This is a genomic window from Acidaminococcus timonensis, from assembly GCF_900106585.1.
Lineage (GTDB): Bacteria > Bacillota > Negativicutes > Acidaminococcales > Acidaminococcaceae > Acidaminococcus > Acidaminococcus timonensis.
In genome coordinates this window covers 863146-1093831 of sequence record NZ_FNWH01000006.1, presented here as the reverse complement: position 1 = coordinate 1093831, position 230686 = coordinate 863146, and the positions used below count along the sequence as shown (strand labels likewise).

207 protein-coding genes, 2 tRNA genes, 1 pseudogene, 2 riboswitches and 1 other annotated feature (2 of these 213 running past the window's edge) are annotated in these 230686 nt (G+C 55.9%); of the genes and pseudogenes, 176 read left to right on the top strand and 34 right to left on the bottom strand.

Annotated elements, in window-relative coordinates; all coding sequences use genetic code 11:
- The 3 genes in view from BQ5462_RS08960 to BQ5462_RS08950 are tightly spaced (each overlapping or abutting the next) and all read left to right on the top strand, a layout consistent with a single transcriptional unit that may run on beyond the window.
- A protein-coding gene (locus tag BQ5462_RS08960; RefSeq protein WP_071142983.1) for an ECF transporter S component crosses the window boundary here: on the top strand, positions 1 to 329 show its final stretch. It extends 700 nt beyond the left edge of the window; only the last 329 of its 1029 coding nucleotides appear in the window; its start codon lies off the left edge, out of view; its stop codon occupies positions 327 to 329.
- Complete coding sequence (locus BQ5462_RS08955) at positions 326 to 2143, top strand: ABC transporter ATP-binding protein (RefSeq protein WP_235819615.1); 1818 nt, start codon at positions 326 to 328, stop codon at positions 2141 to 2143. Before BQ5462_RS08960 ends, BQ5462_RS08955 begins: the two co-directional genes overlap by 4 nt.
- Entirely contained in the window at positions 2124 to 4022 is a 1899-nt protein-coding gene (locus tag BQ5462_RS08950) for an ABC transporter ATP-binding protein (RefSeq protein ID WP_071142982.1), read from the top strand. Before BQ5462_RS08955 ends, BQ5462_RS08950 begins: the two co-directional genes overlap by 20 nt.
- Before the next feature lie 77 nt (positions 4023 to 4099).
- On the opposite strand, the gene BQ5462_RS08945 is transcribed toward BQ5462_RS08950, so the two are convergent.
- Entirely contained in the window at positions 4100 to 4912 is an 813-nt protein-coding gene (locus BQ5462_RS08945) for an HAD-IIA family hydrolase (protein ID WP_071142981.1), read from the bottom strand.
- Between the two features lie 186 nt (positions 4913 to 5098).
- On the opposite strand from BQ5462_RS08945, the gene BQ5462_RS08940 reads away from it, so the two are divergent.
- Genes BQ5462_RS08940 through rsmI form a run of 7 tightly spaced genes read left to right on the top strand, consistent with a single transcriptional unit; the run spans position 5099 to position 10678 of the window.
- Entirely contained in the window at positions 5099 to 6229 is a 1131-nt protein-coding gene (locus BQ5462_RS08940; RefSeq protein WP_235819614.1) for an aminotransferase class I/II-fold pyridoxal phosphate-dependent enzyme, read from the top strand.
- A 49-nt stretch (positions 6230 to 6278) separates the two neighbouring features.
- Positions 6279 to 6575 (top strand): Orn/Lys/Arg family decarboxylase, encoded by a 297-nt coding sequence (locus tag BQ5462_RS11460; RefSeq protein WP_235819639.1) that lies wholly within the window; start codon positions 6279 to 6281, stop codon positions 6573 to 6575.
- Positions 6572 to 7192, top strand: a complete 621-nt coding sequence (tmk, locus tag BQ5462_RS08935; RefSeq protein WP_071142980.1) for a dTMP kinase — start codon at positions 6572 to 6574, stop codon at positions 7190 to 7192. The genes BQ5462_RS11460 and tmk overlap by 4 nt, the downstream gene beginning before the upstream one ends.
- 30 nt (positions 7193 to 7222) lie before the next feature.
- Positions 7223 to 8263 (top strand): DNA polymerase III subunit, encoded by a 1041-nt coding sequence (locus tag BQ5462_RS08930; protein WP_071142979.1) that lies wholly within the window; start codon positions 7223 to 7225, stop codon positions 8261 to 8263.
- Positions 8264 to 8284: 21 nt separating this feature from the next.
- Positions 8285 to 9130, top strand: a complete 846-nt coding sequence (locus tag BQ5462_RS08925) for a PSP1 domain-containing protein (RefSeq protein WP_071142978.1) — start codon at positions 8285 to 8287, stop codon at positions 9128 to 9130.
- Positions 9127 to 9858 (top strand): tRNA1(Val) (adenine(37)-N6)-methyltransferase, encoded by a 732-nt coding sequence (locus tag BQ5462_RS08920; RefSeq protein WP_071142977.1) that lies wholly within the window; start codon positions 9127 to 9129, stop codon positions 9856 to 9858. The genes BQ5462_RS08925 and BQ5462_RS08920 overlap by 4 nt, the downstream gene beginning before the upstream one ends.
- The gene (gene rsmI, locus BQ5462_RS08915; protein WP_071142976.1) at positions 9848 to 10678 is read left to right on the top strand and encodes a 16S rRNA (cytidine(1402)-2'-O)-methyltransferase; all 831 of its coding nucleotides are present in this window, start codon (positions 9848 to 9850) and stop codon (positions 10676 to 10678) included. Before BQ5462_RS08920 ends, rsmI begins: the two co-directional genes overlap by 11 nt.
- A gap of 75 nt (positions 10679 to 10753) precedes the next feature.
- Here the strand turns inward: rsmI and BQ5462_RS08910 are convergent, their stop codons facing one another.
- Entirely contained in the window at positions 10754 to 11632 is an 879-nt protein-coding gene (locus BQ5462_RS08910) for a LysR substrate-binding domain-containing protein (RefSeq protein ID WP_071142975.1), read from the bottom strand.
- 109 nt (positions 11633 to 11741) lie between these two features.
- Between BQ5462_RS08910 and BQ5462_RS08905 the strand changes: the two genes are divergently transcribed.
- The 11 genes from BQ5462_RS08905 to BQ5462_RS11530 all read left to right on the top strand — a co-directional run bounded on the left by BQ5462_RS08905 (position 11742) and on the right by BQ5462_RS11530 (position 21466).
- The gene (locus BQ5462_RS08905; RefSeq protein ID WP_071142974.1) at positions 11742 to 12761 is read left to right on the top strand and encodes a YeiH family protein; all 1020 of its coding nucleotides are present in this window, start codon (positions 11742 to 11744) and stop codon (positions 12759 to 12761) included.
- 111 nt (positions 12762 to 12872) lie between these two features.
- Positions 12873 to 14825 carry a methionine--tRNA ligase gene (metG, locus tag BQ5462_RS08900; protein ID WP_071142973.1) on the top strand — a complete coding sequence of 651 codons (1953 nt, stop codon included), beginning with the start codon at positions 12873 to 12875 and terminating at the stop codon, positions 14823 to 14825.
- Positions 14826 to 14827: 2 nt separating this feature from the next.
- Positions 14828 to 15613: a TatD family hydrolase gene (locus BQ5462_RS08895; protein WP_071142972.1), complete on the top strand. Its 786-nt coding sequence runs from the start codon at positions 14828 to 14830 to the stop codon at positions 15611 to 15613.
- Between the two features lie 135 nt (positions 15614 to 15748).
- Positions 15749 to 16732 (top strand): 3D domain-containing protein, encoded by a 984-nt coding sequence (locus BQ5462_RS08890; RefSeq protein ID WP_071142971.1) that lies wholly within the window; start codon positions 15749 to 15751, stop codon positions 16730 to 16732.
- Between the two features lie 15 nt (positions 16733 to 16747).
- A complete protein-coding gene (gene rnmV, locus BQ5462_RS08885; RefSeq protein WP_071142970.1) occupies positions 16748 to 17293 on the top strand; it encodes a ribonuclease M5 in 546 nt (181 codons plus the stop codon).
- Between the two features lie 17 nt (positions 17294 to 17310).
- On the top strand, positions 17311 to 18162 hold the full coding sequence (rsmA, locus tag BQ5462_RS08880) for a 16S rRNA (adenine(1518)-N(6)/adenine(1519)-N(6))-dimethyltransferase RsmA (protein WP_071143368.1): 852 nt from the start codon (positions 17311 to 17313) through the stop codon (positions 18160 to 18162).
- Complete coding sequence (locus tag BQ5462_RS08875; protein WP_071142969.1) at positions 18159 to 18422, top strand: cysteine-rich small domain-containing protein; 264 nt, start codon at positions 18159 to 18161, stop codon at positions 18420 to 18422. The genes rsmA and BQ5462_RS08875 overlap by 4 nt, the downstream gene beginning before the upstream one ends.
- Positions 18423 to 18549: 127 nt before the next feature.
- Positions 18550 to 18840: a co-chaperone GroES gene (gene groES / locus BQ5462_RS08870; protein WP_071142968.1), complete on the top strand. Its 291-nt coding sequence runs from the start codon at positions 18550 to 18552 to the stop codon at positions 18838 to 18840.
- 64 nt (positions 18841 to 18904) lie between these two features.
- A complete protein-coding gene (groL, locus tag BQ5462_RS08865; protein ID WP_071142967.1) occupies positions 18905 to 20536 on the top strand; it encodes a chaperonin GroEL in 1632 nt (543 codons plus the stop codon).
- 242 nt (positions 20537 to 20778) lie between these two features.
- Positions 20779 to 21291, top strand: coding sequence for a thiol peroxidase (gene tpx / locus BQ5462_RS08860; RefSeq protein ID WP_071142966.1), 513 nt, complete (start codon positions 20779 to 20781; stop codon positions 21289 to 21291).
- Positions 21292 to 21331: 40 nt separating this feature from the next.
- Positions 21332 to 21466 (top strand): hypothetical protein, encoded by a 135-nt coding sequence (locus tag BQ5462_RS11530; protein WP_268873078.1) that lies wholly within the window; start codon positions 21332 to 21334, stop codon positions 21464 to 21466.
- Positions 21467 to 21540: 74 nt separating this feature from the next.
- Here BQ5462_RS11530 and BQ5462_RS08855 read toward each other — a convergent pair whose 3' ends face one another.
- Entirely contained in the window at positions 21541 to 22167 is a 627-nt protein-coding gene (locus BQ5462_RS08855; RefSeq protein ID WP_071142965.1) for a PH domain-containing protein, read from the bottom strand.
- A 160-nt stretch (positions 22168 to 22327) separates the two neighbouring features.
- On the opposite strand from BQ5462_RS08855, the gene BQ5462_RS08850 reads away from it, so the two are divergent.
- Both BQ5462_RS08850 and alr read left to right on the top strand, forming a co-directional pair.
- On the top strand, positions 22328 to 23350 hold the full coding sequence (locus BQ5462_RS08850) for a nucleoside hydrolase (RefSeq protein WP_071142964.1): 1023 nt from the start codon (positions 22328 to 22330) through the stop codon (positions 23348 to 23350).
- A gap of 100 nt (positions 23351 to 23450) precedes the next feature.
- The gene (gene alr, locus BQ5462_RS08845; RefSeq protein ID WP_071142963.1) at positions 23451 to 24620 is read left to right on the top strand and encodes an alanine racemase; all 1170 of its coding nucleotides are present in this window, start codon (positions 23451 to 23453) and stop codon (positions 24618 to 24620) included.
- Positions 24621 to 24744: 124 nt separating this feature from the next.
- On the opposite strand, the gene BQ5462_RS08840 is transcribed toward alr, so the two are convergent.
- The 3 genes from BQ5462_RS08840 to BQ5462_RS08830 all read right to left on the bottom strand — a co-directional run bounded on the left by BQ5462_RS08840 (position 24745) and on the right by BQ5462_RS08830 (position 26470).
- A complete protein-coding gene (locus tag BQ5462_RS08840) occupies positions 24745 to 25479 on the bottom strand; it encodes a DUF554 domain-containing protein (RefSeq protein ID WP_071142962.1) in 735 nt (244 codons plus the stop codon).
- Positions 25480 to 25601: 122 nt separating this feature from the next.
- The gene (locus BQ5462_RS08835; RefSeq protein ID WP_071142961.1) at positions 25602 to 25859 is read right to left on the bottom strand and encodes a TIGR03905 family TSCPD domain-containing protein; all 258 of its coding nucleotides are present in this window, start codon (positions 25857 to 25859) and stop codon (positions 25602 to 25604) included.
- Between the two features lie 14 nt (positions 25860 to 25873).
- The gene (locus BQ5462_RS08830) at positions 25874 to 26470 is read right to left on the bottom strand and encodes an HD-GYP domain-containing protein (protein ID WP_071142960.1); all 597 of its coding nucleotides are present in this window, start codon (positions 26468 to 26470) and stop codon (positions 25874 to 25876) included.
- A 451-nt stretch (positions 26471 to 26921) separates the two neighbouring features.
- Between BQ5462_RS08830 and BQ5462_RS08825 the strand changes: the two genes are divergently transcribed.
- From BQ5462_RS08825 to tnpA, 25 genes are all read left to right on the top strand, one after another.
- Positions 26922 to 27692, top strand: coding sequence for a basic amino acid ABC transporter substrate-binding protein (locus BQ5462_RS08825; RefSeq protein WP_071142959.1), 771 nt, complete (start codon positions 26922 to 26924; stop codon positions 27690 to 27692).
- Between the two features lie 169 nt (positions 27693 to 27861).
- The gene (locus tag BQ5462_RS08820; RefSeq protein WP_071142958.1) at positions 27862 to 28650 is read left to right on the top strand and encodes a basic amino acid ABC transporter substrate-binding protein; all 789 of its coding nucleotides are present in this window, start codon (positions 27862 to 27864) and stop codon (positions 28648 to 28650) included.
- A gap of 137 nt (positions 28651 to 28787) precedes the next feature.
- On the top strand, positions 28788 to 29567 hold the full coding sequence (locus BQ5462_RS08815) for a basic amino acid ABC transporter substrate-binding protein (RefSeq protein ID WP_071142957.1): 780 nt from the start codon (positions 28788 to 28790) through the stop codon (positions 29565 to 29567).
- Between the two features lie 27 nt (positions 29568 to 29594).
- Entirely contained in the window at positions 29595 to 30251 is a 657-nt protein-coding gene (locus tag BQ5462_RS08810) for an amino acid ABC transporter permease (RefSeq protein ID WP_071142956.1), read from the top strand.
- Between the two features lies 1 nt (position 30252).
- Entirely contained in the window at positions 30253 to 30972 is a 720-nt protein-coding gene (locus BQ5462_RS08805) for an amino acid ABC transporter ATP-binding protein (protein ID WP_071143367.1), read from the top strand.
- Positions 30973 to 31207: 235 nt separating this feature from the next.
- Positions 31208 to 31750, top strand: coding sequence for a ribosome hibernation-promoting factor, HPF/YfiA family (gene hpf, locus BQ5462_RS08800; RefSeq protein WP_071142955.1), 543 nt, complete (start codon positions 31208 to 31210; stop codon positions 31748 to 31750).
- Positions 31751 to 31938: 188 nt separating this feature from the next.
- Positions 31939 to 34395: a preprotein translocase subunit SecA gene (gene secA, locus BQ5462_RS08795; protein ID WP_071143366.1), complete on the top strand. Its 2457-nt coding sequence runs from the start codon at positions 31939 to 31941 to the stop codon at positions 34393 to 34395.
- 77 nt (positions 34396 to 34472) lie between these two features.
- Entirely contained in the window at positions 34473 to 35573 is a 1101-nt protein-coding gene (gene prfB, locus BQ5462_RS08790; RefSeq protein ID WP_071142954.1) for a peptide chain release factor 2, read from the top strand.
- Positions 35574 to 35588: 15 nt separating this feature from the next.
- Positions 35589 to 37688, top strand: coding sequence for a DUF5693 family protein (locus tag BQ5462_RS08785; protein ID WP_071142953.1), 2100 nt, complete (start codon positions 35589 to 35591; stop codon positions 37686 to 37688).
- On the top strand, positions 37681 to 38772 hold the full coding sequence (gene csaB / locus BQ5462_RS08780; RefSeq protein ID WP_071142952.1) for a polysaccharide pyruvyl transferase CsaB: 1092 nt from the start codon (positions 37681 to 37683) through the stop codon (positions 38770 to 38772). Before BQ5462_RS08785 ends, csaB begins: the two co-directional genes overlap by 8 nt.
- 13 nt (positions 38773 to 38785) lie before the next feature.
- The gene (gene ftsE, locus BQ5462_RS08775) at positions 38786 to 39472 is read left to right on the top strand and encodes a cell division ATP-binding protein FtsE (RefSeq protein ID WP_071142951.1); all 687 of its coding nucleotides are present in this window, start codon (positions 38786 to 38788) and stop codon (positions 39470 to 39472) included.
- Positions 39462 to 40349: a permease-like cell division protein FtsX gene (gene ftsX, locus BQ5462_RS08770; protein ID WP_071142950.1), complete on the top strand. Its 888-nt coding sequence runs from the start codon at positions 39462 to 39464 to the stop codon at positions 40347 to 40349. The genes ftsE and ftsX overlap by 11 nt, the downstream gene beginning before the upstream one ends.
- Positions 40350 to 40360: 11 nt before the next feature.
- Positions 40361 to 41494, top strand: a complete 1134-nt coding sequence (locus BQ5462_RS08765) for a murein hydrolase activator EnvC family protein (RefSeq protein ID WP_071142949.1) — start codon at positions 40361 to 40363, stop codon at positions 41492 to 41494.
- 144 nt (positions 41495 to 41638) lie between these two features.
- Positions 41639 to 42790 carry a S41 family peptidase gene (locus BQ5462_RS08760; protein ID WP_071142948.1) on the top strand — a complete coding sequence of 384 codons (1152 nt, stop codon included), beginning with the start codon at positions 41639 to 41641 and terminating at the stop codon, positions 42788 to 42790.
- A gap of 18 nt (positions 42791 to 42808) precedes the next feature.
- Complete coding sequence (locus BQ5462_RS08755; protein WP_071142947.1) at positions 42809 to 44143, top strand: sensor histidine kinase; 1335 nt, start codon at positions 42809 to 42811, stop codon at positions 44141 to 44143.
- 177 nt (positions 44144 to 44320) lie between these two features.
- Positions 44321 to 45166, top strand: coding sequence for a deoxyribonuclease IV (locus BQ5462_RS08750; RefSeq protein ID WP_071142946.1), 846 nt, complete (start codon positions 44321 to 44323; stop codon positions 45164 to 45166).
- On the top strand, positions 45163 to 45768 hold the full coding sequence (gene thiT, locus BQ5462_RS08745; RefSeq protein ID WP_071142945.1) for an energy-coupled thiamine transporter ThiT: 606 nt from the start codon (positions 45163 to 45165) through the stop codon (positions 45766 to 45768). The genes BQ5462_RS08750 and thiT overlap by 4 nt, the downstream gene beginning before the upstream one ends.
- 171 nt (positions 45769 to 45939) lie before the next feature.
- Positions 45940 to 46473 (top strand): translation initiation factor IF-3, encoded by a 534-nt coding sequence (gene infC, locus BQ5462_RS08740; RefSeq protein WP_205407976.1) that lies wholly within the window; start codon positions 45940 to 45942, stop codon positions 46471 to 46473.
- A gap of 18 nt (positions 46474 to 46491) precedes the next feature.
- On the top strand, positions 46492 to 46689 hold the full coding sequence (rpmI, locus tag BQ5462_RS08735) for a 50S ribosomal protein L35 (RefSeq protein WP_071142943.1): 198 nt from the start codon (positions 46492 to 46494) through the stop codon (positions 46687 to 46689).
- Positions 46690 to 46726: 37 nt separating this feature from the next.
- The gene (gene rplT, locus BQ5462_RS08730; RefSeq protein WP_071142942.1) at positions 46727 to 47080 is read left to right on the top strand and encodes a 50S ribosomal protein L20; all 354 of its coding nucleotides are present in this window, start codon (positions 46727 to 46729) and stop codon (positions 47078 to 47080) included.
- A 112-nt stretch (positions 47081 to 47192) separates the two neighbouring features.
- Positions 47193 to 47957 carry an HD domain-containing protein gene (locus tag BQ5462_RS08725; protein ID WP_071142941.1) on the top strand — a complete coding sequence of 255 codons (765 nt, stop codon included), beginning with the start codon at positions 47193 to 47195 and terminating at the stop codon, positions 47955 to 47957.
- 142 nt (positions 47958 to 48099) lie between these two features.
- Positions 48100 to 48366, top strand: a complete 267-nt coding sequence (rpsO, locus tag BQ5462_RS08720; RefSeq protein WP_071142940.1) for a 30S ribosomal protein S15 — start codon at positions 48100 to 48102, stop codon at positions 48364 to 48366.
- A gap of 73 nt (positions 48367 to 48439) precedes the next feature.
- Positions 48440 to 48958, top strand: a complete 519-nt coding sequence (locus BQ5462_RS08715; RefSeq protein ID WP_071142939.1) for a phosphatase PAP2 family protein — start codon at positions 48440 to 48442, stop codon at positions 48956 to 48958.
- A 149-nt stretch (positions 48959 to 49107) separates the two neighbouring features.
- Complete coding sequence (locus BQ5462_RS11370; RefSeq protein ID WP_071142938.1) at positions 49108 to 49752, top strand: hypothetical protein; 645 nt, start codon at positions 49108 to 49110, stop codon at positions 49750 to 49752.
- Between the two features lie 166 nt (positions 49753 to 49918).
- Positions 49919 to 50392, top strand: coding sequence for an IS200/IS605 family transposase (gene tnpA, locus BQ5462_RS08705; RefSeq protein WP_071141708.1), 474 nt, complete (start codon positions 49919 to 49921; stop codon positions 50390 to 50392).
- 226 nt (positions 50393 to 50618) lie between these two features.
- On the opposite strand, the gene BQ5462_RS08700 is transcribed toward tnpA, so the two are convergent.
- Entirely contained in the window at positions 50619 to 51533 is a 915-nt protein-coding gene (locus tag BQ5462_RS08700) for a radical SAM protein (protein ID WP_071142937.1), read from the bottom strand.
- A gap of 124 nt (positions 51534 to 51657) precedes the next feature.
- A riboswitch (ZMP/ZTP riboswitch) is annotated at positions 51658 to 51736 on the top strand.
- Positions 51737 to 51786: 50 nt separating this feature from the next.
- Between BQ5462_RS08700 and BQ5462_RS08695 the strand changes: the two genes are divergently transcribed.
- From BQ5462_RS08695 to BQ5462_RS08650, 11 genes are all read left to right on the top strand, one after another.
- Positions 51787 to 52962 carry a phosphoribosylaminoimidazolecarboxamide formyltransferase gene (locus BQ5462_RS08695; protein ID WP_071142936.1) on the top strand — a complete coding sequence of 392 codons (1176 nt, stop codon included), beginning with the start codon at positions 51787 to 51789 and terminating at the stop codon, positions 52960 to 52962.
- 457 nt (positions 52963 to 53419) lie between these two features.
- Positions 53420 to 55111 carry a 2-isopropylmalate synthase gene (leuA, locus tag BQ5462_RS08690; RefSeq protein ID WP_071142935.1) on the top strand — a complete coding sequence of 564 codons (1692 nt, stop codon included), beginning with the start codon at positions 53420 to 53422 and terminating at the stop codon, positions 55109 to 55111.
- Positions 55112 to 55997: 886 nt separating this feature from the next.
- Positions 55998 to 56174, top strand: a complete 177-nt coding sequence (locus BQ5462_RS11265; protein ID WP_159429684.1) for a hypothetical protein — start codon at positions 55998 to 56000, stop codon at positions 56172 to 56174.
- Positions 56175 to 56309: 135 nt separating this feature from the next.
- A tRNA-Arg gene (locus BQ5462_RS08685) sits at positions 56310 to 56384 on the top strand.
- A 140-nt stretch (positions 56385 to 56524) separates the two neighbouring features.
- Positions 56525 to 56947 carry an acyl-CoA thioesterase gene (locus BQ5462_RS08680; RefSeq protein ID WP_071142934.1) on the top strand — a complete coding sequence of 141 codons (423 nt, stop codon included), beginning with the start codon at positions 56525 to 56527 and terminating at the stop codon, positions 56945 to 56947.
- Entirely contained in the window at positions 56944 to 57480 is a 537-nt protein-coding gene (locus BQ5462_RS08675) for a hypothetical protein (RefSeq protein ID WP_071142933.1), read from the top strand. The genes BQ5462_RS08680 and BQ5462_RS08675 overlap by 4 nt, the downstream gene beginning before the upstream one ends.
- Positions 57473 to 58117, top strand: a complete 645-nt coding sequence (locus tag BQ5462_RS08670) for a coenzyme F420-0:L-glutamate ligase (protein ID WP_071142932.1) — start codon at positions 57473 to 57475, stop codon at positions 58115 to 58117. The genes BQ5462_RS08675 and BQ5462_RS08670 overlap by 8 nt, the downstream gene beginning before the upstream one ends.
- A 216-nt stretch (positions 58118 to 58333) precedes the next feature.
- Positions 58334 to 58927, top strand: coding sequence for an RdgB/HAM1 family non-canonical purine NTP pyrophosphatase (rdgB, locus tag BQ5462_RS08665; protein ID WP_071142931.1), 594 nt, complete (start codon positions 58334 to 58336; stop codon positions 58925 to 58927).
- Positions 58906 to 59406, top strand: a complete 501-nt coding sequence (locus tag BQ5462_RS08660; RefSeq protein WP_235819609.1) for a metallophosphoesterase — start codon at positions 58906 to 58908, stop codon at positions 59404 to 59406. The genes rdgB and BQ5462_RS08660 overlap by 22 nt, the downstream gene beginning before the upstream one ends.
- 129 nt (positions 59407 to 59535) lie before the next feature.
- The gene (locus BQ5462_RS08655) at positions 59536 to 60786 is read left to right on the top strand and encodes an NAD(P)-dependent malic enzyme (protein ID WP_083378121.1); all 1251 of its coding nucleotides are present in this window, start codon (positions 59536 to 59538) and stop codon (positions 60784 to 60786) included.
- A 26-nt stretch (positions 60787 to 60812) separates the two neighbouring features.
- Positions 60813 to 61634, top strand: coding sequence for a MetQ/NlpA family ABC transporter substrate-binding protein (locus tag BQ5462_RS08650; RefSeq protein WP_205407973.1), 822 nt, complete (start codon positions 60813 to 60815; stop codon positions 61632 to 61634).
- Positions 61635 to 61725: 91 nt separating this feature from the next.
- On the opposite strand, the gene sfsA is transcribed toward BQ5462_RS08650, so the two are convergent.
- Both sfsA and BQ5462_RS08640 read right to left on the bottom strand, forming a co-directional pair.
- Positions 61726 to 62406 (bottom strand): DNA/RNA nuclease SfsA, encoded by a 681-nt coding sequence (sfsA, locus tag BQ5462_RS08645; protein ID WP_071143364.1) that lies wholly within the window; start codon positions 62404 to 62406, stop codon positions 61726 to 61728.
- A 5-nt stretch (positions 62407 to 62411) separates the two neighbouring features.
- On the bottom strand, positions 62412 to 63212 hold the full coding sequence (locus tag BQ5462_RS08640; protein ID WP_071142928.1) for an MBL fold metallo-hydrolase: 801 nt from the start codon (positions 63210 to 63212) through the stop codon (positions 62412 to 62414).
- 452 nt (positions 63213 to 63664) lie between these two features.
- Here BQ5462_RS08640 and BQ5462_RS08635 point away from each other — a divergent pair, with 452 nt between their 5' ends.
- The 6 genes from BQ5462_RS08635 (at position 63665) to BQ5462_RS08610 (ending at position 78548) form a co-directional block, all read left to right on the top strand.
- Positions 63665 to 64894, top strand: a complete 1230-nt coding sequence (locus BQ5462_RS08635) for a class I SAM-dependent rRNA methyltransferase (protein WP_071142927.1) — start codon at positions 63665 to 63667, stop codon at positions 64892 to 64894.
- A gap of 51 nt (positions 64895 to 64945) precedes the next feature.
- Positions 64946 to 65278 carry a hypothetical protein gene (locus BQ5462_RS08630; RefSeq protein ID WP_071142926.1) on the top strand — a complete coding sequence of 111 codons (333 nt, stop codon included), beginning with the start codon at positions 64946 to 64948 and terminating at the stop codon, positions 65276 to 65278.
- Positions 65279 to 65364: 86 nt separating this feature from the next.
- Entirely contained in the window at positions 65365 to 66756 is a 1392-nt protein-coding gene (gene mgtE, locus BQ5462_RS08625) for a magnesium transporter (protein WP_071142925.1), read from the top strand.
- A 460-nt stretch (positions 66757 to 67216) separates the two neighbouring features.
- On the top strand, positions 67217 to 73858 hold the full coding sequence (locus BQ5462_RS08620; protein ID WP_076978302.1) for an ESPR-type extended signal peptide-containing protein: 6642 nt from the start codon (positions 67217 to 67219) through the stop codon (positions 73856 to 73858).
- 543 nt (positions 73859 to 74401) lie between these two features.
- Complete coding sequence (locus BQ5462_RS08615; protein ID WP_076978301.1) at positions 74402 to 78151, top strand: ESPR-type extended signal peptide-containing protein; 3750 nt, start codon at positions 74402 to 74404, stop codon at positions 78149 to 78151.
- Positions 78152 to 78344: 193 nt separating this feature from the next.
- Positions 78345 to 78548 (top strand): hypothetical protein, encoded by a 204-nt coding sequence (locus BQ5462_RS08610; protein WP_071142922.1) that lies wholly within the window; start codon positions 78345 to 78347, stop codon positions 78546 to 78548.
- A gap of 20 nt (positions 78549 to 78568) precedes the next feature.
- Here BQ5462_RS08610 and BQ5462_RS08605 read toward each other — a convergent pair whose 3' ends face one another.
- Both BQ5462_RS08605 and BQ5462_RS08600 read right to left on the bottom strand, forming a co-directional pair.
- A complete protein-coding gene (locus BQ5462_RS08605) occupies positions 78569 to 79045 on the bottom strand; it encodes a DNA replication protein (protein ID WP_143038043.1) in 477 nt (158 codons plus the stop codon).
- A gap of 105 nt (positions 79046 to 79150) precedes the next feature.
- Positions 79151 to 79393: a helix-turn-helix domain-containing protein gene (locus BQ5462_RS08600; protein ID WP_071142920.1), complete on the bottom strand. Its 243-nt coding sequence runs from the start codon at positions 79391 to 79393 to the stop codon at positions 79151 to 79153.
- A gap of 391 nt (positions 79394 to 79784) precedes the next feature.
- On the opposite strand from BQ5462_RS08600, the gene BQ5462_RS08595 reads away from it, so the two are divergent.
- From BQ5462_RS08595 to BQ5462_RS08530, 13 genes and pseudogenes are all read left to right on the top strand, one after another.
- A complete protein-coding gene (locus BQ5462_RS08595) occupies positions 79785 to 82358 on the top strand; it encodes a type I restriction-modification system subunit M (protein ID WP_071142919.1) in 2574 nt (857 codons plus the stop codon).
- A 1-nt stretch (position 82359) separates the two neighbouring features.
- A pseudogene (locus BQ5462_RS08590) lies at positions 82360 to 82896 on the top strand (restriction endonuclease subunit S); the annotation flags it as partial.
- Positions 82897 to 82977: 81 nt separating this feature from the next.
- Complete coding sequence (locus BQ5462_RS11735; RefSeq protein WP_071141584.1) at positions 82978 to 83556, top strand: helix-turn-helix domain-containing protein; 579 nt, start codon at positions 82978 to 82980, stop codon at positions 83554 to 83556.
- Entirely contained in the window at positions 83523 to 84398 is an 876-nt protein-coding gene (locus BQ5462_RS11730) for an IS3 family transposase (RefSeq protein WP_143037990.1), read from the top strand. The genes BQ5462_RS11735 and BQ5462_RS11730 overlap by 34 nt, the downstream gene beginning before the upstream one ends.
- 109 nt (positions 84399 to 84507) lie before the next feature.
- Complete coding sequence (locus BQ5462_RS08575; RefSeq protein WP_071142917.1) at positions 84508 to 87684, top strand: type I restriction endonuclease subunit R, EcoR124 family; 3177 nt, start codon at positions 84508 to 84510, stop codon at positions 87682 to 87684.
- Positions 87685 to 87723: 39 nt separating this feature from the next.
- Entirely contained in the window at positions 87724 to 88653 is a 930-nt protein-coding gene (locus BQ5462_RS08570) for a site-specific integrase (RefSeq protein WP_071142916.1), read from the top strand.
- A gap of 162 nt (positions 88654 to 88815) precedes the next feature.
- A complete protein-coding gene (zorA, locus tag BQ5462_RS08565; protein WP_071142915.1) occupies positions 88816 to 90666 on the top strand; it encodes an anti-phage ZorAB system protein ZorA in 1851 nt (616 codons plus the stop codon).
- 12 nt (positions 90667 to 90678) lie between these two features.
- Complete coding sequence (locus tag BQ5462_RS08560; RefSeq protein WP_071142914.1) at positions 90679 to 91386, top strand: OmpA/MotB family protein; 708 nt, start codon at positions 90679 to 90681, stop codon at positions 91384 to 91386.
- The gene (locus tag BQ5462_RS08555; RefSeq protein ID WP_071142913.1) at positions 91379 to 92782 is read left to right on the top strand and encodes an EH signature domain-containing protein; all 1404 of its coding nucleotides are present in this window, start codon (positions 91379 to 91381) and stop codon (positions 92780 to 92782) included. The genes BQ5462_RS08560 and BQ5462_RS08555 overlap by 8 nt, the downstream gene beginning before the upstream one ends.
- Before the next feature lie 3 nt (positions 92783 to 92785).
- Positions 92786 to 95734 carry a DEAD/DEAH box helicase gene (locus BQ5462_RS08550; RefSeq protein ID WP_071142912.1) on the top strand — a complete coding sequence of 983 codons (2949 nt, stop codon included), beginning with the start codon at positions 92786 to 92788 and terminating at the stop codon, positions 95732 to 95734.
- Positions 95735 to 96073: 339 nt separating this feature from the next.
- Entirely contained in the window at positions 96074 to 96859 is a 786-nt protein-coding gene (locus BQ5462_RS08540) for an electron transfer flavoprotein subunit beta/FixA family protein (RefSeq protein WP_071142911.1), read from the top strand.
- Between the two features lie 14 nt (positions 96860 to 96873).
- Complete coding sequence (locus tag BQ5462_RS08535) at positions 96874 to 97869, top strand: electron transfer flavoprotein subunit alpha/FixB family protein (RefSeq protein ID WP_071142910.1); 996 nt, start codon at positions 96874 to 96876, stop codon at positions 97867 to 97869.
- Positions 97870 to 98093: 224 nt separating this feature from the next.
- Complete coding sequence (locus tag BQ5462_RS08530; RefSeq protein WP_071142909.1) at positions 98094 to 99290, top strand: M20 family metallopeptidase; 1197 nt, start codon at positions 98094 to 98096, stop codon at positions 99288 to 99290.
- Positions 99291 to 99302: 12 nt separating this feature from the next.
- Here BQ5462_RS08530 and BQ5462_RS08525 read toward each other — a convergent pair whose 3' ends face one another.
- The gene (locus BQ5462_RS08525; protein ID WP_071142908.1) at positions 99303 to 100538 is read right to left on the bottom strand and encodes a MerR family transcriptional regulator; all 1236 of its coding nucleotides are present in this window, start codon (positions 100536 to 100538) and stop codon (positions 99303 to 99305) included.
- Positions 100539 to 101622: 1084 nt separating this feature from the next.
- Here BQ5462_RS08525 and hisD point away from each other — a divergent pair.
- The 6 genes from hisD (at position 101623) to BQ5462_RS08500 (ending at position 109824) form a co-directional block, all read left to right on the top strand.
- Complete coding sequence (hisD, locus tag BQ5462_RS08520; RefSeq protein ID WP_071142907.1) at positions 101623 to 102882, top strand: histidinol dehydrogenase; 1260 nt, start codon at positions 101623 to 101625, stop codon at positions 102880 to 102882.
- Positions 102883 to 103082: 200 nt separating this feature from the next.
- Positions 103083 to 103883 carry a class I SAM-dependent methyltransferase gene (locus BQ5462_RS08515; protein ID WP_071142906.1) on the top strand — a complete coding sequence of 267 codons (801 nt, stop codon included), beginning with the start codon at positions 103083 to 103085 and terminating at the stop codon, positions 103881 to 103883.
- 56 nt (positions 103884 to 103939) lie between these two features.
- Positions 103940 to 104101: riboswitch (M-box (ykoK) riboswitch) on the top strand.
- A gap of 243 nt (positions 104102 to 104344) precedes the next feature.
- Positions 104345 to 107101: a magnesium-translocating P-type ATPase gene (gene mgtA / locus BQ5462_RS08510; RefSeq protein ID WP_071142905.1), complete on the top strand. Its 2757-nt coding sequence runs from the start codon at positions 104345 to 104347 to the stop codon at positions 107099 to 107101.
- 36 nt (positions 107102 to 107137) lie between these two features.
- Complete coding sequence (locus BQ5462_RS11525) at positions 107138 to 107263, top strand: hypothetical protein (RefSeq protein ID WP_268873077.1); 126 nt, start codon at positions 107138 to 107140, stop codon at positions 107261 to 107263.
- A 239-nt stretch (positions 107264 to 107502) separates the two neighbouring features.
- Positions 107503 to 108018 carry an HD domain-containing protein gene (locus BQ5462_RS08505; RefSeq protein WP_235819608.1) on the top strand — a complete coding sequence of 172 codons (516 nt, stop codon included), beginning with the start codon at positions 107503 to 107505 and terminating at the stop codon, positions 108016 to 108018.
- Positions 108019 to 108483: 465 nt separating this feature from the next.
- Complete coding sequence (locus BQ5462_RS08500) at positions 108484 to 109824, top strand: hypothetical protein (protein WP_071142903.1); 1341 nt, start codon at positions 108484 to 108486, stop codon at positions 109822 to 109824.
- A 123-nt stretch (positions 109825 to 109947) separates the two neighbouring features.
- On the opposite strand, the gene hydF is transcribed toward BQ5462_RS08500, so the two are convergent.
- On the bottom strand, positions 109948 to 111162 hold the full coding sequence (gene hydF / locus BQ5462_RS08495; protein ID WP_071142902.1) for a [FeFe] hydrogenase H-cluster maturation GTPase HydF: 1215 nt from the start codon (positions 111160 to 111162) through the stop codon (positions 109948 to 109950).
- Between the two features lie 269 nt (positions 111163 to 111431).
- On the opposite strand from hydF, the gene dprA reads away from it, so the two are divergent.
- The 29 genes from dprA to BQ5462_RS08350 all read left to right on the top strand — a co-directional run bounded on the left by dprA (position 111432) and on the right by BQ5462_RS08350 (position 142881).
- Entirely contained in the window at positions 111432 to 112541 is a 1110-nt protein-coding gene (dprA, locus tag BQ5462_RS08490; protein ID WP_071142901.1) for a DNA-processing protein DprA, read from the top strand.
- An 18-nt stretch (positions 112542 to 112559) separates the two neighbouring features.
- A complete protein-coding gene (topA, locus tag BQ5462_RS08485) occupies positions 112560 to 114635 on the top strand; it encodes a type I DNA topoisomerase (RefSeq protein ID WP_071142900.1) in 2076 nt (691 codons plus the stop codon).
- Positions 114636 to 115426: 791 nt separating this feature from the next.
- Positions 115427 to 116743, top strand: a complete 1317-nt coding sequence (gene trmFO / locus BQ5462_RS08480) for a methylenetetrahydrofolate--tRNA-(uracil(54)-C(5))-methyltransferase (FADH(2)-oxidizing) TrmFO (protein WP_071142899.1) — start codon at positions 115427 to 115429, stop codon at positions 116741 to 116743.
- A 63-nt stretch (positions 116744 to 116806) separates the two neighbouring features.
- Positions 116807 to 117742, top strand: a complete 936-nt coding sequence (gene xerC, locus BQ5462_RS08475) for a tyrosine recombinase XerC (protein ID WP_071142898.1) — start codon at positions 116807 to 116809, stop codon at positions 117740 to 117742.
- An 11-nt stretch (positions 117743 to 117753) separates the two neighbouring features.
- Positions 117754 to 118530 carry a GTP-sensing pleiotropic transcriptional regulator CodY gene (gene codY, locus BQ5462_RS08470; protein ID WP_071142897.1) on the top strand — a complete coding sequence of 259 codons (777 nt, stop codon included), beginning with the start codon at positions 117754 to 117756 and terminating at the stop codon, positions 118528 to 118530.
- A gap of 115 nt (positions 118531 to 118645) precedes the next feature.
- Complete coding sequence (locus BQ5462_RS08465; RefSeq protein ID WP_071142896.1) at positions 118646 to 119269, top strand: site-2 protease family protein; 624 nt, start codon at positions 118646 to 118648, stop codon at positions 119267 to 119269.
- A 15-nt stretch (positions 119270 to 119284) separates the two neighbouring features.
- On the top strand, positions 119285 to 120013 hold the full coding sequence (locus tag BQ5462_RS08460; protein ID WP_071142895.1) for a segregation and condensation protein A: 729 nt from the start codon (positions 119285 to 119287) through the stop codon (positions 120011 to 120013).
- On the top strand, positions 119991 to 120542 hold the full coding sequence (gene scpB / locus BQ5462_RS08455) for an SMC-Scp complex subunit ScpB (protein ID WP_071142894.1): 552 nt from the start codon (positions 119991 to 119993) through the stop codon (positions 120540 to 120542). Before BQ5462_RS08460 ends, scpB begins: the two co-directional genes overlap by 23 nt.
- Positions 120543 to 120547: 5 nt before the next feature.
- Complete coding sequence (locus BQ5462_RS08450) at positions 120548 to 121288, top strand: pseudouridine synthase (RefSeq protein ID WP_071142893.1); 741 nt, start codon at positions 120548 to 120550, stop codon at positions 121286 to 121288.
- Entirely contained in the window at positions 121281 to 122543 is a 1263-nt protein-coding gene (locus tag BQ5462_RS08445) for a BaiN/RdsA family NAD(P)/FAD-dependent oxidoreductase (RefSeq protein ID WP_071142892.1), read from the top strand. The genes BQ5462_RS08450 and BQ5462_RS08445 overlap by 8 nt, the downstream gene beginning before the upstream one ends.
- Positions 122540 to 123205: a (d)CMP kinase gene (gene cmk / locus BQ5462_RS08440; protein ID WP_205407949.1), complete on the top strand. Its 666-nt coding sequence runs from the start codon at positions 122540 to 122542 to the stop codon at positions 123203 to 123205. The genes BQ5462_RS08445 and cmk overlap by 4 nt, the downstream gene beginning before the upstream one ends.
- Positions 123205 to 123807 (top strand): lysophospholipid acyltransferase family protein, encoded by a 603-nt coding sequence (locus BQ5462_RS08435; protein WP_071142890.1) that lies wholly within the window; start codon positions 123205 to 123207, stop codon positions 123805 to 123807. The genes cmk and BQ5462_RS08435 overlap by 1 nt, the downstream gene beginning before the upstream one ends.
- Positions 123804 to 125846, top strand: coding sequence for a bifunctional 4-hydroxy-3-methylbut-2-enyl diphosphate reductase/30S ribosomal protein S1 (locus BQ5462_RS08430; protein ID WP_071142889.1), 2043 nt, complete (start codon positions 123804 to 123806; stop codon positions 125844 to 125846). The genes BQ5462_RS08435 and BQ5462_RS08430 overlap by 4 nt, the downstream gene beginning before the upstream one ends.
- A 36-nt stretch (positions 125847 to 125882) precedes the next feature.
- Entirely contained in the window at positions 125883 to 126929 is a 1047-nt protein-coding gene (gene fni, locus BQ5462_RS08425; RefSeq protein WP_071142888.1) for a type 2 isopentenyl-diphosphate Delta-isomerase, read from the top strand.
- 21 nt (positions 126930 to 126950) lie between these two features.
- Positions 126951 to 128282 (top strand): ribosome biogenesis GTPase Der, encoded by a 1332-nt coding sequence (der, locus tag BQ5462_RS08420; RefSeq protein WP_071142887.1) that lies wholly within the window; start codon positions 126951 to 126953, stop codon positions 128280 to 128282.
- A 15-nt stretch (positions 128283 to 128297) separates the two neighbouring features.
- Entirely contained in the window at positions 128298 to 128900 is a 603-nt protein-coding gene (gene plsY / locus BQ5462_RS08415) for a glycerol-3-phosphate 1-O-acyltransferase PlsY (RefSeq protein ID WP_071142886.1), read from the top strand.
- 59 nt (positions 128901 to 128959) lie between these two features.
- Complete coding sequence (locus BQ5462_RS08410; RefSeq protein WP_071142885.1) at positions 128960 to 129952, top strand: NAD(P)H-dependent glycerol-3-phosphate dehydrogenase; 993 nt, start codon at positions 128960 to 128962, stop codon at positions 129950 to 129952.
- A gap of 85 nt (positions 129953 to 130037) precedes the next feature.
- On the top strand, positions 130038 to 130511 hold the full coding sequence (locus tag BQ5462_RS08405; RefSeq protein ID WP_071142884.1) for an ACT domain-containing protein: 474 nt from the start codon (positions 130038 to 130040) through the stop codon (positions 130509 to 130511).
- Between the two features lie 190 nt (positions 130512 to 130701).
- The gene (locus BQ5462_RS08400; RefSeq protein ID WP_071142883.1) at positions 130702 to 132009 is read left to right on the top strand and encodes a homoserine dehydrogenase; all 1308 of its coding nucleotides are present in this window, start codon (positions 130702 to 130704) and stop codon (positions 132007 to 132009) included.
- A 19-nt stretch (positions 132010 to 132028) separates the two neighbouring features.
- Positions 132029 to 132949 carry a homoserine kinase gene (thrB, locus tag BQ5462_RS08395; protein ID WP_235819607.1) on the top strand — a complete coding sequence of 307 codons (921 nt, stop codon included), beginning with the start codon at positions 132029 to 132031 and terminating at the stop codon, positions 132947 to 132949.
- A 102-nt stretch (positions 132950 to 133051) separates the two neighbouring features.
- Positions 133052 to 133702, top strand: a complete 651-nt coding sequence (locus BQ5462_RS08390; RefSeq protein ID WP_071142882.1) for a cupin domain-containing protein — start codon at positions 133052 to 133054, stop codon at positions 133700 to 133702.
- 8 nt (positions 133703 to 133710) lie between these two features.
- Positions 133711 to 133983: a TIGR04076 family protein gene (locus BQ5462_RS08385; RefSeq protein WP_071142881.1), complete on the top strand. Its 273-nt coding sequence runs from the start codon at positions 133711 to 133713 to the stop codon at positions 133981 to 133983.
- A gap of 398 nt (positions 133984 to 134381) precedes the next feature.
- Positions 134382 to 134618 carry a FeoA family protein gene (locus tag BQ5462_RS08380; RefSeq protein WP_071142880.1) on the top strand — a complete coding sequence of 79 codons (237 nt, stop codon included), beginning with the start codon at positions 134382 to 134384 and terminating at the stop codon, positions 134616 to 134618.
- Positions 134611 to 136692 carry a ferrous iron transport protein B gene (feoB, locus tag BQ5462_RS08375; RefSeq protein ID WP_071142879.1) on the top strand — a complete coding sequence of 694 codons (2082 nt, stop codon included), beginning with the start codon at positions 134611 to 134613 and terminating at the stop codon, positions 136690 to 136692. The genes BQ5462_RS08380 and feoB overlap by 8 nt, the downstream gene beginning before the upstream one ends.
- Before the next feature lie 162 nt (positions 136693 to 136854).
- Positions 136855 to 137073 (top strand): cation transporter, encoded by a 219-nt coding sequence (locus BQ5462_RS08370; RefSeq protein ID WP_071142878.1) that lies wholly within the window; start codon positions 136855 to 136857, stop codon positions 137071 to 137073.
- A gap of 75 nt (positions 137074 to 137148) precedes the next feature.
- The gene (locus tag BQ5462_RS08365; protein ID WP_071142877.1) at positions 137149 to 139056 is read left to right on the top strand and encodes a heavy metal translocating P-type ATPase; all 1908 of its coding nucleotides are present in this window, start codon (positions 137149 to 137151) and stop codon (positions 139054 to 139056) included.
- Between the two features lie 993 nt (positions 139057 to 140049).
- A complete protein-coding gene (gene argC, locus BQ5462_RS08360) occupies positions 140050 to 140973 on the top strand; it encodes an N-acetyl-gamma-glutamyl-phosphate reductase (RefSeq protein WP_071142876.1) in 924 nt (307 codons plus the stop codon).
- 124 nt (positions 140974 to 141097) lie between these two features.
- Complete coding sequence (locus BQ5462_RS08355) at positions 141098 to 142036, top strand: AEC family transporter (protein WP_071142875.1); 939 nt, start codon at positions 141098 to 141100, stop codon at positions 142034 to 142036.
- Between the two features lie 164 nt (positions 142037 to 142200).
- Positions 142201 to 142881, top strand: a complete 681-nt coding sequence (locus BQ5462_RS08350; protein ID WP_071142874.1) for a TetR/AcrR family transcriptional regulator — start codon at positions 142201 to 142203, stop codon at positions 142879 to 142881.
- A 57-nt stretch (positions 142882 to 142938) separates the two neighbouring features.
- Here the strand turns inward: BQ5462_RS08350 and fba are convergent, their stop codons facing one another.
- The 7 genes from fba to BQ5462_RS08315 form a co-directional block, all read right to left on the bottom strand.
- Complete coding sequence (fba, locus tag BQ5462_RS08345; protein WP_071142873.1) at positions 142939 to 143868, bottom strand: class II fructose-1,6-bisphosphate aldolase; 930 nt, start codon at positions 143866 to 143868, stop codon at positions 142939 to 142941.
- Between the two features lie 33 nt (positions 143869 to 143901).
- Entirely contained in the window at positions 143902 to 144768 is an 867-nt protein-coding gene (locus tag BQ5462_RS08340) for an RluA family pseudouridine synthase (protein ID WP_071142872.1), read from the bottom strand.
- On the bottom strand, positions 144768 to 145127 hold the full coding sequence (crcB, locus tag BQ5462_RS08335) for a fluoride efflux transporter CrcB (protein WP_071142871.1): 360 nt from the start codon (positions 145125 to 145127) through the stop codon (positions 144768 to 144770). Before crcB ends, BQ5462_RS08340 begins: the two co-directional genes overlap by 1 nt.
- 4 nt (positions 145128 to 145131) lie before the next feature.
- On the bottom strand, positions 145132 to 146157 hold the full coding sequence (locus BQ5462_RS08330; protein ID WP_071142870.1) for an NADH:flavin oxidoreductase: 1026 nt from the start codon (positions 146155 to 146157) through the stop codon (positions 145132 to 145134).
- A gap of 499 nt (positions 146158 to 146656) precedes the next feature.
- Complete coding sequence (locus BQ5462_RS08325) at positions 146657 to 149842, bottom strand: DEAD/DEAH box helicase (protein WP_071142869.1); 3186 nt, start codon at positions 149840 to 149842, stop codon at positions 146657 to 146659.
- A gap of 439 nt (positions 149843 to 150281) precedes the next feature.
- Positions 150282 to 151703: a YfcC family protein gene (locus BQ5462_RS08320; protein ID WP_071142868.1), complete on the bottom strand. Its 1422-nt coding sequence runs from the start codon at positions 151701 to 151703 to the stop codon at positions 150282 to 150284.
- A 6-nt stretch (positions 151704 to 151709) separates the two neighbouring features.
- The gene (locus BQ5462_RS08315) at positions 151710 to 152897 is read right to left on the bottom strand and encodes an amidohydrolase (protein WP_071142867.1); all 1188 of its coding nucleotides are present in this window, start codon (positions 152895 to 152897) and stop codon (positions 151710 to 151712) included.
- A gap of 634 nt (positions 152898 to 153531) precedes the next feature.
- On the opposite strand from BQ5462_RS08315, the gene BQ5462_RS08310 reads away from it, so the two are divergent.
- Positions 153532 to 154776: an aromatic amino acid transport family protein gene (locus BQ5462_RS08310; RefSeq protein WP_076978300.1), complete on the top strand. Its 1245-nt coding sequence runs from the start codon at positions 153532 to 153534 to the stop codon at positions 154774 to 154776.
- A 126-nt stretch (positions 154777 to 154902) separates the two neighbouring features.
- Here BQ5462_RS08310 and BQ5462_RS08305 read toward each other — a convergent pair whose 3' ends face one another.
- From BQ5462_RS08305 to BQ5462_RS08295, 3 genes are all read right to left on the bottom strand, one after another.
- Positions 154903 to 155877, bottom strand: a complete 975-nt coding sequence (locus BQ5462_RS08305) for a bile acid:sodium symporter family protein (protein WP_071142866.1) — start codon at positions 155875 to 155877, stop codon at positions 154903 to 154905.
- Between the two features lie 4 nt (positions 155878 to 155881).
- Positions 155882 to 156733 carry a pantoate--beta-alanine ligase gene (gene panC / locus BQ5462_RS08300; protein WP_071142865.1) on the bottom strand — a complete coding sequence of 284 codons (852 nt, stop codon included), beginning with the start codon at positions 156731 to 156733 and terminating at the stop codon, positions 155882 to 155884.
- A 754-nt stretch (positions 156734 to 157487) separates the two neighbouring features.
- A complete protein-coding gene (locus BQ5462_RS08295) occupies positions 157488 to 158366 on the bottom strand; it encodes an Rpn family recombination-promoting nuclease/putative transposase (protein WP_071142864.1) in 879 nt (292 codons plus the stop codon).
- An 811-nt stretch (positions 158367 to 159177) separates the two neighbouring features.
- Between BQ5462_RS08295 and BQ5462_RS08290 the strand changes: the two genes are divergently transcribed.
- The 3 genes from BQ5462_RS08290 (at position 159178) to BQ5462_RS08280 (ending at position 161455) form a co-directional block, all read left to right on the top strand.
- The gene (locus BQ5462_RS08290; protein ID WP_083378120.1) at positions 159178 to 159648 is read left to right on the top strand and encodes a hypothetical protein; all 471 of its coding nucleotides are present in this window, start codon (positions 159178 to 159180) and stop codon (positions 159646 to 159648) included.
- A gap of 200 nt (positions 159649 to 159848) precedes the next feature.
- Positions 159849 to 160577 carry an N-acetylmuramoyl-L-alanine amidase gene (locus tag BQ5462_RS08285; protein ID WP_083378119.1) on the top strand — a complete coding sequence of 243 codons (729 nt, stop codon included), beginning with the start codon at positions 159849 to 159851 and terminating at the stop codon, positions 160575 to 160577.
- Complete coding sequence (locus BQ5462_RS08280) at positions 160574 to 161455, top strand: serine hydrolase (RefSeq protein WP_205407948.1); 882 nt, start codon at positions 160574 to 160576, stop codon at positions 161453 to 161455. The genes BQ5462_RS08285 and BQ5462_RS08280 overlap by 4 nt, the downstream gene beginning before the upstream one ends.
- A 65-nt stretch (positions 161456 to 161520) precedes the next feature.
- Here the strand turns inward: BQ5462_RS08280 and BQ5462_RS08275 are convergent, their stop codons facing one another.
- Complete coding sequence (locus BQ5462_RS08275; RefSeq protein ID WP_071142862.1) at positions 161521 to 162747, bottom strand: YkvI family membrane protein; 1227 nt, start codon at positions 162745 to 162747, stop codon at positions 161521 to 161523.
- Positions 162748 to 162818: 71 nt separating this feature from the next.
- Positions 162819 to 163060 (bottom strand) — a binding site (T-box leader).
- 255 nt (positions 163061 to 163315) lie between these two features.
- Here BQ5462_RS08275 and BQ5462_RS08270 point away from each other — a divergent pair.
- The 19 genes from BQ5462_RS08270 to BQ5462_RS08180 all read left to right on the top strand — a co-directional run bounded on the left by BQ5462_RS08270 (position 163316) and on the right by BQ5462_RS08180 (position 181768).
- Positions 163316 to 163576, top strand: coding sequence for a cation transporter (locus BQ5462_RS08270; RefSeq protein WP_071142861.1), 261 nt, complete (start codon positions 163316 to 163318; stop codon positions 163574 to 163576).
- Positions 163557 to 164252 carry a 3'-5' exonuclease gene (locus tag BQ5462_RS08265; protein WP_159429683.1) on the top strand — a complete coding sequence of 232 codons (696 nt, stop codon included), beginning with the start codon at positions 163557 to 163559 and terminating at the stop codon, positions 164250 to 164252. Before BQ5462_RS08270 ends, BQ5462_RS08265 begins: the two co-directional genes overlap by 20 nt.
- 255 nt (positions 164253 to 164507) lie before the next feature.
- Complete coding sequence (locus tag BQ5462_RS08260; RefSeq protein ID WP_071142859.1) at positions 164508 to 165179, top strand: HAD-IA family hydrolase; 672 nt, start codon at positions 164508 to 164510, stop codon at positions 165177 to 165179.
- A 5-nt stretch (positions 165180 to 165184) separates the two neighbouring features.
- Complete coding sequence (mtnP, locus tag BQ5462_RS08255; protein ID WP_071142858.1) at positions 165185 to 166024, top strand: S-methyl-5'-thioadenosine phosphorylase; 840 nt, start codon at positions 165185 to 165187, stop codon at positions 166022 to 166024.
- On the top strand, positions 166021 to 167298 hold the full coding sequence (locus tag BQ5462_RS08250) for an amidohydrolase (RefSeq protein WP_071142857.1): 1278 nt from the start codon (positions 166021 to 166023) through the stop codon (positions 167296 to 167298). The genes mtnP and BQ5462_RS08250 overlap by 4 nt, the downstream gene beginning before the upstream one ends.
- A gap of 76 nt (positions 167299 to 167374) precedes the next feature.
- The gene (locus tag BQ5462_RS08245) at positions 167375 to 168217 is read left to right on the top strand and encodes a sulfide/dihydroorotate dehydrogenase-like FAD/NAD-binding protein (protein ID WP_071142856.1); all 843 of its coding nucleotides are present in this window, start codon (positions 167375 to 167377) and stop codon (positions 168215 to 168217) included.
- Positions 168202 to 169599 carry an NADPH-dependent glutamate synthase gene (gltA, locus tag BQ5462_RS08240; RefSeq protein ID WP_071142855.1) on the top strand — a complete coding sequence of 466 codons (1398 nt, stop codon included), beginning with the start codon at positions 168202 to 168204 and terminating at the stop codon, positions 169597 to 169599. Before BQ5462_RS08245 ends, gltA begins: the two co-directional genes overlap by 16 nt.
- 84 nt (positions 169600 to 169683) lie before the next feature.
- Positions 169684 to 170850 (top strand): hypothetical protein, encoded by a 1167-nt coding sequence (locus BQ5462_RS08235; RefSeq protein WP_071142854.1) that lies wholly within the window; start codon positions 169684 to 169686, stop codon positions 170848 to 170850.
- 227 nt (positions 170851 to 171077) lie between these two features.
- Complete coding sequence (locus BQ5462_RS08230) at positions 171078 to 172133, top strand: OmpA family protein (RefSeq protein WP_071142853.1); 1056 nt, start codon at positions 171078 to 171080, stop codon at positions 172131 to 172133.
- Between the two features lie 140 nt (positions 172134 to 172273).
- Entirely contained in the window at positions 172274 to 172657 is a 384-nt protein-coding gene (locus BQ5462_RS08225) for a metal-dependent transcriptional regulator (protein ID WP_071142852.1), read from the top strand.
- A 213-nt stretch (positions 172658 to 172870) separates the two neighbouring features.
- On the top strand, positions 172871 to 173575 hold the full coding sequence (locus tag BQ5462_RS08220) for a response regulator transcription factor (RefSeq protein ID WP_071142851.1): 705 nt from the start codon (positions 172871 to 172873) through the stop codon (positions 173573 to 173575).
- Complete coding sequence (locus BQ5462_RS08215) at positions 173572 to 175221, top strand: HAMP domain-containing sensor histidine kinase (protein ID WP_071142850.1); 1650 nt, start codon at positions 173572 to 173574, stop codon at positions 175219 to 175221. The genes BQ5462_RS08220 and BQ5462_RS08215 overlap by 4 nt, the downstream gene beginning before the upstream one ends.
- Complete coding sequence (locus BQ5462_RS08210) at positions 175208 to 176242, top strand: M15 family metallopeptidase (protein WP_083378117.1); 1035 nt, start codon at positions 175208 to 175210, stop codon at positions 176240 to 176242. Before BQ5462_RS08215 ends, BQ5462_RS08210 begins: the two co-directional genes overlap by 14 nt.
- Before the next feature lie 79 nt (positions 176243 to 176321).
- Positions 176322 to 176657 (top strand): YlbF/YmcA family competence regulator, encoded by a 336-nt coding sequence (locus BQ5462_RS08205; protein WP_071142849.1) that lies wholly within the window; start codon positions 176322 to 176324, stop codon positions 176655 to 176657.
- 5 nt (positions 176658 to 176662) lie between these two features.
- The gene (gene murB / locus BQ5462_RS08200) at positions 176663 to 177568 is read left to right on the top strand and encodes a UDP-N-acetylmuramate dehydrogenase (protein WP_071143358.1); all 906 of its coding nucleotides are present in this window, start codon (positions 176663 to 176665) and stop codon (positions 177566 to 177568) included.
- Between the two features lie 27 nt (positions 177569 to 177595).
- Positions 177596 to 178525, top strand: coding sequence for a DMT family transporter (locus BQ5462_RS08195; RefSeq protein WP_071142848.1), 930 nt, complete (start codon positions 177596 to 177598; stop codon positions 178523 to 178525).
- A gap of 17 nt (positions 178526 to 178542) precedes the next feature.
- Positions 178543 to 178992 (top strand): large conductance mechanosensitive channel protein MscL, encoded by a 450-nt coding sequence (mscL, locus tag BQ5462_RS08190; RefSeq protein ID WP_071142847.1) that lies wholly within the window; start codon positions 178543 to 178545, stop codon positions 178990 to 178992.
- Between the two features lie 101 nt (positions 178993 to 179093).
- Positions 179094 to 180320 carry a tyrosine--tRNA ligase gene (tyrS, locus tag BQ5462_RS08185; RefSeq protein ID WP_071142846.1) on the top strand — a complete coding sequence of 409 codons (1227 nt, stop codon included), beginning with the start codon at positions 179094 to 179096 and terminating at the stop codon, positions 180318 to 180320.
- 74 nt (positions 180321 to 180394) lie between these two features.
- Positions 180395 to 181768 carry an SLC13 family permease gene (locus tag BQ5462_RS08180; RefSeq protein ID WP_071142845.1) on the top strand — a complete coding sequence of 458 codons (1374 nt, stop codon included), beginning with the start codon at positions 180395 to 180397 and terminating at the stop codon, positions 181766 to 181768.
- Between the two features lie 260 nt (positions 181769 to 182028).
- Here BQ5462_RS08180 and BQ5462_RS08175 read toward each other — a convergent pair whose 3' ends face one another.
- Positions 182029 to 182310, bottom strand: coding sequence for a type II toxin-antitoxin system RelB/DinJ family antitoxin (locus BQ5462_RS08175; RefSeq protein WP_012938313.1), 282 nt, complete (start codon positions 182308 to 182310; stop codon positions 182029 to 182031).
- Positions 182311 to 182642: 332 nt separating this feature from the next.
- On the opposite strand from BQ5462_RS08175, the gene BQ5462_RS08170 reads away from it, so the two are divergent.
- On the top strand, positions 182643 to 183332 hold the full coding sequence (locus BQ5462_RS08170) for a radical SAM protein (RefSeq protein ID WP_071142844.1): 690 nt from the start codon (positions 182643 to 182645) through the stop codon (positions 183330 to 183332).
- Positions 183333 to 183964: 632 nt separating this feature from the next.
- Here the strand turns inward: BQ5462_RS08170 and BQ5462_RS08165 are convergent.
- On the bottom strand, positions 183965 to 184510 hold the full coding sequence (locus tag BQ5462_RS08165) for a flavodoxin family protein (protein WP_071142843.1): 546 nt from the start codon (positions 184508 to 184510) through the stop codon (positions 183965 to 183967).
- Between the two features lie 127 nt (positions 184511 to 184637).
- Between BQ5462_RS08165 and BQ5462_RS08160 the strand changes: the two genes are divergently transcribed.
- From BQ5462_RS08160 to BQ5462_RS11085, 3 genes are all read left to right on the top strand, one after another.
- Positions 184638 to 184970, top strand: a complete 333-nt coding sequence (locus tag BQ5462_RS08160; protein WP_071142842.1) for a winged helix-turn-helix transcriptional regulator — start codon at positions 184638 to 184640, stop codon at positions 184968 to 184970.
- Positions 184971 to 185534: 564 nt separating this feature from the next.
- Entirely contained in the window at positions 185535 to 186269 is a 735-nt protein-coding gene (locus BQ5462_RS08155) for an ATP-grasp domain-containing protein (RefSeq protein ID WP_071142841.1), read from the top strand.
- Between the two features lie 122 nt (positions 186270 to 186391).
- Positions 186392 to 186838, top strand: a complete 447-nt coding sequence (locus BQ5462_RS11085) for a CPCC family cysteine-rich protein (protein WP_205407947.1) — start codon at positions 186392 to 186394, stop codon at positions 186836 to 186838.
- Between the two features lie 229 nt (positions 186839 to 187067).
- Here the strand turns inward: BQ5462_RS11085 and BQ5462_RS08145 are convergent, their stop codons facing one another.
- The 4 genes from BQ5462_RS08145 to BQ5462_RS08130 all read right to left on the bottom strand — a co-directional run bounded on the left by BQ5462_RS08145 (position 187068) and on the right by BQ5462_RS08130 (position 188622).
- Positions 187068 to 187310, bottom strand: coding sequence for a helix-turn-helix transcriptional regulator (locus BQ5462_RS08145; RefSeq protein ID WP_071142840.1), 243 nt, complete (start codon positions 187308 to 187310; stop codon positions 187068 to 187070).
- 3 nt (positions 187311 to 187313) lie between these two features.
- The gene (locus BQ5462_RS08140) at positions 187314 to 187721 is read right to left on the bottom strand and encodes a hypothetical protein (protein ID WP_071142839.1); all 408 of its coding nucleotides are present in this window, start codon (positions 187719 to 187721) and stop codon (positions 187314 to 187316) included.
- 284 nt (positions 187722 to 188005) lie between these two features.
- Positions 188006 to 188383, bottom strand: a complete 378-nt coding sequence (locus tag BQ5462_RS08135) for a type II toxin-antitoxin system death-on-curing family toxin (protein ID WP_012938473.1) — start codon at positions 188381 to 188383, stop codon at positions 188006 to 188008.
- Complete coding sequence (locus BQ5462_RS08130; protein ID WP_071142838.1) at positions 188380 to 188622, bottom strand: type II toxin-antitoxin system Phd/YefM family antitoxin; 243 nt, start codon at positions 188620 to 188622, stop codon at positions 188380 to 188382. The genes BQ5462_RS08135 and BQ5462_RS08130 overlap by 4 nt, the downstream gene beginning before the upstream one ends.
- Before the next feature lie 288 nt (positions 188623 to 188910).
- Here BQ5462_RS08130 and BQ5462_RS08125 point away from each other — a divergent pair, with 288 nt between their 5' ends.
- The gene (locus BQ5462_RS08125; RefSeq protein WP_071142837.1) at positions 188911 to 189642 is read left to right on the top strand and encodes an ATP-grasp domain-containing protein; all 732 of its coding nucleotides are present in this window, start codon (positions 188911 to 188913) and stop codon (positions 189640 to 189642) included.
- A gap of 175 nt (positions 189643 to 189817) precedes the next feature.
- Here the strand turns inward: BQ5462_RS08125 and istB are convergent, their stop codons facing one another.
- Complete coding sequence (gene istB / locus BQ5462_RS08120; RefSeq protein ID WP_071141678.1) at positions 189818 to 190573, bottom strand: IS21-like element helper ATPase IstB; 756 nt, start codon at positions 190571 to 190573, stop codon at positions 189818 to 189820.
- The gene (gene istA / locus BQ5462_RS08115) at positions 190555 to 191997 is read right to left on the bottom strand and encodes an IS21 family transposase (RefSeq protein ID WP_071141677.1); all 1443 of its coding nucleotides are present in this window, start codon (positions 191995 to 191997) and stop codon (positions 190555 to 190557) included. Before istA ends, istB begins: the two co-directional genes overlap by 19 nt.
- Before the next feature lie 124 nt (positions 191998 to 192121).
- Here istA and BQ5462_RS08110 point away from each other — a divergent pair, with 124 nt between their 5' ends.
- From BQ5462_RS08110 to BQ5462_RS08000, 23 genes are all read left to right on the top strand, one after another.
- Positions 192122 to 192412 (top strand): hypothetical protein, encoded by a 291-nt coding sequence (locus BQ5462_RS08110; protein ID WP_071142836.1) that lies wholly within the window; start codon positions 192122 to 192124, stop codon positions 192410 to 192412.
- 129 nt (positions 192413 to 192541) lie between these two features.
- The gene (locus tag BQ5462_RS08105; RefSeq protein WP_071142835.1) at positions 192542 to 192826 is read left to right on the top strand and encodes a hypothetical protein; all 285 of its coding nucleotides are present in this window, start codon (positions 192542 to 192544) and stop codon (positions 192824 to 192826) included.
- Between the two features lie 256 nt (positions 192827 to 193082).
- Positions 193083 to 193289 (top strand): hypothetical protein, encoded by a 207-nt coding sequence (locus BQ5462_RS08100; RefSeq protein ID WP_071142834.1) that lies wholly within the window; start codon positions 193083 to 193085, stop codon positions 193287 to 193289.
- A 307-nt stretch (positions 193290 to 193596) separates the two neighbouring features.
- The gene (locus tag BQ5462_RS08095; protein WP_071143357.1) at positions 193597 to 194076 is read left to right on the top strand and encodes a low molecular weight protein-tyrosine-phosphatase; all 480 of its coding nucleotides are present in this window, start codon (positions 193597 to 193599) and stop codon (positions 194074 to 194076) included.
- A 150-nt stretch (positions 194077 to 194226) separates the two neighbouring features.
- Entirely contained in the window at positions 194227 to 195357 is a 1131-nt protein-coding gene (locus BQ5462_RS08090; protein WP_071142833.1) for a cation diffusion facilitator family transporter, read from the top strand.
- Between the two features lie 117 nt (positions 195358 to 195474).
- Positions 195475 to 195551, top strand: a tRNA-Pro gene (locus BQ5462_RS08085).
- Positions 195552 to 195673: 122 nt separating this feature from the next.
- Positions 195674 to 197284: a peptide chain release factor 3 gene (locus tag BQ5462_RS08080; RefSeq protein WP_071142832.1), complete on the top strand. Its 1611-nt coding sequence runs from the start codon at positions 195674 to 195676 to the stop codon at positions 197282 to 197284.
- Between the two features lie 11 nt (positions 197285 to 197295).
- Positions 197296 to 198039, top strand: coding sequence for a WecB/TagA/CpsF family glycosyltransferase (locus BQ5462_RS08075; RefSeq protein WP_083378115.1), 744 nt, complete (start codon positions 197296 to 197298; stop codon positions 198037 to 198039).
- A 59-nt stretch (positions 198040 to 198098) separates the two neighbouring features.
- A complete protein-coding gene (locus BQ5462_RS08070; RefSeq protein ID WP_235819606.1) occupies positions 198099 to 198746 on the top strand; it encodes a phosphatidylserine decarboxylase in 648 nt (215 codons plus the stop codon).
- On the top strand, positions 198743 to 199432 hold the full coding sequence (gene pssA / locus BQ5462_RS08065) for a CDP-diacylglycerol--serine O-phosphatidyltransferase (protein ID WP_071142830.1): 690 nt from the start codon (positions 198743 to 198745) through the stop codon (positions 199430 to 199432). Before BQ5462_RS08070 ends, pssA begins: the two co-directional genes overlap by 4 nt.
- 20 nt (positions 199433 to 199452) lie before the next feature.
- The gene (locus tag BQ5462_RS08060) at positions 199453 to 200739 is read left to right on the top strand and encodes a glycosyltransferase family 2 protein (protein WP_071142829.1); all 1287 of its coding nucleotides are present in this window, start codon (positions 199453 to 199455) and stop codon (positions 200737 to 200739) included.
- 153 nt (positions 200740 to 200892) lie between these two features.
- Positions 200893 to 202482, top strand: a complete 1590-nt coding sequence (locus tag BQ5462_RS08055; protein ID WP_071142828.1) for a hypothetical protein — start codon at positions 200893 to 200895, stop codon at positions 202480 to 202482.
- Positions 202476 to 203888 (top strand): sensor histidine kinase, encoded by a 1413-nt coding sequence (locus BQ5462_RS08050; RefSeq protein ID WP_071142827.1) that lies wholly within the window; start codon positions 202476 to 202478, stop codon positions 203886 to 203888. The genes BQ5462_RS08055 and BQ5462_RS08050 overlap by 7 nt, the downstream gene beginning before the upstream one ends.
- Positions 203863 to 204480, top strand: coding sequence for a response regulator transcription factor (locus BQ5462_RS08045; protein ID WP_071142826.1), 618 nt, complete (start codon positions 203863 to 203865; stop codon positions 204478 to 204480). The genes BQ5462_RS08050 and BQ5462_RS08045 overlap by 26 nt, the downstream gene beginning before the upstream one ends.
- A 119-nt stretch (positions 204481 to 204599) precedes the next feature.
- Positions 204600 to 205700, top strand: coding sequence for a nucleoside hydrolase (locus tag BQ5462_RS08040; protein WP_083378114.1), 1101 nt, complete (start codon positions 204600 to 204602; stop codon positions 205698 to 205700).
- A 20-nt stretch (positions 205701 to 205720) separates the two neighbouring features.
- Positions 205721 to 207319, top strand: a complete 1599-nt coding sequence (locus tag BQ5462_RS08035; RefSeq protein ID WP_071142825.1) for a bifunctional metallophosphatase/5'-nucleotidase — start codon at positions 205721 to 205723, stop codon at positions 207317 to 207319.
- Positions 207320 to 207545: 226 nt separating this feature from the next.
- The gene (locus BQ5462_RS08030) at positions 207546 to 208574 is read left to right on the top strand and encodes a hypothetical protein (protein WP_071142824.1); all 1029 of its coding nucleotides are present in this window, start codon (positions 207546 to 207548) and stop codon (positions 208572 to 208574) included.
- A 46-nt stretch (positions 208575 to 208620) separates the two neighbouring features.
- Positions 208621 to 210063, top strand: coding sequence for an SPFH domain-containing protein (locus tag BQ5462_RS08025; protein WP_071142823.1), 1443 nt, complete (start codon positions 208621 to 208623; stop codon positions 210061 to 210063).
- An 18-nt stretch (positions 210064 to 210081) separates the two neighbouring features.
- Positions 210082 to 211191, top strand: coding sequence for a TFIIB-type zinc ribbon-containing protein (locus tag BQ5462_RS08020; protein ID WP_071142822.1), 1110 nt, complete (start codon positions 210082 to 210084; stop codon positions 211189 to 211191).
- A 10-nt stretch (positions 211192 to 211201) separates the two neighbouring features.
- Positions 211202 to 211963: a TPM domain-containing protein gene (locus BQ5462_RS08015; protein ID WP_071142821.1), complete on the top strand. Its 762-nt coding sequence runs from the start codon at positions 211202 to 211204 to the stop codon at positions 211961 to 211963.
- A gap of 12 nt (positions 211964 to 211975) precedes the next feature.
- Positions 211976 to 212971 carry a hypothetical protein gene (locus BQ5462_RS08010; RefSeq protein ID WP_071142820.1) on the top strand — a complete coding sequence of 332 codons (996 nt, stop codon included), beginning with the start codon at positions 211976 to 211978 and terminating at the stop codon, positions 212969 to 212971.
- A gap of 14 nt (positions 212972 to 212985) precedes the next feature.
- On the top strand, positions 212986 to 213786 hold the full coding sequence (locus BQ5462_RS08005; RefSeq protein ID WP_071142819.1) for a hypothetical protein: 801 nt from the start codon (positions 212986 to 212988) through the stop codon (positions 213784 to 213786).
- 27 nt (positions 213787 to 213813) lie between these two features.
- Positions 213814 to 214329 (top strand): hypothetical protein, encoded by a 516-nt coding sequence (locus BQ5462_RS08000; RefSeq protein WP_071142818.1) that lies wholly within the window; start codon positions 213814 to 213816, stop codon positions 214327 to 214329.
- Here BQ5462_RS08000 and BQ5462_RS07995 read toward each other — a convergent pair.
- Positions 214326 to 215015, bottom strand: a complete 690-nt coding sequence (locus BQ5462_RS07995) for a hypothetical protein (protein WP_143038040.1) — start codon at positions 215013 to 215015, stop codon at positions 214326 to 214328. The two genes, BQ5462_RS08000 and BQ5462_RS07995, sit on opposite strands and share 4 nt — an antisense overlap.
- 39 nt (positions 215016 to 215054) lie before the next feature.
- Positions 215055 to 215459 carry a hypothetical protein gene (locus BQ5462_RS07990; protein WP_071142816.1) on the bottom strand — a complete coding sequence of 135 codons (405 nt, stop codon included), beginning with the start codon at positions 215457 to 215459 and terminating at the stop codon, positions 215055 to 215057.
- A 183-nt stretch (positions 215460 to 215642) separates the two neighbouring features.
- Here BQ5462_RS07990 and BQ5462_RS07985 point away from each other — a divergent pair, with 183 nt between their 5' ends.
- The 12 genes from BQ5462_RS07985 to BQ5462_RS07930 all read left to right on the top strand — a co-directional run.
- Positions 215643 to 217235, top strand: coding sequence for a TerB N-terminal domain-containing protein (locus BQ5462_RS07985; RefSeq protein WP_071142815.1), 1593 nt, complete (start codon positions 215643 to 215645; stop codon positions 217233 to 217235).
- A complete protein-coding gene (locus BQ5462_RS07980) occupies positions 217232 to 218551 on the top strand; it encodes an ATP-binding protein (protein WP_071142814.1) in 1320 nt (439 codons plus the stop codon). The genes BQ5462_RS07985 and BQ5462_RS07980 overlap by 4 nt, the downstream gene beginning before the upstream one ends.
- Before the next feature lie 18 nt (positions 218552 to 218569).
- On the top strand, positions 218570 to 220804 hold the full coding sequence (locus BQ5462_RS07975) for a DEAD/DEAH box helicase (RefSeq protein WP_071142813.1): 2235 nt from the start codon (positions 218570 to 218572) through the stop codon (positions 220802 to 220804).
- Positions 220801 to 222162, top strand: coding sequence for an MATE family efflux transporter (locus tag BQ5462_RS07970; RefSeq protein ID WP_071142812.1), 1362 nt, complete (start codon positions 220801 to 220803; stop codon positions 222160 to 222162). Before BQ5462_RS07975 ends, BQ5462_RS07970 begins: the two co-directional genes overlap by 4 nt.
- 387 nt (positions 222163 to 222549) lie before the next feature.
- Positions 222550 to 223137 (top strand): energy coupling factor transporter S component ThiW, encoded by a 588-nt coding sequence (gene thiW / locus BQ5462_RS07965; protein ID WP_071142811.1) that lies wholly within the window; start codon positions 222550 to 222552, stop codon positions 223135 to 223137.
- Positions 223067 to 223906, top strand: a complete 840-nt coding sequence (thiM, locus tag BQ5462_RS07960; RefSeq protein ID WP_071142810.1) for a hydroxyethylthiazole kinase — start codon at positions 223067 to 223069, stop codon at positions 223904 to 223906. Before thiW ends, thiM begins: the two co-directional genes overlap by 71 nt.
- A 127-nt stretch (positions 223907 to 224033) precedes the next feature.
- Positions 224034 to 225515 (top strand): Y-family DNA polymerase, encoded by a 1482-nt coding sequence (locus BQ5462_RS07955; RefSeq protein ID WP_071142809.1) that lies wholly within the window; start codon positions 224034 to 224036, stop codon positions 225513 to 225515.
- Between the two features lie 314 nt (positions 225516 to 225829).
- The gene (locus BQ5462_RS07950; RefSeq protein ID WP_071143354.1) at positions 225830 to 226075 is read left to right on the top strand and encodes a YdbC family protein; all 246 of its coding nucleotides are present in this window, start codon (positions 225830 to 225832) and stop codon (positions 226073 to 226075) included.
- A 325-nt stretch (positions 226076 to 226400) separates the two neighbouring features.
- On the top strand, positions 226401 to 226820 hold the full coding sequence (locus tag BQ5462_RS07945; RefSeq protein WP_071142808.1) for an endonuclease domain-containing protein: 420 nt from the start codon (positions 226401 to 226403) through the stop codon (positions 226818 to 226820).
- Positions 226821 to 227271: 451 nt separating this feature from the next.
- Entirely contained in the window at positions 227272 to 228906 is a 1635-nt protein-coding gene (locus BQ5462_RS07940; protein ID WP_071142807.1) for a DUF4153 domain-containing protein, read from the top strand.
- A 21-nt stretch (positions 228907 to 228927) separates the two neighbouring features.
- Positions 228928 to 229851 (top strand): DMT family transporter, encoded by a 924-nt coding sequence (locus BQ5462_RS07935; RefSeq protein ID WP_071142806.1) that lies wholly within the window; start codon positions 228928 to 228930, stop codon positions 229849 to 229851.
- A 119-nt stretch (positions 229852 to 229970) separates the two neighbouring features.
- A protein-coding gene (locus BQ5462_RS07930; protein WP_071142805.1) for a C1 family peptidase crosses the window boundary here: on the top strand, positions 229971 to 230686 show its 5' portion. 598 nt of this gene lie beyond the right edge of the window; the window shows 716 of its 1314 coding nt (coding positions 1-716); its start codon is at positions 229971 to 229973; its stop codon lies beyond the right edge, outside the window.

Genomic DNA, 230686 nt, shown 5'->3' with positions numbered 1-230686 from the left:
AGCAGCCGGAGCTGCTCCGGGATGCACTGGTGGTGGACAAGATCATCGGCAAGGCGGCGGCCATGCTGCTGACGCTGGGCGGGGTGAAGGAAATCCACACGTACATGCTCAGCAGAAACGGCCGGGCCTTCCTGGAAAGGCACCACATCCCGGTAACGGCCCAATGCCACATCGACATGATCCAGAACCGGCAGAAGGACGGCATCTGTCCCTTTGAAAAGAGCGTACTGGATACGGAGGATCTGGAAGAGGCCTATGCCCGGCTGAAGGCCACGGCCCGGCGGCTCATGGCCGGCCATACCCCCCGGGAAGGGAGAAAGGAAGCATGAAACGGCCATCCCTCCTGGCCATGGGGCTGCGCCAGGGCACATCCTGGCTGCGGCTCCTGAAGGTGCTGCGGGAATTCAGGGGGGCCGCCCTCCTGACTCCCATCACCGTCATGGGGGAAGTGGTGTTCGAGGCCCTGATCCCTTATGAAATTGCCCTGCTGGTCAACGAGGTCAAGGAGGGCTGCGGGCTGGACCGGATCCTCCATTACGGGTGGATCCTGCTGCTGATGGCCCTGGCCGCCCTGTTCTTCGGGTATATTACAGGGCTGGCCTGTGCCCGGTCTTCCTGCGGCTTTGCCCGGAACCTGCGCCAGGACGTGTTCTACCAGATCCAGCGGTTTTCCTTCACCAACCTGGACCGGTTTTCTTCCGCCTCTCTGGTGACCCGGCTCACCACCGATATCCAGAACATCCAGATGGCCTTCATGATGCTGGTCCGCACGGCCTTCAGGGCCCCCTTCAACCTGCTGGCGTCTTTTTTTATGGCCTGGTACATGGGAGGCAGCATGGCCCTGTGCTTTCTGGTGGTGATCCCCATCCTGGGGGTGGGACTGTACAGGATTGCCGTGGTGTCCGTGGCCCAGTTCCGGGTGGGGTTCCCCCAGTACGATGCTCTGAACTATAAAGTGGAAGAGAATATCAAGGGCATCCGGGTGGTGAAATCCTTTGTACGGGAAGAAAAGGAAATCTCCAAATTCGACGAAACGGCCCAAAAGGTGCAGCAGCTCTTTACCAGGGGCGAACGGTATGTGGCCCTGAACAATCCGTTGATGCAGATCTGCATCTATGGAGTCATGGTGTTCCTGCTCACCCAGGGGTCCCGGCTGATCCTGACCACACAGGGACGGGCCCTGGATATCGGGCAGTTTTCCACCCTGCTCACCTACAGCTTTCAGATCCTGGGTTCACTCATGATGCTGTCCATGATCATGGTCATGCTGACCTTTACGGAAGAAAGCGTCAAGCGGGTCATGGAAGTGCTGGAGGAACAGAGCACCCTCACTTCTCCGGAGAATCCGGTGGAAAGGGTCCCTGATGGATCCGTGGAATTCGACCATGTGGAATTTTCCTATGAAGGCAGCACAGGGGAACCGGTGCTGCAGGATATCCAGCTGAAGGTCAAGAGCGGGGAGACCCTGGGCATCGTGGGAGGGACCGGCAGCGGCAAATCCTCCCTGGTGCAGCTGATCCCCCGACTGTACGACGCAACAGGCGGCAGCGTGAAAGTGGGCGGCGTGGACGTGCGCCGCTACGGGCTGGAATCTTTGCGGGAAAACGTGGCCATGGTCCTGCAGAAAAATGTGCTGTTTTCCGGTACCCTGGCGGACAATCTGCGCTGGGGCAATCCCCAGGCCACCCGGGAGGAAATCGAAGAAGCCAGCCGGTGGGCCTGTGCGGACGAATTCATCAGGCGGCTGCCTGGGGGCTACGACACCTGGGTGGAGCAGGGGGGCACCAACTTTTCCGGAGGCCAGAAACAGCGCCTGTGCATCGCCCGGGCCCTGCTGAAACGGCCGAAGATCCTGATCCTGGACGACAGTACCTCCGCCGTGGACACGAAAACAGACCGGAAGATCTGGGAAGCCCTGCGCACCGCCCTGCCCGGCACCACCACCTTCATCATTGCCCAGCGGCTCAGTTCGGTGGAAAACGCCGACCGGATCCTGGTGCTGGACAAGGGGCATATGGACGGCCTGGGGACCCACAGAGAACTTCTGGCGACCAATGCCATCTACCAGGAAATGGCCCGGTCCCAGAATCTGACAGGAGCAGCAGGAAAGGAGGAGACCGGTCATGGCCAGAATCACACCTGACACCAGAAAAAATCAGGTATTGAGCTTTCCCCTGGCCTGGCGGTTCTTTCGCACCCTGTGGAGCTTCTATCCCCGGCTGCTGCCCGCCATCCTGATACTGATCCTGGTCAACGCCACCATCCTGTCCCTGCCTGCTGTGTTCATGCAGAAGGTGGTGGCCGCCCTGCAGGAGGCATGGACCCTGGGCCTGGGCTGGGAGGCGGTGCAGGACCGGATCTTCGGCTATGTGCGGATCCTGGCCCTGCTCTACATGGTCTCTCTTGTGGCCAATGTAACCTACAACCAGCTGCTGGCCGTACTGAACCAGGGAAGCCTGGCCCGGTTCCGGGAAAAACTGTTCCGCCACCTGGAAACCCTGCCCCTGCGGTATTTCGACCAGCACCAGCGGGGGGATGTGATGAGCTGTTTCACCAACGATGTGGATGCCCTGCGGCAGATGATTTCCCAGTCATTCCCCCAGCTGTGCGTCACGGCGGTGACCCTCACCGTCCTGATGGCCATCATGCTGTATTACAGCCTGTGGATGAGCCTGGTGGTGGCAGGCGGTTCTCTCTGGTCCATTGTGATCACCCGGAAGGTGGGGGGCCGCAGCGCCACCTATTTCATGAAGCAGCAGCATACCCTGGCGGCCTGTGAGGGCTTTATGGAAGAAAGCATCAACGGGGGCAAGGTCATCAAGGTGTTCAACCACGAGGAGCGCTCCCGGGAGGATTTTGACCGGGTGAACCAGGAACTGTATGAGGCCTCCTGCAAGGCCAACCAGTATTCCAACACCCTGATGCCCATCCTGAACAACGTAAGCTATCTGATTTACATCGTTGTGGCCTGTGCCGGGGGCTTCTTCCTGGAGCATCAGGTGCCCAACCTGTCCCTGTCCGGACTGCCCTTCAGCCTGTCCGTGATGATTCCCTTCCTGGGCATGAGCCGCCAGTTCGCCACCAACATCCAGATGATCTCCCCACAGATCAACGCCATCGTCCTGGGCATGGCCGGAGCCCAGCGGATCTTTGCCCTTCTGGACGAACCGCCGGAGCAGGATGGAGGCACGGTGGAGCTGCAGCCCCTGCCCCGGAAAGAGGGAAAGGGACTGCGCCAGTGGGCCTGGGCCATCCCGAAAAAAGAGGGCCGGCCGGAGCTGCGGCCCCTGACCGGCGAAGTACACTTTGCCCATGTGGATTTCGGGTATGAACCCGGCAAGACCATCCTCCATGACATCACCATCGATGCCCTGCCCGGACAGAAGATTGCTCTGGTGGGGGCCACCGGCGCCGGCAAGACCACCATCACCAACCTGCTGAACCGGTTCTACGACATTGCAGCGGGGACCATCACCTACGACGGCATCCCCCTGGAGCAGATCCGGAAACCGTCCCTGCGGAAATCCCTGGGTATGGTGCTGCAGGATACGGTGCTGTTTACGGCCAGCGTGCTGGAAAACATCCGGTATGGACGACTGGATGCCACCGACGAAGAGTGCGTGGCTGCGGCCAGACTGGCCGGTGCCGACGACTTCATCCGCCACCTGCCCCAGGGGTACGCCACGGTGCTGAGAGGCGCCGGGACCAGCCTGAGCCAGGGCCAGTGCCAGCTGCTTGCCATTGCAAGGGCTGCGGTGGCCGATCCGCCGGTGATGATCCTGGACGAAGCCACGTCCAGCATCGATACCCGGACAGAACAGATCGTCCAGCGGGGCATGGACGCCCTGATGGAAGGGCGGACCGTGTTCGTCATCGCCCACCGGCTGTCCACCGTACGCAATGCCGACCAGATCCTGGTGCTGGACCAGGGGCGGATCGTGGAGCGGGGCAGCCACCAGCAGCTGCTGGCCCAGAAGGGCATGTACTACCAGCTGTACACCCATACCTTTGAGCTGGAGTGAAAAGGGATGTAAACCATACAGAAAGGACCTGTCCCCGAATTGGAGGACAGGTCCTTTTTCAGTCTGGAGACAGGTTCCTAGTGATTGCTTTGGGAAGCCGTCTTTTCTTTCGGTACAATATCTCCGATCCCGTTCAAAATATAATGGGGCTGGTAGCTGAACCGTTTGATGTTTTCCCGGTTGGAGACACCGGTGAGCACCAGCACCGTTTCCATGCCGCTTTCCACGCCGCCGATCACGTCCGTATCCATCCGGTCGCCGATCATCACTGCATCTTCCGAATGGACGCCCAGCCGCTTCAGGCCTGTGCGCATCATGAGAGGGTTGGGCTTGCCGATGAAATAGGCTTTTTTGCCCGTGGCCAGTTCAATGGGTGCAATGAGGGCCCGGCAGGCAGGAATGATGCCCCGGTCACTGGGGCCGGTCATGTCGCTGTTGGTGCCGATCAGCTTGGCGCCCTTGTGGATCAGTTCCGTTGCCTTGATGATCATTTCATAGTTGTAGCCAGTGGTTTCGCCCACCACCACATATTCCGGGTTCACGTCGTTGTAGGTGATGCCCGCATCATATAAGGCGTTCATCAGGCCGTGGGCTCCGATGATGTAGGCCGAGCAGCCGGGGGCCTGGGTCTTCAGGAAATGGGCCGTAGCCAGGGCACTGGTGTAGAAGTGGTCTTCTTCAATGTCCAGCCCCATGGCCAGCAGTTTCTTCCGCAGTTCCAGAGGGGACCGTTCGCTGGAGTTGGTCAGGAACAGGAACTGTTTCTTTTCCTTCTTCAGCCAGGCCACGAATTCCTTTACCCCGGGCAGCAGGGTACTGCCGTGGTAGATTACACCGTCCATATCGCTGATGAACCCCTTTTTCTCCCGGATGATGTTCAAATCTCTCATATCATGCGCCTCCTTGTGCATCGCTGTTTTTTATGTAATGGTATTTATTCCCATTATGGAAGGTTTCCCGGGAAAAAGCAAGAGAGAGCCTGTAAAGGTTCTGTTACATTTCCGTAAAACCGGCCCCTTTCTCCTTTTTTGCGGGTATGGTACAATAAAAGATACTGTTAAGGAGGAAAGATCGACGTGACTGTGAAACGACCCCTTCTGACGGCAGTGGAAACCTACCGTCAGTCTCATGTATATCCTCTCCATACCCCCGGACACAAGGGGGGAAGGGGAGCGGACCCGGCCCTGCGCCATCTGGTGGGGGACGTGGCCCTGGAAAGCGATGTCAGTTTGATGGAGGAACTGGATGACATCCACCATCCGGAAGGGTGCATCCGGGAGGCAGAGAAACTGGCTGCCGAAGTCTATGGTTCCGACAGGTGCTTTCTGGGGGTGAACGGGACCACCGGGGTGATCCACGGCATGCTGCTGGGCGCCCTGCGGCCCGGAGACCGGATCCTGGTGCCCCGGAACAGCCACCGCAGCGTACTGGGGGGACTGATCCTGGCAGGGCTGGAACCGGTGTATGTACAGCCGGCCTATGACGAACAATGGCGTCTCATCCTGCAATTGAGCCCGGAACAGGTGGAGGCGGCCTTTGCCCGGCACCCGGACCTGAAGGCTGTCTTCCTGACCACGCCCAACTATTTTGGCCTGGCTGCGGATACGAAACGGATTGCAGAAATCGCCCATGGGCACGGCGCCGTGCTGCTGGTGGACGAGGCCCACGGACCCCATCTGGGCTTTTCCGACCTGCTGCCTCCCGGCGCCATGGAGTGCGGAGCGGATGCGGCGGCCCAGAGCACCCACAAGATCGTGGGGGCCATGACTCAGTGCAGCCTGCTGCAGGTGCGCTATGGACGCCTGCGGCCGGAGGCCATGGAGCAGGCCATGAGCCTGGTGACCACCACCAGCCCCAACTATTTGCTGATGGGGGCCCTGGACGGGGCCCGGGCCCAGCTGGCTGAAAAAGGGGCCGCCATGGCGGCCGCGTCCGTACGGGCGGCAAGCCATGGCGGCCGCGTCCGTACGGGCGGCAACCGTCCTGCGGAAAGCGCTGCACCGGGTGCCCGGGCTGCCGGTGCTGGAAAAGGAACTGAACGGCAGGGGCGGCGTAGTGGCCCTGGATCCGGGAAAGGTGACCATCCAGGTGAGCCGGCTGGGCATCACCGGACCGGAAGCGGCCGATGCGCTGCGCCGGGCCGGCATCGCCGTGGAACTGGTGGACCAGGATCATGTGCTCTTCCTGGTGACCTATGCGGACGATAATCCGGAATTTCCGGCCATTGCTCAGCGCATCGCCACAGTGCTGGAAAAAATGCGGAAACCCCGGCGGGATCTGCCGCCTGTACCACCGGTGCTCTCCATACCGGAACAGGTGCTGACACCCCGGGAGGCGTTCTTCGCCCCCAAGGAAAGGGTGTCCTTCCGGGAAGCAGCCGGACGGGTGGCTGGCGAGACCCTGAGCTTCTACCCGCCGGGGATCCCCCTGATCATGCCGGGAGAACGGCTGACAAAAGAACTCATCGCCTTCAGCCTGCAGCTGCAGGAAAAAAGACTCCAGGTGAGCGGGCCCCGGGACCCCTCCCTGCAGACATTCGAGGTATTGGTATGAAGAAAAAAGGTTTGTTCATTACCCTGGAAGGGCCCGACGGGGGCGGCAAGACCACCCAGGCCCATAAACTGGTGGACTGGTTCAGATTGTACGGCCGTCAGGTGGTGCTGACCCGGGAACCCGGGGGCACCGATGCGGCGGAACGGATCCGGGAACTGGTGCTGGACCCGGCCTATGCCATTTCGGCCCAGACGGAGACCCTGCTGCACCTGGCGGCCCGGGCAGATCATGTGGACAAGGTAATCCGTCCGGCCCTGGCAGAGGGAAAAGTGGTACTCTGTGACCGGTTCAGCGATTCCACCCTGGTGTACCAGGGCATTCTGCGCCACATGGACCTGGCCCGGCTGCGGAAACTGAACGATTTTTCCACAGGGGGGCTGCGTCCGGACGTGACCATCCTTCTGGATGGGGACCCCCGGGTGCTGCTGCAACGTCGGAACGAACGGGGTGTGGTGGACAAGTTCGAGCTCCAGGGGCTGGAATTCCACGACGCCGTGCGGGCGGGTTACCTGCAGCTGGCCCAGGAGGAACCGGATCGGATCCTGGTGGTGGACGCCACCCGGGACCCGGAAGTGGTCATGGAAGAAATCATCAAGAAACTGGAAGGGCTGGTCTGAAACCAGGCAGCACTGGAAAAGGATTGCACTATGTGGGATACCATCATTGGACACCGAACCGAAAAAGAATTCCTGCAGAATATGCTGAAGGGAGAGCGGAAGACGCCGTCCCTGCTGTTCTACGGGCCGGAGGGCATCGGCAAGAAAAAGCTGGCCCGGGCCTTCAGCAGGAGCTTTTTGTGCACCGGGGACCCGTTTGTGCCCTGCCACTGCGCCAGCTGCCGGGCCATGGAGGCGGACGCCCACCCGGATTTCCTGGAGGTGGGGCCTTCGGGCAAAAGCAAAGGCATCGGTGTGGACGCCATCCATGCCCTGTCGGCCCAGGCAGCCTTCGGGCCCCGGCTGTCCAGATACAAGGTGTGCCTCATCGACCAGGCCCATACCATGCGGGAAGAGGCCCAGAACAGCCTGCTCAAGCTGCTGGAGGAACCGCCGGACTTCTGGCTGTTCCTGCTGGTGGCGGACCAGGTGGAATGGCTGCTGCCCACCATCCGCAGCCGGCTCATCGAGCTGCGGTTCGATCCTCTTTCTGAGAAAGAGACGGAGCAGGTGCTGGAGACCATCACCGTACCGGAAGACTGCCGGCCGGCTGCCCTGGCCGATGTGTCCCAGGACGCAGTGCAGGACCGGTGGCGGCAGCAGAGGCCCGTCCTGGCCCGTCTGGCCGGAGGTTCGGCCGGGAAGGCCCTGGAATGGTTCCGACTGGACGCCCTGACCCTGCGGGAAGAGATGCTGGACCTTCTGGAACAATCTGGCCGGGACGACCTGCTGGTGTATACCAGTGGCCTGCCCTGGCTGACGAAGAATGACCGGGCAGAAGGCCTGGTGCTTATGGAACTGCTGCTGCTGCTGCTGCGGGACGGCCTGTTTTTGACCATGGGACTGCCCCAGCCCCTATACAATGAAGATCTGCGCCAGCGGCTGGGCCTGTTTTTCACCGACTGGACCGAGCCCCAGGTGCGCCGGGCCATGGAACTGGGGGAAGAAGCCCGGCAGGCCATCGGATCCTTTGTCAGCCGGCGGCTGGCCCTGGAAGGCCTGTTTTTGGAAATCCATCAATTGCACAGTTGATTTGACATAAAGGAGAAACCTATGGAAACCATCGTTGGAGTCCGGTTCAAGAGAGCCGGTAAAATCTACTATTTCTCTCCGGGGGAATACCACCTGGAGAAGGGGGACCACGTAATCGTGGAAACGGCCCGGGGCATTGAATACGGGGAAGTGATGATCCCTCAGCAGGAAGTGGAGGACAGCAAGATCGTGTCTCCCCTGAAGACCGTGATCCGGGTAGCCACCGAAGCGGACGCCCGGAAGGTGGAGGAGAACCACCGGAAAGAAAAAGAGGCCTTCGTCATCTGCGAAAAGAAGATTGCGGCCCGGAAACTGGCCATGCATCTGGTGAACGTGGAATACACCTTTGACGTGGGCAAAATTATTTTTTACTTTACCGCCGACGGGCGCATCGACTTCCGGGAACTGGTCAAAGACCTGGCCGCCGTGTTCCGCACCCGCATCGAATTGCGGCAGATCGGCGTCCGGGACGAGGCAAAGATGCTGGGCGGCATCGGCTGCTGCGGGCGTCCCCTGTGCTGTGCCACCTTCCTGGGGGATTTTGAACCGGTATCCATTAAAATGGCCAAGGAACAGAACCTGTCCCTGAATCCCACCAAGATTTCCGGCATCTGCGGCCGCCTGCTGTGCTGCCTGAAGTATGAAAGCGACATGTACTGCGGAAAATGCTGCAAGAAACGGGACAAGAAAAAGGAACACCATTTTGTGCCCCGGCCGGGCATGAAGGTGGTGACCCCCAGCGGGGAAGGGATGATCATGAGCATCAGCCGGAGAGAACAGACCGTGACCGTGGAGGTTTCTCCGGGCAACCGGGTGACCGTGGCCTGGGATGAGGTCATGGAAGCGGCGAAAGTGGAGAAAAAATGAGGGAGACCCTTCGGCAGGACTGCCTGCCTGACGGCGTGACCACCATCTGGCAGGACGCAAAAGAGTTCTGCTTCACCACGGATGCCGTGTTCCTGGCAGCCTTTCCCCATCTGGCGAAGAAGGCGAAGGTGCTGGAGCTGGGCTGCGGCACCGGGGCTGTGAGCCTGCTTCTGGCCAACCGGGGTGCGGCACAGGTGCTTGGGGTGGACATCAACGCCCATGTGGTGGAGCTGCTGCAGCGGAGCATCCTGGACAACCACCTGGAGGACCGGGTGGAGGCCAGGGCGCTGGACCTGCGGAACTACAAAGAACTTCCCTGTGACGCCATGGATCTGGTGGCGGCCAATCCGCCCTACCGCATCGGAGGCCGGAAGCGGCAGGTGGGGCAGGCGGCCTGTCATGAAGTGGGGACAACCCTGGAGGATTTTTTCCGGGCGGCGGCCTACGCCCTGAAGACAAAGGGCCGGTTCGCCCTGGTGCAGCTGCCTGAACGGTTCACCGATGCGGTGAAGCTGGGGCTTACGTACAACCTGGAACTGAAACGGCTGCAGTGGGTCCACAGTTATGTGGACCGGCCCGCCTGGATCTTCCTGGCAGAATTCGTGAAGGGCGGACGGCCCGGACTGGAGGTATTGCCGCCCCTCATCATGTATAACAGAGACGGCAGCTACAGCCGGCAGACACTGGTTTATTACGGGAAAGAAGAGGCAGAAGAACATGGAAAATGAAAAAGGCACCCTGTACCTGTGTGCCACGCCCATCGGCAACCTGGAGGATATGACGCCCAGGGCAGTGCGGATGCTGCAGGAGGCGGACCTGATCGCCGCCGAGGATACCCGGCACACCCGGCAACTGCTGACCCATTTCGGGATCCACGGGCAACTGATCAGCTACCACGAACACAACAAGGAAAAACAGGGACCGGTGCTGCTGGAAGCCCTGGAAAATGGCAAGGACATCGCTCTGGTGACGGATGCCGGGTTCCCCGGGATTTCGGACCCGGGGGAACTGATCGCCCAGCAGGCCATTGCGGCGGGGATCCAGGTGGTGCCCGTGCCCGGGGCCAATGCCTGCCTGACCGCTCTGGTGGCTTCCGGCCTGCCCAGCACCCCGTTCTTTTTCGGGGCCTTCCTGCCCAAGAGCCGGAAGAACCGGAAGGAAAAGCTGGAGGAATGGAAGCACATCCCGGCTACGATGGTGTTATATGAAGCACCCCACCGGATCCTGGATGTGCTCCAGGATATGGAAGAGGTGTGGGGCGACCGGAAAATGACCCTGGGACGGGAGCTGACCAAGCTCCACGAAGAGTTCTTCCGGGGAACCATTTCCACCTGCCGTCAGCATCTGCAGGAAGGACCCATCCGGGGTGAATTCGTGCTGGTGGTGGAGCAGGGGAAAGTGGAAAAAGAAGAGCCTCAGGGAGATCCCCTGGACGCGGTGAAAAAACTGATCGCCCAGGGTACCGATAAAAAAGAAGCCCTGGTCCAGGTGGCCAAGGCGTATAAAGTACCCAAACGGGAATTGTACAATCGATTGGTGAGGGAATGATAAAGGGGCTGTTGCATGAGCAACAGCCCTGTCATACGTCATAGGCCAAAGGAAGCCAGCTTTTGCTGCCCTTTTTCACCCCTTCAGCTCCCGGCAGATTTCTTGGAACTCTGGCGCAAAGATGCTGTCTTTGGGCCAGATGAAATCGAAGGGATGCACCATGGAAAAATCTTTCAAAGGAAGCAGGCGGATCCGTCCGTCTGCGATTTCTTTTTCTACAGCGATCCGATACAGAAAGGTGATCCCGCAGTCTTCTTCCAGCAGCTGGATCAGGGCGTGCATGTTCCCAATCTGGATCCGGTGGGCGAACTGGTCCAGGGTAAGGCCCTGGAGAGCCAGGTTCCGCTCCAGGATGTTCCGGGTCCCGGAGCCCGGTTCCCGCACCAGCAGACGTTCTCCCAGAAGATCCCGGCAGAGTTCCGGTTCCCGGGCGAAAGCGTGGGAAGCTGCAGCCACTGGGACAAAAGGTTCCAGCCGGAAAAGAAGATGGTCATAGGAACCCGGGGGATAATAGCCTTCTACCAGGGCGAAATCCAGTTCCCCCTGGTCTAGACGGTGGAGCAGATCCTGGGTATTCCCGAAAATAAGGGTCAGTTCCACATCCGGATGGGCCTTCAGGTAACGGGCTGCCGGCTGGGCGATGCCATATTCTCCGATGGTCATGGTGACGCCGAAAGTGACTCGGCGGATCCCTTTCTGACAAGCTTCCATCTTCCGGGCCAGCAGGGTCTCGTCATTCTGCAGGAGCCGGGCATAGGCGGCCAGGGTCTTTCCGGCAGGGGTCAGGGCCAGGGTTTTGCCCTGATGGGTGAACAGGGGCAGGCCGTAGCGTTTTTCCAGGGCATGGATGTGCTGGGAGACGGCTGGCTGGGTCAGGAAGAGCTGCCGGGCGGCCTGGGTGAAGTTCATGGTCTGGCAGACACAGAGAAAGGTACGTAGCTGGGTATCCATCATTTCCTCCATAACGATATTTTATTATTCCATTATAAACCATAATTTCATCTTTTTGACTGATTTCTTTATAATACAGGAAGCGACCAAATGATGAAAGGGGAAATCTGCCATGTATCAAAGAGGAAAAGGAATCCTGGCCTGCCTGGCCATTGCGGTGCCGGCCTGGTTTTTCGGAAAATTGTTCCCGGTGATCGGGGGTGCCGTCATCGCCATCCTGATGGGGATGATCATCACCCTGTTCTGGAAGGAAAAAGGAGCTGCCGGGCCGGGGATCCAGTGGACCAGCAAAGTGGTGCTCCAGGCTGCGGTGGTGTTCCTGGGCTTCGGACTGGACCTCCATGCAGTGGCTGCCACGGGAAAGCAGTCACTGCCCATCATCCTTTCCACCATCACCACTTCTCTGGTGCTTTCCTATGTACTGCACCGTCTCCTGGTGATTCCTACGAAGATTTCTACCTTGGTGGGCGTAGGGTCTTCCATCTGCGGGGGATCCGCTATCGCAGCGGCTGCTCCGGCCATCCAGGCGGACGATGAAGAAGTGGCTCAGGCCATTTCCGTGATCTTTTTCTTCAACGTACTGGCTGCCATCCTGTTCCCCCTCTTGGGGACGGCCCTGGGGTTCAGCACCGTCAGCGGGGAAGGCTTTGGGATCTTTGCTGGGACGGCGGTCAATGATACTTCTTCCGTAACGGCAGCCGCTGCTACCTGGGACAGCATGTGGAACCTGGGTACAGCTACGCTGGATAAAGCGGTGACGGTGAAACTGACCCGGACCTTGGCCATCATCCCCATCACCTTGGGCCTGTCTGTGTATTATGGAAAGAAAGGTACAGCAGCGGGCCAAAAATTCCAGGTGAAGAAAGCCGTCCCGGTCTTTGTGCTGTATTTCATCCTGGCTTCCCTGGTGACCACCCTGGCCCTCCAGATGGGCGTGAGCGCCGGTGTCTTTGCGCCTTTGAAGACATTGAGCAAGTTCCTGATCGTCATGGCCATGGCCGCCATCGGACTGAACAGCAATATCGTGAAGCTGATCCGTACTGGCGGCAAACCCATCCTGCTGGGAGGCTGCTGCTGGATCGGGATCACGGCAGTGAGCCTGGCCCTGCAGAAGGTGCTGGGGTTGTGGTGAAAAAGGGGGTATTGCACCGAACGTGCAACACCCCCTTTTTTCGTGCATCTCTGGCTTTTTTGTGATATCATAGATAGTCAGTGAATTATTTTTTGTTAAAGGGGAATGACTATGACGAAACCTGCTTTTTATATTACGACGCCCATTTACTATCCCAGCGCCGACCTGCATATCGGCCATGCCTACTGCACCACCATCGCCGACACCATCGCCCGGTACAAACGGGCCAATGGCTTTGATGTCCAGTTCATCACCGGCAGTGACGAACATGGCCAGAAAATCCAGCGGAAAGCCGAAGCCAACGGGGTGAAACCCATCGAATACACCGACAAGATCGTGGCCGACTTCAAGAAACTGTGGGAGATGCTGGGGGTCAGCTACACCTCCTTCGTTCGCACTTCCAGCAAGGAACACGAAAAAACCGTCCAGACCCTGCTCCAGAAAGTATGGGAACAGGGGGATATCTACAAGAAGGACTATGAAGGCCTGTACTGCGTGCCCTGCGAATCCTTCTGGACCGAACACCAGGTGGAGGAAGCCGGCGGCGTGTGCCCCGACTGCGGCCGTCCGGTAGAAAAAATGAAGGAATCCAGTTATTTCTTCCGCATTTCCAAATATGCAGACCGGATCCTGGATTACATTGAAAAGAACCCGGACTTCATCCAGCCTGTATCCCGCCGCAACGAAATGATCAATTTCATCAAACAGGGTCTGGAAGACCTGTGCATCAGCCGCAGCAGCTTCGACTGGGGCATTCCCGTTCCCTTCGACACCAAACACGTGGTGTATGTATGGTTCGATGCGCTGCTGGCTTATTTCACCGGCATCGGGTTCGGCCAGGATATGGACAAATTCAACCGGTTCTGGCCTGCTGACCTGCACCTGGTGGGGAAGGAAATCGTCCGCTTCCATACCATCATCTGGCCGGCCATGCTGATGGCCATGGGCTTCGATCTGCCCAAGGAAGTGTACGGCCATGGCTGGCTGGTGGTGGACGGGGACAAAATGTCCAAGTCCAAGGGTAATGTGGTGGACCCGGTGAAACCCATCCAGGAATTCGGCGCTGATGCCGTCCGGTACTTCCTGCTGCGGGAAATCAACCTGGGCAGCGACGGCAACTATTCCCGCAAGGCCCTGATCAAACGGTTCAACGCCGATTTGGCCAACGACCTGGGCAACCTGCAGTACCGGACCGTTTCCATGATCGACAAGTACCATGGGGGCATTGTCCACAAAACCGTGGTGGAAGGCAATGAAGTGGATGAGAAATTCCGTGGCCTGGCTGCCGAGACCCTGAAGAACTATCGGGCGGCCATGGATCGATACGCCCTGAACGATGGGATCAAAGCTGTCTGGTCCTATATCGGCGCCGCCAACAAATACATCGACGAAACCACCCCATGGATCCTGGCCAAGGATCCGGCCCAGGCCAAACGGCTGGAAGCGGTGATGTACAATCTGGCCGATGCGGTACGGAACATCGCCATCCTGATTTCTTCCATGATGCCTTTCTCCGCACCGAAGATCTTCGAACAGCTGGGTCTGCCGGTTCCGGAACAGTTTGATCTGAACGAAGTGGCCTGGGGCAACTTCCCTGATGGCACGAAAGTACAGAAGGGCCAGCCCATCTTCCCGCGGATCGAGGAGGAAGAAGAGGCGAAACCGGCTGCCAAGGCAGAACCGAAAGCCAAAAAGGCGGAAAAGAAAGCCGACAAAAAGACCGCCGGTGTGGTCACTCCTGACCAGTGCACCATCGATGACTTTGGCAAACTGGACCTGCGGGTGGGGACCATCCTGAAGGCCGAAAAGATGGAAAACGCCGACAAGCTGCTGAAGCTGGAAGTGAAAGTGGGCGACGAGAACCGCACCATCGTGTCCGGCATTGCTCCCTATTATCAGGAAGAGGAACTGGTGGGCAAAAATGTGATCGTCATCGCCAACCTGAAGCCGGCCAAACTCCGGGGTGTGGAATCCCGGGGCATGCTGCTGGCCGCTTCCGATGGAAAGGGCAACCTGAAGCTGGCGGAAGTGCCGGGGATTGCCTCCGGCAGCCGGGTGAAATAAAAATGGAAAAGCTTCCTTTGTTCGATACCCACGCCCATCTGGACGTGGAAGAGTTCGACGCAGACAGGGAAGAGCTGCTCCGGAAAATCGGAGAGACCATGGCCGGGATCATCGATCCCGGCTGTGATCTTCTCAGCTCGAAAAAGGCGGTAGCCCTGGCCCACCAGTACCCTTTCGTGTGGGCGGCGGTGGGCATCCATCCCGAAGAACTGGGCCACAGCAGCTTCGACCAGCTGAAGGACATCGAAGCCCTGTGTGCCGACCCCAGAGTGGTGGCCATCGGGGAAATCGGACTGGACTATTATAATGATGAACATTCTCCCCATCCCCTGCAGCAGGAATACCTGGCCCGGCAGCTGGAACTGGCCCGGAAAGTGGGCCTTCCGGTGATCATCCATGACCGGGATTCCCATGAGGATGTGCTGAAGGTGATCCGGGAAGCGGGGCAGGGCGTGAGAGGCGTGCTCCACTGCTTTTCCGGCGACTGGGCCATGGCGGAGGAAGTCCTGGCCATGGGCTGGTATCTGGGCTTTGGCGGCACCAGCACTTTCAAGAATGACCGGGGGGTGCGGTCCATCCTGGCCAGAGTACCGGAGGACCGGATCCTGTTCGAGACCGATTCCCCCTATATGGCGCCGGTGCCTTACCGGGGCAGGCGGAATAACCCTCTTTATACAGCCATCGTAGCGGAACGGGCGGCGATGCTGCGCGGGACCACACCGGAAAATATCATGAAAAGTTCAACAAAAAATGCGGAAACCCTGTTTTTCCGGCTCAAACACGCATAAAACGTATGTATAGTACACAAAATTGTCACGAATTAATGCAATGCAAATGTACATAATTAACAGCTGGTACTAATTCATTTTTGACAGGAATCGCCTTCTTATGGTATGATGCAAGCACTTTAAGGAGGCGAAACTTTGCGAAAATCACAACCTTTTAAGCGTCCCTATAAGTGGATTGTAGTCTGTCTGATGCTGGCTGCCAGCGTCAACTTCGTGGGCTTTGCGGCCCAGCCGAAAGACGTAAGCATTAAAGTGGACGGGCAGACCATCAACCTGAAGACCAGGGCCCTGACGGTTCAGGGTGCTCTGGAAGAAGCCGGTGTTGTCCTGCAGAAAGCTGATGGCTACGATGTAGTCGGCAGCGAGAAGTTCAGCGACGGTGCCACCATCGAAGTGGTACGGGCTATGCCTGTGAAAGTATGGAAAGGCGGAAGGACCACCGAATATACCATCGGACGCAAAACTGTGCGAGACGTATTGAATGCTGTGGGAGTGGATTACAAAGGATACCAGGTCTACCCCGGGCTGGACACGGAAGTGACCCCCGATATGACCATCCGGATCCTCTCTCCCAAAGACAAGCTGACCACGGAAACCCGTGAGATCCCTTACCAGGTGGAAATGCGCAACAACGATGATCTGCCCCGGGGCAGACAGAATGTGATTTCTGCCGGCCAGAACGGTGTGGAAAAGGTGACCTACCGGGAAGTAAAGGTGGGCGATGAGACGGTCAGACAGGAACTCCATTCGGAGGTCGTAACGGAACCTGTCTCTGAAATCGTGGAAGTAGGTACGGGAAATAACCTGAATATGGTCGAAACCTCCCGTGGTTTCGTCCGTTACCGTTCCGCCGAGACGTTTGAAGCTTCGGCTTACACCATGGCGGAAGGCAGCGGCACAGGGCTTACTTCTACGGGTGTGGTACCCTATCACGGCGTTGTGGCCGTGGATCCGGATGTGATCCCCTATGGGACCCGGATGTACATCCCCGGTTACGGCTTTGCGGTAGCAGCGGATTGCGGCGGTGCCATCAATGGAAATACCATCGATCTGTACATGGAAGACTACGGTGATGCCATGGACTGGGGTCGACGGGATGTAACTGTTTACTTTTTGTGATACCAGGAGAAAATCGTGCTGAAAGAAGTGCTGGTCGTTGAAGGAAAGATGGACACCGTGGCGGTGAAAAAGGCCGTGGATGCGGATACCATCGAAACCGGTGGCTTTACCCTGGCTCCCTATACGCTGGCTCTGATTGAAGCAGCCTACAAGAAACGCGGGATCATCATCATGACCGATCCTGACGGCGCCGGGGAACGGATCCGCAAATTTTTGACGGAGCGGTTCCCCAAGGCCGGACAGGCTTTTGTGCCCAAGGCTGAGGCACTGGCCCACCACGACGTGGGGATTGAACAGGCTCAGCCCCAGGCCATCCGCAAAGCCCTGTCCAAAGTGCGTTTCCAGGAAATGGAGCCCCGAAAGGAATTTTCCTCTCGGGACTTATTTGTTTCCGGTCTGTCCGGTTCGCCGGAGGCTGCTGTAAGAAGAGACCGTCTGGGTGCCATTCTGGGCATCGGTTATGGCAATGTGAAACAGCTGGTCCACCGGCTGAACAATTATGGGGTGACCCGGGAAGAATTCCAGGCTGCCCTGGAACAAGTGAACAGGGAAGAGGAGTAGGGAGAACTATGGACACCATGCTGCATCCGGTGATCGCCAGTCGGGAAGTGACCCGGTATATCCTGGAGACTTTTGGCCTGCGGGCCAAGAAGAAGTTCGGGCAGAACTTCCTCATCAATGAAAAAGTGGTACGGGGCATTGCTGAATATGCCCAGGTGGGTCCTGGTGACCTGGTGCTGGAAATCGGGCCGGGCATTGGTACGCTGACCCAGGCACTGGCCGAAACCGGCGCCCGGGTGAAGAGCGTGGAAATCGACCGCAGCCTGCTGCCTGTGCTGGCCAGGACCCTGGAAGGGTACCCAAATGTGGAGATCGTGCCCGGGGACGTCCTGAAGATCGACCTGGCAGAGGTGACGGAGCATCGGCCCTTTACGGTGGCCGCCAACCTTCCCTACTATATCACTACCCCCATCATCTTCGCCCTGCTGGAGCAGGATCTGCCCCTGCAGCGTCTGGTGGTCATGGTCCAGAAGGAAGTGGCGGAGCGGATGATCGCCTCTCCGGGGGGCAAGGACTATGGGCCTCTGTCCCTGGCTCTTCAGTATTACTCCCGGCCCAGGCTGGCCATCCCGGTACCCGCCCATGATTTCATGCCCGCCCCCAGGGTGGACTCCATGGTGGTGGTGTGTGAAAAACGGGAGCAGCCGCCGGTGAGCGCCAGTCCCAAAGCCTTTTTCCAGGTGGTGCGGGCGGCGTTCTCCCAGCGCCGGAAGATGCTGAGCAACTGCCTGAAGACCCTGGGCCTTTCCGCGGACCAGGTGAAGGAGCTGATGGCCCAGGCGGGCATCGACCCCAAGCGGAGAGGGGAGAGCCTTTCCATGGAAGAGTTCGGCCAATTGGCCAGTGCCTGGGAAGCCTTCCAGAAATGAGCACAAACTACAAATGCTTCTCCCACCGGGAGTGTGAATTCTACCCCTGCCACAAGAATGCGGACCCGGATCATTTCAACTGCCTGTTCTGCTACTGTCCTCTGTATTTATTGGGAACAGAATGCGGCGGCACCTATCAAATCCTGGCCGGCGAGGTGAAGGACTGCAGCGATTGCCTGTTTCCTCATCAGCCCGAGAACTACGATAAAGTGGTGCAGAAGCTGAAACAGAAAATTTTCAAGCCTTTTGATAAAAAATAGTCAAAGGGCTTGATTTTTTTTTGAAACATGCTATTATAGATACTGTAGTTAGCACTCCATTAGATTGAGTGCTAATAACACCAGAAAATATCAAATTGCTCATAGAAATTGAAAGGGGATCTGTAAGATGTTAAAACCTTTGGATGACCATGTTGTAGTTGAACCGATTGTGCAGGAAGAAAAGACCAGCAGCGGGATTTATCTGCCGGATACGGCCCATAAAGACAAACCCCAGACTGGTAAAGTCGTTGCCGTCGGTACGGGCCGTCTGCTGGAAAACGGGACCCGGGTTCCTTCCGAAGTCAAGGCTGGGGATACGGTTGTATTCGCCAAATACTCCGGTAGTGATGTGACCCTGGACGGGAAAGACTACATCATCCTGAGAGACAGCGATATCCTGGCTGTTGTGGAAGAGTAAGAAATCCCATACCTGGTAGAAGATACCACACCTTACATTATCTGGAATTAAGGAGTCGATTGAAATGGCTAAACTGATTAAATTTGATGAAGATGCTCGTCGCGGCCTGGAACGCGGCGTCAATAAACTGGCTGATGCCGTAAAAGTAACCCTGGGGCCCAAAGGCCGTAACGTTGTCCTGGAAAAGAAATTCGGTTCTCCCACCATCACCAATGATGGCGTGACCATTGCCAAGGACATTGAACTGGAAGATCCGTTTGAAAACATGGGCGCTGCCCTGGTCCGTGAAGTTGCCACCAAGACCAACGACATCGCCGGCGATGGTACCACCACCGCTACGGTGCTGGCCCAGGCCATTGTGCATGAAGGCATGAAGAACGTGGTGGCCGGTGCCAACCCCATGGTCCTGAAGAAGGGCATCAAGAAAGCTTCCGATGCTCTGGTGGATGAACTGAAGAAGACGGCCAAGACTGTCAGCACCAAGGAAGAAAAAGCACAGGTTGCTTCCATTTCTGCCGGTGATGAAGAAATCGGCGGCCTGATTGCCGATGCCATGGAAAAAGTGGGTAATGACGGCGTGATCACCGTAGAAGAATCCAAGACCATGGAAACTTCTCTGGAAACCGTAAAAGGCATGCAGTTCGACCGTGGCTACATTTCCCCGTACATGGTAACGGATCCTGACAAGATGGAAGCCGTTATGAGCAATCCGTACGTATTCATTACCGACCGGAAGATCACCCTGATCAACGACATTATGCCGGTTCTGGAAAAAGTGGTACAACAAGGCCGTGAACTGCTGATCATCGCTGAAGATGTGGAAGGCGAAGCCCTGGCAACCCTGGTTGTGAACCGTCTGCGTGGCACTTTCAAGGCTGTGGCTGTGAAGGCTCCTGGCTTCGGTGATCGTCGGAAGGCCATGCTGCAGGATATCGCAACCCTGACCGGTGCTACTGTCATCAGTGAAGAAGTGGGCCGGAAACTGGACAGCGCAACCCTGGCTGATTTGGGTACTGCCGGCCAGGTACGGGTTACCAAGGATATGACCACCATCGTGGATGGCGGCGGCGACAAACAGGCTGTGGCCGATCGGATTGCTTCCATCCGTGCTCAGATCCCTGCCACCACGTCTCAATTCGACAAAGAAAAACTGCAGGAACGTCTGGCCAAACTGTCCGGCGGCGTGGCTGTGATCAAAGTTGGTGCTGCCACCGAAACCGAACTGAAAGACAAGAAACTGCGTATCGAAGATGCCCTGAACGCTACTCGTGCTGCTGTGGCTGAAGGCATCGTGGCCGGCGGCGGTACCGCTCTGCTGCAGGTACAGCCGGTTCTGGACAAACTGGAAGCTGAAGCCGAAGGCGACGAAAAGACCGGTATCGATATCGTTCGCCGCGCCATTGAAGCTCCTGTTCGTCAAATCGCCAGCAATGCTGGCTTGGAAGGTGCTGTAATCGTAGAAGGCGTGAAGAAGGCTGCCAAAGGCACCGGCTTCAACGCTGCTACGGAACAGTATGTGGACATGATCAAAGCTGGTATCGTGGATCCCTGCAAAGTGACTCGTTCTGCCCTGCAGAATGCCGCTTCCATCGCTTCCATGATCCTGACCACGGAAGCTGTTGTAGCCGACAAACCGGCTGAAAAACCGGCTGCAGGTGCCCCTGCCATGGGCGGCGGCATGCCCGGCATGATGTAATCCATCCTGTCAAATTCCAATAGAAAAAAGAGACCATCGCGCAAGCGGTGGTCTCTTACTTTATCCCCACATAAGCACCCGGTCCGTAAGGGTCGATTGCCCTGATGGACCCGCTTTACGCAACTCTTTGTAAATTCAATGCAAAAACTCTTTACGAATTATTATTAAAATGATATACTGTATCCATCCGATGAACGGATATGGATTTGAAAATTATGCTTATCATATAGGAGGAATGGAACATGGAAAAACGGACTGTGACTTTTGCGGGGAACCCTGTGACCCTGGCTGGACCGGAAATCAAAGTGGGGCAGCAGGCTCCCGATTTCAAGGTTGTGGATAACAGCCTGGCAGAAAAGACCCTGAAGGATTATGAAGGCAAGATCAAAGTGATCTCTGTGGTACCCAGCCTGGATACGGGTGTATGCGATGCCCAGACTCGCTGGTTCAACAAGGATGTGACCGGACTGTCCGACGATGTGGTGGTCCTGACCATTTCCATGGACCTGCCCTTTGCCCAGGCCCGCTGGTGCGGCGCTGCCGGTGTGAAGAACGTGGTGACCCTGTCCGATCACCGGGATGCCTCCTTCGGCACGAACTACGGCTTCCTGATGGAAGGCCTGCGGCTGGAAGCCCGGGGCGTGGTGGTCATCGACAAGAACGACAAGGTGACCTACGTGGAATACGTTCCGGAAGTGACCCATGCCATCAACTTCGACGGTGTCCTGGCAGCCGTTAAGAAGCTGATCGGGTAATAGAACCTGGAAGATCCACGATTACCTGACGGTGGGGGCCGTGCCCGGTTCCGCCTTCTTCCACGAACCCATCAACAAATACATGCGTCTCCACTTCGCCAAGAACAAAAAGACTCTGGAAGAAGCACTGGAGCGCCTGAGCAAGATCTATGAAAAAATGCCCGTAAAACGCTGATCCTGTTTTTTACATTCAAAAAGAACCCGTCCCAAAATTGGGGCGGGTTCTTTCCTTTAGCTAGTGACTGTTAACTAGTGACTAGTGACTGAGTCCTGCGTATCCTCATACGCCTTCTTGCATGCTTCCACGAAGGCCTGGGGATCCCGGACGTAGTCGAAGGAATATTCCTTTTTCTGGTAGATGATGCTGACAGTACCATAACCGGCTTTTCTGCCCAGGAAGCCCTGGGTGACGATGGCTTTGGCGGCCAGGTCCAGGGAGAACATGAACTGCTTCTTCTTGAACAGACCCTTCAAAATCACCAGCCGTTTGTTGGTGAGCACCATGCCCTGGGATTTGTACTTCAGGTACCGGACGGCGATCCAGATGACGCCCGCAGGCACGTACAGGATGGTCAGGATCAGGGGCCAGAAGAAATACATCAGGGACTGTTTGGCCTGCAGCAGGGGCTTTTCCGGTACTTCTGCCGGCTGATCCACCACTTCGGCGTCTTTGGCGGCCTGTTCCGTCTGGCTTTCGGCGGAGGCTGCGGCAGCGTCCGTCTGCTCGGCTGTTTTGGCTTCTGCGGTTTCTTCTGCCTCTTCCGCTGCGGCTTCCTCTTCCAGCTCTTCTTTTTCTGGGACGATTACTTCCGGTTCTTCGGCTTTTTCTGTTTCCGGCTGCTGTTCCGGCTGTTTTTGTTCAGGATTGGGTTCCATGGTATGACAACTCCTTTACCTCGGGGGTAGAAAACTTTCCCTACGATTATATCATATTCCGGGCTCCTGTGGCAGAAAGAAGGAACTTGCAAGGACGGTTTCTGCGTACTATACTTTAAATTGATTCAATTGCTGGAGCAAATGCTGGGAGGCGTTATCCTTGTGGAATTTTGGTAAGAAGATCGGGAGCCTGGTGGTGGGGACCCTGCTGGTCTGTACCCTGGGGACAGGGGTGGCGGCTGCGGAGACGGACCGACCGGGAACCGGGGAGCTTTCCACGCCGGCGCTGGTCTATGACGGGGATCCGGGCAGTGATGATGCCTTTGCCCTGTTCCTGCTGAAACAGAACGGGAAGGTGCCCGACCTGGTGCTGTCTACCTTCGGCAATGCACCGGAAAAGCAGACCTATGCCAATGCAGCGCTGGTCACCCGGGCCCTGGATATGAAAGTGACCGTGCTGCCCGGTGCGGATCGTCCCTATAAGGGAAAGAAGTGGAAGAACGGGAAGGACGGCTTCAACGGAGAAGACGGGCTGTATGGTATCTCGGAAGCCTGGCGGAAGAAGCTGGGCCTGTCCAGAAACCAGATGGAAAGCAGCGGCGACCTGGCACTGACGAAAAAACAGCTGAAACAGCGACACCACATCACCTACCTTGCCACCGGGCCCTTATCCACCCTGGCGGATCTGCTCCAGGATCCGGACATCAAAAGCCGGATCGACAGGGTCTGGATCGTGGGAGGCAACCTGTGGGAAGATCCGGGGGACCCGGAGGAGGAAGCCAATTTTTCCCGGGATCCCAGAGCGGTGGAGCAGGTGCTGAAAAGCGGCCTGGACATTACCCTGTTCCCTCTGGATTTGACCAGCAGCCAGATCGTGGATGAACCGGAAATCCAGAAACTGGCCGGCTATGGGACCTATCCGGAGTTCCTGGAACTGCTGCGGGGGAACCAGGCGGCCCACGCCCAGCGGGGCATGGAAAATGCCGCCGTGCTCCACGACATTTTCCCGGTACTGTATTTGCTGGATGCGGGCAAATTTACCGGAGAAGACAAGAAACTGGCGGTGGATACCCGGACCGGGGCTTTGACGGAAGCGCCGGACGGCGCCACGGTCCATGTGGTGCTGGGGGTGAATCCCCGTACCCAGTGGAGAGCCCTGGAACGGGCTTTCCAGAACCACTGAGCCGATCCTCATCCGTAAGGGCGCTGTCCGGATTTTGCTTTAGGCAAAATACCCTCCGGCAGGCACGCACAAGTCATTACCATAAAAGGAGAGTTGCATGATGAAAAGCACATTGCGTCGCACCTGGGCTGAAATCGATCTGGATGCCCTGGCCTACAACTATCATAAGATCCGGGAGCACATCGGACCCAAGGTGAAATTCCTGGGGGTGGTGAAGGCCGATGCCTACGGCCATGGAGCCGTGCAGGTAGGGACGAAGCTGCAGAAGCTGGGTGCCAACTATCTGGCCGTCAGCAGCATCGATGAAGCCATGGAACTGCGGTTCAACGGCATCACCATGCCCATCCTGATCCTGGGCCATACGCCCCGGGAACAGGTGGACCGGCTGATCTGCTTCAACATCACCCAGGCCGTGACCTGTGAAGCCAAGGCCCTGGAATACAGCGAAGAAGCGGTGAAATACGGGGGCACCCTGAAGATCCACGTCAAGGTGGATACGGGGATGAGCCGGCTGGGCTACATCTGCGAAGGGGATTATTTCGAGCATGGGGTGGAAGGCATCATCCATGCCTGCAGCCTGCCCGGCCTGGAACCGGAGGGAATCTTCACCCACTTTGCCGTGGCCGATGAGCCCGGTGAAGAAGCCCTGTCCTATACGAAGCACCAGTTCCAGCTGTTCCGGCACGTGTGCGACGAAGTGGAAAAACGCACGGGCAAAAAGTTCAAGCTGCGTCACTGTGCCAACACCGGGGCCACCACCCTGTTCCCGGAAACCCATCTGGACATGGTGCGCCCGGGCCTGCTGCTGTACGGGTATGGGGAATTTGCCCGGAAGCTGGGACTGAAACCGGTGATGGCGGTGAAGACCACCATCAGCACCATCAAGATCTATCCCAAAGGCACGAAGATCAGTTATGGCGGCATCTACACCTGTGATAAGACCACCCGCATGGGGGTGGCGCCCATCGGGTACGCTGACGGGTTCATGCGGTGTCTGTCCAACCGCTGCAGCTTCGTGACGGAGCAGGGCCTGGCACCCCAGAGGGGCCGGATCTGCATGGATATGTGCATGATCGACCTGACGGATAAACCCGGGGTGGATGTGGGCAGCGAGCTGGAGCTGTTCGGGAACCGGCAGTCCCTGGATGACCTGGCTGAACAGGCCGGGACCATTCCCTATGAAATCACCTGCAACATCAGCAAGCGGGTGCCCAGGGTATATATGGAAGACGGAAAAGTCATCGGCAGGGAACTGCTGCTGCGGATGTAAAAAAAGAGGGGGCTGTGAAAAATCACAGCCTCCTCTTTTCAGTGGCGGGTGGATGGTGCGTAGTGGTTGGAAAAGGATTTTTTTCTTACGGGGGCTGCCTGGGATGACCCATCAGGGGCGTCCGTTACAGCAGCGGCACCACCACTCCCGTCCACAGTGCTGAAAGGGGCATGACGATGGCCATGGCCGGGATCATGTCGGCAATGGGGAAATCTTTCAGCTGCAGCATCCGGAATCCGGTGGCCACCAGCAGTACCCCACCGCAGGCCTTGAAATCCCCGATCATGTCCGGGGTGCAGAAAGGCAGGATGGCGTGGGCCAGGAAGAACAGGGCCAGAAAGATCACCAGCTGGGGCAGGGCGATGAAGCCGACGATGATTCCCAGTTCACAAGCAAACAGGGTGGCGGTGGGCAGGTCCATGATGGATTTGGCGATGAGGATGCTGTGATCCCCCGCCATACCGGACACCATGCTGCCGTAGATGCCCGTGCCGCTGGCACAGAACAGGACGATGATGGTGATCAGCTTGCTTTCGTATTCCTCCCGGGAAATCTGGGTGTCTCCGGAAGAAGCGGGCAGGACCCGGCTGATCAGTTTTTCCAGGTTCCGGGATCCGTTGATGATCCGGTCTCCCAGATGGATCCACAGGCCGATGATGGCCCCGGCGATGACCGCAAAGGTTACGGCCGGCAGGTTCTTCAGGAAGCCGATGGACATGATCCCCATCAAAAAGGCACAGGCCCCGAACACGGTGGTCAGTTTTTCCTTGAAATCTTCCGAAAGCCGGGGTCCCAGCAGGTTTCCGATGAAGCCGCCCAGGATGACGGCGGCTGCGTTGCAGATGATACCGATTGGCATACAGTCCCTCCAAAAAAAGTGTATAAGTAGTTACATTATATCATAAATTGAAAGACCCGTCCTGGGCAGGACGGGCCTTTTTCTTTCTTTCCCCGGGTCTGAGTTCCGGGACAGACACTTTTTCAGTGGGCTTCCTTCAGGGCTTCTTCGACGCCCTGGGCCAGATGGTCGGCACAGGAGGTGGTCTTGTTGCCGCATTTGTTGCCTTTCAGCAGTTCCACGGCATGTCTGGCATCGGCCCCCTCCAGCAGTTTGCTGATGGCACTCAGGTTGCCCGGGCAGCCGCCGTAGAAATGGATGTTGTGCAGTTTGCCGTCTTCCAGGCTGAAGTCAATCTGTTTGGCACAGGTATCGCTGGTCTTGACGCTGAAATTCTTCATACGAAATACTCCCCTCATAGATTGCTGATGGATTCAAAGAAAGCCTGGACCACATCCGGGTCGAACTTGATCCCTGCCAGGTCCCGGATCACCTGGGGACTTTTGCTGCCGGCGATGACCCATTGCCGGGTACAGGGGTTGCACTTCCGGTCGTAGAAGTTGCATACCGCAATGATCCGGCTGCCGATGGGGATGTTCACCCCTTTCAGCCGCTTGGGATACCCGCTTCCGTCCCAGTTCTCATGGTGGTGGAGAATGATCTTCCGGATCCGTTCAAAGGCCGGGATGTTCTCCAGCATGCTGGCACCGGCCAGGCAATGACGCCGGTAGGATGCCCGTTCCCGGATATTGAAGTACGGGTATTTGGCCAGGATGGTGTTGGGGATGGCCAGCTGCCCAATGTCGTGGAGCAGGGCGGCCATCTTGATGCAGTTCACTTCATTCAGGGGCAGCCCCATCTTGGCCGCAGTGGCCACCGCATAATTGGCCACCTGCTGGCTGTGCAGGAACAGGTCATGGTTTTTCAGTTCCAGCAGCCGCAGGAACAGGGAAACGACCTCTTTGGCATCTGTATCCGTGGGAAAATCCAGGAATTGGGGTATGGTGATCATGGGACCGCGACCTTTGCTTGTGATTTCAGACTTGCAAACTAAAGTATACTATAAAACCGGCCATTTGTGAATTTCCCGTTGCCAAACTTTGCACGGCCTTTTATAATGAAGGAAACAACTCAGGTCTGTGGTTGCAAGTCGATGCCAGTTGCAGGCAAAACGATCCACGTAAGCAGGGAAACCCCTGTGAGCACGGTGCAGCTTAGAAGTAAGTCCTGCCGCAAAATGCGAGAGAGGCAGTAGTGGGGAGCACGAAGCTTAGGAGCGAACCCTCCAGCAGGCGAGTGTGGGGGCGAAAACCAGGTCAGCTGAGTTGTTTTTTTGCGCCTGAAAACAGATAAGTATACAGGATACTTGCCTGAAATATATTGAATAAAAATGCACAAGACTGTATAATAACACCATTCCTTATTAAAAAGTAACACTCTATATTCGATCTGGGGGGATTTCAATGAAAAAAGTAATGGTTTTGCTCTGCGCACTGATGATGCTCATCGGGGCTGCCGGCTGTGGCAGCACGTCCACCAAAGACGCCGGCAAACCGGCGGAAAAAAAGGAACTGATCGTGGGGACGGAACCGTCCTTTGCACCCTTTGAATTTCCGGACAAACAGAGTGGTGAGATCACCGGGTTCGATATGGATCTGATCAAGGCCATGGGCAAACGGGCCGGCTTTGAGAAAGTGACGGTGAAGGGCATGGGCTTCGACGCCCTGATCCCGGCCCTGGACGCCGGGAACATCGACGTGGCCATTGCCGGCATGAGCATCACCGATGCCCGGAAGCAGAAGGTGAACTTCACCGATCCCTATTATGAAAGCGGGCTCATGGCCATTGTGAAGAAAGAGAACACCACCATCAAGAGCCTGGATGACCTGAAGGGGAAAACCATTGCCGTGCAGCTGGGCACCACCGGGGCCGAAGCCGCCGGTAAGATCGAAGGGGCCACGGTGAAGACCTTCGACACCAGCGATACGGCCTGCCTGGAACTGAAAAACGGCGGGGCCGATGCGGTGATCAGCGACCTGCCGGTGCTCCAGTATTTCTTGAAACAGGGGGGCAGTGCCTACGCCAAGGCCGTGGGCGAACCCAAGAAGGGCGATTTCTATGGCATCGCCACGGCCAAAAAGAACAAGGCCCTGTGCGACAAGCTGAACAAGGCCCTGCAGGATATGAAGAAGGACGGGGAATACCAGAAGATTTACGACAAATGGTTCAAATGAATAGTCCAGACAGAGAAGTCACTAGTCTCTAGTCTGCAGCCGCAGGATAAAATTCGCCTGCGGCTCATTTTTTTATAAAAAGATATTGCATAAAAATAAAAGTAGATGTATAATCATAACATCAAATACAGAACGATACCCATTCGGGGGCCAATGAGGAGGAATATTTATGAAAAAGATGAAGATGTTCGCTGGAATCCTGGCCGGCTTGATGATGTGCGTGGCCGCGGCAGGCTGCGGCGGCAGCACGGCAAGCAATGACAAAAAAGCCGCTGACAACAAGAAAGAGCTGATCGTAGGGACCAACCCCTCCTTCGCACCCTTTGAATTCACCGATAAGAAAGACGGCAAGGTCCAGGGCTTCGACATCGACCTGATCAACGCCCTGGCCAAGAAAGCCGGGTACGACAAAGTCACCATCAAGAGCATCGCCTTCGATGGCCTGATCCCGTCCCTGGAATCCGGGAACATCGATGTTTCCATCACCGGGATGAGCATCACCGACGAACGGAAACAGAAAGTGAACTTCACCGATCCCTACTATGAATCCGGTCTGATGGCTGTGGTAAAGAAAGACAACGACAGCATCAAGAGCCTGGACGACCTGAAGGGCAAGACCATTGCCGTGCAGATCGGTACCACCGGCGCCAAATATGCAGCCACCATCGAAGGGGCCAAGGTGAAGACCTTCGATTCCTCCGACCTGGCCTGCCTGGAACTGAAGAACGGCGGGGCTGATGCGGTCATCAGCGACCTGCCGGTGCTCCAGTACTTCCTGAAACAGGGCGGCAACGCCTACGCCAAGAGCGTGGGTACTCCCAAGAAGGGTGATTTCTATGGCATCGCCACCGCTAAGAAGAACAAGGAACTGTGTGACAAGCTGAACAAGGCCCTGGCAGAACTGAAGAAAGACGGCGAATACCAGAAGATTTACGACAAATGGTTCAAGGCTGAATGACAATGTTTTTTCGAAAAAGGATGGTCCCGTGAGGCCGTCCTTTTCTTTTTCTGCCCCATTCCATAAACGAAAAAACAGTTGTATTAATATACGCAAAGCTGTATAATGATTACATTATGAAGATGGAGGGAAGTCCAATGAAAAAATTACATGTGGTAGCAGGTTTACTGGCAGCTCTGATGATGGCGGTGGCCGCCGGCTGCGGTGGTGGCAGCAAAGAAGCCTCTAAGGAGCAGAAAGTACTGAAAGTCGGGACGGAACCCACGTTTGCTCCCTTTGAATTCCAGGAAAAGGATTCCAAGGAATTTGCCGGTTTCGATATGGATCTGGCCCGTGCCCTGGGCAAGAAGATGGGCATGAAGGTGGAAATCCAGAATATGGGCTTTGATGCCTTGATTCCGGCCCTGAATTCCGGCAACATCGACATGGTGGCCGCCGGCATGAGCATCACGGACGAACGGAAAAAGGCTGTGACCTTCTCTGATCCGTACTACACTTCCGGTCTGACCATCGTGGTGACCAAAGACAACAACGAAATCAAGAGCCTGAAAGACCTGGAAGGCAAGAAGATCGCCGTACAGATCGGGACCACCGGTGCTGACAAGGCGGCCAAGGTTCCCGGTGCCAAGGTGACCAGCTTCAACACCAACGCCGAAGTGTTCCTGGAACTGGAAAACAAGGGCGTGGATGCCGTTATCATCGACAAACCGGTGGCTGCCTACTATATGACCAAGGAAGGCAAGGACAAGGATAAGATGGTGGGCGAGACCATGGATGCCGAATCCTATGGCTTTGCATTCAAGAAAGACAGCAAACTGGCGGCTGATGTGAACAAGGCCCTGGCTGAACTGAAAAAAGACGGTGAATACGACAAAATCTACACCAAATGGTTCGGCAAGGCTCCTGCAGCCAAATAATTTGTTCGGTACAAAGGAAGAGAATGCATGAATTTTGAGATTATCAAAGACTCCCTGCCCCTGCTGATCGCCGGGGCAGGCGTCACTGTTGAGATTACCGCGGTCAGCGTCGGTCTGGGCCTGGCCATCGGTATCGTGGTGTCCTTGATCCGTCTGTGCGGGGTCAAGGCTTTGCGCGTTTTGGGCAATATCTATGTAGATTTCCTGCGGGGCACCCCTCTGCTGGTCCAGATCTTCCTGGTCTATTTCGCACTGCCTGCGCTGATCCACCACCGGGTGGATGCCTATGTGGCTGCCATTTCTGCCTGCTCCATCAACTCTGGGGCCTATGTGGCGGAAATCTTCCGGGGCGGCATCGAATCCATCGACAAAGGACAGATGGAAGCCGGCCGGAGCCTGGGGATGACCTGGTGGCAGACCATGAAGCACATCATCCTGCCCCAGGCCTTCAAGCGGATCATCCCGCCCCTGGGCAACGAATTCATCGCCATGCTGAAGGATTCTTCCCTGGTATCCGTCATCGGCTTCGAAGAATTGACCCGTCGAGGCCAGCTGATCATTGCCCGGACTTATGCCTCTTTTGAAATCTGGCTGAGCGTCGCTTTCATCTACCTGATCATGACGTTTGCCGTGGCCCGGTTCGTAGGCGCTCTGGAAAGAAGGTATAAGAAAGATGAACAATGAGATGATCAAAGTGGAGGGCCTGTACAAAAGCTACGGCAGCAACCAGGTCCTGAAAGGCATCGACGTGACCATCGCAGAACAGGAAGTGGTGGTGGTCATCGGCCCCAGCGGCGGCGGTAAGAGTACGTTCCTGCGCTGCCTGAACTATCTGGAAGTGCCCACCGCCGGCACCATTACCTTCGACGGCATCCCTCTGAACGGAGAGGCCAACATTAACGAAGTCCGGCAGGAAGTGGGGATGGTGTTCCAGAAGTTCAACCTGTTCCCCCATATGACGGTGATGGACAACCTGACCCTGGCACCCACCATTGTGCGCCACGAAAGTAAGGAAGAAGCCGTGGAAAATGCCAAAAAGTACCTGGACAAGGTGGGCCTGCTGAACAAGGCGGATGCCTATCCGGCCAGCCTGTCCGGCGGTCAGCAGCAGCGGGTGGCCATCGCCCGGGCCCTGTGCATGAAACCCAAGGCCATGCTGTTCGATGAACCAACGTCCGCACTGGATCCGGAAATGATCAACGAAGTGCTGGACGTAATGAAGAACCTGGCCCAGGAAGGGATGACCATGGTGGTGGTGACCCACGAAATGGGCTTTGCCCGGGAAGTGGGCGACCGGATCCTGTTCCTGGACGGGGGCAAGATCCTGGAACAGGGCGACCCGAAAGAGTTCTTCGCCCATCCCAAAAACGAACGGGCCCAGAGTTTCCTGTCGAAAATTTTGTAAAGCCTTTCAGGCGACCTGGGAACGGTCTCCCCTTACGGGCAGACCCTACGCAGACAGCACCATTTCCGCTGTTTCTGTAGGGACGGCCCATAAGGGACGTCCGCTCCCAGGTCTTTGTTTTCCTCTAAAAATTTGTTACATTTTTTTAGAATCTTTTGCAGGAATTTCCGGTTAGTTGTAGAATATATATAGTAAGAACGGTGGGAAATGTTCCACCGGTGAGGAGGTAGTTATTATGGCAGTAAAAGTTCGTGGTAAAAACATCGAGGTCACCCAGGCTTTAAAAGACTACGTGGAAAAACGTGTCCAGACCATCACCAAACAATTCAAGACGGTGGGCGAGATCACTGCCGTGATGCGTGTGGAGAAAGGCAAACATACGGTAGAGATCACGGTACCGGCCAGCGGCATTGTCCTGCGGGCTCAGGAAACTTCCGATAATATGTATGCATCCATCGATGAATGCGTGGAAAAGATCGAACGGCAGATCCATAAATACAAGACCCGTCTGATGAAACGGAAATACAGCAACTTCAAGGATGCGGAACCGGCTCCTCTGCCTGATGACGAAGAACTGCCGGAAGAAACCGGCGAATTCACGGTTGCCCGTGTCAAGAACTACGCCATGCGCCCCATGGGTGTACAGGAAGCCATCATGCAGATGAACATGCTGAACCATGACTTCTTCGTATTCTTCAACGCGGAAACGGAAAAGATGGCCATCGTATATCGCAGAAAGAACGGCGATTATGGCCTGATCAACCCGGAACTGGTGTAAAAGTTTCCAGTTGCGGAAGATTTACGGGAATTTCATCAAATTTTTACAAAGAGTCGAGGCTTTTGCCCCGACTCTTTTTGACTTTCATAGGGCCATTTGCTACAATTATAAAATGGATTCATAGAGTGTATTTTTTTGCGCCATGCGCATTCGATATCGAGGAGTGATAAAATTTGCTGGAACACCTGATGAAACTGGTCTTTGGGGACCCGAACAAGAAAGAACTGAAGGTCTGCCAGGGCTATGTGGATAAAATCAATGCCCTGGAGCCGGAAATCTCCGGACTGAGCGATGCCCGCCTGCGGGCCAAGACGGACGAATTCAAGCTGCGGCTGGGCAAGGGGGAGACCCTGGATGACATCCTGCCGGAAGCCTTCGCTGTGGTGCGGGAAGCCTCCCGCCGGGTCCTGGGCCTGCGCCATTTCGATGTACAGCTCATCGGCGGCTGCATCCTCCATCGGGGCAAGATCGCTGAAATGCGTACCGGTGAAGGGAAGACCCTGGTGGCCACCCTGCCAGCCTACCTGAATGCCCTGGAGGGCAAAGGGGTCCACGTGGTCACCGTCAACGACTATCTGGCACGCCGGGACAGCGAGGACATGGGCCGGGTATACAAGTTCCTGGGCCTCTCTGTGGGCCTGATCGTCCACGACATGGATTTCCCTGCCCGGAAAGCTGCCTATGCCGCCGACATCACCTACGGGACCAACAACGAATTCGGATTCGACTATCTGCGGGACAACATGGTGGTTTCTCTGGACGAAATGGTCCAGCGGCCCCTGCATTATGCCATCGTGGACGAAGTGGACTCCATCCTGATCGATGAAGCCCGTACCCCTCTGATCATTTCCGGGCCCGGGGAAAAATCCACGGACCTGTACAACATCATGGCCGATGTGGTCAAGAACTTCAAGGAAAAAGAAGACTACACAGTGGATGAAAAACTGAAGACTGTGGCTCCCACGGAAGCCGGCATCGCCAAGGCGGAAAAACTGCTGGGCGTGAAGAACATGTATGACCCCCAGAACGGCACCGACCTGAGCCACCAGCTCATGGAAGCCCTGAAGGCCAAGGCCCTGATGATCCGCGACCGGGATTACGTGGTGAAAGACGGGGAAGTCATCATCGTGGATGAGTTCACCGGTCGTCTGATGTATGGCCGCCGGTACTCCGAAGGGCTGCACCAGGCCATCGAAGCCAAGGAACATGTGAAGGTGGAACGGGAAAGCCAGACCCTGGCCACCATCACCTTCCAGAACTACTTCCGCATGTACGACAAGCTGGCCGGCATGACCGGTACTGCCAAGACGGAAGAACAGGAATTCCAGAAGATCTACGGTCTGGATGTCATCGTGGTCCCCACCAACAAGCCCAACATCCGTATCGACTATCCGGATGTGATCTACAAGACGAAACGGGCCAAGTACAGGGCTGTGGTGAAGGCCATCGAAAAGCTGCACGCCGTGGGGCGCCCGGTGCTGGTGGGTACCACCTCCATCGCCCAGAGCGAAGAGCTGTCCGCCATGCTGAAGAAAAAAGGCATTCCCCACAACGTGCTGAATGCCAAGTACCATGAAAAAGAAGCAGAGATCGTAGCCGACGCCGGCCAGATGGGGGCCGTGACCATTGCCACCAACATGGCAGGCCGTGGTACGGATATCACCCTGGGCGAAGGCGTGGCCGAACTGGGCGGGCTGCACATCATCGGGACGGAACGGCATGAATCCCGCCGGATCGACAACCAGCTGCGCGGACGGTGCGCCCGTCAGGGCGACCCCGGTTCTACCCGGTTCTACCTGTCATTGGAAGACGACCTGATGCGGCTGTTCGGCTCCGACAACATTTCCGGAATCATGGACAAGCTGGGGATGGACGAGGATGAACCCATCGAACACAAACTGGTGACCCGCTCCATCGAGAACGCCCAGAAGAAGGTGGAAAGCCGGAACTTCGACATTCGGAAACACGTGCTGGAATACGACGATGTGATGAACGAACAGCGTGAAGTCATCTACGACCAGCGGCGGAAGATCCTGGAGAAGGCAGACCTGAAGGAAACGGTGCTGAGCATGGCCGACCACATCGTGGACCGGTCCATGGACATGTACGCCCCCAAGGAAGCGTACAGCGAAGACTGGGATATCCCGGCCCTGATCAAATATGCCGAAGAATTCTATGCCCCGGCCGGCAGGCTGAAGGCCGACGAACTGGCCAACATGAGCCGGGAGGAACTGGAAGAATACCTGCATAAGGTGGCACACGATTACTACAACGAACGGGAAGCGGCCATCACGGCTCCCATCATGCGGGAACTGGAGAACCTGGTGATGCTGAAGGTGGTGGATACCCACTGGATGGAACACCTGGATGCCATGGATGCCCTCCGGGAAGGGATCGGGCTGCGGGCCTACGGTCAGCGGGATCCCCTGGTGGAATACAAGTTCGAAGCCTACGATATGTTCGAAGCGATGAAGGAAGCCATTGTGGATGATGTGGTCCGGTACATGTACCGGGTGAACGTGGTGACCCAGCCTACGGTAGAAGATCATCTGTCCCAGGCCTCTGTGAACAATCCCAATGTGGACGGCACCGCCGAACAGGACAAGAGTCCGGCGGAAAGCCATCCGCAAGCAACGAAAAACTGACGATGCAACCAACGAAGCTGGGGAAACCCGGCTTCGTTTTTCCCTTGTTAAAACCATAAAGAAAGGGCTGGAAAACCTTGTTACTGGAAGAACTGAAACCGGGAATCACCCAATTGAAAGACAAACTGGACGAACTGAAGGGGGGCTTGAAGATTCCCCAGAAGACCGAACGGATCGCCGACCTGGAGCACCAGATGGCTGCCCCGGGGTTCTGGGACGACCCGGATAAGGCACAGACCGTGGCCCAGGAAGCCAACAACCTGAAAAGCGAAGTGGAGACCTTCCACGGTCTGGTACAGAAGCTGGACGACGTGGAAACCCTGTGGGAAATGGCCATGGAGGAAAAGGACGAAAGCCTCCAGGGCGAAATCGAAGGAGAAGTGGAAGGGGCCAAAAAGACCCTGGCCGACCTGGAACTGGGCATGCTGCTCAGCGACCAGTATGATGCCAACAATGCCATCCTGACCCTGCATGCCGGGGCCGGCGGTACAGAAGCCCAGGACTGGACCCAGATGCTGCTCCGGATGTACACCCGGTATGCAGAACGGAAGGGGTTCACGGTGGACCTGATGGACCTGCTGCCCGGGGAAGAAGCCGGGGTAAAGAGTGCCACCCTGACCATCTCCGGCCACAACGCCTATGGCTTTCTGAAGAGCGAAAAGGGCGTCCACCGGCTGGTGCGGATCTCTCCCTTTGACTCCAACGCCCGCCGCCATACTTCCTTTGCGGCGGTGGATGTGATGCCCGAACTGGACGAAACCGTGGAAGTGGACCTGAACATGGATGATGTGCGGGTGGACTACTACCGGGCCAGCGGTGCCGGCGGACAGCACGTAAACAAGACCTCCTCGGCCGTGCGGATGACCCATCTTCCCACGGGCATCGTGGTGCAGTGCCAGAACGAACGGAGCCAGCTGCAGAACAAGGAACGCTGCCTGGCCCTGCTGCGTGCCAAACTGTACGAATATGAAAAGGCCATCCAGGACAAGAAAATCAGCGAGATCGCCGGCGACTACCAGGCCATCGAATGGGGCAGCCAGATCCGCTCTTATGTGTTCCAGCCCTACACCATGGTGAAGGACCATCGCACCGGCGCCGAAACCGGCAACATCTCCGCCGTCATGGACGGGGATCTGGACCTGTTCGTGGAAGCGTACCTGCGCAGCCTGAAACACTAAGAGGAGAACATCGCCATGAAAACCTATAAGAAACTGTTCCTGGCCCTGGTGGGATTGGGGCTGGTGGCTTCTCTGTGCCTGAACTGGCAGCGGATCCAGGTGGAAAGAGCCAACAAGACGGTGGAGACCGTCATGGAATACAACAGCCTGCTGCGGATCGCCCAGGAAGAGGGCGTACCGAAGGAAGAAGTGTTCAGGCAGTTCCGGGACCGGGGGGTGACCACCCTGACCGTGTTCGACACCAGCCTGGACAAGCTGGCCCAGAAGGGGGCCGTGAACGTGCTCACCGGGGCCCAGCTGCTGGAAATGGGGCGGGTGCAGAACCTGCGGCCTGAATGGCAGGCCATCATCGACAACCCCGACTTCATGGTGGATGCCCTGTACATCTCCGCCGGTACCAGTGACCGGGCCCTGCGGGAAGTGGAAGAAGACATCCGCCTGCGCTTCGGCCCCCAGCGGATCGTGGAAATGAACGCATCTCCGCTGATCCTGCGCTTCGACGGGGATACCATCATCAGCAAGAACCCCATCGCCGGCGACGAACGGGGTGTCCGGGAAATGGACCTGGGCCCCTCCACGGATGAACTGGAGGATGTGACGAAGAACGGTTTCATGGTGGCCATCCGTCCCACCAACTACAGCGAACGGTATACGTCGGCAGCTGCCAGCGAGGAAGAGCAGATCCATGCCTTCTTCGACCGGCTGGACAACAGCGGCGCCCATGTGAGCCTGATCATCGGCAGCGGCAAACAGATGCTGGGCAATAAGAAGCAGCTGCCCCTGGTGGCCCGGGAACTGCTGAAGCGGCACATCACCCTGGGCATGGTGGAAGGGGTGACCCAGCTGCAGTTCGTGCGGCTGGACGGCCTCACCGAACTGGCCAAACTGGCCAACTACCAGGTGGCCCGCACCTATGTGATCGCCGACGCGGAACAGCGGAAGATGCAGGTGTTCGATGCCTTCCGGCGCTGGTCCCTGGCGGACGAGGAACGGAATATCCGGGTGAACTACATCAAGACCTTCCTGACCCCCCGGGATAACAAGACCCTGCTCCAGACCAACCTGGATTACGTGGAACGGGTGACCAGGGACGTGGACAGCAAAGGCTTTGCCAAGGGCCCGGCTGACATCTTCAAGGTGTACCAGCCCAGCCGCCTGTGGTACGTACCCCTGGCTTTCTCCCTGGCTGCGGCGTTTTCCATGTACCTGCTGCTGCTGGGCGTTCTGAAGGAAGAACACTATGGGAAGACCACCCTGGGCCTGGGCGTGGTGCTGTCAGCTGCGGTGTTTGCCGGTCCTTTCGGGCTGCTGGCCCGGCAGGGCATTGCCCTGGGTGCGGCCGTCACCTTCCCGGTGCTCTCCCTGTACCGGATGATGGGCATCTGGCGGCAGAGCGGCCACGCGGGCAATCTGGTCCAGCTGGTGTGCCGTACCACCCTGCACCTGGGCGAGACCATCGTCCTGTCCCTGATCGGAGCCTCCCTTCTGGGCGGCATCCTCAGTGATACCCGGTTCCTTCTGGAAATGGATATCTACCGGGGCGTCAAGGTCACCTTCATGCTGCCGGTACTGCTGACCCTGCTGCTGTTTTTGCGGACCCATGGTCTGTGGAAGAAAGGGGAGGACTGGCGGAAACCCCTCCATCGGGTGGTGGAATTCCTGGATCGTCCCCTGAACCTGAAAGCCCTGGCGGTTCTGGGCATCTTCGCCTTCGTGGCCTGGGTATTCATCGGCCGCAGCGGCCATACGGCCGGGGTACCGGTTCCCATGGTGGAACAGAAACTCCGGTTCTTCCTGGAGGAAACCATGTGGGCACGGCCTCGTGAAAAAGAATTCATCATCGGCCATCCGGCCTTCTTCCTGGCTGCCTGGGCGGCCTGGAAACAGCTTCCCACCTGGTTCTACGGTCTGTGCGTCACGGTTGCGGCCATCGGCCAGGGCAGCCTGGTGCAGACGTTCTGCCATATGCGTACCCCCATCCTCATGAGCTATGTACGGGCTCTGGACGGGTACGTGGTGGGTGTGGTGGCCGGCCTGATTGCGGTGGCCATCTTTGCAGCGGCGTATCCCCATGTACTGCGCCTGATCCAAAAGAGGAGGAATCCCGTTGGGTAAGATCCTGATCTCCGGCTATTATGGCTTTTCCAATGCAGGAGATGAAGCCATGCTTACGGCCATCGTGACCAGTCTGAAACAGCAGGCCCCCCAGGTGGAACTGACGGTCATTTCCGGCCATCCGGAAGTGACGGCTCGGCTCCATCCGGTAAAGGCCATCCATCGGTTCAACTTGTGGGGCATCCTGCGGGCGATGGCAGGTACGGACCTGCTCCTTTCGGGGGGCGGCAGCCTGCTGCAGAATGTGACCAGCCGCATGAGCCTTTATTATTATCTGTCCATCATCGGCCTGGCCGGCCTCCTGGGGAAGAAGATTATGCTCTTTGCCCAAGGCATCGGCCCCATCCGGGGGCGGTTCAGCCGTTTCCTGACCCGGCTGGTCTGTCAAAAAGCGGATCTGATCACCGTGCGGGACGACGGTTCCCTGGAGGATCTCAGCTCCATGGGCTTCGACCCGGCCACCATCCATGTGACCAGCGATGCGGTGTTCTCCCTGCCGGTGGGCCGGAAGGACGCCGGCGCCGGTCTGCTCAGGCAATTGGGCCTGGACCTGGACCGTCCGGTGGTGGGGCTGGCGCTGCGCCACTGGAAAGGGGAGAAACGGTTCACCCGGGAATTCGCCCGGGCGGCAGACCGGCTGCAGCAGGAGTTCGGAGCCCAGATCCTGTTTGTGCCCCTGCAGTTCCCGGCAGATGCTGAACTGTCCGCCCAGGTGCGGAATCAGATGCAGCATCAGAAGAACGTGTTCATCCTGGAACAGAAATGTTCCACCCAGCAGTACCAGGACCTGATCTGCAATTTCCACCTGCTGATCGGCATGCGGCTCCACGCCCTGGTATTTGCCGCTTTGAACGATGTGCCCTTCATGGCCATTTCCTACGATCCCAAAGTGGACCGGTTCGTGGACGGCATGAAAGGCGATGTGGTGGATACCATCGGCCGGGTGACGGCGGATGAACTGGTGGAGCAGGCCCGCCGGCTGTGGCAGGAAGACGGCCGGCAGCGCCGGGACCAGATCCGGGCTCTGCGGCAGGAAGCCCAGGCCAACATCGGCCGGGCCCTTGCCCTTATCCAAAACAAGTAGGAGGATTGTTTCCATGCTGGAAATGCGTCATGCAGGAAAGATCTATCCGGGGGGGTCTGTCGCCCTGGAAGACATCAATGTTGAAATCAAAGCCGGGGAATTCGTGTTCCTGGTAGGCCCCAGCGGCGCCGGAAAAAGCACCTTCATCCGGCTGATCTCCCGGGAAATCGAACCCACCAGCGGCCAGATCTTCGTGGACGGGGTGGACGTGATGAAGCTGAAACGGCGGGATATCCCATACCTGCGCCGGCAGCTGGGCATCGTGTTCCAGGATTTCCGTCTCCTAAACAACCGTACCGCCTACGAGAACGTGGCCTTTGCCATGCAGGTGATCGAGGCACCCAGCCATAAGATCCGCCGGCGGGTGGAGGAAGTGCTGGAACTGGTGGGCCTGAAGGACCGGGGCGATGCCTATCCCGGCGAGATGAGCGGCGGGGAACAGCAGCGGATCGCCATTGCCCGGGCCATCGTCAACGACCCGCTGCTGGTGATCGCTGACGAACCCACCGGCAACCTGGATCCGGAAACCAGTATGGAAATCATGAACATCTTTTCCCAGATCAATGCCAACGGCACCACCATCATCATGGCCACCCACGACAAGACCATGGTGGACTATATGCAGAAACGGGTGATCGCCCTGGAAAACGGGCGCATTGTCCGGGATGACCGCAAAGGAGTTTACGGGTATGAAGTTTAGTACGAAATGGTATTACATCAAAGAAACCTTGACCTCTTTCAAGCGGAACTCCCTGATGACCATCGCCTCCATCAGCACGGTAGCCCTGTCCCTGCTGGTACTGGGCATGTTCCTCACCATGGTGCTGAATGTGAACAACCTGGCCCGTCAGCTGGAAAGCCAGGTGCAGGTCACCGTCTACATGCAGGACAAGGCTACGGCCGAACAGCTGAAGCAGGTGGAGAAGGTGCTGAAAAGCACCGAGGGCATCGTGCAGGTGAAGCCGGTGACCAAGGAGCAGGCCCTGCAGGAATTCAAGTCCCGGCTGGGGGACCAGCAGAAACTGCTGGATGCCCTGGGACAGGACAACCCCTTCCCGGCTTCTTTTGAGATCCAGGTGGATACGCCGGAGCGGATTCCCGGCCTGGTGCCCCAGCTGCAGCAGCTGCCCGGCGTGGAGACGGCCAAGTTCGGTCAGGAGGTGGTGACCCACCTGTTCCAGCTGACCCGGGTGCTGCGGATCGGCGGTGTGCTGCTGATCGCTCTATTGGCCGTGGCCACCCTGTTCATCATCAGCAATACCATCCGCATCACCGTGTTTGCCCGGCGGCGGGAAGTGAACATCATGAAGTACGTGGGAGCCACTGACTGGTTCATCCGCTGGCCCTTCCTGCTGGAGGGGATGCTCATGGGGCTCATCGGGGCCGCCATTGCCGACCTGGCCCTGTACCAGGGGTATACGGCCATCCTGACCCGGATCTACGCCACCCTGGCCTTCTTCCCCATGCTGCCCGCCTGGCCCACCATGGGCTATCTGTGCGGGGTGCTGGTGCTGGTGGGGACCCTGATCGGGGCCCTGGGCAGCAGCATTTCCCTGCGGAAATTCCTGGATGTATAGGAGGCGGCCGGATGAAGACATGTGCAGCCGCCCTGGCGGCGGTATTGCTGGGCGCCCAGCTGTCGGCACCGGTGACCTGGGCCGAATCCATCGAGGAGAAGAAGGCGGAGCTGGAGGAGATCCAGCAGCAGATGGACGCCAAGGATGCCCAGCGGGAACAGAAAAAACAGGAAATCGGCAATGCCGTGGAACGGCTGGTGGCTGCCCAGAACCAGCTGGCGGAAGCCAAACGGAAGCTGGCTGAGATAGAGGGCCGGCAGCATGCCCTGGAGATCAGGATCCGTCAGAACCAGGCGGCCCTGAAAGCCAAGGAAGCCGATTACAACAAGACCCGGAAGGTCTACGAAAAGCGCCTGCGGGATATCTACGAAAACGGCCAGGTGAACTACCTGGATGTGCTGCTGGGGTCCACGGATTTCCGGGATTTTGCCTCCCGGATGTACCTGCTCCAGCGGGTGATCCGCCGGGACTTCAAACTGATCGAAACCCTGCAGAGCCAGAAAACGGCCCTGGAGCAGCAGAAAGCCGTCCTGGACGACAACCGGCGGGAACTGGAGGCCATCCACGGGGAAGCGGCCGCTGAGCAGAAGGTCATCGCCCAGAAGACGGTGGAACGGCAGGCCCTGTACGAACAGGCCCTGGCGGAGAAAGCCAGACTGGATGCAGAGTATGAGGAACTGCAGCGCAACAGCCAGGAAATCACGGCCATGATCCAGCGTATGGAGGAAGAGGGCCGTCTGGCGGCCCAGGCCCACGGGACCGGTCAGTTCATGTGGCCGGTCAACGGGGAAATCACGTCGCCTTTCGGCTGGCGGGTGCATCCCATCTGGGGGACCCAGATCTTCCACGCAGGGCTGGACATCGGCGCCGATTATGGAGAACCGGTCCATGCAGCGGACAGCGGCACCGTGGTGTACGCCGGCTGGATGGGCGGCTACGGCAACGCGGTTATGATCGACCACGGGGGCGGCCTGGTGACCCTGTACGGGCATAACTCTTCCATTACGGTCAGCGAGGGCCAGCAGGTGGGCAAGGGAGAAACCATTGCCCTGGCCGGCAGCACCGGCAATTCCACCGGTCCCCACTGCCATTTTGAGGTCCGTGTCCACGGCGAAGTGACCAGCCCGCTGCAGTATCTGCCGTAGGGACTGGTGTTTGTCCTTCCCTGAAAGGGAAGGGGGGACCATCCGAATGGATGGTGGGTCATATAACTGGTGTAAGACCCCCTACCCGCCAAGCGGGTCTTTCCCCCTTTCAGGGGGATACAATTTCCTGAATGAAGGAGAACCATGTTTAAAAAGAAATATACAGCTCCCCAGATGCTGGGAGTATTCTTCCTTTCGCTGGGTGTTTTCAGCGGAGGGACCTATTATTTGATAAAAGACTGGATCGGAGATCCGGGTGCCCTTTTCCAGATCGTCCGGACCATGCATCTGATCCAGCGTCATTATGTAGGGGAAACCGATCGGAAAGCCATTTATGACGGGGCACTGAAAGGCATGGTCAAAGTTTTGAACGATCCCTATTCGTCCTACCTGGACAACCAGGATTTTGCGGCCCTCTCCACCATGACCGAAGGCCATTTCGGCGGGGTGGGCATGGTCATGGGCCAGCAGAAGGACGGCCGGTTCGTGGTGGTTTCGCCCATTGAGGATACACCGGCCTTCCAGGCCGGGATCAAAGCCGGGGATATCCTGCTGAAGATCGACGGCAATGATCTTTCCGGCCAGAACCTGAACCAGGTGGTGAAGCAGATCCGGGGCGAAGATGGTTCCCAGGTGACCCTGACCCTGCAACGAGGGAACGAGGAGCCAAAGGACATCACTGTGACCCGCAGCGACATCAAACTGAAGAGCGTTTACGGGCGCATGGATGAGGGACATATCGGGTATATCCGGGTGACCAATTTCAATGAAGATACCGCAAGGGATTTCGGCACCAAACTCCAGGAACTGAAGGATCAGGGCATGGAAGCCCTGGTGCTGGACCTGCGGGATAACCCCGGAGGCCTGCTGGAAAGCGGCGTGGGTGTGGCCCGGTACCTGGTGCCCAAAGGCCCCATCGTTTCGGTCACCGACAAGGACGGCAACACCCAGACCGAAAGCTCCACCCTGGAATCGGTGGGATTCCCACTGGCGGTGCTGGTCAACCATGGCACTGCCAGTGCGGCGGAAATTGTGTCCGGCGCGATCCAGGACACCGGTTCCGGCAGACTGTTCGGGGGGAAGACCTATGGCAAGGGCGTGGTGCAGAACATTTTCCTGCTGAGCAACAAGACGGCGGTGAAGCTGACGGTGGCCAGGTACTACACCCCCAGCGGCCGCAGCATCGACAAGGTGGGCATCACCCCCGACCAGGTGGTGGAGGCCACCGACGAAGAAGGCACGAACCAGCTGCAGGCGGCAGAAGCATACCTGCGCAGCCAGCTGCAGAACAACTAACGGCAAGGAGCGTGGAACATGGAAATCTTGAAGACCCTGATGGAGCAATTGGAAGGCTGGAAGACGATTCTGCTGGGAGGCATGGACCAGGTTCCCTCCCTGCCTTTTGTCCGTACCGGCATGGAAGTGATGGCGGGCATTTTCGTCCTGCTGCTGATCGCCTACCGGTTCCGGGTGCACCAGTTGCGCCGGCAGCGGCGGCTGACCTATCAGATCAGCGGCATGATCAGCCACCTGTGCGATACCTATGACAGTCTGGAAGACGTGGACTGGAAGAAACAGAAAGCCTACCGGTACCATTTCCGGGATGGCCGGCTGGAAATCCAGGAACGGGACATCGACAGCCTCAGCGACCTGATCGGCCCCCTGCTGCCGGAAGATGCGGCCAAGTACCCGGAAGAGGTGCTGAAAGGGTATCTGGAAAAGGCCATGAAGACCTGCCAGCCTGTGGAATTCACCGCCCGGGAAAAAGCAGCAGACGGGACCTGGCACTGGAAATCCATCCTGTTCCAGGGCGTGAAGAAGGACGCCATCCATACCCGCAGCTGCCTGCTGCTGAAGCGGGATGTGAACGACACCCGGGGCGCTGAGATGGAAAAACGGGCCCGGCTGAGCCAGGACAGGGATCAGGCCAGAGAGGCCGTCCAGGCCAAGGCGGAATTTCTGAACCGGATCAGCCAGGATACCCGGGAAGCCCTGCGGGACATCATGGGCAATCTGACGTTGACCGAGGGGGAAGTGGACCCGGACCGGCGGAAGGAATACATGGAGCAGAGCCAGAGCAAAGTGCGGTACCTGATGAGCATGATCGAAGACGTGAAGGAACTGTCCGACATGGAAAACGGGACCCTGGAAACCCGCAGCGAAGCCTTTGACGTGGACAAAACCCTGGAAAAAATGAACGCTCTGTTCCAGAAAGAGGCGGCCAAGCGGGGAATTTCCTATTCCTGCAATGTGGAACCGTTGCTGTACACCCATCTGGTGGGAGACGAGAAACGGCTGGAACAGGTGCTGCTGAACCTCCTGACCAATGCGCTGCTGTTTACGGAGAAGGGGCAGCGGGTGCTGTGCGCCGTGCGCCAGAAGCTGGTGAAGAACAAAAAGGTGTGCATGGAGTTCACCGTGCTGTGTGCGGGCATGAAGATGCCCCAGAATATGGTGGACAAAGTGTTCCTGCCCTTTGAGCTGACCCGGCAGGTGGGCAGTGCCAAGGTCCACGGAGGTCTGGGGCTGGTGGTGACCCACCGCCTGGTACACCTGCTGGGAGGCCTGATCAAGGCGGACAACGCCGAAGGCAAGGGCATGCGGTTCATCATCGAACTGCCCTATGACTTCACCAACAGTGCGAAATAATAAGGAATATATCGGATGTACGAAAGAAATGCGTAGGGACGGCCCATAAGGGACGTCCGTTCCCAGGTACGAGATAACCGGTTGGCCCTCTGGGCGACCTGGGTTCGGGCTCCCCTGACGGGTAGCCCCTACGAATTTATTGTACAGTGCGTTGTTATCTTAGAAAGGATCCTGTTTATGTTACATATCGGATGTCACCTGTCCAGCAGCAAGGGGTTTGCGGCCATGGGGAGGACCGCGCTCAGCATCGGGGCGGATACCTTTGCCTTTTTCACCCGCAATCCCCGGGGCAGCAAGGCCAGGGAGACCGATCCGGCCGACGTGGCCGCCTTTCGGGAACTGTGGACACCCAACCGGGCCGTCCCCCTGGTGGCCCATGCTCCCTATACCCTGAACCCCTGCTCCAGCAAACCCCATGTGCGGGAGTTCGCCCGTGAGACATTGGCCGACGACCTGCGCAAAATGGAGGCCCTGCCCGGCAACTATTACAACATGCATCCGGGCAACCACCTGGGCCAGGGCAGCCAGACCGGCATTGTGCTCATCGGGGAGATCCTGAACCAGATCATCGATCCGGCCATGCATACCACGCTGCTGCTGGAGACCATGGCGGGGAAGGGGACGGAAATGGGCCGGAATTTCGGGGAACTGCGGGCCATCCTGGACCGGCTGGAACATCCGGAAAAAGTGGGCATCTGCCTGGATACCTGCCACGTCTGGGACGGTGGCTACGATATCGTCCACGACCTGGACGGGGTGCTGCAGGAATTCGATGACGTGGTGGGGCTGGAAAAGCTGAAGGCCATCCATCTGAACGACAGCAAGAATCCCCTGGGTGCGGCCAAAGACCGGCACGAGAAACTGGGGCAGGGGATGATCGGCCTGCCGGCCCTGAAAAACGTGGTGAACCATCCGGCCCTGCGGAAACTGCCCTTTATCCTGGAAACCCCCAATGATCTGGATGGGTATGCCGAAGAAATCCGGATCATGCGGGAAGCCAGAAAAGAGGCGGAAGAAGAATGAAGTTCCTTTCCATGATTGAAAAAAGCCCCCTGACCGTGCTGACCCTGGCGGGGGTGCTGGTGCTGCTGTACGGGCTGCTGCGGGCCCGGAAGACGAAGCTTTCCACCCATCAGGTGACCTGCTGCGCCCTGCTCCTGGCCCTGACCCTGATTTTGAGCCTGCTGCCCCTGTACCGGATGCCCTACGGGGGCACGGTGACCCTGGGGGGCATGCTGCCCATCATGCTCATCGCCTTTGCCTACGGGCCGGAAGTGGGATTTCTGGCCGGATTCGCCTATGGCATCCTGAACCTGCTGCTCAATCCCTACATCCTGCATCCGGTGCAGGTGCTGTTCGATTATCCGCTGCCTTTCATGGCACTGGGCCTGTGCGGGTTCTTCCCGAAGCATCCCTTCGGGGGCATGGTGGTGGCTGTGGGAGTGCGGTATCTGTGCCATTTCATTTCCGGTGTGGCCTTTTTTGCCAGCTATGCGCCGGCCGGCATGAGTCCGGTGGTGTATTCCCTGGTGGCCAATGGAACCTACCTGATCCCCGATCTGCTCATCTGCCTGGTGCTGTACCGGGTATTGCCCATGGAACGGTTCATGGGGCTGATGAAATAGGAAAAAATTCCTTGCAATTTTTCCTCTCTATGGTATAATAATCAAGTAACCAAAGTAGAGGCCACCTGCTTCTCACCTTGCGGCGATGCTCGACAGGGTCAGTGATACTGGATTTTGTAACGGGTGGACTTTGGTTCGCCCGTTTTATTTTATTGTCTTTTGTCAGAATCACTGGAGGTGAACGTCATAGCAAAAGAAGAACTGCGGATCAACGAAGCCATCCGCGCAAGAGAAGTCCGTGTGAACACGGCTGACGGCGAACAACTGGGGATCATGTCCCTGCGGGATGCCCTGCACCTGGCGGAAGAAAAACACCAGGACCTGGTGGAAATCGCCCCGAAAGCCAAACCTCCTGTCTGCCGCATCATGGATTACGGCAAGTATCTCTATGAACAGCAGAAGAGAGAAAAGGAAGCCCGGAAACGCCAGAGAATCATCGACGTAAAAGAAGTGAAACTCCGGATCCGGATCGAAGATCACGACTTCGATGTAAAGACCAAGAATGCCATCCGCTTCTTACAGGGCGGTGACAAGGTAAAAGTCACCATCATGTTCCGGGGCCGTGAAATGACCCATCCTGAACTGGGTGAACAATTACTGAATAGAATGGCTGACCAACTGCAGGAAATCGCAACTGTAGAAAGAAAGCCGAAACTGGAAGGACGCAACATGATCATGATCGTTGCTCCCAAAAGTTCCAAATAACAAGGAGGATGTCCAATCATGCCGAAAATGAAAACCCGCAGATCTGCTGCTAAACGCTTTAAAGCTACCGCTTCCGGTGAATTCAAACGTGGTAAAGCTTTCCGGAGCCACATCCTGGAACACAAATCTCCCGCTCGGAAGAGAAACCTGCGCAAAGCAACTCTGGTACATAAGACCGATCATGAACGCGTAGCCAAAATGCTGCCGTACGCATAATCTGAGTGTAGAGAATATCCAAGGAGGAACTTGAACAATGGCAAGAATCAAAGTCGGCGTAACTGCCCATAGACGTCATAAACACATCCTGGCCCTGGCCAAAGGCTACAGAGGTGCCAAGAGCAAACAATTCAAAAAAGCCAATGAAACCGTAATGAAGGGCCTGAGCTATGCCCGTCGTGACAGAAGAGCGAAGAAACGCGAATTCCGTCAACTGTGGATCGCTCGTATCAACGCTGCTACCCGTGCCAATGGCCTGAGCTACAGCCGTTTCATCGCCGGCCTGAACAAAGCTGGTGTGGAACTGGACCGCAAGGTACTGGCCGACATGGCTGTGAACGATGCCGCTGCTTTCACCAAACTGGTGGAAACTGCCAAGGCTGCTCTGTAAGAGAGAATATAAAAAGGCTGTCGCAATTGCGACAGCCTTTTTTGAGTACAAAGCAATCTTTGTCCTTCCCCCCTTTCAGGGGGGCACAAATTCCTGTAAGGAGGTGTCCACTATGTTCCAGAAAGAATCCATCCAGGCCGCCTTTGACCGGTACGTGGACCAGTTCGACAGGGCCACGCCGGGGATCGCCAGCAAACAGCTCCATTCCCATATCGTGAGCCGGCTGTGCGAGAAACTGGCTGCAAAGCTGGGGTGGAGCGGACACGATGTCCAGCTGGCCTGGGTCATGGGACTGCTCCACGATATCGGCCGGTTCGAACAGGCCCGCCGCTACCATACATTCCTGGATTATAAGTCCATGGACCACGCCCGCTTCGGGGTCATCTACCTGTTCGAATACGGTCATATCCGGGATTTTATCCCGGCTTCCGTGGATGATGAAGTGCTGGAGCTGTCCATCCTGTTCCACAGCGCCTATGAGATCCCGGCCAGCGTCACCGGGCGCAGCCGGCTGTTCTGTGAACTGCTGCGGGATGCGGACAAAATCGACCTGTTCCGGGTGTACGCCGGGTACCTGGCGCATCCGGAAACCGTGTGGCAGGTGTCCCTGGAGGATCTGGGGACCCAGGCACTGAGTCCGGCCGTGTTCCAGGAGGCCCTGGAAGGCAGGCTGGTCCATACCCGGAAAAAACGCACGGCCCTGGACTTTTTCACAGGCTGCCTGTGCCAGATCTTCGATATGACCTTCCAGCCCAGCCTGGAGGAAGTGCGGGAACAGGGGTATTACCAAAAACTCCTGGACTTCAGGGCCACCAACCCGGAAAGTGAGAAACAGCTGGCGCTGATCCGGGAAAAGTGCCGGGAAAAATTGGGGTAATCCTTGCTCTCCTCTGTAAACTATGTTATAATTTCCTAGTGCCGAAATGGCATAGAATCTACTTTAACCGTAGCGTTGCTGTGCGACACTCCGACGCCAGCACCAGCTATCGGCTCTTCAATGACTAAGGAGGAAGAGAATTATGTTAACGCCTGCAAGAAAAAAAGAACTGATCGAAACCTACCGCATCAACGAACAGGATACCGGATCTCCGGAAGTTCAGATTGCCATCCTGACCGAACGGATCAGCTATCTGACTGAACACCTGAAAAACAACAAGAAAGACCATCATTCCCGTCGCGGCCTGCTGAAAATGGTTGGTCAGCGCCGTGGCCTGCTGAACTACCTGATGAAGAAAAACATCGAACGGTACAGAAGCATCGTTGAAAGACTGGGCCTGCGGAAATAATTGCAGAACCGAAAAGACTGTCGCAATCGCGGCAGTCTTTTTTTAACCTGTGGAGACGTGGGGGAGGAAAACCATGCACGCTGAACAAAATTATACCCGGACTTATGCACGTCTGACCCGCTGGTTCCGGGGAAAACCCCGGGCCGTTGCCGGCCTGAAACTGCTGAACGGGATCCTGGTGGTGCTCATGTACATCGCCTACCCCCTGCTGCTGGCGGAGCTGTACCTGCGCCACCACAGCCTGCTGGATCCCCTTTTGCAGCGGGCCTTCTGGATCCCGGCCCTTTCTTTCCTGGTGCTGACGGTGGTACGCACCCGGATCAACCGTCCCCGGCCCTATGAATCCTGGCCCATCCGGCCTCTGATCCCCCGGAACAAACAGGGAGAATCCATGCCCAGCCGCCATGTGTTTTCCTCTACCGTGATTGCCATGGTGTACCTGTATGTGCACCCTCCACTGGGCATTCTGTTCCTGGTGGTCAGTCTCCTCAGTGCCCTGGTCCGGGTCCTGGGAGGTGTCCATTATCCCACCGACGTTACCGCAGGATTTGTGTCCGGGGTCCTGGCAGGGCTGCTGCTGTGGTTGTGGTGATGCCTGTGGGGACGGGAAGGCCCGACGGAAAACGGTTCCGGGAGGGAGACATTTTGCCTTTCTTGTGCACCCCTTGCGGAAATGGAATAAAAAGAGTATAATATAGACGATTGTTTTTTATTCTTAACGTTGGGAGATGTGCGAGCCGCATGAATAAATTCGTTCTGACTGCTGTTGTCTTTTCTTCGCTGACTGTTTCCGTTTCTGCTTCTGCTGCCGGTATGGTGCGGCGGGCTGTACCCTTCACGTATGGGGTACGTTCTACGGCTCCTGCCCATACGACCACCAGCTATTCCACTTCCGCCTACCGGGCACGTACCCGGAAATCCACCAAAAACACGCCGCTGGTGTACAATTCCATTTCCACCAAACAGGCCTATGCCTGGCGCAGAGATTTCGGCAAAAGCAATCTGCGCAAATGGAGCAGTGCAGAAGGGATGGATACGCCCTGGAGAAGCAATGCTGTGACGGATACGGTGCATTTCAAGGCATCCACCGTTGCGTTCCTGGATCATCTCAATGACCTGGCACGCCGCAACAACGTGACGTTTGTGATTACCGGCGGATCGGAAAAAGGGTACCATGCAGTGGGGACCTATTCCCACGGCAACGGCTACAAGGTGGATATTTCCGATGACGGCGCCATGTGGGGCAGCAAGGCCTTCAAGGTGCTACATCTGGCACTGGCACCGTTCAAGCATGAAATCGTCCATGAGCTGGACAATGCCCATTATGACATCACCATTTTCCCCCAGAATTATCGGGGCCGGTATTCCATGGGATATAAATTCTAAAAAAAGAACTGTCGCGCAATGCGGCAGTTTTTTTTGTGTTCTTTTGAAAACCACGCCATAGTGGCGTGGTTCCGGAAAGCTTATAGCTATGAAAAAAACTCCCAATGTAGTACGATGCAATTGACCTGTCAGTCATGCAAAGTAAAACATTAGGAGGTGCACTACAATGCCAAGTGGGCAAAGTAATGTTAACCATAGTTTAGCACACACAAGATGGAATTGTAAGTATCATATTGTGTTTGCTCCAAAGTATCGGAGAAAAGTTTTCTATGAAGAAAAAAGGTTGGCGATCAGAGAAATCTTACGACAACTTTGCTCATGGAAAGGGGTAGAGATTATCGAAGGAGAAATCTGTCCTGACCATGTGCATCTGTTAGTAAGTATCCCGCCCAAAATTAGCGTTTCGGGATTCATGGGATACCTGAAAGGCAAAAGCAGTCTCATGATTTTCCAGAAGTTTGGAAATATGAAATTTGCTTACCGAAATCGCGAATTTTGGTGCAAGGGATACTATGTCGATACTGTCGGCAAAAATACTGTGGCAATTAAAAATTATATTGCCAATCAGCTGAAGCAGGATAGGGTAGCGGATCAGTTAAGTATCTTCGACCCCAGGGACCCGTTTACGGGTAGCAAGTAATCCTGTGCGTGGCTGACAGGCCAATTTTTTAACGTACTTGTACGTTGCCAGTAGTATTAGGGCTATGCCCGAAAAGGAAAAACCACCCGCTATGCGGGTGGATGATTATTTTATCCATTGGCTAGTGGCTAGTGGCTAGTGGCTAGTGGCTAGTGGCTAGTGGCTAGTGGCTAGTGACTAGTGACTAGTGGCTAGTGACTAGTGAAGCGGACGTGAGAAACGAGTTTCACACGTCCTTGATCCCCGTCCCGTCAAACAGGGGAATGAACTGGCTGTCGGCACTGGAGGCCTCCTGGACGAAACCGTCTTCGATGGGGCTCTGGAACAGGTAGTCTTCCACCTCCTGGTATTCCTGATCGGACAGCGGCCGGCCGATTTCCGGGTACTGGCCCGTGGCGGCTTTGCTGCAGGGCACGTACTGGCGCATCAGGCTGAACAGCACTTCTCCCGGGCCGAAGTGGTCCGCCACCCAGTCGATGATCTTTTTGCTGTCTTCCAGCTGGCCCGGAAGGATCATATGGCGGATGATGACCCCCTTTTTCAGCAGGCCCGTTTCTTCGTCCATCTGGTAGGGCCCCGTTTGCCGGTACATTTCCAGGATGGCCCTGGTGGCGATGGCAAAGTAATCTTTGGCATGGCTGTAGCGCAGGGCCGCGGCCTCGTTTCCATATTTCAGGTCGGGCAGGTAGATCTGCACTTTGCCTTCCAGCCGGCGCAGGGTCTCCACCTTTTCGTAGCCCCCGCAGTTATACACCACCGGTACGGGCAGTTTTGGCTCCAGGGATTCCAGGATGGCGGGCAGGAAATGGGTGGGGGTCACCAGGTTGATGTTGTGGGCCCCCTGGGCGATCAGGTTCCGGTATACGTTCCGCAGGCCTTCCACCGTCACCGGCCAGCCCCTGCCTCCGCAGCTGATCTCGCTGTTCTGGCAGAACACACACTGGAGGGTGCAGCCTGAAAAGAACACCGTCCCGCTGCCGCCGCTTTCGCCGCTGATGCAGGGTTCCTCCCACAGGTGCAGGGCCGCCCGGGCAGCTTGCGGCTGCCAGGGCATGCGGCAGTAGCCATAGGTGCCGGGTGCACCTTTGGCAGCAGGCCGGTCCACCCGGCATTCATGGGGACAAAGGGTACAAAGGGTCATGAAACAGGTCCTTCTTTCGTGTGTGATAGCAGTATTATAACACATCGTGAAGAGGTCAGAGAAAAGAGCAGGGTGGTTGTGAATTCCATTGACATTTGGCGGCCCTCCATATTATAATTTGAAGGACAGATCATGTGACTGACGGAAGTGGGTTTACCCACAGGGAGCATGATCCTTGCTTGCCGACCGTCTGGGCACCTGTTTTGGTCCCGGGGCGGCTTTTTTTGTTTGGTCAATTAAGGAGGAATCGTTCATGAAAGAATTGAAACTGAAGTATGGCTGCAACCCCAACCAGATCCCTGCCCGGATCTTCATGGCAAACGGCGCTGATCTGCCCGTAACCGTTCTCAACGGCAAACCGGGCTACATCAACTTCCTGGATGCCTTCAACAGCTGGCAGCTGGTGCGGGAACTGAAAAGGGCCACCGGCCTGCCTGCGGCCGCTTCCTTCAAGCACGTGAGCCCTGCCGGTGCGGCTGTGGGCCTGCCGCTGACGGATACCCTGAAAAAGATCTACGGCGTGGAACACCTGGAACTGTCCCCGCTGGCTGCTGCCTATGCCCGTGCCCGTGGGGCCGACCGCATGAGCTCCTTCGGCGACTGGGTGGCCCTGTCCGACGTGTGCGACAAAGCCACCGCCCTGGTGCTGCAGCATGAAGTGTCAGACGGCGTCATCGCTCCGGGGTACGAACCGGAAGCCCTGGAAATCCTGTCCGCCAAGAAAAAGGGCCGCTACAACGTGGTACAGATCGACCCGGACTATGAACCGGAAGAACTGGAACGGAAACAGGTCTTTGGCATTACCTTTGAACAGAAACGGAACAACGACCACATCACCACCGAACTGCTCCAGAACCGTCCCACCAAAAACAAGGACATCCCGGAAGCTGCCCAGCGGGATCTGCTGATTGCCATGATCACCCTGAAATACACTCAGTCCAACTCCGTCTGCTACGTGAAGGACGGCCAGACCATCGGCGTGGGCGCCGGCCAGCAGAGCCGGATCCACTGCACTCGTCTGGCAGGGGACAAGGCCGACAAGTGGTGGCTGCGGCAATGCCCGAAAGTCCTGAATCTGCCGTTCAAGGCGGACATCCGTCGCCCGGACAAGGACAATACCATCGATGTATACACCTCCGACGATTGGGAAGACGTGCTGGCTGACGGTACCTGGCAGCTGTTCTTCACCGAAAAGCCCGAACCCATGACCCGGGAGGAACGGAAAGCCTGGATTGCCAAAAACACCGGGGTGGCCCTGGGCTCCGATGCCTTCTTCCCCTTTGGGGACAACATCGAACGGGCCCATCGCAGCGGCGTGGAATACGTGGCCCAGACCGGCGGCAGCATCCGTGACCAGAACGTCATCGACACCTGCGACAAGTATGGGATCGCCATGGCCATGACCGGTGTCCGTCTGTTCCATCATTGATCCTGAGAAAATCCTCCTCCCTGCGGGGAGGATTTTTTTGTCTCTGCCCACTCTTTCCTGTGCAAAAAATACAAAAAACAAATTTCCACAAAATTGTTGACAAACGTTATAAAGCTGTTTATAATAAGCACCATCAAGTTCAAAAATGTAACCAACAATGACTGCGAAGGAAAAAAGATCAGGACATTGGATCTTCAGAGAGTCGGTACCTGCTGCGAGCCGATGATCCAATCCTGAACGATAACTGGTTCCAGAGTCGTCCGGGTGATATGTAGTCCGGAACGGGAGGTCCCGTTACAGACCTTAGCCTTACAAGTGAACCTGAGAGGCGAAAGGGTCGGCGCAAGCCGGCTGAACAAGGGTGGTACAGCGTGGAAGTTGATCCTCGCCCCTTCATTTGTATGAGGGGCGGGGATTTTTTTATAGCCCGCCTCGGAAAAACAAGGAGGAATTGATTATGCATAAGCCCATTAAAAAGTACATTCCCTTTGAGGGAGTCAGCCTTCCCGACCGTACCTGGCCGGATAAAGAGATCACCAAGCCCCCCATCTGGTGCAGCGTGGATCTGCGGGATGGGAACCAGGCCCTGGTCACCCCCATGCAGCTGGAAGAGAAACTGCTGCTGTTCACCACCCTGGTGAAAATCGGTTTCAAGGAAATCGAAGTGGGATTCCCGTCCGCTTCCGATACGGAATATGAAATCCTGCGGACCCTGATCGAGGACCACTACATCCCCGATGATGTGACCGTCCAGGTACTGGTGCAGGCCCGTCCTGAACTGATCAAGAAGACCTTTGAAGCGGTGAGAGGCGCCAAGAATGTGATCATCCACTTCTACAACTCCACTTCCACCCTGCAGAGAAAGATCGTCTTCCGCAAGGACAAGGCAGGCATCACCAAGATTGCTGTGGATGGGGCCAAACTGATCCGGGAACTGACCGAAAAAGAAGTTGCCAAAAGCGGCATGAACATCCGGTACGAATATTCTCCGGAAAGCTTCACCGGCACCGAAACCGATTATGCCGTGGAAATCTGCGAAGCCGTCATGGATACCCTGGGCGCCACCAAGGAAAACCCGGTGATCATCAACCTGCCCTCCACGGTGGAGATGTCCACCCCCAACACCTATGCGGACCAGATCGAATACTTCATCCGTCATCTGAAGGACCGGGATCGGGCCATCATCAGCGTCCATCCCCACAATGACCGGGGTGAAGGCGTGGCCGCCACGGAACTGGCCATGATGGCCGGTGCTGACAGAGTGGAAGGCACCCTGTTCGGCAACGGCGAACGGACCGGGAACGTGGACATCGTCACCCTGGCCCTGAACATGTACACCCACAATGTGGATCCCAAACTGGACTTCTCCCACATCAACCGGATCAAACGGATCTGCGAACGGGTGACCAAGATGAAAGTGGAACCCCGTCATCCCTATGCCGGGGAGCTGGTCTTCACCGCTTTCTCCGGATCCCATCAGGATGCCATCCGCAAAGGCTTCAAATATATGGCTGATACCAACAGCCGGTACTGGGAAGTTCCCTATCTGCCCATCAACCCGGCAGATATCCACCGGGAATATGAACCGGTGATCCGGATCAACAGCCAGAGCGGCAAGGGCGGCGCAGCTTTCGTGATGCAGCAGGCTGTGGGCTACTACCTGCCCAAGGAAATGCATCCGGAATTCGGCCATATGGTCAAGGCCGCGGCCGATGAATACGGCGACGAACTGAGCGCCAGCCAGATCGTGGATCTGTTCAATAAAAAGTACGTGGACTTCGGCGGCAAGTATGAACTGAAGGCCCACAAGGTATACGACAACCACGAGGGCGATGAGAACAACAGCACCATCTTCGAAGGGGATGTGAAGGCCGACGGCACCGAGATGCACATCACCGGAACCGGCAACGGGCCCATCGATGCCTTCTTCAACGCCCTGAACAAGATCGGGGTGGACGGATTCGAGTTCATCAACTATCATGAACACGCCATCAGCCAGGGCTCCAATTCCAAGGCCATTTCCTACATTGAACTGAAGAAACCGGATGGCAAGCACATCTTCGGTGTAGGCATCCATCCCAACATCAACACCGCCTCCCTGCTGGGCATTGTGAATGCCATCAACCGTGCCATTGCAGGAGAAGAATAAACAAAAGCCATAAGGCAGCCATTACCCCTAATCCAAGCAAAGGACCTGTCCTCCAGTGAGGACAGGTTCTTTTGCTTGGGTTAGGGGGGACACAAGTAATTGTCCTTCCCTGAAAGGGAAGGGGGACCGTTGCGCGTCAGCGCAATGGTGGATAGGTTCGTACACCGACCCTGCGAGTAGCACCGGAGTAACACCGTCTTGAAAAGGTAGATAGGCGTGCGAACCCCCTACCCGCAAGCGGGCTCTTTCCCCCTTTCAGGGGGACACAAAGCTCTATCCTTCCCGCAACAGCTGTGACGAAGAGGAACGGCTCAGTCTCGGGGAAAAGGGAAGGGGGACCGTCCGAATGACGACCATCCCACCATCATATCCGCCCTTTTCAAGGGCGGGGGACCAGCCGCATGGCTGGTGGTGGGTTCTGACATCGACAGTACGAGTAACACCGTCTTGAAAAAGTAGAGAGGTGTGCGAACCCCCTACCCGCAAGCGGGCCCTTTCCCCCTTTCAGGGGGATACAAATCTTTTGTCCTTCCCTGCGACGGCTGTGACGAGAAGGAACAGCCTAGTCCCGGGGAAAAGGGAAGGGGATGGGGATGGGGAAACCAAGGATTTGTCCTTCCCTGAAAGGGAAGGGGGACCAGCCGAATGGCTGGTGGTGGGTTCTGACATCGACAGTACGAGTAACACCGTCTTGAAAAGGTAGAGAGGTGTACGAACCCCCTACCCGCTGAAGCGGGTCCTTTCCCCCTTTCAGGGGGACACAAATCTGTTGTCCTTCCCTGAAAGGGAAGGGGGACCGTCCGAATGGACGGTGGATAGGTTTTTACATCGACAGTACGAGTAACACCGTCTTGAAAAGGCAGAGAGGCGTGCGAACCCCCTATTCATGTGGCAGAACACCGCCATGGTGTTCCAGCAGTTCAATCTGTTCCACGAAATGACCGTGAAGGAAAATGTGGAATTCGGCCTGCTGAAGGTGAAACACCGAAAGCCAGAAGAAGTGTTCGACCATCCGAAAGAAGCCCGGACGAAACAGTTCTTCGAGACATTGCACAGAGAATAAAAAGCCCGGTTCCAGACCTGGGAACGGAACGTCTCTTACGGGCCGTCCCTGCGCATCCACCCCTTCCCTTATTTTTTCAAATAAGGGGTTGCATCTCCTGCATCCCTGTGCTATAATAACATTCGTTCGGTAAACACGCCCGTAGCTCAGTGGATAGAGCAACGGCCTCCGGAGCCGTGTGCGGTGGTTCGATTCCACTCGGGCGTACCATTCAAATGTTACCTCATAGTTCGCGTCAGCGGGGTATGAGGTTTTTTGTTGCATGGAACTTTTTTCAGACAGACGAAAAGAGCAAAATGTGCTATAATGAAAAAGTTGTCAATCCAGTGCGAGAGAAAAGAGGTTATGCCGTGGTTACAATCACTGATCGCGTGCGTTTTTCAGAAACGGATCTGATGGCGGTGGTCCATCACACCAACTACCTGCGCTGGTTTGAAGCCGGCCGGGTGGCCTATTTCCGTCAGGCGGGCATCGACCTGAACGACCTGCAGAAGGCAGGGTACATGATTCCCATCGTGGACGTCCAGGCCCATTTCAAACAGTCGGCCCGTTTCGACGATATTTATGAAGTCCAGACCACTTTGGTGAAAGTCAGCCGCATCACCATCGAATTCCGGTATAAGATCCTGCGGAAGAGCGATGGGGCTTTGCTGGTGGAAGGCACTTCCCGGAATGCATTTGTGAACCTGGAAGGGAAGCCCGAACGGCTGACCGGGGAATATTTTGACAAATTGCAGCAATTGGCTGCTCAAGAAAGGGAGAACCAAGCATGATCAATGTGATTTTACTGATTCTGGGGTTGTGCGTACTGGGGCTGCTGGTGATGATCGTCTATGCTGCCCTGAAACCCACGGATGCCACCCGGGTGGTGGTGGAGGAAAAGACTCCGCTGCAACTGGACCATCTGGACCACGATACGGCGGTCCTGCGTTTTGAAGTCCCGCTGCGGAACAAAAGCCAGGAAAGTGCAGCCATTACGGACTGCTTCGTCCGGCCCTACCTGCCCCAGGAACAGTTTCCGGATGCCTGGGCGGAAGGCAATGTGGAAAAAAGCGACCGGCGCCGGGATGACCATTATTTCGAAGCCCTGGTGCTGAAGGAATGGTCCGAATGGAAACTGATCGTCACCCTGACCCTCCACGCCCGCAACGGCAAGGATATGCGTGACCTGCTGCAGCACATGGTGGACATGGACAGCTGCATCTTCGTATGCGGCGTGGGCCGGAAAGCCCATTACGTGCGGAAATTCTTCTTCACGGTGTTTGCAGATGAACTGAAGAAACTGGGGGGTGCCTACAATGGCTGAGAACTATGAAATCATTCCGATTCCGACCCGGATTTTGACGGTCCATGATAACATCGTGGACGCGGTACGGGAATTTGGGGGAGACAAGATCGGCCCCCGCGATGTGGTGTGCGTGGCCGAAAGTGTGGTGGCCATCACCCAGAACCGGGCCATCCGTCCCGAAACCCTGAAGATTTCCTTTGCCGCCAAAGTGCTGAGCCAGCTGTTCCCCGGCATCGGGAGCATCGGCAACTGGTCCGCTATGCAGAGCCTCCTGAACGAGTCCGGCACCCTGAAAGTGCTGATTGCTGTGGTGTGCGGCTTCTTCGCCAAATGCGTGGGCAAGAACGGTGTATTCTATATGATGGGCGGCGAACAGGCCCGTCTGATCGACGATATCACCGGGACCATGCCTCCCTACGACAAGCACATCGTGCTGGGGCCCAAGAACCCGGTGAAGGTGTCTGAAAGCATCAAGGAAGGGCTGGGCTGCTTCGGTGCGGCTGTGGCCGACGTAAACGACCTGAAACGGTCCTGCTGCCTGGGTTGCACCCGGGGTGTGGATCCCCGCAAGGTGGAACGGATCCTGATCAACAATCCCTTCGGCAACGACAGCCAGAAGACTCCGATCTGCGTCATCAAAAATTATATCGATTAAAAACAAAACCCTCCGGACCTGGGAACGGACGTCCCTCATGGGCCGTCCCTACGCATTGCTCGTACATACGACTGCATCGTAGGGGCTACCCGTCAGGGGAGCCCGGACCCAGGTCGCCGGTCGGTTTTTTTTTGCACCAGTGACGCAAAAAGAAGTACTGGATTTATCCTGTTTTTACAGGTACAATAGCTATTGTAGAAAAGGTAGGTGAATTGGATGTTGGAAGTTGTAATCGCAACCCATAATTTGGGTAAAGTAGAGGAGTTCAAATCACTGATGGATGAACTCGGCATCACCTTTACCTGCCTCAGCGATTATCCCCCGGTGCCCGAACCCGAGGAAACGGGCCGCACCTTTGCGGCCAACGCCCGCCTGAAGGCCCGGTACTATGCCAGGGCCCTGGGGAAGGTCTGCCTGGCCGACGATTCCGGCCTGGAAGTGCTGAGCCTGAAAGGGGCTCCCGGTGTGCGTTCTGCCCGGTATGCCGGTGAGGATGCCACCGATGAAGAAAACAACAATCTGCTCCTGGCCAATATGAAGCTGCAGGTGCGCCGCAATTGCCGGTTCTTCTGCGCCCTGGCCGTGGCCAACCCGGAAGGGAAGATCCTGCTGGAAAGCGCGGGGATCTGTGACGGCATCCTGCTGCACGAACCCCATGGCACCAACGGCTTCGGCTACGATCCGCTGTTCTGGTCCACGGAGCTGCACAAACCTCTGGGAGAGGCCACCATGGAAGAAAAGAATGGCATCAGCCATCGGGCCAAGGCCATTCGCAAGCTGGTGAACCAATGGAAAAAGATGAACAAATGAGGATCGGGGTGGTCAGCGACACCCACGGCGATCTCCATGCCCTGCGCCAGGTACTGGACCAGGCCGGGGAAGTGGACCTGTGGCTCCACGCCGGGGATTACAGCCAGGACGCCCCCTACATCGAAGAGAAGACCGGCATCCCGGTGTACGCTGTCTGCGGCAACTGCGACAGCTATACCGACCGGGCTCCCGCCGAACTGGTGACGAAGCAGCTGGGCGTTACCCTGGCCATGACCCACGGCCATCGGTACGTGCGGTACAATGACTGGAGCCGGCTGTTCTATTTTGGAGAGGAAAAGCAGGCCGATGTGGTGATCTTCGGCCACATCCACGTGCCTGTCTGCGTGGAAGAAGACGGCATCCTGCTGGTGAATCCCGGCAGTCCCAGCCGTCCCAGGAACGGGGTGCCCAGTTTCGGGATCCTGACCCTGGAAAAAGGCAAAAAGCCGAAGTTCGAAGTCATCGAAGTGAGGGAGTAAAACCCTCTACCCGCAAGCGGGCCCTTTCCCCCTTCCAGGGGGACACAATGCTTTGTCCTTCCCTGAAAGGGGAGGGGGACCAGCCGAATGGCTGGTGGAGGGGTTTATTTGTAAGAGGAGGAATTTGAATTGGCCAATACAGAAGAACTGAATCGTGAATCACTGGAAATGCATGCCAAAAACCATGGCAAACTGGAAGTCCGCTGCAAGGTGCCTCTGGAAAATGGACATGATCTGTCCATTGCCTACACCCCCGGTGTAGCTGAACCCTGCCGCAAGATCAAAGAGAACCATGACCTGTCTTTTGAATACACCTGCCGGGGCAACATGGTGGCCGTCATCAGCGACGGGACCCGTGTGCTGGGCCTGGGGGACATCGGACCGGAAGCCGCCATGCCCGTTATGGAAGGCAAGGCCGTGCTGTACAAGAAATTCGGGGACGTGGATGCTGTGCCCATCTGCATCGACACCAAGGACCCCAAAGAATTCGTGAATATCGTGGAAAAACTCCAGCCTTCCTTCGGCGGCATCAACCTGGAGGACATCTCTTCCCCCAAATGCTATGAAATCGAAGCCGAACTGATCAAACGGTGTAAGATTCCGGTGTTCCATGATGACCAGCATGGTACGGCCATCATCGCCTGCGCCGCCATCGTAGGGGCCCTGCGCTATGTGAAGAAGGACATCGACAAGGTCAAAGTGGTGGTGAACGGCTGCGGCGCTGCCGGTTCCGCCATCGGCAAACTGCTGGTGAAACTGGGTGTGAAGGACCTGACCATGATCGATGTACACGGCGCTGTGTATGAAGGTCGGCCCGGCGATATGGACATGGCCACGGCCTATCTGGCCGGTTGCACCAACCAGCGTCACTATACCGGCGACCTGAAGGGGGCCGTGAAAGGGGCCGATGTGCTGCTGGGCGTTTCCGCTCCCCGGCTGTTCACCCGGGAGATCATCCAGAGCATGGGCAAGGATCCCATCGTGTTCGCCCTGGCCAATCCGGTGCCGGAAACCACCTATGAGGAAGCCAAAGCTGCCGGCGCTGCCGTGGCCGGTACGGGCCGCAGCGATGCCCCCAACCAGGTGAACAATGTATGCGTGTTCCCGGGGATCTTCCGGGGTGCGCTGGCTGTCCGTGCCTCCGCCATCACGGAAGAGATGAAGGTGGCCGCTGTGAAAGCCATTGCCGGCCTGATCAGCGAGGACGAACTGAAAGAAGACTATGTGGTGCCCGGCGCCTTCGACCGCCGCATCGTTCCGGCCATTGCCGCTGCCGTAGCCAAAGTGGCCATGGAACAGGGCATCGCCCGGGTCAAACGGGATCCCGAAGACATCCGCAAAGAGGCGGCCGAACGGGTAGAAAGAAACTGGAATCACTAATGCAAAGGGAGGAATAGAGGATGAAAATGAAAAAACTGGCTCTGGTGCTGGCCGGACTGCTGGCACTGACGGGACTGGCTGCCGGCTGCGGCAGTTCTACAGATTCCAAATCCAGCGGAGGAGACAAGAAAGTGGTGCTGAAAGTGGGGGCTTCTCCGGTGCCTCACGCAGAAATTTTGAACCAGATCAAACCCCTGCTGGCCAAAGAAGGGGTGGATCTGCAGGTAGTGGAATTCACCGATTACGTGAAACCCAACCTGAGCCTCAGCGACAAGGAAATCGACGCCAACTTCTTCCAGCACAAACCCTACCTGGATAAGTTCTGCAAAGACCGGAACCTGTCCCTGGTCTCCATGGGGGCTGTGCACATCGAACCCATGGGCGTATACTCCAAAAAGATCAAAGACCTGAAGGAACTGAAGGACGGCGCCAAAGTGGCCATCCCCAACGATCCCACCAACGGTGGCCGTGCCCTGGCCATCCTGGAAAAAGCCGGCCTGATCAAACTGAAGGAAGGGGTGGGGGTCCTGGCTACGGCCAACGACATCGTAGACAACCCCAGAAACCTGCAGATCACCGAAGCCGAAGCAGCCATGCTGCCCCGTACCCTGGATGATGTGGACATCGCCGTGATCAATTCCAACTTTGCCATGGAAGCCAAGCTGAATCCCACGAAGGATGCCCTGTTCATCGAAGCCAAGGATTCCCCCTACGCCAACATCGTAGCCGTCCGTAAGGGCGACGAACAGCGGCCGGAAATCCAGAAGCTGATGAAAGCCCTGCAGAGCCCCGAAGTGAAGAAATTCATCGAAGACAAATACAAAGGCGCCATCATCCCGGCATTCTAAAAGTCAGAGAAACTCCGAACCCTGCGTAGGGACGGCCCATAAGGGACGTCCGTTCCCAGGTCTCCCGGAGGGTAACGAAACAGCGGTCCGATCATTTCAATCGGACCGCTACTTTTTTGCCTATTTTTAACGTTTGTGGTGTTACGTCGCAGTCGTAACACAAGATTTTGACCCCGCCGGCCTCCGCTTCCAGCAAAGCCTGGCCAAAATCCGGATCCGTGCGCCAGTTGGGTTCGAAATGGTCCACGTCCGCCATCTGGACCACCAGGAACAGGTATACATCGTACCCTTCCTGATGGGCCTTCACCAGTTCGTGGAGATGCTTGCTGCCCCGGGCAGTGGGGGCGTCCGGGAACCGGACCACGCCGTCTTCCTCCAGGGTTACGCCCTTCACTTCCATGAACGCCTTCCGCGGGCCCTGTTCGAAGTAAAAGTCGAACCGGGACTGGTCATACTTCGTCTCCGGCCGCACCAGGGTCACCCCGGGCAGGCCGCCCTGTTCCAGCCACTCCTGCACCACCTTGTTCGGGGCCTGGGAATCCATGTTGATGAGCCGCTCTCCCTTTTGTACCGTCACCAGGTCGTAGGCCGTTTTCCGGGCCGGATTGTCGCTGTGCACCAGGTATACCGTACAGCCCGGCACCAGCAGCTCTCTGCAGCGGCCCGTATTCTTCACGTGGCACGTTTCTTCCCGGCCGCCGATTTCCACCTGGGCAATGAACCGGTTGGGGCGGGAGATGAATGTTCCTTCTACAATGTTCGGATATTCCATGGCCATCACCACAGCTTCAACGTTTCCAGGTCGTCGGGCACGAACAGGTTGCCGCCGTAGTAGGCCTTGCCCTCTTCCGTGTACAGGGCTTTGCGCTGGGCCAGGTGGTTGTCCTCCGTATGGTACAGCACCAGGTTGGGTACCTGCAGCCGTTCTCCGTTTTCGCAGGCTTCCTTCACCGTGGAGTGGTGCTTTTCGTACGGGCGGTAGCGCTCCCGGTCCCGGTACAGGCAGAACGCCTCGTGGAGCAGCCATTCGCTGCCGCTGAGGCGGGTAAAATTGGCGTCGTTCATCGGTTCATCCCCGCAGCAGCCCAGCTTGTGGCCGTGGCTTTCCAGGGTGTAGCCGAACTGTTTGGCCTTCGTGGAGTGGATGTCGAAGAAGGTCACATCCCAGCCCCGGATCTTCCGGGTTTCCCCGTCCTCCACCTGGATGAAGTGGAGCCGGGTGTCCAGAAAGGGCAGGTCCACCGGGTCCAGGAGCAGGGGGGCTGTGGTGCGCAGCAGGTGGATCATCTCATCGTGGCCGTAGATCCGGGCCTCCCCGGTGTACGTGCCCCGGCGCATGGCCTTTACAATCATGCGGATCAGCCAGAAGATGCCCAGCACATGGTCCATATGGCGGTGGGTGACGAAGATGTCCTTGATCTTCTGCCAGGGAAGCCGGGCCCGCTGCAGCTGGCGCAGGATGCCGTTTCCGCCGCCTCCGTCCACCAGCAGGTACCTTTCGTTCTGGCGCAGCACATAGCACGTGTTGTAACAGCGGGTAGAAATGGCATGCCCTGTACCCAAAAATAAAATTTCCATGCAGTTTCCTCCAATCGTACGATTGGTTATAGTATAGCGTATTGGAAGAATTTAGAAAAGCAATGGGTTCTTACATCGACAGTACGAGTAACATCGACTTTAAAAGGTAGAGAGGTGTGCGAACCCCCTACCCGCAAGCGGGTCCTTTCCCCCTTTCAGGGGGACACAAAGCTTTTGTCCTTCCCTGGAAGGGAAGGGGGACCATCCGAATGGATGGTGGATGGGTTCATACATCGACAGTACGGGTAACATCGACTTTAAAAGGTAGAGAGGTGTGCGAACCCCCTACCCGCAAGCGGGCCCTTTCCCCCTTTCAGGGGGACACAAATCTTCACTACCCCCCTCCCCACCAACCCCTGTCATTTTCTGTTCCCTTCATCCGTTCCATATGGTACAATAATATATACGTGAATTTGGCCAGCTGGCTGGCCTTGGATAGATAGGAGAACGAAATGCGGGAATTTACGAAAATCACCATCACCCGAAAAGGGGAGCGGATGGCCCGGGGCGGCCACCCCTGGGTGTTTGCGGACGAAGTGCTGGACGTGGCCGGGCCGGTGGAAAACGGAGCCCTGGTGGACGTGGTCAGCGAAAAAAAGGGCAAGTACATCGGTACGGGTTTCTATAACGACAACTCCAAGATCCGGGTGCGCCTGATTTCCTGGAACGCCAACGACAAGTTCGACCAGGCCTTCTTCGAACGGCGGCTGCGGTACGCCATTGAGTACCGCAAAACCGTCATGCCCGGCGACGATTTCAAGGCCTGCCGCCTGATCTTTGGCGAGGCCGACGGCTTTCCGGGCCTTACCGTGGACCGGTTCCAGGACGTGCTGGTAGCCCAGGTGCTCAGCCTGGGCATCGAACAGCGCAAAGAGCTGCTGTTCACCCTGCTCCTGAAGATCCTGCGGGAAATGGGCGAGGACGTGAAGGGCATCTACGAGCGCAACGATGTGAAGATCCGGGAACTGGAGGGCATGACCGAAGGCAAGGGCATCGCGGCCGTTCCCGGCAGCACCCTGACGGAGGCCGACCTGATGCCCGTCATCACCGAAAACGGCCTGCGCTACCATGTGGACGTGGTGAACGGCCAGAAGACCGGCTTTTTCCTGGACCAGAAGTACAACCGGCTGGCGGTGTCCCGGATCTGTGCCGGCAAACATGTGCTGGATTGCTTCACCCACACCGGCCCCTTTGCCATGAATGCAGCCAGAGGCGGTGCGGCCAGCGTCACGGCCGTGGATATTTCCGGAGAGGCCCTGAAACGGGCCCGGGACAATTTCGCCCTGAACGGATATGAAGACAAGATCCAGACCGTGGAAGCCAATGTGTTCGACTACCTGACGGACCTGGAGGAAAAGAAACAGCATCCCTTCGACTTCATCATCCTGGATCCGCCGGCCTTCACCAAAAGCAGCCACACGGTGAAAAGTGCCTTCCGGGGCTATAAGGAAATCAACCTGAAAGCCATGAAACTGCTGCCCCGGGGCGGCTATCTGGCCACCTGCTCCTGCAGCCACTTCATGAAAAGCGAGCTGTTTGTGCAGATGCTCCACGAGGCGGCCCGGGATGCCGCCGTTTCCCTGCGCCAGGTGGAAGCCCGGCAGCAGGCCCCCGATCATCCCATCCTGTACAATGTACCGGAAACGGATTATCTGAAATTCTATATTTTCCAGGTGGTGTAAGAAAACCGGTCCTGCCCGGTTCATCGCCTCCTGGGGATTGAGAGGTGTTCCATGTTCAAGAAAATGCGTATGGTGCTGGCCCTGTGTTCTCTGGTGGGCCTGGGCGGAGCGGCCCTGGTGCCTCAGCTGGCCGCAGCCCAATCCACGGAAGAACGGTTCCAGCAGTCCAAGATCATCATGATGACCACCCGAAACGGGGCGGCCTTCTATGCCGAACCCAACAAAGACAGCCTGACCCTGGGGTTCTATCCCAAAGGGACCATTTTCGTGCCCATCAACCAGACCCGCAATATGGAGGAAGGCAAAGTCTACAATCTGTGCATCCGTTTTGACGGCGCCGTCGGATGGCTCTCATCCGATGATGTGGCGCTGACTCGCAAATAAGTATCCGGAGTGCGGCCGATCCAGAGGGCGGCCGTACATCCGTCAGACACCGCCTCAGGGGAAGGCGGGCGAGGGGAGAGATCCGAATGGATGAACAGAAAGAGAACCATTCCGTAGAGGAAAAACAGGAAGAACTGGAAGAACGGGTAGAGAACGAACTGATTTCCGCCCTGAAATGCAAGGATGAGAAAGCCGTCCGCCGACTGATGGAGGACGCCCATCCCATCGATATCGCCTATGCACTGGAAGAAGCCAGCGACAGCGAGATCCTGTTCCTGGCCAGCCTTTTGACCGACCAGCAGATGGCCGAAATCATCGAACAGGCCGACGACGAGCTCCAGGTGCGGATCATGAAGCTGTTCGATCTGAACAAGATTTTGAACATCTTCCAGCACATGTCCAAGGATGATATCGTCGATATCCTGGGCGACATGCCTGCCAACCGGCGGAAAGAGCTGGTCAAGCTCATGAAGACCAGCGACCAGGAGGTCATCCGGAACCTGCTGGGGTATGGGGAGAGCACCGCCGGTGGTATCATGACCACCGAATACATTTCCATGCGGGCCAGCCTTACGGTGAGCCAGGCACTGGAAAAAGTGAAGGAAATCGCTCCCAAGACAGAAGAAATCAACATATTATACGTACTGAACGACAAGAAACAGCTGGTGGGCACCGTTTCCCTGCGGGAACTGCTGGTGGCCAAGAACTATGATACCCTGCAGGATATCATGGAGGACAACGTGATCTCCGTTGAGCCTGAGTCCGACCAGGAAGACGTGGCCCGGCTGGTTTCCAAATACGACCTCCATGCCATCCCCGTTGTGAACAAGCGGAAGGGCATGCTGGGGATCATCACCGTTGACGATATCATCGATGTCATCGAAGAAGAAAACACCGAAGATATGTTGAAAATGGGTGGTGTCAGCAAGGAAGAAGACGTGGACAGCACCGTGATGGAAAGCGTGCGGCTGCGGCTTCCCTGGCTGCTCATCAACCTGGTGACGGCCTTTTTGGCATCATCCGTGGTCTCCCTGTTCGAGGACACCATCAGCCAGGTGGTGGCCTTGGCCGCCGCCATGCCCATCGTGGCCGGGATGGGGGGCAATGCCGGTACCCAGACCCTGGCCGTGGTGGTCCGGGGCATCGCCCTGGGCGACATCAAGCTCCACGGCAACGGAGTGCGGATTGCCCGCGGCATTGCCGTAGGGTTCATCAACGGTTTGGTGAACGGGCTCATTGCCGGTGCGGTGATCGTATGGATCAATCACAACATCGCCCTGGGCGTCATCATCCTGGTGGCCATGATCGTGAACCTGATGATTGCCGCATTGGTGGGCTTCCTGGTACCGGTGATCCTGAAAGCCATGAATTACGACCCGGCTGTGGCCTCCAGCATTTTCATCACCACCTTCACCGATGTGTGCGGGTTCTTCGTATTCCTGGGCCTGGCCAAGATGTTTTTACCGTATCTGTTATAAGGAAACGAAAGGCGCTGTGAAAAAATCATTCACAGCGCCTTAAATTTGCCAGCGTAAGCTGGCTTCCATCGGCTAGAGACTAGTGACTAGAGACTAGTGACGGGGATGTGAAAATCATTTTTTTCACATCCCCTTTTGTTTCCATTCAATCTATCTATATGGATGTTTTGACAACATTCATGGAATCTTAAATAAAACATATAGTTTTATCTACTCTATGTAATATAAATAAAATAAAACAAATAGTTATGAATATATGTGTAATTACAATGGCCTATGATATACAATAAATCCGTGAAATGACATAAAAAATACAATTTTTCATGGAAGATACAGTATAAAGTATAAAATTTTCTGAAGATTTCAAGCCTAACTTTCTGACAATTGACTCTGCTCCTGCAACATACTGTATGGTTGAAATTGTGGAAGTGTATTATAAACCTTGTAGGGGGTAATTTTTATGAATAAAATCTACAAAGTCATCTACAGTAAGGTGCGGAACTGCTATGTGGTGGTTTCCGAACTGGCGAAGAACCAGCGCAAATGTCACAGCGTCAATGTAAAGGGGAAAACTGCCCTGGCAGCAGCCATCCTCCTTGCATTGACGTCTTTTTGTTTGACGGGGATGCCGTCAGTTGCGCAGGCGGCCGACGGAACTGAAAGTCTGAAAAATAATGACTATGTAGGAGCCAATGGTTACTACTGGTACTTTGATGAAAAAACAAATCAGTGGGAGAAGTATCCATATAAAATAAGCAGTATCAACAATAACCGCTCTTGGCAAAAATTACCCAACTATGAGGGCGGCGGTGCAAAGGAACCGGGTGCTGTCACTGCGGGCTTGTATGCACAGGCAGGAGAGCAGACGGTTACCATTGGGAACCGCAATGCCGGACAGTCAAAAGGCAGTGTGTTTATCGGGGAACTCGACAGATATAATGACGGGAGAGAGAATAATCCTGTCGGAATGAGCAACAATTATGTAACAGCTGTTGGTTTCCAGTCTAATGCCACCGGCTGGGGTTCCATTGCCATCGGTTCCAATGCCGTCGCTGTAAATACCCATGAAACCAGCCAGGTAGTAGATTACGAAGGAAATGAAGGAACTTCCGGTACGGTACAAGACGATAATTATGGGATCAAATTAAATCCGTCAATCACATGGTCTTCCGTTGCTTTAGGCTATAGCGCTAAAGCCAAAGACGGGAACATCGCCATCGGTGCCTATTCAGACGCTACATCTACAGATAAAAATGATTCTTACGTCTCCGTAGGTAATGGAACTCTTAAGCGTCGCATCACCAATGTCGCTAAAGGTACCGATAACTCCGATGTTGTTACCGTTGGTCAGATGAATGACGCTATTAAACAAGCTGATAATTTGAACGTCAATGCCGGTTGGGGCATCAACGTTGCTGATGAAAAAGACCCGAAAACCGGAAAGGGAACTAAAAATGTCATCAGCCTGAAACACAATCTTGGCACGGGGTACAACGATGCCGAGGCTAACGGCATGATTATCGGCGGTCTGGTTGAAGACAGAGATTCTGCAAAACAGTACGGTGCTGCTGATGCAAATTCCGTTGTCGTTGGTGCTGGTAAAGCCTTGGCATCCGGCAAGAGCAGTGTCGTTGTCGGTGGATTGGACAATGTTGCTTCTGGCGCTACGTCTGTAGTCGTCGGCGGTGATAACAATAATGCAGCAGGAAATCAGTCTGCTGTATTCGGTGGACGTAATAACACGGCTGGTGGTATTGCTTCTACAGCCGGAGGCGGTATCATGAATGTTGCCAATGGTCAGCAGGCTGTTGCTCTTGGTGGTGCATACAACTATGCATTGGGGACTTCTTCAACCGCCATCGGCGGAACGGGCGGCAATGGTATGTATGGTTACAGCACTAGTGTAAATGGTAACTACTCAGTTAGTCTGGCTGGTGGTTCTACCGGTACTGAAGCGTTAAATGGCTTAGCGGCAGGTAATCAGTCCGTTGTCACAACAGCTAATGGTACAGCCGTTGGCTATCAGGCCACAACTGATAAAGAAGGCACGATTGCGTTTGGCCATGATGCAGGCGATGTCTCCGGCTATACCATCGAATGGAACAAACTGCCCAAAGGTCAGGTCAATGCTGATGGAACGGCTAATGATTATACCAAAGCTCCGAAATCTGTAACTCCTACGAAGTATAAAGACGCTTACTACAACCGCCTTGTCAAAGTCGCCGACGGCCAGGATGACCACGATGTCGTCGTCATGGAACAGCTGAAACCGTATACCAAATCGGACGCATCCAATATTGGCAATAACTTGAAGACCTACACCGTCGGTGATAATGGAGAAACCATTACAGAAGCCGATGCAACAGATGACCAGAAGAAAACCAATAAAGATGACTGGGGCAAGGCTCTTGGTGCAGAACCGTTTACTACAGGCACATCCGATGCTGCTACGGATGCTTCTACTTCCGACCAGCTGGTAACGGGCAAGACGCTGTACAACTATGATGCGCCGGTTGCAGAAACTGGCAAGAAATTGAATTATGTGTCGGCAAACAACACGACTGGCCAGAATCTGCTGAATCTGGATAGACAGGTAAAGACCAATACGGATACACTTTCCGATGTGAATAGCCGGTCTGTGAAGTATGATACCAAAACGGAAAATGGTAAGACCGTTGTCGACAATACAAAGATCACTCTGGCCGGTGAAGGTGGCACCACCATCACGAACCTGAAAGATGGGGCCAATGCCAACGATGCCGCTACCGTAGGGCAGATGAATACGGCGATTGGCAATGCAAAAACCAAATACTACTCCGTCCACAAAGGGCCCCAGATTGCCGGGTTCAGCACCAACGAAAACAACGATGGTGCTTCCGCCTGGGCGGGCCTGGCTGCGGGCTATGAAACCGGCACTACCGGCATTGCTTCGACCGTTGTCGGTTCCTATTCCGGCGTTATAGGTTCCGGGTTGCAGGGTGCAGCCTCTATTTCCCTGGGTACCCTGAACCTGAACCAGAATACCGATACAAGTAAGACTTTCAGTGGCGTGGCCAACAGCATCGTGGGCCAGGGCAACATGACCACCAATTCCAACGCCGCCATCATCATCGGTGCCGGGAACACCATCACCGATTCCTATAAGGATGTAAAAATCGATACCAGCACCATGAAGGGCAGCACGCCGGAAGCGCTGGAAGAAGCCCTGCAGCAGGCCGTTCCGGAAAGCGGCGGGCAGGTCATGGCCATCGGCGGCGGCAACAAAATCACCAGTGCTTACAAGACCCAGGTTGTGGGCCTCGGCAACACGGTTTCCAGTACGGAACTGAACTATGTGGAAGGCTTTAATAACACTGTTACGGGCGGTACGAGCAATTACATCATCGGTGCCCAGAATAACCTGACAGGCGGCAGCAAGAACATCGTCTTTGGCGATAACCATACCCTGAGTAATAAGAGCAACAATGTGGTCATCGGCTCGGCCGATTCCAGCAAGGAACTGGCCGCTTCCGGCGCCGTAGTCATCGGACACAATGCCGATGTGAGCGTTGACGGCGGCGTGGCCCTGGGCAGCGGGTCTGTGGCTTCTACGAATAAAGACGTGGAAGGCTATGATCCTCTGAAGAAGGGTGCCAGCGAATCGGCTGACAAGGCCTGGAAATCCTCCTGGGCAGCGGTTTCTGTAGGCGATGGGACCCATACTCGCCAGATCACCGGGGTGGCAGCCGGCACCAACGATACGGATGCTGTTAACGTGGCCCAGATTAAGAAGCTGGCTAACATCGATGCTTCCAATATTGGTGCTAATCTGCAGTACGGAGCTGATGGGACAACAGCGGCTACTGATACTGATAAGACGAAGAATAAAGAAGCTTGGGCGACAGCCATTGGTACTGGCACGGTGACCAAGGATGATGATGGTTCGAAGCAGATGGTTACCGGCAAGACGGTCTATGACGCTCTTCATGGCGGCTTAGACAACATCACCGTTGGCAAAGACGGTCAGAACGGTAAAGACGGCTCCATAGGCATTGCTGGTCAGAATGGCAAAGACGGCTATTCCATTACCTACATCAAGACGGAACAGGGCGCAGCCGGCGTGGACGGCAAGGATGGCATCACTCGTGTCGTTTACCAGGACAAGGATGGCAACGGTAAGCATACCTTCGCAACCCTCGATGATGGACTGAAATTCAAAGGCGATGACAGCACGGTTATCGCAAGGAAACTGAATGAACAGCTGAATATCACCGGAGGCGCAGACAGCACGAAGCTGACGGATAAAAACATCGGTGTAAACAGCAGCACTGACGGCCTGAAAATCCAGCTGGCCAAGAACCTTGCAGGCATTACATCCATTGCCAACCAGACAACAACTGGCAAAGGTGATGCCCAGACTACTACTGGTGCAAAGATTGACCTGAAGGACGATGGCAGTATCAGTGTCAATAGCGGTAAGATTACTGATGTTAAGAGCGGCCTTACTGCAACTGACGGAACCTATGCAGATACAGATAAGAACAATGCCGCCAACATTGGTGACGTCCACAGCATGATTGAAAAAGAAGCTGGCAATACGGATGACAAGCTGGCGCTGAAGGCAAATGTGGCTGCTGACAATATCGGTACCCATATCACTGATACAACAGCACAGAAGACAAATCTGGATAATTGGGGCGCAGCTATTGGTACCGGTGCGGTAGCTGATTCTACTAACGAACATGCCAATCAGCTTGTAACTGGCAAGACGGTCTACGACGCCCTCCATGGCGGACTGGATAACATCACTGTCGGCAAAGATGGCAAGGATGGCAAAGACGGCTCCATCGGTATTGCTGGTCAGAATGGCAAAGACGGCTACACCATGACCTACATCAAGACGGAACAGGGCGCAGCCGGCGTGGACGGCAAGGATGGCATCACTCGTGTCGTTTACCAGGACAAGGATGGCAACGGTAAGCATACCTTCGCAACCCTCGATGATGGACTGAAATTCAAAGGCGATGACAGCACGGTTATCGCAAGGAAACTGAATGAACAGCTGAATATCACCGGAGGCGCAGACAGCACGAAGCTGACGGATAAAAACATTGGTGTAAACAGCAGCACTGACGGCCTGAAAATCCAGCTGGCCAAAGACCTCACCAGCATCACCTCTATTTCCGGCAGTACCGATGACAAAGGAGCTAAGATTACTCTCGATACGACGGATAAGAACATCAGCCTCAACGGCGGCAGCATCAAAGATGTGGCTTCGAACCTGACAAAAGATGGAAAGATCATTAAGGGGAGCGCTAACAATGCAGCCTCCATCAGCGATGTGCAGACACTGGTACAGCAGGGCGTAGATAACGGCTACACCAATGGCAATGGCATTACTATTCAGAAGGATGGTACATCCGGGAAGAATGTTATTTCCGTCAACCAAGGGGATGGCCTCAAATTCGACAGCGGAAAACTGGCTGTCAACACAGGCGATGGCTTGACTGTTGATGAAACAACAAAGGCTCTCAAAATCAAGACCTCCGACAGCAATCTGAAGGTGGACTCCAACGGCATCGGCCTGAGCGACAAGATTACCATTGGTTCGGACAAGACCAAACAGGTCACCATTGACGGGACGAACGGTGAAATTTCCGGCCTGACCAATACGACCTGGGATTCCAAAGCCAACGATTACTCCAACTCCACGAAGGCTGCTACCGAAAGCCAGGTGGACGCGGCTGTGAAGGATGCTGTCAAGCAGGCCGGGGAGAACGATATCCATGTAGCAGCTGGTTCCTATGCAGTAAATGATCAGAATCAGGTTTCCATGAATCTTGTTGATAAGAATAACGATACAAAAGGTACCGTTATCATTACCGACGTAGCCAAGTCCAGCGAAATGGGCGATGTTTCCAAGCTGGCTGACGGTGTGAAGAACGCTGGTGGCAAAACGACTACGGTGGTGGATGCCATCAACAACGTGAATACCAGTATGAATACCAAGATCGGCGACCAGAACTACAGCAAGAGCAATACCAGCGGCACCAACAAATATGTGAGCGATGGTGACAGCATCACCAGTGCCATTGGCAAACTGGATGGGGCCGTACAGCAGGCCGCTTCTGCAGCCGGAAAACATTCCACCGTTTCCGAAGGCAGTAATATCAAGGTCAATGGAAATGTGCAGAACGATGGCCATACGGATTATAAGGTATCTCTGAAAGATGATATCTCTCTGAACAGCGTGACCACGAAGAGCGCGACCACCGATACCCTGACCGTGAACAACAGCGCCACCATCGGCGGTGTGACCATTGCGAATAAGACCATCAGCGACCTGGATGATACCAAGATCGAAAAAGGTTCCACCAATGCGGTGAATGCCGGGACCATCTGGAACGAACTCCGTCCTTCCGGCGGCACCTATATCAATCAGAACAACACCACAGCCCAGAACATCACGAATCTGGATACCCAGGTGAAGAGGAACAGCGATCTGGTGAACAGTGACGGCAGCACCATCAAGATCGGCAGCAAGGATACGGCCACCAAGGTGGACATCAGCGACAAGAACGGCAGCGGCCGGGTGATCACCGGTGTGGTCACCGACACCAACGACGCCAGCTCCGCCGCCAACGTGGGTTATGTGAACAACATGGCCGCCGCCAATACCCAGCAGATCTACCGGGATATGAACAACGCCTACGGCCGGTTGGACAACAACATCAACCGGGCGGCTGCCGGCAGCAATGCCCTGGCTGCCCTGCATCCGCTGGAATTCGACCCGGACGACAAGCTGAGCTTCGCCATGGGCTATGGCCATTACCATAACGCCAACGCCGCTGCTGTGGGTGCTTTCTACCAGCCCGACAGCAAGACCCAGTTCAACTTCGGTGTGGCCCTGGGTAACGGAGACCCTGGCTTCAACGCCGGCATTGCCTTCAAGCTGGGCAAATCGTCCCCGTACGCCGGCATGAACCGGGTAACCCTGATCCATGCGGTGCAGGATCTGAAGGCCAGCGAGGAAGCCAAGGACAAACGGATCGACGCCCTGGAAAAAGAGAACCAGGAAATGAAGAAACAGCTGCAGGCCATCCTGGCCAAGCTGAATGGGTAAGAGAAACGCAGCCTATAGATGTAAACTTTGTGTCCCCCTGAAAGGGGGAAAGGACCCGCTTTGCGGGTAGGGGGTTTCACACCGTGTGTTGAGACCCGAAGCTATCGACCCGCCGTAGGGGCGGATTGGTATTCCGCCCGCCTCAGGAAGCCCGATGCCAAACGGCATCGGGCTTTTTGCTGTCTTATTGCCGGCAACTCTTTTCACAAAAACCGAAACCTTCCAAAATTTTCCAAATTTTTCTCTCTTTGCCTTCAATTTTCTGGCAGAACTAAATCAAAATGATTTACATGAATAAATGATGAAAACTATAAAAACAAATTGTTCTGTAAATAAAATATGAAAATAAAATAAAAATAGATATACTTTGTAAACATAATTTCCAGGGTATATACAAAGAACAAAGGCTGTCTTTACAGTTCCGAAAAATCTTAAAATTTCAGGAACTTTTTTGTCATTTTCCTGCCGGTTTTTTCCGATTGACCATGCTCTTAGGACATCCTGTATAGTCGAACTAGATATAGTTTCAAAGGAGGCAGTCTGATGAACAAAATCTACAAAGTCATTTACAGCAAGGTACGTAACTGCTACGTGGTGGTATCCGAGCTGGCCAAAAATAACGGAAAGGGAACCTCCCAGGGTGCTGTGGTGGGCAGCCGTAAAGGCACCAGCCTGCTGGCCGCTGTGCTGGCGGCAGGGGTATTGAGCCTGGGGACATTTGGAACGGCTCTGGCAGCCGGTACTAACGATACCGATGCTGTCAACGTGGCACAGCTCAAAGCTATCAGCAATACCGTTGATGCTTCGAAGACGAAGTATTACAGTGTCAATGATTCTGCTCCAGGTGCTATATTCGACAATGAAGAGTTTGAAAAACATTATACAAATAAAAATAATGATGGCGCAAAATCGTATTATGCAATGGCTGCGGGATATGGTACATATGCGGCTGGAGACGCAAGTACTGTTATCGGCTCATATTCTGTAATTCAAAATGATAAAGTTAAAGATGGAGACGATGAAGATTTATCTCCTCAAGGGGCTACTGCTGTATCTGTAGGATCGTTTAATTTCAATTTAAACACTCCAATTAAATCATCTAACGATTTTTCAAAATGGTACAGTGGGACAGCTAATAGTATTGTTGGACAGGGGAATCTGACAAAGGATTCTAACGGTGTTTTGATTTACGGTGCTGGCAATAAGATTACTAACTCGTACAGAGGCGATGTACCGATTAATATGTTGGCTGCTTCCATGAATTCCGACGTTTATCAGAATCCGGAATCGTTCACAGATAAAGTCGGCGAAGCTGTTTTACAGAGCGGTGGACAGGTCATGGCTATTGGCGGTGGCAACGTAGCAGATAAAGCCTATATGACGCAGCTGATGGGTGTGGGCAATAAAGTACAAGGGGATGATATCACTTTCACTCCTCCGGAATTACAGGATGATGAGGAAAACTATGAACGTTATATTACGGCCTTTAATAGTGCATTTAATAAGCAGGCAACAAGACTGAACTATGTAGATGGTTTCTATAATAATCTCACAAATGCAAAGAATGATTATGTCATTGGTATGGCAAATGACATTTCTGGTGATGATGTAAGCAGCAATAAATCGAATATCGTCATTGGTGACTTCCATCAGATGAAGAATGGTAGTAATAATATCATTTTAGGATCACAAGATGGGAAACTGACTCAGAAGAGATATAACACAGATGGAACTCTGGGTACAAAGGAAAGTGTAAATCGTTTTACACATCAGGAAAAACTTGCCGATGCCGTCATGATTGGCCATAATGCAGATGTACTGAAAAATGGCGGTGTAGCCATTGGTGCCGGTTCCGTAGCTGTTATCGATAAGGATCAAGTCGGTTATGACCCGGCAAATGGTGACCATCAGACTGATACCACTGGCACCTGGAAATCGACGGCAGCTGCCGTTTCCGTCGGTGATGTTTCTAAGAACAAGACTCGTCAGATCACGGGCGTAGCAGCTGGCACACAGAATACGGATGCTGTAAACGTGGCCCAGCTGAAACAGGCCCGGACCAAATATTACAGCGTCAATGAAAAAACACCGAATGTGTTTGGGGATGCGGCCAAAAAATATGCCCAGTACCTTAACGACGATAACAAAGGGGCCAAGGAATTCGCCGGTCTGGCAGCCGGGTACATGACCTATGCGGGCGGCATTGCCTCCACTGTAACCGGTTCCTTCTCCGGCATCATGAATGAGGCAGCTCAGCCGGGCAGCAATGATTTCCGCGGTGCGGCAGCCCTTTCCTATGGTATGTTCAACCTTAACGACAACACCAGTGCTTCCCAGCCCTTCAGCGGCGTCGCCAACAGCATCGTAGGGCAGGCTAACGTGACCACCGATTCCAACGCGGCTATGGTCTACGGCGCCGGGAACAGCGTCACCAATTCCTACCGGGCCATCGACGTTCAAAAAGCCGGTGCCATCATGCAGGGCCTGAAGGACCCGAAGCAGCTGAACGAGGCCCTGAAGGCAGCCGTTCCCACCAGCGGGGCCCAGGTCATGGTCATGGGTGGCGGCAACACCGTGGATAAAGCTTACATGACTCAGGTTGTGGGCGTGGGCAACACGGTGACCGGCAGCGACAAGGAATACACAGAAGGGACCTCCACCCAGCTGAACTACGTGGATGGCTTCTACAATAAAGTGGAAAACGGCAAGAACAATTATGTGATCGGTTCCCATAATACTCTCACCGGCAGCAACGTGGATACGAACAAATCCAATCTGGTGCTGGGCGACAACCACAAACTGACCGACCGGACGAACAACGTAATCCTGGGTTCTGCCGATAAGGAACTGACCATCTCTGCTTCCGACGCCGTCCTCATCGGCCACAATGCCGACGTGAAAGAGGATGGCGGCGTGGCCCTTGGCAGCGGGTCTGTGGCTTCTACGAAAAAAGACGTGGAAGGCTATGATCCTCTGAAGAAGGGTGCCAGCGAATCGGCTGACAAGGCCTGGAAATCCTCCTGGGCAGCGGTTTCTGTAGGCGATGGGACCCATACCCGCCAGATCACGGGTGTGGCGGCCGGGTTTGCGGATACCGACGCCGTGAACGTGGCTCAGTTGAAGAGTGTGGCTAGCCTGCCCGTCCACATTTACAGCGGCGGCAAGGGGAGCAGCGGCAGCTACACGGCCGGCAGCCTTGTAGCCACTCCGACCATCAGCAGCCTGCAGTTTGACTTCGGCGACGGCCTGAAAGCAGATGAAGTGGACGCAGAAGGAGGCAAACGCGTCCTGGTATCCCTGGATAAAAATGCCCTGAAGGGCGACCCTGATTTCAAAGGTGACCCTGGCAAAGATGGTAAAGATGGCAAGGATGGTGCAGTTGGACCGCAAGGACCTGCTGGCAAAGATGGTAAAGACGGCAAGGATGGTGCAGTTGGACCGCAAGGACCTGCTGGCAAAGATGGTAAAGACGGCAAGGATGGTGCAGTTGGACCGCAAGGACCTGCTGGCAAAGATGGCAAAGATGGCAAAGACGGTAAAGACGGCAAAGATGGCGGCGTAGGCACCGTTGTTGGCGACGATACCAACATCACCGTGGCCAACACCGAAACCGATGCCACCAAACCGGCCAACTATAAGGTTTCCCTGAATAAGGCCATCACCGTGGATAAGGTGACCGCAGGCGATACCACGATTTCCAGCAATGGTGTCTCCATTGCCGGTGGTCCGTCCATGACCAAGGACGGCATCGATGCGGGCGGCAGCAAGATCACCAATGTGGCAGCCGGTACCGCCGATACGGACGCTGTGAACTACGGCCAGTTGAAGGGCGTGGAAAGCAACGTACAGAACAACACCACGAACATTAACCGGTTGAACGGCCGGGTGAACGACCTGGACAGCCGGATCAACAAAGTGGGGGCCGGTGCCGCCGCTCTGGCAGCCCTGCATCCTCAGGACTTTAACCCGGACGACAAGTGGGACTTCGCTGTGGGCTACGGCAATTATCGGGATGCCAACGCCATGGCCATCGGTGCCTTCTATCGGCCCGATGAGAACGTGATGTTCAGCATGGGTACCAACTTCGGCAACGGCGAGAACATGATTAACGCCGGCGTAACCTTCAAGCTTGGGCCCAAGAACCACACCACCAGCAACAAGTACCTGCTCAGCAAGGAAGTGACCACCCTGCGGGCAACTGTGGCCCAGCAGGATGCCCAGCTGAAACAGCAGAGCAACGAGATCAAGGAATTGAGAGAAATGGTCAGCAAGCTGCTGGCGAAAGAAAAGTAAGACGGATGAAAAAATCGGGACCGCACCTGCGGCCCTGATTTTTTTGCCTTAAATTGTCCTTGATAGTACGGGTAACATCGGCTTTAAAAGGTAGAGAGGTGTGCGAACCCCCTACCCGCAAGCGGGCCCTTTCCCCCTTCCAGGGGGACACAAAGCTATTGTCCTTCCCTGGAAGGGAAGGGGGACCAGCCGAATGGATGGTGGATGGGTTCTCGCACCGATCATCCTGATCGACCCGCCTGGTCGGATCGAGAAAAAAGGCTGTGAAGAAATGAATCCGCTTTTTTTCGCGGAGGGTGGTGGTAACGATTTTCTTCCATGGGCAGGTTCTCCTTTCTGCATCTCCAGATACCTGTACGGTCCAACGACAGCACGGCTCTTATCTGTACTGCTCTAAACTAAACTGCTCTATTCTTTTTACTCTACTCTATACTGGGTATACCCATTGTCAGACAATTTCGGGCAGCCGGTCCCGGGAAAGTCCTCTTCGTTGCCCAAAGGGGGTGGAGCTCCGAAGGGAGGAACCCCAGGGGCTTTTGTATCACCCTCCTCTTCCAGCCACACATAGACCCGTTCCTTTGTCAGGGTCACCATTCTCTTTTCCGGGTACACGGATGCCTGATACCGGTCCCGGCGGATGTAGTTGTGCAGAAACCAGTGCCGGATCAGGGCGATTCCGCTGGGGAACATCATGACATAATGCCGGTCGATCAAATTTTTCAGGTCCTCCTGGCTGCAGTGGGCGATGGTCACTTCCAGCTCCGGGTTGGAAATAAACCCATCATCATCCGCATCCAGCAGCATCTGCAGGTACAAAAATTGTGTGTGTATGGGCATCCGCATGAAATGAGAGCTGCGGATCACCGATTTGGCAAACATACGACGTAGCGCCATCGGACAAGACTCCTTTCATAGAAAACAGGGAAGATCCTGAAAAAAGCATGAAAAAACCGGGTCCACTGGGAACCCGGTTGTTATAGGCAAACAAAAGGCCTTCCGTCAGGCAGCCTCCAGATCATCGTAGATGGTCATCAGCTCCTTCAGCGTCAGTTCAGATGCCTTTTCAATCTGTTTCAGGGTAGCCAGGGAGGGACGATAGCTGGATTTTTTATGCAGCAGCGATTTGATGCGTCTCAGTGTCCGTTCCGACACGCCCGAACTTTCTGCAAATCGTTTGATGGTGATGCCTGAGGATTTCAGCCACAGGAACAGTTTTCGTACTGCGTTCACTTGGATGGTCATCTGCCTTTCTAAGAATTAGGGTATAGAATGTGTATTTTCCATACGCACAACTCTGATTATACAGAATAATACAAAAAAGTAAACCGTTCGGCCACAAATGGCCTCTTTCAGAGTATTTTGGAAACCGGTATTTGTCCTCCATGTAGGCGCCCTACCATAATGAATCACTATACCGGGAGAAAGGTTTTACCGGGAACTTGTTGACACATACCGGCTTTTTTTTATTGTCCTGAAATTTATACAGCGTCCATGATATAATAAACCATAGTATTAACAATGGAGAGACGCATTGAAAACAGCCAATGTAGTGGCTGCACTGGCGATCAGCCATGATAAAGTCTTAGACAAAATAAAAAATTATTAATAACTAGCAAAGTAAGGAGATATCAAAATGAATAAACAAAAACTGGCTTCCAAAATCTGGGAAAGCGCCAATAAGATGCGGTCTAAAATTGAAGCCAATGAATATAAAGATTATATACTGGGATTTATTTTCTATAAATATCTGTCCGACCAAGAAGAACGGTATCTGCTGCAGCGGGATTACCGTCCGGAGGATATCCGTGACTATGTGAACGAGGAAGATACGGAAACGGTTCAAATGGTCCAGGACAATTTGGGCTATTTTATTGCTTATAAAGACATGTTTTCTACTTGGCTGAGCATGGGAAGCGACTTTACTGTAGACAATGTCCGTACGGCTCTCAGTTCTTTTACCCGTTTGATTTCTCCTACGCATAAACTGGTATTTGATAAAATTTTTAATACACTGGAAACCGGGTTAAGCAAACTGGGAGAAAATACCAAATCCCAGACCAAAGCGGTGCGAGACCTGCTTCAGTTAATCAAAGATATTCCCATGGATGGGAAACAGGATTATGATGTGCTGGGTTTTATTTATGAATATCTAATCAGTCAGTTTGCAGCCAACGCCGGGAAAAAAGCCGGGGAATTCTATACCCCCCATGAAGTTTCTCAGTTGATGTCAGAAATCATTGCCCACTATCTTCAGGGCCGGGAAGAAATTTCCATCTATGATCCTACATCAGGGTCGGGATCTTTGCTGATCAACATAGGGCATGCAGCGGCCAAGTATATGAAAGATGCCAACAAAATCCGGTATTATGCCCAGGAACTGAAACAAAATACCTATAACCTGACCCGTATGAATCTGGTAATGCGAGGTATCCTGCCTGCCAACATCATTGCCAGGAATGGGGATACACTGGAAGAAGATTGGCCCTATTTTGATGACAGTGATCCCACCGGGACTTACGAACCGCTTTATGTGGATGCGGTGGTCTCGAATCCTCCCTACAGCCAGCAATGGGATCCCAGCGGTAAAGACAACGATCCTCGGTATTCTCGCTTTGGACTGGCTCCCAAATCCAAGGCGGATTATGCATTTTTACTCCACGACCTGTATCATCTTAAACCGGACGGCATAATGAATATCGTCCTGCCCCATGGGGTCCTTTTCCGGGGCGGCGAGGAAGGAACCATCCGGAAAAACCTGGTGGAATACAATCATATCGATGCCATAATCGGCCTGCCGGCCAATATCTTTTTCGGCACGGGGATTCCTACCATTATCATGGTACTGCGGCAAAAACGGGAGAATACGGATGTATTGATTGTAGATGCTTCTAAGGGTTTTGTGAAAGAAGGAAAAAATAACAAGCTCCGGGCTTCTGACATTCGTCGGATTGTGGATACAGTCATCAGCCGGCGGGATGTACCCCAGTATGCCCGGAAAGTGAGCCGAGAAGAAATCCGTGCCAATGACTACAATCTGAATATTCCGCGGTATGTGGATTCATCAGAGCCTACGGAAAGCTGGGATATCTATGCCACCATGTTTGGCGGTATCCCGGAAAGCGAGCTGGCAGGACTCCAGCCCTACTGGGATACGTTCCCTACTTTAAAAGAGGAGCTTTTTGTCACTTGTCAGGGATACGCTCAGCTGAAAAATCCGGATATCCGAAAGACAGTGGAAAACAATCTGGCCGTAAGAGATTTTCAAGAAAAATTTACCCAGAATTTCAAGGATTTCCCCCAATATCTGCACCATACCCTGATTGACGGAATGGAGAAAATTTCCATTGCCCAGGCGGAAGAAGATGTCACCCAGGAACTTTTCCGTCATTTTTCCACAGTTCCTCTTCTGGATCCCTATGAAGCTTATGAATTATTCCATAACCAGTATGGACGGATTGTCGGCGATCTGGAAATCCTCCAGGCAGAGGGACTTTCTGCTGCCAATCAGGTAGACCCTCATATGGTGGTGAAAAAGAAGAATGGCAAGGAAGCAGAAGTCCAGGAAGGCTGGCAGGGACATGTGCTGGCTTTCAGCCTGGTACAGGAGACGTATCTGCAGGACCAATTGATCGAGTTGCATAACAAGCAGAACCGGCTACAGGAAATTCCCGAAGCAATCCAAAATCTATTGGATGAAATGGGGGAAGAAGAAAAAGAGAGCATAGCCTCTGCTTTGAATGAGAATGGCGATGCTTTTGTAGTGAAGAATATATCGCCTTTGTTGAAAGAATTGAAAAAAAATCCGGAAGAAAATGAAATGGCCCTGAAGACCCTTCAGCAGGTGGAATGTCTTGATAAGGAAGAAAAGAGCCTGAAACGGGCAGTTAAAGAAAGCGAAGAGAAATTGGTGGAACAGACTCGGGAAAAGATCCATAATCTGACTCCGGATGAAATCATCCATCTGTTGGATTTACAATGGATACGGCCTATTTCTACCCAATTGGCGCAATTGCCTGTCAATCTGCTGGAATCCTTGATTCATAAGCTGCAGGACCTGAATGAAAAATATGCTGAAACTCTGGATGATGTGGAACAGGGCATCCAACAAACGGAGCATGAGCTCATCCAGATGCTGGGAGAACTGACTGGACCGGAAATGGATCTGAAAGGGATTGAAGAGCTGAAGAAACTTCTGGGAGGGAAATAAAATGGCCCTAAAGAAAAAACCGGCACTAAGATTCAAAGGCTTCACAGACGATTGGGAACAGCGTAAGTTGGGGGATTTCGGGGCCGTTGCCATGTGTAAGCGGATTTTTAAAGATCAAACATCGGAAAAAGTAGATATTCCATTTTATAAAATCGGGACTTTTGGTGGCGTTCCTGACGCCTATATTCCAAGAGAGCTTTTTAATGAGTATAAGCAAATGTATCCTTATCCGGAAAAGGGAGATATTTTGATTTCCGCTTCAGGAAGTATTGGAAGAACTGTTGAATATACAGGAGAAGACGCATATTTTCAGGACTCCAATATTGTTTGGTTGAGACATGACAAATCGATTGTAAATCTATTTTTGAAGTATCTTTACGAAGTGATTCAATGGGCAGGAATTGAAGGAAGCACGATAAAAAGACTTTACAACGATAATATCCTGACAACAGAAGTGATGATACCTTCTGTACAGGAACAAGAAAAAATCGGTGCTTATTTAGATAGCATCAATCACCTCATCACCCTTCATCAGCGTATGCAAAAAAGTGCTTTTTGATCCGTGAGCTGACCCCCAATTGTTAGACCAAAAATCTAACAATTGGGGGTTAGTTTTTTTATGGCAAGACACAGCTATGAATTTAAGAAAAAAATAGTACTGGAATACTTGAACAGTGACAAAGGGTGTATTTCTATTTCACGTAAATATGGGATGGCAAGTAGCAGCCAGCTGCTAAAGTGGGCTGCTGCTTACAAGGCATTTGGAGATAATGGTCTGAAGAGATCTCGCTCTCAAAAAATATACTCTTTCAAAGAAAAACTTTCTGTGGTAGAGTCTTACTTAACAAATGAAATCTCATATCAGGAATTGGCAATTCGTGTAGGAATCAACAATCCGTCATTGATTTCCAGATGGGTCAATGAATTTAAAATTGCGGGGCCGGATGCGTTACGGTCACATAAAAAAGGTAGGAAAAAGACTTTGAGCCAATCAAAACCCAAAAAAACAGATACCCAGGTTCAACAACCGATGGTCAACATCAGTGTGGAACATGTCCAGGAGTTAGAGAATGAAAACCTTAAACTCCGAATAGAGAATGCTTTTTTAAAAGAACTGAGGAGACTGCGTTTAGAGGACGAAGCAAAAATGAGAGAGTTGCGAAAATCATCTCCAGTCTCCGAGGATCATTCAAGTTGAAAGACATTCTCTCCTATACGCAAATGCCCAAAGCAACCTATATGTACTGGCAGAAACGGTTTGACCGCGAGAATCCAGACCAGGAAGTAGAGGAGAAAATACAGGAAATCCGCAGCCAGCATAAAGATTATGGATACCGTCGCATGACCGGTGAGCTAAAGAACCAAGGGATTTGCGTGAACAAGAAGAAAGTTCAACGTATCATGCAGAAACTGAGCCTTCAGGTAACATCTTTTACCCGGAAGAGCCGTAAATACAGCTCCTATAAGGGTAAGGTAGGAACCATTGCTCCAAATAGGATACATCGTCGTTTTGAGACGAATATCCCTCACCAGAAGATTACGACCGACACTTCAGAATTCAAATACTATGAAGCAGATTCACAGGGACATTTGACTCTGCGCAAGCTTTATCTGGATCCTTTCCTGGACATGTTCAATAATGAAATCATCAGCTATGGAATAGCCAAATATCCTTCGGCTAACAGCATACTGGAAGCTCAAGCCAAAGCAATCAAAATTACTGCTGATTGTCCGTATCGAAGAACATTTCACTCCGATCAGGGCTGGGCATACCAAATGAAATTCTATACCAAAAGACTAAAAAACGAACGAATTTTTCAGAGCATGTCTCGAAAAGGCAACTGTCATGATAACGCTGTAATGGAAAACTTCTTCGGCTTACTGAAGCAGGAAATATATTACGGAGTGACCTACTACAGCTACAAAGAATTAAAAGGCGCTATCGAACGATACATCAAATACTATAACGAGCAAAGAATCAAGGAAAAACTGGGCTGGAAAAGTCCTGTTCAATACAGGCTTTCCTTGCAGGCAGCATAAAAAAGTAACGAGACGGTAAAAACCATCTCGTTACTAAGGTCTAACTTTTTGGGGTCACATCACCGATCTTGATCTAAACGGATATATATACAGTAAGGAGCCAAAAAATATGAGTGGATTTACGAAAGAAGCTGATTTTGAGTCCGCTTTGATACGGGCTTTGCAAAATCATGGATGGGCCAAAGAGGTCCTTCATCATCCGACGGAACAGGACCTGATCCAGAACTGGGCGGATATCCTGTATGAAAACAATCAGAATATCGACCGGCTGAATGGGGTCCCTCTCAATAAAGAAGAAATGGACCAGCTGCTGGACCAAATTCGTTCTTTGCGGACGCCTCTGGCACTGAACGGATTCATCAATGGCAAGACGGTTTCCATTACTCGGAGAAATCCTAAGGATGCCCTTCATTATGGTAAAGAAGTGAGCTTAAAGATTTACGACCGATTGGAAATTGCCGCGGGCCAAAGCCGATATCAGATTGTGGAACAGCCGGAGTTCGCTCGGAAAAATCTCCTGGGACAAGATCGGCGGGGAGATTTGATGCTGCTGATCAATGGGATGCCTTTGTTTCATATTGAGTTGAAACGGAGCGGGGTTCCCGTATCAGAAGCAGCCAATCAGATTGCGAAATATGCCAAGGAACAGGTTTTTACAGGGCTGTTTTCACTGGTGCAGGTATTCGTGGCCATGAATCCGGAAGAAACGGTCTACTATGCCAATCCGGGTCCAGAGGGAAATTTCAATCCGGATTTTTACTTCCATTGGGCAGATTTCAATAATGAACCAATCAATGACTGGCAGCGTATAGCTTCTGAACTTCTATCCATTCCTATGGCCCATCAGTTGATTGGATTCTATACGGTTGCCGATGACAGCGACGGTATCCTGAAGGTTATGCGAAGCTACCAATACTATGCTTCCACCAAGATTTCCGACCGGGTGGCCAAAAATGACTGGGAAGATGGAAGCCAGCTTGGGGGATATGTGTGGCATACCACCGGTTCCGGGAAGACCATGACTTCTTTCAAGAGTGCCCAGCTGATTGCCAGCTCCAAGGATGCGGACAAGGTCGTGTTCCTTATGGATCGAATTGAATTGGGAACCCAATCTTTGAAGGAATATCGGGGTTTTGCTGATGATGCAGATGACGTGCAGGCAACAGAAGATACTATTGCCCTGCTGACCAAACTGAAAAGCAATGATCCCAAAGATACCCTGATTGTTTCGTCCATCCAAAAGATGAGCAAAATACGGGAAGACGGCATGGCCAAAGGGCGGGAAAAAGATCTGGAAGAAATCCGGGAAAAACGCTTAGTCTTTATCCTGGATGAATGTCACCGGTCCACCTTTGGAGAAATGCTCAGCAATATCAAAACGACCTTCCCTCATGCCCTATTCTTTGGCTTTACAGGCACTCCTGTATTCCAGGAAAACGAAAAGGCACTCAGCACTACGGCAGATGTGTTTGGCAATGAACTGCACCGGTACAGCATTGCAGATGGAATCCGGGACAAGAATGTGCTTGGATTCGATCCAACGATGGTAATGGTTTACCCGGATAAAGCCCTGCGGGAAAAGGTGGGGCTGCAGGAAGCCAAAGCTCAGACCGTGGCGGAAGCCCTGGCAGATCCTGCCAAAAAAGCAATCTATTACCGTTTTGTCCGTCCCAATGAAGTTCCCATGGCAGGACGAGTAGGGAATGATGGAAACTGGATCAAGGGCATTGAAGATTATGTACCAAAAGCCCAATTTGAAACGGACGAGTATCAGAATGCAGTGGTGGACGATATCCTGAAGAACTGGATGACGTTGAGCCAGGGAGGACAATTCCATGCCATTTTTGCCACCAGCAGCATTCCGGAAGCCATCCGGTACTACAAAAAATTCCGAGCCAAAGCACCTCGGCTGAAAGTGACCGGGCTGTTCGATCCTACCATTGACAACAAAGGAGGTCAGCGGTCTTTATCCAAGGAAAATGGGCTCATAGACATGCTGCAGGATTATAACAATCTTTATCAGCAGCAGTTTGATTTGGCAGGATATGATCGGTTTAAAAAGGACGTAGCTGCCCGGTTGTCCCATAAAGCCCCTTATAGAGGATGCAAAAAGGAACAGCAACTGGATCTGCTGATTGTGGTGAACCAGATGCTTACGGGATTTGATTCCAAATGGATCAATACATTATATTTGGATAAGATGCTTACCTATGAGAATTTGATCCAGGCTTTTTCCAGGACCAATCGACTATACAACATCAATGAAAAACCCTTTGGTTCCATTCGGTATTACCGGTATCCTCATACTATGAAACAGAATATTGAAAACGCCATGAAACTGTATTCCGGGGATAAGCCCTGGGGTCTGTTTGCTGACCATTTACCTCAAAATCTACAGCACATGAATGAACGATTCCAGGATATGGCGCAGGTCTTCCGGGAAGCTGGCGTTCCTGATATGGAACGGCTTCCGGAAGACAATACAGTCCGGGGCAAATTTGCCAAGCTGTTCCGGGAATTTTCTACTTATCTGCAGGCGGCACAAATCCAGGGCTTTACCTGGGACACACAGGAATATCCGATTACGGATCTGGATACGGGAGAGAAAACGGGAACCATTTCTGTCATTCCGACCCGGGAACAGTATAAGATACTTCTGGAACGGTACAAAGAACTGCGGAATGAACCTTCAGGTGGAGGTGGCGGTGTGGACCCCACTTTTGCCATCGATCCTTATCTGACGGAACTTTCCACCGGATTGATTGATTCCCAATATCTGAATTCCCGATTTGAAAAGTATCGAAAGATCCTGACCCAGCCAGATGTGGATCCTGCAGAAAAAGAGACGACGCTGGAGCAACTGCACAAGGCTTTTGCGTCCTTGTCTCAGGAAGAACAGAAGTATGCCAATTTGTTCCTCCATGATGTGGAAGCAGGGGACGTTCGTATGGAACCAGACTGCACGTTTATGGATTATATCCATCAGTATGCCAATGCGGAACGAAAACGGCAGGTGGGAAAAGTTACAAAGTATTTTGGGATTCCGGAAGAAGTGGTCTGCCAAATGCTGGATGCTCACGTTAATGAACAAAATTACAATGCCTATGGACGGTTCGATGACGTGAAAAAATACATTGTGAAAGAAGATGCTGCTACCTATATAACGGCACTGGAAGGGAAAAAGGTGCCTCCTTTCAGAGTCAACAATATGGCTGAATCTATTTTGAAGGAATTCTTCCTTTCTGATGGAAAGAAACTGCCGGATGCACCGGATTTGGATAAGTAATCCCCTTCATCAGCATAGGAGTACGAAAGGAGTACACTTATGCAGGAGCGAAAAGGCGGGGAACAGCTGTTTCGAGAATACTATGCCCATTGGGTGACCATGTACAAAGAAGGAGCCGTACGGCCGGTGACTCTGGCGAAATATCAGATGACCCAATCCTGGTTGGAACGGTTACTCCCAGAATTACGGGTGCAGGATTTGACAAGGCTTGCTTATCAACAGCTGATTAATGATTATGCCCAGTACCATGAGCGTCAGACAACCATGGATTTCCATCATCAATTGAAGGGCGCCATTTTGGACGCTGTGGATGAAGGGCTTATCCAACGGGATCCTACCAGGAAAGTTATTATTAAGGGAATGGCTCCGAGAGAGAAGAAAATCAAGTATCTGAATCAGTTTCAACTCCACACACTCCTGAAACATCTGGATTTGGGTGAAAGAGTAAACTGGGACTGGTTCATCCTGCTGGTTGCTAAAACAGGAATGCGATTTTCTGAAGCTTTGGCACTAACGCCAGATGATTTTGACTTTGCCCATCAAACAGTCAGCATCAACAAAACGTGGAATTATAAAGGCAATGGAGGCTTTTTGCCGACTAAGAATCGGTCTTCTATACGCAAGATCCAGATTGACTGGAAGACAGTGATGCAATTTGCTGTATTGACTGATTCTTTGCCAAAGGAAGTGCCTTTCTTCATCCATAAAGGAAAAGTGTATAATTCCACTGTGAACAACATCCTGGAACGGCACTGTAAGAGATTAGAGATTCCAATAATTTCAATCCATGGGTTGCGGCATACTCATGCTTCTTTGCTGCTTTTTGCCGGTGTTTCCATCGCCAGTGTAGCTCGCAGATTGGGGCATGCCAGTATGACGACTACGCAGAAAACATATCTTCATATTATCCAGGAACTGGAAAATCAGGATATTGACCTGGTGATGCGTTCATTGGCTAATTTGTTGTAATATATGGCTGATGAAGGGGATTGACATAAAAGCAACCGGTGCCGGCAGCTTGATTGGATTCCTGCCAATCAGAAAGAATCATGGAGAAAAAATAGATATTTCCGTGTATAATGAATTTATATACGAACCATTAGCTAAAATAATGAAGGTGAGGAATTTTTCATGGGGAATTGGCTTTCTTGGATTTTATGGGTCTTTTGTTTTTTCTTTGCTGTGGGTGCTGTTTTCTGTTATCGTTGGTTCTACCAAATCCGGAAAGCAGGGACTTCCATAGACCAGGTGCTTTCCGTACTGCAGAAGTATTCTCTGGAATCTATCAGGGAAAATTATGGGAATCTGCAGGATGAAATGGCAAAGGCACCCTATGGGGATCTCTGGAAGAAATTGGAACGGACCCTGTTCAAAACCCGCTCTGAAGGGGTTCTGATGACCCAGGATCCGGAAGCCTTTTACAATGACAGAACCTTGCTGGAGAATCTGCCCCTGGACCTGTTCCGGGCTATGCCGGGAATATTCACCGGTCTGGGCTTGTTGGGGACTTTTGCCGGGATTACAGTGGGAATCAGCGGTATCGATCTGGGCAATGTGGAAACCATGAAAAGTGGGATTGAAGTTTTGCTCAGCGGGACAAAGACGGCCTTCCTGACTTCTGTTGTCGGCCTGATTCTGGCGCTTTTCTACAGTCTTTTCGACAACTGGATTTACCGTCCTTACACCCAAAAGCGGGTTGCCTTGATCGATCAGCTCAACGCCCTTTTCCCCTCCAAGAGTCTGGAAGAATTCCTGTCCCATCAGGCAGAGCAGGCGGAAGAACAGACGGATGCCATGCGGGAACTGAATGGGGAACTGGTGGGCCGTCTGGAAGACATGTTTGTGAAACTGAGCCAGAGCATCGATGTAGCTCTGAAAAACAATTTGAAAGAATCCTTCACCCAGAGCCTGGAACCGGTTTTCCAGGATCTGAACCAGTCCATTGATAAACTGGGCACCAGTGCCGGGGATACCCTGTCCAAATCCATCGAACAGGGTGCAGGGGACCAGATCCAGGGACTGGCCGTGACCCTTCAAGATGTTCAGGGGAAAATGGGCAATATGATGGAAGTCTCTGAACGGTTGAATGCGGAAAATGCAGCCCGTCTTCAAAGTTCGGTGGAATTGATGGTGACCAAGCTGAACGAAACCATGGACGCCAATATCCAGAAACAAGCCAGCACCAGCGATGCCAGCCAGGCTGCCATGAAGCAGCTGGTGGAAGAAATGAATGCCAACCTGAAAGCAGCTCTGGACCAGATGGTGGAAGCCGGCCGGACAGCCAACCAGGCACTGCTCCAGACCACGGAAGCCACCCGGGGCACCATCCAGGAAATCACGGATACCATGAGCCGGAGCACCCGGACCCAGAAGGAAGAAATGCTCCAGGTGACGGCCAATATGAAAGATTCTGTACTGGAAGTGCTGAAACAGCTCCAGCACGATATGCAGGAACGGAACCGGACCATGGATGCCTATATGGCCGGGTTAAAGGAAATGCTGGGCCACAACCGGGAAATCATGGCTTCGGCCGGGAAAACGGCGGACAAGTTTGCTTTGGCCAGCACACCTATGCAGAAGGTGGCGGATACCCTGGGCAGTCAGCTGAACCTGGTGGTCAGCGCCAGCAACCAGTTCAACAGCCATGTGGACCAGAATGTCCAGAAGCTGGTCCAGGCCAGCCAGAGCAGCCAGAAAGACCTGGGACTGATCCGGGACTCCATGAGCACCATGCGCAGTGCCTGGGAAAACTATCAGCAGACCTTCCAGGGAGTCAGCCGGGAAATGCGGGAAGCCACCGAAACCTTGGGCCATTCTCTGGAACAGTACAATACCTCCACCAGCAAATGGCTGTCTGAAACCCTCAGTCAGTATGACAAGAGCATCAAAGAGGCTATGAATTCCGTGTCCACCATCAACCAGAGCCTGAGTGATTCCATCCAGGATCTGTCGGACGCCATGGAAAAGAACAGACGGCACTAAGGAGACTTTTGAATGTGGAAGAAAAAGAAGGAACAACGGGCAGAACAGCAGGGGGATGCCTTCACTACCTCGGTCAGTGACCTGATGGCCGGGCTCCTGAGCATCTTTATCCTGGCCCTGTGTTATTTCATGCTGAATTTCCAGACGGTGACCAACAAATACACCGGGAATACGGAACTGCGGAACCAATTGCTGAAGGACGTGGGGAAGGATCTCCAGGCCCAGGGGCTCCAGGTGCGGATCGATACCAAGCAGGGGGTGCTGCGGATTCCGGAAAGTGTGCTGTTTGAATCTGGGGAAGCCAACATCAAGGACCAGGGCCAGGCGGCTGTGGGCAAGCTGAGCCAGTCCCTGCTGAAAACCATGACTCGTCCGGAATACCGGGAAGCCCTGGAAACAGTTTTCATCGAAGGGCATACGGACAACGTACCCATCCACAACGAGTCTTTCCAGTCCAACTGGGAACTTTCCACCCAGCGGGCCATCAATACCTGGAACCTTATGCGGAATGATGTGCCGGAATTCAACTGGCTGGTGAATCCCCGGGGAGAGCCTATCTTCTCCTGCTCCGGCTATGCGGAAACCCGGCCGGTACGGGAAAACGGACTGGATCCCAATTCGGAAGAGGGAAGAGCCGCCAACCGGCGGATCGACATCCGTTTCGTCATGATGCCTCCTCAGGATCCCGGGGAAAAGCCTTCCGGAGGCAGCCATGGATAAATCGCTGCGGAACAGTCTGGAACGGCTGAAATCTTTTAAAATCCGCCTGCCTGAAGTCTGTCTGCATCCCGGAAAGCCGGTGGAACTGGAAAAATGGCTGAAAAAAACCGTATCCGATTCCGGACGGCGGCCGGCCTTGGATCCGGTGACCATGGAAGAAATCTATACCAAGGTGAAAGGACAGGAAAGAGGGAAGAAAGTGCCACTGGACTTGAAACGGGAAGTACCTTTCCTGCCGGTCCTGCTGACTCGGGATAAAAAGGAAAAACCCCGTTTCTATGAAGTCCTGCTCCAGGATATCCTGCAGGTCATCCAAGAGGGGACTCCCCGTTCCGCCCGGCGGAACACTTTCCGGAATCTGGTATTTGCCTACTTCACCGTATACGGACAGCCTTACAAGGGGGAACGGCTGCAGAAATGCATCTCTCTGTTTCTCCAGAAAGATCCTGAACTGCTGCGATCGGTGCTGTATCTCCGGAACCGGAAGCAGCTGCTGAAACCCAACGGACACAAGCTGCTGACCCGGGAAATCCAGAAACAGCGGAGTTTCCATAAGGCGTTGGAAGAATTCAGCTGGCCGGTGAACTTGTGGTACGGGGCTTTTTCCCAGTGGGCTGTCAAGGATTTTTTTCAGCTGGAGGAAGAGAACGACTGGGATGAACTGTTCGGCGTGCTGAAAGAAATTTGTGAGAACAAAGCCTGCGGGAACATGGTCCCTTATGCTGCGGAGAAGATGATTTATCTGACGGACCGGTCCGGTGACGGAAACCGGGAAAAAGAAGTACGGATCCTGCTGTTCCAGGCGCTGGGAGATCCCCGGGATCCGGGAGCCAGCCTGAACTGGGTGGATGTGGAGGAAAGAGCCCGGGAAATTTTCCTGTCCTGGTTGAAAAAGAACGATCTGAACCTATTCTTTACCATTATTTCCAAGACGGTAGGTCGGGTTTCCACATCGGAAAACATGTGGAAATACCGGAAAAACTTTTGGGAAAAGTATCTGGATGCCATGTACTATACCCGGGTGTTCCTGGGGCCCGAAGCAGAATGGATTGCCAGGCGCATGGACCTGGCCAAACAGGGTATGGGTTTTGGACGGTTGAACGGTCAAGGAGATTCTCTGAGGAGTCTGCTGATGTTCAGCATTGGAGATTACGTTTTCATTGAAGCCAGCCACAATGGCAAACTGAGGGTTTGGAAGAGAGGAAAAGAACCTCTGCCTTTTTATCAAGCAAAATATAGTTATAAGGAATTTTATTATGTGGACGTTACACAGGCTTCCAATGTGGAAGCGGATTTTGTCCATTCCAGTTCAGAAACCGGTTCCTGGCAGCGGAAGGTCAATGAATGGGTGCGGAGACACTGTGGAGTACGGCCCAAAGAAAGCACATGGAGGTAAAATATGACCAACTACCACTTTTGGACAGCCCAAGAGAAAGGGTATTTTTATCCCTGTCACCAAACAGAACCTACAGAAGATTGGCCTCTGATCCAGGGACAGTTGGAAATCCTGGCTTCTGAAGGAAAAGTGGAGGAGGGACCGGAAGGATTCCTGCTGCCCCATGCCCGAGCGGTGGAGCTTGATCCGGAAATTTCGGAAATCCTGGAACTGCCGGATTATTTCCCCTATGCAATCACCCTTCGCAGTCATGGCAGCCTGGGCTCCCCGTCTTTTCGGTATGAAGTGGAATACCTGCGCCCGGACGGGACGCCTTTTTATGGCTTGGTAGTACGGGGTTCTTACGTGGAGCTGAGCCGGGAAACCTGTTACCGGTTCAACCGTGACCAATATGATTTGCTGAGCCTGGTGGAAGAAAGCAACCGGGAGAGCCAGAAAATCCAGGATAGAGGGGAAGTCAGTCAGTACAATACCCTTCAGCTGGCCCGGATCAAGGAACGGGCGGAAAAAATCCATGCCACCCTGGACCGGTTCATGGAACGGCAGAAAGTTGTTACGGCGGACAAGCTTTCCGTGCGGCTGGAAAAGAATCCGGATGGTTCTTTTTCCGTACTGCCGGTCCTCTTGCGGAGGGATGGGGATTCCTATACCCGGATCGAAGCAGATTCGCTGGACCAGGGGTTTCGGAGCAATCCCTACAACACACGAAAAATCTATGGGCCGGACAAGACCCAGTATGTTTTCACTCCAGAACAGGCGGAAGGCATTCGTCAAATGCGCCAGTGCCAGCGGCTGTCTCCGGAAGCGGCCCGGCAAGTAGCAGAACATCCCCGGGAGGTTTTCGGTTCTGAAGCCTTTGATTTTGACTTGGGGGTGTATGGGGACAGGGTGGTTTCCATTGGGGAATTCCTGGCTCCGGATCTGCCTTTTTCTCTCAGTTCCGGACGGAACTGGCTGCCTCCGGAAGGAACCGTTGAAGAAGATGGCCGGGAAGGTTCAGCCCATAAGACGGAAACACTTCATCTGGAGGAAAAGGACTATCCGGAATTGTTCCTGCTGGAGGAAAAAGGCTATCCGGAATTGTTCCTGAAGGTCAGCGATGCTCTGGACCGGGGAGAAAAACGGATTGTCCTGGGCAGTCAGGAAGTAGAACTGACACCGGAATTCCTGGACTATGTGGATCAGCTGAAAGCAAAAGCTGCAGAAAAACAAAGGGAACAGGTACAGGGATCCGAAAGTACCGGAGAAAAGAAAAAAGACGCGTCTCTGCAAATCCAGGAAAATTTCCTTTCTCGGGAATATCATTCTCGGAAAGCAAAACGGGAAAAGCAGCTAAACGGGAACCGTCTGGGAAGTTTTCTGGGCAAGGGACTCAAAGCAGGCATCCGTCCCATGCCTCATCAGCAGGTGGGGCTGGAACAGCTGGCTGCCTGCTGGGAGAGTGGCTGTCATGGGGTGCTATTGGCCGACGATATGGGCCTGGGGAAAACCCTGCAGGCCTTTGGATTCCTGGCAGCCCTAAAAAAAGCCTATGGCAGCGGGGACATGGCATCGGTGCTCATTGTGGCACCGGTTTCCTTGCTCCAGAACTGGATGGAAGAATACCGGAAATTTGTGGCAGAGGGCGTATTCGATGGGATTGTGCCCATGTATGGCAGTGAGCTGAAAAAACACTGGGCCCGGAACCCGGACGGAAGCCGCTGTTATTTCCGGCCCCCGGACCCCAATCTGAAGGAAGTCTCCATGCTGGATTTTCAGGACCGGGAACGGCAGATTGATTACAGGCAGAACCATTTGATCCTGACCACCTACGAAACCCTGCGGGAACTGCAGCTTTCTTTCGGCAGAGTGGCCTGGAGCGTTATGATCTTGGATGAAGCCCAGAAAATCAAGAATCCGGCCACCAGGACCTCTGTAGCAGCGCGGGCCATGAACTGCGATTTTGGTCTTGCACTGACCGGGACCCCTGTGGAAAACTCCTGGACGGATCTGTGGACCATTATGGACTTTGTGGAACCGGGCAAGCTGGAATCCCTGAAGGATTTCAACAGCCATTACCAGAGCCAGCTGAAGAACGTGGAAAACGATGGAACCCTGCTGAAAAAGCTGGGGGACCAACTGCGGAAGAATCTGGATCCCTGTTTCATCCGGCGGCTGAAGGAAGATGTAAATCTGGGGCTTCCTGCCAAAGAAATCCTTCGGTTCAAGGATCCCATGCCGGAAGAACAGCGAAAAATGTATGGGGAAGTGGTCCGGGCGGCACGGCAGGAAAATCAGCCGGAAGAAAATTCCATGACCATGCTTCAGGCCATTGCCAGGCTGCGGGATATTTCCTTGTATCCTTTCCTTGGCCGGGAGAAGGCAAAGAACTATCCTCTCAGCAATCCAGATCTTTTCTTTGGATCGTCCGCCCGGCTGATGCGGACCCGAAAAATCCTGGATGAGGTGCGGGCCAAAGGGGAAAAAGCCCTGATTTTTGTGGAAAGCAGGAAACTGCAGCTGCTGCTCAGGACTTTTCTGGAAAAGGCCTATGGAGTTCAAGTACAGCCTCCCATCAACGGGACTACACAGGCTGTGGCCAGACAGAAAATGGTGGACCAGTTCAATGGGGCTCCAGGGTTCCAGGTGCTGCTGCTGTCCCCGGAAGCAGCCGGGGTAGGGCTGAACATTACCGGAGCCAACCATGTGATCCATCTCAGCCGTTGTTGGAATCCAGCCAAAGAAGACCAGGCCACGGACCGGGCCTACCGGATCGGACAGAAAAAGGCTGTGACCGTATATTTGCCCATGGCTGTGGATACGGATTTCCCGGAAGAGGCATCTTTCGATCTGAATCTGGATGACCTGCTGCAGTACAAGCGGGATTTGAGCCGGAGCGCCCTGTATCCCACGGAAGCCAGTGAAGAAAATGCCATGGCCATCCTGAAGCGGATCGAAAAGGCTGCAGGGTGAAAAGCAACAGAGAAGGTAAAGTACGGCCGTAACAAAGGCCGTAACGAAGGCATCCAGCAGGAACGCAACAGCAACATCCTCGGCATGCTGCGGGAAAAGATCCCCATGGAGACCATTGCCCGCATCACGAAAGTATCGGTGGAGCAGATCCGGGAACTGGGTAAATTGAATGGGGTATTATAAGAAAAGGAACTGTCCCGGGTGGGGCAGGTCCTTTTTGATGGTGCAGAATCCCTTTTTTAATTTCTAATCAATAATAATTCTCTATTGCTAAAATTCAGAATTGATAGTATAATGATTCCAGGAAACAAAAGACCATATCATAAAGGAGGGCATAGTATGAAGACGGTTGTATTGGTAAAACAGGTACCGGCGGTTTCTGACATTGAAATCAGCCCGGCTGATCATAACCTGGTGCGGGTGGGGGCTCCCTCGCAGCTGAACCCTGTGGACGTCCATGCCATTGAGGCGGCTCTGGCTGTCAAGGACCAGGTCGGCGGTGAAGTGGTCCTGATCACCATGGGCACCGCCCTGGCCGGGGAAATCCTCCGGGAAGGCATCGCCATGGGGGCTGACCGGGGCATCCTGGCTTCGGACGAACGGATGGCAGGGTCGGACACCCTGGCTACGGGACGGATCCTGGCGGCAGCCATTGCCAAACTGGGGGACGTGGATCTGGTATTTACGGGCAAGCGTTCCAGCGACGGCGATACCGGCCAAATCCCGCCGGCCATTGCCCAGCTGTTGCATATGAACCTGCTTTCCTATGCCGATGAAGTGGACCTGAACGACAATGTGCTCACCGGTGTACGGGACAACCGTGGGGGCAGGGAAACCCTGAATGTGCCGCTGCCGGCGGTGGTTTCTGTTACAGAAAAATGCAATACGCCCCGGGCTCCCAAAATCAAGGGAAAGATGGCTGCCAAGAAGGCTGTCTTCGATGTGTGGCGCCTGGAAGACCTGGGGCTGGCCCCTGAAAAGGCGGGCAAAGCCGGGTCGGCCACGAAGGTCACAGAGCTGTTTCCGCCGGAACCGGCACCGGTGGGGCAGAAAATCACAGGCGGCACCGCAGTGGAAATGGCCGCCAACCTGGTGCGTGAACTGCGCGCCCGGAATCTGGTATAAGGAGGGACACAACCATGGACTGGAATAAAGGAATCGGCGTATATCTGGAACAGCGGGAAAATGGCTTGAGCCCTCTGACCATTGAACTGCTGGGCAAGGCCCGGCAGCTGGCGGATGGGAAGGGATTGCCCGTGATCGGGTTCCTGCTGACCGCAGACGGGGCGGCACCCGCCAGGGAAGCCATTGCTTACGGGGCCGACGGGGTGGCTCTGGTGGAAGACAGCCGGCTGGCAGCTTTTGACGGGGCCCTGTACACCCGGGCCCTGGCCCAGGCCGTAGGGCAGCTGCAGCCCGGAGCGCTCCTGATCGGCGGCTCTCCGGAAGGCCGGGAAGTGGGCGGCCGGCTTTCGGCACAGATGGAAGTGGGACTGGTAGCCGACAGCATCGATGTGCGGTACGAAGGGGAGGACGATACCCTGACCTGGATCCGCCCGGCCTATACGGGCAAGCTGTTCGTGAAGATCCAGACCACCACCCGGCCCCAGCTGGCCACCATCAGCGACAAGATCTTCCACGGAACCCCGGCGGATCCCGGTCGGCAGGGAGAAGTGAAGAAGCTCACCGTGGACCTGGGGGATGCATCTCCCCTGGTGAAGGTGGCCGGGTTCGTGCCCCTGGCCAAAGTGGAAGGGAACCTGGATCTGATGACTGCGGACATTGTGGTCGGTGCCGGCCGGGGCGTGGCCAACCAGGAAGGCATGGAGGAAGTCCGGGCCTTCGCCAAACGGATCGGAGCCGGGTTCGGGGTTTCCAAACCTCTGGTGGACGCCGGCTGGGCCCCCTACGACTGGCAGGTGGGGGTTACCGGCAAAAAAATCGCTCCCAGAGTCTACCTCGCCCTGGGCATCTCCGGTGCCATCCAGCACAAACTGGGCATCCAGGATGTGGAATGCATCGTGGCCGTGAACAAAGACCCGGATGCCCCCATTTTCCAGTTCGCCCATTACGGACTGGTTGGGGATCTGTTCGACGTGATGCCGGAACTGGAAAAGCTGCTGAAGAAGAACTGAAAAACGGGGCTGCGGCCCCGTTCTTTTTTTTGCCGAATGAAGGAAAATGGAAAAAAATTGTGACAAGAGCAATGGATCAGAGAATGAAATTGGCATTTTCCGTTGTCATGGGATACAATGGAGGCCAGCTGACGCTGGCATGAATCAGTAGAGACGTGTAAGGGCGGATTGGTGATCCGCCCACCAGGTTATAATCAATCGTAGAATTTCAGAGGAGAGATAAAATGTTGGAAGAACAGATTAAAAAAGCCAATGCCTGTGTGGATGCCCATAAGGAAGAACTGTGGAACATGAGCGATGCCATTTTCGACCATCCGGAACTGGGACCCCATGAAGTGTTTGCCAGCAAGCTGCTGACCGATTACCTGGAAGCCCACGGGTTCACGGTGACGAGAGGCATCGGCAGCCTGCCTACGGCCTTCAAAGCAGTGTGGAAGAACGGGGAAGGGGGACCCAACCTGGGTCTTCTGTGCGAATATGATGCCCTGCCCGGCATGGGCCATGGCTGTGGCCATCAGATGCAGGGCCCCGGTGTATTGGGGGCGGCGGTGGCCATCCAGCAGGCGGCCGGGGACAGGCCTTTTACCCTGACGGTGTATGGCACCCCCGGGGAGGAGAACATCTGCGGCAAATACATCATGATCGAAGAAGGGTGCACCTTTGAGGAACTGGATGTAGCACTGATGATGCACGGGGGCCCGGCCACCCAGACGGACATCAAATGCCTGGCCAATGCGGAATACCAGCTGACCTACCATGGCAAAGCCGCCCATGCGGCCCTGAAACCGGAGGCCGGCCGGAGCAGTCTGGATGCCATGTGCCTGGCCTTCCACGGCATGGAATGCCTGCGGGAACACGTGACGGATGATGTACGGCTGCACTACAACATTACGGAAACCGGCGGTACGGCTGCCAATGTGGTGCCCAGCCTGACCAGCGCCCAGGTGATGGTGCGGGCCAATACGGTGAAGGCCGTCCATGAGCTGATGGCCCGGCTGGAAAAAATCTTCAATGGCGCGGCCATGATGACGGAGACCACCGCAGAGATCGAACTGGGCAAGGTGCTGGACAACAAGATCCCCAACCTGCACCTGAATGACCTGCTGATGAAACATGCGCAGGCCCTCCATGCGCCCAACTGCCAGCCGCCCCGGCAAAAGACCGGTTCCACGGACTTTGCCAATGTGATGCACCGGGTGCCCGGCAGCTGCATCCGGGTGGCTTTTGTGCCCGACGGCACCAGCTCCCATTCGCCGGAATTCATTGCGGCCGGCAAGAGCAGAGAGGCCCATGAGGCAGTGGTGTTCGGAGCCAAGATCCTGGCCGATACCCTGCTGGAACTGGCGGAATGCCCGGAGGAACTGAAAGCCATCAAAGAGGAATTCAGGGATCGGCTGGCCGCGGAGGAAAAGGAACAGTAAGAAGGGTTCCGGTTACACCCTCCGCCCGGCGTAGGGGTACAGGAACAGCTTTTCGCCTTTCTGGTGGAAGCCGAAGCCGATGTTGTTGCCGGAATCCAGGCTGGGGCCGTCGTTTTCTGCCTGTTCCAGGGTGAACCCCCATTTTTCCAGGCTGCGTCTGAACCAGGGCAGGGAGAAGTTGTGGGGACTGGCCTTGGGGTAGGTGGCCAGCAGGGTTTCCATGGATTTTCGGCCTCCGTCGAAGTAGAAGTAGGTGCCCAGGATCCGGGCGTTCTTCCGGAGAAGGGGAAGCAGTTCTTCGTAGAAAAAGGTGGGCCGGTAGAAGTTGTGCTCGTTGGCGGCGAAGAAGTCGATGTTGAGGTCCACGCAGCCTGGCACCAGGGGCAGCTGCAGGGTGCTGTCGGCGATGTACAGGACGTCGAGGGGATGGCCCTCCTGTTCCATGAGCTTTTTGTACATGGAGAGAGTCTCCGGGTACTTGTCCACGATGATGTACTGCCCGTTTTCGGGGAAGTGGCTCTGCTGGGTGTACAGGAAGAACCAGGCGTTCACATAGGTTTCCAGTACCACGCTGCCGGAAAGGTCCATCCCGTCCAGCTGCCGGTTCATGAAGTTGCAGGCCTGCTGGAACAGGCTGATCATGCCGGCTGGCAGGTCCTTGTACATGAGCCGGTGTACGTCGGGGGTATCGTCGTTGTCGGTGTAGCGGTTTTCGGTCATCAGGATGCCGTCGTGGATGTGGGCCTGATAGCCGCAGGGACAAGCCAGCTGGGCCTGGTAGATGTACCGGGTGTCCATGGCCACCTGGGAAAGGGCCAGGGCTTTGTGGCAGCGGGGACAGGCGAGCAGCCCCAGCATGGACAGGGGCACGCCCACTTTCCGGGCGGGGCCTTTCTGCCGGGCGGTCAGTTCCCGGATCTTCTGGTTCAGGCCTTCCACCTGGTCATGGAGTTTGGCCAGTTCCTGCTGGCATTTCTCTTTCTGATGCTGGTACAGCTGCAGCAGTTCTTCCCGGATGTCGTCGTTTTCTCCGTCGGTGATCCGGTACAGGGACAGGATGTGGTGGATCTCTGCCAGGGTGAAGCCCAGCTGCTGCAGGGCCAGGATGGTATCCAGGTCGTGGAGGGTGGCCGGGTCGAAAATGTACTGTTTGCCGGATTTGGGGGGCACCAGCAGCCCATAGTTGATGTAGTAATAGAGATGATCCCGGGAGATCCCGTATTTTTTGCCTACCTGTCCGATTTTCATGATGGTTTCCTTTCTGGTGATATTGTGGGTAATTCGCAAGGTTGGTGTAAAAACCTATCCACCATTGCGCTGATGCGCAACGGTCCCCCTTCCCTTCCAGGGAAGGACAAAGCGTTGTGTCCCCCGCGACGGAGACGAGAAGGAGTCTCCCAGTCCTGTGGAAAAGGGGGAAAGCGTTGTGTCCCCCTGAAAGGGGGAAAGGGCCCGCTTGCGGGTAGGGGGTTAGTACACCCAATGTAAATTTAGAAACGGTGTTTGAACCTATCCAGCAGAATGGTAGTAAAGAGTCGTACGGTCGGTGTAAAAACCTATCCACCATTGCGCTGATGCGCAACGGTCCCCTTCTCTTTCAGGGAAGGACAAAAGATTTGTGTCCCCCGCGACGGAGACGACGAGGAGGAGTCTCCCAGTCCTGTGGAAAAGGGGAAAAGCGTTGTGTCCCCCTGAAAGGGGGAAAGGACCCGCTTCAGCGGGTAGGGGGTTAGCACACCGGACAACCGGCAGCAGACGGTGTTACTCGCAGGGCCGGTGTAAGAACCTATCCACCATTGCGCTGATGCGCAACGGTCCCCCTTCCCTTTCAGGGAAGGACAAAGATTTGTGTCCCCTTGAAAGGGGGAAAGGGCCCGCTTGCGGGTAGGGGGTTAGCACACCCAATGTAAAATTAGAAACGGTGTTTGAACCTATCCAGCAGAATGGTAGTAAAGAGTCGTACGGTCGGTGTAAGAACCTATCCACCATTGCGCTGATGCGCAACGGTCCCCCTTCCCTTTCAGGGAAGGACAAAAGACGCCCTTTCCCCCGGAACCAGGCTGTTCCTGTTCGTCACAGCCGTCGCGGGAAGGACAAAAGACGCGGGAAGGACAAAGACTTGTGTCCGGATGCTTTATTATACCCTAAAAGTTTGAGTCTGCTCAACATTTTTTGCACTTTACCCCAGAAAAGTGGGGTTGACGTGGAGTGTACTGGAACGGATATACTCTAGCCATGATCTGAAAACACCCCTGGAAACAGGATTTGGGGGTTGGCCCTTGCGTTTGGGCGCCAGTCCTTTATAATGGAAGAGGAGAAGGGAGACATACCAATGAAATACATCAAAGAAGGCAAGGAACGGACGAAGGAAGACCGGCGGGAGCTGCGCAACACGGTATCCGCCATCATCGAGGATGTGGTGAACGAGGGGGATGCTGCCCTGAAGAAATACAGCGAGAAATTCGACGGCTATGTGCGGGATGCGTTCCGCGTAAGCAAGGAAGAAATCGAAGCGGCCTACAAGGAAGTGCCGGCCCAGGACATCGAAGATATGAAGGCGGCCCTGCACAATTTGCGGGCGTTCGCCGAAGCCCAGCGGGCCACCATCAAGGAACTGCCGGATTTTGAACCCATGCCGGGGATCCACCTGGGACACCGGGTACTGCCGGTCCAGTCCTGCCTGTGCTACGTGCCGGGAGGTCGGTTCCCTCTGTATTCTTCGGCCATGATGCTGATCACGCCGGCCAAGGTGGCAGGGGTGAAACGGATTGCAGCGGCTTCTCCGGTGGCTCACGGCACCGGGCACATCAACGCCCACACCCTGGTGGCCATGGACCTGGCCGGGGCCGATGAAATCTACGCCATCGGCGGGGTACAGGCCATTGCGGCCTTTGCCTACGGCACGGAAACCATTCAACCTGTGGATATGATCGTAGGACCTGGCAACCAGTTCGTGGCAGAAGCCAAACGGCAGTGCTACGGCCAGGTGGGCATCGATTTCGTGGCTGGCCCCAGCGAGGTGCTGGTGATCTGCGACGACCAGGCCGATCCCAAGGTACTGGCTGCGGACCTTTTGGCCCAGGCGGAACACGATCCCAATGCCAAGGCCATTTTGCTGACCACCAGTGAACGGGTGGCGAACGACACCATCAAGGCGGTGGAAGAGGAACTCTCCTGGCTGCCCACGGCGAAGATCGCCCGCCAGAGCTGGGATACCTTCGGGGAAGTGGTGCTGCTGGACAACCTGGACGAAGCCATCGACAAGGCCAACAGCTATGCGCCGGAACATCTGGAAGTGAACCTGAAGGATGCGGATGGGGTCATCGAAAAGCTCCACAACTATGGCTCCCTGTTCATCGGCGGCAACACGGCGGAAGTGTTCGGGGATTATGCCTCCGGCACCAACCACACCCTGCCCACGGTGAAGGCGGCCCGGTACACCGGTGGTGTGTATGTGGGCACGTTCCTGAAGACCTGCACCCACCAGAGCATGACGGCGGAAGCCAGCCGGAAGATTGCTCCGCTGGTGAACCGGATGGCCAAAGGCGAAGGCCTGGAAGGGCATGCGTACGCCGCCAAGTGCCGGTTCTAATTAAAAAAAAGGTGTGAAAAAATGCTTTTTCACACCCCGTCACTAGTCACTAGCCGATGGAAGCCAGCTCACGCTGGCGAATTTAAGGAGCTGTGAAGTATTATTTCACAGCTCCTTTTTCTGTGTTCAAAACGGTTACATTTGTGCTATAATAAGAATCACCGAGTTAAGAGGTATGAATTTTTCTGGAGGCGATCCTTATGAAACCGGATTATAAAAACTGGCTGCCGAAGACGGTACTGCACAAAGGCATCGAACGGACGGCCATTCCCTTGATTCTGCTCCTGGTGTTCGGGGTGTTCGGACTGGGAGGCATCCTGCCCACGCCCATCCGGCTGGTGATGATCTTCGTGTTTTCCATGGCCACCTTCTGGTATGGGTATAAAACCTGGCAGTGGTACGGGGCCTACCAGTATTTCGATCTGAACAACCCTCGCAGCATTGCCTGGAAGGTGCTCAGCGGGGTGGCTTCCAAAGTGGACCTGCCGCCCAAGGCCCATGTGCTGGATATCGGCACGGGCAGCGGGGCACTGGCCCTGGCCATTGCCAAACGGCATCCGGATGCCATGATCATCGGCACGGATCCCTGGGACCAGAAGGTGACCCCGGGCGTGGACCAGAAGCTGTGCCAGGCCAATGCGAAGGCAGAAGGCGTGAAGCATGCGGTGTTCATGTACGGCATGGCCCAGAAGGTGGAGTTCCCGGATGAGACGTTCGACGCCGTGGTGAGCAACTACGTGTACCATCATGTGCAGGGCATGGACCGGGTGGATGCCATCCTGGAGGCCCTGCGGACCCTGAAGAAGGGCGGGGTGTTCGTGATCCATGACATCATGACCAGAGGATTCTACGGAGATAAGGACATTTTGCTGAAACGGGTGCTGGAAAGCGGCGTCCAGGAGGCAGAACTGGTGCCCACGGACCAGGGCCTGTTCCTGACTCCGGAAGAGGCAGAAAAGAGCCTGCTGAAGGGCTCCTGCCTGCTGGTGGGGCGGAAGTAAAAATGTAATAAACTTGACAAAGTTTTATTTATCGGTTATAGTATAACCATCAAATGAATCGTGTCCGGTAGGCAAGGCTCCTACAGGGATATGGACTGCTGCCGCAACAGGATGGAGACATCCCGCGTAGGTCTGAACAGGCTGCGTCAAACAAGAAGGCGCCGCATAATGCAGTTTCACCGCCCTGTAGAGTTGAAGCTCGTACGGTGGCAATGGACCTGCTCCATTGAAGAAAATCAAATTTTTCGCCGTTCGGGTTACCCGGACGGCGTTTTCTTTTGTCGATTTCAGGTCCAAGAAAGGTGGTGGAAAGGCATGGACAGTGCCAGCGGAAGCGGTCGATCGCACAGGCCGGGGTACGGAAACGTAGGCGGAATCCGTCCTGCCTTTCCGGTTCCGGGCTTAAATTGACAGCTTCCTAAAGAGGGGATAGCGCCCCGCAATTCTTTAGGAGGAACAACATGAAAAAAGAAAATAAGGTACTGAAACTCCAGTCGGCTTCCCAGGAAACCCAGAACTTCCTGAAACAGGTGGCCGGCCTGGAAAAGAGCGAACTGCTCCGGAAACTGGGCTCCACGGAAAGGGGCCTGACGCCGGATCAGATCGAAAAGAACCGGGATGCCTACGGTGCCAACAAGGTGACCCGGGAAAAGAAAAAGACCCTGCCCCAGCGTCTGGCAGAGGCCTTCATCAACCCCTTCACGGTGATCTTGTTCGTGCTGGCCGGGGTTTCCACGGTGACAGATATCATCCTGCCCTGGCGGGCGGGGGACTGGGCGAACTTCAACCCGGTGACCGTGTGCATCATCCTGACATTGCTGTTGATCTCCGGCTGCCTGCGGTTCATCCAGGAAGCCCGCAGCGGCGATGCGGCGGAGAAGCTGCTGGAACTGATCACCACCACCTGTACGGTGATCCGGGAGGGCAAACGCCGGGAAGTGCCGCTGGAAGATGTGGTAGTGGGAGACCTGGTGTTCCTGTCCACCGGTGATATGGTGCCGGCGGATCTGCGGATTTTGGAGGCCAGGGACCTGTTCGTGAGCCAGTCTTCCCTGACCGGGGAAAGTGCTCCCCAGGAAAAGGTGCCGGCAGCGGTGCAGAACAGCGAAAGCAAAGCCGTGACGGAACTGGACAACCTGGCCTTCATGGGGACCAACGTGATCTCCGGTTCGGCCACAGGGGTGGTGCTGCGGACCGGTGATAGGACCCTGTTCGGCAGCCTGGCCAGTTCCATGGCCCAGGAGGCCCCGGAAACCAACTTCACCAAAGGCGTGAACTCTGTATCCTGGGTGCTGATCCGGTTCATGATGGCCATGGTGCCCATCGTGTTCGTTGTGAACGGCATGACCAAGGGGGACTGGGTGTCCGCCTTCCTGTTCGCCATTTCCGTGGCCGTGGGCCTGACACCGGAAATGCTGCCCATGATCGTGACCACCTGCCTGGCCAAGGGCGCCGTTTCCATGTCGGAAAAGAAGACCGTGGTGAAGAACCTGAACTCCATCCAGAGCTTCGGGGCCATGGATGTACTGTGCACGGACAAGACCGGGACCCTGACCCAGGACAAGGTGGTGCTGGAATACCATCTGGACGCCCAGGGCCAGTCCAGCCAGCGGGTACTGCGGTATGCCTACCTGAACAGCTACTTCCAGACCGGGTACAAGAACTTCATGGACCGGGCCATCATCAAAAAGACGGAAGAGGAAGAAAATGCGGATCCCCGGCTGGTGGATCTGTCGGAGAACTACAAGAAGGTGGACGAGATCCCCTTTGATTTCGCCCGCCGGAGACTGTCGGTGGTGGTCACCGATCCCAGGGGCCGGACCCAGATGATTACCAAGGGGGCTGTGGAAGAAATGCTGCAGGTGTGCAGCCATGTGGAGGAAAACCATGAACCCCTGCCCCTGACCGACGCCCTGCGGAAAAAGATCTGCAGCGTGGCAGACCATTTGAACGAAGAGGGGATGCGGGTGATCGCCCTGGCCCGGAAAATCAACCCCTCCCCGGTAGGGGCCTTCGGGGTAAAAGATGAGAACGGCATGGTGCTCCTGGGCTATCTGGCTTTCCTGGATCCGCCCAAGGACAGCGCCGCTGAGGCCATTGCGGCCCTGAAGGACCACGGGGTCACCACCAAGGTGCTCACCGGGGACAACGAAAAGACCACCCGGTGCATCTGCCGCCAGGTGGGGCTGCCCGTGGAGCACATCCTGCTGGGCAGCGACCTGGACAATATGGATGAGAAGACACTGGAAGGGGAAGTGGAACGGACCACGGTGTTCGCCAAGCTGTCCCCGGACCAGAAAGCCCGGGTGGTGGAGGCGCTGCAGGCCAAAGGCCATACGGTGGGCTTCATGGGTGACGGTATCAACGACGCGCCGGCACTGAAGAACGCGGACATCGGCATTTCGGTGGACAGCGCCGTGGATATTGCCAAGGAAAGTGCCGACATCATCCTGCTGGAAAAGAGCCTGATGGTGCTGGAACAGGGCATTGTGGAAGGACGCAAGACCTACGCCAACATGATCAAATACATCAAGATGACGGCCAGCTCCAACTTCGGGAACATGTTCTCGGTGCTGGCGGCCAGTGCCCTGCTGCCGTTTTTGCCCATGAGCAGCCTGCAGCTGATCATTTTGAACCTGCTGTACGAAATCTCCTGCATCGCCATCCCCTGGGACAATGTGGATGAGGAATACCTGAAGGTGCCCCGGAACTGGGATGCCGGCAGCATCGGCAGCTTCATGCTGTGGCTGGGCCCCACCAGCTCGGTGTTCGACTGGATCACCTATCTGGTGCTGTATTTCGTGATCTGTCCCCAGTTCATCAGCGGCGGCCTGACCTTCAACCACATCCCGGCGGGGACGAAGATCGCAGCCGGGGCCTTTGCCGGGATGGATATGCGGCAGGCCTATACGGCCCTGTTCCAGGCCGGGTGGTTCGTGGAATCCATGTGGACCCAGACCCTGGTCATCCATATGATCCGGACCCCCAAGATCCCGTTCATCCAGAGCCATGCGTCGGCCACCCTGACCATGCTCACCACCAGCGGGATTGCCCTTTGTACCCTGCTGCCCTTTACCGGGAGCCTGGGCAGGGACCTGGGATTTCTGCCGCTGCCGGGGGTGTATTTCGGATTCCTGGCCCTGGTGGTACTGGCCTATATGCTGCTGGCCACCAGCATCAAAAAAGCGTATATCCGCCATTATGGAAGTTTGCTGTAAGATGGATTTCATTTTTTGGGAAAGGAGGAACGCGCCATGCTGGACTTGATGATGAATCTGGAACCCCTGTTTTGGATCGGCATGGGAGCCATTGTGCTGGTGGTCTGCCTGATGCAGGTGGTCTGCTGGACCAGGGCTCCGAAAGCGCAGCGCCATGTGTGACCGACGATGCGTTGTGGAAAGGGAAGAGGGTCCCGCTGGCGCGGGATCCTTTTTTTGTGTGTAGCAGTCACTAGTCTGCAGTCACTAGTCACTAGCCGAAGGAGGAAATTCACCTGTGGGCTCATTTCCAGGAATGGATAGAAAACCCTATTCTAATCTTTGAACTTTTTCTGTCATTCCTTTCCACTGCTTCTGAATCATAGTATAATGAAGGAAAATTGTATCCTTAGGGGAGGACTATGATGGAAACCTTAGACCAGTTGGCCTTGCTGATGATCGAATATGACAAGGGGGATGCAAGACGCATCCATCATTTCTTGAAGGTCCATGCCTTTGCCCGGCTCATCGGGGTGGCAGAGGGCCTTTCCGGCCGGGAGCTGTTCAACCTGGAGGCAGCCGCCTATCTCCATGATATCGGCATCCACAAAGGGGAAGCGCTGAACCATGGGACCTGCACCGGCAAGATGCAGGAGGAACTGGGGCCGGAGGAAGCCAAACCCCTGCTGGATCAGCTGGGGATCACCGGGGCTGACCAGGACCGGATCCTGTGGCTCATTGCCCATCACCATACCTATGCCAGCATCGACGGGCTGGATGCCCAGATCCTGGCAGAGGCGGACATGCTGGTGAACCCCTACGAACACGGGGACAGCCGGGAGAGCAACCAGCATCTGTACGAGATGCTGTACAAGACAAAGACAGGAAAGCAACTGTTTGAGGAGCTGTATTTCGAGGACTACAAGGGGACCCGCTGAACAGGGAGAAAATGGACGATTGTCCTGTTCTTGTCGCTTGTCCGGTGTGGGAACCCCCTGCCCGCTGAAGCGGGTCCTTTCCCCCTTTTCCACAGGACTAGGAGACTCCTTCTCGTCGTCTCCGTCGCGGGGGACACAAGTCTTTGTCCTTCCCTGAAAGGGAAGGGGGACCAGCCGCATGGCTGGTGGATGGGTTTTTATACCGACCGAACGGGTAACACCGTCTGCTGCCGGTTGTCCGGTGTGGGAACCCCCTACCCGCAAGCGGGTCCTTTCCCCCTTTCAGGGGGACACAGATTTTTGTCCTTCCCTGAAAGGGAAGGGGAACCAGCCCTATGGCTGGTGGATAGGTTTTTACACCGACCAGACGAATACCACCGTCTGTAAAAGTTTGGCAGTTGTAGGCCCCCTGCCCACAAGGGGGCCTTATCAGTACCTTGATTTTCAAAGGAGATCGAAGCATCTATGGAACCGAACCAAAATCCGTCCTGGCAGGGCGGGAACAATCCGTATCTTGATGGGAACGGGCAGCCGGACCCGGATCCGTATGGCCAGCAGCCTCCTTATGATCAGCAGCCTCCTTATGATCAGCAGCCGGACCCGGGGCAGGATCCTTACGGCCAGCAGCCTGCCGAGCCGCAGGACGGCCGGGGAGGGACTGGCTGGCGGCCGGGTATGCCCCATATGGGTATGCCTTCCCTGCCTTCTTTTTCCCGTGACCAGAAGGAGCGGGAGAAGGCGGAAGCCCGGCGCAAAAAGAAAAAGAAGCACCTGGTGATCGGGGGCATCCTGGTGGCCCTGCTGGCCGGGGCGCTGGGCTGGTACGAGCTGTACTACATCCGCACCCCCCAGTATGCCGTGAAGCTGATCCAGCAGAGCGTGAACAAGCATGATATTCTGACCTTCCAGGAACACACGGATCTGCCCAAAGTGGTGAAAAAGGGCTACAAAGATGTGCGCCAGGCCCAGTGGGAGGCCGGCACCATCCCGGAATACACGGAACAGGATGAGGACGAGTACGAGAAGCATACCCAGGAGCTGATCCACAACGGGGTGCTGACTGGTGACTGGACCGATTCCTACCGAAAAACGGAGCCGGACAGGGCCCTGCTGGTGGACTGGACGGCCTTGAAGGTGAAGGACATCAAGCCGGGAGCCAACTATGGCCAGGATGCCCTGGTGAACCTGGACCTGGAGAACCCTTCGGTGGGAACGGACCAGCTGGTGCTGCACATGAGCAAGAATGAGAAGGGGAACTGGCAGCTGGTGGAAATCACCAACCTGAAGGCTTACTATGGCAAGATCCTGGCCAAAAACGGCAAGAAGGTGGACCCTGCCACGGCAGCTGGCGCCAAAGGTCTCGCCAAAACGGTGGTGGACAAGGCCGCCGGCAGCCTGGAGGATACCCCCCTGGCCCCGGTGGTGGACGTGATCCGGGACAAAGTGGACCAGGCCATCGACAGCACCGATACGGGTGAAGACAGCCAGACGACTTCCCAGGCCGGCAGCACGGGCCGGAAAACCGTCCAGAAGGGGAGCACCCTGCCTCCGGCGGTCCGGGTGCCGGGCAGCAGTGCCGATACCCTGCTCCAGCAGCGGGAAGCCCTGCAGAAGGCGCTGAACACGCCGGTGGTGGGCAAGGTGGTGAGTGTGCTGGTGGATCACCAGGATGAGATCATCGCCAAACTGAACGAGCTGGGCCAGGCGGCCGCCAATGGCCAGGTGGATCCCCAGCAGCTGGCAAAATACCAGGACCAGCTGCAGCATATCGGAAAGGTGCTGGATCTGTTCAGCAAGTTCTTCTAAAAAAGGCGCTGTGAAAAAATCATTCACAGCGCCTTAAATTTGCCAGCGTAAGCTGGCTTCCATCGGCTAGAGACTAGAGACTAGTGACAAAAACGAGTGCCGTTTTTGCGGCACTCGTTTTTCTTATTTCAGTTTTTCCAGCATCCCCGGGAAGGGGGCCAGGACCCTGGGGAGGATACCGTTCATGCAGGCGATGGCGATGCCATAGTTGGTCATGGGTACGTGCTGGCTGCGGGCGGACTGCTGGCGGTAGGCCACTTCCTGGGCGTTCAGCATGCAGGCCCCGCAGTGGACCACCAGTTTGAAGGGCGTCAGGTCATCGGGGAATCCCTTGCCGCTGCTGGTGCTGAACGCAGGCTGGGCCCCGGAGAACTTCCGGATCCAGTTGGGCAGCTTCACCGTGCCGATGTCGTTGCACTGCCGGTGATGGGTACAGCCCTCGGAAATCAGCACCCTGTCCCCATCCTTCAGCTTCTTCAGCTGGGCGGCCCCTTCCAGGTAGGACTCCAGCTGGCCCTTGTACCGGGCGAACAGGATGGAGAAACTGGTCAGCCGGATTTCAGGCGGCACCATCTGGTTCACCGTGTGGAACGCCTGGCTGTCGGTGACCACCAGGCTGATCTTCGTGCCCAGCAGGTCGATGATGGAGGGCAGTTCCTGGGGCTGGACCACAATAGCCTTGTGGTGGAAGTCCAGCAGTTCCCGGATCACCTGCTGCTGGGGCAGGATCAGTCGCCCTTTGGGGGCGCTTTCGTCGCAGGGCACCACCAGCACCACCAGGTCGCCGGGCTGCAGCAGGTCGTTCAGGATGGGCTTCTGGATTTCCTTGCCCAGGGCTTTGCTGAGCCGTTCTTTCAGTTCCCAGATATGGGTGTTCTCCGTGGCACTGACCACCATGGCATGGTCTTCCACCTCTTTGGGGGGCAGAAAGCCGGGGACCAGATCCCCTTTGTTGAATACCACCAGATAGGGGATCTTCCGGCTGCGGATCTCGGCCAGGAGTTTTTCGTCGAAGGGGGAAAGGCCCACCCGGGCGTCCACTACCAGCAGGGCGATATCCGTGCTGCGCAGGACCAGACGGGCTTTTTCGATGCGGCTCTGGCCCAGGTCGCTGTCATCGTCCATCCCCGGGGTGTCGGTGAGCAGGACGGGGCCCAGGGGCAGGATTTCCATGGCTTTGGACACCGGGTCGGTTGTGGTGCCTTTGTAGTCGGAGACAATGGCCAGATCCTGGCCGGTGATGGCGTTGATCAGGGACGATTTGCCGGCATTGCGGCAGCCAAACAGGCCGATGTGGACCCGTTCGCTGGAAGGGGTGGAGTTCAAAGAAGCAGGCATGGAAGGTTCCTCCTTACAAAAGAATTGCCGAACGATCAGCAATGCAGAATTATTATTGTTTGTTGTCATTATCATACAATAGAAAAGCCGGGTGTGCAAGAGGGGAAGGGGGGACACAATCGTCCCGGTCTTCTCCCGAAATCTCCCCTCTTGATTTTTCAGACAGTTTCCATGTATACTAATAAACGTTTGTAGGTTCCTACATAATTATATGCAATCACAGATCAAAGAAGTTGCGTTTAGATTGTACCAAGGGATGTGATAGGGTTATGGAAGAAATCTATTGTGCCGCATTGGCTGATCTTCTGGGACATGGAGCGGCCCGATGGGTGCCCCGGTTCCATGAGGCCTTCGGCTCCTACCAGGGGGCGTATGAGGCATCCCGGGCGGAACTGACGGCCCGGGGTCTCCTGGTGCCGGCTCTGGAACGATCCTGGGGCGGCCGGCGCTGGAAAAATCTGCCGGAACGGGTGTATGATTATACCCAGACCCATACGGTACAGCTCCTTACCCGCCAGAGCGCCGGTTACCCCGGGCTGCTGCAGCAGCTGTCCCTGCCGCCGGCCATTCTGTACGTAAAGGGACGCCTGCCTGACAGCGAACAGGGCCTGGCCATTGTGGGCAGCCGCAAGGCCACGGATTACGGCCTGGGGACGGCGGCTTCCTTTGGACGGGCGGCTGCCCTGGCAGGCATCCCTGTGTTCAGCGGCGGGGCCTACGGCATCGACGGAGCTGCCCACAGGGCGGTGGTGGAGGCCGGAGGCATCACTGTGGCCGTGCTGGGCGGCGGACTGGAAAAGCTGTACCCCAGCCGCCATCTGCGCCTGTTCGACCGGATCTGCGAGAAAGGGGCCCTGGTCACCGAGTTCGCTCCCTGGGAGCCGCCCCTGGCGCCCCAGTTCCTGCAGCGGAACCGGATCATCGTGGGCCTTTCCAAAGGGGTGCTGGTGGTGGAGGCGGGAGAGCGCAGCGGGGCCCTGAACACGGCCCATATCGCCCTGGACGAGAACCGGGAATTGTTTGCCGTCCCCGGACCCATCACCGCTGCCACCAGCCAGGGCACCAACGGGCTCCTGAAACAGGGGGCCCGCCTGGCGGACACCCCCGATGAGGTCCTTGCCTTCCTGCAGGACAGGGAGGAGGGCCTGCCCAAAAGGGACCGACCCCGGCAGCTGGACCTGTTCCCGGAACTGAAACCGGAAGAGAAACCCCGGGCCCGGGAGCTGATCGCCTGGCTGCAGAAACAGCCGGGCCAGACCCTGGATTCCCTGGCGGACGCCTTCCCCTGGCCCCTGGACCAGCTGAGCATGCTCCTGATGGAACTGGAGCTTGCCGGCCACATCCAGCGCACCAGCCGGAACCGTTATATAGCCGTTTAACACTTAGGAGGAAAAATCGTGACAAACAAACTGGTCATCGTGGAATCCCCTACCAAAGCCAAAACCATCGAGAAGTTCCTGGGCAGGACGTTCACCGTCCGTGCCTCCATGGGCCATTTGCGTGACCTGCCCAAGAGCCAGTTCGGGGTGGACGTGGAGCATGATTTCACACCCAAATACATCAATATCCGGGGCAAAGGTCCGCTGATCAAGGAACTGAAGACCCTGGCCAAAAAGGCCGACAAGATCTATCTGGCAACGGACCCGGACCGGGAAGGGGAGGCCATCTCCTGGCATCTGAGCTACATCCTGGGCGTGGATCCGGCGTCGCCCTGCCGGATTTCCTTCCATGAAATTACCCAGACCGCCATCAAGGGGGCCCTGAAAGAACCCCATGCCATCGACATGGACATGGTGGACGCCCAGCAGACCCGGCGGATCCTGGACCGGATCGTAGGCTATCAGCTGAGCCCGCTTCTGTGGCGGAAAATCCGCAAGGGCCTCAGCGCCGGCCGTGTCCAGAGCGTGGCCGTGAAGATCATCTGCGACCGGCAGAAGGCCATCGACGACTTCCAGCCCGAGGAATACTGGACCAGCTCTGTAACCCTGGCTCCGGGGAAGACGCCCAAAATCACGGCGGAAGTCACCAAAAAGGACGGAAAAAAGCTGGCCATCCACAACAAACAGGAAGCGGACCAGGTGACGGAGGATCTGAAGAAGGCCCGGTACCAGGTGACGGACTGTTCCGTACGGGACCGGCTGCGGAAACCGGCGGCGCCCTTCACCACCTCCAGCCTGCAGCAGGAGGCCAACAAGAAGCTGAACTTCTCCACGAAGAAGGTCATGATGCTGGCCCAGCAGCTGTACGAAGGGGTCACCCTGGGACGGAAGGGTTCTGTGGGCCTGATCACCTACATGCGTACCGACTCGGTGCACCTGGCCTCGGCGGCGGTGGCAGAGATCCGGGATTATGTGGGTGAGAACTACGGCGACAGCTACCTGCCCCAAAAGCCCAATGTGTACAGCAGCCGGAAGAATGCCCAGGAGGCCCATGAGGCCATCCGGCCTACCAGCGTGAACCGGACCCCGGAAGAGATGAGCAAGTTCCTGGACCGGGATCAGCTGCGGCTGTACACCCTGATCTGGAAGCGCACCGTAGCCAGCCAGATGGCCAGCAGCGTCAGCACCCTGACCACCCTCACCATCAAAGGGGACAGCTACGAACTGAAAGCCACAGGCTCTGTGGTGAAGTTCGACGGGTTCCTGAAACTGGCGGACCGGAAGGACGAGGAAAAGGACAAAAAGGTACCGGCCCTGGAGAAGGGGACGGAACTGAATCTGATCAAGGTGAACGAAGCGGTGCAGCACTTTACGGAACCGCCGGCGTACTTTACGGAAGCCACCCTGGTAAAGGAACTGGAAGAAAAGGGCATCGGCCGCCCCAGCACCTATTCCCCCATCATCCAGACCATCCTGGCCAGGGGGTACGTGGCCAAGGAAGGGAAGAAGCTGATGCCCACGCCGCTGGGGAACCAGACCATCGACATGCTGACCCATTATTTTTCCAGCTTCATCGATGTGCCCTTCAGTGCCCACATGGAAAGCGAGCTGGATGCCATCAGCGAGCACAAGACCGACAAGGAAACAGTGCTGCGGGAGTTCTACGTGCCCTTCGAGAAAGCCCTGAAAGTGGCGGACGCGGAGATTCCGGTGGTGGAACACAAGGACGAGGTCACGGACATCCGATGCGAGAAATGCGGCCGGTTCATGGTGATCAAGGAAGGGCGCCACGGCCGGTTCCTGGCCTGCCCCGGGTTCCCGGAATGCCGGAATACCAAGCCCATCCTGGTGAAGATCGGAGTCAAGTGCCCCAAGTGCGGAGGCGATCTGATCGAGCGGCACAGCAAGACCGGGCGGCTGTTCTACGGGTGCAGCAATTATCCCACCTGCCGGTTCGTCAGCTGGGACAAGCCCACTGACGAAAAGTGCCCCCAGTGCGGCAGCATGATGCTGGAACACCGGGAACGCAGCGGAAAGACCGTGCTCCACTGCAGCAACGAGAAGTGTCCCAATGCCAGTTTGAAGAAGAAATAAGGCGGGAAGGACAAAGATTTGTGTCCCCCGTGACGGAGACGACGAGAAGGAGTCTCCCAGTCCCGTGGAAAAGGGAAAAAGATTTGTGTCCCCCTGAAAGGGGGAAAGGACCCGCTTGCGGGTAGGGGGTTAGCACACGGGACAAACGAGAGCAGACAGTGTTACCCGTACGGTCGGTGTAAAAACCTATCCACCAGCCATAGGGCTGGTCCCCCTTCCCTTTCAGGGAAGGACAAAAGACTTCCCTTTTCCCCGGGACCAGGCTGTTCCTGTTCGTCACAGCCGTCGCGGGAAGGACAAAGAATTGTGTCCCCCTGAAAGGGGGAAAGGACCCGCTTGGCGGGTAGGGGGTTAGCACACGGGACAAACGAGAGCAGACAATGTTACTCGTACGGTCGGTGTAAAAACCCATCCACCAGCCATAGGGCTGGTCCCCCTTCCCTTTCAGGGAAGGACAAAAGACTTCCCTTTTCCCCGGGACCAGGCTGTTCCTGTTCGTCACAGCCGTCGCGGGAAGGACAAAGAATTGTGTCCCCCTGAAAGGGGGAAAGGACCCGCTTGCGGGTAGGGGGTTAGCACACCGGACAACTGGCAGCAGACGGTGTTACCCGTACGGTCGGTGTATAAACCTATCCACCAGCCATAGGGCTGGTCCCCCTTCCCTTTCAGGGAAGGACAAAAGACTTCCCTTTTCCCCGGGACCAGGCTGTTTCTGTTCGTCACAGCCGTCGCGGGAAGGACAAAAGACCTTCCTTTTTCCGCGACAACATAGACAGAAAGTGAGTAGATCCATGACCATCCATATTATCGGTGCCGGGCTGGCGGGCTGCGAAGCGGCCTGGCAGCTGACAAAGCAGGGCATCCCTGTGGTGCTGCACGAAATGCGGCCGGGCAAAAGCGACCCGGCCCACCATACGGCCCTGTTCAGCGAGCTGGTATGCAGCAATTCTCTGCGGGCCAACAACATTGAAAACGCCGTGGGCCTCCTGAAGGAGGAGATGCGGCAGCTGGATTCCCTGATCATCCGGGAAGCGGACGCCCACCAGGTCCCTGCCGGCGGGGCTCTGGCCGTGGACCGGGAAGGGTTCGCCCAGGGTGTCACCAGCACCATCCGGGAAAATCCGCTGGTCACCCTGGTGGAGGAGGAAGTGACCGACTACAGCCGGTTCGCTCCGGAAGATTACGTGATCACCGCCAGCGGCCCTCTGACCAGCGGCGCCCTGTCGGAAGCCATCCAGAAACTGGTCCAAAAGGACTATTTCCATTTCTTTGATGCGGCGGCGCCCATCGTCACCGTGGATTCCCTGGACCAGAGCAAAGTGTACAAGGCCTCCCGCTACGACAAGGGGGAAGCGGCCTACTACAACTGCCCTTTCAATCAGGAAGAATACCTGCGGTTCTGGCAGGCGCTGTGCCATGCGGAGACGGCCCCTGTGAAGGATTTCGAGCACAACGTGTTCGAGGCCTGCATGCCCATCGAGGAAATGGCCCTGCGGGGAGAGGACACCATGCGGTTCGGTCCCCTGAAACCGGTGGGCCTGCCCGACCCCCGTACCGGGAAGGATCCCTACGCCGTGGTGCAGCTGCGCCAGGACAACGGGGCCGGCACCCTGTACAACATCGTGGGCTTCCAGACCCATCTGAAATGGCCGGAACAGCGCCGGGTGTTCCGGATGATCCCGGGCCTGGAAAATGCCGAGTTCGTCCGCTACGGGGTGATGCACAAGAATTCCTACCTGAACAGCCCCCTGCTGCTGGACGCCGATTATTCCCTGCGCACCAACCCCCATTTCTACTTCGCCGGCCAGATGACCGGGGTGGAGGGCTATGTGGAAAGCGCGGCTTCCGGCCTGGCGGCAGGGATCTATGTGGCCCGGGCCCTGGCAGGCAAACCCCGGGTGGTGTTCCCGAAAGAGACGGCCATGGGCGCCCTGAGCCACTACATCAGCAATCCGGAGGTCAGACACTTCCAGCCCATGAACATCAACTTCGGCCTGATCGCTCCCTGGGACGGCCCCCGGATCCGGGGCAAAAAGGAAAAGAACGGGGCCATTGCCCGGAGAAGTTTAAAAGTTTTAGAAAATGTAAAAAAGAACTTGCATGATTAGTCTGAATATGGTAGTATGAAATTGTCGAGAATTCAATAAAATTCCTACAATTTGAGGCAGGCTATGGAAAGAAAGAAGGACCTGACACCACAACCCTTGAGGGATGGGGAAGCGGAGGCGTTTTTCACCTATCTGGAGGTGGAAAAGGACGCTTCGCCCCTGACCATTGTGAATTACCGGGATGATCTGCTCCGTTTCCATGAATTCCTGGAAACCCGGATGACTCCGGTGGAGTGGGGGAAGGTCCGTCTTTTGGATATCCGTGCTTACCTGGCGCAACTCCATGATCAGGGCCTTGCCCGCCGGACCATTGCCCGGAGGGTGTCCGCCCTGCGTTCGTTCTACCGCTTCCTCAGGCGGGAGGGCCATATTCCGGCCAATCCCTTCCTGAAGGTGCGGACGCCCAAACTGGAAAAGAAGCTCCCTGTATTTTTGGAAGAGTTCGAAATCGATCTGCTGCTGCGGCTGCCGGACCTGACCACGGTCCTGGGACGGCGGGACCGGGCGATTCTGGAATTCCTCTATTCTACAGGGTGCCGTGTTTCGGAACTGGTGGGACTTATACTGACCCGCCTGGATTTGGGCAACCGGTACGCAGTGCTTATGGGGAAAGGCCACAAAGAACGGCTGGTCCCCCTGGGCCATCCCTGTGTGAAAGCCCTGGATGCCTATCTGAGGGAGAGCCGCCGGGTCCTGATGGAAAAGTACCGGGTGCCGTCTCATGCTTATGTTTTCGTCAACAGCCGGGGTACTCCGCTGTCAGCAAGGAGCGTACGGAGAATCCTGGACAAATACGTGGAAATGGCTGCTCTGCAGAAACACATCAGCCCCCATACCATCCGGCATACCTTTGCCACCCATCTGCTGGATCACGGGGCGGATCTGCGGGCGGTGCAGGAACTTTTGGGGCATGCCAGCCTGTCCACGACACAAATCTATACCCATGTAACCGCAGAGCGGCTGACTGCGGTTTATGAGAAACATCATCCAAGGGCCTAGGAGGGACTACTATGTTAGCGTTACTGGAAAAAACGAGAGCGATCAACAAACTGCTGCAGAACACTGAAACCGTCAGCTATAAAAAGATGGCGGAAGTTCTGAAGGATGTCATCAAGGCGAATATCTACATCGTCTCTGAAGACGGGGAACTGCTGGGATATTCCATCCTGGACGGTTTCGAATGTGAACTGATGATCAAGAAAGTGCTGGATGTGGGCCGGTTCCCGGCAGAATACGTGAAATGGCTGGAAGGCATCCGGGAAACTTCTTCCAATTATCGTCTGGTGAAGAATATGTGCGCCTTCAGCGAAGGCACCAAATGCCTGTTTGAAAGCAAATACACCACAGTGGTCCCCATCTTCGGGAACGGGGTCCGTCTGGGCACCCTGATCCTGGGCAAATTCAAGAAGGAATTCGTGGACAGCGACCTGCTGCTCAGCGAATACGCGGCCACCGTCATCGGCATGCAGCTGCTCCATGACAAGGCCATGCACATCGAAGAAGCCAGCCGCAAGAAGGCCATGGTCCAGATCGCCTTCAGCAACCTGAGCTACAGCGAACTGGAAGCCATCTCCGAAATCCTGAAGGCACTGCCCGGGAACGAAGGCCTGCTGGTTGCCAGCAAGATCGCCGACCAGGCCGGCATCACCCGGAGCGTGATCGTCAACGCCCTGCGTAAATTCGAAAGCGCCGGCGTGCTGGAAACCGAATCCCTGGGGATGAAGGGAACCTACGTCCGCATCCTGAACGAATACCTGCGGGACGGGCTGAAGGAACACAAGAAGTAAGCACAAGAGAAGCAAAGGGACCTGGGGTCAGGCGGCAAAAGCCGTTTGACCCTTTTTCTGTATTATGATACCATGAGAAGAATCAAATCAATTTCTCACAGAAAGGACTTTCTGTATGCTGAATCTGGATGCTTCGGTGATCTATCGGATCCCGGCACTGCTGTTTACCATCACGGTGCATGAATATGCTCACGGAGCCATGTCTGACAGCCTGGGGGATCCCACCCCGGAAGCGGACGGCCGGCTGACCATGAACCCCCTGGCCCACCTGGACCTGATCGGGTCCCTGATGCTGCTGCTGGTGGGCTTCGGCTGGGCCAAACCGGTGCGGGTGGATCCCCGGTACTATACGGATCCCCGGACGGGGATGCTGAAGGTGGCCTTTGCCGGGCCGGGGAGCAACCTTCTGGTGGCCTTCCTGTCCATGTTCCTGCAGGTGCTCTTTGTGCAGTATTTCAGGGCGGGACGGGGCGTGATCCTGTTCCTGAACTGGCTCATGCTGTATAATGTCTGGTTTGCCTTCTTCAACCTGATCCCCATCCCTCCCATGGACGGGTACAATGTGCTGCGGACGGTGCTGCCCCTGGACAAGGCACTGGCCTATGAACGGCTGGTGGGGCCCTACTGCAATCTGATCCTGATCGTGCTGTGCTTCACGGGTATCGGGAATGTGGTGATCCAGCCCATCGCCACCCTGTACCTGTCGCTGTGCCAGGCCATCCTGGGCCTGTTCTTCTAAGGGGGCCCGGGACCATTGTACGAAATCAAACTGGCGGATTTCCAGGGTCCCCTGGATCTTCTGATCCACCTGATCGAAAAGGACAAGATTGACATCTATGACATCCCCATCGCTTCGGTGACGGAGCAATACATCGCCTATCTGAACGCCATGCAGGAGTACGACCTGGATGTAGCCAGCGAATTCCTGCTGATGGCGGCCCTTTTGCTGCAGATCAAGAGCCGGATGCTGCTGCCCAGGGATCCGGAGGAGGAAGAGGAGGAAGAGGCGGATCCCCGGCAGATGCTGGTGGATATGCTGGTGGAATACCAGAAGACCAAACGCCAGGCGGCGGCTCTGCGGGAGTGCCTGCAGGAGGCCAGCCTGCAGGTGGCCCGCAGGCCCCTGCCCCTGACGAAGAAGTACATGAAGGTGAAACGGTATGCCCTGGCAGATTTGCTGCGGGCGCTGACGAACCTGCTGCCGGCCCGGCCGGAGGAGGAACCGGTGATCCCCCGGCAGGAATTTCCGGTGCAGGAGAAGATGGAGGCCATCCGGGAGCAGCTGGCCGGGCGCACAAAGCCCCTGGCCTTCCGGAAGCTGATCCGCAATCCCCGCAGCCACAGCGAGACCATCAGCGTGTTCCTGGCTGTGCTGGAGCTGCTGCGGCTGAAGGAAATCGGCCTGGTCCAAGAGGCCCCTTTTGCCCCCATGTATCTGACGTCAAAGGAGGAACGGCACCATGGAACTGACGAAAACCGCTAAGCTGGAGGCCCTGCTGTTTGCCAGCGGGGACCCCCTGAGCCTGGAGAGGGCGGCCGCGGCCCTTTACTGCAGCACCGACGAGGTGGCGGATCTTCTGGAGGCCCTGCAAAGGGAGTACCGGAAGGAGGATCGGGGCATCGAGCTCCGGAAGGTGGCCGGAGGCTGGCAGCTGGTGACGAAGAAGCAGGCGGCAGGGCTGGTACGGCGGCTCCACGAAAAGCAGGAAGTGAAACTGTCCAGTGCGGCCATGGAGACCCTGGCCATCATCGCCTTCCGCCAGCCGGTGACCAAAAGCGAGATGGAGGCCATCCGGGGCGTGAAGGTGGACGGGGTGCTGGGCACCCTGGTGGAACTGGGCCTGGTGGGAGAAGTGGGACGGAAAGAAGTGATCGGCCGGCCCATTCTGTACGGCACCACGGAGGAGTTCCTGCAGGCTTTCGGGTTCAACTCCCTGGAAGACCTGCCCCGGCTGCCGGAAGAAGTGCTGGACGGCACGGCGGAAGGGCCGGAGCCATTGTTTAAGGAGTAGAATGCATGGAACAGGAAAAGGAACGGCTGCAGAAGGTTATGGCAGCCTGCGGCGTGGCTTCACGCCGGGAATGTGAAAAATACATCACCGCCGGACGGGTGGCCGTGAACGGCAGGACGGTCACGGAACTGGGCACCCGGGTGGGGCCCCGGGACACCATTGCGGTGGACGGGGTACCCCTGCGCCGGAAAACCGCCAAGCGGACCCTTCTGCTGTACAAGCCCCGGGGCGTGGTCACCACCATGAAGGATCCCCAGGGCCGCCCCACGGTGGCCGACCTGGTGGCGAAAGTGCCGGAACGGCTGTACCCGGTGGGCCGGCTGGACTACCAGACCGAGGGCCTGCTGCTCATGACCAACGACGGGGAGCTGGCCCAGCACCTGACCCATCCCAGCCACCATGTGAACAAGACCTACCTGGTGGAGGTCCGGGGCAGGGTCCCGGAAGAGAAGCTGGATCTGCTGCGGCTGGGGGTTCCCCTGGAGGACGGGCTTACGGCGCCGGCCATGGTGTATGTGCAGGAGGTGGATGAGGCCAGGCATGTGACCCGGTTCACCATCACCATCCATGAGGGCCGCAACCGCCAGGTGCGACGCATGTGCGATTTCATCGGATTCCCGGTGAAGCACCTGAAACGGATCCAGGTGGGCAGCCTTACCCTGGAGGGCATGAAAAAAGGCCAGTACCGGGACCTGACGCCGGAAGAGCTGGCCGATCTGGAAAAGGAGATGGAAGGCCATGAGTAGGGTGCTTGTAATCGGGGCCGGTGCCGCCGGCTTCCTGGCCGCCATCTCTGCAGCCAGGAGCGGGGCCCGGGTGACCCTGCTGGAAAAGATGGGCATGGCCGGGCGGAAACTGATGATCACCGGCAAGGGCCGCTGCAACATCACCAATGCCTGCGACATGAGGGACATGATCTCCATGATCCCCGGCAACGGAAAATTCCTGTTTGGGGCTTTCCATTCCTTCACCAATCGGGATATAATGGAACTGCTGGAACAGAACGGCCTGCCGGTGAAGGTGGAGCGGGGCGGCCGGGTATTTCCCCAGAGCGACAGGGCCCTGGATGTGGTGAAGACCCTGGAGAAGATCCTCCGGGACCTCCATGTGCGCCTTCTGAAGGACAAACGGGTGGAACACCTGGAGCTGGCAGGAGACCGGGTCACCGGTGTCATCGACGGACAGGGCAATCATTATCCGGCGGATGCGGTGATCATTGCCACCGGCGGGGCTTCCTATCCCCGGACCGGGTCCACCGGCGACGGGTACCGGCTGGCCCGGGAGGCCGGGCACACCATCGTACCGCCCAAACCGGCCCTGGTGCCCCTGGAATCGGACGATGACCGGATCCGGAGCCTCCAGGGCCTGAGCCTGCGGAACGTGCGGGCCACCCTGCTCCAGGGGGACAGGGTGCTGGGCCAGGAATTCGGGGAGATGCTGTTCACCCATTTCGGGGTCAGCGGTCCCATCATCCTGACCCTTTCCCGGGCAGCCTCCGGGGCCTGGCAGAAGGACCCGAAGGCCCTGCTGGACCTTTCCATCGATTTGAAGCCGGCCCTTACCGTGGAACAACTGGACGCCCGGGTGCAGCGGGATTTTGCCAAATACAGCCGGAAGCAGATGAAAAGCGGCCTCCACGACCTGCTGCCCCAGAGCCTGATCCCGGCCGTCATTGACGGGGCCTGTCTGAGACCGGAGCAGGAAGTGAACCAGATCACCCGGAAGGAGCGCCAGCGCCTGGTGGAAACTCTGAAGGGATTCACCGTGCCCCTGACGGGCACACGCCCCCTGGCCGAAGCCATTGTTACGGCCGGCGGGGTCAGCACCAGAGAAATCAATCCCTCCACCTTCGCTTCCAGGAAGGTGCCGAACCTGTACTTTGCAGGCGAAGTGATGGATGTGGACGGATATACCGGCGGCTACAACCTGCAGGCAGCCTTTTCGTCGGGCTACGTGGCAGGCACCCATGCCGCTGAATGGGGAAAAGAGGAAACCAAGTGAAAAAGATCATCATTGCCATCGATGGCCCCGCCGGTGCCGGGAAGAGCACCATCGCCAAAAAGGTGGCGGCCCGGCTGGGGTACGCCTACATCGACACCGGTGCCATGTACCGAACTGTGACCCTGTGCTTCCTGGAAAGCGGCCGGCCCTTCAGTGAAGAAGAGGTGACCGCCATCGCCAACCGGATCCGCATCACCTTCCAGTACAGGGACGGGGCCAACCGGGTGTTTGTGGACGGCCGGGAAGTGACCGATGCCATCCGCAGCCTGGAAGTATCCCGGAACGTGTCCCGGGTGGCGGCTGTAGGGGGCGTGCGGACTGCCATGGTGGCAGCCCAGCGGAAGATCGGGGAAGCCGGGGGCGTGGTCATGGATGGCCGCGACATCGGCACCGTGGTGTTCCCGGGGGCCCAGCTGAAAGTGTTCCTGACGGCCTCTGTGGAGGAACGGGCCAGACGCCGGTACCTGGAACTGAAGGAAAAGGGCGTGCCTGTGGATCTGGCCGATCTGGAGAAACGGATCGCCCAGCGGGACGAACTGGACGAAAACCGGGAAATCTCCCCCCTGCGCTGTGCAGAAGATGCCCATTATCTGGATTCCACCGCACTTTCCATCGATGAAGTCACAGAACAGATTGCCCAGATGGCAGGAAAGGTATTATAATGTGGTATCGGTTCGTACAATTCATCTTTTCCATCCTGTTCCGGATTGTTTACCGGCTGAAGGTGATCGGCCGGGAGAACATCCCGAAGACAGGACCCGTGGTCATTGCCTGCAACCATGTGAGCCTGCTGGATCCGCCCATGGTGGGGACCGCATCTTCCCGGCCGGTGCATTTCATGGCCAAGAGCGAGCTGTTCGTACCCATCCTGGGGCCTCTGTATAAGAGCCTGGGAGCCTTCCCGGTCCACCGGGGAGCCGGGGATGCCCACGCCATCCGTACGGCGCTGACCATCCTGAAGCACCGTGAAGTGCTGGGGATCTTCCCGGAAGGGACCCGCAGCAAAGACGGCCGGCTGGGGAAGGCCCAGCCCGGAGCTCTGGCCATTGCCCTGAAGGGACGGGCTGCTGTGGTGCCCACCTGCATCCTGGGCAGCGACCTGAAACGGCGCAGCAGCTTCTGGCCGAAGGTGACCGTGGTCTTCGGCAAACCCATGGACCTGGAAGATGAAAAAGGGACAAAACTGGAAGTGGAGGAACTGAGCGAGAAGCTGATGGAGGAAATCCAGGCTCTCATGGACGCTCACAAGGACAGAAATTCATGAAAATCTACGTTGCAGACCCCTGTGGCTTTTGTTATGGCGTAAAAAGAGCAATACACGTTGCAGAACTGCAAACAAAAGGGTATAATAATAGTATTGCCACTCTGGGTGAATTGGTTCATAATCCCCGTGTTGTTGAGAAACTGCGACAGCAAGGTGTAGAATGTAAGGAGAAGCTGGCTGAATTCGCGGCTGGTGATATAGTCATATTCCGTTCCCACGGCGTGGGGCCCGCTCTTTATGAGGAGGCCCGGCACCGGGGACTGAACATCATCGATGCCACTTGTCCTCATGTGCGGAAAGCACAGAAAACGGCTGCTGAACTGGCAAGGGAAGGCCGTTTCGTAATCATTATTGGGGAAAAGCGTCATCCTGAGGTGCAAAGTATCAAGGCTTGGGCAGGCAGTGATTCTGTGGTCATCGAAACACCCGATGATCTTGGATCTCTTCCTGAAAAAGATAAGTTTGGGGTAGTCAGTCAGACGACTTTTGAAGCTGAGAAGTTTAACCTTCTGCTTCGAATGGCTCAGGAGAAACGTCCGGGCGACTATAAAGTCGTGCGAACCATTTGCACTGCCACCGCAGAACGACAGGCTGCCGCACGGCAGCTGGCCGGGAAAACAGATGTTTTCTTCGTGTTTGGCGGCAAGAACAGCGCGAACACGAGACACCTGTGGGAACTGGCCAGGGAAATCAACCCCCGTTCCTATCTTTTGCAGGACGCCAGCGAGATCACTGGACCAATGCTGGCCGGAGCACATAAAATTGGCATCACTGCTGGCGCATCGACGCCGCAGGAAATTATTGAGGAGGCTATTGGAACTATGGAAACGATGGAAAGCTTGCTGGGCGAACAGGAATGCATGAAACTGCACATTGGCATGATTGTGGATGCCACTGTTGTAGAAGTAACCGATGACGAGGTCGTTGTGGACTTCGGCTATCAGAGCGAAGGGTCTGTTGCATTCGATCAATGGGTTGCAGGTGGCACCAAAGACACTGTTGCCCCTACTGTGAAACCGGGCGACAAAGTTACCCTGAAAGTCATCGCCAGCGAAAACCAGGATGGTCTGGTTGTCCTGAGCAAAATCAAGGCTGAAGCCGATCAGGCTTGGCTGAAACTGCCGGAACAACTGGCTGACAAGAAGACCGTCCAAGTAAAGGGCCTGCGGGCTGTGAAAGGCGGACTGACCGTTTCCTACGAAGGACTGACCGGTTTCATCCCCGCTTCTCACCTGGATCTGAAGCATGTGGATGATGTAAAAGAATATGAAGGCAAGGATCTGGAAGTTTCTCTGCTGGAAATCAATCCGGAAAAGAAACGCCTGGTATTCTCCCGCAGAAACGTTCTGCGTGAAGAACGGGCTGCCAAGAACGCTGCCTGGAAGGAAGAAAGAGCCAAACGGGAAGAAGAACGTCATGAAGCCCTGGAAAAAGCTTTCCAGACCTTCCATGAAGGCGAAACCGTTGAAGGTACCATCAAGAGCATCGTTGACTTCGGTATGTTCGTGGAGATCGCTCCCATGGTACAGGGCCTGGTACACATCTCTGAAGTGTCCTGGGATCGCAGCGTGAAACCGGCTGACCTGTACAAAGTGGGCGAAAAAGTCAATGTGTACATCAAGGGCCTGGACGAAGAAAAGGGTCGTATCAGCCTGTCCATCAAGGCTCTGCAGGAAGATCCCTGGGTGACCGCTGCCAAGGAATTCAAAGTGGGCGACGTTGTGACCGGTAAAGTGGTACGGTTCCTGCCCTTCGGCGCCATTGTCAAACTGAACGACAAGAACGAAGGCATGATCCACATCTCCGAAATCGCTGAACAGCGCATCGACAAACCGGAAGATGTCCTGGAAATCGGCCAGGAAGTCAAAGTGAAGGTCCTGCGTGTGGACACGGAACACAAGAAGATCGCTCTGAGCATCACCAAAGCCAAGGAAGACGCTGAAAAAGCTGAAATGCGTCAATACCTGGGCAAAAAAGGTGCTCTGTCCCAGGATCTGGGCGAAAAACTGGCAGAAGCTGAAGCTGAAGCCCGTAAATAAGATCTGACAAGAACTCGTAAGAGAGGATCATAACTCATGAAAAGCCGGGAGAGCCGTAAAATCGATCATATCAAGTATGCCCTGCACCTTGACGATGGTCCTTGCGCCACCGGCTTTTCTGATGTGCAGGTGATGCACCGGTGCCTGCCCCAGGTGGATCGGCGGAAAGTGGACCTTTCCACCACCCTGCCCGGGGTGGGGACCCTTTCTTCCCCCCTGATCATCAATGCCATCACCGGTGGCGCCGACGGGGTGAAGCGGATCAACGAAAAGCTGGCTGTGGTGGCCCGGGAGACGGGTTGTGCCATGGCGGTGGGGTCCCAGTACGGGGCCGTGCGCAAAGGCCTGCATGAGGACACCTTCACCATCGTCCGCAAAGCCAACCCTGATGGGATCCTGTTCGCCAACGTCAGTGCGCTGGCAGGACCGGAGGAGGCACAGCGGGCGGTGGACATGATCGGGGCCCGGGCACTGCAGATCCATCTGAACAGTGCCCAGGAACTGGCCATGGAAGAAGGGGACCGGGATTTTTCCCACTGGCTGGAGCAGATCGGAGAGATCTGTGCCAGTGTCTCCGTGCCGGTGATCGTCAAAGAGACCGGCTGCGGGATGGATCGGGAAGACGCCAGAAAGCTGCTGGAGGCCGGGGCATCCATCCTGGATACCGGCGGTGCCGGGGGCACCAACTTCCCGGCCATCGAAAGCTGCCGCTACCCGGAAGGGAACGGGGAACTGTCCCGCTGGGGCATCCCCTCCGCCCTGTCACTGTGTGAAGTGGTGGAGGCCCGGGGCTGGCAGCAGGGCATCATTGCCTCCGGAGGGATCCGGACGGCACTGGATGTGTTCAAAGCCCAGGTACTGGGCGCCAATGCAGTGGGGATGGCCGGAAATATCCTCCGTTCAGTCCAGGAACGGGGGACCCGCTATACCATCGACTGGATCGGGCGGCTGCAGGAGGCCGTGAAAGATTTCTACACCCTCACCGGGTGTACAGAGGCAGGACAGCTGCGGCAGGTGCGGACCTATTGTACCGGAGACCTGGCCGCGGCCCTGCGCTCTCTTTCCTACGGGAAAAAATGCTGAAGAACGAAAGAGGAACATTCCATGAGCAAACCCATAGTTGCCATTGTCGGCAGACCCAACGTCGGCAAATCAACACTATTTAATATATTCGCCGACAGCCGGATCTCCATTGTTGAAGACACTCCCGGGGTGACCCGTGACCGTCTCTATGCCGATGCCGAATGGCTGGACCGGAAATTCACCATGGTGGATACCGGCGGTATCGAGATGCAGAACACGGATTCCATCGCCGTTTCCATCCGGGAACAGGCGGAAATCGCCATCCGGGAAGCGGATGTGATCCTGTTCGTGTGTGACGCCCGTACGGGCATCACCACCGACGATATGGAAGTGGCCAAACTGCTGCGCCAGTCCAGAAAGCCGGTGATCCTGGCTGTGAACAAGGCGGATACGCCCAAACAGGAAGCCGAAGCCTACGAATTCTACAACCTGGGGATTGGGGAACCCTACCTGATCTCCGCTTCCAATAAACTGAACCTGGGGGACCTGCTGGATGCCATCGTGGAGAAATTCCCCAAAGAGGGGGACGATGACGATGAAGATGAAGATGTGATCAAAGTGGCCATCATCGGCCGGCCCAACGTGGGCAAATCTTCCATCTTCAATGACATCATCGGCCAGACCCGGAGCATCGTCAGCGATGTGGCCGGCACCACCCGGGACGCCATCGACGTGCCTGTGGAAAAGGACGGCCAGACCTATCTCTTCATCGACACCGCCGGCATGCGCCGGAAAGGCAAGATCGACGAACCCATTGAAAAATATTCCATCATCCGCACCCTGCGGGCCGTGGACCGCAGCGATGTGGTCCTTCTGGTGCTGAACGCCGTGGAAGGCATCACGGAACAGGACAAGAAGATCGCCGGCTACGCCCACGAGGCAGGCAAGGGCATTGTGATCGTGGTGAACAAATGGGATCTATATCCCAACAAGACCGTCATGAGCACGGAAGAATTCACCAAAACGATCCGCAACGAACTGATCTTCATGCCCTACGCCAATGTGGTGTATGTGTCCGCCCTGACCCAGCAGCGGATCAGCCGGCTGCCGGAGATGATCCGGGACGCCGCCGAAGCCAACTCCATGCGGGTGGCTACCAGTGTGCTGAACCAGGTGGTCATCGACGCCGTGGCCATGAACCAGCCGCCCATGGAAAAGGGCAAGCGGCTGAAGATCCTGTACACCACCCAGGTGAAGGTCAAGCCGCCCACCTTCGTGATTTTCTGCAACGAGCCGGAAATCATGCATTTCTCCTACCAGCGGTATCTGGAAAACCAACTGCGGGAAGCCTTTGGGTTCAAGGGCACGCCCATCAACATCATCGTCCGGGGCAAGAACGAGGACGAGGCGTAAGGACGGGGAACGATCATGGACTATCTATGGAGTGCACTCATCGGGTATCTGCTGGGATCCATCTCCAGCGGCCTGCTGCTGGTGAAATGGGTCTGCGGCATCGACATCCGAGACTACGGCAGCCATAACATCGGGGCCACCAATGTGTTCCGCACAGTGGGCGCCCGGATGGCTTCCTTTGTACTGCTGGGGGACCTGCTGAAAGGGGTCCTGGCCCTGTACATGGTGAACCATTTCGTCTCCGGGGAGCTGCCGGTGCTTCTGGTGTGCGCCGTAGCCGCCATTGCGGGTCACAGCTTCTCCTGGATGTGCGGCTTCAAGGGGGGCAAGGGAGTGGCCACGGGCCTGGGCATCCTGCTGTATCTGATGCCTGAAGTGGCGCTGTTTTCCCTGACCATCTGGCTGGCCACCGTATTCGTAACCCGGTACGTGTCCCTGGGATCCATTCTGGCAGCCATTGCGGCGCCCCTGTCCGCCTGGTACCTGGGGTATGACTGGCGGCTGGTGGTATTCGTCAGCCTGTGCGCCATCATGGTGGTGGCCCGCCATTACCAGAATATCCTTCGGCTGAAGAACGGCACGGAGAGCAAGATCAGGCAGGGGCATTTGAAAAAATGAATAGTGGGGGGTGTGATTTTTTCACACCTCCTTTTCCATGTAAAGGGGAGGAAACGACTATGAAATTATCGGTCATCGGGGCAGGTAGCTGGGGAACCGTCCTGGCCCAGATCCTGGCGGACAACGGGCACACCGTCCATCTGTGGGCCCGGAACCCGGAAAAAGCCGCCCGCATCCAGGAATCCCGCTGCAACGCAGACTACCTGCCCGATTTTACCCTGAATCCGGCCATTACCGTGACCGGCAGCCTGGCAGAAGCAGTCGCCGGTGCCACGGTGCTGGTCTTTGTGGTGCCCAGCAAGGGCATGGCGGCCATTGCCCGGCAGGTGGCCGAGATCACCGACTGCCGGGATACGGTGCTTCTGACCTGCACCAAGGGCTTCGACCTGGCCACCCACAAACTGATGACGGAGATCCTGGAGGAGAACTTCCCCCGGGCCCGTGCCATTGCGGCCCTCAGCGGCCCCAACCTGGCCCGGGAGATCGCCCAGAAGCAGCCGGCGGCCACGGTGATCGCCTGCAGGAAGCTGCAGGAAGCCCGGTTCCTGCAGAAGTGTTTCATGAACGGGTACTTTCGGCCCTACACTTCCACCGACCTGATCGGGGTGGAACTGTGCGGATGTGTGAAGAACTGCATTGCCCTGGTGGGAGGGATGCTGTCCGGGCTGGGCTACGGAGAAAACGCCCAGGCCGGCCTGATTACCCGGGGCCTGGCCGAGCTGACCCGGCTGGGGGTGAAACTGGGGGCCCATCGGGCCACCTTCTTCGGGCTGGCCGGGGTGGGAGATTTGATCGCCACCTGCACCAGCCCGTTGAGCCGCAACCGGAGTGCCGGGTACGCCCTGGCCCGGGGCAGGACCCTGGAGGAGATCACCGGGGGTACGAAGATGGTCATCGAAGGGATCAACGCCACGCCGGTGGTGCGGGAACTGGCCCGGAATCACCAGGTGGAGATGCCCATCATCGAGCAGCTGTACCAGGTACTGTTTGAAAAGAAGCAGGTGACAGAGGCCATCCGGGATCTGATGAAGCGATCGGCCAAGAAAGAGTAACAAACAGGTGGTAAAATCCTGTTTCCTGTGGTATAATGTCTACCGACAGAGGATTAACATTCTTATGGAAAGGATAGATAGACAGATGGCAATCAACAAAGACGACAGCAAAATTGACAAGAAATCAGAGTTTTACCTGGTGAAAGAGGAAATCCTTCCCGAAGCCATCAAAAAGACCATTCTGGTCAAGGAAATCCTGAAACGGGGCAAGATGAAGACCGTCAACGAGGCGGTGAACAAGGTGGGACTGAGCCGGAGCGCCTACTACAAATATAAGGACTATGTGTTCCCCTTCTACGATGCCAGCAAGGAAAAGGTCATCACCATTTCCCTGCTGCTGGAACACAAACCGGGTGTGCTCAGCAGCGTACTGAATACCATTGCGGCTGACGGCGGAAGCGTGATCACCATCAACCAGGGAGTGCCTCTGCAGGGCGTGGCCAATACCACCATCGCCGTGGAGACCAAGTACCTGAACATCGACATGGAAGCCCTGCTGGACAAGCTGCGGCTCATCGACGGTGTAAAGCGCCTGGATGTGCTGGGACAGGTGGACTAAAGGTTGTGAAATTCAATTTCACAATCTGTCACTAGTCAGCAGTCACTAGTCACTAGCTGAAGGGTAAAATTTGCCAGGGGCAAATTTTTTTCCAACGGCTGCAGACTAGAGACTAAAGACTCTTATAGGTGTATAGAACCAATAACGGGCTGCCCCTGTGGCAGCCCTTATTAACCAGGAGGATGAGGGTATGGCAAACAAAAAGAAACAGATCAACATTGGACTGCTGGGGGCAGGCACTGTTGGCGGTGGCGTGATCCTGGTGCTGAACCAGAACCGGGACCTGATCACGGAACGGGTGGGCTGCCCCATCTGCATCAAAAAGGTGCTGGCCCGTCATCCGGACAAAGTCCGGGCCCTGGATCCCAAACTGGCTACCACGGACAAGATCGATGACATCATTGGCGATCCGGACATCGACATCGTGGTGGAACTGATGGGCCGGGAGCATCCGGCACTGGAATACATGGAGGCCGCCCTGAAGGCCGGCAAGAATGTGGTCACCGCCAACAAGGATGTGGTGGCCACCCACGGCAAGGAACTGTTCGAACTGGCGGCCCGGAACCATGTGGACTTCCTGTTTGAAGCCGCTGTGGCCGGCGGTATCCCCATCATCCGGCCCCTGAAGGAAAGCCTGGCTGCCAACAAGGTCACCAAGATCATGGGCATCATCAACGGCACCACCAACTACATGCTCACCAAGATGACCCAGGAGCATATGGACTTTGCGGAAGTGCTGAAGGAAGCCCAGGACAAGGGCTACGCCGAAAGCGACCCCACCGCCGACGTGGGCGGGTTCGATGCCGCCCGGAAAATCGCCATCCTGGCTTCCATTGCCTTCAACAGCCGGGTCAGCCTGGACGATGTATATGTGGAAGGCATCGACAAGATCTCTTCCCGGGATATTGAATACGCCAGCGAGCTGGGCTATGTGATCAAGCTGCTGGGGATCGCCAAGCAGAAGGACGGGAAGGGCATCAGTGCCAGGGTCCATCCCACCATGCTGCGGAAGGATCACCCCCTGGCCACGGTCAACGATGTGTTCAACGCCGTGTACGTGGAAGGCCAGCCCATCGGCGAGGCCATGTTCTTCGGCCGGGGCGCCGGACGGATGCCCACGGCCAGCGCCGTGTGCGGAGATATCATCGAAAGCACCCGGAACATCCAGGCCGGCTGCACCGGCCGGGTGGGCTGTACCTGCTACGAGCACAAGCCCATGCTGCCGCCGGAGGAGATCATCTCTCCCTGCTACATCCGGATGCTGGTGGAAGATCAGCCCGGTGTCTGGGCCACCATCGCCAAAGCCTTCGGGGACAGCAAGGTCAGCCTGAACACGGTTGTGCAGAAACGGTCCCTGGGGAACCTGGCGGAAATCGTGGTGATCACCTACGGGGTGTCCGAGTTCGATCTGCGCAGAGCCTCCGAAGCCCTGAGCAAGCTGAGCTGTGTGGCACGGATCTGCAATATCATCCGCGTAGAAGACGACCAGCTGGCTTGACAGGAAGAAGGAACGACGGATGATGGAAAATGGGAAAGTGACGGTGCGGGTACCGGCCACCTCGGCCAACTGCGGCCCCGGCTTCGACTGCCTGGGACTGGCCTGCACCCTGTATAATGAGTTTACCTATGAACGGCTGCCTCTGGAGCAGGGAGTCCAGGTGGTCAGCGAGGGCCAGGGATCCGGGCAGCTGCCGGAAGGACGGTCCAACCTGGCCGCCCAGTCCTTTTTCGCCCTGTGGGAGAAGCTGAAACAGCCGAAAACCGGGCTGAAGATCACCTGCAGGATCCGGGTGCCCGTTTCCCGGGGCCTGGGGAGCAGCTCCACGGCCATTGTGGCCGGGCTGACGGCGGCCAATGCCCTGGCAGGGAATCCCCTGACGAAGGCGGAACTGGTTACGGAAGCCACCAAAATCGAGGGCCACCCTGACAATGTGGCACCGGCTATTTTGGGCGGCATCACGGTGAACGTGATGGAAGGCGGCAGGGTGGAAAGTCTGAAGATCGCCCTGGCCAGGCCCCTGAAACTGGTGGTGCTGGTGCCGGATATGCCGCTGCCCACCAGCAAGGCACGGGCGGCTCTGCCCAGGACCGTGCCTCATAAGGATGCAGTGTACAACGCCAGCCGGGCGGCACTTCTGGTAGGGAGCCTGATGAGCGGAGATTATGAGTTTTTGACCACGGCGCTGGAAGACCGGCTGCACCAGCCCTATCGGCTGCCCCTGATCCCCGGGGCGAAGGAAGCCCTGGAAGCTGCCCGGAAAGCCGGTGCCTACAACGGCATCATCTCCGGAGCGGGCTCCACGCTGATGGCTTATGTGCCCCAGGACGGGGACCCCATGAAGGTGGGCAAAGCCATGGAAGAGCCGTTCAAAAAAAGAAATATCGGGACCACCATCCATCTGCTGGAAATCGACAGCGAAGGAGCGAAGGTGATGTGAGAAAAGGGAGTGCGGAAGCACTCCCTTTTCGTTGTCACACCAACTTATTTTTACGCATTTTCATCGTACAATGATTCCAGAAACAGAAAGTAGGTGGATGGAATGGAATTTGAAGCTGGCAAAGTTTTTTCGATTGCGGCGGCCAACCGGCCGGTGCCCGGTTGCACCATTTCTCAGGAAATCCATAAAGGAAAGAACCCCATCTGGGTGTTCTCCCTGGGGGCGGATACGGACATCAGTGCCGAAATCTTTCCCTATCATAAACTGATTTTGGTGCAGGAAGGCACCCTCGAACTGACCGGAGCCCCGGCAGGGACTGTCCTGACGGCCGGCGAAGGCATCCTGGCCCCCACGGATGTACCTGTGGGCATGGCGGCGAAAACCGATACGGTGTATGTGGAAATCGAAATCCAGAAGGAGGATATCATGAACAAAGTCATCGAAGCAGGTAAGGTATTCAAACTGGCGGACCTGGTACCCTACCAGGACGGGAAAATCGTGAATATGGACGTGGTGCACAACGAAAAGATGAAATTCGTGGTCATGGCCTTTGATGCCGGCACGGGCCTGAGCCAGCATGCAGCCCACGGGGATGCACTGATCTTTGCTCTGGACGGGGAAGGAGTCATCGGGTACGAAGAGCAGGAACACGTGCTGAAACAGGGCGAACAGTTCCGGTTCGCCAAGAACGGCCAGCATTGGGTAAAGGCCGAAAAGCGGTTTAAGATGGGATTATTGCTGACGCTGGAATGAGGGCAATCATGGAAAACCGTAAACGTCCCAAGATCCGGATCACGGTCACGGACCGGCGGGGGAAAATGGGGTGTCACCGGGGGCACCATGTGGGTGAGGTGTTCGATTTCGACGAGGACCGGGGGAAGATTTGCCCCATGGCCATGCATTGTGCCTTTCCGTACATCGACATCCTGCGGTACGGGGGCAAAATCCCCGGCCAGCCCGAAGGCACAGCGGAATTCTGCTGCAGCGATGCGGATACCATCATGGTGTTCAAGGCAGAAGTGGTGAAAGAATAAGGCCGTACAATCGGAGGACACCGAAACCATTTTCATAAATTATGGCTGCGGTCAAATTCAGACTTCTTTACAGAAACAAGGTGTTATGTCAAATGACACCTTGTTTTTTTCTGCTTGTGTATCATCATTTTTTCTTCGGTTTTGTGGATTCTGTCTTTTTGTCCATCCTTTTCACCACGGACAAGGATAATTTTTCTGTGATCAAATGGAACAGGAAGTGGCAGTGGAACGTGGGCGTGGATTGGACATTCTGAGCACTGGACACATTCTCCTTATCTGTTCTATAATAAGAACTACGGTTAGTCTTGGGGAGGAAAGCTTACATTGATTTGTATGGGAGGCTGTCCGGAAGACAGTCTCCTTTTTTCTTTCTTTCCCCCTTATAGGAGGAGTCTGTTTTGCAATTGAGTGATTTGAAAATCGGGCAGAGTGCGGTTGTGACCAAAATCGATCTGCCTTTTACCATTGAACGGCGGTTACAGGCCCTGGGCATGACCCTGGGCACCCGGATTTCGGTGCTGAACCGGAAGGGCCGGGGCATCATGATCATCCTGCTCCGGGGCACCCGTTTCGCCCTGGGCTACAACATGACCCGGAACATCGGGGTGGACAATGTGGAGGTGGCCCATGACTAAGGATACGCAGCAGCCGAAGGAAAACACCCTGCATGATGCCCATCATATGACCATCGGCTTCATCGGCAACCCCAACTGCGGCAAGACCACCCTGTTCAATGCCTTCACCGGTGCCAACCTGAAGGTGGCCAACTGGCCCGGGGTTACGGTGGAAAAGGTGGAAGGGGCCATCCGCCGCCACGACATCGACATCCGCCTGGTGGATCTGCCGGGGACCTACAGCCTTACGTCCTACACCATGGAAGAAATCGTGTCCCGTGACTTCATCCTCAGCGATGAAGTGGACGTGATCATCAACGTGGTGGACGCTTCGGCCCTGGAGCGCAGCCTGTATCTGACCCTGCAGCTGCTGGAGCTGGGCAAGCCCGTGGTCATGGCCCTGAACATGATGGACATTGTGGAAAAGCGGGGCATGGAAATCGACCTGCACCGGCTGCCGGAAATGCTGGGCATCCCGGTGATTCCCGTTTCGGCCCGGAAGCGCCGGGGCCTGGATGTGCTGCTCCATGCGGCCATCCACCACCGGGACGCCAAACACACGGATCCGCTGATCCATGAGCACAAGGCCGTAGGGGCCCACCGGCTGGATCACAAGATGTATGCCATGGTATACAGCGACCCCATCGAGGACCGGATCGACCAGCTGATCGTGGCCCTGGAGGAGAAGTATCCGGATATCGTAAATCCCCGGTGGCACGCCATCAAGCTGCTGGAGCAGGACCAGGAGATTTTGAAGAAGTACCCGGTGCAGCGCAACGACCTGCTGGATAAGAACTATGAGACCCAGATCATCCGGGAAAAATATGACTTCATCGAAGAAATCATCCACGAAGTGCTGCTGCACAAGGAGGCCAGTGACAAGCTGACGGACCGGCTGGACAGCGTCCTGACCAACAAATACCTGGGCATCCCCGTGTTCCTTTTGATCATGGCCGTGGTGTTCTTCCTGACCTTCACCGTAGGCGACTGGCTGAAAGGCTATATGGAAGATGCCATCGACTGGCTCAGCGAAATCCTCAAGGCTGCCATGGCCGCCGGCGACGTGAACCAGGCCCTGCAGAGCCTCGTCATCGACGGGGTGCTGGGAGGCGTGGGTACCATCATCACCTTCCTGCCCAACATCCTGATCCTGTTCCTGACCCTGGGCTTCCTGGAGGACTCGGGCTACATGGCCCGTGTGGCCTATGTGATGGAAGATGTGATGAGCCGGCTGGGGCTTTCGGGCAAGGCCTTCATCCCCATGCTGCTGGGCTTCGGCTGTACGGTACCGGCCATCATGGCCTCCCGGGCCCTGGAGCACAAGCGGGACCGGTACAAGGTCATGCTGATCACGCCCTTCATGAGCTGCAATGCCAGGCTGACCATCTACATCTTGTTCGCCGAGATGTTCTTCGGCAATCATGCCATGGGCGTGGCCTATTCCATGTATCTGATCGGGCTGGTGGTGGCCATCCTGGTGGCCCTGGGCCTGCGGGGCCTGGAGATGTTCCGGAAGCGGGAGGATGAGGATTACCTGCTGATCGAACTGCCGGAATACAAGATGCCCGATATGCGCACCGTAAGCATCTACATGTGGGAAAAGGTGGAAAGCTACCTGCAGAAAGCGGGCACGGTGATCTTCCTGGGGACGATCATCATCTGGTTCCTGCTGAACTTCGGCCCGGCAGGGTACACCACCGACGCCGGGGAAAGCTTCGGTGCCCTGATCGGCCATGTACTGGTCCCCATCTTCAAACCGGTGGGCCTGGGCTTCTGGCAGATCTGCCTGGCCCTTCTGGCCGGGATCAGCGCCAAGGAAGTGGTGGTTTCCAGCTGCGCCGTGCTGTTCGGTATCACCAACGCCAGCAGCGGGGCCGGGATGGCAGCCTTTGCCCAGAGCCTGGAAAGCATCGGGTTCACCTGGGTCAATGCCGTCTGCCTGATGGTGTTCTGCCTGCTGTACGTGCCCTGTGCGGCGGCCCTGGCCACCATCCACAAGGAAAGCGGCAGCTGGAAATGGACGGGCTTCGAGGCCGGGTTCCAGCTGGTGACAGCCTGGGTGGTCACCTTCCTGTTCTACCATGTGCTGCGGTAACTCCTGCAGGAATGTAAACAATTAAACACTTTTTGAATTAAGAGGAATCGAGTTTCTATGAAATTTGATTCCTCTTGACTTTTATTGGGGGATAGGGTATAAATAGGGTAGAAAACGATTAAATGACTCTTTAATTGTTAAGACAGAAAGAGAGGACCTGAAATGACCAAAAGCTATAAAGTGGATGTGGACTGCGCCAACTGTGCGGCCAAAATGGAAGAAGCGGTGAAGGCTACGGAGGGCGTCAAAGATGCCGTGCTGAACTTCATGCTGCTGAAGCTGAAGGTGACCTTTGAAGAAGGGGCTGATCCCAGGGAGGTCATGGACCGGTGCAAGGCCAACGTGGAAAAACTGGACGACGATTTCAAAATCTACTGTTAAGCAGCTGCTGAATCATAGAAAGGGGAGACCGCAGGGATGAGGCCCCGGGCCCACCCTCCGGAGAGGTGACAAAATATGGAACAAGAACAGAAACACATGATCGGGCGGATTGCCGTCAGTGCCCTCCTGACCATCGGGGCAGGCTTTTTGCCGGACAGCTGGAGCGGAACCGGTGTGGACACCACCACCCGGGTGCTGCACCTGCTGCCGTACCTGGCGGCCTACCTGATCATTTCCTACGACATCCTGAAGAAGGCCCTGAAGAACATCAAGAAGGGCCAGGTGCTGGACGAGAACTTCCTGATGGCGGTGGCCAGCCTGGGGGCCTTCGGTCTGGGCATCTACGAGAACGCCGATTTTGCGGAAGGCGTGGCCGTCATGCTGTTCTATCAGGTGGGGGAACTGTTCGAGGACTATGCGGTGGACAAAAGCCGGCGGAACATCAGCGACCTGATGGACATCCGGCCGGACTACGCCAACATCGAAAAGGACGGGCAGCTGGTGAAGGTGGACCCGGATGAAGTGGCGGTGGGGACGGTGATCACCGTACAGCCCGGGGAAAAAGTGCCCATCGACGGCGTGGTGGTCACCGGCCGCAGCACCCTGGAGACGGCGGCTCTTACCGGCGAAAGCCTGCCCCGGGAAGTGGAACCGGGCAGTGAGGTGATCAGCGGCTGCATCAACCAGAGCGGCGTGCTGACCATCCGCACCACCAAAGAATTTGGCGAATCCACGGTGTCCAGGATTTTGGAGCTGGTGGAGGATGCCAGCAGCCGGAAGGCGAAATCTGAAGTGTTCATCAGCAAGTTCGCCCGGGTGTACACCCCGGTGGTGTGCGGTTCGGCCCTGGCCCTGTTTTTGCTGCCGCCGGTGGTACGGATGATCCTGGGGTTGCCTCCCCTGTGGCATATGTGGCTGTACCGCAGCCTGCTGTTCCTGGTGGTGAGCTGCCCCTGTGCCCTGGTGCTTTCCATTCCCCTGAGCTTCTTTGCGGGCATCGGGGGTGCCAGCCGGCAGGGCATTTTGATCAAGGGGTCCAACTACATGGAGACCCTGGCCCATACGGCCTACGTGGTCATGGATAAGACGGGCACCCTGACGGAAGGGGTGTTCGAGGTCAGCGCCCTGCACCACAATAAAATGGCCAAGGAACGGGTGCTGGAACTGGCAGCCCTGGCCGAATGTGCCAGCAGCCATCCCATCAGCAAGAGCCTGCAGAAGGCTTACGGCAAGCTCATCGACCGCAGCCGGGTGACAGATATCGAAGAAATCGGCGGTAAGGGTGTGCTGGCCAATGTGGATGGGCACAAGGTAGCCGCCGGCAACTACAAGCTTATGGACCAGCTGGGTATTCCCTATATGGACTGCCATATGGTGGGGACGCTGGTGCATGTGGCCGTGGACGGCGAATACCAGGGGCATATCCTGATCGCCGACCGGATCAAGGCCCATTCTGCACAGGCCGTGCGGGCCCTGAAGGAAAACGGCGTGAAGGAAGTGGTCATGCTCACCGGAGATGCGAAGAAACCGGCGGAGGCCGTGGCGGCCCAGCTGGGCATCGACAGGGTGTACAGCGAACTGCTGCCCCAGGGCAAGGTGGAGAAGGTCGATCAGCTGATCCGCCGCAAGGACGAAAAGGACAAAGTGGCTTTTGTGGGCGACGGGATCAATGACGCACCGGTGCTGGCCATGGCGGACGTGGGCATTGCCATGGGGGCCCTGGGCAGTGATGCGGCCATCGAAGCGGCGGATGTGGTGCTCATGGACGACGATCCCCTGAAGATCAGCACGGCCATCCGGATTGCCCGGAAGTGCGTGGGCATCGTGTACCAGAACATTGTGTTCGCCATCGGGATCAAGGTCATCAGCCTGGTGCTGGGGGCCCTGGGGTTCATCAACATGTGGTTTGCCATTTTCGCAGATACAGGGGTGCTGATCCTCTGTGTGCTGAATTCCATGCGGTGTCTGGTGGGGAAACGGTAAAACCATATGAGTAACATCGTCTGTAAAGGTAGTCAGGTGTGCGAACCCCCTACCCGCAAGCGGGTCCTTTCCCCCTTTCAGGGGGACACAAGGCTTTTCCTCTTTTCCACAGGACTAGGAGACTCCTCTTCGTCGTCTCCGTCGCGGGGGACACAAGTATTTGTCCTTCCCTGCAAGGGAAGGGGGACCAGCCGTATGGCTGGTGGATAGGTTTTTACACCGACCATAAGATTTATCCGTAACCTTTTCACAGTATCTGGTTCTTGTCGTCAGTCAGGCGTTCTAACCCCCTACCCGCAAGCGGGTCCTTTCCCCCTTTCAGGGGGACACAAGTAGGGGGGACACAAGTATTTGTCCTTCCCTGCGACGGCTGTGACGAATAGGAACAGCCTAGTCCCGGGGAAAAGGGAAGGGGGACCAGCCGTATGGCTGGTGGATAGGTTCTTACACCGACCATAAGATTTATCCGTAACCTTTTCACAGTATCTGGTTCTTGTCGTCAGTCAGGCGTTCTAACCCCCTACCCGCAAGCGGGCCCTTTCCCCCTTTCAGGGGGACACAAGGCTTTTCCTCTTTTCCACAGGACTGGGAGAGTCCTCCTCGTCGTCTCCGTCGCGGGGGACACAAAGCCCTTTTCCACAGGACTAGGAAACAAATATTTGTCCTTCCCTGAAAGGGAAGGGGGACCGTCCGAATGGACGGTGGATAGGTTCTTACACCGACCATACGACTTATCCGTAACCTTTTCACAGTATCTGGTTCTTGTCGTCAGTTAGGCGTTCTAACCCCCTACTCGCAAGCGGGTCCTTTCCCCCTTTCAGGGGGACACAAAACCCTTGTTCTTACACCAAAAAATGCACAGATTCTCATTATTTATGAATTTTTATGCGTTTTTACCAAAAAATCCCTATACCCCGGCCCCCTTGTGTGTTATAATGTTCCTATTCTAAACCATAAGATACATCTGACAACACAAGTGAGGGGTGGTTTGACATGTTTAAAGTATTCATCGACGGCGGCGAGGGGACTACGGGTCTGCGTCTGGCACAGCGGCTGAAACAGCGCAGTGACATCGAGCTGCTCACCATCAGCAGCGACCTGCGCAAGAACCTGGATGCCCGGCTGGAAAAGATCGACCTGGCTGATGTGGCGTTCCTGTGCCTGCCGGACGCCGCTTCCCGGGAAGTGGCCGAAGCAGCCAAAAACTGCGATACCCGGATTATCGACACCTCCACGGCCTTCCGCTGCGATCCGGACTGGGCCTACGGATTCCCGGAACTGGGTCCCCGGTACCTGCATGCCATCCAGAGCAGCCGCCGCATTTCCAACCCGGGCTGCCATGCCACCGGTTCCATTGCGGTACTGGCACCGCTGGTGAAGGCCGGGCTCATCGAAAAGACCGGGCTCTATACCCTCACTTCTCTCACCGGATATTCCGGCGGGGGCAAGAAGATGATCGCTTCCTATGAAAATCTCCACGACAAGGAGCTGGATGCGCCCCGGATCTATTCCCTGGGCCAGAAGCACAAGCACCTGCCGGAAATCCTGAAATACACCGGGCTGGAACAGTCCCCGATCTTCCTGCCCATCGTGGCTCCCTACTATGCAGGCATGCTGGTCACGGCCGGGTTCCTGATGCCCACGGACCTGAGCCTGTCCGCCATCCGGAAGCTGTACCAGGATTTTTACCGGGACCAGAAGTTCATCACCGTGGAAACCTCCGAGGAACAGCCCAAGATGCTGGGCAGCAACACCCTGGCAGGCAAGGACAATCTGAAGATCTACATCTGCGGCAACGAGGAACGGTTCACCGTCAGCGCCCAGTTCGACAACCTGGGCAAGGGGGCCAGCGGCGCCGCCATTGAGAACATGAATATCGCCATGGGGCTGGATCCCGCCACGGGACTGGAACTGTAAGGGTCCAGCCGGCTGACGCGAAAGTTGTAAAGAAATGCCTGTGCCTTTCTTTACAACTTTTTTTTATTATGGTACGCTTATACTGCTTATTCCATTTTGATTACAGAACAGGGGGGGCCTTCTTATGGGGAATTTCTGGATTGCGGCGGGGGCTGTTCTACCGCTGATGATCTATATGGGTGTGGGGCTTTTGGCCAAGAAACGGTACGGGTTCACGCCCCAGATCATTTCGTACTTCAACAAACTGGTCTTCGGAGTGTTCCTGCCCACCAACATGTTCTACTCAGTGTATTTCACCGATGTGAGCAAGGTGGTGAAGCCCTCTTTCGTGGGTTTTGCCGTGGCGGCCCTGCTGTTGGAATACATTGTGGGTTTCGTCCTGGTCACCACCCTGGTCAAGGACAACAAGAAGCGGGGTGCCATGATTCAGGCCTTCTACCGCAGCAACTTCATCCTTCTGGGAGTCCCCCTGGTGGAGAACCTGTATGGGGCGGAAGCCATGGCGCTGCCGCTGATGCTGTGCGCCATCATCGTCCCCATCTACAATGTGCTGGCCGTGTTCACCCTGGAAACATTCCGGGGCGGTACCTTCAACCCGGTCAAGATCCTGTGGGGGGTCCTCAGGAATCCCATGATCCTGGGGGCCATCGGCGGCCTGCTGTTCAAGCTGCTGCCCTTTCCGGCACCGGAATCGCTGCTCAAGTGCATCAAGGCCATTGCAGGTAGCACCACCCCCTTTGCCCTGATCGTGCTGGGGGCCTCCTTCACCCTCCAGGGCGCCATCAGTGAGATGCGGGAACTGGTCTTCACGGTGCTGGGCCGGCTGGTACTGGCTCCGGCCATCGTGCTGGGGGCTGCCGTGACCCTGGGGCTGCGGAATGTGGAACTGGCTTCCCTGATGGCCATGAGTGCCACTCCCTGTGCAGTGGCTTCCTTTGCCATGGCCCAGCAGATGGACAGCGACGGGGAACTGGCAGGGAACTGTGTGATCTTTTCCTCGGCGGCCAGCTGCCTGACCATGTTCCTGTGGGTACTGGCTTTCAAGAATCTGGGATTGCTGTAAAGGTGGGAGCATTTCTCCCAGCACCCCGGGCCCGGTGCATCCAGGGGCCTCTTTCTGTGTATATGGCAAAAATGTGAAAAACCAGGACAACCATGATATAATAAAAGAATGACAAGATCAAAAATTGCTGAAATACCAAGAATTGTTGTAGGAGTGAGGACCCCATGACGAATAAAACAGCCACCGACGATATCCCAAAGGACAAACGGATCCTGAAAGCTGCGGAAAAAGTCTTTTCCCGGAAGGGCTATCACCAGGCCACCCTGGATGAGATCATCCAGATCGCTGATACCGGGAAGGGAACGGTCTATAAATATTTCAAGAATAAGGAAAACCTGTTCTACACCCTGGTCCTGGGCAAGAACAAGCGGCTGATGAAAGCGCTGGACGCAGCCGTGGGGAAGGAGACCACCTTCGAAGGCCAGTTCCAGGCCTATGTGTATACCTTCCTCCATTTTCTCTATACCAATGATATCCTGTGGTCGGTGATATTGTTCGAACTGCTGAACCAGCAGGCAGGCTGGCGCCTGCTGTGGAACCAGGAAAAGGGAGAGCATGTGCTGGACATGCGCTGGGGCCGGAAGCCCACTGAAGAGGAAGTGGCTGTGAAACGGCGGTATGCCCAGCTGATCGGCGGGGAAGTGCAGCTGCTTCGGCAAATTCTCCAGCAGGCCATGGATGCCGGGTATATCAAGGAGTGCCAGGACAATCTGACCCTGATGAGCCAGAATTTCTACTTCAGCATCTTTATGCTGTACAACCAGGGCGCCATCAACAGGGACAACATCCACAAGGTGGTGGCCGGCATGGTGGACCGGTTCCTGTACGGCCACATCCGGAAATAAACGCAAGATACAAAATAAGGGACTGTTGCTTCAGCAACAGTCCCTTATTTTGTATACTTACAGTCTGTGGGAAGAGTTCAGCACATCCCGCATCTTGTGGGCCACCATCTTTTTGATGGCTTCCCGGCCCTTGCCCAGGTAGGAACGGGGGTCGAAATCTTCCGGATGTTCGTACAGGTACTTCCGGATGGAAGCGGTCATGGCCAGCCGCAGGTCCGTATCGATGTTGATCTTGCAGACCCCGTAGGTGCCGGCTTTCTTCAGCATGGGTTCAGGGCAGCCCTGAGCGCCGTCCAGCTTGCCGCCGTATTTGTTGCATTCTTCCACGAATTCAGGGATGACCGTGGAGGCACCGTGCAGGACCAGAGGGAACCCCGGCAGCAGGTTGGTGATCTTTTCCAGACGGTCGAAGTCCAGCTGGGGTTTGCCCTTGAACTTGTAGGCACCATGGCTGGTCCCGATGGCGATGGCCAGGGAATCCACTCCCGTGCGTTCCACGAATTCCACGGCCTGATCCGGATCGGTGTAGGTGGCTTCCCGGGTGTTGACCTTGACCGCATCTTCCACGCCGGCCAGCTTGCCCAGTTCGGCTTCCACCACAACGCCCTTGTTGTGGGCATAATCCACCACCCGTTTGGTCAGTTCGATGTTTTCTTCAAAAGGATATTTGGAACCGTCGATCATGACGGAGGTGAAGCCACCGTCTACGCAGGCTTTGCAGATATCGAAATCGGCGCCGTGATCCAGGTGCAGGGCGATGGGCAGGCCGGTATCTTCCATGGCAGCCTCCACCAGGTGCAGCAGGTAGTTGTGCTTGGCGTATTTCCGGGCGCCGGCGGATACCTGCAGGATCAGCGGGGACTGTTCTTCCTTGGCGGCTTCCACAATCCCCTGGACGATTTCCATATTGTTGACGTTGAAGGCACCTACAGCATAGTGGCCTTCATAGGCTTTCTTGAACATTTCCGTAGTTGTTACGAATGGCATGTTTGAAACCTCCTTGAGTTCTCTATGGATTCATTATACCATATCCGTGATTTTTTTCCATACAGCGGTAAAATCTTCCGGCACCGGGGCCTCCAGGGTCAGGACCTTTTCCGTAAATGGGACCGTAACCAGGAGCTTCCAGGCGTGGAGGTAGTGGCGGCCCGGAGCACCGGGGGCTCCGTACAGGGTGTCTCCCAGAAGGGGGTGGCCCATGGCGGCGCAGTGGACCCGGATCTGGTGGGTGCGGCCCGTTTCCAGGGTGAACTGGACCAGGCTGCAGCCTCCCCGTTCTTCCAGCACCCGGTACCGGGTACGGGCAGGAAGTCCATTGGGGTCGATCTGCCGCTCCACAATGGAGCCGGGTTTCCGGCCGATGGGCAGGTCGATGAGGCCCTCCGGCTGTTCCCACTGGCCCCGGGTCAGGCCCAGATAGGTCTTTTCCAGCCGGCCGGCACTGAGCATGTGGTGGACACAGGAATTTTTGGCAAACAGGACGATGCCCGAAGTTTCCCGGTCCAGACGGGAGACCGGATGGATGCCGCAGAGGAGATGGTGCTGGTGATAGTACCAGGCCACCCGGCGGCTGAGAGAAGGGGTCCGCTCCTTTCCGGCGTTGTGGGTCACAAGGCCCGCCGGCTTGTCCACGGCCAGCAGCAGTTCCGTTTCCAGCAACACGGTGAGAGGTGCTTCCTCCGGCAAAAGGTCCGAATGCTCCGGCAGAAAGTGCCAGCAGACCCTGTCACCGGGCTGCAACAGAGCGTCCCTCTGGAGGACTTCACCGTTTACCGTCAGGGCACCGGCAGCCTTCAGCTTCTTCCAGTAGGTGCCCGAAAGGCCCAGCTGCTGCAGGAACGTCTTCAGCCGGGTGGGAGGCGCCGAACAGGGCAGGATGAAGTCCATTACACCACCTTCTGTCCGGCGATGCAGGCCAGGATGCCGAAGAACAGGGACAGGCCCATGTACAGGGCCGCCGTGACTGGGGAACCCTTATCCACCAGCTGCTGGCTTTCCAGGGCAAAAGAAGAGAAGGTGGTGAACCCGCCGCAGATGCCCACCTTCAAAAACAGGGCCAGCCGGGGCGAAAGAGAAGAGCGGCCGGCCAGAGCCGCCACGGCCCCGATGAGGAAGGCCCCCAGGATGTTGATGAAAAACGTCTTCAGCGGAAAGCCGCTGCTGTGTTCATAGGGCAAAAGACCGATCAGGTACCGGAGAATTGACCCCACGAACCCGCCCAGGCCCACAATGATACAGGAAGTCATCGTATCAGCTCCTTTGGGCGACAGGATCAACGATTTTCCTGAATATCTGATGATCCTTCAGTGCGGCCCGGGCAATGCCGATCAGATCAGCCCGGCCTTCTTCCAGGAGTCTTTCCGCCTGTTCCCCTGTGGTGATGCCGCCAGCCAGCATCACCGGCAGCGCGGTGGCGGATTTGGCGGCCCGGGACAGTTCGGCGAAATATCCGGGTTCCGTGTGACCGGGACGGAAAAAGGCGCTCATTCCGCCGGAAATGCTGAACCCGTCCACACCGGCCTGCTGCAGCAGGGAAATCGCCCGGGGTACCTCTTCCACAGTGGCGCCGCCCGGCATGTAATCAGCGGCACCCAGGCGCAGGGTCACCACAAAGTCGGGGCCCACGGCCTGGCGTACTGCCCTGCACACTTCCTGCAGGTACCGGGTGCGGCCTTCCAGGGTGCTCCCGGTATATTCATCCGTGCGGTGGTTGGTGAGGGGAGAATAGAACTGGTCCAGCAGGTAGCCATGGGCAGCGTGGATCTCCACTCCGTCATAACCGGCCTCTTTGGCCCGCAGGGCAGCGTCCACGAAAGCCTGACGGATCCGGTCCAGGCCGTCCTGGTCCAGAGCTTCCGGCAGGTCCGGGCTGACGCCGCCTACCGCCGCCACTTTGCCCGGATTCTTTACGGCGCTGGGGCCCACCACCGGCAATCCGGTCACAGCCCTATGGGCCGCACTGCCCGCATGGCTCAGCTGGGCCAGAAACGGTACGCCGCAGGCATGGACAGCAGCGGTCAGTTCTTTCAGGGCGGCCATGTCGGCAGTCCCATCCATCCCGATCTGGTGGGGGCTGGCTTTGCCTTCCGGAGCCACATAGCAGTGTTCCTGGATCACCAGAGCAGGGCCGCCCTGGGCCATTTCCCGGTAATAGGCGATGAGGGCCGGGGTGATCCTGCCGTCAGCGGCCTTTTCCGTGGCCATGGGGGGCAGCACCAGGCGGTGCCGCAACGTCAGGGAACCCAGTTGCAGGGGTTTTTGTAAGAAATCGTACATAGTTCATGTTCCTTTCCAAGATAACTGTATATGATTATAAAACAGGTGGAACAGAAAGAAAAGAGGTAGGGGGCAAGTCGTTGTCCTTCCTGCGACGGCCGTGACGAACAGGAACAGCCTGGTCCCAGGGAGAAGGAAGGGGGACCGTCCGAATGGACGGTGGATAGGTTCGTACATCGACCATACGACTCTTTACTACCATTCTGGTGGTGGGTTCTTATATCTTCTTGTCGTTAGTCAGGTGTTCTAACCCCCTACCCGCTGAAGCGGGTCCTTTCCCCCTTTCAGGGGGACACAAAGTCGCGTAGGACACAAATCTTTTGTCCTTCCTGCCACGGCCGTGACGAAGAGGAACAGCCTAGTCCCGGGGAAAAGGGAAGGGGGACCGTGCGTAGCACGGTGGATGGGTTTTTACACCGACAGTACGAATTAATTATACCGTCTGTAAAAGGATCGGCCGATGTTCGAATCCCCTGCCGCATGGGGCCCTTTTTCCTCCTTATAAGACCCCGCTGCTGTCCGTCTTGGTAATGTACTGGGCCGGAATGGGACAGTCCAATCTGTAGAGGATAGTGATGGGCTGGCTGCCCCAGGCCTTGACCATTTGGGCCGGACCTAAAAAGGTATAATTCTGGGACCCTCCCTGGGGATCCTTTTTCTGCTCCCGTACAAACAGCAATACAATGGATCCGTTCTTGCGCTGGTTCAAATACCGCTGGCCTGTTTTGGATTCTGGTTTGGTGGCGTTCTGGCTTTGCCAGTGAAACAGATTTTTATTGATGGAATAATCTTCATACCGGGTGGATTCGGAAAATTCCTTTTCCGACTTGTTCAGGGTTACCAGAAACACGTCCGTATCCCGGGTTACCACCTGACTGTTTTTGGGATGCAGGTACTTAACCCCTTCCCGTACACTATTGGACTTTTCCAGACCCAGCGCTGCAAAAATCTGGTCCCGGGAATAATTGCAATAGACTTCCAGGGCACAGGGATAGGGGAGCCTGGCTTTTTGGGGCAGTACGTTGAACCGGCCAAACTGGAAATCCAATACTTCTTCCAATTCCCTGCGCAGCTCCGGCCGTTTTTGCCACAGGCTGATGGCTTCCCAGGGCTCTGTCAGGGACGCTTCCTGCCAATCTTTGCCCCACAGGGTAAACTGCCACATCCGCAGGTATTGTTTTTGAATTGGGTCCCATGCATGGGGCTTATCTCCCGTGGGCAGAACTTTTTGTAAAAAACGGAGCCATTGGGGAGAATCCATGCCCAGCAGCCGGGGCAGTGCCCGTTCCAGCAGGCTTTCTTCGTCCGTTCTTGCAAAATCGGCAATCACCCCTGCATTGGCGCACAGCCGTGCATACGTCCGCTTGCCATTGTAAAAGGCCTGGGGAGTTACCTTGGCAGCCTGGAAAAATTCACTGATTGTGGGTAGCCGATGTCCTGTGGTTTCATACAGTTCCTGGATACAATCCTGGTAAAACGCATTGCCTCGCAGCTGGGCGCGAATGGTATCCAGTACCCGTTTCTGGGCAATTTCTTCCAATTGGATGGAACAGCCTTTGGGCACGTGGGGGAAGCCCTGTTCAATTTCCCGTTTTACTGGCACATCGCTGCGGCCTACCAGAGCCTGGAAGCGGCTGGCAAAATCGTAATGGCGGTTGGCCTGAGCCACAAAGTCCAGTACGGTCAGGCAATCCTTCCCTTTATCCAGCCGCAACCCACGGCCCAACTGCTGCAAAAATACCGTCATACTGTTGGTGGGTCGCAGGAACAGCACGGTGTTGATACAGGGGATGTCCACCCCTTCGTTAAACAGATCCACTACGAACAGGAAGGTGACCGCGCCGCTTTCCAGCTTTTGGCGTGCGCTTTGCCGTTCTTCCTCACTGGAATCACTGTCCAGGGCCAGGGAGGGGATGCCCTTCCGGGTGAAATATTCCGCCATGAAATGAGCGTGTTTCTTGGAAACGCAAAACCCAACGCCTTTCACATCCCGCAAATCAGCGGTATAGTTATCCAGAGCCCGTAAAATGGCGTCTGCCCGCTTGCTGGCCGTATGGCTTTCCATGACGTACAGATTGGTCAGGGCCCCTACGTCGTAATGGCCGTTGGTCCAGTTTACATGGCGCAGGTCCACCGTATCTTCCACACCGAAATAATGGAAGGGACAGAGCAGACGCCGTTCAATGGCAGCCGGCAGCCGGATTTCGGCGGCAATGTGGTTGTCAAAAAAGCCCAGGATGCTCTTGCCGTCCATTCGCTCCGGAGTCGCCGTCAGGCCCAGTAAAATTTGGGGGGTAAAGGTATTCAGCAGCTTCTGGTAGGAAGGCGCTGCCGCATGGTGGAATTCATCCACAATGATCATGTCGTAGTACGCCGGATCCATTTTCTCCCACAGTTTCAGGCTGTTACAGGTCTGGATGGACATGAATACATGCTCCATGTGAGCGGGATGCCTGCCGCCAACTGCCAATTCTCCAAAAGAAGGATCCTTCAGCACCTGACGGAAGCAGGAAAGACTCTGCTCCAGGATTTCTTCCCGGTGGGCAAGGAAAAGCAGCCTGGCCCCTTGGGGACGGGTTTGCAGGAATCGCCGGTAATCAAAGGCTGAAAGGGCCGTTTTCCCAGTCCCCGTAGCCGCAACAATCAGATTCTTCCAGTGGTTCCGTTCCTTCCGCTCTACTTCCAATGCATCCAGAATCACCTGCTGGAACGGATAAGGGTGGATGGTAAAGGTATAGGGCAATGCCACCGTGCTTTTTGTGTCCCGGCCTCGTTCCTGGTCGATGGCCTTCTGCAGTGCCGGCAGATCTTCCTTATGGTAGGCCTGAAAATCTTCGGAATGCCAGTAGGTTTCAAAAGTGGCCCACATTTTATCCATAATCGCCGGCATATCCTGCTGGGTGACCTTCATGTTCCATTCCAGACCATCGGCAATGGCGGCATGGGACAGATTGGAAGAGCCCACGTAGGCAGTGGAATAGCCGCTGTTCCGGTGGAATAAATAGGCCTTGGCGTGGAGACGGGTTTCCTTTACGTTATAGGAGATCCGGATTTCCGTGTTGGGCAGTTCCGCCAGTTTGGCAATGGCTTTGGGGTCTGTGGCGCCCATATAGGTGGTAGTCAGGATTCGCAGATGGCCGCCCGCCTGGGTAAAGGTGCGCAGATAGGGAAGAATCAGGGACAACCCGGAATATCGAATGAACGATACCAGAAAATCAATCCGGTCGCTGGAAGCAATTTCCCGTTGCAGCTCCGTGACCAGGGATACATCCTTGTGGCTGTTGGTGAACAAAAACGAGTGAGAAAGAGAGGTCTGGGGTCGAGGACGGTGGGCTGGCTCCAGATGGTTCAACCGGTGCTGCAGTTCCAAAAGCAGGAAGTTGGGCAGGTTGATCTGGTTATCCGTTCCCATTTCCGGCAAGTGTGCTCGCAGTGTATCCACCAGGCCATTGGTCAGTGCCAGCTCCTGCTGCAGCAGGGTATCATCGTCCTGATCCGCCAGGTCCTTCAGGCAAACCTGCACCAAATGACGTACATATTCTGCCAGGTACTGTACCGCATCCTGGGGATCCATGGGGTCGCTGAGGGTATACCAAATTTTGTTTTCGGCAAATTCCTGCCTGAGCTGTTTGTCCAGGCGTTGTGAAACTACCTTTTCATAGAGCCCATCTTGTAGTTTGTCCATATCACGGCCTCCCTTTCGTACATAAGGGTATTATACCATGGAGACCATCAACGGGGGCTGAGGATAATATCCTTTAGTCCTTTCCACGACGGTCGTGACGAAGAGGAACAGCCCAGCCTTGGGGAAAAGGGAAGGGGGTAGGGAAACTAAGTAATTGTCCTTCCCTGAAAGGGAAGGGGGACCGTTGCGCGTCAGCGCAATGGTGGATAGGTTTTACACCGACCATACGAGGAACACCGTCTTTAAAAGGCAGAGAGGTGTGCGAACCCCCTACCCGCAAGCGGGCCCTTTCCCCCTTGCAGGGGGACACAAATTTTTCCCCTTTTCCCACAGGACTGGGAGACTGCTGACGGAAAGGAGGAAGAAGATAAAGAAAAACCGCAGGCCAGAGGTCTGCGGTTTTTGTATCTTCTTTCAAGGATAAACGATTCTCTTTTCCTTACTGCCAGCCGATCATCAGGGCCACGGCTACGGTGACCATCTGGGTCAGAAGCAGCAACAGGAACAGGGGCACGAACCATTTCCACCATTTCTCCACCTTGACTCCGGCAATCCCGGCGCATACCGGTGCCATGGCCGTGGGCCACAGGATGTTGGACAGCCCGTCACCGTATTGGAAGCACAGTACCGCCAGCTGACGAGGAATGTGAAGCAGATCGGACAGGGGTGCCATGATGGGCATGCTGACCACGGCCTGCCCAGATCCGGACGGAATCAGGAAGTTCAGCAGGGTCTGCACCAGCAGCATGCATTCGGCAGAAATCACTGTGGGGAAGGAGGCCAGGGGCAGGCTGAGCCCGTACACGAAGGTATCCATGATGTGCCCGTGCTGCATGACGATCAGGACGCCTCTGGCAATGCCGATCATCATGCAGGCCTCGGCGATGTCGGTGAAGTTCCGGCTCAGCTTCCGGGCGATTTCATTGGGGGTCCAGCCCATGATGAAGGCAAAAACAAGGCCCATAATCATGAACAGGGCACTGAGCTCGGTAAAATACCAGCCAAAGTTCTTGGTACCATACACCAGGACGATGATGCCGGCCAGCAGGACCAGCAGCACGGCTTTTTCCCGCACACCGAAGGGATGGCTGGCCACTTCCTCCTGGCTCATGCTGAATTCGGACGGGTCTCCATAAACCAGGCTTTTGGTGGGATCCTTTTCGATTTTCAGGGCGTAGCGGATGGTGTAGATGGAGGCCACCACAATCATGCAGATGTGGCAGAAAATCCGGAAGCCGGATCCGCTCATGATGGGCAGACCTGCGATGCTCTGGGCCATGCCTACGGTGAAGGGGTTCATGAAGGCCCCGGCGTAGCCCACCGCAGCAGCCAGGGAAACGATGGCCATACCCACGATGGCATCATAGCCCATGGCAATGGAAATGCCCACGAAAATGGGGATGAAGGGGAAGGTTTCTTCGAACACGCCGATGGTGGAGGAGGCGAAACCGATCAGGGTGATGAAAATGGGGATGATGGCCACTTTCGTTTTGCCCTTGAAAATCCGCAGCAGACCGGCTACCAGACCGTTGAAGGCGCCGGTGGCGATGATGAGGCCGATGAAAGCGTAGGCCACGAACACGAACATGGTCACGTTAGCGGCGTTACACAGACCTTCATAGATGCATTTGAACATTTCGAAGATACCCACTGGATGGGCGTCTACCAGATGGAAGGTACCGGCCACTACGATCTTCTGGCCGGTGGCATTGGTGACCCGGTCGAACTCCCCGGCGGGCAGGATCCAGGTCATGAGCGTACATAAAATGATGATACCAAACAGCAGGGCATAGATGTGTGGTAACGCAAATTTCTTCTTGCCGGTTTCTTCCGGCAGCACGGGAATCTTTTCTTCAGCCATGATGCTTCACCCCTTTTTTCTGGCTACGGCTGCCTTGAAGTCTTTCTGGACTTTTTCCCGGAAGGCAGCATCATTGAAAATCGCAAGTACTGTGTCGGCGATGACAGCGGCTCCGGCGGCCATCTGGTCCCGGGCGTGGTCCGTCAGCGTGGCATCCCGCAGTTCGGGTGTATGCAGGGAATAGGGTTCCTCGGTAATGCTGATGATGGGCTGGATGGTAGGGCAGCAGTAGCTCACATTGCCCACATCCGTAGAACCGCCGGCAGGAGCAGCCGGTTCGATGGGCTTGCCCAGTGCCTGGAATTCTTCCGTGATTTTGTCTTCCAGGGCCGGTACCCGGACCATGTCGTTGAAATCCGGGAAGCCCAGGGTGAATTTTTCGGTACATTCCAGGGCGATGGCGGCCCCTTTGGCGCAGCAGTGGACGATGTGATCCAGGTTTTCCAGTTCACCCATGGAGGGAGAGCGGAATTCCATGCGGAGCTTGGCGTAATCGGGGACCATGTTGGGCTGCTTACCCCCGTCCAGGATGATCTCGCTCATGATGGTACCGGGATGGAACCCGTCACGCCGGGCGTCCAGCAGGTCCATGAACTTGCGGGCTGCGGTGAGGGCGTTGTGGCCCAGCCAGGGGCTGCCAGCTGCGTGGGCACTCTTGCCGAAGAATTCCACAATGTAGCAGCGCAGGGCGGTGGCATCCATGTTGGTCTGGCTGTAGTGCCCGCTGCCGCTGTGCATCATGATGGCCAGGGAAAGGTTGTCGAAGATGCCGGCAGGAGCCATGTGGAGTTTGGCGCCTTCTTCTTCTTCTGCCGGTGTGCCGATCACTTCCAGAGTTCCGGAGAACAGGTCTTTCCGTCTGGCAAGAGCCAGAGCGGCCAGGACGGACAGGGGGCCGTGGAGGTTGTGTCCGCAGCCGTGGCCGATCTGGGGCAGGGCGTCATATTCCACCAGGATGGCGGCAGAAGGGCCCGGGCCGTTCTTCAGGGTGGCCCGGAAAGCGGTTCCGTATCCCAGTTCTTTTTCCATAAATGGATACTCCACTTCATAGCTGGCTTTCTTCAGGTCGTCGACGATGGCCCGGCTGGAAAGGACCTCCTTATACGCAGTTTCCGGGTGGTCGTACAGATACCGGACCAGACGGGATGCTTCCGGAAGTTCTTCCTGGATGGCCTGTAGGATTTCTTGATTCATGGTATGTGCCTCCCCTTTATAGAATTATTTTTATTGTACTGCAAAATCGGCTGCAACGTGACAAATTCATGTCATATACAGAGAATGGAGAGAAATATAATGGATAAATGTTACAAATGAAAACGACGTGGGAACCGAATGGTGGCTTGGAAAGAAGACCCTCACTGTTTTTATGTCCATAAAGCAGGACAGACAAAACGGTATGATAAAGACAGACTTTCCTCCTTTTTCCGCCGGACTAGGAGACTCCTCTTCGTTGTCTCCGTCGCGGGGACACAAAGCTTTGTCCTTCCCTGGAAGGGAAGGGGGACCGTCCGAATGGACGGTGGATAGGTTCGTACATCAACCATACGACTCTTTACTACCATTCTGGTGGTGGATTCATACCCCGACCCTGCGAGTAATATCGTCTTTAAAATTCAGAGAGGCGTGCGAACCCCCTACCCGCAAGCGGGTTCTTTCCTCCCTTTTCCACCGGACTGGGAGACTCCTCTTTGTCGTCTCCGTCGCATGGGGACACAAATCTTTTTGTGCTTTCCGTTAACTTGCCTTTTCCCTTTCTGCCGGTTGTGCTACAATGGACCGGTATGCAGGTCAGGTGACTTGACAATCTATGAAGGGGAGAGAAGATGCGATGGAATATACGGAAACGAAACAGCTGGAGGAGGCTGCGCTGGAGGAGGGGGCCCTGGAAGTCCACCGGCTTTCTTTTACGGAAGCGGTGATGCTGGTGGTGGGGGCCACCATTGGCTCAGGGGTGCTGGGCCTGGCGTATGCCAGCCGGAAGGCCGGGTGGCCGGTGCTTTTGACCTGGCTGCTGGTGGCCGGGTTCCTTTCGATTGCTTCCATGCTCTATGTGGCGGAAACGGCCCTGCGCACCCGGCAGCCTCTCCAGCTTTCCGGGCTGGCTGAAAAATATGTGGGGAAGGCAGGCTCCTGGCTGATTTTCTTTTCGGTGGGGGCCACCAGCTTTTGCAGCCTGATCGCCTACATCACCGGCTGCGGCAAGATCCTCAGTGCCTTTTTCGGGCTGCCTGTGCAGGAGGCCAGCCTGCTGTTTTCCATCGGGGCCACGGCTGTGGTCTGGCTGGGGCTGAAGGTCACCGGTACGGCGGAGAAGTTCCTGGGCCTGGGGATGATCCTGATGCTGCTGGTGCTGGTGGGGGCTTCTTTCCTGTGGGCCCGGGTCCCTGTGGAAGAGATCCTGTACGCCCACTGGACCTGGGGGATCCCGGTGTTCAACATTGCGGTGTTCTGTTATGCGGTGCAGTACATTGTGCCCGAACTGGCCCGGGGCTTCCGGGACCGTCCGGAAAAGCTGGTGCCGGCCATCCTGGGGGGTACGGGGATCTCGTTCCTGATCCTGGCCCTGGTGCCCCTGGCGGTGTTCCTGATGCTGCCGGGTTCGGAGATCACCCAGGTGGCTTCTCTTTCCTGGGGACGGGCCCTGGGGAATCCGCTGTTCTATCTGCTGGTGAACTTCTTTGCATTCTGTGCCATGCTCACTTCTTTCTGGGCCATTGCGGAAAGTTTCCTGACCAACTGCATCGAGCGGCTGGGGTTCCGGTCGGAACGGGATTTCCGCAGCCGGGCCCTGTGCCTGGCCTTCATCGTCCTTCCGCCCGTCTTCCTGGCCAGCAGCGGCCTGGTGGGCTTTGTCAGTGCCATTTTCAGTGCCGGGACCTTTGGGGGCATCATCATGTCGGTGCTGCCGGTATTCATGCTCCGGAATGCCCGGAAAAGGGGGGACCAGGCACCCTGCTGGCAGTGCGGATGGCTGGCCGCCCCCTGGATCCAGCATCTGGTGCTGGCGGTGTTCCTGGGGTCCGGTGTGTATGCGCTGCTGAGCATCGGGGGGATGCTGCCCGGGGGATGGTAAAAAACAGGGGGTGTGAAAAAATGCTTTTTCACACCCCGTCACTAGTCACTAGCCGAAGGAAGCCAGCTGACGCTAGCGAAATAAGGGCGCTGTGGATGATTTTTTCACAGCGCCTGTTTTTTGTATTCAGTTTCTGCTTTTTTCTCCGGCCAGTTCTCCAACCGTTTCTTCCTGCCCGTCTTCTTCGTCCCTGCCTACACAGTAGGAGGCGAAAAGGGAGCCGGAAACGTTATGCCATACGGAGAAGATGGCACCGGCAATGCCTCCCGCTGCGGTGAAATACATCAGCGCCAGCGTGGAAGCCAGACCGGAATTCTGCATGCCCACTTCGATGGTCATGGCCCGGCACTGGGCTTTGTCCAGGCCGAAACGGCGGGCGAAGAAACCGCCCAGCAGCATCCCGCACAGATTGTGCAGGATTACCACGCACAGGATCACCAGCCCATTATCCACAATGGCTCTGCCGGACATGGAGACCACACAGCCTACGGTAAGGATCACCACCAGGGCCGAGAGCATGGGCATCACCCGGATGACCCGGCTGACCTGGCGGGGGAAGAAGGAATTCATCCCGATGCCCAGGATCAGAGGCAGCAGCACCATCTTCACAATGGAAATCATCATGGCCACAAAATCGATATCCACCCAGGTGCCGGCAATGAGCCACACCAGGAAGGGGGTCACAAAGGGCGCCAGCAGGGTGTTCACCATGGTCATGGATACCGACAGGGCCACATCTGCATGGGCGATGTAGGAAATCACATTGGAAGCGGTTCCCCCGGGGCAGCAACCTACCAGTACCACGCCGATGGCGATGGCGGGAGGGAGCCGGAACAGGTGGATCAGTCCGAAGGCCACAGCCGGCATGATGGTGAACTGGAGCAGGGTCCCGATGGCCACGTTCCGGGGCTGCCGGAAGACATTCCGGAAATCAGCCGGTTTCAGGCTCATCCCCATGCCGAACATGATGATGCCCAGGAAGGTGGGGATCTGAGGGGCCAGGGGCTTCATGAGCCCCGGTTCCAGGATGCCCAGGAATCCGATGAGCACCACACCGATGGACATGTACCGGGTGCAGAAATGTACGATTTTGTCCACCATGGGATCAGCCCTCCAGCACCACGTTGTCGATTAGGCGGGTGGTGCCGAATTTCACCGCCACAGCCAGCAGCACACGGCTGGAAATGGGGCCGGTGACTTCCGTCAGGCCCGGCATCCCGTACAGTTCCACATAATCGATGTTGCTCATGGGTTCTGCCTTGATTTCTTCCGTGACCTGGTCCACCAGTTTCCGGGGATCCCGCTGGCCGGCGTCAAAGGATTCTCTGGCATGCTTCAGGCTCCGGGAAAGGACCAGAGCGGCCTTCCGTTCCTCCGGAGAGAGGTAGACGTTCCGGGAACTTTTGGCCAGCCCGTCGGCTTCCCGGACGATGGGCATGATACGCAGTTCCACATTCATGAACAGGTCTTCCACCATCCGGCGGAGGACTTCCGTCTGCTGGGCATCTTTCAACCCGAAATAGGCCCGGTCGGCCTGGGAAAGATTGAACAGCTTGGTACATACCGTGGCCACACCCCGGAAATGGATGGGGCGCGTGCGGCCGCAAAGAACCTTGGTGATATTGCCCGTCACTTCCACCCAGGTCATATCCTTGTGGGGATACATTTCAGCCGGCGAAGGGGCAAAGATGGCCGTGGCACCGGCAGCTTCCGCGACTTTTTCGTCGGCGGCCAGTTTCCGGGGATAGGCATCATAGTCTTCGTTGGGACCGAACTGGGTGGGATTTACAAAGTCGCTGACGATGACCACGTCATTCTCCCGGGCAGCGGCTTTGATCAGAGAGGCATGGCCTTCGTGGAGGGCACCCATGGTGGGCACCAGGCCGATGGTTTTGCCTTCTTTTTTGGCAGTGCGGACAAAGTCCTTCAGATCTTTAACGGTACGGAACAGTTGCATAACGACAACACCTTTCAGTGAAAGTCCTGGAACATCCAGTACCCATATGAGAGAGGGGCACCTTGCCGTCCCAGTCTTTCGATATATTGTAGGTTCCGAGTCCGAAGGGATCCAGACCATGGATGGCCATGGTCTGCGCGCGCAATCCAGCATCGGGAAACCGTTTTGGGATGGAACCCTAAATTTATCTCCTGCCAGAAGTTCCATCATTCGGGTTTTTATTATACTCAGATAGAGGTATTTGTCAAGACAATGGAATAAAAGTTAACCCAAATCCTCTCCGGATCCGCCATACCCTATTATCCGCCCTTTTAAGGGGGACCAGCCGAATGGCACCCACGCCATCACAATATCCGCCCTTTTCAAGGGCGGGGGACCAGCCGAATGGCTGGTGGTGGGTTCTGACATCGACCGTCCGAGTAACACCGTCTTTAAAAGACAGAGAGGCATGCGAACCACCTACCCGCTGAAGCGGGTCCTTTCCCCCTTTTCTGCCGGACTGGGAGACTCCTCTTCGTCGTCTCTGTCGCGGGGGACACAAGGATTTGTCCTTCCCTGCGACGGCCGTGACGAGAAGGAACAGCCTAGTCCCGGGGAAAAGGGAAGGGGGACCAGCCGCATGGCTGGTGGATAGGTTCGTACACCGACCCTGCGACCGGCCCCGTCTCTGCCCGGGGTGGATTCCCTGTTACCATTAGAAAAACCGCAGGCCGATAGCCTGCGGTTTCTGTGCTCGAAACGATCACCTGTTTTGTTATGATTCTTCCATTTCAGCCAGGGTCCTGATTTCGTCGGCGGAGAGACCAAGTCCATCGGCAATCTCCTGAATGCTTTTCCCCCGTGCCAGCATCCGTTTGACAAAGACCGCCTGCCCTTTGGCCATTCCCTGGGCCATTCCCTGGGCCATCCCTTTGGCCATTCCTTCGGCCATCCCCTTGGCCATCCCCTTGGCCATCCCCTCTGCTGCTGCTTCTTCCTGGCGTCTTCTGATTTCGTCACTTAGGATCATATATTCTCGCCTCACTTTTTCCAGGCTCTTCACAAACTGCACTTCCTGATCCAGGCTCCGGACGAATTCACCCTCTGCTGCCTTGCCGTCCACATAGCGGAGAAAGGCAGCAATTTCCGGATCCCGGGCATTTTCGCTGCCCTTGCTGTTCAGGAACAATCGAGTTTCTCCGTCTTTTAATTTTATCGTGTTTTCTTCTTCACAGCAATGGGTAAAAGTGTACATGGGCAGATTTCTGCCGAAGGGGTCGAAGGTACAGATGAAGATGATGTAGGAGGCGTTCAGATTTTCGTATTTTTCTCCTTTTTCCAGCAGCTCCATATCAATCATGGACTGGTAAAAACGACTCCGTTTGGCCAGTCCTTTTTGAGGGAATTGGGTACACTGCATCTCGATATCGTATACTCGGCCCTGTTCATCTCTCACATAGACATCCAGCCGGATTCCTTTGCTGGCAAGGCCCAGGTTAATGGTTTTTTCGAATTCCTGATAGTGGAGCTCCTTGACGGAAATCTGCAGGATTTTCTCGATCAGATGCTTGCACAGACGGGGATTTCGCAGGACACATTGGAACATGAAGTTATCCAGAAATGTTAATTCATCAAAAGATTTCAAATTTTCCATAGACAGTGCTCCTTCCGGTATTTTCTTGAGGATACTATACCATAAAAAGAAGAGGGGATAATCAGTGACCGTCATTAAGTGCAAAAAGACCGTCATAAACGGTAATCGGGGTGATGAAGGAATGCGTGTTTCTTGTCGTTTGTCAGGTGTGCGAACCCCCTACCCGCCAAGGCGGGCCCTTTCCCCCTTTCAGGGGGACACAAATCTTTGTCCTTCCCTGAAAGGGAAGGGGGACCGTTGCGCGTCAGCGCAATGGTGGATAGGTTTTTACACCGACCATACGACTCTTTACTACCATTCTGGTGGTGGGTTCTTATATCAATCATACTAGTAACACCGTCTTTAAAATTCAGAGAGGCGTGCGAACCCCCTACCCGCAAGCGGGCCCTTTCCCCCTTTTCCACGGGACTAGGAGACTCCTGCTCGTCGTCTCCGTCGCGGGGGACACAAGTAATTGTCCTTCCCTGAAAGGGAAGGGGGACCGTTGCGCGTCAGCGCAATGGTGGATAGGTTTTTACACCGACCATACGACTCTTTACTACCATTCTGGTGGTGGGTTCTTATATCAATCATACTAGTAACACCGTCTTTAAAATTCAGAGAGGCGTGCGAACCCCCTACCCGCAAGCGGGTCCTTTCCCCCTTTCAGGGGGACACAAAGCTTTATCCTTTTCCGCAGGACTGAGAGACTCCTCTTTGTCGTCTCCGTGGCGGGGGACATAAGTGTCATAAAAAAGGGTTGTAATTTTCCATATAATTATGATAAAATCTAAATCAATAATAATTCTTAAAAACAAGGAGGATGGACCTGATGAAAAAATGGACAATTGTGGGTCTCACCACACTTTTGACGCTGGCTGCTTCGGCCGCATTGGCATCGGTACCTCAGAAATCCCTGTACCTGGGCGGCATCGGAATTGGCAGTGAGGGATCGTATATCCGGCAGATATACGGTGCCCCTACAGAAACGGAACGGGAACATTCTGCTTCCCATCCGTCTGGATCGGTGGTGGAATACGAATATGGAGATGGGGTCTCCCTCCATCTGGCGGAAGGCGTTGTCTATCAGGTAGAAGTGTCTGCCAACAACGGCTGGGCAACTCCGGAAGGGATCCATGTGGGAATGGACGCTTCTCTCCTGGAGGGGACCTACGGAAAGCCGGACATGGTCCGTGGGGATAAATCCATCTACAGGGCGGAGGGTCTGCCCGGGGTGGGTCTGATCTTTGAAATCGAAAAGGGAAAAATCGACGAAATCGAAATCGGCCCCATCGAACCGTAACGAACCTTGTTTGGGCAAGGGGGTGTGAAAAATGCTTTTTCACACCTCGTCACTAGTCACTAGTCACCAGCCGATGGAAGCCAGCTGACGCTAGCGAAATAAAGGCGCTGTGGATGATTTTTTCACAGCGCCTTTATTTTTTTGAATGACTGGAAGAAAAAAGGGGAGAGGAGTACAATGGACGGAAAGGAGGAGAGCACATGAACAAGAAAAAACTGGCGCGGCGGGCCCTTTTGCTGGCGGCGGTTCTGGCCCTGGCCGGCTGGCCCGGGAGCCCGTTTCCCAAAAATTGCGCCGGAGCGGAACCGTCAGCCCGGGAAAGCGGTGCATGGCAGCATCCTTCCCCGGAAAAACCGGCCATGGCGGTCCATCCCATTGCCTTTACGGACCTGCGCCGCCGGTTGATGAGGGACTATGCCCGGATCCACTACGGACAGGAAATGGAAACCATCGTTCCCCGGGCCGTGGTGGTCCATTGGACGGCGTCCAGTTCACGGGATGGGGTGTACCGGTACTTTTATCCTGAGGAGAATCCCCAGCTTCGGAACGGCACCCTGAACGTGGCTTCCCATTATCTGGTGGATCGGGACGGGACCATCTGGCAGCTGACTCCGGAAACGGCCTTGAACCGCCATGCCATCGGGCTGAACTGGTGCTCCATCGGCATCGAGAACGTGGGAGGGGTGGAGGGCCGGGAAGATCTGACCCGGGCCCAACTGGAAGCCAATGTGAAACTGATCCGGTATCTCCGGGGAAAATATCCCACCATCCAGTGGGTGCTGGGACACTACCAGCAGAATCAGGCCCGGCATACGCCCCTGTGGAAGGAAAACATCCCCGGTTATTATCACGGCAAAACCGATCCGGGGCCCCGTTTCATGAAGGGCCTGAAGGACCAGCTTGCCAGAGAAGGAGTGAAGTTCTTTTGAAACCAGTCAACAAGGGAATCGGTCTGTTGCTGGCCGGATTGCTGCTTATGCCCGGGTGGAGCCTTCCCCGGACCGTTTCGGCCAGTACCCCGGCTGCAGCTTCTGCCCGAACGGCTCTGAGCCCCCGGATGCAGGAAATCGGGAAGATCATCCAGGGGGCCGGCCCCTTCCAGATCTATTTCACCAATCTGTCCACCAACCAGAGCATCTACCGGGGCAGCGAGACCATGCCCGCCGCCAGCATGATCAAAGTCTTCATCCTGGCCAAAGCGTATGAGGATATCCAAAGCGGCAGTCTGCGCCGGAATGAAACGTTCACCCTCACTCCGGACAATGTGGTGGGAGGAGCCGGCATCCTCCAGGGCCGGGGGTACGGAACCCGGGTGTCCCTTCAGGAGGCCATGGACCTGATGATCACGGAAAGCGACAACACGGCTGCCAACCTGCTCATCGACCGGCTGGGCATGGACCGGATCAATTCCTACATGCAGAGCCACGGGTACACCCACAGCGTCCTGCGTCGGAAAATGATGGATACGGAGGCCATGAGAGAAGGACGGGAAAACATGACCAGCACCCGGGATATAGCGCTGCTGTTCAAGCGGTTGTACCGGGGACAATGTGTGGGTCCGGCTCAGGACCGGGAAATGCTGGAGATTTACAAACGCCAGACTGACAACGACAGCATCCCCGGAGCGCTGCCCAAGGGGACGGTGGTGGCCCACAAAACCGGAGAGGTCAGCGACTTCCGCCACGATGGAGGGATCGTCTACACGCCCAAAGGGGATTATGTGCTGGTGATTTTCACCGGGAACTACACCCCTTACGAAACCATGGCTGATTTGTCAGAGCAGATTTATCAGGCGATGGTGGAGTAAAAGAAGAGGGTGTTGCACAGGACGTGCAACACCCTCCTTTTTATTTTCACATGCCCTCTTTTACCTTACATTTCCTGTGCCGGCACCTCTTCTTCCATGCCCGGATATTCGTTCATGGCATCGATCCGTTCCCGGTATTCGGCATCGGTGGCGTACCGTTTGTTCTTCATGCGGCCGATGACCAGGAAGGGTACGATGATGATGGCGATGGCCAGGTAGCCGCAGTAGCCATAGCCGTATTTGATGATGTTGGTGAGGCCTGCCATGGATACGGTCATGGACAGGCAGATGATGAACAGGGTGACAATGGCGCTGCGGATCACGGCGTTTCGGGTGACTTTCTTCAGGGCGCTCATTTCAGAGAACCGGGCAGTGAATCCGAACACGGTGGTCACACCGGTGGAGATCAGGCAGAGCATCAGGGTTACGGTGTAGAGGATGGTCAGCCAGGGCATGCCCATGGCTTTCAGGCTCATCAGGGTGGGCAGGGGAGTCTTTCCGTAGATGCCGGTCCAGCCCATGAGCATGCACACGGCCATGGTCAGGGCGGTGGCGTTCATGAAGAAGGAGAACCACATGCTGGTGGCGCAGTTCTTCCGGGTGACCAGGGGAGCGCCCACTACGACCATGGTGGGGATGACCACACACTGGAAACCGGAGTAGGTGAAGGCGTGTAAAATGGCGGTGGGCAGTTTGCTGAAGCCATTGGCGGCAAAGTCGGCCGCCAGGGCGTCGGCGATGAAATGGGTGCCGGGAACCTGCCCTCCCATGGCGATGCCCACGGAGAAGATGGTGATGGCCATGGCCAGGATGGCGATGCCCATGTAGGTGGTGGCCCGGCGTACCAGCCCGGCTCCGAAGATGGTCAGGAAGAAGATCACGGCGCCTACCACACCGATGCCTGTGGTGTAGGCCATGCCGGTCTGGGCAGCCAGGGCGGAGGCAGCGCCGGAGATGGTGGCGGACACGGCCATGAGCACCATGATGTAAAAGAAAGCTTCAAATAAATATTCCAGGCCCCGCACCGGTCTGTACAGGTTCTGGAACAGCTGTTTGTAGCTGGTCAGGTGGCGGCTGTTGTACATGTTCATGGCCTCTTTGATGGTGAGGGTGAACAGGAGCATGGTGAAGATGGCGGTGATGGGCCCCAGCCAGCCCAGGCTGATGAAGTACACGTTTTCCTGGTTGCCGGTGGCAAAGCCGCCGCCGGCGTGGGAGCTGAACAGTACAGCGCCTACGGAGAAGCACATGGATAAGGTGGCGCCCTTGATGGCAGTGGATTGGATGGTCATTGGATATTCCTCCTTACAAGATAGAAAGTGTCCAGAGAAACGAAAACGCCCTTCGTCTCTCCGCATGGCTGCTAAGAGACGAAAGGCGAACTGACCTTCCGCGGTACCACTCTGTTTCGTCCGATGGACGCGCTCTCGGCTGCGGCCTGTGGCGACAGCCATGCTCTGTAACGGGAGTGCCCGTAGGGGACTACTTGTTTTTCGTCCCATCCGCTCGGCAATCAGTTCGGTCTGGATCGGGCGCTGCCTTGCACCGGGCGGCAGCTCTCTGGAGCCTTCTTCCAAACGTACTATTTTGCGTCATAGCGTTTTGGCGTTTTTGTTTGATGGATAGAAGGATACCATAGTGGACAAACCGTGTCAATAGGGTTACGGAAAAATTTTTATAATGGGATGAAAAAATAGAAAATGTTATTCTGTCAGCGAGGAGTGGTCAGAAGTTGACGGGAAAAGGAGAAACTGGCGGGAGAAACCAAAGTTAGCCTTGACAAATCTTTGAAACCGTCTATAATGAAAACCACCAGATACCCATACGAGGTATAGGGTTTCTGAGCAAGGAGGCAATTTTATGGTAAAAATGATTGTTGGTGTCGAAGGCATGGCCTGCGGCATGTGCGAAAGCCATATCAATTCTGCCATCCGGAACGCCTTCCGGGTGGATTCGGTTTCTTCGTCCCGCAGCAAAAAGGAAACGGATATCATTGCGGACGAACCCCTGGATGAAAACCAGGTCCGCAAGGTCATTGACAATACGGGCTATCAGATGACCAGCTTCCGGGTGGAACCCTATGAAAAGAAGAAGGGGTTCTTTGCCCGCCTGTTCGGTTGACATCATGGGACGCAGGGAAAGAACCTTTGCCGGCACGCTGCCGGGTACAGGCCGCAGTCTGCTGCAGATGCCTTCCACCTATGTGGTGGTGGATCTGGAGACCACGGGTCTGGATCCGGTACGGGACCAGATTATCGAAATCGGGGCCCTGGAAGTTATAGACGGCAAACCGGGTGCTGATTTCACCACCCTGGTGCAGCCGGTAACGGCACAGCCCGGCCAGTTCGTATCGCCCTTCATCACCCGGCTGACGGGGATCGGCAATGACCAGCTGCTGGAGGCTCCCCGGGCGGCGGAGGCTCTGGCTGCGCTGGGCCGGTTCCTGGGGGACCGGATCGTTCTGGGATACAATGTGGGGTTCGACATGGGGTTCCTGCAGCAGGGATTCCGGAAGGAACTCCACCGGGCCCTTCCCAACGACTGGGTGGATGTGCTGCCCATGGCCCAGACCCTGTTCCCCCTGTGGGAGCACCACCGGCTGAACAACCTGGCAGCCTGGTACCACGTGGAAAATCCCCGGGCCCATCGGGCCCTGAGCGATGTGCTGACCACTGACGCCTGCTACCGGAAGGTGGCAGGGGACGGAGTGGCCAGGTTCGGCAGCGCCGGGGCGTTCCTGGAGGCCATCCGGAAGAAACTGAACCCGGAGGAAGGGGAGCAGCTGAGTTTGTGGTAGTTGTCCTTCCCTGCGACGGCTGTGACGAGAAGGAACAGCCTAGTCCCGGGGAAAAGGGAAGGGGGACCGTCCGTATGGACGGTGGATGGGTTTTTACGTCGTACATTTGATGTAAAAACCCCCTACCCGCAAGCGGGTCCTTTCCCCCTTTCAGGGGGACACAGATTTAAAGGAGGAAGCCAGATGGCTCCCTCCTTTAATTTTATTGTGATTTGTGGTAAAATTCTGTCGTAGTTTGTGTGAAGGAGGGACTTTGTGTCTACCTGCGGTATCTTATTCGACTTTGACGGGACGCTGGCCAATACCACGCCCCTGATCCTGGCCACATTCCACAAGACCCTGGGTCATTTCGCCCCGGATAAGACCTTCTCGGACCAGGACATCATCAATACCTTCGGCCTGCCCCTGCGCCAGGGACTGGCAGAACTGACGGGCCAGTACCAGGAAGATGCCATCGACGAAATGACGGAATATTACCGCCATTTCAATTTCGCCTGGCATGACCGGATGATCCGTCCTTTTCCCGGGGTGAAGGAGGGGCTTGCGGCTCTTTCTGATGCCCATGTGCCCATGGTGATCGTCACCAGCAAGTTCCGCCAGAGCTGCCTGCGGGGCCTTCGCTGCCTGGGGCTGGCGGATTATATCCACGGCATCGTCGGCTGCCAGGAATGCACGGCCCACAAGCCGGATCCGGAACCCATGGAAAAGGGCCTGGCGCTTTTGGGGGTGCCGGCGGACCGGTGCCTGTGCGTGGGGGACAGCCCCTACGACCTGATGAGCGGCGAGCAGGCCGGGTGCAGGACGGTGAAGGTGAACTGGACGTCGTTCACCCCATCGTTCTTCGACCGATTCGTCCAGCCGGATTACACCATCGATACCCTGGGGGACCTCCTTCCCCTGGTCAACCAAATGAAACAAAAGAGGTGATTGCAGTGCGCAAGATCGGAATCATCGGGGGCACAGGCGTGGAAGACGCTTCCTGCTTCGGGAAGCTGGAGCCCCTTTCCATAGAAACACCTTTTGGCACGGCCCATTGCCTGAAGGCAGCGGCAGCCGGGCATGAAATCTACTTTTTGGCGCGGCACGGAGCGGGCCACAGTGTACCGCCCCATAAGATCAACTACCGGGCCAATATTTTCGCCCTGAAGAGCATGGGGGTCACGGAAATCGTTTCTTTCACGGCGGTGGGCAGCCTGAACCGGGGCCTGCCCCCGGGCACCTTCGTGGTGACCAGCCAGATCCTGGACTTCACAAAGAACCGGGTGAACACCTTCTTCAACGGAGAAAACGGGCTGGTGGCCCATGTGGACTTTGCCCATCCCTACTGTCCGGTGGTGCGGGAGCGCCTGATCCGGAACATCATCAAACTGGGGCTGCGGCACTCCAAACAGGGCACCTACGTGGTGACGGAAGGGCCCCGGTACGAGACGGCGGCGGAGGTGCGGATGTACGCATCCCTGGGCGGTGACGTGGCCGGCATGACCAATATGCCGGAGGCGGTGCTGGCCCGGGAGGCGGAGATCTGCTACGCCAATGTGTCCGTGGTGACCAACATGGGATCGGGGCTGAGCATCCGGGCCCTTTCCCACGAAGAAGTGACGGAGGCCATGGAAACCATGAAGAAACGGATCGTGGCCCTGATCGAGGCCTATGTGGGGGATGGAGAACCTGTGACCCATACCTGCCACTGCCACGAAGCCCTGAAAGAGTACGGGGGATTCCGGCTGGAAGCTTTTTCGGCCGGGAAAAAGGAGGATGAAGCCGGCAAATGACTTATGATATCGTAATCAAAGATGTGGAACTGGCGGACCGCAGTGACAACCAGCGCTATTTTATCGGGATCACCGGTTCCAATATCGCCTATGTGGGCACGGAACCGGTGGAAGGCCATGAAGTGATCGACGGCCGCGACCATCTGGCAGCTCCGGGCTGGGTGAACGCCCATACCCATGTGGCCATGACTCTGTTCCGCAGCTATGCGGATGACATGGTGCTGATGGACTGGCTGCAGAACAAGATCTGGCCCATGGAAAACAACCTGGACGGCCGGGCGGTGTACTGGGGCAGCCTGCTGGGCATTGCCGAGATGATCCGTACGGGCACCACCTGTTTTGCGGATATGTATTTCTTTATGGAAGAAACGGCCAAGGCCGTGGGCGACAGCGGCATCCGGGCAGTGCTGTCCCGGGGCCTCACCGGCAGCAGCGTGGCGGACGGAGCCAGCCGGCTGGAGGAGAACACGGAGCTGTACCGGAACTGGAACGGGGCCTGCAACGACCGGATCCATGTGATGCTGGGGCCCCATGCGCCCTATACCTGCAGCAATGACTACCTGGAGAGCGTAATCGCCCGGGCCAGGGAGCTGGGCTGCGAAATCCACATGCACCTTGCGGAGACGGCCGGAGAAGTGGAGGAATGCCGGAAGAAATACGGCAAGAGCCCCATTGCCCTGATGGAGAGCCTGGGGATGTTCGAAGTGGGGACCCTGGCCGCCCATTGCGTGCACGTGGATGAAGAGGACCTGGAAATCATGGCCCGGCACCATGTGCGGGTGGCCCACAATCCCCAGAGCAACCTGAAACTGGCCAGCGGAATTGCGCCCGTGGCCGGTATGCTGCAGAAGGGGATCACCGTGGGCCTGGGCACTGACGGGGCCAGCAGCAACAACAACCTGGACATGCTGGAGGAAGTGCGGCTGGCGGCCATGCTGGCCAAGACCCAGAGCGGGGACCCCAAGGCCGTGCCGGCGTCCCAGGCCCTGGCCATGGGTACCTGGATGGGGGCCGAAGCCGTGGGCCTGAAGAATGTGGGCCGGCTGGAGCCGGGGCAGAAGGCGGATGTGGTGCTGTACAACATGGACAGCCCGGCCTGGTATCCCCGGAACGACCGGACCAGCCTGCTGGTGTACGCCGGCAGCAGCGCCGATGTGGATACGGTGCTGGTGGATGGGAACATCCTGCTGAAGAAGGGTGAGTTCACCACCATCGACCTGGAAAAGGTGACAGCGGAAGTGGAACGGTGCATCGGGTACGTGATCCCGAAATAGTCGCCCCGCAGAGACGGATCGATGATCCGTCCGCCCTGGAAAAGTTGACAACAAAAATCGGTAAGGAGTGGTACGTGTGGCAAAGATCTTGAAGAAGCTGCAGCTGGCACCTGCAGTATGGGAATTCGAATTGGAAGCGCCTCTGATTGCGCACAAATGCAAACCGGGCCAGTTCGTCATGGTACTGTGTGACGAAACCAGCGAACGGATCCCACTGACCATCGGGGATTTCGACCGGGAAAAAGGCACCATCACCATCATGGTCCAGGCTGTGGGCAACACCACCCGTCATATCTGCAATGATTTTGGCGAAGGGGACGAACTGCAGCATGTGCTGGGGCCTCTGGGCCAGCCCTCGGAAATGGGCAAGTTCGGCACCGTGGTCATGGTGTGCGGCGGCATCGGCGTGGCACCGGTCCATCCCATTGCCCGGGCGTACCACGAACTGGGCAACAAGGTGATTACCATCATCGGTGGACGCAATAAGGATTTGATCCTGTGGCGGGACCGGATGGAAAAGATCAGCGACCAGGTGATCATCACCACTGATGACGGCTCCGAAGGCATCAAGGGTTTTGTGACCCAGCCTCTGGGCGAAATGCTGGAAAAAGGCGAACATCCCGATCTGGTTGTAGCCATCGGACCCATCATCATGATGGCCAACGTGGCGAAGACGACGGCCCCCTACAACGTAAAGACCACCGCCAGCCTGAGCTGCCTGATGGTGGACGGCACGGGCATGTGCGGCGGCTGCCGGGTACAGGTGGACGGCGAGAGCAAGTTCACCTGCTGCGACGGGCCTGAATTCGACGCCCATAAGGTGGACTTCAAGAACCTGATGCAGCGGTCGAAGATGTATAAAGACCAGGAAGCAGTAGAATACAGTTGCGGGGGGCATTGCAAATGCGTGGAGGAATGAGAAATCCCATGCCGGAACAGCCGGCGGACGTACGGAACAAGAACTTTGACGAAGTGGCCCTGGGCTATCCGGAAGCGGTGGCAGTGGACGAGGCCCAGCGCTGCCTGAACTGCAAGAATCCCCGGTGCGTGACGGGCTGCCCGGTGAACGTGGATATTCCTGAGTTCATCCATGCGGTGACGGAAAAGGATTTCGACGGGGCCATCCACATCCTGAAACGGAAGAACAGCTTGCCCGCTGTGTGCGGCCGTGTATGTCCCCAGGAAAACCAGTGCGAAAAGCAGTGCATCCTGGGCATCAAGGGCGAACCGGTGGCCATCGGCCGTCTGGAACGGTTCGTGGCGGATAAGGCACGGGAAAACGGCACGGATATGATCAAAGAAGGCCTGGCTCCCAGAAACGGCATCAAAGTGGCCGTAGTGGGCGGGGGCCCCAGCTGCCTGACGGCGGCCGGTGACCTGGCCAAACTGGGCTATGACGTGACCCTGTTCGAAGCCCTGCACAAGGTGGGGGGCGTGCTCATGTACGGCATCCCTGAATTCCGTCTGCCCAAGACCATCGTGCAGCACGAAATCGAACAGCTGAAGGTACTGGGCGTGAAGATCATGACGGACGTGGTGATCGGCCGGACTTTTACCCTGCATGAACTGCTGAATGAGGAAGGCTTCAAGGCCGTGTACGTAGGGACCGGTGCCGGTCTGCCTCATTTCATGCGCATTCCCGGCGAAGCCCTGAACGGGGTGTATGCCGCCAACGAATTCCTGACCCGGGTGAACCTGATGGGGGCCTGGAAGTTCCCCAAGATGGCCACCCCTGTGTACGTAGGGAAACGTGTGGCCGTGGTGGGTGCCGGCAACGTGGCCATGGATGCCGCCCGGACCGCCAAACGGCTGGGGGCTGAAAAAGTGGTGGTGGTGTACCGCCGCAGCGAGGCCGAAATGCCTGCCCGGAAGGAAGAAATCGCCCATGCCAAGGCTGAGGGCATCGAACTGCACATGCTGAACAATCCGGTGCGGATCCTGGGCAACGAGGACGGCTGGGTCACGGGCATCGAGTGCATCCGCACGGAGCTGGGCGAACCCGATGCCTCCGGCCGCCGCAGACCGGTGGAAATCGAAGGCAGCAACCATGTGTATGACGTGGATATGGTAGTCATGGCCATCGGCCAGGGTCCGAACCCGCTTCTGAAGCACACCACCCCGGATCTGGTGACCAACAAAAAAGGACTCATCACCGTGGATGAAAACGAAGAGACCTCCATCCCCGGTGTGTTCGCCGGCGGCGACATCGTAACCGGTGCGGCCACGGTCATCTCCGCCATGGGTGCCGGTAAGAAGGCTGCCGTGGAAATCGATCAATACATCAAAGGGAATTTGAAATAGTGATTCGTGGGTAGTGTCCGGTGGTGGATTCAACGACCAGCGATGAACGATCAACGATGAACGAAACAACAGAAAGGGCTGCTTATGCAACTGAAAAAATCTCTGGCTGTGGCAGCTTCTCTCCTGTGGCTCAGCCTGCCCTGGGCTTCAGCCGGGAACGCTGCGCCAAAAACTACATTCAAACCGGCCAGCGGTGGGTACAGCCTCACCGTACCGGCCGGCAGCAAGGAAATCTACCATACATCCACCGGGATCCGCTTCACGGTGGGCAGGGACTTTCTGGTCAGCGCGGACCTGTATACGCTGCCCAGTTTCATCTCTGTGCCCATGAAGCAGTATTCCAGTGAACAGAAAAAAGACTTCACCAAATTCCTGACCCGGATCCAGGATCAGGAAAACGATACCATCCAGGAGGATGGTACCAACAGGGATATGGGCAGTGCTCCGGCCCTGGACGGCATCCTGGAACGGAAGCTGCGGAAGTACCGCAGGACCAGCGGGGAAGCAGAACCCCAACGGGCGGGCAAAAAGAAGGGACCGGACAGCTACACCTATGTGGCCGTACCCCAGGAAAAGCTCCGGACCCATCGGCCGTTCCTGATCGGCCGGGCCTACCAGCCGGAAAAAAATGTGCTGCTGGTGGTGAACGTGAGCGCGCCGGAAAACCTGGAAACCGCCGCCCGCCAGGCCCTGAAGGCCCTGACCAGCGACCTGACCCTGAGCCCGGTGAAGTACACCGATGTGAACCTTCTGACCGTACCCGGCATGGGGTACGAAATGGAAATCCCCAGCGGGTGGCGGATGTACACCCTGCGGGCGGACAATGTGCTGTTCGGCCGGAGCCTGAGCAGTGTCCATACGGACGGGCTCATGGTGCGGGAATTTTCCGATGATACCTTCCAGGAACTGGGCACGTCCACGGCAGCCGGGCTGACGGCCGCGGAAAACGCCTTTGTGCAGAAGGTGACCCGGTACACACCCAACATTACGGTGCTGCGGCACCAGCCCATTACCGTGGGCACCCTGAACGGGAGCATGATGGAATGTACGGACACCGGGGATCTGAAAAAGGTGTTCGTGGTGAACACCTTCCTGATGAATTCTCAGGGTAACGGATATCAGATCCGCTACCAGACGGATGATACCATCAACTATGATCTGAAGCTGAACGCGTTCAAGCAGAGCGTGGAAAGCTTCAGCCTGCTGCAGAACAACGATGGCAGCAAGCTGAAACCGGGAGTGGATGAATAGGAGCAGTCACCAGTTACTGGTCACCAGTCACTAGCCGATGGAAGCCTGTTGACGCAGGCAGAATGAAAAAAGGCGCCTTCGGGCGTCTTTTTTGTTGTCGTGTCACAGAATTGACACAGATTATTCATTTTTCCTTCATAGGAAAAGCGGTAAAATAAATCCATGAAATGACCGGTAAGTCCGGTCTTTTTCATGGAGAAAAATCGTATCGGAAGAAGGAATCTGCAATGAAGAACAAGGTATTTGCAGTGACGCTGGCTGTTCTGGCTACGGCTGCGTCCATCGGGTGCGCTGCACCGCAAACTTCCTGGGATCAGGGAGAATGGCAAATGGATCTGGGGGCCTGGGCTCCGAAAGCCAAATTCGATGGAGAAAATTCCAGCACGAAATGGAACTTCGATGGCGGCCTGGCTTATGGCCTGAGCGACAAATGGGCTCTGGAATACAAGTATCGCGGCCTGAAGACCAAAATGGATGATTCCAAGACCGACGGGAATCAGAACGAAGTCAACCTGGCCTACAGCCTGGGCAAGAACTGGGCTCTGTTCGCCGGCTGGAACCGAATCAACAACGATTTTGACGGCAGCTATCATGGTGCTCATACCGGCGCTGCTGACAGTGTGATCAACAACGTGGCCCAATTCGGTATCCGTACCAAATACGACCTGGCCAAGAACCTGGCCTTCTACGCAGAAGGCGCCCTGGGCACCAAGAAGACCAGCCAGTGGGATGCCGGCCTGGCCTATACCTTCGCCGACAACTGGGATCTGAATGCCGGGTACCGGTATGTGGATACCAAGCTGGATGACGACAACAACATCAAATATCGTGGCTTCCTGGTTGGCCTGTCCTATCGTTTCGGCGGCCACAAGAAGGCTGCCCCCGTGGTGGAAGAACCGGTTGCACCGGTTGTGGAAACCCCTGTGGCTCCGGCTCATGTGTACAATGATTACTATCTGGACAGCATCCACTTCGACAGCGATGTGGATACCCCGAAAGCTTCCGAAGCCGGCAAACTGGCCAACTTCGTTGCAGTAGCCAAGGCACATCCGGATTCCACCTTCAAACTGGTGGGCAACACCGACAGCGACGCTTCTGATTCTTACAACGAAGATCTGTCCAAACGGCGTGTGCTGAACGTAGCCCGGTATGCCAACGACAACGGCGTAGCCGCTGATCGTATGAAACTGAACTACAAGGGCGAAAACAACCCTGTAGCTTCCAACGCTTCCGAAGCCGGCAAAGCCGACAACCGTCGTGTGGATATCTGGGAACACAGATAAGTCCCGAAACCGATGAAAAAGACCGTCCCTCTGGGGGCGGTCTTTTTGTCGTTTGCACTATTGGCATGGATGGTGTACAATAGATGATACGACAATAAATTTTCGTATCACAAGATACGGGTTGTATAGGGGAAATTGTTATGGAATTCCATGAAACTGAATCCACAGAAATGTATCTGGAAACCATCCTCATCCTGAAGAACCGGCTGGGGCTGGTGCGGTCCATCGATATTGCCAACGAAATGGGGTACTCCAAGCCCACCATCAGTGTGGCCATGAAGAAATTTCGTCACGAGGGACTGGTGACGGTAGATGATTCCGGGTTTGTGAACCTGACGGAAACGGGCCGGGATATTGCCGAACGGATTTATGAGCGCCATCAGGTGCTGACGCTGATCCTGGTGAATCTGGGGGTTTCCAGGAAGAACGCCGAGCACGATGCCTGCAAGATCGAACACGACATCTGCGATGAAACCTTCGACGCCCTGAAGAAGGAGTACATGAGACTCCGCTCCAGGCGCTGAGAAAAAGGAACCGGGAAAAGGGACTTTCGATGGGAAAGAATCGAAGGTCCTTTTTTTGTACGGAAACGGCCGCTCCCTCTTTCAGGGAAGGACAACATTCTTTTTTCGCCTTTCAAATTCACGGTTCTTTCATTCTCATATCTCTAAATTATGGTATAATACCTTTTATGGAAACATCCCGGCAGCCTGCTGCCAGAATAGCGAGGATTGGCTATGAACAAACAACAAACGGTATTGATTGCTGACGATGAACCTCAGATCCGTGAGATCCTGAGCATTTATTTTAAAAAAGAAGGTTTTAAAGTCATAGAAGCAGCCGACGGGGCCGAAGCCCTGGTGCAGGTCCAGGCCGGCAAGCCGGACATCATCCTGCTGGACATCATGATGCCCGTCCTGGACGGACTGGAAGTGTGCAAACAGGTACGGAAGATCTCCGATGTGCCCATCATCATGCTGACGGCCAAGGATTCCGACGACGACCGGATCCTGGGACTGGAGATCGGCGCGGACGATTACATCTCCAAGCCGTTCAACACCCGGGAAGTGGTGGCGCGGGTGAAGGCGGTGCTGCGCCGGACCAACGCCTCTCTGAATACCCAGAACAAGCAGGTGCTGGAATATCCGGACCTGATGATCAATCTGAGCGAATACCGGGTGGTGGCTTTTGGCCGGGAAATCACCTTCACGGCCAAGGAAATGGAACTGCTGTGGTGCCTGGCCTCCAACCCGGGCATCGTCTTCAGCCGGAACCAGCTGCTGGAAAAGATCTGGGGCTACACCTACTACGGGGATACCCGCACGGTGGATACCCACATCAAACGGGTGCGCCACAAATTGGCCATTCCGCCGGATTCCACCTGGGACATTATGACCGTCTGGGGCGTAGGGTATAAATTCGAGGTTAAAAAGGACAAGTGAAAAAATCATTATCCACCAGGCTCATGTACAGTTACATGGGCCTGATTCTGGCTATCATCATCGGGATTTCTGTGGGGCTCAGTTACCTGATCACCGACTATTTCTTCCGCACCAAGGAACTGGAGCTGAACGACAAGGGCGGCCAGGTGGCCATGATGGTGCGGTATTTCAATGCCCTGAATATGGATCCCACCATCCTGCGGGATTATCTGACCAGCATGGACCAGCTGGTGGGGGCCCGGATCTGGCTGTTCAACACCCGGTATGAGCTGATCGGGGCTTCGGAGACCCAGTCCGATTTCGAGCAGATCCATGGGGATGGTACCAGCCAGCAGGAACAGGCGGCCCGGCGCCGGGACAAATGGATGAAGAGCGTGGCGGCCATTGACAAGCAGATCCGCTCGGAAGGGGCCGAAGCCAACCGGTTCCACACCATCCTGAGCAAAGTGTATGGCGGTGACCGGGTGAACGAACGGATCTTCCACCCCATCTACAAGGAACAGGTGCTGATGGTGGGCATTCCCCTGAAGGATCCCAGGGGAAATGTAACCGGTGCCATGCTGCTGGCCTCGCCCCTGGGCGGCCTGAACAAGGTGCTGAAGGATATCTACCTGTATACGATCATTGTGGGGATCGTGGCCCTGTGCATCAGCGTGGTGATCGTCAGCGGACTGAGCCGGCGCATGGTGAAGCCCCTGATTTCCATGAAGAACGCAGCCCGGGCCATTGCTTCCGGAGACTATTCCCTGAAGGTGGCCGTGGACGGCAACGACGAGATCGCTGACCTGGGCCGCAGCCTGAACTCTCTGGGACGGGATCTGGAACAGTTCGTGCTGAAGAGCCGGAAGATGGAGAAGATGCGCCGGGATTTTGTGGCCAATGTCAGCCATGAGCTGCGGACACCCATCACCATCATCCAGGGCTATAATGAGGCCCTGTCGGACGGCACCATTACGGACCCGGAGGACGTGAAGAAGTACCGGGGGCTGATCAACAACGAGACCCAGCGGCTCCAGCGGCTCATCAATGAGCTGCTGGACATCAGCCGTCTCCAGCGGGGAGAAGGGGAGGAAATGGAACCCATCCCCCTGGGCAAGATCGTGGAAAGCGTGTGCGGCATGCTGGAGGGCCGGGCCGGGAAACGGGACATCCGGCTGGAGCAGTATGTGGACGACAGCCTGCTGGTGTACGGCAACGGCGACCGGCTGTACCAGCTGGTCATGATCCTGGGGGACAATGCCATGAAGTATTCCCCTGATTCGTCGGTGATCCGGTTCCAGGTGATGGAAAATGCCCGGAAGGAAACGGTGCTTACGGTGGCGGACCGGGGCTACGGGATCCCCGAAGAGGACATTCCCTATATCTGGGAACGGTTCTACAAGGCGGACAAATCCCATTCCCGGCATATTCCGGGCACGGGGCTGGGGCTGGCCATCGGAAAGGAAATCATCCGCATGCACAAGGCCAAGGTGCAGGTGCAGAGCAAGGTGGGCAAGGGTACAGCATTCATCATTACCTTCCCGCCCTACAAGGAACCCAGCCATGTGGCTCCGGACGGCGCCCACGAGGCGGAAGTGGTGGAGAATGTGCACCCGGAACCGGAGGATGCCAGCTTTGAACAGGAGGAAATCCATGAAAAGGACTAAGAAAGTCGGGCTGCTGACGGCGGCCCTGTGTCTGGGACTGGCGCTGCCCTGCCTGGCCGGGGCCTGGCTGCCGGAGGAACCCAGTAAGGACCAGGAGGCTCTCATCGGCTTCTACCAGGGGAACGGAGAATCCCTGGCCGTACGGGAAAATAACGGCCATCTGCAGCTGCTGTACCGGTTCCTGCAGAAGGATAAGGATTTCACCGGAGCGAATACGTTCACCCTGGTGAAGAACCATTATGATAACTACGACCTGCGGGAGACCGGGCCCAATACGGACTCGGAAAGCACCGTGCGGTTCGACCGGGACAAGAATGGCCAGGGCATCAGCCTGAACCTGGGGCAAAAGAGCTATACCCGCCGGTTCACCGGCAGCGAAAGCGGCAGGGGGCTGCGGATCACCCCGCCCCAGCCCATGGAGACCCTGCGCCGGCAGGCGGAAGGGGCCACGCCGTCCGATCTGCCTTATGACAAGACGGCGGACCTGGTGGAGATCAGCCAGGTGGTGCCCGGGGTGAAGCTGGATCTGCGGTATACCACCAGCAACAACCTGTTCGGGGCGCCCCTGGTACTGAGCCCGAAGGCGTATCTGGACCGCAGTGCCGCCCGGGCCCTGGCACAGGTGCAGAAGGGACTGGAGCCCTATGGCTATGGTCTGGTGATCTGGGAAGGGTACCGGAGCTGGAGCGATTTCAAACTGGCCACCCTGGCCCTGGGCACGGACCATGCCGACATGCTGCCCCGGCCGGAGGAGGGGTACAGCCACAACTCCGGCCGCAGTGTGGATGTAAGCCTGTATGACCTGGAGACCGGGGAGCCGGTGACCATGATCTCTGACTTCGACGAACCCAGCCCGGCCCAGTATGCCCAGTTTGCCGGTGGCACCCAGCGGCAGCGGGCGCTGCGGGACCTGCTGCGGCAGCAGATGACCCTGCAGGGCTTCACCGCCAGTGACATGGAATGGTGGCATTTCGATTACGATGCAGGGAGCCGGTACCGGATCCTGAATGAGAAGATGTAAACTGCGGGGCGGGGCCCACTACCCACTGTCCCCAAAATATGGTATCATTATTAAGATAACATAAAAGGAGGAATCCATCATGAACGTCTATGATGAAATGAACAAACTCTGTCAGGGAATCAAGGAAACCCATGAATTTAAAATGCTGGCGGAAGCCAAACCGAAACTGGCGGCCGACAAAAGCGCCGACGATATGGTGAAGGATTTCCTGAAACAGAAACAGGAAATCGAGATCGCCCAGTACCAGGGCCAGAAACCTGATGATGCCAAGGTGAAGAAGATGCAGGACCTGTACAATGTGCTGCAGCTGAACCCTGTGGCCAGCAACTACCTGCAGGCCTACATCCGCTTCCAGATGATGATCACCGACCTGTCCAAGACCCTGGGTGACACCATCAAAGAAGTCCTGGACTGATGGGTATGTCGGGCTTTCTTTCCTTTCTGGAAAAGGCTTTTCCAGGCCAGTTCCAGATTCATGTGCCCATGGCGCAGTACACCACCTTCCGGGTGGGAGGGCCGGCGGATATCCTGGTGTCTCCCAACAGCCAGGAGGAGGTCTGCACCCTGCTGGCAGCCATCCAGGCCGAACAGGTGCCCTGCACCATTTTGGGCAACGGATCCAATGTGCTGGTGCTGGACAAGGGCATCCGGGGTGTGGTGCTGAAGCTGGGCAACGCACTGAATGGACTTGTCATCGAAGGTACCCGGATCCGGGTGGAAGCCGGCGTGCTCCTTTCCCGGCTGGCCACGGCGGCGGCTGATGCAGGCCTGACAGGGCTGGAATTCGCTTCCGGCATCCCGGGCAGCCTGGGCGGCGCCATTTTGATGAACGCCGGTGCCTACGGAGGCGAAATCGGCAACCTGGTCCGCACCGTAACGGTGGTGGATACCAAAGGGCAGGTCAGGAACCTGGACCGGGAGCAGATGGATTTCCGGTACCGCCATTCTGTGGTGATGGAAACGGGGGATATCATCCTTTCCGCCACCCTGGAACTGGCACCTGGCGACCCGGAGGCCATTCATGAGCGGATCCGGGACCTGACACAGAAACGGATCACCAAACAACCCCTGAATTTCCCCAGTGCGGGAAGCACCTTCAAAAGGCCGCCGGGCTATTTTGCGGCGGCACTGATCGACCAGGCCGGCCTTCGGGGCTACCGGGTGGGCGATGCCCAGGTCTCGGAAAAACATACAGGGTTCGTCGTGAACCGGGGCCATGCCACGGCCAGTGAGATCCTGCAGCTGATGGATGATGTAAAGACCAGAGTCCATGCCATGAGCGGTGTCTGGCTGGAACCGGAAGTCCGGATCTTGGGAGAAAAGTAAGACACTGCAGAGAGGGAGTATACGGTTGTGAATAAAGGTTATATTTTTGTGCTTGTAACGGCGTTTCTGTTCGGGACCATGGAAACCGCCCTGAAATTCTTCGGGAATCTGTTCCATCCCATCCAGATCACCTTTCTCCGTTTCCTCATCGGGGGCCTGGTGCTGCTGCCCATGGCCATGAGTGCGTTGAAGAAAAAAGGGGTGACACTGAACAGGAAGGACTGGAAGTTCTTTATGTTCTCCGGCTTCCTGGGCGTGGTGGTCAGCATGATCCTGTACCAGATGGCCATTGTGTACGGCAAGGCTTCGGTGAACGGGGTCATCTTCAGCTGCAACCCGGTGTTCGTGGTGCTGTTTGCCTACTTCCTCCTGGGGGAGCCCATCGATAAACTGACCATCTTCTCGCTGATTGCCAGCTTTGCCGGCATTGTGTGCATCGTGAATCCGGTGAACATGACGGGCAGCCAGCTGAGCATCATCTTGATCCTGCTGTCGGCCATGACCTTTGCCCTGTACGGCATCGCCGGCCGGAAACACGCCCAGCGGTACGGGGGCATTGCCATGACCAGCCTGAGCTTTCTGTGCGGGTCCCTGGAGATGCTGGTGCTGATCGGCCTCAGCACCCTGGCGCCGGTACGGGCCCTGATGCTGGACCTGGGGCTGAAGGTGTTCACCGACATCCCCATCCTGGAAGGCCTGACCATGGCCCACATCCCGGCCCTGGCCTACATTGCCGTGGGTGTCACCGGCTTGGGCTACGCCAGCTATTTCTTGGCCATGGAATATACGGATCCGGCCACGGCCAGCCTGGCTTTCTACATCAAACCGATCCTTACGGCCTTCATGGCCTGGCTGGTGATCGATGAACCCATTACCATCAACATGATTGTGGGCATCTGCCTGATCCTTTTCGGGTCCTGCATGTCCATACTGAGCAAACGGAAGAAAAACGCCTGAGAAGGGAAGGATTGAACATGGGGAAATTTTTATCGGAATTCAAGGCTTTTGCCCTCCGGGGCAATGTGGTGGACATGGCCGTCGGCGTCATCATCGGGGGTGCGTTCGGGAAGATCGTGTCCTCGGCGGTGAACGACATCATCATGCCCCCTTTGGGGATCCTGATCGGCGGCGTGGATTTCAGCGACCTGTTCCTCAATCTGAGCAGCAAAAAGGTGAATACCCTGGCAGAAGCCAAGGCCGCCAATCTGCCGGTGATTGCCTACGGCAATTTCATTACCAATGTGATCGATTTCATCATCATGGCCTTTGTGATCTTCTGCCTGATTTCGGTGCTGAACAGGTTCAAGAAGGAAGAACCGAAGGCAGAACCCACCCTGTGCCCGTTCTGCAAGCAGCCCGTGGATCCGGAAGCCACCCGGTGCCCGCACTGCACGTCCGAGCTGCCGGCTAAAGGCAGTCACTAGTCTCGAGTCACGAGTCACTAGCCGAATGCAGGGGCGGATCGGTGATCCGCCCGCCCAGGAAAAATAAAGAACCATCAATCACGCAAACTAGGAGGATGTTCATGAACGTATTAGATGTACTGGAAGAACGTGGATATTTGAAACAAATGTCCCATCCCGACGAAATCCGGGAACTTTTGGGAAAGGAGAAAATCACGTTCTATATCGGTTTTGATCCCACTGCGGACAGCCTCCATGTAGGCCATTTCATCGCCCTGATGGTCATGGCCCATATGCAGCGCGCCGGCCATCGCCCCATTGTCCTGCTGGGCGGCGGCACCGGGATGGTGGGGGATCCCAGCGGCAAAAACGAAATGCGCAAGATGCTGACCCCCGAATTCATCAACCACAATATCGCCTGCTTCAAAAAACAGATCAGCCGGTTCATCGACCTGTCCGAGGGCAAGGCACTGGTGGTGAACAACGCCGACTGGCTGCTGAACCTGAATTACGTGGACATGCTGCGCAACATCGGCGTCCACTTCTCCGTGAACCGGATGCTGGCCGCTGACTGCTATAAGACCCGTCTGGCCAGCGACAACGGCCTGACCTTCTTCGAAATGAACTACATGATCATGCAGGCCTATGATTTCTATACCCTGCACAAGAAATACAACTGCGTCATGGAGCTGGGCGGCGACGACCAGTGGTCCAACATGATCGCCGGGGTAGAACTGATCCGCCGGAAAGACCGGCAGCCGGCCTACTGCATGACCAACACCCTGCTGACCAACAGCCAGGGCCAGAAGATGGGCAAGACCGTAGGCGGTGCCGTATGGCTGGATCCGGAGAAATTCTCTCCCTACGATTTCTACCAGTACTGGCGGAACGTGGACGATGCCGACGTGGAAAAATGCCTGGCCCTGCTGACCTTCCTGCCCATGGATGAGGTACGGCGGCTGGGAGCCCTGAAGGGGGCTGACATCAACGAGGCCAAGGTGGTGCTGGCCTATGAAGTGACCAAGCTGGTCCATGGCAAGGATGCGGCCGACAAGGCCAAACAGGCTGCCGAAGCCCTGTTCAGCGGCGGTGCCAATATGGACAATGTGCCCACCATCACCGTACCGGCGGAAGCCATGGGCTGCAAGCTGTTGGATCTGCTGGCCCAGAACGGCGTCATCAAGACCAAGAGCGAAGGCCGCCGGCTGATGCAACAGAACGGCCTTTCCATCGACGATGTGAAGATCACCGACGTGGACACGGTGGTGGACGATGCCCTGTTCAACGACAAGGAAAGCCTGCTGCTGCGCAAGGGCAAGAAAAAGTATTATAAGATCGTAAGAGGCTGAAGAAAGGAGGCTGTGAGGACCCACAGCCTCCTTTTGCTTTGTCCGTCCCAATCGTCAAGGAGGAGGTCCCGCCTATGAAACACCGTATTTTCCTGGCCCTTGGACCCTGCTGTCCATTGCTTTTGTGGGCCCTTTGGGGCAGCCGGCTGGGGTTCAAGATCTCCATGGCCCTGGGCATCGCCCTGTGGATGATTTTCTGGTGGATCACCCGGCCGGTGGGGCTGACGGTGACGGCCCTGCTGCCGGTGGTGGCCAATGCCATCCTGGATCTGGGCCCCATGGATCCGCTGCTGGCCAAATACGCTTCCAGCAGCATCGTCCTGCTGTTTGCCGCTACCTTACTGACCCTGCCCTGGGAAAAAATCGGCCTGGATCACCGGATCGCCCTCCAGTGCCTGGGCCTGATCGGGACCAGTATGAAGAGCCAGATTGCCGTATGGTTCCTGGCATCCGTGCTGTTTTCCACGGTCCTGCCCAATGCCGTGGTGGTGGCCATCTTTACGCCTACGGCCCTGGCCATGCTGAAGGCGGCAGGCTATGGGGCAGACGCTCCCGCAGCAGGACCCATCCTGTGTGCCGTCTGCTTTGGTGCCGTCATCGGCGGAGTGGGGACTCCGGTGGGAGGGGCCATGGACGTGGTGGCCACCTCCCTGTATCAGCAGGCAATGGGGCAGGAGGTCCTGTTTTCCCAGTGGGTGCTCTGGTTCCTGCCCTACCTGGTGGCAGCCACCCTAGGTACACTGGCCCTTCAGCTGGTGCTGCCCTGCCCGGTGAAACAGCTGGAGGGGACCCGGGAATATTTCCGGCGGGAGTGGAAAAAACTGGGGCCCGTGACCCGGGATGAAAAGCTGTGCCTGGGGCTGTTCGGGACGGCCCTTGTGGGATCCTTCCTGCGGCCCCTGTATGCCCCCTGGTTCCCCCAGCTGCAGCCGGCCTATCTGTATGGCTCTGTGGGCTTCCTGCTGTTCTTCCTCACGGACCGGCAGGGGAACCCCTTCCTGACCTGGAACTACGTGCAGCAGCACATGATCTGGGGGATGCTGATCCTGTTTGCCGGAGGGCTGGCCATGGGGAATCTGCTGGAAGCCTCCGGTGCCAACGCCATCCTGGCCACGTGGCTGCAGGGGATGGAGCTGGAACCCGGGCTGCCTCTGTACACCGCCATCGCTCTGCTGGCCTGCCTGTTTTCCGAGACGGCAGGGATCACCATTTCTTCGGCCATGGTGGTACCCCTGGTGATCACCCTGACCCGGACGGAGGGAATGCCCCTGCTGCCCAGCTGGAAAATGGCCGTCATGGCCCTGAACGGAGCCTTCCTGCTGCCCACGGGGATCCGGGCCATCCCGGTGGGCTGTGGCATGGCCCCCAGATACCTCTGGCAGCGTGGACTGCCGGTGTTCGTGGGAAGGCTGGGAATCGCCATCCTGTTCGGGCTCCTGGCGCAATGACAAAGGCATCCAAAAAGGTCCTTTGTCAAAAATCTTGGTTTTCCAATCAGTGAACGTCTTAAAGAATGCCTGTTTCCGCACTGTACGATATCATTCCGTAGGGGCTACCCGTCAGGGGAGACCGTCGCCAGGTCGCCCAGAGGGCAAAAAAAACAGCCCCGCAGTCAAGGTGATTGCGGGGCTGCTTTTTTCGATATGTAATGTTTCAGAACAAGTCAGAATGGGAACCAGTGCGAAAAAACAATTCCAGTACAACGATGTCAAGCTTCATTGTCCACATCTTTCATAAGGTCAGCAAAGCTGTGATACCGTTTGTATTTTTCCGGATGAGTTTTCATTTCTTCATATTCGGCAAGGGCAGCACGTGTTTCAGCATTGAATGCATTGCGGCGGACTTGGAAGGGAATCCCGTCACATCTGACCGCACTCTTTAAAAACATGGTGATGGCAGACGACATATTCAGTCCCAAATCATTGAATAATCCTTCCGCTTCCTTTTTTAGCTCTGCGTCCACGCGGACATTGATGTTGGCAGTAGTCATCCTGACTCACCTCTTTTGTTGTTTATCAATTTAATTATAAGCAAAAAGAGTGAAGAAAGAAATATAATAAATGACAATGCTTTATTTCTGCAGCATAAATTGATGCAAAAATAAAATTTGGCGATTCGTAGGAGCAGGCAGGTGAAATTCAACCCACAGACTGCTTGCCAAATTTCATCAACTCTGTTATACTCAACATGAATCAATCATATACAAGTGGTGCTGGCTGCTGCCGAGTAGTCAGAAGTACGCCGTTTCCTTATCGTCAGGTCTTAGCAGATAAGGAAGCGGCCTATTTATTTTTGACCATAATAAACATTCAGGAGAAACTAATGGAAAAGTTTATTTATAAAAAACCGTATCAGGAAGAGGGAAAATCTATTTTGGAAGTAAACCTTTTCCCCGGCAAATATTGCAATTTTAACTGCATTTTTTGTCCTGTGAGTCGTAAGCTGGTACACGTACAGACCCAGGAGTCCGTGGATCTGGGAAATCTGGACGATGCGATTCGGGATCTGCGACAGCGGATTCAGAGAACCAAGCCTGATTTGGTATTTCTCAATTCTTTGGGCGAGTCCGTGCTGCTGAAAGGTGTGGAACAGGTCATTGATACTGTTCATAGGGAGAAAGTCCCCATCCGACTTCTGTCAAACGGCTATCTTTATGGAAATCCGGCGTATGCGGCCATTGCAGGTCGGTGTGAAGAAGTCATCGGGGAACTGAAAATGGGACGGGAAGAAGCTTTCCAGAAAGCCCAAAGGCCTATCGCCGGTTATACGGTTCGGCAGCATATTCAAAATATGGTGAACTTCAGGAAATCATACACGGGCCGTTTCCATCTGGAAATCACGGTGGTTAAAGGCTACAGTGACGATCCGGAATCCCTGGATATTTTTCGCAGTGCTGTTGCCCTTTTAAAGCCCGATGTGCTGCAGGTAGTCACGCCGGAATTTCCTTTTAACAAAGTGCTGGGGATATCTCAGGATGAATTGAAAAAAGTTGCTGAATTTTTGACAACATGAAACTCAATGAGTACAGCGCCCGGGACCCATCCTGGCCGCCCAGAGGACAAAAAACAGACCCGCAGTCAAGGTGATTGCGGGCCTTTTTCTTGCAAGAAAAGGCATGGAGCTATTCTTGATGATTGGGGATCAGCCCATTTTATCAACTTTGAATTGCTTGCGGTAGCGGATCTTAAGCATTCAGATCCTCCATTTTTTTTGAAAGACAATAGGGATATAACGGAAAGAGCTGGAGCAGGTGGGAGAAATCCAGCCCAAGGTGATCCGGTTTCCCAATAAGGCATGAGGGACTGAATGAAGGAAGAGTGCAGAGCAAGGAACAGGACGGTGTGGGTCCAACGATCTTTTGCAATGCCGTAGGGGCCGATCGGTGATCCGCCTGCTTACAGACCTGGGAACGGACGCCCCTTACGGGTCGTCCCTACGCATATCACGTACTGTACGATATCATTCCGTAGGGGCTACCCGTCAGGGGAGACCGTCGCCAGGTCGCCCAGCGAGAAAAAAACAGACCCGCAGTCAAGGTGATTGCGGGTCTGCTTTTTACGATCGGACGGAATCATTGTTCCTTCGACCTTGTGCGCAAGCTTTTCACTTACGAACGTGTCGCACGGTTGTCGTTACCGTCTCCCTTAGAACTTATCTGCTAGTGCAGCAGCCTGTATACAGCCATCAGTTTCATCAATGGCGCCCGGGTTCAGAACACCGGGAACAAGAACTTCACCAACCATCTTCCACTTCAGAAGAGCCGCACTGCGCTCAATGGGAACGCGAACACCATCCATAACGGACATATCGTGTTCTTCGCAGCAGGTAATCAGTGCACATTCCTTCCCTGCAACATCCTTACCTCCAACAACCAGCGAGAAAATCTTATCGATTACACCCTTGATCTGTGCAGGGATGGAGTACCAATATACAGGCATGGTGAATACAACAGCATCAGCATCCAGAATTGCAGGAGCGATGGTATTGAAATCATCATCAAAGGTACATGCCTTACCTGTAGAATAGCAGGTCTCACAGGCGTGACAGCCGCCAATATTCATCATAGCAGCGTCAAAACGGGTAACGGTATGTCCTTTGGCTTCAGCTGCCTTGATAAACGACTCGGTCATAGCGAAGCTATTGCCATTTTTACGAGGGCTGCCGGTAATTACTACAATATTTTTACTCATTGAAACTCCTCCTCCAAATCTGCGGGATTGACTGCTCCCGTCTATGTAATTATAATTTTAGCAAGAATGTAACAAGAATCAAGTACGCACATTGAAGTGCAATACTTACTAAAAGGAGAGTGTAAATATGAGTGCACCATGTATTCAGGACGCAAAGCTTGAGGAAACCGGCTTCAGCTATACCATGTCATTGATCCAGGGAAAATATAAGATGTATATTCTTTATGCGCTTGCCGGATATGGCGTTGTTCGCTTCAATGAACTCAAAAAGTATATCAATACAATTTCTTACAAAACTCTCAGCTCCACCTTGAAGGAACTTGAAAATGATGGATTGATCCATCGCGAAGAGTATCCGCAAATTCCGCCTAAAGTGGAGTACAGCCTGACAGAACGCGGTAAATCTCTCATGCCGATTCTGGACCAGATGTGTGTCTGGGGAGAACAGAATCGAATTTGAATTCATCGCTCCAACGGTACATCGTTCGTTTGCAGTCAAATAGAAATTCGGACATTGGAGTCATGTCGGAACCGGTTCAAGGAGAAAGCAACTTGATCGGTGACCGACCAAGATAAGCGACCAAGATACCGACCAAGTTAACGGTATACGGGTTGAGACCTTGATCATAAACAGACTGAGCAGAGGAGGGCAGGTCGAGACGATGACCTCCCTCCTGCCCGCCGTGTTATTAAAGGAAGAGTGAAGAGCAAGGAGCAGGACGGTGTGGGTCCAACGATCTTTTGCAATGCCGTAGGGTCCGAGCGGTGATCCGCCCGCTTACAGACCTGGGAACGGACGCCCCTTACGGGTCGTCCCTACGCATATCACGTACTGTACGATATCATTCCGTAGGGGCTACCCGTCAGGGGAGCCCACCCCGGCCGCCCAGAGGGCAAAAAAAGAAGGCCTGCAGTCTTGAGAAGATTACGGGCCTGTTTCTGTCCGCTTTTTTGCACAGGTCATATGATATACTGAGAATAAGAAAGATTTGGGCATCACCAGAAAGTAAAGGAAGTGAACAAAATGAAAGTTTGGATACAGGCTCACAAAGGGGAACGTCCTGCCAGCAAGAATTTTTTTGAGGCCATGTGCGGGTTTGAAGAACTGGGGGCCGAAATCCGCTTCTTTCATAATCCCTTGGAAATGCGGCAGGCTGAGCCAGAAGATATTTTGGTCGGTTATGTAGAAGCGGTCCAGCAACATTTGGAAGAAATGGGTTTCTCCTATCCAGACTTGGATTATCCGGCAGAGCTGGAATATTGTCTGGGAAGAAAAATCTGGAAATCTACCATCAATACCATTAACTCCCATCCAGAACAGTGGCCTGTATTCGTCAAATCCATTGCTGATAAAGAAATCACCGGCGTACTGGTCCGTTCTCCCAAAGATCTGGTCGGCTGCGGAAACTGGGAGCACGATGTACCTGTGTGGTGTTCGGAACCCGTCCGGTGGTTTGTAACAGAGTGGCGCTGTTTTATCCGCTATGGCAAAATCCTGGATGCAAGACACTATCGGGGAACCTGGGAGAAAATACCGGATCCGGAAGTCATCAAAAGGGCCGTACGGGATTACAAAACCGCGCCAGCCGGCTATTCTTTGGATTTTGGTGTGACGGATACGGACAAAACTCTACTCATTGAAGTCAATGATGGATATGCACTGGGAAGTTACGGACTGTTTTATATTGACTATGCAAAACTCCTGGCAGCCCGTTGGGCAGAATTAACAGGCACGAAGGATGAGTATGAAGATATTTAACTATCTGGATTGTTGAGATACAACCATCTATTTTGATTGGAGAACTTTTATAGAACGTTTCCAATCTTTTAGGTGGGCTGTTTTCTCCAACCGTTGACATATATAATGAAGGGCATATGTCTATGAAAAAACGAAGAAATAACGTAATGATAAAAAAACGGCAAGACCCACCAGTAAGAAAAAAGCGGAAGAGACCATCCCGGGAAGAAAAAGAATTTTGGGAAAGATATAAGCAGGTTCGCAACTTGCCAATGGATAAACTTACGGCAGACGAAATATCAACTTTATGTATTTGTTATGATGGGCCCACAAAGCCACTAAAGATTACGCCAGAAGAAGCAGAGCTCCTTTTTCAAAAGAAGTTTGTGGAAGGGAAACCTGATAATGAGGAAGTATGTCCAGTTTGCGGAACCAGAAGTGTTGTGAAAGAATTTGGCAAATGTATTGAATGCGGATGGAAAGTGGATGACAGGCAAACCGCAGACCCGGACATGAAAAACGGCGCCAACAAAATGTCCCTGAACGAGGCACGTGAAGCTTGGAAAAAGGGGGATGAAATTACAGGATGAATCCTTGCGGATTGCCAACGAATCCTTACCCGCATACGAGAAAGAAACCAATAGAACACAGAAACGGCTGAAAGCACAGCGGAACCTGGCTTATGGAATAGGTACGGTTTTGCTGGTGGCTTTGGTACGGAAATGAAAAGAGCCATGGTGGGAATTCCTGCCATGGCTTTTTTACTGTCCGTATTTTCACTCTTGTAAGATGATATACTAGAATTAAAGATAGGATGCGCTATTTTGTTTTTTCAGAATCCGGAAGATGTAAATCATCCTCCTCAATGTATTCAAAAATATCTTCCACAGGTTTACCAAATACATGAGCAATGTCCAAGGCCAATTTTAAAGAAGGATTATATTTGCCGTTTTCAACATTACTGATTGTTTCTCTGCGGACATGAACTAATTTGGCTAAATCACTTTGTTGCATTTTATGGATCCGGCGTAAGTCACGGATTTTTGTAATTAGATACTCCATGATTCAAGCATCCTTTTCTAGGTCACTAAAAGTAAGCCCAGCAGCAGTCATTCCAGCTCCTAAGATAATATTCAACAGAGCTTCTTGTGGAAAGTTAATAGGTGTTGGTAAAAAACTATTACCTATGGCGAAGATAAGAGATAACATTGTGGTCATACACATAACCTTAAAACCCCTATAACAGGATTCCATAATATGGGATTTAGCCATTTCATCCCTTTCTTCTTCTTGTCCCATTGTAAATAAAAAAATACTTAAAATAGTAGCCAGTGAAACGAAAACTAAAGCAGTCAATGTGAAAATGAAAGAATGCAGGAATTTACATATTCCAGCTATAATCCAGCATATACCGGTAAAAGTATAATTCAAAAAGATAGACTGCTTTACAGTAACAAAGATCTTTTTAGACATTACGGATACACCTCTACTTTGGGAAATAGAATACATATATTGAAAATACATATTTCATGTTAAAAATATATCACATACAGAGCAGGCGGTCAAGAGAGTAAAAAAGCAACTAGGCGCAGGCCTGGCGCCCCGCCAGATGCACGAGCCCATCCCCGGTCGTCCAGGGGACAGAAAAGAGGAAGCCCGCAGTCGGGGTGATAGACTCACGAGAAAAGAGAATAAAGAGAAGCCTTGCAGGATGTAAAAATCCTACAAGGCTTTTTCTTGCAACAAATGGCATGGAGCTATTCTTGATGAATGATAATCCAGTGAAGAAGATCTTGCTGCGAGAGTTCTCCAGAGGCAATTTTTAAAAATGTATCTGACAGTTCATCTTGTGTATAGGTGAGCTCAATCTTATTAAGAGCGAGAAACACCAACATTACATGTGCACCGATACGTTTATTGCCGTCAATAAAAGCATGGTTCTTTACAAGACCATATCCGAGACGAGCAGCCTTTTGTTGTAAAGATGGATAAATGTCTGTGCCTGAGAAGGACTGAAATGGTGCGGCCAATACGGATTCCAGTAATCCTTCATCCCGGATGCCATCAGTTCCCCCTGTCTCTTGAATCAGTTGCGTATGAAGTTTGATGATTTGATCTTTTGAAAGAACAATCATTTGGCAAGAACCTCATAGGCCTTCCGATTCTTGGCGATTAAACGCCTGGAAACGGTAAGTACATCTTCGTCGTCAGCAAGCTGTTCCTGTTCAGCGTTGTTGAACTCAATCAGTAGATAGCGAGGCGAGTTGTTTTTCAGAATGACAACAGGACCTTTCTCATCAACCATTCTGGCTACACGGGAAAAGTTCTGGTTTGCTTCTGTGATGGAAACAAGATTTTCTGTATTGACATTCATAGTTGATGCCTCCTTAAAGTTTGATGATTTAATTGTAACCCGTAAATAGGATAAATTCAACCTATAAAATAAAAACGGTACTGTGGATATCCAATGACCCATTGCAATGCCGTAGGGGCTACCCGTCAGGGGAGCCCGTCGCCAGGTCGCCCAGAGGGCAAAAAAAGAAGGCCTGCAGTCTTGAGAAGATTACGGGCCTGTTTCTGTCCGCTTTTTTGCACAGGTCATATGATATACTGAGAATAAGAAAGATTTGGGCATCACCAGAAAGTAAAGGAAGTGAACAAAATGAAAGTTTGGATACAGGCTCACAAAGGGGAACGTCCTGCCAGCAAGAATTTTTTTGAGGCCATGTGCGGGTTTGAAGAACTGGGGGCCGAAATCCGCTTCTTTCATAATCCCTTGGAAATGCGGCAGGCTGAGCCAGAAGATATTTTGGTTGGTTATGTAGAAGCGGTCCAGCAACATTTGGAAGAAATGGGTTTCTCCTATCCAGACTTGGATTATCCGGTAGAGCTGGAATATTGTCTGGGAAGAAAAATCTGGAAATCCACCATCAATACCATTAACTCCCATCCAGAACAGTGGCCTGTATTCGTCAAATCCATTGCTGATAAAGAAATCACCGGCGTACTGGTCCGTTCTCCCAAAGATCTGATCGGCTGCGGAAACTGGGAGCACGATGTACCTGTGTGGTGTTCGGAACCCGTCCGGTTTGTAACAGAGTGGCGCTGTTTTATTCGCTATGGAAAAATCCTGGATGCAAGACACTATCGGGGAACCTGGGAGAAAATACCGGATCCGGAAGTCATCAAAAGGGCCGTACGGGATTACAAAACCGCGCCAGCCGGCTATTCTTTGGATTTTGGTGTGACGGATACGGACAAAACTCTACTCATTGAAGTCAATGATGGATATGCACTGGGAAGTTACGGGCTGTTTTATATTGACTATGCAAAACTTCTGACAGCGCGGTGGGCAGAATTGACCGAGACGGAGGATGAGTATAAGGATTTTTGATATAAGAGCATGAATTGTTTTTCGTGTTATAATTCCTGTACGAAGTATATACGACGGCTGGAGAGTGTAAAATGTGTGTGAATGTCAACCAAAAAGTGAGCCACTTGCTCACGAATTTTTGAGCCACTCATGCTCATGAAAAAGTGAGCCACCTGCTCACGAATTTTTGAGCCACTTAAGCATTCGTCATCTTCTGTTTGCTGCTGTGCAAACGGTAAGACTGTCCATTCATATTTAAAACACTGGAGTGGTAGGTGAGCCGGTCGACCAATGCGGCAACCAGCGTCTCGCTGGCAAACATCTCCGTCCATTTGGAAAACTCCAGGTTTGTCGTAATCACTGTACTGGCTCTTTCACTCCTTTCGGCAATCACTTTGAACAACATTTCAGATTCTTCCTGGTTGAATCTTGCATAACTTAATTCATCTATGAGCAGCAGGTCTGCTCCGCTCAAAGTTTTTTCCATCTTGCGCAACTGGTAATCATCATGGGCTTCACATAGCTCAGTTGCCAGCGTTGTGGCATTGCAGAAAATGACCTTCCAGCCCAGCAGACAGGCTTTCACTCCAAGGGCTGTCATCAGATGTGTTTTCCCCGTCCCCGGATTACCGATCATCACCAGGTTCTCATGCCTCTTTATGAAATCGCAGCTTGCCAGCTGCTTCACATATTCAGGCCGAACATGTTCCAGCCTTGTGAGATCAAACTCTTCCAGGGTCTTGAGCATGGGAAAGTGCGCTCTCTTCAGCCTGCGTTGCTGCTGTTTTTCCTGACGGGATGCATATTCCCGCTTCATCAACCCGAGCACGAATTCTTCCAGGCTTTGTCCGGGGCGGAATTTTTCCGCTGGTTCACCGACGTCTTTGAAAGTGGGAAGTTTAAGCTGTTTCGCATAGAAACGGAGTGCTTCCTTTACACCTGCGTCCTGCACATAGTGCCTCCTTCCTGTAAAAGCTGGTCATACATTGAAAGATCTGTCTGCTGCACTTTTACCGGGTCGGTAAGGATATGCGCTTTCCTGTCGGAAACCATAAATTGCTCTTTGTGCTCCCAAAAAGCGTTCTCTCCGTCGGCAGCACATAGCCGCAGAATCTCAACCAGCTGTTCGCTGCTGAATGCATTGGTCTCCAGGAACTGTAGCAGGGCAGCACTGAGGTTCTGCCGTACCGGTTTTGCTTCCAGGATGCTGCGCGGCTTGTATTCCAGCAACGGCAGATAATGCGCAAGTTTCAGAATCTGCTGGTTTTGCCCATAGTTTCTGGCGTGTTCAGCAATCAGTTCCCCCTTGGCAAAGATCCGAATCTGTTCAGCATAGGCTCGCACCGTGACCTCCTGTCCCACATATTTCACGGGCACAGAATAATCGTTAGCGACGAATCGGACAACAGAAAAGGGTGTTACTCGGCAGACTGCTGCTCTGCTTGCATCAAAAGGGCTGCCCGGCAGTGGGCAGAGACGTTTCTGGTCTTCCAGGAGCAGATCCTTTACAGGGTTCTCCCGTCCAGGGATTTTATGCGTATTCGCATACACCTTGCATTTATCCAGCAGGAGTCTGTTCAATTCGTCCAGCGCATCTACTCTGGGTACAGGGACAAAGACATTCCGGCGGACCCAGCCTACGAGATTCTCCACCAGTCCTTTTTCATTTCCACTCCGGACATTGCAGAAAACGGTATGGAAGCAATAATGGGCTGCAAATGCTTCATACTTTTCCTGGGCAATGGCTTCTTTGCCACCTTTTTCCTTAACGGCTACCCGGTCATTGTCAAAAATGACCTTAGCAGGGACGCCCCCAAAGAATTCCAGAGCTTTTCTCAATGCTTCAAGTAAAGCTTCCGTATTCTTCCTGCGGAAACAGACCACGAAAGGAGCACAGCTGTAGCAAAGGCGGGCACAAAAGAAATTGACTTTAGTACGCACTCCTTTGAGGTAAACCACAGCTTCACCCCAATCAATCTGCATCGCATCACCTGGAAGGTGAGCCAAAGGGACGAAGGCTTCCTGAAGATTGCCACGTAACAGATGAACGCAGCGCCGGACTGTGCTTGCACCTCCTGTAAATCCAGTTTCTTCTACCAGGCGGTCATAAATCCGCTTGGCTGTGTGGTGCTGCTTCTTATTGGGTTCTTTCGCATCTTCATCCAGACAGCTCTGGATGAATCGAGTCACCTCCTCTGTAATCACTGCAGATGTCCGATGATATTCGCAGCGGATGCCCGGGAGTGCATTTCCTTTGCAATACTTGGCCACAGTATTACGGGAGATATGCATTTCTCTGGCAATCTGGCGGATAGATTTTCCATCGCGAATGTACATCTGGCGAATTTGACCATAATCTTTCATAGTGATGACCATCCTAACATCAATCCCCTTAGAATCAAATTACTGACTCTAGTATAGGGGAACTTGTTTCAGAGTGGCTCACTTTTTCATGAGCATTTAGATCTTAAATGGCTCACTTTTATATTAGCATTCACAAATGTGGAAAATATTACATAAAGATATAATTGGATCAGAAGGCGGTGTAATCTTAGATGATGAAGAGTATAAGGGGCAATGCCGTATCACACTGGAACGGTGCAATCCGTATGATGCCATTACTTGCGGGGTGTATGGTGATATGGTACATACGGTCTTTACAGATCCTGAAGAGTCTCACCAGCTGTTTGAAATGATGAAAAAAGACTTACAGGCTTTTATTGATGCCAACATTGAAGATATTAACCAGCGTAGTGAGTTCTATGAATCGTTCGTTGACAAATATCACTAATACTTATACGAACAAAGACAATCTGGAAGCCATCGGTAAACAGATTTGGAATACTATGGCAAAAACCAGGCAGAGGGGTATTACGAAGTTGAAAAGTGATAAATTGAGATTTGTGAGGATACAGAATTTATGATTGCTTCCTATGATTGGATTATTCATGCCAGACAAGATTCAAAATATAGAGATACTATTATGCAAATCATGGATAGTCATTCTGTTAAAGAGCTTGCCTATAAGAAATACTTATGTGTAAAATTTTATGGCCCACTTGAATATGCAGAAGTTCATCCATATCCAAAAGAAAGTGAATTCAGCTCTAAAGTTATTCCTGTAAGGATTACTTATGCTGGTCTAAGAAAAATGTTAACGGGCGACTTCAATAATATTGTGGAATCAGATATCCAATTTCTATAGATGATATGTATTAATTGATTGATTATCTTTCTATATGCGGTCACCAAATTTTAAAAGAAAAGGTTCCCCTGGGGTGCATCATTCAAGGGTACAAGGGCATTATTGTGTAATTGTATCAAATATTGAGTGGCAACCGAATCTGGCTTATGGGATAGGGGCGGTGCTGCTGGTAGCATTGGTGCGGAAATGAGGAGAGACATGGTGGAAAAAATCCTTATTCGAATACGGGAACACATATAGTACCTTGGAGGAAAAAATGAAAAGGTTAAGCGATTATCTTGGCCTAAACGTTATGTTGAAAGACGAGAACAATAAACTCTGGAAAGGAAAAATTATAGCCTATTCTTCAGCTGATTATGGTGAAGGAGAAGGAGAGGCTGTTGTTTTACAAAAACCGGATGAGCCAAGGAATGGAATTGAATTTGGAATAAACGAAATCAAGTCAATACAAATATTACAATAAGCCCCCTGCCCCGGCAGCGGGCTTTTCTTATACCTGAAAAGGAGGGACCCATGAATGCCATAGCGTTGGGTCTTCTCCAGAGAGGTATGGTTGAGTGTGTGGCTTTTCTGCTATAATAACAGAGAAAAAATTCACCCCACAAAAAGTGCAGTAGTAATAACATCCCGTTTTACTACCATTTTTACTACTACAATGGGGAAAGTTGTGCCGTTTTTTGCAAAATTATGTCCTTTTCTCCGTGAACAGGTGAAACGGGCAAACCCGCAGTAATTCGGCATATTTCGGCATAGAAGGGAGTTTCGTGTCCATGATCAAAATACTATTTATCTGCCACGGCAACATCTGCCGGTCGCCCATGGCGGAATTCGTGTTCCGGCAGATGGCAGAACAGGAGGGCGTGGGGAAGGGGTTCCATGTGGCATCGGCGGCTACGACGGATGAAGAGATATGGAACGGCCGGGGCAATCCGGTTTATCCCCCGGTGGAACAGCTGCTCCGGGAGCATGGCATGGACCCTGGCTGGAAGCGTGCGGTGCTGCTGAGAGCCGGCGATTACGGGTCTTATGATTATTTCATCGGCATGGATGATGAAAACCTGCGGGACATGAAGCGCCTCTTCCGCGGCGACCCGGACCAGAAGTGCAGCCTCCTCATGGATTATACGGCCAATCCCCGTCCTGTGGCCGACCCCTGGTATACCCGGGATTTCCGGCGGACCTGGGACGATGTCCAGGAAGGCTGCCGGGGACTGCTGGACCATTGCAGGAGGGAAGGGACAGGACGGTAAGGAGCCGGTGAGGATCCCACCTGCCGGGGGACATAGAAGCGGTTGTCCTTCCGGGGAACCTGTCCTGGCCGCCGGGGTCCTGTTGCTAACCCCTAACTGCCCCGCTGTGCTATAATATCACCAATACTTTATATGAGAGGGGTTTTAGCCATGGGAGAAATACAAGGCTGGAAGCGGGAGGCTGTGATCCTTCGCACCAGTTTGATCGGCATCGTGGTGAATCTCCTGCTTGCCGGCTTCAAGGCAGTGGTGGGCCTTTCCACCCATTCGATCGCCATTTTGATGGATGCGGTGAACAACCTGTCCGATGTGCTTTCTTCGGTCATTACGGTGGCAGGGGCCAAGCTGGCCTGCCGCAATCCTGATTTCGAGCATCCCTTCGGCCATGGCCGTTATGAGTACCTGAGCGCTCTGGTCATTTCCATGATCATTTTCTATGCGGGCATCACGGCCCTGGTGGAAAGTGTGAAAAAGATCCTGGACCCGGCGGTGCCGGAATACAACGGGGAGACCATCCTGCTTCTGGTGGTGGCCGTTGTGGTGAAAATCGTGCTGGGCCGCTATGTGAAGAACAAGGGGACCCAGGTGGATTCGGGGGCTCTGGTGGGTTCGGGGGCCGATGCCCTGTTCGACGCGGTCCTGTCCTTCTCGGTCCTGGCGGCGGCACTGGTCTATCTGTACTGCGGGGTTTCGCTGGAAGCCTACGTGGGGGCTTTCATCGCCTGCATCATTCTGAAAAGCGGCTATGGGCTGCTGCGGGATACCCTGAATGAGATCCTGGGGGAACGGCCCAATGCGGGGCTGGTGCGCCAGATCAAGAATCTGCTGGTGGAGGAACCGGAGATCCGGGGGGCTTATGATCTGATGATCAACAACTATGGCCCTGGGCGGAACTACGCTTCGGTGCACATCGAGCTGCCGGATACCATGACGGTGGAGCAGGTGGATGAACTGACCCACCGGATCCACCGGAAGGTATACCAGGCCACGGGAGTGAGCCTGACCGGGGTCACGGTGTATTCTTTCAATACCAGGGATCCGGAGGCAGCCCGGATCCGGGAGAAGGTGACCCGGCTGGTCATGAAGCATGCCTGGGCCCTGCAGGTCCACGGGTTCTATGTGGACCGGAAGAAGAAACAGATGCGTTTCGATGTGGTGATCACTTTTGGCACGGACCGCACCAGGGCCGCCAGGGAGCTGAAAGAGGAACTGGATCCCCTGTATCCGGGCTACTGGATCTCGGTGGATACGGATATGGATATCTCGGCGCTGCACGGGTGAAAAGGGCCCGGGGAGCCGTGGGCAGAGGCCTGGAAACAGGGAAAAAGAAAATCTTAAAAAAAATTATAAAAAGTGCTTGACGAATATCCCCTTTTGCCGTATAATCTTACTTGTGTTCGGGGCGTAGCGCAGTTTGGTAGCGCGCTTCCTTGGGGTGGAAGAGGTCGTGAGTTCGAATCTCGCCGCTCCGACCATTTAATTGAACTGGACGCCACAAAGGTAACTTTGTGGCGTTTTTTCATGCTTGAAATGCTATAATATATAATGAGAGAATCTGTGGATCCAATCCGATCTTGTTTCAGGAGGAGTGCCTTGCATGTCTGAGCTGCAGGAAAAAATTGCGAAAAGAAGAACCTTTGCCATTATTTCTCATCCGGATGCCGGTAAAACGACACTGACTGAGAAATTATTGTTATATGGGGGCGCCATCCATCTGGCCGGCTCCGTGAAATCCAGAAAGGCCAATAAACATGCGGTGTCCGACTGGATGGAAATCGAAAAACAGAGAGGGATTTCCGTTACGTCCTCTGTGCTGCAGTTCGACTACGAGGGCTACCGGGTGAACATCCTGGATACCCCCGGGCACCAGGATTTCTCGGAAGACACCTACCGGACCTTGATCGCCGCCGACAGCGCCGTCATGCTGATCGACGCCGCCAAGGGGGTGGAACCCCAGACCAAGAAACTGTTCTGGGTCTGCCACCGCCGCAAGCTGCCCATCTTCACGTTCGTGAACAAACTGGACCGGTACGGACGGGCTCCCATGGACCTGATGGACGAAATCGAAAAGGTGCTGCACATCAACGCCTATCCCATCAACTGGCCCATCGGCACCGACGGTCACTACATTGGTGTGTACGACCGGCTGAAGAAGCAGGTGGAGCTGTTCGACAACGACAGCAGTCACGGCTCCAAAATCCTGAAGAGTACCACCGGCAGCCTGGACGATCCTGCCATCCGGGAAGCCATCGGGGAAGCCAATTTGCAGAGCCTGAAGGATGATATCGAACTGCTGGATCTGGCCGGGGACGAATTCGACCTGGAACGGGTGGACGCCGGCGAGCTGACGCCAATGTTCTTCGGGTCTGCCATGACCAACTTCGGGGTGCGCAGCTTCCTGGAAAAATTCCTGGAACTGTCTCCGGAGCCCCAGCCCCGGAAATTGAAGGACGGGGGCGAGGTGAAGCCTGAGGATGAAGATTTCACGGCCTTCATCTTCAAGATCCAGGCCAATATGAACCCGGCCCACCGGGACCGGATCTCCTTTATGCGCATCTGCTCCGGAGTGTTCGAAAGGGGCATGACCGTATGGCATGTGCAGGGGCAGAAACCGGTGAAACTGGCCCAGCCCCAGCAGTTCATGGCCCAGGAGCGGACCACGGTGGAAAAAGCATACCCGGGGGATATCATCGGGGTGTTCGATCCGGGGATCTTCTCCATCGGTGACACCCTGTGCAACGAAAAGCACCCTGTCCAGTTTGAAGATTTCCCCATTTTCCCGCCGGAAATCTTTGCCAAGGTGCAGCCCAAGGATTCCATGAAACGGAAGCAGTTTGAAAAGGGCATCGTCCAGCTGGCCCAGGAAGGCGCCATCCAGGTGTTCAAACAGAAAAACATCGGCATGGAGAGCTTTGTGGTGGGCGTTGTGGGACAACTGCAGCTGGAAGTGCTGGAATACCGGCTGCTGAACGAGTACAATGCCAAACTGGTGATGCAGCAGCTGCCCTATACGGTGGCCCGCTGGGTCTATGCGGACGATCCGGAACTGATCCGGAACATGAAGGGGCTGGACAACGGGATGCTGGTCTACGACAAGCTGAGCCGGCCGGTGATCCTGGTTTCCAATGAATGGAACCTGAACTGGATCCTGGAACGGAACCCGGGGATCAACTTCACCCAGGTCCCCAGCGAGGCCAGAGCAATCTGAGAGGTACGACAATGGATATCAACAAGAAACCTGTGATGGACATCCTGGGGGTGCCGGTCACTCCCTTTTCCATGGACGAAGCCACGGCCTGGCTGATGGAACGGGTGGCACAGCATGTCACCACCCAGGTGGTCACGGCCAATGCGGAAATCATCATGATGGCTCAGGAAATGCCGGCCTACCGGGCTCTGCTGGAACATACGGACCTGATCCTGGCTGACGGGGCCGGGACGGTATGGGCGGGTCGGAAACTGGGCTACCAGGTGCCTGAACGGGTGGCCGGGTTCGACCTGTTCCTGCGGCTGCTGGCCTGCGGCGCCGGCCGGGGTACCCGGTTCTTCCTGTTCGGGGCGGCTCCGGGGGTTGCAGAAGCGGCGAAGGAAAAAGCCGAGGCTTTGTACCCGGGGGTGAAGATCGTGGGTACCCGGAACGGGTATTTCGAGCAGAAGGACGAACCGGAGATCATCCGGCAGATCAACGAAAGCGGCGCCGATGTGCTGTTTGCCGCCCTGGGAGCTCCCAAGCAGGAATTCTGGCTCCAGGAGCACCGGGACCAGCTGAAACCGGCTCTGCGGATGGGGCTGGGCGGCAGCTTCGATGTGCTGGCAGGCAAGATGGAACGGGCGCCCAAATGGATGCAGGAGGCATCCCTGGAATGGCTGTTCCGCCTGTACAAGCAGCCCAGCCGGCTGGGCCGTATGATGGCTCTGCCCCGGTTCGTGGTGAAAGTGCTGGAATATAAAAACAGGAAATAAAGATTCTTTTCACTTTCAACCAAATAGGGTATAATGAAACGATGGGTGGAGGTGAAGTTGTGTTCAAATATAACTATATTATTCTCAAAGAAGGCTATCCTTTCATCATCATCACAGCGGCGATTACCCTTCTGACCGGGTATCTGGCCGGCCCTGTGTTTGCCGTGCTGCCCTTTGTGCTGATGGTTTATTTTATGTATTTTTTCCGGCAGCGGGTCCTGGATGTGAAACAGGATCCCAGCCTGCTGTATTCCCCGGCGGATGGTACGGTGATGGGGGTGGAGGAATTCTTCGATACGGAGTTCCTCAACGAACCGGCCAAGAAAGTGACGATTTTCCTTTCTGTATTCAACGTGCATTCCAACCGGTCGCCCATGACCGGGCTGATCAAGTACATGCGCTATACCTGTGGAGGCTATGAACCGGCCTACAAGGATTCGGCGCCCATTGTCAACGAGCGGATGGCCATCGGCCTGGATAATGGGAAGAACCGGGTACTGGTGATCCAGATCGCCGGCATCCTGGCCCGGCGCATTGTCAGCTGGACGTCTCTGGGCAGCCGGCTGCGGCAGGGAGAACCCTACGGGATGATCAAGTTCGGTTCCTGCACGGAACTGGTCATGCCCCGTTCGGTGGAAGTGTTGGTCCGCAAGGGCGATAAAGTCCAGGGCGGTATCAGTATTATCGGGAGGCAGAAAGCAGAATGAACTACAAACGCATGGTACCTAACAGCATCAGTGGACTGAGCCAGATCCTGGGGCTGATTTCCATTTTCCTTTCCATGGAAAAGGATTTCAACTGGGCGGCCATTTTCATCATCCTGGCCATCCTGGCGGATTCCTGTGACGGGCGGGCAGCCCGGGCTCTGGGCGTCAGCGGGCCCTTCGGGGTGGAGATGGACTCCCTGTGTGATGTGTGTTCTTTCGGCATGGCTCCGGCGGTGCTGATCTACTGCTACAGCCTGCAGCAGCTGGGGGTGGCCGGTATGATCATCTCCGGACTGTTTGCCTTCGGGGCGGCCATGCGGCTGGCCCGGTTCAACGTAAACGTCTCCGCCATCCACGGTTATTTCCAGGGCATGCCTGCACCGGCCGGGGCCTGTGTCATCGTGACCTTTGTCCTGGGAGGCATGCGGATCAGCCCGGTGCTCACTGCACTGCTGACCATTGCGGTGGCCATCCTCATGTACAGTGATGTGAAATATCCGGATTTCAAGGGACACGGCAATCCGCTGTTCCGGGTACCGGTGATCATTGCGTTCATCCTGGGGGCCCTGGTGCTTTACAGCGATGTGCACGCCTGGCCCTTTGTGATCATGTTCACCTACACCCTGTGCGGGGTGCTGAATGCCATTTACACAAAGCTCACCGGGAAACAGGCCGTGTTTAAGTAAGAGGAGGAAAGCGTTTCTTTATGAGTACGTATTTTGATATCATCATGGTTCCCCTCCAGGTGCTGATCGTCTTTTTTACCATCTATTATTTTGTGATCTCCCTGTTCGGCATCCTGCCCCGGAAGAAAGAAAAGAAGATCCTCACCCCCAGGACCACTTTTGCCGTAATCGTGGCTGCCCACAACGAGGAAAAGGTCATTGGAGAACTGGTGGAGAACCTTCATATGCTCCGGTACCCGGATGATATGTATGATATCTTTGTGATTGCCGATAACTGTAAGGACCATACGGCGGACGTGGCCCGGAAGGCCGGCGCCATTGTGTGCGAACGGTTCAACCAGGAAAAGGTGGGGAAGGGCTTTGCCCTGGAATGGATGTTCCAGCGGCTGTTTGCCATGCAGCGGCAGTATGATGCCGTGGCCATTTTCGACGCCGACAACCTGGTCCATCCCGATTTCCTGAAGGAAATGAACAACCGGTTCTGCAAGGGAGAACGGCTGATCCAGGGGTATCTGGACGTGAAGAACCCCAATGACAGCTGGGTGAGCGGCACCTTTGCCATCAACTTCTGGATCGTGAACCATGTGTGGCATCTGGCCAAGTACACCATCGGACTTTCCAGTGTGTTCGGGGGCACCGGTATGGTGATCGCCACGGACGTGCTGAAAAAGTACGGCTGGAAGGCCACCTGCCTGACGGAAGACATGGAATTCACCATGAAATGCCTGCTGGAGGGCATCCCCACCACCTGGTGCCAGGATGCCATCATCTACGACGAGAAACCCACCACCTTCAGGGCTTCCTGGAACCAGCGGAAACGGTGGGCCCAGGGCCAGTTCGATGTGGCGGAACGGTACATGGGCAAACTGCTGAAGGAAGGCCTGAAGAAGCGGGACATTGTGATCCTGGACGGGGTCATCGACGTGTTCCAGCCTTATTTCATGCTGATCTCCACTTTCTTTGTGATCTGCAGCACCATCTACAATTTTGTTCCGTTCTATACCAACGTATTGTACGCATTGCTGCCCTACCACTGCTGGCAGGTGATCGGGGTGGCCCAGTATCTGATCCCGGCCATCATCCTGTTCAAGATCAACGCGGCTCCCAAGAGCTGGTTCTATACCCTGTTCTATCCGCTGCTGCTGTACAGCTGGGTGCCCATCACCCTGCTGGGGTACCTGCATCGCCATGAACATGTATGGAGCCATACCATCCATACCCGCAGCATCAGCTTCAACGATGTGCTGGTCCCCGAAAGCGCTGAAACCGGGCCCAAGCAGATTGTGCTGCCCAAGGAAAAAAGATAGGAAAACGGATTCTGAAAAGACGTGAGCGATTGTTGCTCACGTCTTTTTTGGTGCCCGATCTGGTCCGTTGACAAAGCCCCTTTTTTCCTTCGCTCCGTGGTATAATGAATCAAAGTGGTAGTTTTCAGCCGTCTTGACAGAAAGGAGGGGACCATGGGGGAGATTTTACTGGCTCTGAGGGATTTTCTGGGGCTGCTGCAGGCACCCCGGTTTGGCATCCCGCTGCCTTTTCTGTACCTGGCGGTCATGTGCGGGGTGATCCTCTGGGGGGGCTCTCTCCGGGCACGGATCTTCCAGCTGGGGGCCCGGGAGGCGGTGGGATGGGGCGTCTGGGTCTGGGAAACCTGGCTGGGCATCCGTCTGCTGCGTCTCATGGTGCGACCCCTGTGGCAGCCTGTGAGCCACCTGCTGTGGTATGGATATTATCCCTGTATGGGGATGCTGATTTTCCTGGCGGTCTGGATCAGCTATGCCAGCAACCGGACCCCGGAAGACAGGGCTCTTCCCCGCTGGCTCCAGGGCCTGCTGCTTGTTGACCTTCTTTTAGCCGGGCTGGCCCTGACCAATGACTGGCATCAGCTGGTGTTCCAGATCCAGCCCAGTACCAATCCCCACCAGGATATCTATACCTATGGCTTTGTGTATTACCTGATCCTGTTCAGTTATCTGGCTCAGCTGCTCCTGGCCAATGGATGGCTGTGCTGGAGGGCTTTCCGGGAAAAAATCAGTCTGGAGAGGCTGTGGCAGCCCTTGACGGTTATCCTGCTGTACGGAGGCTACATTGCTGGTTATATCCTGCGGATCCCCTGGCTTTTCCGGAGTGAACTGGTCCTGTGGTCAACGTTCTTTGGATTCCTTTGGATGGAAGCCCTGCTTCGCTCTCGGCTGCTGCCGGGGAACAGCCAGTATCGGGAATGCTTCCTCCATTCCCGGCTGGGACTGACCATCCTGGATCGCCAGGGCCGGACGGTGTACCAGTGCCAGCAGATGCCCATCCATCCAGCGGGGGACTGGCAGCGGAGGACCATGCCCATTTTCGGGGGCCAGGTGGTGTGGTACCAGGATATGGGAGAACTGCGCCAAAAAAAGAAAAAACTGGAACTGACGGCCCTGACTCTCCAGCGAGCCTACCGGCTGCGGCGGAACTGGGAAAAGATCCGGAGAGAGCGGATCCATCAGCAGACCAAGCAGCGGATCTATGAGGAAGTGGAAGGCATCCTCCAGAGCAAAGAGCCCCTTTTCCTGCAGTATGCCCGGGCCCTGGAGCAGGCCCAACCAGGAGAGGGCACCCGGCAGATCGTGGCCCGGCTCAATGTGCTGGCTTGTTATTTGAAGAAAGAATGTGTCCTGCTGCTCCGGGGACGGGAAGATAACAGCCTGCCGGTCCGGGAACTGCAGCTGGCGGTCCGGGAACTCTGCCATTACCTGGAACGGACCGGACTGAAGACGCTGGTGGACGATCGTCTGGAGGGGCATCTGCCGGTGACAACGGCCCTGGCTTTCTTCCAGCTGCTGGAGGAGGCTTCGGAAGAGGCAGTGCGCCAGGGGGAAAGCTCCCAGATCTGCTGCTTCAAAGAAAGTGAGAAGGGATGGGAGCTGTCCCTGCTCTGGGATCCCCGGCCCTGGGTCCGGGAATTCGTGGCGCAGCATCAATCTCATTATGGCAGGGGCCTGTTCTGCCGGGAACTGGAATACGGGAGCAGTCTGGTTCTTCAGCATCAGAAGGGGGACGGATCATGGTAGATTTTGTGAAACTGGGACCCCTGTTCCTCCGGGTACTGGTGCTGCTGGGCTTTGTGGGGCTGATGAGCCAGAGCCTCCTGATCTATTTCCTCCAGCCCCTTCCCCGGTTCCGGTTTCGCCGCCGGAAAGCGCTGGAAGGGGTGATCCTGGTCCTCCTGATTCTCCTGGAAAGTGATTTGATGCTGGATATCCAGCTGGGCCGGGAAGAGCCCTATGGCATGGGGTTCCGTCTGGTCCTTGGCGGCAGTCTCCTGGTCCTGGCCCTGAGGCAGCAAAAAGAGAAAATCGGCTGCCGGTCCCTGTGTCTGGCCGCAGTGGCGATCCTGCCCTTCTTCGACGGGAGCTATCCCTGGGAGATGGGCCTGGCCCTGGTCCTTTTTCTGGTGCGGGCCCTGGACCTGCTGCCGGAAACCATCCAGGAGAAACGGATGCAGATCACGGAGTATTCCATCCAGGAGGCCATCGATTCCCTGGAGGAGGGGGTCCTGATCTCGCTGGCTAGCGGCGAACCGGTGCTGATGAACCGGGCCCTGTTCCGGTATACGGAAAGTGTGCTGGGGGTGGGGATCCGGAACGGCAATGTGCTGTGGCATCTGCTCCAGGAAGTGCGCAGGCCCGGGCTGCTTCGGGAAAACCAGGGCAGAGGGCTGCTGTTCCGTCTGCCGGACGGCCGCTGGCTGCTGTTCCAGCGGGTCATGATCGATTTCCAGGGGCAGTCCCACTGGCAGCTGACTGCCAGTGATGTCACGGAACTCCAGCGGCTGAACCAGTCCCTGGACCAGCAGAACCGGCAGCTGCAGCAGAAAAATGCCGAGCTGAAGGAACTGCTCCAGCATGTCCAGGAAATCCAGAGCCGGGAAACCCTCCGGGAAATCCGGATCCGGATCCATGATCTGATGGGGATGCGGATCAGCCTGCTCCAGCAGGTATTGAACAACCGGGATTTTGCGGATTACCAGCGGATCATGCCCCTTCTGGTCAGCATGCTTTCTGATGTACGGCAGGAAATCCGGGTGAAACCCCAGGTGCGGCTGGCTGAACTGGTTTCTGTGTACCGGAAACTGGGGGTACTGGTCACCGTGCGGGGAAATCTGCCGGAGGCGGAATGGAAAGGGGAACTGTATGTGCAGATCATCCGGGAAGCCCTGACCAATGCCGTCTGCCATGGGCGGGCCAGCCAGGTGGCTCTGGTCCTGGACGAAGAAAACCTTCTGATCCAGGACAATGGACTGGGCTGCACCGGACCCGTCCAGGCCGGAGGCGGGCTGACCGGGATCCGGGAAAAAGTGGAAAGCCGGGGCGGGAAACTGGAGGTTTCCGGGACCCCTCATTTTATACTGAAAATCCGTTTTGGGATGGAAGAAAAGGAAGGGATGAAGAATGATCCGAATTTTGCTGGTGGATGACCAGAAAATCCTGCTGGATGGGCTGGCCAGGCTGCTGGAACCGTATGAAGACCTGGAGGTGGTGGGGCAGCTGCCCTTTTCGGAAATGGTGGAAACAGCCTGCGGCCGGCTGAAGCCCCATGTGGTACTGATGGATATCTGCATGGAAGGGAAGACCAGCGGGATCGAATGTACCCGGAAGATCAAAAAGCATTTTCCCCAGATCAAAGTCATCATCATGACCGGTTTCCAGGATGTACATTTTGTGGAACTGGCCCAGGAGGCGGGAGCAGACAGTTTCATCTACAAAGAAAGTGCTGCAGACCAATTTGTAGACTGTATCCGCCGGACCATGGCGGGGGAGCATCTGTTCCCGGATGTACAGGAACGGACCACTTTTGGATTTTACAACGCCACCCTGACCCAGCGGGAAATCCAGATCCTGCACCTGGTCTGCCAGAACCTGAGCTATCAGGAAATCGCCGACCGGCTGCAGCTGACCCGCCGGACCGTCAGCTTCCACATCAGCAACATGCTCAGCAAAACCGGCCACAAAAGCCTGGTGGGACTGGCTGTGGAAGCGGCAGAGAAGGGGTATGCAGGGAGGGAATAAAAGGGGCTGTGAAAAAATGGACTTTTCATTTCTTCACAGCTTTTTTTTACCCAACCTGTACTGTAGTACAGTGTGGAAATCTCCTGCTTCCGGTATACTGGAGACAGGAGGTGGAAACAATGGAAATGCGGAATGATTTCAGAAAATTCTTTACGATTGTTGGAATCCTGGCCCTGGCAGTCTTTGCCCCTTTGGGGCGCGGGCAGGCCGCAGAGAAGGAAAAGGTGATCCTGGATACGGATATGGTGGAGCTGCTGGATGACGGGGTGGCCATGATGATGCTGGCCCAGGCCCCCAACATCCAGCTGGAAGGGGTCACCATCGTCTTTGGAAACACCTGGGTGGAAACCGGTACCGCAGCAGCCATCCGCCAGCTGGAAGGGATGGGCCGGAAGGACATCCCTGTGTTCATGGGGGTGAATGAACCCACCCGGAAGGACCGGTTTGCCCATATGGCGGAAGAGAAACGGCTGTACGGACAGAATTTCGACAGCCATAAAGGAGCCGCCGGCTATCCTCGTCCTGCTTCCTGGCAGCAGGTATATCGGGAACGGTACCACCGGGAACCGGAACTGCAGCCCCGGAAGGAAGCGGCAGCTGACTTCATTGTCCGGACCATCCGGAAGAATCCTGGAGAGGTGACCCTGGTGGCCATTGGCAGCGGAGCCAACCTGGCGGCAGCCCTGGACCGGGATCCGTCCATTGCCGGAAAGGTGAAACGGGTGGTGTACATGGCCGGAGCCTTCATGGTGGAAGGCAATGTGATGCCCCACGGAGAATTCAATGTATGGATCGATCCGGAATCGGCCCGGAAAGTGTACCGGGCACCCTGGACGGAACAGGTGTTCCTGCCGCTGGATGTATGCAATACGGCCAAACTGAGCCGGCAGGAATATCAGGTGCTTACGGGGAAAATCTCCCAGCCCTGGGCCCGTGCCATGTGGAAGGATTACTGGGCAGGGCCTCTGTTCCAGCAGGATCCGGGTTTTTCCAGCTATATCTGGGATGTGCTGGCTGCTGCCGTGGTCATCGATCCCCAGGTGATCACCCGGGAAGAAACCCTGCCGGTGGATGTGAATGACCAGTACGGACCGGGCTATGGAGATACCCTGGCCTACCGGGGCTTCGGACCGGAAGGCACCCAGAAGGCCCGGATCGTCTTTGCCGTGGACCAGGATCGGCTGTGGCCCATGGTGGAAAAAGTCTTTGACCGCCTGTAACAAGAAGAGAGGAAAAAGCCATGAGCAACCGAAAGAAAATCCTAAGAGCTGGGGCTTCTGCAGCTCTCCTGGCCCTTTTGCTGCCGTTCCAGGCCTGGGCCCAGGTGGTGCTGCTCCATACCAACGACATCCACTGCGGGGTGGACAGGAACCTGACCCTGGCCCGGGTAGCGGCTTACAAAAAGCAGCAGAAGGCTCTGGAACCCCAGACCCTGCTCCTGGACGCCGGGGATGCCATCCAGGGGGAACCTCTGGGGAAACTCACCGATGGACGGGCCATGGTCCGGATCCTGAATGGGGCGGGCTATGATTTCGCCATCCCCGGCAACCATGAATTCGATTACGGCATGGACAATTTCCTGTCCCTGGCCAAAAAACTGAAGTGCGGGTACACCAGCTGCAACTTCGTTCGGCTGGATACCGGGAAACCCGTACTGACGCCCTACCGGATCTTTCCCTTTAAAGAACGGAAGGTGGCGCTCATCGGGGTCACCACCCCGGGCACTCTGGTTTCTTCCACGCCCCGGTTCTTCCAGGACGGAAAGGGCCATTTCATCTATGGATTCTGTGAGGACAAAGCAGGGGTGAAGCTTTACAGACAGGTCCAGGATACGGTGGAGGAAGCCCGGGAACAAGGGGCGGATACGGTGATCCTGGTGACCCATCTGGGCAGCGACGGATCCATCCCCGTGTGGAGCAGCCGGGCGCTCCTGGCCCATGTAACGGGAGTGGACGGGCTCATCGACGGCCATTCCCACGAACAGTACGAAGTGTTTTACCCGGACCGGAAGGGCAAAATGATTCCGGTGGCCCAGACCGGTACCAAGCTCCAAAGCCTGGGACGGATGGTCATTGAAGATGACGGTACCATCCGGGGCGAACTGATCCGGGATCTGCCGGCACCGGATCCCCAGGTGGAGAAGCTGGTCCGGAAGGAAATGGCCAAAGTGGACAAGGCTCTTGCCCAGAAGGTGGGAGAATCTCCCGTGGAACTGGTGGATTCCCTGGAAGGCCAGCGGGCGGTGCGCCAGAAAGAAACCAACCTGGGAGACTTTGCGGCGGATGCTTTCCGGACCTGTTTCAAGGCGGATGCGGCCCTGATCAACGGGGGCTCCTTCCGGTCCGGTCTGCCTCGGGGCGCCTGGACCCGGAAAACCCTTTTGACCCTGTTCCCCTTCGGGAACCAGGCAGTGCTCCGCAGCGTTTCCGGCCAGCAGCTGCTGGATGCCCTGGAACTGAGCGTATCCCATGCACCGGAAGAAAATGGCGGGTTCCTTCAGGTATCCGGTCTGACCTTTGTCTATGATCCTGCCATCCCGTCTCCTGTGAAACTGGATGATCAGGGGAATTTTGAACGGGTGGAAGGCAAACGGCGGGTCAGTCAGGTGATGATCGGCGGCAAACCCCTGGACACGGCAGAAGACTACCTGGTGGCCGGGACCAGCTACATCCTCAGTGACGGCGGCAACGGCTACTCCATGTTCCGGGATACCACCCTGGTGGCGGAACCGGGCCTGTCCGATGTGGACATCCTGGCCGATTACGTCCAGAAACAGGGCGTCAGCGAGGCCTATCGGAAGCCGGAAGGACAGGGGAGAATCCGGATAGACAGGAAATAAGGCGCTGTGAAAAAATCATCCTCTGCGCCTTTATTTCGCTAGCGTCAGCTGGCTTCCATCGGCTAGTGACTAGAGACTAGTGACTAGTGACGGGGTGTGAAAAAGCATTTTTTCACACCCCCTTTTTTACCAAAACCTGTACTTTAGTACAGTGTGCTCCTTCTGAAAATTCTGTACAATAAAAGCAGAAAGAGAACGAACGGATATCTGAAGAAAGGAGCATACTATGAAAAAGGCATGGAAGCAAGTTTTGTTGGGGGCATTGACCCTGTGTGTCCTGGCATCCGGCTGCGGTGGGGGAAAAGGGGGCGGGGGAACCCCTGAAGACCCCAACGCCGACCTGCCGGTGCGGAAGAAAATCAGCACCCCGGTGGCATCCAGTTTTAAAGTAGACGGCCGGACGGTGAACATCTATGAATATACCGGGCTGACCTTCAAGGACCAGATCCTGTGGACGGACACCCTGGCGGTGGACGGGGACCGGATTTACTTCTTCGGCTTCGACACCAAGGACGAAACATACCGGACCAAACTCCGGTCTGTCAGTTTCAAGGATGAGACGCTCAGTGACCTGAAGGTGCTGGATGAACGGGCCTACTGGCGGGACAAACTGGTGGTATCCAACGGAACTGTCTATGACTGGCACAAACAAGGGGATTATCAAAGTCGTGAAAAGAAAAATGAAGCTTCCTATTGGCATTATTACGACGGAAAGACCATGGTGCCCACCGATTTCACCGGCACGACTCTGATTCCCATCGATCAGGGGAAGGATGTGGTCTTTACCCAAAAACGGGACTACTGGACCGGGACCCTGGACAAAGGGACCCTTACCAAGGGGAAGGAACTCCTTACCGCAGAGGCGATCAGGAAGGCTGGGCTGAACATCAAGAAACAATGGGCGGACAAGGACGGATTATACCTGATGGGGTATATGAAAAACGACAAGGGTAAAAATCAAAATGTGGTCCGGCAGTACAGTCTGCAGGACGGACAGCTGATCCAGTCCTTTGAGGGACCTCTTACCAAAGAAGGCCGTGGGTACGTGGTCACCGAGCACCGGGTGGTGCTGGGACAAGAAGGCGGCATCTACTGGATCTACCGCAAGAAGGATGGAAAGCTGTTGGGGAAATTCAAGACAGAACCCAAACTGACCATGGAAATCCTCACCCCCATGAAAAACGATTCCATCCTGATCTACCGCCGGATCAGCCGGGAGAAAGGCGAAGCCAAACTGTACCGGATGGATCTGTAAATCAGCAAGACGGCAAGATATGACCTAGAAGAAAGGAAGGTATACTATGGGACTGATCAAAGCAGGGATGGGCGCTGTAGGCGGCGTGCTGGCCGATCAATGGAAAGAGTTTTTCTACTGCCAGATGGCACCGGACATCCTGATGATGAAAGGCCAGAAACGGACCGGGAGCCGGAGCTCCAACCAGGGCGACGACAACATCATCAGCAACGGATCCCGGATCGCTGTGAACAACGGCCAGTGCATGATGATCGTGGAAAACGGCAAGGTGGTGGATCTGTGTGCAGAACCGGGGGAATACACCTACGACAAAAGCACTGAACCTTCCATCTTCACCGGGGATCTGAAAGACAATGTGAAGGACATCTTCAAACAGCTGGGGAAACGGTTCACCTTCGGCGGGGATACCGGTAAGGATCAGCGGGTATACTATTTCAATACCAAGGAACTGATCGGGAACAAATACGGGACCCCCAGCGAAATCCCCTTCAAGGTGAAGGATGATACCACTGGCCAGGTGCTGACTATCCGGCTCCGGTGCTTCGGAGAATACAGCTACCGGATCACGGACCCCATCCTGTTCTATACCCACGTGGCCGGGAACGATTTCGACGAATACCGCAGGGAAACACTGGACAGCCAGATGAAAAGCGAACTGCTCATGGCCCTGGCACCGGCTTTTGCTCAGCTCAGCGCTCAGCGGATCGACTACACGGAAATCATGGCCCATACCTTTGAACTGGCGGAAGCCCTCAACGATGTCCTGAGCAAAAAATGGCGGGATCTCCGGGGCATTGAAATCGTTTCCTTCGGAATCAGCAATATCAAAGCCAATGAAGCGGATGAAGAAAAGATCCAGAAGGTCCAGATGGGCATGACCATGGGCAGCGATCCCCGGATAGCCATGGGGGCCGTGGTGGATTCCAGCACCGATTCCATGAGGATAGCGGCAGGAAACCAGAACGCCGGAGCCGCCTTCGGGTTCATGGGCATGAATATGGCAGGGAATGCCGGGGCGAACATGTTCCAGGCCCTGGCAGGCCAGGCGGCGGCCCAGCAGCCGGCCCCACCGCCGGCAGGAGCACCACGTCAGCCCAATGGGTTTGCCCCAGGAGCGGCGGCTCCCAATGGCTGGGACTGCAGCTGCGGCCAGAAGGGCAATACCGGGAAGTTCTGCATGGCCTGCGGCGCCAAAAAGCCGGAACCGGCAGGGACCTGGGACTGCGCCTGCGGCTACAAAGGGAATACCGGGAAGTTCTGTATGGAATGTGGCGCTCCCAAGCCGAAAGCCCAGCCCCAGGGATGGACCTGTCCCGGCTGCGGCACGGTAAACCAGGGGAAATTCTGCATGAACTGCGGAGCCAAAAAACCGGAGGATGCGCCTTTGTACCGCTGTGACAAATGCGGCTGGCAGCCCCCCGATCCCCATCATCCCCCCAAATTCTGCCCGCAGTGCGGAGATCCTTTTGACGACAACGACAAGAGCTGAAACAGGAGGTGAGTGAAAATGACCGATACCTCTGTTGCCTACAAGTGTCCCAACTGCGGCGGGCCCCTGGAATTCCAGCCAGGGGCAAGCCAGGTGGTCTGCCCCTACTGCGATACCAAACTGGACGTGGCCCAGATGGAAGCTCTCTTTGCCCGGCAGCAGGAACGGGCGGCAGCCGCCCAGGAAGCAAAGGAAGAACGCTGGAATACGGAGATGGCCGGCAAGGAATGGAGCACGGAAGAAGCTTCCGTCCTGAAAGCCTTCACCTGTTCCGCCTGCGGTGCGGAAATCGTCTGTGACGAAAACACCCTGGCCACGGAATGCTGCTACTGCGGGAATCCCACCATGATGCCCAACCGTTTCAGCGGCATGCTGAAGCCGGATTACGTGATCCCCTTCACCAAGACCAAGGACGATGCGGTGGCGGCCCTGAAGGAATTCTACAAGGGCAAGCGCCTGCTGCCGGCGGCCTTTACGGCCAACAACCGGGTCCAGGACATCCAGCCCATGTACGTGCCCTTCTGGCTCTTCGATTCCAAAATCCATGCCAGTGCCGACTTCCAGGGGGAAGACGACAATGTAATGGAAACCAGCGATGAGATCATTACGGAAACCCGGGTGTTCCAGTGCATCCGCAGTGGCCGGATGAGTTTCCACAAGATTCCGGTGGACGGGTCCAGCAAAATGGACGATACCTATATGGAAAGCATCGAACCTTTCGATTATTCTCAGATGGTGCCCTTCAGCCCGGCTTATCTCACCGGTTTCCTGGCGGACAAATACGATGTGGATGCGGAAGCTTCTGTGCCCCGGGCTGATGAACGGGTGGAACGGTCCGCCGTAGGGGTGCTGGAAGAAACCGTCAAGGCCAGGGGCTATGACCGGACCATCCTCAAGGACAGCGTGGTCCGGAAGGATGAAGACCAGGTGGCCTATGCCCTGGCTCCGGTGTGGATCCTGACCACCCGGTATCAGGACAAACCCTACACCTTTATGATGAACGGACAGACCGGGAAGATGGTGGGGACACTGCCCTATGACAACCAGAAATCCCTGATGGTTATGGGGGCTGTGGCGGCCATCCTTACACCGGCGCTGTATTTTGTGGCAAAGATGTTCTTGACGTAAGGAGGTCATCATGAAGAAGTTACTGCGCATCCTGGCACTCCTGGTGCTTCTGGTGGGCATGGCGGTTCCCGGATCGGCAGCCTCTGCCCTGGTGCTGGATCAGGCAGATCTCCTGCGGCCCCAGGAAGAGAAAGCCCTCCAGCAGTCCCTGGAACAGGTGAACCAGAAATACCAGGTACGTCTGGCAGTGGTCACGGTAAAAAACACCGGAAACGTGAAAACCGGAGAGTTCGCCAATGGGATGCTGGACAAGATCAAAGACAGCAAGCTCAAGGGGAATATGGTGCTGCTCCTGTCCATGAAGGATCGGGACTGGTACATTTCCACCGACAACGGCATGCGGAAAATGATCACCGACAAAGCCGGTATCAAGGCCCTCAGCGGAAAATTCCTGCCGGCCCTGAAAAAGAACAACTATCCGAAAGCCTTCGGCCAGTATGCCAAAGGGGCGGATGAATTGTTGGCCTACTACCAGAAAGAAGGGAAGCCCTACGATCCTGCCAATGCTTTCAATCCTCTGGCCCTGGCCATTGCCGCTGCGGTGTCTCTGGGCATCGGGTTCCTGGTGCGCCGGGTGCTCATCGGGCAGATGAACAATGTGATGCCAGCCCTGGAAGCCGGGGTCTATCTGGACCGGGACAGCTTCCAGCTGGAAGAAAATTCAGATAACTATCTGTACATGACGGTCCATCGCAAGCCGAAGAAGAGCCGTGAAAGCTCCAAGGCCGACAGTACCGATGAGGATCATGGGGGCGGCGGCGGAAAGTTCTGAAAAGGAGGAGCCATGAAAGGAAAGGATGCCTGGAGGCCGCTGGTCTGCCTGTGCCTCATGGCTTTTCTCACCGGCCTGCCGGTCCTGGCCGGGGCTTCCGGCGGAGAAGGAATCTATGGCCGGGAACTGGACACCCTGTATGATATGATCCAGGGAGGCAGAGACCCTGACGCTTATGGAGAGGATCGGGAGGACCTGGTGGCAGTCTGGGAAGGGATCCGGGAACTGTCCCCGGCCCAGGGGCTGGAACAGGTGAAGTATCAGCTGTTGGACTGCAACGGGGACGGGGAGCCGGAACTGCTGACGGGCCAGGACGACCGGATCACCAATCTGTTCACCATCCGGGACGGCCGGCTCCACCGGGTGTTCAGCGGCCTGTACCGTAACGCCTGGTATCCCCTGGGAAAGGGACGGTTCCTGAACCAGGGGTCCGGGGGCACCGGACTTGCCATACTGGGAGAGTACCATCTGGACAGGGACGGAAATCTGGTGTGCGAAAACTGTTATTTCACCAACTGGGATCCTGTCAGGGAAAAAGAGGAAGTGTACTGGAACACCCTTGGCATTCCGGACAGAGCCCTGTCGGAGAAACAGGCCATGACACCGGGGCAGTTCCAGCAACTGCAAACAAACCTGATGGGCAAGGTGGAAAAAAAGTCCTGGCAGCCCCTGGCCCGTTGGGGCAAAGGGAGTGTGGAACTGTCCCTGACCCAGGACAGCGAGTTTGGCGAACCCATGCTGGCGGTGACTCCCAGAGAGAGATTGGAGGATGTGCACCTGCTCACCCTCCAGGTGGCGGAGGTCAGTGACAGCGGTCAGGTGACCTGGCAGGTGGAAAAGGATGAACCATTGGGGAACCTGGAACCGGGTACCCGGTACAACTACCCCATAAATCTGGAAGGGACGGCCCGGGCCACCGGCCTGTCCTATTACGACCGGAAGGGGTATCATCGGAAGATCCTCCAGATCAGCGGAAAAGACGGCAGCCTGGTGGTGCGGGAGGAATAGGGAGGTGACAGTTGATGAAACGGATCGGTAAATTATGGACGGACCTGATACGGGCTCTGCTGCTGTGTATGGTCCTGGTTCTGGGGTTGGCGGCCGGGGGTTTTGCTGCTCCCCGGAAAACCGTCCTGGTCCACAATGTACAGGAAATGATGGAGGCCCTGGATGACCATACGGAAATCATCCTGGCACCGGGCCGCTACAACCTGTCCACCTGGCTGGCCAGCACCGCTGCGGACCAGGTGATCCACAGATTCCCATGGAATCCCCTCAGCCCTCCAGGCCTGTATATGGCCTATGAGAACCTGGAGCTGGCCGGATTCCAGGATCTCACCATCCGGGGCCAGGATACGGAGACGATCACGGCAGAAATCGTAACAGAGGATCCCTATACTCCGGTGCTGCATTTCCGGAACTGTCAGAACTTCCGGCTGGCCCATCTCCGGGTCGGCCATTCCCTGCAGGCTGGCCGCTGCAGCGGAGCCGTACTGAAACTGGATCTGGTGCAGGACGCAAGGCTGGAAAATCTGGACCTGTACGGGTGCGGGACCTATGGGTATGAAGCCCTGGGCTGTGAAAGCGTTACCCTCCGGGACAGTGTGATCCGCAGCTGCACCTATGGCCTGATCAATGCCATAGAGTGTCGGGATATGAAGATCATCCAGACCCTGTTCAAAGACACCAGCACCAATCTCCCCCTTTTCGCCGTGGCCCAGTCCCAGTTGGAACTGATCGACTGTACCTTCAAGAATGTCCAGGGAAGGATCAATGATATGGACCTGACGGGAGGAACCGTGAGCCAGATGGTTGACAGGTAAAGAGAGCCGAAGAAGGGAGGGGGAACAATGGATGGATCCATTAAAAAACGTGCCGCCTGGGGGCTGCTCGTTCTGTTGTTGGGAGCGGCTCCGGCTCTGGCCTGTGAACGGGACCTTCCCCACAGACAGGAGTGGCCCGGCGGTGTCTCTGAACCCCGGCCCCTGGCCCCCGGTGCGCTCCGGCACCAGCTCCAGATCCTTCTGGCCAACCGGGACCAGTGGGACCGGGTCCCCCAATGGGACGGTCTGGTGAACATCGCCGTGCTGGATATGGACTGGAACGGGCAGCTGGAAATCCTGGTCAATGCCGAAGGAGAGGGCAGGGACCAGGGCTATGAGGTACAGCCAGAGACCGGGAAACTGAAGAAAATCCCCGAACAGCAGTTGTACAGATCCCTGAACAATCTCCTGAGAGCTCCGGCCTGGTTCACCATCATGCCGGAAAAGCGGCAGGACTGGCTGCAGAAAGACCCTGCCCACGTGATCCATATGCTGCGGGACAGCTATGAGAACTATGCGGGGCTCAAAGAAGGGTTTGGTTAAAAATACGCCGTTACGCTGGTCCCCAGGACCCACTCCCGGAAATCCCGGGTGAAGGGTCCTGTTTTTCTGTTCTGGAGCCGGAAGCCTTCCACCGCCCAGACCAGACCAGGAATCACCACATAGTCCAGCCGGGCGCCCCAGCCCCGGAACCCCTGGCGCTGGAAGAAGCCCGTATCTCCGTCCATGGTGTGGTAGAGGATGCTGGACTGGGGCTGGTGGTAGTACCGGAGCCAGGTTTCCCAGGTACCGCCTTTCCGTTCGTCCAGTTCCCCGTAGGTTACGGCAGCCACAAAACCGGCTTTTCGTTCCTGGTATCCATCCTGCCCGTGGGAGCCTTTGGACCCCAGCAGTTCCAGGTCGAACAGCCAACGGTCCCGGGGCTGGTATTCCAGCCGGGTGGTCCAGATCTGCTGCCGGTCGAACCCGGTGCCGCTGGAGCCCGGCTCCAGTCCCAGTCGCTGGAGGGCCGACAGGCTGGCAGGCAGGGACTGGCGGGTCCGGAAATCCAGGAAGGCGGACCGGAGGTTCAGCTTCCCCAGCTGTTTTTCGCCCTGGAGGTACCAGCCGGTTTTCCGGTGGAGGTTGTCGCTCCCGGTGGTCTGGCCGGCAAACAGGGTGAGCCGTCCGGCCGGGTCCGTTTTCTTTCCGAAGCTGGTACGGATCCCGTCCACCCGTTTGTCGATCACGTTCCCGTCCATGAGATACAGGTTGAACCGGCCCAGCTCTCATTTGGTATGGCCATTTTCGTGCTGGAGATAGGCCCGGGCCAGGGTGGGATGGTGGTCCTGGGTGTGGTCCTTGTCGTTCCGTTTGTCTTCGATCATGAATTTCAGCTGGGTGTCCCGGCTGGTGTGGATCACCGGGAACAGCCGCAGCCGCCGCTGGAGCAGGAATACATCCTGGTCCGTCCGGGGCCAGCGGCTTTTTTTCAGGTTGGCGGGGGTCCGGGCGGCAAACCGTCCCTTGCCGTAGAGATACCGATAGTCCCCGTGGAGTTCCAGCCAGGGGGTGTTCCGCTGTTCCTGTTTTTCCGGAGGATCGGCCTGGGAAGGGTCCACCGGGGCCCCTTCGCCCCGCATACCGGGCAGGGCCAGGCAGCAGAGCAAAAAGAACCAGAAAGGGGTCATCATGGGCCATCACCTGCTTTCTACTGGTTTTCTTTTTTCAGTATATCATATGGCGGGGCCCGGTGGGAAAACCAGTTTGCCGGGCTTCTCTTTCCTTTTCTTGTCTTCCTTGTTATAATGGAGAATGGTGAAAAAATGTTTGCCTTTGGCTTCTGGTCAGTCTGTTGAGAAGGGAGGGGATGGACGGTGGAATTCGAGAAAAAGACCCCGGAGGAAAAGGCCCGGACCTTCCAGCTGCTGCAGAAGCTGTATGCGGCGGAGCCCATCAGGCCCAAGGACCGGCCCCGGACTCAGCCTCTGCCGGAACCCCTTGCCCGGCTCCGGGCCATGCAGCAGGATGAGACTTCGTCCTACGAAACCACGGCCCAGCTGTTTGTGCGCCAGGGCAGAGCCCTGGAGGACTACGAGGACGATGCCGTCTACGACCTTCCGGTGCTCCATTACTATCCCACCTACCGGGTGCTTACGGACCCGGAGCTGCGGGGGTATTTCGGCTGGCGCACCCGGCTGCGCCACCATGACCTGGAGCGGACCTCCCTGACCTATGCCTTTCTCTATATCTATGAACTGCTGAACCAGATCGGCGTGAAGGATCCCATGGAGGGCTACCGGAAACTTTGTGCCTTTCACCAGGAATACCGGCTCCTGGATGCCCGGATCGATCCGTACCTGCACCAGTGGCTGCGGGATTATGTGCTGTATTACCAGCTGGATCCCGGACTGCTGCCCAGGTCGAAACGGATGGAACAGGACAGGGCCCTGCTGACCCTGCAGGACTGGCAGCAGGCCGATGATCAGGCCATTTTCGATGCCCTGGATCTCTTTTCCACCTACCGGCTGACCCGGTCCAGGCTATACAAGGTGGACCCGGAACGGACGGTCCATCTGTTTTCTCGGATCTATCGGGGGCTGCAGGTCTATTATGCCAGGCACCGGAAGAAAAAGACCTTCCTGGACGAATTCCTGGGCCATCCCACCTACGACTGGCTGGATCTGTTTGCCAACGCCGTATTCCTGAAACTGCCGGACAGGCGGCAGTTCACGGTGGAGGAGACGCCCCTTTGCATCTACAAGGACGATGAAGGGAACTGGACGCTGCGCCGGTTCAATTATGAGGCCAAATGCCTGAAGAAGCTGGGCAAGCTCATGAAGAGCCTCGACGGTCTCCTGCGGGAGGCCCTCCACGTGGCACCGGCGGTGCAGCAGCCCTTTTCCTATGTCTGGCTGACGAAACTGGTGGGCGATGTGGTGGCTGCCGACAACCGGGAACGGAAGGAACGGGAAGCCCGCCGGGTGGTGTTCCATCCGGAAGCCCTGGACAGGATCCGCCGGGAAGCGGCGGTGACCCGGGAGCGGCTGATGACCGAGGAGGAACGGCGGGAGGAGGCCCTGCCCGCGGAAAGCCTGCCGGGGGAACCCCGGACCGCGTCTCCGGGACAGGGGAAAACAGAACCCCTGGAAACGGAACCTCTGGAAGGGGCGCCCGACGTCCCCGGCTGGGCACCTGCCGCCCCGGAAACGGCACCTGCTCCCTCGGCTCCGGCTGCCGGGAAGAATCCCTGGAACCTGACGGAGGATGAACTCCACTACCTGCGGGATCTGCTTACAGGGGGGGATACCTCCTGGGTGGCGGCCAGGGGGCTGATGCCTTCGCTCCTGGTGGACGGGATCAATGAAAAATGCTACGGGGAGTTCGGGGATACGGTGCTGGAAGCCGGAGACCCGCCCTCGGTGATCGAAGATTATAAAGAGGATTTGAAAGGACAACTGGAACCATGACAGTGAAAATACCCAAACGGATTGCCCGGACCCTGATCAGTTCCCTGAAGGGCGGGGTGGTGCCCCGGATCGGGCTGCCCTATATTACGGTGGGACGGAAAAATGAAATCGATGCCCTGCTCCACGACGTGGAAGTCATCGCCGACGGCGGGGCTTCCTTCCGGTTCATCGTGGGCCGGTACGGCAGCGGCAAAAGCTTCCTGCTCCAGACCCTGCGCAATTATGTGATGGAACGGAATTTTGTGGTGGTGGACGGGGATCTGTCCCCGGAGCGGCGGCTGCAGGGAACAAAGGGCCAGGGCCTGGCCACCTACCGGGAGCTGGTGCGGAATATGGCCACGAAGACCCGGCCGGAAGGGGGCGCCCTGCCCCTGATCCTGGACCGGTGGATCAGCCAGGTCCAGCAGCAGGTCATGGAGGAGAAGGGTCTTTCTCTGACTGACGGCCGGCTGGATGGGCTGGTGGAACAGAAAATCGGCCAGGTCATCGATGCTCTGAACGAAATGGTCCACGGGTTTGACTTTGCCCGGCTGCTGACCCTGTATTACCAGAGCTATCGCCAGGGGGATGAATCCACCAAGGCCAGGGTGATCAAGTGGTTCCGGGGAGAGTACCACACCAAGACGGAAGCCCGGCAGGAACTGGGAGTGAATATCATCATCTCCGACGAGGACTGGTATGAATACCTGAAGATCTTTGCCCTGTTCCTGAAACAGGCCGGGTATGCCGGGCTGCTGGTGTGCATCGACGAGCTGGTGAACATCTACAAGATCCCTCACGCCATCACCCGGCAGTATAACTATGAAAAGATCCTGACCATGTACAACGATACCCTTCAGGGCAAGGCCCGTTACCTGGGCATCATCATGGGGGGCACGCCCCAGTGTATGGAAGATCCCCGGCGGGGGGTGTACAGCTACGAAGCCCTGCGGTCCCGGCTGGCGGAAGGTCATTTCGGCGGGGAACACAGAGACCTGCTGGCTCCGGTGATCCGGCTGCAGCCGCTGACCGGTGACGAAATGCTGATCCTGATCGAAAAACTGGCCCAGATCCACGGGGTGCTGTACGGATACGAACCCCATGTGACGGAACAGGACCTGGGGGATTTCATCCAGATCGAATTCAGCCGCATCGGGGCCGATTCCCACATCACGCCCCGGGAGGTGATCCGGGATTTCATCGAGGTGCTGGACATCCTGTACCAGCATCCGGAACTGAAGGTGGCGGAGCTGCTCCATTCCGAGGGGTTCCAGTATGCGAAGAATGAGGTGGAAAGCCAGGAGACGGCTCCTGAATTTGCGGAGTTCACGGTGTAGTTCCAAAGGAAGCGTGTGATGAGTATCTTTGACCAGTATGCACCTTTTGTGCAGGATTTCATTTACCGGCAGGGCTGGTCGGAACTGCGGCCCATCCAGGTGGCTGCGGGGGATGTGATCCTCCATACGGACCAGAACCTTCTTTTGACGGCCTCCACGGCTTCGGGCAAGACGGAGGCAGCGTTCTTTCCCATCCTGAGCCAGTTTGCCCAGGACCCGCCCAAAAGCGTGGGCTGCATTTACATCGGTCCCCTGAAGGCCCTGATCAACGACCAGTTCCAGCGGCTGCAGCCTCTGTGCCAGGAAGGGCACATCCCTGTGTGGCACTGGCACGGGGATGTGTCCCAGTCCCACAAGGCCAAGCTCATGCGCCATCCGTCGGGTATCCTGCAGATTACCCCGGAAAGCCTGGAGGCCCTGCTGCTGCACAAGCACATGGCCATTCCCAAACTGTTCGGGGATCTGCGGTTCGTGGTCATCGACGAGGTCCATTCTTTGCTGCGGGGGGACCGGGGCGGCCAGACCCTGTGCCTGATCCAGCGGCTTTCCCGGCTGGCAGGGGTGAATCCCCGGCGGATCGGCCTGTCGGCCACACTGGGGGATCCCCAGCGGGTGGGGGAGTTCCTGTCTCTTGGTACGGGCCGGAAGACCCTGATCCCCCAGGTGAAGGCCCCCGGTGCCAAATGGCGGCTTTCCATGGAGCACTTTTACGTGAAGGATGCCCAGGCCGGGGAGGACCGGACGGATATCAGGGGGCTTCCGGCCCTGGATCAGAAGACGGACACGGCACCGGTGCAGGCGGACCCGGGACTGGGCTACATCTTCGAGCATACCCGGGGCAAGAAATGCCTGGTGTTCGTCAATTCCCGAGAAGAATGTGAAGGGGTGACTACCAGCCTGCGCCAGTACTGCGAGCTGCGCCATGAACCGGATCGGTTCCTGATCCACCACGGTAATCTGTCGGCGGCGGTGCGGGAAACGGCGGAAGAACTGATGAAGGACGAAAGCAGGAACCTGACTACGGTGACCACTTCCACCCTGGAACTGGGCATCGACATCGGACGGCTGGAAAGGGCCTTCCAGATCGATGCGCCCTGGACCGTATCTTCCTTCCTCCAGCGCATGGGGCGGACCGGGCGCCGGGATCTGCCGCCGGAGATGTGGTTCGTGATCCGGGAGGATGAGCCGGAGATCCGGGCGCTGCTGCCTGCCACCATCCCCTGGAAACTGCTCCAGGGAATCGCCCTGATCCAGCTGTACCTGGAGGAAAAATGGGTGGAACCGCCCCGGCTGGACCGGCTGCCCTACAGCCTGTTGTACCACCAGACCATGAGCGTGCTGGCCAGCAACGGGGAACTGTCTCCGGCGGCCCTGGCAGACCGGGTGTTGCGGCTCAGCTATTTCCATCGGATCAGCCAGGAAGACTACAAGGTGCTGCTCCAGTACCTGATCGCGGAGGATCATATTGAACGGACGGAGCAGGGGGGCCTGATGGTGGGCCTTGCGGGGGAGCGGGTGATCAGCTCCTTCAAATTCTACGGGGTGTTCCAGGAAAACGAGGAATACACGGTGCGCTGCGATTCGGAAGAACTGGGCACCGTGGTGGCACCTCCTCCTCCCGGGGAGAAGATCGCCATTGCCGGCCATGTGTGGCGGGTGCTGGAGGTGGACCGGAAACGGCATGTGATCTACTGCGAAATGGTGAAGGGCAAAGTCCCGGCTTATTTCGGGGAATGCCCCGGGGATCTGCATACCCGGGTGCTGGAGCGCATGCGTAGGGTGCTGCAGGAGGACCGGAGCTATCCCTATCTGATGAAGAATGCAGTGGCCCGGCTGCAGCAGGCCCGGCACACGGCGGTGGCCTCGGGGGCAGCGGAAAAGCCCCTGATCCAGCTGGGAGGCAACATGTGGTGCCTCCTGCCCTGGCTGGGGACCTACGGCTTTTTGGCCATGGAACGGTTCCTGAACCTGAAATGCGCCCGGCGGCTGGGACTGAAGAAGCTGGATCCCTTCCGGCCCTTCTTTATGCAGTTCACCATGGACGCGGATGAAAAGACCTTTTACCGGGTGGTGAAGGAAGAAATCGAAAAGGACATCGATCCTCTGGACCTGGTGTATCCCCAGGAGGTGCCGGTGTTCGACAAATACGATGAATACCTGCCGGAGCAGCTGATCAGAAAAGGGTTCGCTCTGGGGGTCTTGAACCTGGATGACGTGCGGAAGCGGATCCGGGAATGGGGGAATGAAGGATGACGGAAGTTCAGAGCAGACGGCACGGCCTGGACATGCTCCACGGCTCCATTGCAGACAAACTGTTTCTTTTTGCCATGCCCATCGGGCTCATGGGGCTGTTCGAACAGCTGTTCAACAGCATGGATGTGTTCATCCTGGGCCATTTTGTGGGGAAGGACGCCATGGCTGCGGTGGGCAACAACATGCCCGTCATCGGCCTTTTGGTGACGCTGCTGATCGGGATCTCCCTGGGGGCCAATGTGGTAATTGCCCAGTATCTGGGGGCCAAAAAGCAGGACAAGGTGGAAGAGACGGTGCAGACCGCCATCTTTATGGCCATCGGGCTGGGGGTGCTGCTCAGCATCGTGGGGCAGCTGATCGCCCATCCGGCCCTGAAGATCCTGGATGTACCGGAGGAGGTCCACGACCTGGCGGCCACCTACCTGCGGATCTTCCTGCTGGGCATGCCCTTCCTGACCCTGTACAACTTCGAGGCGGCCATCTTCCGCAGCTGCGGAGACGGGAAAACCCCTCTCTACAGCCTGGTGGCGGCCAATATCCTGAACATCACCCTGGACCTGCTTTCGGTGACGGTGCTGGATCTGGGACTGACCGGGGTGGTCAGTGCCACGGTGCTGAGCTTTGCGGTGAACTCCCTGTTCCTGTTTGTGCTGCTGTGCCGCACGCCCCAGCCCGTCCGGCTCCAGCGGCACCATATGCGGTTCAGCCGGGTGGAGTTCCGGAACATCATCAAGATCGGGCTTCCGGCCGGCATCCAGGGCATGGTGTTCGCCGTGAGCAACGTGGTGATCCAGTCTTCCCTCAACAGCCTGGGAACCGCTGTGATGGCTGCTGCTGCGGCCGGGGTGATCATCGAGTTCAACATCTACTGCTTTGTGAACGGGTTCAGCCAGGCCACCACCACCTTTGTGGGACAGAACTACGGGGCCCGGAAACTGGACCGGTGCCTGCGCACCACCAAAGCGGCCTTCTGGGTGGAGGGACTGTTTCTTTTGTGCATCACCACGCCCATTGTGCTGTTCGGGCGGCAGATCATCAGCCTGTTCAATCCCGATCCGGAGGTCATCCGCCTGGGGGTGGAGCGGATCCATCTGGTTGCCACCACCCTGTACCTGAACGGGATGCTGGATATCCTGTCCGGGGCCCTGCGGGGGTACGGGTATGCGCTGCCTCCGGCCATTGTGGCCATCCTGGGCATCTGCGGCGTGCGGCTGGTGTACATCTTTACCGTGTTCGCCAAATACCGGGACTACCTGGTGCTGCTGCTGGCCTATCCCCTGAGCTGGTTCGTTGCCACGGTGGTGCTGGCCGTGGTGTACGTCCATTGCCGGAAATACATCGTCAGGAGCATGGAATGACAGTTGTCCTTCCCTGAAAGGGAAGGGGGACCGTCCGGATGGACGGTGGATGGGTTCCTGCACCGACCGTACGACCCTTGTTGTCCTTTCCTGAAAGGGAAGGGGGGCCGTCCGGATGGACGGTGGATGGGTTCACAGCCGAAGCAGAAGGACACTTGCTTCCTTCTGCTTTTTTTGTTACAATAGGAACGATCGAGGGGGAGCGCCCTGGATCGGTATTCATTTTCAGCGAGGGAGCCCGTGTGCCGGGTTGAGAGGGTACCACAGTACCGACCGTCAGAACTGGCTTCTGCCAGCTTTTTCAGCTGTGGTGGGTACGCACACAATGTTCATTGCCACTCTGAAGGGGCTGGTGCTACCGGTCCAAAAAGGAGTGGAATTTTTATTATGGAAAGCAAACAGCAAAAAGTCCTGCGTCTGGTGTTCCTGGCCATGATGATCGGCCTGGGTGTGGTCATTTCGCCCATCCTGCGGATCGAAGGCATGTGTCCCATGGCCCATCTGATCAACATCACCTGTTCGGTGATGCTGGGACCCTGGTATTCCCTGCTTTGTGCCACGCTGATCGGCATCATCCGGATGACCGTTATGGGCATTCCGCCCCTGGCCCTGACCGGGGCTGTGTTCGGGGCCGTCCTTTCCGGCCTGTTCTACCGGGCCAGCGGGGGCAAAATCATTGCCGCCTGCCTGGGTGAAGTGATCGGTACCGGCATCATCGGGGCCATGGTTTCCTATCCGGTGATGGAAATCCTCATGGGCCGCACCGGTCTGTCCTGGATGTTCTATGTGCCCAGCTTCATCGCCGGCACCCTGATCGGCGGGTCCATCGCCTTCTGCCTGCTGACCGTGCTCTCCAAAAACGGGACGCTGCTGGAATTCCAGAGAAAATTGGGAGTGAATGTATATGACCACGGAAGCAGAAGACAAGCTGGCCAGGGTGTTTACGGCCATCCTGTCCAGGGTGCGGGCAAATGAACCGCTGATCCACTGCATGACCCACGCCATCACCATGAATGACAGTGCCAATGCCATCCTGGCAGTGGGGGCCAGCCCCACCATGGCTTCTCACCCGAAAGAGGTGGAGGAGATCACAGGGGCGGCGGATTCCCTGGTGGTGAATTTGGGGAACATCAACGAAGAACGGCTGCAGGCCATGGCAATCGCCGGGGCGAAGGCCCATGCGATGGGACTGCCCATCCTGCTGGATGCGGTGGGGGCAGCCTGCAGCACCCTGCGGCTGGAATATGCCAAAGCGTTTATTGCAGCCAACCGGCCTCAGATCATCAAGGGGAACAGCTCGGAAATCCGGGCCCTGTGCGGCCTGCCCAGCCACGCCCACGGAGTGGACGCCGGGTCGGCGGATGCCATCAGGGGTACGGATCTGGCCGGGGCGGCGGAACCTTTTGCCGCCTACGCCCGGGAGCACGATACGGTGCTCCTGATTACCGGGGCCACGGATCTGGTCACCGACGGCAGGCGGACCCTCGGGGTGGCCAACGGGACGCCCCTGCTGGGCCGGCTCACAGGCACCGGCTGTATGGTAGGGGCCCTGGCAGGAACCTGGCACAGCAGCGGAGAGCCCTTTGCGGCCGCTGTTCTGGGCACGGTCTATATGGGCCTGGCCGGGGAAGTGGCAGCCCGGGGAAATCCGGGACCGGGGACCTTCCACGTGCACCTGCTGGATGCTCTGGGCAGCCTGACTCCGGACCAGGTGGTGCAGGGGATGAAGATCATCCAGGCCTGATGTCTGGACAGGGGCGGATCTGGATCAGATGGAATCTTGACAAGGGGGGCTTTTCGAAGCCTCCCTTTTGTGCTATACTATAAACAAACAAATGTTCATAAAACGAACAGAACGGGAGGGACAGGGAATGGAACAGCAGCGGATCTATGGAGCCATCGACCTGAAATCTTTCTATGCGTCGGTGGAATGTGTGGAACGGGGCCTGGACCCGCTGGATGCCTGTCTGGTGGTGGCCGATAAGAGCCGTACCGATAAGACCATCTGTCTGGCCGTTTCCCCGGCCCTGAAGGCCTGGGGAATCCCCGGCCGGCCCCGGCTGTTCCAGGTGATCCGCCAGGTGGAGGAGCTGAACGCCATGCGCCGCAGCCTGTGCCCCCGTAACCGGTTCACCGGCCGTTCCTTCCTGGCTTCTCGATTGAACCGGCAGCCTTCCCTGGAGCTGGACTACATCACCGCCGTGCCCCGGATGCGGCTCTATATGGAAACCAGCGCCCGGGTGTACCGCACCTACCTGCGGTACATGGCCCCGGAGGACATCCACGTGTATTCCATCGACGAAGTGCTGCTGGACCTGACACCCTACCTGAAAAGCTATGGCTGCAGCGCCCGCCAGCTGATCCGGGAGATGATCCGGGCGGTGTTGAAGGAGACGGGCATCACGGCTACTGCCGGCATCGGCACCAATTTGTACCTGTGCAAGGTGGCCATGGACATTGTGGCCAAGCATATGGAGCCCGACGGGGATGGGGTGCGGATCGCCTCTCTGACCGAGCAGAGGTACCGGGAGACCCTGTGGGACCACTGCCCCCTGACGGATTTCTGGCGGATCGGGCCGGGGATCACCCGCAAGCTCCAGCGCTATGGCATGTATACCCTGGGGGCTGTGGCCCGCATGTCCCTCCAGGACCCGGACCTGCTGTACCATCTGTTCGGGGTGAATGCGGAGCTGCTCATCGACCATGCCTGGGGCTGGGAACCCTGCACCCTGCAGGATATCAAGACCTACCGCCCCCGGAGCAGCAGCCTGGGGTCCGGGCAGGTGCTCCAGCATCCCTATCCGGCGGACAAGGCCCGGCTCATTGTGTGGGAGATGGCGGACCTTTTGGCCCTGGACCTGGTGAAGAAAAGCCGGGTGACGGACCAGCTGGTGCTGACCCTGGGGTATGACCGGAGCAACCTGGAGGACCCCTGGCGTCGGCGGTCGTACCGGGGCCGGGTGGTGCAGGACCATTACGGACGGCCGGTCCCCGTCCATGGCCATGGGTCTCTGAACCTGCCGGGCGGGTATACTGCCTCCGGAACGGCCATCCGGCAGGCGGCCCTGGACCTGTTCGACCGGGTGTGCAATCCCCTGCTGCTGGTGCGGAAGGTGACCCTGACCGCCGAACATGTGGTGCCGCCGGAAGCCGTGCCAGTCCGGGGCCGGGAGGCGGACCTGTTCGCCGGGATGGCGGAGCAGGGAAAGGAGGACCAGGAGGACAGCCTGCAGCAGACCATCCTGGACATCCAGGCCCGGTACGGGAAGAACGCCCTGCTGCGGGGCAGCAACTTGCTCCAGGGGGCCATGACCCGGGAACGGAACGGACAGGTAGGGGGGCATCGGGCGTGAACGGGGAAAAAGACTTGGTGGGGCTGCCCCATCCGAAGACGCTGCCCCGGCCCCGGATGCCCAGGAAGCAAAGGGCTGCCCAGTTTGCCCCCTTTGCGGCCCTGGTGGGGTATGAGGAACTGGTGGCGGCCACGGATCAGCAGGTGGAGGAAGCCGTGGAAACAGCCCATCGCTACACCGGGGATCCTGCAGTGAATCACGAAGTTGCGGAGAAATTGCAGATGATGACGGTGGGGGGTTCCCAAAAAGAGGATTTCCGGTATAATGGACCTGGGGTCGATCAGCAAAGGAAAAAACAGCAAGGAGGTAGCGGCATGGCAGGAAAAGGAGATTCTGATTTCAGCTATGAGCTGGTGGAGGAACTGGGCGTGCTGTCCACCAGCAAGAAAGGGTGGACCAAAGAGATTAACCGGGTGTCCTACAACGGGATGAAACCGAAGTTCGACCTGCGGGAATGGGCTCCGGAGCACGAAAAAATGAGCAAAGGCATCACCCTGAGCGAAGAAGAGGCCAGGGACCTGTGCAAAATCCTGTTCCAGTATTTTAAGAATCGGGGCTGAAAAAGAAGCAAAGGGGGTACCGCAAACGCAGGCGGTACCCCCCTTTTGCTGGAGGAATCCGCAGAAAACAGAACCCGCCACCACGGCGCGGGCAAAGAAGAGGGATAGAAGAACCCACCACCATTGCGCCGGGGCGCAACGGTCCCCCGCCCTTGAAAAGGGCGGATACCCGTGGACCGGAGTGCCGGGTTTCGAGATGGAGGATCGACAAGCAACGCCAGCCAAATGACCACAACTATATCCGCCCTTTCTAAGGGCGGGGGACCAGCCGGAAGGCTGGTGGTGGGTTCTTCATCCCAATCTACAACAAAGGAGACTCTGCACCATGTACCATGAAACCTCGACCGATCGCCGCCTGAAGCACTATGCCCGGACCATGCGCCGGCACATGACGCCGGAAGAACGCCATTTGTGGTTCCAGTTCCTGCAGTCCTATCCGGTCCGTTTCCTGCGGCAGAAAATCCTTGCCGGGTACATTGTGGATTTTTACTGTGCCCGGGCCCGGCTGATTGTAGAAATCGACGGCGGCCAGCACTATGCTCCCGAGGCCCGGCAGTACGACAGCATCCGGACAAGGGAACTGAGCCGGTACGGTTTTAAAGTACTGCGATTCACCAATCGGGACATCTGGAGGAATTTTGATGGGGTCATGTATGTGATCGATAAGGAAGTAAAACTGAGGATGGAAGAGGGGGAGAAGAACCCACCACCATTGCGCCAGGGCGCAACGGTCCCCCGCCCTTGAAAAGGGCGGATACCCGTGGACCGGGGTGCCGGGTTTCGAGATGGGGGATCGACAAGCAACGCCAGCCAAATAAAACAACTATATCCGCCTTCAATGCGCCAGGGCGGAGGACAGGGATAAAACCCACCACCATTGCGCCCGGGCGCAACGGTCCCCCGCCCTTGAAAAGGGCGGATACCTGTGGGACGGAGTGTCGGGTTCCGAGATGGAGGATCGACCAGCAACGTTACCCATTCGACAACAAGGTTATCCGCCCTTTCTAAGGGCGGGGGACCAGCCGGAGGCTGGTGGTGGGTTCCGCATCGGGCCTGGTGGGTTCCGCATCGGGCCTGGTGGGTTCCGCATCGGGCCTGGCGGGTTCCACCCTGCTGGCGCCTCCATCTTCTCCCTTTCCCTGCAAAATGGTATAATAAAAACACCATTTCAGCTTTTCTAAGGAGGGGATCCTTTGATGCTTTCTCGTATCCATTCTTTTTTTCTGGGCATCTGGGAGCGGAACCAGCGGTTCAAACCGGCTCTGATCGCCACCTGGGGCATTGCCCTGGCCTGGTTTTTTGTGCTGGTGTCCGGCAACCTTTCCTGGCTGCTCCAGAAGAACAACTTTTCTTCGGCCCTTTTGGCCGCGGGTGTCGTCGCCCTTGTTTCCGTTCCCTGGCGCCTGTACAACGAACGGTACGGCCGGGTGGAACTGCGTCGGGACGCGGCCTGCTTCCTGTTTTTTCTGCTTTTGTGGCGTTTTTTGGAGCGACTTCCCGGTACCGGCTTTTCCCAGTATGTGCTGCTGGTGCTGGTCGGCCTGCTGCCTCTTTGCCTGGAACTCAGCCTGTTTTTCTGTGACAGCCGGGAAGGCAAACCCCAGCTGTTTGGCCATTTTGTGGTGGCGGGTGTGAAGACCTTGCTGCTGGCGTCCGTGGTGAACTGTATGCTGGGTCTGTGCTACACCAGCGTCAGCTTGCTGCTGTATCCCCTGGACCTGCCCTGGATGCTGTGGATTTCTTATCTTTCCTTTGGCGTGGCGGGGTTCCAGTATTTCATCTCCTGCATCCCCAAAGCTGACGACCCGGTCTCCGTGCCGCCGCTCTATACCACTCTCTGGAAACGGATCCTGCTGCCCTGCGCCATATTCCTGCTGCTGGTGGTCTACCAGTATCTGGTACGCAGCCTGTGGCAGAAGAGCCTGCCCGTGGGGCTCATGAACCCCTTCGGCCTGTTCCTGATGGCGGTGTACGCCCTGCTGTACTTCTCCTTCTGGAAGGGGGAACCGGCCTGGCAGAAAAAAGCCCTGCACTGGGGCGCCCTGCTGCTGATCCCGGTGCTCATCGGCCAGTTTGCCGGCCTGTACATCCGGCTTTCCGCCTACAGCCTGACCTCTCTGCGGTACCTGTCCCTGTGCTGTACGGGATTCGGAATCTGCACCCTGGTGTGTGGCTTCTTCCGGTGGAAACCCCGGAAACTGTACCTTTTGAGTAGCCTGCTGACTCTGGTACTGATCCTGACGCCGCTCAATCTCATCGACCTGCCCGCCTGGTTCCAGGCCCGGCGGCTGGATGGGGTGCTGGAGCGGAACCAGCTGGTACAGGGAGATCAGCTGGCCAGCGGGCGGAATCTATCGCCGGAAGACAGTAAACTCCTCCGCAGCAGCTTTGCTTACCTGTCCCATAGTCCGGGCAGCTGGCGATATCCCAATGTGGAACGGATCCGGCAGCAGCTGGACTTTCTGGCCACGCTGCCTCGGGAACCTGTCCAGACCGTACGGGGCAATAACCTGCATTATCGGACTGAACGGCTGAATATCCCTGTGGCCGGATATAGTACCGCAAGCCTGGAACGCGGTTTTGCCATCCGGGCAGGGAAACTGCAGTACGGGCTGCCCAGTCAGACGGAACAGACCTGGGATGTGTCCCGGCAGCTGAAGAAATTGACTGAGAAATACCCTTCCGGCGGCGCCGTTCCTCCGGAGGCCCTGGAATTCCAGCTGGACGGCCAGCACAAGCTGATACTCTTCTCTCTGAGTGGAGACCGAGCAGGATTCCAGGCCCAGCCGGGTAAACAAATCAATGGCAGAGGAACCCTGCTGACAAAATAAAGAAAGAAGGCATCCTCCTCTATGACCAAGAACCAGAAGGCCATTTTCTGCATGCTGCTGGCAGGGGTCCTGTTCAGCCTGACGGAAGTGGCTATGAAAAAGATCAATGCGGATCTGAACGGGGTCCAGGTGAACGCCACTCGATACTTTCTGTGTGGACTGTTTTTGATGCCCTGGAGCCGGGCCCGGCTGAAGGCCATGGATACACACATCCATGCAGCCCAGATGAAGCTGTGTGCCCTGCTGGCCTTTTCCGGCATTACCATCGTAGGCCCCCTGTACCAGATGGCTTCAGCCACTCTGGGGGCAGCCAACACCGGCGTCATCTTTTCCAGTACGCCTCTGTTCATCATCATGCTGGCGGCCCTGCTGCTCCATACGCCTGTTACCCGGCGGGAGGGAATTGCTCTGGCGTTGCAGGTGCTGGCCATTGCCATTCTGGTGGATCCCTTCCATATGACCATGGATCCGGTGGGAGTGGCAGCCCTGTTGTTGTGCGTGGTCTGCTACAGCCTGTACGCCGTGGGCGGCAAGAAGCTGATAACGGATCTGGGCAGCATCACGGTGACTGCCTGGTCCTTTTTCTGGGGTGGTGTCCAGCTGCTGCTGGTGGCCGGCCTGTCCCACATCCCGGCTGTGTCCCAATGGCTGATGGCCCACGGCTTTGCCAATTACGCCTGTGTTCCTCTCTTCACCGGCTACACCTGGGAAAATCTGCCCTGGGTCCTGGTTCTGTACATCGGCATTACCCTGGTGGCCTTCCTGAGCTGGTTCCTGGCCATCGAATGGGGTGGTGTGGCCCTGGGCAGCCTGACCTATTTCATCAAGCCGGCCCTGAGCCCGGTGTTTGCCCTGCTCTTCGTAGGGGAACCCATCACGACGAAAATGATGATCGGCATGGTGCTCATGATCAGCGGGGCGTTTGTGGCACTCAAAAAATCATAAAGTCTCCAGGCACCAGTCTCTAGCCGATGGAGCAAATTCGCCGGGGGCAAATTTGTTTGAACGATGAACTATGAACGATGAACTACGAACCTGATAAACTGAAAGCGAGCGTGTAGAATATGAAAGAAATCAACGATGCATTGCTGCAGTCCTTCCGTGCCAAAGTGGCAGCGGACCCCAGTGTTTCTGTTTTGAACGGGGCCCTGGCCAAGACGGATCTGGCCGACCTTTCCTTTGTGCCCATGCAGGCTGCTCTTCATGACGGTCCCTTTGCGGTGGAAGTAAAGACTCGGGGCATTACGGCCCAGAAACAGTCCGGCCGGTGCTGGCTGTTCGCCGCCTTGAACATCCTGCGGGAAAAGGTGGCGGAGACCTGTAACCTGGACGAAAAATTCGAGCTGTCCCAGAACTACCTGAGCTTCTACGATAAACTGGAAAAAGCCAACAACTTCCTGGAAATGGTCATCGAACAGGCGAAAGAGCCGGTAAAGGGCCAGAGCATGCAGTATGTGCTGCGGGGCATGGTGGACGGTGGCTACTGGTGTGAGGCGGCCCATCTGGTGGAAAAATACGGGGTGGTGCCCAAAAGTGCCCAGCCGGAATCCTTCCAGTCGGAACATACAGCCCGGTTCCTGGCCACGCTGAATCGCCTGCTGCGGAAGGATGCCAAAGAACTGCGGGACCTGGTACTGGCCGGTCAGGATCCCTATCCCCGCAAGGAAGCCATGCTGGCGGAAGTGTACAAGGCGCAGTGCATCGCCTTCGGTACGCCCGTGGACCATTTCGACTTTGCCTGGCGGGACAAGGACAAGAAGTACCACTGCCACCGGAACCT

Bases quoted from the DNA above. Each gene is read 5' to 3' on its own strand.
- BQ5462_RS08955 (WP_235819615.1), top strand. From the start codon at position 326: ATGAAACGGCCATCCCTCCTGGCCATGGGGCTGCGCCAGGGCACATCC.
- BQ5462_RS08950 (WP_071142982.1), top strand. From the start codon at position 2,124: ATGGCCAGAATCACACCTGACACCAGAAAAAATCAGGTATTGAGCTTT.
- BQ5462_RS08945 (WP_071142981.1), bottom strand. From the start codon at position 4,912: ATGAGAGATTTGAACATCATCCGGGAGAAAAAGGGGTTCATCAGCGAT.
- BQ5462_RS11460 (WP_235819639.1), top strand. From the start codon at position 6,279: ATGCGGAAACCCCGGCGGGATCTGCCGCCTGTACCACCGGTGCTCTCC.
- tmk (WP_071142980.1), top strand. From the start codon at position 6,572: ATGAAGAAAAAAGGTTTGTTCATTACCCTGGAAGGGCCCGACGGGGGC.
- BQ5462_RS08930 (WP_071142979.1), top strand. From the start codon at position 7,223: ATGTGGGATACCATCATTGGACACCGAACCGAAAAAGAATTCCTGCAG.
- BQ5462_RS08925 (WP_071142978.1), top strand. From the start codon at position 8,285: ATGGAAACCATCGTTGGAGTCCGGTTCAAGAGAGCCGGTAAAATCTAC.
- BQ5462_RS08920 (WP_071142977.1), top strand. From the start codon at position 9,127: ATGAGGGAGACCCTTCGGCAGGACTGCCTGCCTGACGGCGTGACCACC.
- rsmI (WP_071142976.1), top strand. From the start codon at position 9,848: ATGGAAAATGAAAAAGGCACCCTGTACCTGTGTGCCACGCCCATCGGC.
- BQ5462_RS08910 (WP_071142975.1), bottom strand. From the start codon at position 11,632: ATGATGGATACCCAGCTACGTACCTTTCTCTGTGTCTGCCAGACCATG.
- BQ5462_RS08905 (WP_071142974.1), top strand. From the start codon at position 11,742: ATGTATCAAAGAGGAAAAGGAATCCTGGCCTGCCTGGCCATTGCGGTG.
- metG (WP_071142973.1), top strand. From the start codon at position 12,873: ATGACGAAACCTGCTTTTTATATTACGACGCCCATTTACTATCCCAGC.
- BQ5462_RS08895 (WP_071142972.1), top strand. From the start codon at position 14,828: ATGGAAAAGCTTCCTTTGTTCGATACCCACGCCCATCTGGACGTGGAA.
- rsmA (WP_071143368.1), top strand. From the start codon at position 17,311: ATGCTGCATCCGGTGATCGCCAGTCGGGAAGTGACCCGGTATATCCTG.
- BQ5462_RS08875 (WP_071142969.1), top strand. From the start codon at position 18,159: ATGAGCACAAACTACAAATGCTTCTCCCACCGGGAGTGTGAATTCTAC.
- groES (WP_071142968.1), top strand. From the start codon at position 18,550: ATGTTAAAACCTTTGGATGACCATGTTGTAGTTGAACCGATTGTGCAG.
- groL (WP_071142967.1), top strand. From the start codon at position 18,905: ATGGCTAAACTGATTAAATTTGATGAAGATGCTCGTCGCGGCCTGGAA.
- tpx (WP_071142966.1), top strand. From the start codon at position 20,779: ATGGAAAAACGGACTGTGACTTTTGCGGGGAACCCTGTGACCCTGGCT.
- BQ5462_RS08855 (WP_071142965.1), bottom strand. From the start codon at position 22,167: ATGGAACCCAATCCTGAACAAAAACAGCCGGAACAGCAGCCGGAAACA.
- alr (WP_071142963.1), top strand. From the start codon at position 23,451: ATGAAAAGCACATTGCGTCGCACCTGGGCTGAAATCGATCTGGATGCC.
- BQ5462_RS08840 (WP_071142962.1), bottom strand. From the start codon at position 25,479: ATGCCAATCGGTATCATCTGCAACGCAGCCGCCGTCATCCTGGGCGGC.
- BQ5462_RS08835 (WP_071142961.1), bottom strand. From the start codon at position 25,859: ATGAAGAATTTCAGCGTCAAGACCAGCGATACCTGTGCCAAACAGATT.
- BQ5462_RS08830 (WP_071142960.1), bottom strand. From the start codon at position 26,470: ATGATCACCATACCCCAATTCCTGGATTTTCCCACGGATACAGATGCC.
- BQ5462_RS08825 (WP_071142959.1), top strand. From the start codon at position 26,922: ATGAAAAAAGTAATGGTTTTGCTCTGCGCACTGATGATGCTCATCGGG.
- BQ5462_RS08820 (WP_071142958.1), top strand. From the start codon at position 27,862: ATGAAAAAGATGAAGATGTTCGCTGGAATCCTGGCCGGCTTGATGATG.
- BQ5462_RS08815 (WP_071142957.1), top strand. From the start codon at position 28,788: ATGAAAAAATTACATGTGGTAGCAGGTTTACTGGCAGCTCTGATGATG.
- BQ5462_RS08810 (WP_071142956.1), top strand. From the start codon at position 29,595: ATGAATTTTGAGATTATCAAAGACTCCCTGCCCCTGCTGATCGCCGGG.
- BQ5462_RS08805 (WP_071143367.1), top strand. From the start codon at position 30,253: ATGATCAAAGTGGAGGGCCTGTACAAAAGCTACGGCAGCAACCAGGTC.
- hpf (WP_071142955.1), top strand. From the start codon at position 31,208: ATGGCAGTAAAAGTTCGTGGTAAAAACATCGAGGTCACCCAGGCTTTA.
- secA (WP_071143366.1), top strand. From the start codon at position 31,939: ATGAAACTGGTCTTTGGGGACCCGAACAAGAAAGAACTGAAGGTCTGC.
- BQ5462_RS08785 (WP_071142953.1), top strand. From the start codon at position 35,589: ATGAAAACCTATAAGAAACTGTTCCTGGCCCTGGTGGGATTGGGGCTG.
- ftsE (WP_071142951.1), top strand. From the start codon at position 38,786: ATGCTGGAAATGCGTCATGCAGGAAAGATCTATCCGGGGGGGTCTGTC.
- ftsX (WP_071142950.1), top strand. From the start codon at position 39,462: ATGAAGTTTAGTACGAAATGGTATTACATCAAAGAAACCTTGACCTCT.
- BQ5462_RS08765 (WP_071142949.1), top strand. From the start codon at position 40,361: ATGAAGACATGTGCAGCCGCCCTGGCGGCGGTATTGCTGGGCGCCCAG.
- BQ5462_RS08760 (WP_071142948.1), top strand. From the start codon at position 41,639: ATGTTTAAAAAGAAATATACAGCTCCCCAGATGCTGGGAGTATTCTTC.
- BQ5462_RS08755 (WP_071142947.1), top strand. From the start codon at position 42,809: ATGGAAATCTTGAAGACCCTGATGGAGCAATTGGAAGGCTGGAAGACG.
- BQ5462_RS08750 (WP_071142946.1), top strand. From the start codon at position 44,321: ATGTTACATATCGGATGTCACCTGTCCAGCAGCAAGGGGTTTGCGGCC.
- thiT (WP_071142945.1), top strand. From the start codon at position 45,163: ATGAAGTTCCTTTCCATGATTGAAAAAAGCCCCCTGACCGTGCTGACC.
- rpmI (WP_071142943.1), top strand. From the start codon at position 46,492: ATGCCGAAAATGAAAACCCGCAGATCTGCTGCTAAACGCTTTAAAGCT.
- rplT (WP_071142942.1), top strand. From the start codon at position 46,727: ATGGCAAGAATCAAAGTCGGCGTAACTGCCCATAGACGTCATAAACAC.
- BQ5462_RS08725 (WP_071142941.1), top strand. From the start codon at position 47,193: ATGTTCCAGAAAGAATCCATCCAGGCCGCCTTTGACCGGTACGTGGAC.
- rpsO (WP_071142940.1), top strand. From the start codon at position 48,100: ATGTTAACGCCTGCAAGAAAAAAAGAACTGATCGAAACCTACCGCATC.
- BQ5462_RS08715 (WP_071142939.1), top strand. From the start codon at position 48,440: ATGCACGCTGAACAAAATTATACCCGGACTTATGCACGTCTGACCCGC.
- BQ5462_RS11370 (WP_071142938.1), top strand. From the start codon at position 49,108: ATGAATAAATTCGTTCTGACTGCTGTTGTCTTTTCTTCGCTGACTGTT.
- tnpA (WP_071141708.1), top strand. From the start codon at position 49,919: ATGCCAAGTGGGCAAAGTAATGTTAACCATAGTTTAGCACACACAAGA.
- BQ5462_RS08700 (WP_071142937.1), bottom strand. From the start codon at position 51,533: ATGACCCTTTGTACCCTTTGTCCCCATGAATGCCGGGTGGACCGGCCT.
- BQ5462_RS08695 (WP_071142936.1), top strand. From the start codon at position 51,787: ATGAAAGAATTGAAACTGAAGTATGGCTGCAACCCCAACCAGATCCCT.
- leuA (WP_071142935.1), top strand. From the start codon at position 53,420: ATGCATAAGCCCATTAAAAAGTACATTCCCTTTGAGGGAGTCAGCCTT.
- BQ5462_RS11265 (WP_159429684.1), top strand. From the start codon at position 55,998: ATGTGGCAGAACACCGCCATGGTGTTCCAGCAGTTCAATCTGTTCCAC.
- BQ5462_RS08675 (WP_071142933.1), top strand. From the start codon at position 56,944: ATGATCAATGTGATTTTACTGATTCTGGGGTTGTGCGTACTGGGGCTG.
- BQ5462_RS08670 (WP_071142932.1), top strand. From the start codon at position 57,473: ATGGCTGAGAACTATGAAATCATTCCGATTCCGACCCGGATTTTGACG.
- rdgB (WP_071142931.1), top strand. From the start codon at position 58,334: ATGTTGGAAGTTGTAATCGCAACCCATAATTTGGGTAAAGTAGAGGAG.
- BQ5462_RS08660 (WP_235819609.1), top strand. From the start codon at position 58,906: ATGGAAAAAGATGAACAAATGAGGATCGGGGTGGTCAGCGACACCCAC.
- BQ5462_RS08650 (WP_205407973.1), top strand. From the start codon at position 60,813: ATGAAAAAACTGGCTCTGGTGCTGGCCGGACTGCTGGCACTGACGGGA.
- sfsA (WP_071143364.1), bottom strand. From the start codon at position 62,406: ATGGAATATCCGAACATTGTAGAAGGAACATTCATCTCCCGCCCCAAC.
- BQ5462_RS08640 (WP_071142928.1), bottom strand. From the start codon at position 63,212: ATGGAAATTTTATTTTTGGGTACAGGGCATGCCATTTCTACCCGCTGT.
- BQ5462_RS08635 (WP_071142927.1), top strand. From the start codon at position 63,665: ATGCGGGAATTTACGAAAATCACCATCACCCGAAAAGGGGAGCGGATG.
- BQ5462_RS08630 (WP_071142926.1), top strand. From the start codon at position 64,946: ATGTTCAAGAAAATGCGTATGGTGCTGGCCCTGTGTTCTCTGGTGGGC.
- mgtE (WP_071142925.1), top strand. From the start codon at position 65,365: ATGGATGAACAGAAAGAGAACCATTCCGTAGAGGAAAAACAGGAAGAA.
- BQ5462_RS08620 (WP_076978302.1), top strand. From the start codon at position 67,217: ATGAATAAAATCTACAAAGTCATCTACAGTAAGGTGCGGAACTGCTAT.
- BQ5462_RS08615 (WP_076978301.1), top strand. From the start codon at position 74,402: ATGAACAAAATCTACAAAGTCATTTACAGCAAGGTACGTAACTGCTAC.
- BQ5462_RS08610 (WP_071142922.1), top strand. From the start codon at position 78,345: ATGGATGGTGGATGGGTTCTCGCACCGATCATCCTGATCGACCCGCCT.
- BQ5462_RS08605 (WP_143038043.1), bottom strand. From the start codon at position 79,045: ATGGCGCTACGTCGTATGTTTGCCAAATCGGTGATCCGCAGCTCTCAT.
- BQ5462_RS08600 (WP_071142920.1), bottom strand. From the start codon at position 79,393: ATGACCATCCAAGTGAACGCAGTACGAAAACTGTTCCTGTGGCTGAAA.
- BQ5462_RS08595 (WP_071142919.1), top strand. From the start codon at position 79,785: ATGAATAAACAAAAACTGGCTTCCAAAATCTGGGAAAGCGCCAATAAG.
- BQ5462_RS11735 (WP_071141584.1), top strand. From the start codon at position 82,978: ATGGCAAGACACAGCTATGAATTTAAGAAAAAAATAGTACTGGAATAC.
- BQ5462_RS08575 (WP_071142917.1), top strand. From the start codon at position 84,508: ATGAGTGGATTTACGAAAGAAGCTGATTTTGAGTCCGCTTTGATACGG.
- BQ5462_RS08570 (WP_071142916.1), top strand. From the start codon at position 87,724: ATGCAGGAGCGAAAAGGCGGGGAACAGCTGTTTCGAGAATACTATGCC.
- zorA (WP_071142915.1), top strand. From the start codon at position 88,816: ATGGGGAATTGGCTTTCTTGGATTTTATGGGTCTTTTGTTTTTTCTTT.
- BQ5462_RS08560 (WP_071142914.1), top strand. From the start codon at position 90,679: ATGTGGAAGAAAAAGAAGGAACAACGGGCAGAACAGCAGGGGGATGCC.
- BQ5462_RS08555 (WP_071142913.1), top strand. From the start codon at position 91,379: ATGGATAAATCGCTGCGGAACAGTCTGGAACGGCTGAAATCTTTTAAA.
- BQ5462_RS08550 (WP_071142912.1), top strand. From the start codon at position 92,786: ATGACCAACTACCACTTTTGGACAGCCCAAGAGAAAGGGTATTTTTAT.
- BQ5462_RS08540 (WP_071142911.1), top strand. From the start codon at position 96,074: ATGAAGACGGTTGTATTGGTAAAACAGGTACCGGCGGTTTCTGACATT.
- BQ5462_RS08535 (WP_071142910.1), top strand. From the start codon at position 96,874: ATGGACTGGAATAAAGGAATCGGCGTATATCTGGAACAGCGGGAAAAT.
- BQ5462_RS08530 (WP_071142909.1), top strand. From the start codon at position 98,094: ATGTTGGAAGAACAGATTAAAAAAGCCAATGCCTGTGTGGATGCCCAT.
- BQ5462_RS08525 (WP_071142908.1), bottom strand. From the start codon at position 100,538: ATGAAAATCGGACAGGTAGGCAAAAAATACGGGATCTCCCGGGATCAT.
- hisD (WP_071142907.1), top strand. From the start codon at position 101,623: ATGAAATACATCAAAGAAGGCAAGGAACGGACGAAGGAAGACCGGCGG.
- BQ5462_RS08515 (WP_071142906.1), top strand. From the start codon at position 103,083: ATGAAACCGGATTATAAAAACTGGCTGCCGAAGACGGTACTGCACAAA.
- mgtA (WP_071142905.1), top strand. From the start codon at position 104,345: ATGAAAAAAGAAAATAAGGTACTGAAACTCCAGTCGGCTTCCCAGGAA.
- BQ5462_RS11525 (WP_268873077.1), top strand. From the start codon at position 107,138: ATGCTGGACTTGATGATGAATCTGGAACCCCTGTTTTGGATCGGCATG.
- BQ5462_RS08505 (WP_235819608.1), top strand. From the start codon at position 107,503: ATGATGGAAACCTTAGACCAGTTGGCCTTGCTGATGATCGAATATGAC.
- BQ5462_RS08500 (WP_071142903.1), top strand. From the start codon at position 108,484: ATGGAACCGAACCAAAATCCGTCCTGGCAGGGCGGGAACAATCCGTAT.
- hydF (WP_071142902.1), bottom strand. From the start codon at position 111,162: ATGCCTGCTTCTTTGAACTCCACCCCTTCCAGCGAACGGGTCCACATC.
- dprA (WP_071142901.1), top strand. From the start codon at position 111,432: ATGGAAGAAATCTATTGTGCCGCATTGGCTGATCTTCTGGGACATGGA.
- trmFO (WP_071142899.1), top strand. From the start codon at position 115,427: ATGACCATCCATATTATCGGTGCCGGGCTGGCGGGCTGCGAAGCGGCC.
- xerC (WP_071142898.1), top strand. From the start codon at position 116,807: ATGGAAAGAAAGAAGGACCTGACACCACAACCCTTGAGGGATGGGGAA.
- codY (WP_071142897.1), top strand. From the start codon at position 117,754: ATGTTAGCGTTACTGGAAAAAACGAGAGCGATCAACAAACTGCTGCAG.
- BQ5462_RS08465 (WP_071142896.1), top strand. From the start codon at position 118,646: ATGCTGAATCTGGATGCTTCGGTGATCTATCGGATCCCGGCACTGCTG.
- scpB (WP_071142894.1), top strand. From the start codon at position 119,991: ATGGAACTGACGAAAACCGCTAAGCTGGAGGCCCTGCTGTTTGCCAGC.
- BQ5462_RS08450 (WP_071142893.1), top strand. From the start codon at position 120,548: ATGGAACAGGAAAAGGAACGGCTGCAGAAGGTTATGGCAGCCTGCGGC.
- BQ5462_RS08445 (WP_071142892.1), top strand. From the start codon at position 121,281: ATGAGTAGGGTGCTTGTAATCGGGGCCGGTGCCGCCGGCTTCCTGGCC.
- BQ5462_RS08435 (WP_071142890.1), top strand. From the start codon at position 123,205: ATGTGGTATCGGTTCGTACAATTCATCTTTTCCATCCTGTTCCGGATT.
- BQ5462_RS08430 (WP_071142889.1), top strand. From the start codon at position 123,804: ATGAAAATCTACGTTGCAGACCCCTGTGGCTTTTGTTATGGCGTAAAA.
- fni (WP_071142888.1), top strand. From the start codon at position 125,883: ATGAAAAGCCGGGAGAGCCGTAAAATCGATCATATCAAGTATGCCCTG.
- der (WP_071142887.1), top strand. From the start codon at position 126,951: ATGAGCAAACCCATAGTTGCCATTGTCGGCAGACCCAACGTCGGCAAA.
- plsY (WP_071142886.1), top strand. From the start codon at position 128,298: ATGGACTATCTATGGAGTGCACTCATCGGGTATCTGCTGGGATCCATC.
- BQ5462_RS08410 (WP_071142885.1), top strand. From the start codon at position 128,960: ATGAAATTATCGGTCATCGGGGCAGGTAGCTGGGGAACCGTCCTGGCC.
- BQ5462_RS08405 (WP_071142884.1), top strand. From the start codon at position 130,038: ATGGCAATCAACAAAGACGACAGCAAAATTGACAAGAAATCAGAGTTT.
- BQ5462_RS08400 (WP_071142883.1), top strand. From the start codon at position 130,702: ATGGCAAACAAAAAGAAACAGATCAACATTGGACTGCTGGGGGCAGGC.
- thrB (WP_235819607.1), top strand. From the start codon at position 132,029: ATGATGGAAAATGGGAAAGTGACGGTGCGGGTACCGGCCACCTCGGCC.
- BQ5462_RS08390 (WP_071142882.1), top strand. From the start codon at position 133,052: ATGGAATTTGAAGCTGGCAAAGTTTTTTCGATTGCGGCGGCCAACCGG.
- BQ5462_RS08385 (WP_071142881.1), top strand. From the start codon at position 133,711: ATGGAAAACCGTAAACGTCCCAAGATCCGGATCACGGTCACGGACCGG.
- feoB (WP_071142879.1), top strand. From the start codon at position 134,611: ATGACTAAGGATACGCAGCAGCCGAAGGAAAACACCCTGCATGATGCC.
- BQ5462_RS08370 (WP_071142878.1), top strand. From the start codon at position 136,855: ATGACCAAAAGCTATAAAGTGGATGTGGACTGCGCCAACTGTGCGGCC.
- BQ5462_RS08365 (WP_071142877.1), top strand. From the start codon at position 137,149: ATGGAACAAGAACAGAAACACATGATCGGGCGGATTGCCGTCAGTGCC.
- argC (WP_071142876.1), top strand. From the start codon at position 140,050: ATGTTTAAAGTATTCATCGACGGCGGCGAGGGGACTACGGGTCTGCGT.
- BQ5462_RS08355 (WP_071142875.1), top strand. From the start codon at position 141,098: ATGGGGAATTTCTGGATTGCGGCGGGGGCTGTTCTACCGCTGATGATC.
- BQ5462_RS08350 (WP_071142874.1), top strand. From the start codon at position 142,201: ATGACGAATAAAACAGCCACCGACGATATCCCAAAGGACAAACGGATC.
- fba (WP_071142873.1), bottom strand. From the start codon at position 143,868: ATGCCATTCGTAACAACTACGGAAATGTTCAAGAAAGCCTATGAAGGC.
- BQ5462_RS08340 (WP_071142872.1), bottom strand. From the start codon at position 144,768: ATGGACTTCATCCTGCCCTGTTCGGCGCCTCCCACCCGGCTGAAGACG.
- crcB (WP_071142871.1), bottom strand. From the start codon at position 145,127: ATGACTTCCTGTATCATTGTGGGCCTGGGCGGGTTCGTGGGGTCAATT.
- BQ5462_RS08330 (WP_071142870.1), bottom strand. From the start codon at position 146,157: ATGTACGATTTCTTACAAAAACCCCTGCAACTGGGTTCCCTGACGTTG.
- BQ5462_RS08325 (WP_071142869.1), bottom strand. From the start codon at position 149,842: ATGGACAAACTACAAGATGGGCTCTATGAAAAGGTAGTTTCACAACGC.
- BQ5462_RS08320 (WP_071142868.1), bottom strand. From the start codon at position 151,703: ATGGCTGAAGAAAAGATTCCCGTGCTGCCGGAAGAAACCGGCAAGAAG.
- BQ5462_RS08315 (WP_071142867.1), bottom strand. From the start codon at position 152,897: ATGAATCAAGAAATCCTACAGGCCATCCAGGAAGAACTTCCGGAAGCA.
- BQ5462_RS08310 (WP_076978300.1), top strand. From the start codon at position 153,532: ATGGAATATACGGAAACGAAACAGCTGGAGGAGGCTGCGCTGGAGGAG.
- BQ5462_RS08305 (WP_071142866.1), bottom strand. From the start codon at position 155,877: ATGGTGGACAAAATCGTACATTTCTGCACCCGGTACATGTCCATCGGT.
- panC (WP_071142865.1), bottom strand. From the start codon at position 156,733: ATGCAACTGTTCCGTACCGTTAAAGATCTGAAGGACTTTGTCCGCACT.
- BQ5462_RS08295 (WP_071142864.1), bottom strand. From the start codon at position 158,366: ATGGAAAATTTGAAATCTTTTGATGAATTAACATTTCTGGATAACTTC.
- BQ5462_RS08290 (WP_083378120.1), top strand. From the start codon at position 159,178: ATGAAAAAATGGACAATTGTGGGTCTCACCACACTTTTGACGCTGGCT.
- BQ5462_RS08285 (WP_083378119.1), top strand. From the start codon at position 159,849: ATGAACAAGAAAAAACTGGCGCGGCGGGCCCTTTTGCTGGCGGCGGTT.
- BQ5462_RS08275 (WP_071142862.1), bottom strand. From the start codon at position 162,747: ATGACCATCCAATCCACTGCCATCAAGGGCGCCACCTTATCCATGTGC.
- BQ5462_RS08270 (WP_071142861.1), top strand. From the start codon at position 163,316: ATGGTAAAAATGATTGTTGGTGTCGAAGGCATGGCCTGCGGCATGTGC.
- BQ5462_RS08250 (WP_071142857.1), top strand. From the start codon at position 166,021: ATGACTTATGATATCGTAATCAAAGATGTGGAACTGGCGGACCGCAGT.
- gltA (WP_071142855.1), top strand. From the start codon at position 168,202: ATGCGTGGAGGAATGAGAAATCCCATGCCGGAACAGCCGGCGGACGTA.
- BQ5462_RS08235 (WP_071142854.1), top strand. From the start codon at position 169,684: ATGCAACTGAAAAAATCTCTGGCTGTGGCAGCTTCTCTCCTGTGGCTC.
- BQ5462_RS08230 (WP_071142853.1), top strand. From the start codon at position 171,078: ATGAAGAACAAGGTATTTGCAGTGACGCTGGCTGTTCTGGCTACGGCT.
- BQ5462_RS08225 (WP_071142852.1), top strand. From the start codon at position 172,274: ATGGAATTCCATGAAACTGAATCCACAGAAATGTATCTGGAAACCATC.
- BQ5462_RS08220 (WP_071142851.1), top strand. From the start codon at position 172,871: ATGAACAAACAACAAACGGTATTGATTGCTGACGATGAACCTCAGATC.
- BQ5462_RS08210 (WP_083378117.1), top strand. From the start codon at position 175,208: ATGAAAAGGACTAAGAAAGTCGGGCTGCTGACGGCGGCCCTGTGTCTG.
- BQ5462_RS08205 (WP_071142849.1), top strand. From the start codon at position 176,322: ATGAACGTCTATGATGAAATGAACAAACTCTGTCAGGGAATCAAGGAA.
- murB (WP_071143358.1), top strand. From the start codon at position 176,663: ATGTCGGGCTTTCTTTCCTTTCTGGAAAAGGCTTTTCCAGGCCAGTTC.
- mscL (WP_071142847.1), top strand. From the start codon at position 178,543: ATGGGGAAATTTTTATCGGAATTCAAGGCTTTTGCCCTCCGGGGCAAT.
- tyrS (WP_071142846.1), top strand. From the start codon at position 179,094: ATGAACGTATTAGATGTACTGGAAGAACGTGGATATTTGAAACAAATG.
- BQ5462_RS08180 (WP_071142845.1), top strand. From the start codon at position 180,395: ATGAAACACCGTATTTTCCTGGCCCTTGGACCCTGCTGTCCATTGCTT.
- BQ5462_RS08175 (WP_012938313.1), bottom strand. From the start codon at position 182,310: ATGACTACTGCCAACATCAATGTCCGCGTGGACGCAGAGCTAAAAAAG.
- BQ5462_RS08170 (WP_071142844.1), top strand. From the start codon at position 182,643: ATGGAAAAGTTTATTTATAAAAAACCGTATCAGGAAGAGGGAAAATCT.
- BQ5462_RS08165 (WP_071142843.1), bottom strand. From the start codon at position 184,510: ATGAGTAAAAATATTGTAGTAATTACCGGCAGCCCTCGTAAAAATGGC.
- BQ5462_RS08160 (WP_071142842.1), top strand. From the start codon at position 184,638: ATGAGTGCACCATGTATTCAGGACGCAAAGCTTGAGGAAACCGGCTTC.
- BQ5462_RS08155 (WP_071142841.1), top strand. From the start codon at position 185,535: ATGAAAGTTTGGATACAGGCTCACAAAGGGGAACGTCCTGCCAGCAAG.
- BQ5462_RS11085 (WP_205407947.1), top strand. From the start codon at position 186,392: ATGAAAAAACGAAGAAATAACGTAATGATAAAAAAACGGCAAGACCCA.
- BQ5462_RS08145 (WP_071142840.1), bottom strand. From the start codon at position 187,310: ATGGAGTATCTAATTACAAAAATCCGTGACTTACGCCGGATCCATAAA.
- BQ5462_RS08140 (WP_071142839.1), bottom strand. From the start codon at position 187,721: ATGTCTAAAAAGATCTTTGTTACTGTAAAGCAGTCTATCTTTTTGAAT.
- BQ5462_RS08135 (WP_012938473.1), bottom strand. From the start codon at position 188,383: ATGATTGTTCTTTCAAAAGATCAAATCATCAAACTTCATACGCAACTG.
- BQ5462_RS08130 (WP_071142838.1), bottom strand. From the start codon at position 188,622: ATGAATGTCAATACAGAAAATCTTGTTTCCATCACAGAAGCAAACCAG.
- BQ5462_RS08125 (WP_071142837.1), top strand. From the start codon at position 188,911: ATGAAAGTTTGGATACAGGCTCACAAAGGGGAACGTCCTGCCAGCAAG.
- istA (WP_071141677.1), bottom strand. From the start codon at position 191,997: ATGGTCATCACTATGAAAGATTATGGTCAAATTCGCCAGATGTACATT.
- BQ5462_RS08110 (WP_071142836.1), top strand. From the start codon at position 192,122: ATGTGGAAAATATTACATAAAGATATAATTGGATCAGAAGGCGGTGTA.
- BQ5462_RS08105 (WP_071142835.1), top strand. From the start codon at position 192,542: ATGATTGCTTCCTATGATTGGATTATTCATGCCAGACAAGATTCAAAA.
- BQ5462_RS08100 (WP_071142834.1), top strand. From the start codon at position 193,083: ATGAAAAGGTTAAGCGATTATCTTGGCCTAAACGTTATGTTGAAAGAC.
- BQ5462_RS08095 (WP_071143357.1), top strand. From the start codon at position 193,597: ATGATCAAAATACTATTTATCTGCCACGGCAACATCTGCCGGTCGCCC.
- BQ5462_RS08090 (WP_071142833.1), top strand. From the start codon at position 194,227: ATGGGAGAAATACAAGGCTGGAAGCGGGAGGCTGTGATCCTTCGCACC.
- BQ5462_RS08080 (WP_071142832.1), top strand. From the start codon at position 195,674: ATGTCTGAGCTGCAGGAAAAAATTGCGAAAAGAAGAACCTTTGCCATT.
- BQ5462_RS08075 (WP_083378115.1), top strand. From the start codon at position 197,296: ATGGATATCAACAAGAAACCTGTGATGGACATCCTGGGGGTGCCGGTC.
- pssA (WP_071142830.1), top strand. From the start codon at position 198,743: ATGAACTACAAACGCATGGTACCTAACAGCATCAGTGGACTGAGCCAG.
- BQ5462_RS08060 (WP_071142829.1), top strand. From the start codon at position 199,453: ATGAGTACGTATTTTGATATCATCATGGTTCCCCTCCAGGTGCTGATC.
- BQ5462_RS08055 (WP_071142828.1), top strand. From the start codon at position 200,893: ATGGGGGAGATTTTACTGGCTCTGAGGGATTTTCTGGGGCTGCTGCAG.
- BQ5462_RS08050 (WP_071142827.1), top strand. From the start codon at position 202,476: ATGGTAGATTTTGTGAAACTGGGACCCCTGTTCCTCCGGGTACTGGTG.
- BQ5462_RS08045 (WP_071142826.1), top strand. From the start codon at position 203,863: ATGATCCGAATTTTGCTGGTGGATGACCAGAAAATCCTGCTGGATGGG.
- BQ5462_RS08040 (WP_083378114.1), top strand. From the start codon at position 204,600: ATGGAAATGCGGAATGATTTCAGAAAATTCTTTACGATTGTTGGAATC.
- BQ5462_RS08035 (WP_071142825.1), top strand. From the start codon at position 205,721: ATGAGCAACCGAAAGAAAATCCTAAGAGCTGGGGCTTCTGCAGCTCTC.
- BQ5462_RS08030 (WP_071142824.1), top strand. From the start codon at position 207,546: ATGAAAAAGGCATGGAAGCAAGTTTTGTTGGGGGCATTGACCCTGTGT.
- BQ5462_RS08025 (WP_071142823.1), top strand. From the start codon at position 208,621: ATGGGACTGATCAAAGCAGGGATGGGCGCTGTAGGCGGCGTGCTGGCC.
- BQ5462_RS08020 (WP_071142822.1), top strand. From the start codon at position 210,082: ATGACCGATACCTCTGTTGCCTACAAGTGTCCCAACTGCGGCGGGCCC.
- BQ5462_RS08015 (WP_071142821.1), top strand. From the start codon at position 211,202: ATGAAGAAGTTACTGCGCATCCTGGCACTCCTGGTGCTTCTGGTGGGC.
- BQ5462_RS08010 (WP_071142820.1), top strand. From the start codon at position 211,976: ATGAAAGGAAAGGATGCCTGGAGGCCGCTGGTCTGCCTGTGCCTCATG.
- BQ5462_RS08005 (WP_071142819.1), top strand. From the start codon at position 212,986: ATGAAACGGATCGGTAAATTATGGACGGACCTGATACGGGCTCTGCTG.
- BQ5462_RS08000 (WP_071142818.1), top strand. From the start codon at position 213,814: ATGGATGGATCCATTAAAAAACGTGCCGCCTGGGGGCTGCTCGTTCTG.
- BQ5462_RS07990 (WP_071142816.1), bottom strand. From the start codon at position 215,459: ATGATGACCCCTTTCTGGTTCTTTTTGCTCTGCTGCCTGGCCCTGCCC.
- BQ5462_RS07980 (WP_071142814.1), top strand. From the start codon at position 217,232: ATGACAGTGAAAATACCCAAACGGATTGCCCGGACCCTGATCAGTTCC.
- BQ5462_RS07975 (WP_071142813.1), top strand. From the start codon at position 218,570: ATGAGTATCTTTGACCAGTATGCACCTTTTGTGCAGGATTTCATTTAC.
- BQ5462_RS07970 (WP_071142812.1), top strand. From the start codon at position 220,801: ATGACGGAAGTTCAGAGCAGACGGCACGGCCTGGACATGCTCCACGGC.
- thiW (WP_071142811.1), top strand. From the start codon at position 222,550: ATGGAAAGCAAACAGCAAAAAGTCCTGCGTCTGGTGTTCCTGGCCATG.
- thiM (WP_071142810.1), top strand. From the start codon at position 223,067: ATGACCACGGAAGCAGAAGACAAGCTGGCCAGGGTGTTTACGGCCATC.
- BQ5462_RS07955 (WP_071142809.1), top strand. From the start codon at position 224,034: ATGGAACAGCAGCGGATCTATGGAGCCATCGACCTGAAATCTTTCTAT.
- BQ5462_RS07950 (WP_071143354.1), top strand. From the start codon at position 225,830: ATGGCAGGAAAAGGAGATTCTGATTTCAGCTATGAGCTGGTGGAGGAA.
- BQ5462_RS07945 (WP_071142808.1), top strand. From the start codon at position 226,401: ATGTACCATGAAACCTCGACCGATCGCCGCCTGAAGCACTATGCCCGG.
- BQ5462_RS07940 (WP_071142807.1), top strand. From the start codon at position 227,272: ATGCTTTCTCGTATCCATTCTTTTTTTCTGGGCATCTGGGAGCGGAAC.
- BQ5462_RS07935 (WP_071142806.1), top strand. From the start codon at position 228,928: ATGACCAAGAACCAGAAGGCCATTTTCTGCATGCTGCTGGCAGGGGTC.